We start from the raw sequence: 230686 nt of genomic DNA, 5'->3' as shown, positions 1-230686 counted from the left end.
TGCTCGGCGACATCGAGGTCGACGGCGTCGAGCACGGCCCGCCCGCCGAAGCGTACGGTCGCGCCCTGCAGGATCAACAGCATCTAGAACTCCCCGGTCCGGTCGGTGCGCACCCGTTCCAGCAGCAGCAGAGACACCGCGCACACCACCATCAGGATCGTCGAAAGGGCCATGGCCTGGCCGTAGTTGAGATCACCCGCGCGTCCGAGCAGTCGGGCCACGGCCACCGGAAGCGTCGGGTTGTCGGGCCGCGCGATGAAGACGGTCGCCCCGAACTCCCCGAGGGAGACGGCGAAGGCGAACCCGGCCGCGAGCAGCAGCGCCCGCCGCACCATCGGCAGGTCGACCTCGCGCCACACCCGCCACGGCGATGCCCCGAGCACGGCCGCGGCCTCCCGCAGCCGCCCGTCCACGGCCCGCAGCACGGGCAGCATGGTCCGTACGACGAAGGGGACGCCGACCAGTGCCTGCGCGAGCGGCACCAGGATCCAGCTGGCCCGCAGGTCCAGCGGCGGCTCGTCCAGGGCGATCAGGAACCCGAACCCCACGGTCACCGCGGAGACGCCGAGCGGCAGCATCAGCAGCGCGTCGAAGCCGCGCAGGAGCCGGCCGGCCCGGCGGGTGAGGGCCGCGGCGGCCAGACCGCCGATCAGCACGGCGATCGCGGTGGCGGCGAGCGCGTACTCCAGCGAGTTCCCGATCGCCTCGATCGGGGCGACGAGGAAGATCCCTCCGTCGTCGTCGGCCAGCGCCCGGTAGTAGCCGAACCCCGGCGCGCCGAGCGAACGCTGGACGAGGACCGCGAGCGGCAGCACCAGGAGGACGCCGATGCTCACCAGCACCCCGACGAGCAGCGCCCACTGTCCGGCCCCGCGCGGCCGGCGGGCGGTCGTCTCCGGGGCGACCAGCCGCAGGGCGGTCTCCCGTCGGCGTACGGTCGCCGCATGCACGGCGAGGATCGCGCCCACCGCCACGAACTGGACGATCGTCAGCACCGCCGCCGTCGCGAGGTCGAAGATCTCGGAGGTCTGCCGGTAGATCTCGACCTCCAGGGTCGAGAAGGTGGGGCCGCCGAGGATCTGCACCACGCCGAACGAGGTGAAGGTGAAGAGGAAGACCATCAGGGCCGCCGCGGCCACGGCCGGTCCGAGCGCCGGGAGCGTCACCCGGCGCCAGGCCGCGAAGCGCGAGGCGCCGAGCACGCGCGCGGCCTCCTCCTGGCGCGGGTCCAGCTGCGACCAGAGGCCGCCGACGGTCCGTACGACGACCGCGTAGTTGAAGAAGACATGGGCGAGCAGGATCGCCCACACCGTGGTGTCCAGGCGTACGCCCCACAGCTCGTCGAGCAGCCCGCCCCGGCCGACCAGCGCGAGGAACGCCGTGCCGACGACCACGGTCGGCAGCACGAAGGGCACGGTGACCACGGCCCGGAGGATCTGCTTGCCCCGGAAATCGAAGCGCGCGAACACGTACGCGCCGGGGAGCGCGACCAGCAGGGTGAGCGCCGTCGAGGCGAGCGCCTGCCAGGTGGTGAACCACAGGACGTGCCGGATGCCGGAGTCGGCCAGCACCTCCGTGATCCGGCCCAGCCGCCAGCCGTCGTCCCCGCGCAGCCCCCGTGTGACGATCGCGGCGACGGGATAGGCGAAGAACACCGCGAAGAACGCGACGGGCAGGGCCATCAGCCCGAGCCGCGCCACGTTCCGCCCGCGCTCCCTCCGCCGGCCGCCGCCGGGACCGGCGGCCGCTTCGGCTCCGCCGGCTCCTTCGGGCCGGTCGGTTACTTCAGTACGAGCGAGGTCCACGACTTGACCCACTGGTCGCGTTCGGCGGCGATCTTCTGGGGGGCGAGGGTCTCGGGGTCCTTTGCCTGCGGACCGTACCGGGTGAACTCCGGCGGCACCTGCGCGCCCTCACGCACTGGATAGACGAACATGTTCAGCGGCATGTCGTCCTGGAACTCCTTGGTGAGCAGGAAGTCGAGGAGTGCCTTGCCGCCCTTGGCGTTCTCGGCGTTGCTCAGCAGACCCGCGTACTCGACCTGGCGGAAGCAGGTGCCCGTCGCGACCCCGGTCGGAGCGGTGGTGGGCTTCGGGTCGGCGTAGATGACCTCGGCCGGCGGCGAGGAGGCGTACGAGACGACGAGCGGGCGGTCGGCCTTGGCCTTCTTGCCGCCGGCGGACCCCGAGAACTCCTCGTTGTACGCCTGCTCCCAGCCGTCCACCACCTTCACCCCGTTGGCCTTGAGCTTCTTCCAGTAGTCCTCCCAGCCCTGGTCCCCGTAGTGCGCGGCGGAGCCGAGCAGGAAGCCGAGGCCGGGCGAGGACGTGGAGGCGTTCTCGGTGACGAGGAGATTCTTGTACGCGGGCTTGACCAGGTCGTCGAAGGACCGCGGCGGCGTCAGCCCGTGCTCGCTGAACCAGGCCTTGTCGTAGTTGACGCAGATGTCGCCGGTGTCGATGGGCGTGACCCGGTGCTTGTCCCGGTCGGTCCGGTACTCGGGCAGGACCTTGTCCGCGTCCTTGGCCGTGTACGGCTGGAACAGTCCGTTGTCGAGCGCGCGGGAGAGCAGGGTGTTGTCGACGCCGAAGAAGACGTCCCCCTGCGGGTTGTCCTTGGTCAGGACGGCCTTGTTGACGGCCTGGCCCGCGTCGCCGTCCTTGAGGACCCTGACCTGGTAGCCGGACCGCTTCTCGAAGTCCTTGAGCACGCTCTTCGACACGAGCCACGAGTCGTGGCTGACGAGCGTGACCGTCTTCGGATCGCCCGAGCCGCCGCCGTCGGACGAGCCGCACGCGGACAGTACGGGCATCGCGACGAGCCCGAGGACGGCCAGGGCCGCGATCCGCCCGTTCTTGATGATGGTGCTCACTGATTCCTCCTGGGTGACCAGGAAGAGACGCGGCCCTGCCCGGGACCTCTGACGGTTCCCGGGCAGGGCGCAACAGCTTGAGTAACGACCGAACTTCCTACCCGGAATGACCCGGGCGAGGTTCAGAGGGTCTGCGGGCTGTCCCGCACTCTCAGCGCTGTGGCGCTCCCCTGTCGGAATATGAAGATGTCTGACTATGAAGAACTACTGACTCGGCTCAGCCTACCGCTCGGTCGCGGCGAGCTGACCACACGCTCCGTCGATCTCCTGGCCACGGGTGTCCCGGACGGTCACCGGCACACCATGAGCCGCGATCGCCTCGACGAACGCCTTCTCGTCCTCGGGCCGCGAGGCGGTCCACTTCGAGCCCGGGGTCGGGTTCAGCGGGATGAGGTTGACATGGACGGGCTTGCCCTTGAGCATGCGCCCGAGCCGGTCACCACGCCACGCCTGGTCGTTGATGTCCCGGATCAGGGCGTACTCGATGGACAGGCGCCGCCCGGACTTGGCCGCGTACTCCCATCCGGCGTCCAGCACCTCCCGCACGTTCCACCGCGTGTTCACGGGGACGAGGGTGTCGCGCAGTTCGTCGTCCGGCGCGTGCAGCGAGATCGCGAGCCGGCACTTGAAGCCCTCGTCGGAGAACCGGTTGATGGCGGGGACCAGCCCGACCGTCGACACCGTGATACCGCGCTGCGAGAGCCCGAGCCCGTCCGGCTCGGGGTCGGTCAGCGCGCGGATCGCACCGACCACCCGCTTGTAGTTGGCGAGCGGCTCGCCCATGCCCATGAAGACGATGTTGCTCAGCCGCGCCGGGCCGCCGGGGATCTCGCCGTCACGGAGCGCCCGCATGCCGTCGACAATCTGGTGCACGATCTCGCCGGTCGACAGGTTCCGGTCCAGACCGGCCTGTCCGGTGGCGCAGAACGGGCAGTTCATCCCGCAGCCCGCCTGCGAGCTGATGCACATGGTGACCCGGTCCGGGTAGCGCATGAGCACGGACTCGACGAGCGTGCCGTCGAAGAGCCGCCACAGGGTCTTGCGGGTGGTCTCCTGGTCGGTCGACAGATGCCGCACGACCGTCATCAGCTCGGGAAGCAGCGCCTCCTGGAGCTTGCCGCGCGAGGCGGCCGGGATGTCCGTCCACTGGTCGGGGTCGTGCGCGTACCGGGCGAAGTAGTGCTGAGAGAGCTGCTTGGCACGAAACGGCTTCTCGCCGATCGCGGCAACCGCCTCTTTCCGCTCGGCGGGCGTGAGATCGGCAAGGTGCCGCGGCGGCTTCTGAGCTCCGCGCGGCGCTACAAAGGTGAGTTCTCCGGGCTTCGGCATAACCCTTCCAGTGTCGCAGATCGTTTGGCCCGGCCCAGGTCAGATGGGCGAGCGCCTCGTCACCCTCCGGTGTCCCCTGTCACCGTTGGTCAACCTTTCACGGCCCAAAGACGGCCCGGCAGCCCATGTCTGGCCTGGCCTGGCCTGGCCAGGCGGATCTTGACCTCGCCCGCGTCGGGAAACGGGTACCCGCCGGGCGGGAACCGGTGTAACGTCACGCTCTTCGCCCGGCCCACGGTGCGGAGTCCCGGTAGGTAGCCGCCATGCTCGATCAGCCTGTCCCCGACCCGTACACGATGTGGCGGCTCGCCCTCGCCGAGGTGGACCTGATCTTCGCCTCCCCTCCGGAGCTCGACCGGCCGGTGGAGGGGTGCACTCGTTGCTTCACGGAAGCGGAACTGCGCATCCTCGGCGGTGATCCGCGGGATGTGCCGGATGACGTCCTCGAAGGCTTCATGGGCAAGGCCGTCGATCACTGGGACGCGGACCAGTACCCGGTCCTGTGGCGCCGCCTCATACCGCGTGCCTTGCGTCACTGGGGCCCGGAAGGCCCTGGCACCGACCCGTCCCATGAGCTGCGCGGTCTCGGCCGGTACGGGGCCGAACTGATCAGCTGGCCGGTCGCCGAGCGCACCGCGGTCGAGCAGGCGTTCCGGGCACTGCTCACCCTCGCCCTCACCGGCGGCCGGTCCCCGGCGGACATCCGTGACCTCGTGGAAGGCGTCGCCCACGCCACGGGCGGCCTGGAGCCATGGCTGGACCACATCGCCGGCTTCTCCGGCCCCGCCGCGGATGCTGGCCTCGTCCGACTGACACTGGGCTGGGGGACGGATTTCCTGTGGGAGGAGTTCGATTTCACGTGGTGGTACGACGGCGACCCGCGAACCGTCGCCGACTGGCTGCTCACGCAGCGACCCCGCATCGCGTCCTTCACGGCACGCCACCCACGCTGCAAGAACGCCGCCGACGCGCTCATCGCGATCTCCCACCTTCAAGAAGGTGACTGGAGCCCATGGCTCTACCCCTACGGCCCGCGCCCGCGTCCTCTCTTCCACCTGGCCACCAGCGGGTGAAGTCCTCGCTTTCGACTGGTGCGACGGCCGGACAGAGATGCTGGTGTAGGCCTCCGTCCGGCACCGTGGATGTCAGAAGCCTTCTGATCCGTAGCTCTAGCCAGTTCGGTCAACGACGGTCATTCCGGTCGCTCCGGGGTCCCTGAGGGACGCCGATGGGCGGGGGTGGTCGCTGGGGTTGCGGTACCGCGCCGCTGTACGGCTTGCTTCGCTGCCAGATTCCGGGCGTGAGCTTCGCGTCGTAGCCGCCGTTCGTAGTCGGCGATCTGCTGGGCGACGGGGACGCTGGTGGCAGTTCGGATCAACCGCTCGTTTTCACGATCCACCAGGAAGGGACCGTTGCCTCCCAACCGAGGGCGCGCCCCGCTCTGATCATCCCGGACCGCCCCCCAGTAGAAGATCCACCCGAACGGCAATGTCTCTACACGCAGGATCTGAAGGTCGTACTCGACGCAGCCCCGTGCACCGTCGATCTCGGCAAGCACCAGTCGGCGCGCGTCCTCCTCGGTCAGCATCGCCCGATGATGACATGGCGGCATCACACGCCGGGACGTTTACGTCTGGCGTACACCCCCTTTAGGAGTTCGATCGACACCCGCCCCGGGGGCCGTCGTCGCCAGGTCCGGCGGTCGTGCGGGGGCGCTGGCGTATGCCGTCGTCCGGCCTCGTTGATGTCAGCCGTGGATGTCAGACCGCTCTGGCATCCTGCGCCAGTGACAATGACCTGGGCCGCCTTCTGGGCGCTGATAGCCACCCTGAACGGCGAAGCCACGGAGGCGAGCTGCCGGCGCCTGGCCGAGGAGCTGAGCCGCCGTTCCGTCCCCGACATCGTCGGCTTCGCGGAACGTCATGCCGAGGCTCTCTACCGCTTGGACCAGGAGAAGTTCGGGACGCTTCCGGTTGCCGACATGGCGGACCGGAACGGCGAGCCCTTCCCGCAGTCTGCCGACGTGTTCCTGTACGCCCGTTGCGCTGTCGTCGCCGCAGGACGAGTCGTATGGGAAGGCGTCTTTTTCGACGTCGACAAGTTTGCCCCGTACACCTCCACCGAGTTTGACGGGGAGTGGCTGCTGTACGTGCCGGATCAGGCGTACGAACTCGCCACCGGGAAGGAGTGGGACCGTCCGACCCGGTACTGCTTCGAGAGCTACTCCAACAAGGATGGATGGCCGGACCTGGGGAGCTGAGGTGGGTTACCGCTTGATGGGGATCTCGTAGACGATCTCGCAGTGCGCGGCGGGCACGACGATGTCCGCCGTCTCCACGGGGCGCCCCTGATCGCTGTAGTACGTCCGCCGGATGTGCGTGACGAGCGCGGCCTTCTGAATGCCGAGCAGGGACGCCTCCTCGGCGCTCGCCTGCCGCGGCTCCGGCTGCTCCACGGCATGGCTGACGGTGACACCGATGGCAGCCATCCGGTTCACGACCCCGGCACCCGCGTGAGGCCCTCCCTCGGGGAGGACGATGAGCGTGCCGGCCATGAGGTAGTACGGCTCCCAACTCGTCGCCAGTTGCACCGGCTTGCCGTCGGCGAGGAACTCGTACACCGTCCGCACGCACAGCTCGCCCTCGACGACGCCGAGTCTGGCTGCGATCTCCGCCGGAGCCGGCACCTTGGCGTCGGTCCGGCTCTCCCATTCGCCCTGTCTGCCCAGAGCCTTCATGTCCGCGCGGAACGGGGACCCTTGGGGCTGCTCATGCGCCGATGAACGGACCACCCGCACCCGCTTCCGGGGTTCGGCGACGTATGTGCCCGATCCGGCTCGGCCCTCCAGCACGCCCTGGGAGATGAGCAGTTCCTGAGCACGGCGGACCACGTTCTCGCCCACGCCGCGCCCCTCGATGCGAACTATGGGCACGGCGGCTGCTGATGGTTGCTGTGGCGGTTGAGCGGGTCCCTGAGGCCTCTGTCGGTCGGCCGTGGCCGCCGTGGTTGCTGTACTTCGCTGCTGTACGAAACCCATCACTAGGGCCAGAGCAACAGGTACGGTCTGCGCCACTGACTGCTATCGGCGGGCAGTCTTGAAAACCGTCGTGGCACGAGTCACCGTGGGTTCAAATCCCACACCCACCGCAGGTGAACGGCCCCTGACTAAGTAACTTGAGAAGTGAAGGGCCGGATCTCTGACCTGCGGACCTGTTATCGATCAACGCTGCGACCTGCGACTTAGCTGTCGGTGATTGTCAGCGTTGGTCGTCGTTGAGCACCCTTCGACGGCCCAGTCCTACCGGTTCCGTGCTTTGAACCAGCGAACCGCAGTGAGAGTCAGACCCAAGACGGCGAAGAGCGTGACCACTATGGCGATCTGGGCACCCAAAGGCATCATGCTGAACATGTGCGTCTCCCTCGCTGATCGACCGCAGTCGCTTTTGAACTCGAACTCGTGGCCGTATGTGGGGTGACCATGCCATGTCTCATGGTCTTTTGGTCACTCAAGGCGCAAAGCTTGAGGATCTTCTGAGCTGCACTCTCCCGTTATCCGCACCCACCACTCACCCCAGCTCCCGTCCCGTCCGCCGTCGACCCACACACCGTGGAGCGGGCGTGGTTCAGGGCGTCAAGGTGGAGCGCGCCACCTGCACGAACGACCTTGACGCCCTGGGCCGCGGCTGCTCGGCTCTGCCTGGGTCGGCGGTGGACGGGATGGGAGCTCCCCGCGCACGCCACGCTCGGCCGGCACTCGCCAGCGGCGCCCCTCCGTCCCGGAGTCGGAACGCCCCCGCCGGGGGCATCGTCTTGACCGTGGCCGTGCTCGTGCGATGGTCGTCACTCATCAGACCGGCCCTCCAGACCGCGTGACCCAACCTGTCACCCAACCCTGCATCAGACCCGAACGTACGCGGCGCGCGGTGGATTCGGCCTTGGCAGTCATCAGTAGTACTGGCGTCTCGCCATGAGGGCGCATTGGTGTGCGCACTAAATGCATCGCGCTTCTAACGGCACGCTACGTGCCCTCACCAAGTCGCCCTCCTTGTGGGAGATTCTTCCGATCAGGCTCCATCGGCCGAACAGCTGAGCATGCACGAGGGGGAGCAAGCCGTGAAACGAGAACCCCGGGGCTTGTCGCGAACGCGACGAGGGCCAGCCATTGGTGTCGCAGGCATGCTGTTGGCTGCCGGCGCGTTCACGGGAACCGCAGCCGCACCGGCCAGCGCCGACACAGGCGTACCGTCTCCGCAACAGAGTCGAATCTCGCTGGAGATGAGCGAGTGCGGCGTGATGTATCTCGGCACCGTCGGGACATGCATCACCAGCTTGCAGACATGGATGAACTGGGCTGTAGGGACCAAGGCCACCGCCATTGAGATTGATGGGGTGTACGGAAAGCAGACCCAAGCCCTCGTCCAGACGTTCCAGCGCCGATACGTCTCAGTCACGCCGAACGGAATGTTCGGCGCGAAGTCAAGGGCCGCCCTGAAGCGCTGGTTCGAGGCAGGAAAAACCCGCGAGCACGGCAGCGGTTTGCCTTGCAACCCCGCCCTTGGGTGGGGTTGCGACAAGGGGGCGGTCAAAGAAGGGGTGAACGCCGGTCTCGCAGGTACGATCATCTGCGCTGCCGTCGGTGCACCGTTTGGCCCCCACGTCAGCGCAGCTGCTGGCGTCTTCTGTGACATCACGCTGGATTGACGGCCCAGAGACGGCCCAGTTTCCCAGAACGGCCCCTACCTGCGACAAACATGCAGGTATGGGCCGTTGTCACGAGATCACTATGAGTTCTCCGGGCTTCCGCATAACCCTTCCAGGGTCGCAGATCGTTTGGCCCCGCCCAGGTCAGATGGGCGAGCGCCTTGTCACCCTCCGATGCCCCTCGTCACCGTTGGTCAACATGCCACGGTCCAGAGACGGCCCATCGGTCACAGTCCGCCCCGGACACGCTCACAGATCGATGCGCTCCGTCACCACCTCGTCGGCGGGCTCGCCGCAGCGCAGCACGACGTGCGCCGGCCGGACCCCGACATGCCCGGCCGGACCCCGGCGCCGCCGTCGCGACACCGGCGGTCCCGGCCGGGCGTTTCCTACGCGAACTGGCCGGGCTGGTAGCCGCCCGCCGGCTGCTGGACCATGACGTTCCCGCGGTTGAAGGCGTTGATGAGGGCGATGCAGCACACCAGGGCGGCGAGCTGCTCCTCGTCGTAGTACTTGGCGGCGTTCGCCCAGCACTCGTCCGTGACACCGCCCGCGGCGTCGGCGATGCGGGTGCCCTGCTCCGTCAGCTCCAGGGCGGCTCGCTCGGCGTCGGTGAACACCGTGGCCTCCCGCCAGGCGGCGACCAGGTTGAGGCGTACCGACGTCTCACCCGCCGCGATGGCGTCCTTGGTGTGCATGTCCGTGCAGAAACCGCAGCCGTTGATCTGGCTGGCGCGAAGCTTCACCAGTTCCTGCGTGGCGGCCGGCACGGTCGAGTCGGCGAGCGCCTTGCCCGCGGCAGCGAGGTGCTTGCTGAACTTGGCCGCGACCTGGCTGGCGAAGAGGTTCAACCGAGCTTCCATGGTGCGCTCCCTGTGTCGTCGTTCGTGGTTACACCTCTTCGACGGAACGGACCCCGCACGATGTGACACGCACCCATGTGACCTGCGTCTCCCCTGCCGCGTCTGCCGCCTTGCAGGCGGGCGCCGCCCGAGGACCCGCCACCAGGAACCCTCGCCGAGGATCCCGCCCGGACCACCGCCGACCACGACGGACCGACACCTCCAAACTGGCACCGCCGAACGGCCGCCACCCCGAACAGCACCCCGGAGCGGTCACGGGCCCCGGGAACGCCCCCACGGACCCGGGCAGGGCAAGGACGGGGCCGCAGCCACAGCCGCGGACACAAGCCACGAGCCACGAGCCACGAGCAGGATGCTGACGCAAACTCACGCCAAGCCCTAGAATCGAACGCGCGTACGAAGAAGTGTCACGTCCGGAGCATCCGCGCAGCGTCCGCGCGTGGCTGCTCCGATGCCGCCCCGGCACAGATCTGGGAGTCCTGTGAATCATGAACGCGCACAGCCCGAGGACGGATCGGGCGCACCCGTAGTCGTCCACCGCGCGACGGGAGCGGGCGGGCGCCGGGTGACCATCCGGGCCCGGAACGCCGGTGTCGCCCACAGCGACACCGATCTGGTCGAGTTCCTGCGCCGGGCGGGCCTGCCGGACGCCTCGGAGCTCCTGGACGACCCTCGCTGGGTCCGGTGGCAGGACGGCCGGCCGCACGAATACGACACCACCCCTCCCGGTCACACGGATCACGGTGTGGTGATCAGGTGACCTGAAGGGGTGGTGTCGTGGACGTGTGCGGAACGGACGACCGCGCGCGACGGCCGATCGTCGGATCCGGCGAAGGCTCAGCCGGAGCCGACGAAGAGCACCAGCAGCAGCCAGACCACCGGAGCAGTCGGGAGCAAGGAGTCCAGACGGTCCATGATGCCGCCGTGGCCCGGCAGCAGGGTGCCCATGTCCTTGATGCCGAGATCCCGCTTGATCATCGACTCGCCGAGGTCACCGAGCGTGGCGCTGACCGCGACCGCGAGACCGAGGATCAGACCCTGCCACCAGGTGCCGTCGTCGATCAGGTACTGCATGCACAGCGCACCCGCCGCCATCGCGAAGGTGACCGCTCCGAACAGGCCCTCACGGGTCTTTCCGGGGCTGATCCGCGGGGCCAGCTTGTGCTTGCCGAAGCGCCAGCCGACGGCGTACGCACCCGTGTCGCTGACGACCGTCAGGAGCAGGAAGGTCAGCACGCGACGCGGGCCGTCGTCGGCGGTGAGCATCATGGCCACGAAGGTCGCCAGGAACGGCACGTAGAAGGCCGCGAAGACCCCCGCCGTGACGTCCTTGAGGTAACCCTCGGGCGGTTCGGTCATCCGCCAGACCAGGACGGCGAGCGCGGTCAGCGCCATGGCCACCCAGGCACCCTCGGCACCGCGCACGTACCCGGAGACCACCATGGCGGCCCCACCGAGTGCCAGCGGCACGAGGGGCGCCTTGATGCCCTTGCGCTCCTCCAGCCGCGAGGTGAGCTCCCAGAGCCCCACCACCACGGCTACCGCGATCACTCCGACGAAGACGGCCTTGACGACGAACAACGACGCGACGATCACGGCACCGAGCCCGACGCCCACTCCTATGGCCGCGCCCAGGTCGCGTCCCGCACTCTTCTTCTGAGGTGCGGGTGCGGGCTGGGGGGCGGCGCTGGGCATGGGCTCCTGCGGGTTGTGCGACGGATGCCCGTAGGGCGCCGTCATCGGTGTCTCGTCACGGACCGGGGGACCGCTCGGCCGAGCGGTCCCCGCGTCGTCATCCTGGTCTCCGCCATGTGCGGGTACGTCGGGCACGGTGGGCATGGGCCGAGTGTGCTGCGCGTCATGCGCATCGTACGTGGGACCCGCCGGGGCTGCCCCCTGGACAGGCCCCTGCTCGGACGGCCCCCAGTACCCGGCTTGTGGCGGCGCCCCCCAGGAAGAGTCGTTCATCAGACCTCGAGCAGCTCCGCTTCCTTGTGCTTCAGGAGCTCGTCCACCTGGGCGACGTACTTCGCCGTGGTGTCGTCGAGTTCCTTCTCCGCACGGCGGACCTCGTCCTCGCCGGACTCCTTGTCCTTGACGAGCTTGTCGAGGGCGTCCTTCGCCTTGCGGCGCACGGCGCGGATCGAGACCTTGGCGTCCTCGCCCTTGGTCCGCGCGACCTTGATGTAGTCCTTGCGGCGCTCTTCCGTGAGCTCGGGGAACGTCACACGGATGATGTTGCCGTCGTTGCTGGGGTTGACGCCCAGGTCGGAATCGCGGATCGCCTGCTCGATGTTGCGCAGCGCGCTCTTGTCGAACGGGGTCACCACGGCCATGCGCGGCTCCGGCACGGAGAACGAGGCCAACTGGTTGATCGGCGTCAACGCGCCGTAGTAGTCGGCCACGATCTTGTTGAACATCGCCGGGTGCGCACGGCCTGTGCGGATCGCGGCGAAGTCCTCCTTGGCGACCACGACGGCCTTCTCCATCTTCTCCTCGGCCTCGAGGAGGGTCTCTTCGATCACCACTTGCTCCTGCGTGTCTTGAGTAGGCCCGGCTGCCGATTCCCCGTCGGGGCCGGCGGCCGGCTGCGTCGCGTCTTATTACTGCACGGTTCCGGACCGGCAGGGCATTGTCCATCCCCCGGTCGGGGTCCGTCCCGGACCGGGACTCGTACCCGGTCCGAAGCCTCGCCCGTCAGGCCCGGCCGCTCTCGTCACCCACGAGTGTGCCGATCTTCTCACCCTTGACCGCTCGCGCGATATTGCCCTCCGCCAGGAGTTCGAAGACCAGGATCGGCAGCTTGTTGTCCCGGCACAGCGTGATGGCGGTCATGTCCGCGACCTTGAGGTCCCGGGTGATGACCTCGCCGTAGCCGAGCGAGTCGAACTTGACCGCTCCGGGGTTGGTCTTCGGGTCGGAGTCGTAGACACCGTCCACACCGTTCTTGCCCATGAGGAGTGCCTCGGCGTCGATCTCCAGGGCCCGCTGGGCGGCGGTGGTGTCGGTCGAGAAATACGGCATGCCCATGCCGGCGCCGAAGATGACCACACGGCCCTTCTCCAGGTGCCGTACGCCGCGCAGCGGGATGTACGGCTCCGCGACCTGCCCCATGGTGATGGCGGTCTGGACACGGCTGTCGATGCCCTCCTTCTCCAGGAAGTCCTGGAGAGCGAGGCAGTTCATGACCGTGCCGAGCATGCCCATGTAGTCGGAGCGGGCGCGGTCCATGCCGCGCTGCTGGAGTTCGGCACCGCGGAAGAAGTTGCCGCCGCCGATGACGACGGCGATCTGGGCACCGCCGCGCACGACGGCCGCGATCTCGCGGGCGATCTTGTGCACCACGTCGGGGTCGACGCCCAGTCCGCCGCCACCGGCGAACGCCTCGCCGGAAAGCTTCAGCAGAAAGCGCCCCGCGCCTTTGCCGTCGTCGCTCTTCTCGCCCTTGTCGGCCTGGGTGGTGGTCATGGAGATCTCGCCTCTTTACGTGTCGCACATACGAAGAAGGCCACTGCCGGTGGGGTGTTGTTCGCATCCCATGCTCGGCAATGGCCTCCTCGTCAGATCTGCTGTCGTCCGGCACACACACGTGGATGCCGGCGCACGCGGACGACTGCTGTCGACCCTATAGGGGCCGAGCGTCGATCGCGGTACGGACTCAGATGCCGACCTTGATGCGCGAGAAGCGCTTCAGGGTGACACCGGCCTCGTCCAGAACCTTCTGGACGGACTTCTTGTTGTCGAGCGCGTACGGCTGGCCGAGGAGAGTGGCCTCCTTGAAGAAGCCGTTGACGCGACCCTCGACGATCTTCGGGAGGGCGGCCTCGGGCTTGCCCTCGGCGCGGGTGGTCTCCTCGGCGACGCGACGCTCGGTCTCGACGACCTCGGCCGGAACGTCCTCCTTGGAGAGGTACTTCGGCGCGAAGGCGGCGATGTGCTGCGCGATGCCCTTGGCGAGGTCGGCGTCGGCCTTGTCCAGCTCGACCAGAACACCGATCTGCGGGGGCAGGTCGGGCATGGTGCGGTGCATGTACGAAGCCACGAAGGCGCCGGAGAACTGGGCGAAGCGGTCCAGGACGATCTTCTCGCCCAGGTTGGCGTTGGCCTCGTCGACGAACGCCTGAACCGTCTTGCCGGGCTCGATCTCGGAGCCGAGGAGCGCCGCGATGTCCGCCGGGGACGTCTTGACGACGTGCTGGGCGATCTCGTTGGCGACGGCCTGGAACTTCTCACCCTTGGCGACGAAGTCCGTCTCGCACTTCAGCTCGACCAGGACACCGGAGGTGTTGTCGTCAGCGATGATGGAGACCACGGCGCCGTTCTCGGCGGAGCGGCCCTCGCGCTTGGCGACGCCCTTCTGGCCCTTGATCCGCAGCGCCTCGACGGCCTTGTCGACGTTGCCGTCGGCCTCGTCCAGCGCCTTCTTGCAGTCCATCATGCCGGCGCCGGTGAGCTCACGGAGCTTCTTGACGTCAGCGGCGGTGTAGTTCGCCATGATTCCTGGAGTCTCTCTCGAAGTCTGAAGATCTACGGGACGAACGGCGGGGGCTTTGGGGCCCCCGCCGTTCACAAACCCGAAGGGGTGAGGGGTCAGGCCTGCTCGGCCTCGGCGGCGGGGGCCTCGGCGGCAGGCGCCTCGGCGACCTCGGCCTCGGCGGCCGGAACCTCGGCCTGCTCGGCGTCGGCGACCTTCTCCGTCTCGGCGGAGGTCTGCACCTCGGCGTCGTCGGCCTTCTTCTCGCCCTCGAGCAGGTCACGCTCCCACGCGGCGAGCGGCTCGCCCGCGGCCTTGTCACCCGCGGCCTTGCCGGCGCCGGAGCGGGAGATGAGTCCCTCGGCGACGGCGTCGGCGATCACGCGGGTGAGCAGGGTGACGGAGCGGATCGCGTCGTCGTTGCCCGGGATCTTGTAGTCGACCTCGTCGGGGTCACAGTTGGTGTCGAGGATGGCGACGACCGGGATGTTGAGCTTCCGGGCCTCGCCGACCGCGATGTGCTCCTTCTTGGTGTCCACGATCCAGACGGCGCTGGGCACCTTCTGCATCTCGCGGATACCACCGAGGGTCTTCTCCAGCTTGGCCTTCTCGCGCGACAGCACGAGAAGCTCCTTCTTGGTGAGACCGGAGGCCGCGACGTCCTCGAAGTCGATCTGCTCGAGCTCCTTGAGGCGCTGCAGACGCTTGTAGACGGTGGAGAAGTTGGTGAGCATGCCGCCCAGCCAGCGCTGGTTGACGTAAGGCATGCCGACGCGGGTGGCCTGCTCGGCGATGGCCTCCTGCGCCTGCTTCTTCGTGCCGACGAACATGACCGTGCCGCCGTGGGCGACGGTCTCCTTGACGAACTCGTAGGCGCGGTCGATGTACGACAGCGACTGGAGCAGGTCGATGATGTAGATGCCGTTGCGCTCCGTGAAGATGAAGCGCTTCATCTTCGGGTTCCAACGACGGGTCTGGTGACCGAAGTGGACGCCGCTTTCCAGCAGCTCCCGCATCGTGACGACGGCCATGGCCGTTCTCCTCGGTTTCTCGGTTGTACCGCGTGTGCCGGACGGCACTCGCTCCTGACGCCCGCGATGCGCCTTGCCACAAAGGACCGAGAGGCGCTGACACCGGTTCGTGAGGACCAGATGCCGGGGCGTGCGAAGTCGACCCGGTGACCCGGATCGCCATCAGAAGTGTACGGGACCCGAGAGGGGCCGGGTGACGCCGCTGTCCACAACCGGCCGGTACTCCACAGATCCCGGCCGTGATCCGTTCGACGCGGGACGGTTCTCGCATGCGAATGAACCGTTGTGTCCGTACGTGGCCGTGCCCCCTGCCGGGTCTGACGCTGACCGTCCTGACGGCCCTGGGCGCCCTGATCCCCTCGGCCCTGGCCCACCCGGCCGCCCCGGCCCCGTCCTGGGGAAGCGGCCTCGCGCCCCCGTCCTCGGCAGCGGCTGCGGCAGCACTCGTCCTTGCGGCTGCACCGGAAGCCGGACCTGCTCGTCCACCCGGAGCGGGCCCCGCCATCGGGCCCGGGGCCGCCCGGACCGACCCGGCCGGCCCCGCATCGTCCGACCCCGCCCGGCCGTCACCCGGCCGGACCCCTCCGCCATCGCCCGGCCCACCCGTGCCGCCTGTCCCTCCGTCCCCCGGCCCGCCTGCCGCGCCCTCGGCCGATCCGCCCGAACCGCCGGCGAGCGATCCGACCGCTCCACCGGCGGCCGATCCCCTCGTCCCGGCACTCGCCCGCACCTGGCCCGTGGGCGTCCGTCCTTCCGTCGTACGGGGCTGGGAACCTCCGGCGACGGCCTACTCCCGCGGACATCGTGGCGTCGACCTCGCGGCCGTCCCCGGCGCCCCGGTCCGCTCCGTGGCACCCGGCCGGGTGTCGTTCGCGGGCCGGGTCGCGGGCCGCGGGGTCGTCTCGGTGGAGCTGTCGGGTACGGGAGCACCCCCGCTGCGGACGACGTACGGTCCCGTGCGGGCATCGGTGCGCAAGGGCGACGAGGTCCTCGCGGGCGGAGTGCTGGGCACCCTGGAGGCGCCGGTCGGCCACTGCGGTTCGGCTTCCTGCCTGCACTGGGGACTGCTCAGGGGCGGGACCTACCTGAACCCGCTGCCCCTGCTCCCGCCGTGGCTCCTGAGCAGGGGCCCCTCCCGCCTGCTGCCGCTCAGCGGAAGGGGCGCACTCCCCTGACCCCGCCCTGGAAACCGGAACCACGGGCCGGGACGCTCGGGCCGGGACCCGGGAGAGCAACAGACTCCAGGACGACAGGGCCGAAGAGCCAAGGGGCCAAGGGGCCACAAGGCTGGTGGCCGGTTGGCTCCGGCTCGATGGAACCGGCTCAGCCGCGAACGCCTCGCAGGGCCATCGCGACGGCCGCCTCCGTGATCGCGGGGGGATCCTCGGCGGCACCCAGCTCGATGCGCCGCACCGCGGCGTCGACCACGCCCTGCAGGAGCATCGCGGCCAGCCGCGGCTCGGTGTGGCCCATCGCGCCGAGCGCCTCACCGATCATGGTGACCAGCCCGCCGTGCGCGGCGCGGATCTTCTCCCGGGCACCCGCGTCGAGTTCGCTGGCGGAGATGGCGACCACGGCCCGGTGGCGCCGGTCGCCGACCAGGGCCAGCTGCTGCCGTACGTACGCCTCGACCTTCCCCTCGGGGCCGTCCGCCGCGGCCATCGCGGCGGAGACCTCGGCCGCCCAGACGGGGAAGTCGACCTCGCACAGTTCCTCCACGACGGCCGCCCTCGACCGGAAGTACTCGTACACGGAGGAACGCGCGAGCCCGGTCCGCTCGGCGAGCGCCGGAAAGGTCAGCGCCTCCGTCCCGCCCTCGGACAACAGGGACCGCGCCGCGTCCAGCAGGGCGGCTCGCTGCATCGACCGGTGCTCGGCCACGGAGGCCGCTCGAATCCTTGGCACGTCAACCACTGTACGGACGCACCGCCGCGGAAGGGAGTCACTCCGCCGAGCCGACCTCGGTGGCGCCGGCCAGCGCGGCGGTGACACCGTGGCGGGGCCCGGTGCCACGGACCGCCCGGTCAGCGCCCGAAGCTGGCCAGCTTGGCGCGCAGCTGCAGCACCGACTTGGTGTGGATCTGACTCACCCGGCTCTCGGTCACCCCGAGCACGTTGCCGATCTCGGCGAGGGTGAGCCCTTCGTAGTAGTAGAGCGTGACCACGGTCTTCTCCCGGTCGGGCAACGTGTTGATCGCCCGGGCCAGCAGCCGTCTCAGCTCCCGGTCCTCGGCAACCTCGACCGGATTGTCGGCGGCGGTGTCCTCCAGCGTGTCCATCAGGCTCAGCCGGTCGCCGCCCTCGCCGCCGGCGTGCAGGAGTTCCTCCAGCGCGACCACGTTGGCCAGCGACAACTGGCTGAACACCGCGTGGAGTTCCTCCACGGCGATGCCCATCTCGGCGGCGACCTCGCCCTCCGAGGGGGTACGCCGCAGCCTTGCCTCCAGCGTCGCGTAGGCGCGCTCCACGTTGCGCGCCTTCTGCCGCACCGACCGTGGGATCCAGTCCAGCGCCCGCAGTTCGTCGATCATCGCGCCGCGGATGCGGGTGATCGCGTACGTCTCGAACTTGATCTCCCGCTCGATGTCGAACTTCTCGATCGCGTCGATCAGCCCGAAGACTCCCGACGAGACGAAGTCCGCCTGTTCGACATTGGCCGGCAGCCCCACGCTGACCCGGCCCGCGACGTACTTCACCAAGGGTGAGTAGTGCAGGATCAGCTGCTCGCGCAACCGCTCGTCACCGGTCGACTTGTACGACCGCCACAGCTCGTCGAGCGTCGAGGGCGCGGGCGGGCGCACGCTGCCGCCGTCGCGGGCGGCTGGCGGAATCGCCGTCCGGTCGGACCCGGAGGTGTGCTGGGGCATTCGTCGCCTTGTGCCGTTCTGCCGTGAACCGTGAGTGCCTGGTCGTCCTGTCGGCGCCATGCCGAGATCGCGTGCCTGCTTCGGATTCTTGTGAGCGTAGCGTGACTGGGCTGTCGCAGTGTGCGAAGGGCGGGCTGTCACCCGCACGCGAAACCTTTCCCCGGGGCGCCCCCCGGAGTCGCGCCGGTTGCCCTGCGTGACCGCCGGGAGTCGCCAAGTGCTGGTATTCCCAAGGGTGTCGGCGTTCCCCCGGACGGCCGAACACGCTCGGTCAGCAGCGCTCCCGATCTCCGCGGACGGAGGTCATCGCCTGGCGTGTCAACTTCCAGCCGTCGCCGTGTCGTTCGACGAAACCAAGTGCTCGGAGTTCGTACAGTCTCCCGACCGCGTCGTCCGTGGTGGTCGCCGCTCTCCGGGCGATCTCCTCACCCGCCGCGCAGCCCCCGGCGGGCAGGGCGGCCAGGACGCGCCCCGCGGCCGGGTGCAGCAGGTCGCGCGGCAGAACGGGGCCGCGCCGGTCCGGTGCCAGCTCACCCATGTCACCGATCAGTTCGACGACCTCCGCCGCGTCGGAGACCAGGACGGCCTCACCCCGGAGCAGTTCGTGCACCCCGGCCGACAGTCCGCTGGTGGCGGGTCCCGGGACGCCCATCGTGAACCGGCCCAGACGCTGTGCCGCGCGGGCCGTGACGAGAGCTCCGCTGCGGTATGCCGCCTCGACGACGACGGTCCCCCGGGTGAGCGCGGCGACGACCCGGTTGCGAAGGATGAATCTGCTCGGCGTCGGGTGCTCGCCCGGCGGCAATTCCCCCACCACGAGTCCCTGTTCCGCGATCCTCGTGATCAGCTGGGTGTGTCCGCGCGGATAGGGCCGGTCGACACCGCAGGCAAGCACGGCGACGGTGGCGCCGCCCGCCCCGAGGGCGCCCCGGTGCGCGGCGCCGTCGATCCCGTACGCGCCGCCGGAGACCACGACCCAGCCCCGCTCCGCGAGCCCGGCGGCGAGGGTGGCCGCCATGTGCGCGCCGTACTCGGTGCAGGCCCGGGCGCCGACGAGGGCGACGGAGCGCAGCGCCCACATCCGCAGGGACACCCTGCCCCGCACCCACAGTCCGACCGGCCGGGCGTCCCCCAGATCGTCGAGCTGGGCCGGCCACTCGACTCCACCGGGGCAGACGAACCGCACCCCCGCGTCCCGCGCGAGGGCGAGGTCCCGCTCCGGATCCGCCCGACCGGCCCGGGCCCGCAGCCCGGCCCATCGCCTGTCGGTCATGCCTCGCGGCTGCCCCTCGTGGCCGTACAGCCAGCGGACGGCCGCCACGGCCCCGACCTCTCGAATCCAGCGTCCGCAGACCTCGTCGCCCGGTTCCACCACCCTGGAGAGCGTGACGCGGGCCGTGCGCTCGTCGTCCGTCATGCCGGCGAGCCGATCGCCATCGGCACCCCGCGCGGGATGCCGGTGCGCAACTGGAGTGCCAGCGCGACGTCCCCGGCGTCCGGCCTGTCGTGTCCCGCCAGGTCCGCGACCGTCCACGCGACGCGGAGCACCCGGTCCAGCCCACGGGCCGTCAGCAGCCCGCGCTCCAGGCTCCGCTCGGCCTCGTCCATCGCGCCGGACCGGGCCTGCCAGCGGCCGCGCAGCTCGCGGCCGGGCACCTCGCCGTTGGTGAGCCAGGGGGTTCCCGCCAGACGGGCGGCGGCCCGCTCGCGGGCGGCGCTCACCCGGTCCGCGACCGTTCTCGTCGACTCGCCCCGAGCACCGCGTGCGGTGAGTTCGGCCCGGGTGACGGGTTCGACCTCGACCCGTAGGTCGATCCGGTCGAGCAGCGGTCCGGAGAGCCTCGCCTGGTAGCGGCGGATGGCGGACGGCGGACACTCGCAGAAGTCGTTCGTCGTGCTGAAACGCCCGCAGGGGCAGGGGTTGGCGGCCAGCACCAGCAGGAATTTCGCGGGGAACCGTACGACTCCGGCGCTGCGCGCGATCACCACGTGCCCCGCTTCGAGCGGTTGTCGCAAGGCATCCAGAACGAATCCACTGAATTCCGGCGCCTCGTCCAGGAAGAGGACACCACGGTGTGAGAGGGACACCGCGCCGGGCCGTGCGAGGCCCTTGCCCCCGCCGACGAGCGACTGCATGGTCGCGGAGTGGTGGGGTGCGCAGTAGGGAGCGACGTCCACCATCGGTTTGCCGGGTGGCAGCAGGCCGGCGACGGAGTGGATCGCCGTCACCTCCAGGGATTCCTGCCGGGACAGACGCGGCATGAGCGACGGCATCCGCTCGGCCAGCATCGTCTTTCCCGCGCCCGGGGGTCCTTGGAGGAATACGTGGTGCCCCCCGGCCGCCGCCACCTCCATCGCGGTACGGGCCGACATCTGGCCGACGACGTCACCGAGATCGTCCCGGTCGCGTTCGGGCACGGCACCGGCGCACAGTCCGGTGGCCTCGCCCGTACCGGGCATGCGCAGGCCGGCCAGCAGCGGGTCCGGGCGGCCCTGCTCGGCCGGGTCCTCCTCGGGCACCGGTTCGTCCGCGAGGACCGCGATCAGCTGGCGCAGGCTGCGGATCCCGAGCACGGAGACCCCCGGCACCAGCGAGGCCTCGGCCGCCGCGCACTCCGGCACCACCACCTGTTCATACCCGGCGGCCGCCGCGGCGAGGACGGCCGGCAGGATGCCCCGGACCGGCCGCACCCTGCCGTCGAGTCCCAGCTCCCCGATCATCACGATGTCGCAGAGCACGCGGGGATCGAGCCGCTCGGAGGCGCCCAGCACCGCGCAGGCGACGGCGAGGTCGAAACCCGAACCGCTCTTGGGCACCGAGGCCGGGCTCAGCCCCACCGTCAGCTTCTTCTGGGGCCAGGCCGCACCGGAGTTGACCATCGCGGCCCTGACCCGGTCCCGACTCTCCGTCAGGCTCTTGTCGGGGAGCCCGACCAGCGTGAAGGCCGCGATGCCCGGCTCCAGGTCCGCCTGGACCTCGACGACGACGCCCTCCACGCCCACCAGTGCCACCGAGCACGTACGCGCGAACCCCATCAGGCCACCCCCCGCGCGTGCTCGACCACGGGCGCGCCTCGCTCGGGCAGGACGACGCCGATCAGGTCGATCCGGACGCCGCCCGGCGGGGCTCCGCCGTGTTCCTCGAGCCAGCGTTCGGCCAGGCCGCGCAGGCGTCGGGCCTTCGCCGGCGCGACGGCCGCCATCGGGTGCTGGAACGCGCCGGTCCTGCGGGTCTTGACCTCGCAGACGACGAGCGCGTCGCCGTCCCGGGCCACGATGTCGATCTCGCCGGTCCTGCCACTGCGCCAGTTGCGCGCCAGGACCGTCATGCCGGTCTCGGTCAGCCGTCGTGCGGCCAGGTCCTCGCCGTAGGCGCCCAGCGCCTTGCGTGCCTCGGATGTCTTCATGTCGGCACCACCTCCGGCACCGACACTGAGGCCCCGTCACCCAGCTGTTGGATCTTGGTGGACGAGCGGGTGACTGTGGAGATCCCCGTCACCCGTGCGAGCCACGGCACGACCACCGCCCGCCGCCGGGGGACGACGGAGGCCGCCGGCCCCGGATCCCGGCGGTCCCGGCTTCCCCCGGGACCGTCGGCACCGGACCGGCGGCCCCCGGCCGTCCACCGTGGACCGGCCGTCCGCGACTCGGTCAGCCGTCCGGGACTCAGCCGCCCGGCAGCTCCAGGTCGTTCTTGTTCAGCTCCTCGATGTTCACGTCCTTGAACGTGAGGACGCGTACCTGCTTCACGAAGCGGGCGGGGCGATACATGTCCCACACCCAGGCATCCGCCATGGACACCTCGAAAAACACCTCACCCTGGACCGAGTGCACCTGCATCTCGTAGTCATTGGTGAGGTAGAAGCGCCGTTCGGTCTCGATCACATATTTGAACAGACCGACGACATCGCGATACTCCCGATAGAGCTTCAGCTCCATCTCGGTCTCGTACTTCTCGAGGTCCTCGGCGCTCATGGCATGTTCCCCTTCAGCCGTGCGTCCCCCTATTGTGCGCCAGCCCCGAGAGCCCCTAGACGATTTCCGTGTCGAGGACTTCGGGTGTGGCCGGAGGACCCTCGTCGAGCACCCTGCGCAGCAACTCGGCGAGCTTGGTCGGATACACCGTCTCATGTGCCTCGGTCAGTTCCCGGCACGTCCACCAGCGCGCTCCGGCGACGCTGCGGCGCTCCAGGTCGGTCAGGGCCGTGGGCGCCGTGACCGTCTGGGTCGTACGGGCCAGGAAGTACCACTCGTCCTGGTCCCAGCGCCGCCCCGCGAACGGGAACGAGCAGGTCCGCCGCCACAGCACCGGGCCCAGTTCGACCTCGGTGACGCCGGTCTCCTCCACGAGTTCCCGCAGAGCGGCCTGTTCCCTCGTCTCGTCGCCCTCCAGGCCGCCGCCCGGCGTGAACCACCAGTCGTCGGAGGGATCGTCCGGTTCATGACCGTGCAGCAGGAGTACACGGTCCCGCGGGTCGAGCAGCACGACCCGGGCGACCTTGCGCAACCCGTCCCGGTGCGGGCCCTCACCCCGGTCCGGCGCCTCAGCGGGCACCGGCGGACTCCGTGCGCGCCCGGGACCGGCCCGCCCGCTTGGCGATCGGTCCGTACGCGGCGCCGCCCAGCACGAGCACGGCACCTGCGATCACCATGGCGACGATCAGGTGGAGCGGTCCCGGCCGGGACAGCGCGCCGAGGGTCTCGAAGCCGGTGGGGCGCGCGAGCAGGCCCTCCATGGGCCAGACGACGGCGTCGACCCGGGCCTTCACGGTGCCGCGCGCCACGGTGCCGCCGGCCGCGTCCGTCAGATGGGCGGTGGAGTCCAGGGAACCCTGACGCTCGTCGCCGAGCAGGAACAGCCGTCCCTTCGGGACCTTCACCGTCGGGAAGTCCGTGATCTCGGCGAGGCTGCCCTCGGGCAGATACGCTTCCTCGATCTGCTTGCCGTTGACGGTCAGTCTGCCCTCGGTGCAGCAGGCGACCGTGTCACCGCCGACGGCGACCACGCGCTTGACCACGGACGAGCCGGTGACCCAGGTCTTGTCGTCGAAGACGACGACGTCACCTCGGCGGACTTCGCTCCCGTCGATGCGCTGCGCCAGCACCCGGTCGCCCATGTCGATCGTCGGCGCCATCGAACTCGTGGGAACGGTGTACGGCACGTAGGCCAGCGCTCCCCAGCCGAATCCGACCAGGAACAGCACCAGGCCCAGCGCGACAGCGGCCCCGGACAACCGCTGTCCGGCCTTGCTGCCCACCGGGCCCTTGCCTGCGCCACCGCTGCGCGGGGCCGTACGTGTTGCGCTCTCGCCACCCATGGGTCCGCACCCTACCCGGGGGTACGGTCCGGGGTCAGCCCCTGTCCGGGACCACGATCACCGGCCGGGCACCGATCCGCGCGACCCGTGGCGGCCGGACGGACGGCAACAACCCGCCTACCCGTCCGCCCGTCCGCCCGTCCGCCACGGAAACGAGCGGGGCCGGCCGCTCCGGAGGGAATCCGCAGCGACCGGCCCCGAAGGCCGAGACGTGTCTCAGTCGTCCTTGGACGCCTTGCGCCGGCGTCGCACCAGCGCGAGCGGCACCGCGCCCAGGAGGGCCACGGAACCCGGCGACGTGATCGCCGCGGCCGCCTGGTCGTTCAGGCCGGGCTGGTCGAAGGTGTCCGGGACCGGAAGGGTGCCCCAGCGGTTGATGGGCCAGGCCTTGACGATGGCACGGCCGACGACATCGTTCACGGGCACCATGCCGTGGTGCTTGTCCGTCTGGTTGTAGCGCGAGTCCCGCGAGTTCTGGCGGTGGTCGCCCATCACCCAGATCATGCCCTTGGGGACCTTGACCTTGAACTGCCCGCCGTCCTCGTCCTGGCTGCACGGGGTGTTGCCCGCGTACACGTAGGAGTCCTCGTTCAGCGCCTTGCCGTTGACCATCAGCGGGCCGGTGCCCTTGCACTGGATCGTGTCGCCGCCGACGCCGATGACCCGCTTGATGAGGTCCTTCTCCTCGGCGGACGGCATCAGGCCGATCCAGCTGAGGAACGTCTGCACGGCGTTCGGGTCGGCCGTGGGCTCGCCCGCCAGCCAGTTGTCCGGGTCGTGGAAGACGACGACCTCGCCGCGCTCCGGCTCCGAGCCGAACCACGGAGTCAGTTTGTCGACCAGGACGCGGTCACCCTGCTGGAGGGTGTTCTGCATCGAGTCCGACGGAATCGAGAACGCCTGCACCAGGAACGTCTTGATGAGCAGTGCGAGAACCAGGGCGATGCCGATCAGGATCGGCAGTTCCTTCCAGAAGGATCGCTGCTTCGTCGACTTCGGGTTCCGCTCCGCGGTCCCGGTCGAGGCGTCCGCGTCCTCGGAACCGGTCCCCGAACCCGATCCTCCCTCTACGGCAGGGGCAGCCGCATCGTCGGGTCGCTCCGGCTGACCTTCGGGACCATCGTGTCCGGACCGTGCGCCGACCGCCACATCCCCCACATCCACTCCTCACTCCGTGCCGCCGCCTGCGCCGTATTCGGCGCAGGCCCACCACTCCCATAACGAGCGGGAGTTCCGCAGGGCTCGGGAGCGGGATCAATCCGTCTGGTTCCGCAGGGGCCACCCTATGCGACAGAGTCAGAGCGGAGGTCGACCCTCCAGGCGCGTCGGCCACCGTCGAGAAGGTGGTCGGCTCCTGCAGACGGGTCCAGTGACCGATGGGCCATCCGATGAGCATCGCCCGGCCCACGACGGACTCCTGGGAGACCGTGCCACTGAACTTGTCGGTGCGGTGGTAGCGGGAGTCCGCCGAGTTTCCGCGGTGGTCACCGAGCACGAACAGCCGGCCCGCGGGCACCTTCACCTCGAAGGCGAACTCCGACGGTTTGTCACCGGCGTAGATGTACGGCTCGCTCAGGGGGGTGCCGTTCACCGTGACCCGGCCCTGCGCGTCGCAGCACTTGACCGTGTCGCCGCCGACTCCGACGACCCGTTTGATGAGGTCCTTCTCGTTGTCGGACGGCAGCAGACCGATGAAGGTCAGACCCTGTTTGAACTGCTTAACGCCCACGGGGTCGGCCGTCTTCTTGGTGTCCTCCGCGGTGAGCCAGCCACCGGGGTCCTTGAAGACGACGACGTCACCGCGCTTGGGCTCGGATCCGAACCACGGGGTGAACTTGTCCACCAGGACGCGGTCACCGATCTGGATCGTGTTCTCCATCGAGCCCGACGGAATCACGAAGGCCTGGACCAGGAAGGTCTTGAGGACCAGGGCTATCAGCACGGCGACGCCGACGAGCAGCGGTATCTCCTTGACCGCCGACCGGCGCCTGCGCCGCTTGATCTTGCGCGCGAGCTTGCGCCGCTCGACCCGGCTCGGCCGGGCCGCGCCTCCGGAGGCGCGGCGGGATCCGGTGGGCAGAAGGTTGTCGGCGGCCTCGGCGGAGACCCCGCGCGCCCGTCCGCGGTTACCCACGGGCACCTCCGGCGGCGGGTCGCGTCACCCGGGTCCAGTGGCCCGCGGGCCAGGCGATCCAGTCGGCTCTGCCGATGACGTCACCGACGGGGACCATGCCGCCGCCGGGCGAGCCCAGATGGTCACGGGAGTCGCGGGAGCGACTGCGGTGATCGCCCAGAAGGAACAGGGACCGCTCGGGCACGACGATGTCGAAGGGCGCCTCGGACGGACTGTCGCCCCGGTAGAGAAATGTCGACTCGTCGACCGATCGGCCGTTCACTTCGAGTCTCCCCTCCTTGTCGCAGCAGACCACGTGGTCTCCCCCTACTCCGACGACGCGTTTGACGTAGTCGGCGTTCCCGAAATAACCGGTGCCGTCGAACACGACGACATCGCCCCGCTGCGGCTCGGAACCGAAACGGTACGCCAACTTATTTACGAGAACGCGGTCCCCGATCCTCAATCCTGACTCCATGGAGCCGCTGGGAATCTGGAACGGCTGCATCACGAAGCGGCTGACCAGCAGGAGAAACACCAGACAGACCAGCACGGTCAGGGTGATCCGGCCCCCGGGGAGCCACTCGGCGATCCGGTCCGGGAACGCAGAAAGCGACCGGCCCTCCGGCCCCGCTGTGTCCGAGGTCTCCTCGGAAGCGGAAGGGCGGGAGGAGCGGTCGCGCTCCACAGGCTGTGCTTCGGTGTCCATCGAGGCCAGATGCTATCCGGCCCTCATGTGACTCCTCGAAGCTGGCTCGGTCGCCGGCGGATCGCCGCGGCGGTGCCGGGTCAGTTGTCGCGCTTCTCCTTGATCTTCGCGGCCTTGCCGCGCAGCTCACGGAGGTAGTACAGCTTGGCGCGACGGACGTCACCGCGGGTGACGAGCTCGATCTTCTCGACGATCGGGGTGTGCACCGGGAAGGTGCGCTCGACGCCGACGGAGAACGAGACCTTGCGGACCGAGAAGGTCTCGCGGACACCGGCGCCCTGGCGGCGGATGACTACGCCCTTGAACTGCTGCACACGGGAGCGGTTGCCCTCGATGACGCGGACGTGGACGTTGACGGTGTCACCCGGGCGGAACGCGGGGATGTCGGTGCGCAGCGACGCGCTGTCGACGTTGTCGAGCAGGTGAGACATTTTGTCTGCTTTCTTCGCTGATGCCACAGGTCATCAACGGGAGAGGGGTTCGAAGATGATGTTGCCTCGTCGGGACGGGCGTCGTGTCCCCCTGTGGCAGGGGCGCACGCCGGACGACGTAGAGCAGCGGCCTATTGTTCCATGGCGTCGGGCCTGCGCCAAAATCGGCCGCCGGGAGCCGGCTGCCAGCCCAGGATCGAGAGCATTTCGCGGTCCTTCTTGTCGAAGGCGGAGGCGTCACAGCGCTCGATGAGGTCGGGCCGGTTCGCCGCCGTGCGGCGCAGGGCCTCGTCACGGCGCCACCGGGCGATCTTCCCATGGTGGCCGCTGACCAGCACGTCGGGGATCTCGCGGCCGCGCCACTGCGGGGGCTTGGTGTACACCGGGCCCTCCAGGAGGTTGGCCATGGCGCCGGGAGCGAAGGAGTCGTCCCGGTGCGACTCGGCGTTGCCGAGGACACCCGGCAGCAGCCGGGCCACTGCCTCGGTGACGACCAGGACGGCCGCCTCGCCGCCGGCGAGGACGTAGTCGCCGATCGACACCTCGTAGACCGGCATCCGCGTCGCGTACTCGTCGATGACACGGCGGTCGATGCCCTCGTAGCGCGCGGGCGCGAAGACCAGCCAGGGGCGCTCGGACAACTCCACGGCGAGTTCCTGGGTGAACGGGCGCCCGCTGGGGGTGGGGACCACCAGGACGGGCCCGTGGGAGCCCGTCTCGTAGCCGTCCGCCAGGACGGAGTCCAGGGCGTCACCCCAGGGCTCGGTCTTCATGACCATGCCGGGTCCGCCACCGTAGGGGGTGTCGTCGACCGTGTTGTGACGGTCGTACGTCCACTCCCGCAGCGAGTGGACGTGCACGTTCAGCTGCCCACGCGCGCGCGCCTTGCCCACGAGCGAGACGTTCAGGGGTTCCAGGTACTCGGGGAAGATCGTGACCACGTCGAGCCGCATCAGACGTCGGCCCCCGCGGCACCCTCCGTGGAGCCGTTCTCCTCGTCCCGGGAGGAGGCGATCTCCGCCTGGTCGTCGATCAGGCCCGGGGGCGGGTCGATGACGGCCCGCTGCTCCCCCAGGTCGATCTCGACGACGATCTCCTCCACGAACGGAATCAGCACCTCGGTCCCGTCCGGGCGCTCCACCACGAAGAGGTCCTGGGAGGGCAGGTGCGAGATCTCGGTGATGCGGCCGACCTCGGCGCCGTCCTTGGTGACCACGTCCAGGTCCATCAGCTGGTGGTCGTAGTACTCGTCCGGGTCCTCCGGCACCTCGTCCGGGTCGACCTCGGCGATCAGCAGGGTGTTGCGCAGCGCCTCGGCGGCGTTGCGGTCCCGTACGCCCGCGAAGCGCAGCAGGAGACGGCCGCTGTGGACGCGGCCCGTCTCGATGGTCAGCGGTCCGGTGGAGGCCGGATCGGTGAGCAGGACGGCACCGGGCCCGAGCCTGAGCTCCGGCTCGTCGGTGCGGACCTCCACCGTGACCTCGCCCTTGATGCCGTGGGCGCGGCCGACGCGAGCGACTACCAGCTGCACTGTGCTTGATCTCCTGTCGTGTGCCGACGGCCATGCTTCCTGGACGACCGCGGATGCCCGGAGGCCCACCGGTTCGCGTGGAGGTACACGCGTTCCGTGGCCGCGCGAACGGGTTCGCAGACGACTACGGGCCGGGGACGGCTCGTAAGCCCTCCCCGGCCCGAGCCGGTGTTGCCTGTTACATCAGCGGACGTGATCCACGTCGACGAGGTCGACGCGGACACCGCGGCCGCCGATGGCGCCCACGACGGTACGCAGAGCGCGCGCGGTGCGGCCGTTGCGGCCGATCACCTTACCGAGGTCGTCGGGGTGTACCCGGACCTCGAGAACGCGTCCACGGCGCAGGTCGCGCGAGGCGACCTGCACTTCGTCGGGGTTGTCGACGATGCCCTTCACGAGGTGCTCGAGAGCCTCCTCGAGCATGCTCAGGCCTCGGTCGACTCGGACTCGGCCGGAGCCTCGTCCTTCTTCTCAGCCTTCTTCTTCTGGGTGATGGCCTCACCCTTGCCCGTGTCGTCGCCACCGAGGGCGTCGAACAGCGGGCGCGCGGCCTTCGGCTCGGCAACGAGCAGCGGAGCCGGGGCCGGAAGGCCCTTGAACTTCTGCCAGTCACCGGTCAGCTTCAGGATGGCGAGCACGGGCTCGGTCGGCTGCGCGCCGACACCCAGCCAGTACTGCGCGCGGTCCGAGTCGACCTCGATGCGCGAAGGGTTCTGCACCGGGTGGTACAGACCGATCTCCTCGATGGCCCGGCCATCACGGCGGGTACGGGAGTCGGCGACGACGATGCGGTAGTGAGGCGAACGGATCTTGCCCAGACGCTTCAGCTTGATCTTGACTGCCACGGAAGTGGTGTCTCCTGGTCTTGACGGGGTTGGGCACGCGAGATGGTCGCGTGGGGTTGCGGTACCCGAATGCCCGATGGACGCGTCAGCCGGAGGAGAGAGGGGTCCTATGCGACTGTCGAGTACAGCTGGCCATTCTGCCACATCCTGCGCACCGCCCGGACCGAAGGTGACCGGGCCCGTGCCTGACGGGCACCCGGACGTTCCGGGTGCCCGTCAGGCACGCACCGGCGGGAGGACCATGACGGACGTCGCCGGGGCCTCGCCCGCGCGCACTCGTGCCTCCTGAATTCCCCCGCCGCTCGAAGGGCGGCGGGGGAAGGCGCGACTGCTCACGGGCCGCGCGTACGCGTCCGGCACCCACGAGACGCCGGTGTCACGCCGCTCAGCCGGCGGCCGCCCCGACCACCTCCGGAATCCGGAAGGGCTTGCCGCATCCTCCGCACACGATCGGCGCCTGGGCAAGGACGGACGGGACCACGCGGACGTTGCGACCGCAGTCGCAGACGGCCTTGACCCGTACACCTCCCCCGGAGGAGCCGTGGCGGGCGGCAGGACCGCGGAACGAGCGGGCGGTGTCGGCGGCGGTGGCGGCCGAGTGGGCCTTCAACGCGCGCTGGAGCCGCTCGATCGTCGGGCGGTAGCGGCGCTTCGCCTCGGGGTTGAGCGTGACCAGCGAGAAGCCACTGCTGGGATGTGGCTCCTCGGGGTGGTCGAGGCCCAACTCCTCGGCGATCGCGAGGAATCTGCGGTTGTGGTAGCGGCCGGCGCGCGAGGTGTCGCGGACTCCGCGGGCGGCGGCGATGCCGTGGACTGCTTCGTGAAGCAGTCGCTCGAAGGAGAGTTCGTGTCCGCAGGCGGACGACGATTCTCCGATCAGGGACTCTGGCGCGGCAAGATCGGGCAGCTCGGAGTGGTGCCGCTGAATGTCGGCCCACGCCCCTGCCAGCTCTGCGGCGAGAACAGGTGGTGTCGTGCTCACGTAATGACAACGAGCGGGGGTACCTCTGTGTTCCTATTCCGGGGCATCCCAAATAATTTGCACGTACCCGTCAGTTGCCACTGATGCGTCCTGACGAGGGCGGGTGCGCTGATCTGCGGAGAAGCGTCACAGCTCCTACCAAGGCGGTACGTAGTCACGCGTACGCCCCACCGCGTAGAAGGTGTCCGCGGGCCGGGGCACCTGGGGCCGGCGGATGCGCAAGGGGCGTTTCGGCCGCCCTCGGGGCCCGCCCGGCGGACGCGGGCGGCGACGGCGACGTTACCGGGTGCGCCATCGGCGTCGGGCACCGGCCCGTGCACCGCCACCGGACACCGCACGGTCACCGCGTCCTCGGCCGACTCCCGCTCGCCCTCTTCACCGAGGTCGGCCCACGGAACGCACGCCCACCCGCCCGTCACGGCCGCCCCGATCGTCGGGACGTCCGACGTACGGGACTCACGGCGTCCGCGCGACCGCCTCAGGAGCGGCGCCCGGTCCTCGAGGACCACAGGAAGGAGTGCCGCCGGCGCGTCGACGGCGACGGGCTCCTTGCCCCAGGGACGCGGCGGACCGGTATCGCGGTTCCCGCTCTCCAGGTCACGGGGGCCGACCTCGGCGCGTACGAGGACGCCCGCCGGCTCCCCGTCGACGGCGCGGCGCCTGAAGGGGGTGTCCGTACGGTCGTCGGCCTGGCCCCGTACGCCTGCCGCCCTCAGCCGGTCGGCGATCTCGCGGACCTTGGCCGGAACCGGGCCCTCCCCCTTGATCGCGAGGACGACGACCTGTACCGGTGCGAGCCGGGGCGGCACCCGCAACCCAGTGTCATCACCGTGCGACATGATCAGGCCACCCGGCACGCGGGTCGAGGACCCCAGGAGATCCCCCGCACGAGCTCCCACTCGCCCTCCCTGGACAGGTACCGGGTGCCGAACGCCCGGCGAACCGCTCGCTCGCCGTCTTCCGGCCAAGGACGACGCCGATGCCGAGGACGTCCACCATGAAGCCGGCGTACACCCTCGCGTGGACGTGGGTGGCGTGGTCGCGGGCGTCCGGCAGATGCCGTGCGCCGTGTGGCCCTCCCGCCGGAGAAATCCGGTCTGCCTTCGCCGTGCGGTCCCGGGTGAAGACCCACGTTGCCGGTATGTGAATTCTCGCGACCTTTGCGCCCTGTGTACAAACGGGGCCCCGCAACCACTGGACGGCACGTCGAGGGCGGAGTTACCTGGCATACGGGGGGAGTGCGGGCCTCGCGCACGGGGGCGGAGGAAGAGGCCCGGCGGCAGCTCTCGGCGGATTGGGGCACTTTCAATGACACCTACGCTCGTGCGACAGCACCTTCCTCATGCCGGCCCGGCGCCCCGCGCCGACCGGGGTGCACGCGCGCGTGACTGGGCCGAGATCCAGGAGCGGATGCTGGTGCCGCTCTACGAGGCCGTCCACGAGCGACTCGAAGTGGGCGCCGGGACACGGCTGCTCGGGCTCGGCTGCGGGTCGGGGCTCGCCCTGCTGATGGCGGCCTCACGCGGCGCCGCGGTCACGGGGGTCGAGTCCCGGTCGCCCGAACGGCTGGCCCTCGCGCGGGAACGGCTGTTGCCGGACGGATGGGGAACGCGCCCGCGCGGCGGCGTCCGGCTGGTGGCCGGTCCTCCCGGGGCCGCGGCCGTCGAGGGCGCCCCGGCGTACGACGTGGTGACCGCGTTCGAGCCGATCGGTTGTGCGGCCGGCGACTCCGACGGGCTCGGGGCCCAGCTCGCGGCGGCGGTGCCGCTCGCAGAACGGGGAGCGCCCGTGGTGCTGGTCGGATGGGGCCCGCCGGAGCGGTGCAGCACGTCGGCGGTGCTGCGGGTGGCCGGCAAGCTGGCCGACCCGTTGCGCGGCGCGGCCGCTCCGCGCACCGCCCGCCGGGACGATCTGGAGGAGGTCGCCCAGCGGGCCGGGCTGCGGCCGGACGGTTCGGGGCGGGTGGCCTGCCCGTTCGGCTACGCCGATCTGGAGAGTGCCGTGCGCGGACTGCTCTCCACCGGGCTGTTCGACGCCGCGGTCGCCGCCACGGACCAGGCCCAGGTCGACAAGGAGGTGACCGAGGCGCTGCATCCGCATCTGCGGCGGGACGGGACCGTCTGGATGCCGAACGTGTTCCGGTATCTGATCGCCCGGACGGTCTGACGCGGTCCGAGGCGTTCAGGCCTCCTTGGTGACGGTGCGGGGCACGCCGGCGATCCGGTACGCCTCCGCCTCGTCCAGGGTCTCGTTCGCGAGGAGCGCCTCCGCGAGGGCGTCCAGTTGTCCTCGGTGCTCGCGGAGCTTCTGGCAGGCCTCCTCGTAGCACTCGTCGACGATGCGGCGCATCTCGTGGTCGATCGAGTCCAGGGTGACCGGGGCCGCGGCGAGGCCGTAGGCCTGCTGGGCGTCGCCGGGCAGCGCGGACAGCCGGCCGACGCGTTCGCTCATCCCCCAGCGGGCGACCATGCCGCGGGCGATGTTGGTGACCTGTTCCAGGTCGTTCTCCGAGCCCGTGGTGACGACGTCGTAGACGACGTGTTCGGCGGCCATTCCGCCGAGGGCGCCGATGATGCGGCCGCGCAGATAGTCCTCGGTGTACGAGTACCGGTCCGTGTCCGGCGTCGAGAGGGTGACGCCGAGAGCGCGGCCGCGCGGGACGATGGTGATCTTGCGAACGGGGTCGGCGCCGGGCCGGAGCATACCGAGGAGGGCGTGGCCGCTCTCGTGGAATGCGGTGCGGCGGCGCTCCTCGTAGGGCATGACCAGGGAGCGTTCGGCGCCGAGCTGGACCTTCTCGAGCGCTTCGGAGAGGTCGCCCTGCGTCACTTCGTCCTGCTTGCGCTTGACGGCGAGGAGGGCCGCCTCGTTGGCGAGGTTGGCGAGGTCCGCTCCGGTCATGCCCGGGGTCGTGCGGGCCACCTGGGTCAGGTCCACGTCGGAGGCGAGCGGGATCTCGCGGGTGTGGATCTCCAGGATCGCCACCCGGCCGGCGCGGTCCGGGGGCGAGACGTTGACGACCCGGTCGAAGCGGCCGGGGCGGGTGAGCGCCGGGTCCAGGATGTCGGCGCGGTTGGTGGCGGCGGTGACGATGACACCCTCCGAACCGGAGAAGCCGTCCATCTCGGTGAGGATCTGGTTCAGGGTCTGCTCGCGCTCGTCGTGGCCGCCCATTCCGGAGCCGCCCGCCCGCGCGCGGCCGATGGTGTCGATCTCGTCGATGAAGATGATGGAGGGGGCCACCTTGCGGGCCTCGGCGAACAGTTCGCGGACCCGTGAGGCGCCGACACCCACGATCATCTCGATGAACTCGGAGGCGGAGGCGGAGAAGAAGGGAACCCCCGCCTCGCCCGCGACCGCCCGTGCGAGCAGGGTCTTCCCCGTCCCCGGCGGGCCGGCCAGCAGCACTCCGCGCGGCATCTTCGCGCCCATCTTCCGGTAGGCATCGGGATTCTTGAGGAAGTCCACGACGTCGTTGAGTTCGCCGGCGACCTCGTCGATGCCCGCCACGTCGGCGAACGTCGTGCGTTTGCCGCCGGGCACGAGTTCGACCGGTTTCGGGGGTGTCTTGCGGCCGAGCATGCCGCCCGCGCCGCCCATGCCCGACCCCATCCGCCGGGCGATGAAGATCCACAGGACGACGAGCAGGACCATCGGGGCGAGCGAGATCAGCAGGTTGACCAGGAAGCTGCGCTCCTGGACCACGGGCGAGGCGGTCACCGTGACGTCGTTCTTCTCCAGGTTCTCCCAGAGCTTGTCGTCCGCGAAAGCCGGGCGCTGGGTCTTGAACTTGGTGTACTTCCCGTCGCCCCCGGGCTTCTCCTGCGACGTCTTGAGCTGTCCCTGGATCGCGTCGCCCTTGGAGTAGATCTTGGTGACGTTGCCGTCCTCGACCTGCCTGCTGAACTCCGTGTAGGAGATCGTCGGCTCGTCGCCCTTGTTGTAGAAGGACAGCACCAGGTTGGCGATCAGGAACACGACGAGCGCGGCCAGGGCCAGGCTCCACCAGCCGCCGGGCAGTTTCCGCCGGCCGCCCGAGGGCGGTGGCGGCTCCGGTGGCGTGCCCTCGGTACGCCACGGCTGGTCCGGTGCCTTGCGCGGTGGCACAGGATTGCTCATAAGTGGACGTTACGACAGATGGCGGACAGCGGCACCCGCGGTCGCGCCGCTGGGGGCGCCCCTCCGGCGAGGGGCGCCCCCAGCGGGCGTCACGCGGGCGGTCCCGTACGAGCCGTACGGAACGGGTGTCAGCCCATGAACTTCTTGAACTCGTCCGGCAGCTCGAAGTCCTCCTGGGCCCCCTGCTGCGGAAGACCGAAGGCGTTGCCGCCCGTGGCGCCCGCCTCGCGGCGCGCGGCCTCCTCTTCCTCCTGCTGCTTGCGCTTCATCGGGTTCCCGGAGCGCTGCTTGCCCTTGGCCTGCTTGGGCTTCTTCTTGGCGCGGCCGGGGCCGCCACCCATGCCCGGCATCCCCGGCATGCCCGGCATGCCGCCGCCCTGGGCCATGCGGGACATCATCTTGCGAGCCTCGAAGAACCGCTCGACCAGGCCCTTGACCGCGCTGACCTCGACGCCGGAACCCTTGGCGATACGGGCGCGGCGCGAGCCGTTGATGATCGTCGGCTCCTGGCGCTCGGCCGGGGTCATCGACTTGATGATGGCGGCCGTGCGGTCGACGTCGCGCTCGTCGAGGTTGGCGATCTGGTCCTTGATCTGGCCCATGCCCGGGAGCATGCCGAGCAGCTTGCTGATGCTGCCCATCTTCCGGACCTGTTCCATCTGCGACAGGAAGTCGTCCAGGGTGAAGTCCTGGCCCTTCTTCGACGCCAGCTTGGAGGCCATCTTCTCGGCCTCTTCTTGGCTGAACGTCTTCTCCGCCTGCTCGATCAGGGTGAGCAGGTCACCCATGTCGAGGATGCGGGAGGCCATCCGGTCCGGGTGGAAGGCGTCGAAGTCGTCGAGCTTCTCGCCGTTCGACGCGAACATGATCGGCTTGCCGGTGACCGAGGCGATCGACAGGGCCGCACCACCGCGGGCGTCACCGTCGAGCTTGGAGAGCACCACGCCGTCGAAGCCGACGCCGTCGCGGAAGGACTCGGCCGTGTTGACCGCGTCCTGACCGATCATCGCGTCGACGACGAAGAGGATCTCGTCGGGGCTGACGGCGTCGCGGATGTCCGCGGCCTGCTGCATCAGCTCCTGGTCGATGCCGAGGCGGCCGGCGGTGTCCACGATCACGATGTCGTGGACCTTGGTCCTCGCGAACTCCATGGAGTCCTTGGCGACCTTGACCGGGTCGCCGACGCCGTTGCCCGGCTCGGGGGCGTAGACCGCGACGCCCGCGCGCTCGGCGACGACGCTGAGTTGGTTCACCGCGTTCGGGCGCTGGAGGTCGGCGGCCACGAGGAGCGGGGAGTGTCCCTGGTCCTTGAGCCACTTGCCGAGCTTTCCGGCGAGCGTGGTCTTTCCCGCGCCCTGGAGACCCGCGAGCATGATCACGGTGGGCGGGTTCTTGGCGAACCGCAGGCGGCGGGTCTCGCCGCCGAGGATCGTGACGAGTTCGTCGTTCACGATCTTCAGGACCTGCTGGGCGGGGTTCAGCGCCTTGGAGACCTCGACGCCGAGCGCGCGTTCCTTGACGTTCTTGATGAAGGTCCGCACCACAGGGAGGGCCACGTCGGCTTCGAGGAGCGCGATACGGATCTCGCGGGCGGTGGCGTCGATGTCGGCTTCGGACAGTCGGCCCTTGCCCCGCAGGTTCTTGAACGTCGCTGAGAGGCGATCGGAGAGAGTATCGAACACGGCGCTCGTCGGTCCTCAGGGGTCGGGGGCGATGGGAATCGCCCTCCAGGATATCCGTCCGCGTGCGGTGGGGTCTCCACCCCGTTCGTACGAGAGACGTACGGCACCCTCGCCGGCGGTCGCGCGGGACGGCCGGCCCGCGTGGGGAGCGCCTTCCGGCAGGGCGGCCGCGAGCCCCGGAACCGCCTCCCGGCGGGCCTGCCGGGACCCCGGGGACCGCGCCTCCCCAGGAAGCCGTCGGCCGGCGCGGTGCCCCTGGGGGTTCACCCCCGCAGCATCTCCTCCAGGGCGCGCGCCACCGACGCGGCCTCCTCCCCCGGCAGGGGCGCCCCCTTGGTGCCCGTCACGTAGAAGGCGTCCACGGCGTTCGCGCCGAGCGTGGAGACGTGCATGCTCCGGACCCGGACGTGTGCCGCCTCCAGGGCGCGCCCGATGCGGTGCAGCAGGCCCGGGGCGTCGTGGGCGCGGACCTCGATGACCGTGGCGTGGCGTGAGGCGGCAGGGGCGACCGTCACCCGCGGTGGCGGTGCGACCGTTCCCCGGCGGCGCGGGTAGGCGGCGTCGCGTTCGGCGAGGCGCGCCGCGATGTCGAGGGAGCCGTCGAGGGCGCGGACGAGGTCGGCGCGCAGCCGGACGGCCTGCGGCAGCGAGCCGTACTCGGCGGCGACCCGCCAGTTGAGCAGCAGGACCGAGCCCTCGACCCCGTCGGGCAGGTCCAGGGCGCGCAGCTCGGCGGTGCGGACGGTCAGCCGGTGCATGGCGAGGACGCCGGCCACCGCGGGCAGGACTCCGGGCTGGTCGGGGACCGCGATGAGGAGTTCCACGCCGAGCGGCTCCGGGTCGGCCGCGGCGGACTCCGTCCCGCCGTCGGTGTCACCGTCCGTGTCGACGGGGCCCGTCTGCGTGCGCAGGGCCAGGACGGGGCCGCCCGTGCGGCACGCCTCGATCGCGAGCCGTTCCTGCTCGGCGGTCGGCGCGGCGGCCTCGGGCTCCTCGGGGGCGTCCCCGGCGAGCACGGCCGCGACGCGTTTGACCAGGTCGGTGACGAGGGAGCCGCGCCAGGTGGACCAGGCCGCCGGGCCGGTGGCCAGCGCGTCCGCCTCGGTGAGCGCGTGCAGCAGTTCCAGGGTGCCCTGCGATCCGACGGCTTCGGCGACCGAGCGGACGGTGGCCGGGTCCTCCAGGTCACGCCGGGTCGCGGTGTCGATGAGCAGCAGATGGTGGCGTACGAGGGTGGCGAGCACCGCCACGTCCACGCGGTCGAAGCCGATCCGGGCGGCCACGTCGCGGGCGATGATCTCGCCGGCCACGGAGTGGTCGCCAGGCCAGCCCTTGCCGATGTCGTGCAGCAGGGCGGCGACGAGCAGCAGGTCGGGACGGCCGACGCGGCGGGTCAGCGCGGAGGCGCGGACGGCCGTCTCGATGAGGTGGCGGTCGACGGTCCAGATGTGGACGGCGTTGCGCTGCGGCCGGCAGCGCACCCGTTCCCAGTCGGGCAGCAGCCGGGTGATCAGCCCCTCCGCCTCCAGCGCCTCCCAGACCTCGATGGTCGGGCTGCCCGAGCCGAGGAGCGTGACGAGCTGCTCGCGGGCCTCGGCGGGCCAGGGGGTGGGCAGCGGGCGCGCGGCGGCGGCCATGCGCCGCACGGCGTGCAGGGACAGGGGCAGGTCGGCCTGGGCGGCGGCCGCCGCCGCGCGCAGCGGGAGCACGGGGTCGCGTTCGGGGCGGGCGGCGCGGGCGAGCACCACCTCGCCGTCCTGCTCGACCACGCCCTCGGCGAGCGGCGAGCGCTCGGCGACCGGCTTGCCGCCACCGAGCATGGCCCGCAGCCGGGGGCGCACGGCACGGGAGCGCAGGACGCGCCCCACTTCGCGCCAGGTGACGTCACTGGCGTACGACACGACGCGCGCCGCCTCGTAGACCTGGCGCAGCAGGGTGTCGGCGTCCAGGAGGCCGAGTTCGGCGGCGACCTGGTCCTGTTCCTGGAGCGCGAGCCGGTCGGTGGCGCGTCCGGTGGCGAGGTGCAGGGCGTCGCGGACGTCCAGCAGCCTGCGGCGGGCGTCGGAGAGTCCCTCGCGGGGTGCGTCGGCGAGCCAGGACGCGGCGACGGCGCGCAGGGCGGTGGCGTCGCGCAGTCCGCCGCGCGCTTCCTTCAGGTCCGGTTCGAGGAGGTACTGGAGTTCGCCCTGGCGTTCGGCGCGCTCCGCGCACAGTTCCTGCAGTTCGGGCAGGCGCTTCGGTGCCTGGTTGCGCCAGTCGGCGAGGACGGCCGTGCGCAGTCCGGCGGTGAGGCCGAGGTCGCCCGCGAGGTGGCGGGCGTCGAGGAGGCCGAGCTGGACCTTGAGGTCGTCGGCGGCGGTCTTGCGGGCCTCGGCCGGGGTGCGGACCGAGTGGTCGAGGTCGAGGCCGAGGTCCCAGACGGGGTACCAGACGCGGTCGGCGAGCGCGGCGACGGCGCCGGGGTCGCCGCCGTCGTGCAGCAGGAGCAGGTCGAGGTCGCTGCGCGGGGAGAGTTCACCGCGGCCGTAGCCGCCGACGGCGACCAGGGAGACTCCGCGCATGCCCTCGGCTCCGGCGGCGAACAGGCCGCTCAGCCAGTCGTCCGTCAGTTCGGCGAGGGCCGCACGGCGCGGCGGCCCGGACCGCGCCCCCTCCTGGAGGAGGCGCAGCCGGGCCGCCGCGTAGCCGCTGGGTCCCGAGTCCTCTGCTTCCACTCGCGTGTCCGTACTCGTCACCCAGCGACTCCTGTCTTTCTTCTGCCTGCGGGCCGGTCCGGTCAGAGCGCGTCCGGGCCACGCTCGCCGGTCCGGACCCGGACGGCCGTCTCGACCGGGATGGACCACACCTTGCCGTCACCGATCTTGCCGGTACGGGCCGCCTTCACGACGACATCGATGAGCTGTTCGGCGTCGTCGTCCTCGACCAGCACCTCGATGCGGATCTTGGGGACGAGGTCGACCGTGTACTCGGCGCCACGGTAGACCTCGGTGTGTCCCCGCTGCCGACCGTAGCCGCTGGCCTCGGTGACCGTCAGTCCGTGCACTCCGAAGGCCTGCAGGGCCTCCTTGATCTCGTCGAGCCGGTGAGGCTTCACGACGGCGGTGATGAGCTTCATGCGTCCACCTTCTTGGCGTCCGTGTCGGCCGGGGCGGGCACGGCGGTCCGGGCGGAGCCGCCGCCGGCGCCGCTGAAGTCGTATGCGGTCTCGGCGTGCTCGGCCTGGTCGATGCCGGCGATCTCCTCGTCCTCGGTGACCCGCATGCCCATGGTCCTGTCGATGAGGAAGGCGAGGACCGCGGAGACGACGAGGGAGTAGCCGAGGACGGCGAAGACGCCCGCGCACTGCTTCCAGAACTGGGTCAGGCCGCCGCCGTAGAAGAGGCCCTCGACGGTGGACTGGCCCTTGCCGCTGGCGAAGAAGCCGATCAGCAGGGAGCCGATGACACCGCCGACGAGGTGGACACCCACGACGTCCAGGGAGTCGTCGTAGCCGAGCTTGTACTTCAGGCCCACGGCCATGGCGCACAGGACACCGGCGATGGCGCCGACCGCGATCGCACCGAGCGGGGAGACCGCGCCGCCGGACGGGGTGATGGCGACGAGACCGGCGACCGCGCCGGAGGCGGCGCCCAACGTGGTGAACGCGCCGTGCCGGATCTTCTCGTAGGCGAGCCAGGCCAGCATGGCGGCGGCGGTGGCGATCTGCGTGTTGACGAACATCAGCGCGCCGACGCCGTCGTCGTTGCCGAGCCAGGAGCCGGCGTTGAATCCGAACCAGCCGAACCACAGCAGGCCGGAGCCGAGCATCACCAGGGGGAGGCTGTGCGGGCGCATCGGGTCCTTCTTGAATCCGACGCGCTTGCCGATGACCAGGATCACGCCGAGCGCCGCGGCGCCCGCGTTGATGTGGACCGCCGTACCACCGGCGAAGTCGATCACACCGAGCTCGAAGGCCCAGCCGCCCGTGCCCCACACCCAGTGGGCGACCGGGAAGTAGACGACCGTGGCCCAGAGCGCGATGAAGAGCGACCACGCCGTGAACTTGACGCGGTCCGCGAGGGCACCGCTTATCAGCGCGGGCGTGATGATCGCGAACATGAGCTGGAAGACCATGAACACGAAGACCGGGATGGTGTAGCCGTCCCACAGCTCGGTCAGGCCGATGTTGCTGAGGCCGACCCAGTCGGAGGTCCAGCCGATGAACGACCCCTTGTCCGTGCCGAAGGCGAGGGAGAAGCCGTACAGCACCCACAGGATGGTGACGATCCCCATGCTGATGAAACTCATCATCAGCATGTTGAGGGTGCTTTTGACGCGGACCATGCCTCCGTAGAAGAAGGCCAGCCCGGGCGTCATGATCAGCACCAGGGCGGAACAGATGAGCATGAACCCTGTGTTGGCGGCAGACAGTTTGTCTGCGGCAAGGGTGATGGCTGGTGCCATCGGCGTCTCCTCGTCGTTGGTACGGCCCCGTGCGGGCGAAGCCTGAGTGGGTCGTGAGGGGCGGGCCGGTTATGCGCCATGAGATTGGCGCAGCGCCGTTTCCGTGGAGGCCCCTCGATGTTTCGCACCAGTGACGAAGGCGCTCTGCGTGTTACGCGTTCATGAACTGCCGGAAAGGGGTCGGACCGATCGTTATCGTGACGCAATCCCCGGCAAGGGTCACCGCGGTCTCCCGGGTGCGGCGGGACGCGGACGTCCGGGCCGACAGCCCTACGGCGACCGGCCGGGTCCGCGCCACCGGGACCGCTCGCGGCCGCGTACGACAGAGCCGGCCACGGTCGGCCGTCCGATGACCTGGCATGGGGGAGCCGAGTCGGGCAGTTCGGGACGACCGGCCGCGGCCGGGGTACGGGTGGGCCGCCTTCGCGGCCGGGGGTCAGACCGCTTCCGCGGTCTCGGGCAGGTCGATGGCCAGCTGGGCGGTGAGGTCGATGACCTCGGCGAGGTCGCCGAACTCACGGACGGCGGTGTCGACCGTCTTTCGGATACGAGTGTTGACGCGCTCGGAGCGCACCTTCTTGCCGATCCTCAGCGCTTCCTTGGCCAGGACCGCACTCCGCTCGGGCTCACGCTGCAGCAGGTGCACGGTGGCCATGCCGATGAGGTTGAGCGCGTGCGAACGCTGGTGCTCGGGATCCTTGCCGAAACGGTCGACGGCCTCCTGCATCAGGGGCTCGGCCATGGAGGCGTACGCGGGGCTGCGCCCGGCGACATAGGCGAGGTCGCGGTAGGAGTGCGAGTTCTCGCCGTACAGCTCGGCCTTGGAGAAGAAGCGGATCCAGTCGGGGTCCGGGTCGTCCCACTCGTGCACGTCGGCGAAGGTGTCCTCGGCCATCCGGACCGCCCGCTTGCACTTTCCGGGCTGGCCCATGTTGGCGTAGGCGCGGGCCTCCATCGCATACAGCATCGACTGGGTACGCGGGCTCGCGCAGTCGCGGCTGCCGTACTGCCCGAGGTGGATCAGTTCCAGCGCGTCCTCCGGCCGCCCGAGATGGATCATCTGGCGGCTCATGCTGGAGAGGATGTACGAGCCGAGCGGCTTGTCGCCCGCCTCCTTCGAGGCGTGCAGGGCGAGCACGAAGTACTTCTGGGCGGTGGGCTGGAGGCCCACGTCGTAGCTCATCCAGCCCGCCAGCTCGGCCAGTTCGGCGGCGACCTTGAAGAGGCGCTTGGTGGTGGCGGCGGGCTGCGGCTCCTGGAGCAGGTCCGTCACCTCGTGCAGCTGGCCGACGACCGCCTTGCGGCGCAGTCCGCCGCCGCACTGGGCGTCCCACTGACGGAACATCACGGTGGTGGACTCCAGCAGGTCCAGCTCCGGCTGGGAGAGCCGCCCGCCGCGGCGGGCCGCGGCCGGGGGCTCGGGCTCCTCCCGGGGCGCCACGGGCGAGGGGACGAGCCAGCGCTGCATGGGCTCGATGAGGGCCGGGCCGGCGGAGAGCGCCAGCGAGCTGCCCAGGAAGCCGCGGCGCGCCAGCATCAGGTCGCTGCGCGAGTACTCGCTGATCAGGGCGATCGTCTGGGGGCCCGTCCACGGCAGGTCGATGCCCGACACGGAGGGTGCCTGGTGGGCGGCGCGCAGACCGAGGTCCTCCACGGCGACGACACAGCCGAACCGCTCGGAGAACAGGTCGGACAGGATCCGCGGGATCGGCTCGCGCGGGTTCTCCCCGTCCAGCCAGCGGCGCACCCGTGAGGTGTCCGTGGAGATGTGGTTGGCACCCAACTGGCGGGCTCTGCGGTTCACCTGACGCGCCAGCTCGCCCTTCGACCAGCCACTGCGCACGAACCACGAGCCGAGCATGTCGTTGGGGCGCTTGTCAGCGTTCGTCCCGCCTCCGCCGTTGCCGCCCACTGGAACGCCCCCACTCCCTGAGACCACTTGCCGCCGCTCTGCGCCAAGCCCTATCAGAATGCCCGTAATACGGCGGCGCGTCCGCCGCTTCCCACCCTTCGAGCGGGAAGCCGAGTTGCCCTTGGCATACCCACGAGTACATAAGTCCCCAGCACTTGTGCACTCAAAGTAATCCTACGATCACTGCTCCAGCCATGGCGATCCGTGAAACGCCACCATTCGCCACCCCTTCGAATGAACTCCGGCCGCCCTACTCGCGATTGACTTGACGCCAGAGAGTCGAGGACAGGCATACCGGTGTACGCCGGGGCGCACGAAGTCGGGCGCACCACCCGGCGCACCGCAAGGCGCCGACTGGATCGCGCGCCACGGGGCAGCCAAGAACAGAGGGTGACAATCCGGTTTCGTCACGTAACCACCGACGCATCGGACCCGTTGGAGGGGGCATGGGCTTCACGATCGGCAGCAGTCGGGCGATGCGCGACATCCGGACCGGCACTCGTCGCCGCGTCCGCTCGTCGGAGGGCACCGCCGTAGCCGAATTCACCGGACTGTGGGGATGGGACGTGGTCCCGGGCGCCCGGGCCGCCGCCGGGGTGTGCTCGTGCGGCAGGGCCGACTGCGCGGCCCCGGGGGCGCACCCCCTGGGCTTCGCCCCGACGATCCCGGCCGGCGCGACACTGGACGAGGCGACCGGCCTCTGGTCGGAGTTCCCGGGCGCCGCGGTGATGCTGCCCGTCGGCCGGTCGTTCGACGTGATCGAGGTCGCCGAGGCCGCGGGGCGCCGCGCGCTGGTCCGCCTGGAGCGGATGGGCCTGCCCCTCGGTCCGGTCACGGCCACCGCCGACGGCCGCGCCCACTTCTTCGTCTCCCCCGGCTCCGCCGCCGAGCTTCCCGAGCTGCTCTACCGCATGGGCTGGGACGACGCCTCCCTCGACCTGCACGGCCTGGGTCCGGGCACGTTCATCACCGCCCCGCCCTCCGACCGCGCCGGGATCGGCCCGGTCCGCTGGCTGCGCTCCCCCGCGCTGGACTCCGCCACGAAGCCACCGAAGGCCCGGCTGCTGCTGGGCACGCTCGCCTACGCGGCACACCGTTCACGAATCTGAGCCGCTCCGCCCGGACCACCCGCACGCGCCCCGGCCGCGCGGACCCGCCCGTCGTCCGACCATCACCATGGGCGTCGCCTCGGCAGCGCCGCTGACATCACCGAGGGCCGGCGGGTACCGACGACGCCACGAGCCCCGCACGGAGAAGCGCCCGCCCCCGACGGTGTCGGGGGCAGGCGCTTCCGCGGGCACCTACGCGTTCGCGCGGGTGGTCACTCTCCGATGAGGGCGTCGACGAACGCCTCCGGCTCGAACGGCGCCAGGTCGTCCGCGCCCTCGCCGAGCCCGATCAGCTTCACCGGGACCCCCAGCTCGCGCTGCACCGCGATGACGATGCCGCCCTTCGCGGTGCCGTCGAGCTTGGTCAGCACGATGCCGGTGATGTCCACGACCTCGGCGAACACCCGCGCCTGGACCAGACCGTTCTGGCCGGTGGTCGCGTCGAGGACGAGCAGGATCTCGTCGAGTGGCGCGTGCTTCTCGACGACCCGCTTGACCTTGCCGAGCTCGTCCATGAGACCGGTCTTGGTGTGGAGCCGGCCGGCGGTGTCGATGAGGACCACGTCGACCCCCATCTCCTTGCCCTCCTTCACCGCGTCGAAGGCGACGGAGGCGGGGTCACCCGCCTCCGGCCCGCGCACGGTGTGGGCGCCGACGCGCTCGCCCCAGGTCTGGAGCTGGTCGGCGGCGGCGGCGCGGAAGGTGTCGGCGGCACCGAGCACGACCGTGCGGCCGTCGGCCACGAGCACGCGGGCGAGCTTGCCGGTGGTGGTGGTCTTGCCGGTGCCGTTGACGCCGACGACCATCACGATGCCCGGCTTGCGGTCCTCGGGCTCGGTCCTCACCGTGCGGTCGACGTCGGTGCGGACCAGCTTGAGCAGCTCCTCGCGGAGCAGGCCGCGCAGCTCCACCGGGGTACGGGTGCCGAGCACCTTCACGCGCTCGCGCAGGCTGTCGACCAGTTCCTGCGTGGGCTGCACACCGACGTCGGCGACGAGCAGCGTGTCCTCGATCTCCTCCCAGGTCTCGTCGTCGAGGTGCTCGCGGGAGAGCAGCGTGAGCAGCCCCTTGCCGAGCGCGTTCTGCGAGCGCGAGAGCCGGGAGCGCAGGCGGACCAGGCGGCCCGCGGTCGGTTCCGGGATCTCGATCGCGGGGACGGCCGGAGGCTCCTCGACGGCGACCGGCGCGTCGGCCGAGCCGTCGGGGAGATCCACCTCCTCCGTCGTGCGGCGCGGTTCTTCGCGCGGCGTCTCGGCCTCGTCGCCGACATGCGGTTCGGCCGGAGGGGCGGTGATGTCGGGTGCTGCGGGGGGCGGCGGGGGCAGCTGCTTCTGCTTGCGGCTGCCGATGACGAGCCCGCCGAGCACACCGAGCACGACCACGGCGATGACTACAGCAAGGATGACGGTTTCCATAACGCGTCCAGTATCAGTCATCCCTTGCGCGGGAGGGATTTTCCCCCGCCCACGGGAACTCTTGTCGTTTCGTACGAACACTCGGGCAGTCGGCGAACGCGGCCGCACCCCACCCCGGCCGGCCGCCGACCCGATCGGCCCCTCGACCCGGACCCGGCCTCCATCACTATGGCGACCTGACGAACCGTCAGCTACCGTCCTCCTCCACACACGAAGGGGGGCTCCCCATGCCCGTGACGGTCGTGCGCTTCAACCTCGTCGAACCCGACGCCACTCCCGCCTCGCTGAGCGCCCGCTACCGGGCCGCCGTCGAGATGGCCACGTACGCCGACGACCGCGGGATCACCACCGTGCAGACCGAGGAACACCACGGCGTCGCCAACAACTGGCTGCCCTCGCCGTTCGCGTTCGCGGGCGCGGTCTTCGGGGCGACCCGGCATCTCGCGGTCACCGTCTCGGCGGTCATCGGCCCGCTGCACGACCCGCTGCGTCTCGCCGAGGACATCGCCGTCCTCGACCTGCTCAGCGGCGGACGCCTGGTGACCGTGGCCGGCATCGGCTACCGGCCCGAGGAGTACGCGCTGTTCGACGTGGACTGGAAGCGGCGCGGCGCGCTCCAGGACGAGCTGCTGGAGACGGTACTGCGGGCGTGGACCGGCGAGGAGTTCACCTATCGGGGCCGCACGGTCCGGGTCACCCCGCGGCCGTTCTCGGACCCGCACCCGCTGCTGCTGGTGGGCGGCTCCTCCCGGGCCGCGGCCCGGCGCGCCGCCCGGCTCGGGCTGCCGTTCTTCCCGAGCGCGCACCTGCCCGAACTGGAGGCCTACTACAAGGAGCGGCTCGTCGAGTACGGCACCGAGGGCTGGACGATGATGCCCGGCGCCGAGACCCCGCTGCTGCACATCGCCGAGGACCCGGACCGGGCCTGGGCCGAGTACGGCTCGTACTTCCTGCACGAGGCGCGGACGTACGCCTCCTGGCAGTCCGGTGACATCCGCTCGGCGGTGAGGTCGGCGGCCACGACGGTCGGGGAGCTGCGGGCCGAGGGCGTCTACCGGGTTCTCACGCCCGACCAGTGCGTGGCGCTGGGTCTCGACAACCTCGTGCTGCATCCGCTGTCCGGGGGAATGCCCGTCGACGAGGGCTGGCGCAGTCTCCAGCTGTTCTGCGAAAGCGTGCTGCCCCGGCTCGTCTGACCTGACGGTCCGAGCCGGGGCGGCACGCCCTCTTTCACGAGTACGGGGAGAGGGGCAGCGGGGACTTGGCCCTTCTCCCCGGGTCGGGGGAGTCACCGGCGGCCGTGGGGAGCCGCCGGCGACAGGGGCGGTCAGCCCATCTCCTCCAGTGCCTTGCCCTTCGTCTCCTTGACGAACTTGAGGACGAACGGGATGGAGAGCACCGCGAAGCACGTGTAGATCACGTAGGTGGCGGAGAGGTTCCAGTCGGCCAGCGACGGGAAGCTCGCGGTGATGGCCCAGTTGGCGATCCACTGCGCGGAGGCGGCGACGCCGAGCGCGGCGGCACGGATCCGGTTCGGGAACATCTCGCCGAGGAAGACCCAGACCACGACACCCCAGGAGAGGGCGAAGAAGAGGACGAAGACGTGCGCGGCGATCAGGGCGACCCAGCCCTGGGCCTCGGGCAGCTTGCCGTCGACCAGGTCGTAGGAGAAGGCCCAGGCCTCCAGGCCGAGACCGATGGCCATACCCACCGAGCCGATGAGGGCGAGCGGCTTGCGGCCGATGCGGTCCACGAAGATCATCGCGATCACGGTGCCGATGATGTTGATGATCGACGTCGTGAAGGAGTAGAAGAACGAGTCCGTCGGGTCGACGCCGACCGACTGCCACAGCGTCGCGGAGTAGTAGAACGCGATGTTGATGCCGACGAACTGCTGGAAGACCGAGAGGCCGATGCCGACCCAGACGATCGGCAGGAAGAGGAAGCTGCCGCCGAGCAGGTCCTTGAAGGTCGACTTGTGCTCGCGCTTCATGGCGTGCTCGATCTCGGCGACGCGGGCGTCCAGGTCGATCTTGTCGCCCTCGACCTCCTTGAGCACCTCACGGGCACGGTCCCTGCGGCCGACCTCGAGCAGGAAGCGCGGGGACTCGGGGATGACGAAGGACAACAGACCGTAGAGGACGGCCGGGACGACCATGACGCCGAGCATGACCTGCCAGGCTTCCAGGCCCAGCACCTGACCCCGCTGGTCGCCGTCGGCGGCCTGCAGGATGGCGTAGTTGACGAGCTGCGAGATGGCGATGCCGACCACGATCGCGGCCTGCTGGAAGGACCCGAGCCGTCCGCGGTACGCGGCCGGGGAGACCTCGGCGATGTAGGCGGGGCCGATGACCGAGGCCATGCCGATCGCGAATCCGCCGACGATGCGCCAGAAGGCGAGGTCCCACAGCGCGAAGGGCAGAGCCGAGCCGATGGCGCTGACGGTGAAGAGGCTCGCGGAGATCTGCATGCAGCGGATGCGCCCGATGCGGTCGGCCATGCGACCGGCGGTCGCGGCGCCGATGGCACAGCCGATCAGCGCGATGGCGATGACCTGGGCCAGGGCCGCGGAGCCGATGTCGTAGCGGCTTCGGATGGCCTCGACGGCGCCGTTGATCACGGCGCTGTCGTAGCCGAACAGGAAGCCGCCCATCGCGGCCGCCGCCGCGATGAAGATGACGTGCCCGAGGTGTTCGGGATGAGCCGTCGTGGCTCCTGGCTTTGGTGCCTGCGCTGCGCTGGTCACGTGGAACTCCTCGGGCCACCGGCCTCGCTGCCGGGGGTGGGGGGACGAAACCCTTCGCTGGTGGTACCAGTGGCGCACATGTTCACGCGGTCCACCACCTGAAGGTAAAAGCAACGTCGCAGAGACTATGCCTTCAAGATTCGAAGCTGCGAATCGATTCGGTGTGAGCTTTTCCACCCTTCGGACGGCAATTGTATTCAATACTTGAACATCACTTACGCGGACGGTCTAACAAGCGTCACAAGATGTGCACGGCTTGCGCCGCCGATCCGTGTGTCGCGTCACCGGATCCGCGGCGTTCCGGCCTGCCTGTCGCCCGTTCTGCCGACCGGCCGCCGCACTCCCCCACCCGCCGTTCGCCCCCGTCGCCCCGGCCGGGGACGAACGGCGGGAATCCGAAACGGCCGCCCACGACGGTCGCGCCGAACGCGCCGATGAGGGTGGGGGAATGCCTGTCGCCCTGCCGACATCGACAGGGCGACGGGCGGGAAAGGGGAAACGGCGGACGGGAGCGGGAGCGGCCGGGCGCGTGGGGGTCAGCGCAGTCGCTGGCTGATGACCTTCGAGACGCCGTCGCCCTGCATGGAGACGCCGTACAGCGCGTCGGCGACCTCCATCGTGCGCTTCTGGTGCGTGATCACGATCAGCTGCGAGGCCTCCTGGAGCTCCTGCATGATCCTGATCAGCCGCTGGAGGTTGGTGTCGTCGAGCGCCGCCTCGACCTCGTCCATCACGTAGAACGGACTGGGGCGCGCCTTGAAGATCGACACAAGGAGCGCGACGGCGGTCAGCGACCGCTCGCCGCCGGAGAGCAGACTGAGCCGCTTGACCTTCTTGCCCGGCGGCCTCGCCTCCACGTCGACCCCCGTGGTGAGCATGTTGTCGGGATCGGTCAGGATCAGCCGCCCGTCCCCGCCCGGGAACAGCCGGCCGAAGACACCCTCGAACTCCCGCGCCGTGTCACGGTAGGCCTCGGTGAAGACCTGCTCGACGCGCTCGTCGACCTCTTTCACCACCTGAAGGAGGTCGATCCGCGTCTTCTTGAGGTCCTCCAGCTGCTCACTGAGGAACTTGTGACGCTCCTCCAGCGCGGCGAACTCCTCCAGGGCGAGCGGATTGACCTTGCCGAGCTGCTGGTACGCGCGTTCGGCGGACTTGAGCCGCTTCTCCTGCTCCGCCCGGTGGAACCGCCGCGGCTGGTTGCGCGGGTGCTCCGGGTCCTCCGGGAGTTCCTCGCCCTCGGCGGGCAGCGAAGGCGGTACGGGCTGATCGGGGCCGTAGTCCGCGACGAGCCCCGCGGGTTCGACCCCGAGTTCGTCCAGCGCCTTCGCCTCCAACTGCTCGATGCGCAGCCGCTTCTCGGCGCCGAGCACCTCGCCCCGGTGCACCGAGTCCGTGAGCTTGTCGAGCTCCGACTTGAGGTCGCGGCCCTGACCACGGGCGGCGACCAGTTCCTGCTCGCGGCGGGCCTTGGCGCCGTCGGCAACGGTGCGCTCCTCCTCGGCGCGGGCCAGCGAGACCTCGACGTGCGCGAGCAGCTGCCGCGCGCCGGAGGCGACGGCCTCGGCTACGGCCGCCTCGTGGCGGAGCCGCGCCCGGCGCTGTTCGGCACGCGCGCGTGCCTCCCGTTCGGCGCGGGCCGCCCGGTCGAGCGAGTCGGCCCGTCCGGCGAGTCCCTTGACCCGCTCCTCGTGCGTACGCACCTGGAGCCGGGCCTCCATCTCCGTCTGGCGCGCGTTGGCGCCGTCGGCGGCGAGCCGGTCCCGTACAGAGGTGTCGGGCTCCTCCTCGACGGGCATCTCCTCGGCCACGGCGAGCCGTTCGGCCAGTTCCTCGGCTTCCTCGACGGCCCGGTCGAGCGCGTCCTGCGCGCGGGCGGCGGCCGCGGTGCTCCGCTCCGCCTCGCCCGCCGCGCCTCTCGCCTGTCCGGCCAGCCGGCCGAGCTGCTGGGCGATCGTCGACTTCTCCCGCTCGGCGGCCCGCCGGCGCTCCCCCACCTCCTCGACGAGCGCGGCCCGGGTCCCGCGGCGTTCCGCCGCCAGACGCTGCGCCTCCGCCAACTCGTCGCAGCGCACGGCCAGTTCCTCGAGCTGGGCCGCCGCCTCGTCGACGGAGGCCTGCACTTCGAGCAGGCTGGGCGCCCCGGCGGAACCGCCGTGCGCGAAGTGCGCCCCGAGCAGGTCGCCCTCGGTGGTCACCGCGGTGAGTCCGGGCCGTGCGTAGACGAGGTCCTCGGCGTCCTCCAGGGTGCCGACGACGACGATCCCGCGCAGCAGCCGCCGCACGGCGGGCATCAGCTCCGCGGGACCCCGGACGAGATCGGCGGCGTGGGTGGGCCCGTCGCCGGGGCCCCGGTCCCCTTCGTGGCCCTCCGCCGGGTACCCGTCCGGTTCCCGGTTCCGGTCCTGAAGGCGTACGTCGGCGGAGGCGTCGCCCGCCGGTCCTGCGGCGGCTCGGGGCTCCTCGGGTGCTCCGGCGAGCAACAGCGACGCCCGGCCCGCGTCCTGCTTGCGCAGCAGGCGGATGGCCTCCGCCGCCGAGGCGGGAGTGGTGACCGCGACGGCGTCCGCGGCGACGCCGAACGCGGCGGCGAGGGCGACCTCGAAGCCGGGGGTGACCGACAGCAGTTCGGCGGCGGGACCGAGCACCCCGGCGAGCCGGTCCTTGGCGCCGAGCAGCACTCCCGTGCCGTCCTTGCGCCGCAGCCCGAGGGCCAGGGCCTCGTGGCGGGCCCGGGTGGCCGCCCGGCGGCGCTCGGCCGCGGTGGCCGCCTCGCGGGCCGCGGCGAGCCCGGCCTCCGCCTCGGACAGTGCCCGCTTGGCGGCCTCGTGCTGTTCACCGAGGTCGGCGTCGCCCGCGTCGAGGCCGTCCACCTCGGCCTTCAGTTGCTCGTACTCCTCCTGGGCCGTGACCGCGCGCTCCTGCGCCTCGTCGCGGGCGGCGGCGAGCCGGTCGATCTCGGCCTGGGCGGACGCGGCGCGTGAACGGGCGGCGTTGACCTGTCCGCCGAGGCGCGCGAGGCCCTCGCGGCGGTCGGCGATGGCGCGGGCCACGTCCTTGAGGCGGCGCTCCTCGACGGTGAGCTCGCGCTCCAGCTCGGCGCGGTGCGCGACGGTGTCCTCCAGGGCGTGCTCGGCCGCCTCCAGGGCGGCTTCGAGCTCGGCCTCCTGCTCGCGGACACGGGCGGCCTCGCGCTCCATGTCCTCGGGGTCGCGCCCGCGGCGTTCCTCCGCGGGCACCGAGGTGGCGCTCTTCACGCGCGCTTCGGCCAGTGAGATCGTGCCGCGCACCCGTTCGGCGAGCTGGGAGAGTTCGTACCAGGTCTGCTGCGCGCGTTGCAGGCGCGGCGTCAGCTGCCGTACCTCGTCCTCCAGCCGGGCCTCCGTCTGGAGCGCCTTCTTCAGCTCGCCCTCGGCGGATTCCTTGCGCTGCTTGAGGGCGGCCTCGTCGGCGATCTCGGAGCGGAGCGCCCCGCGCAGTCGTACGAGGTCGTCGGCGAGGAGCCGCAGCCGGGCGTCACGCAGGTCCGCCTGGATCACGGCGGCGCGGCGCGCCACGGCGGCCTGCCTGCCGAGCGGCTTGAGCTGGCGGCGCAGTTCGTCCGTGAGGTCCTGGACGCGGGCGAGGTTCGCCTTCATCGCGTCCAGTTTCCGCAGCGCCTTCTCCTTGCGCTTGCGGTGCTTGAGGACGCCCGCCGCCTCCTCGATGAAGGCCCGGCGGCCCATCGGATCGGCGTGCAGGACGGAGTCGAGCTGGCCCTGTCCGACGATGACGTGCATCTCCCGGCCGATGCCGGAGTCGGACAACAGCTCCTGGATGTCCAGCAGTCGGCAGGTGTCGCCGTTGATCTGGTACTCGCTGCCGCCGTTGCGGAACATGATCCGCGTGATGGTGACCTCGGCGTACTCGATGGGCAGGGCCCCGTCGGAGTTGTCGATGGTGAGGGAGACCTCGGCGCGGCCGAGCGGTGGGCGCCCGGTGGTGCCGGCGAAGATGACGTCCTCCATCTTGCCGCCGCGCAGCGACTTGGCCCCCTGCTCGCCCATGACCCAGCTGAGCGCGTCCACGACGTTGGACTTGCCCGAGCCGTTGGGGCCCACGACGCACGTGATGCCCGGCTCGAACCGCAGCGTGGTCGCCGAGGCGAACGACTTGAACCCGCGCAGGGTCAGGGCCTTGAGGTGCACGCCGCCGGACTCTACCTTTCGGGCCGGTCTCACTCCATGAACGCGCGGTTTCGCCCATGAACACGCAGGGCACACCAGACGTTGAAGACTGCGGAGGGGTGCACCGGGGGAAGAAAGAAGGGACGCCGAAGGGCGTCCCTTGCGAATCTGACAACTTAGCGGTTGATTCGGGCCACCCAACCACTGCTGTCGTAGTGCGGTGCAGTGATCAGGTGAGCGCAGGCTCCGCCTGGGGTACATCGATGCTCTCGAGAAGCGATTCGTGAGAAGCGGCAGCCGCGAGCGCGTCGTTCTCGGCCTGAATCCGTACGAGCTCGGATTCGAGGTCCTGGACGCGCTGCTGGAGCCGTCGCATCTCGGCAATGAGTCGCGGGTCGGAACCGCCGACGTAACCGAGAAGCGCCTTTGCCATGATGGATGGTCCTCCACACTGAGTGACCGACCGAAGCGGTGTGGGTCGTGAGGGAATCGCACCCGCGATGCTTGACACTGCTGATGTCGTGCTGCCGTTCCACATGCCAAACAGCTAAGGTGCGCGGGGTTTTCAGCGTCTCACCAAAAAGTTTGACGGTCAACACGATCACGCCCCGCATCGGTGGGCAACCCTCTGTCGCGCGGCTCCGGGAACGGGGCGCTGCGACTCCTGCGGGACCCTCAGGGCGTCGAGATCATCGTTACCTCGGGAGCCTGCCACTTCGAGCCGTTCTTGGCAACCACCAGGCCATTTCCGCTACTGAGTGACGCCGACGGCCTACACCGAGGCGTCTTCGGGGGGCGTCGCGACCGACATCGTCACCGGATGGCGAATCCGTCGTAGACCCCTCGGGGCGTGTCCCAGATCTCAGTGACACCGTCCACCCGCCCGGGCGTGTCGTCACCCTGGAGCCAGTCGAGCAGTCCCTGACAGCCTGCCCGGGAGCCCTCGGCGACGACCTGGACGCGTCCGTCGTCCAAATTGAGAGCAAAGCCACTCAGCCCGCCGATCTCCAGCGCCTTGGCCCGCGTAAACCAGCGGAAACCCACACCTTGGACCCGTCCTCGTACCCAGACGACGAGCCGTGCAACCTCGTTCATGGCTGCACGCTAACCGGACAATGTCTCCCGGAGCACTTCCTCCCCTCGCGCCATGGGGTACCGTCCCGACCCAATGAGTCTCATCAGAAACTCACTCTTTCGGGTGAGGATCCGGTGAGGATCGCTGACTCAAGATCGAGGAAGGCCCAAGAGATGGGACGCCACCGACGCTCCGACGCCGGCCGCGCCGCCACAGGGCGCGCCACCGGAGTCACAGATACGAGCGGGACCCAGACGGAGAGCTACGGCCCGGAGAACCTGTACGGCTACGCAGCCGTCGCCGATCTCCCGTCGGCCGCCTCCGCCCGTTCGCACCGCAAGCGGAAGGGTCCGAGCCCGGTCAAGACCGGACTCCTCGGCGTCTCGGCTGCCATGGCCATCGGCACCGTGGCCGTAGCGGCCGGCGTGCTGCCCGGCAGCGACAACTACGCGCTCGGTGGTGGCGGAGGCAGTTCCGACAACGCGCAGGCCGCGAGTTCGCCGTCCAGTGTGGAGACCCAGCAGGGCGGAACCTCGGGCAGCGCGGAATCACGCGACCCCGGGGCGACGAGCCGTGACGCCGATCGCGCCGCCTCGCCCGTGCCCGCGCCCACGGCCTCCTCCCCCTCGGCCGCGCCGGCCACGACGGAGCCCTCGAAGAAGCAGCCGAGCGCCGAGCCCACCGAGGCGACGAAGGCGCCTGAGGCCCAGGCCCCGGAGCCCTCCAAGACCGAGACCAAGGCGCCTGTCGAGAAGGCCCCGGTCACCGTGTCCGCGGAGGCCGCCGCCGAGGCCGAGGTGCTCAAGCTCGTCAACGACGAGCGGGCCAAGGTCGGTTGCAGTCCGGTGGCCGCGAACAGCGCGTTGGCGGACCTGGCCCAGACCTTCAGCGAGGACATGGCGGCGCGGGACTTCTTCGACCACACCGACCCGACCGGGCTCAGCCCCTGGGACCGTGCGGCGAAGGCCGGGATCAGCAGCCTCGGCGGCGAGAACATAGCCCGCGGGCAGGCCGACGCGGCCGCCGTCATGGAAGCGTGGATGAACAGCCCCGGCCACAAGGCCAACATCCTGAACTGCGACTTCAAGACCCTCGGCGTCGGAGCCCACTTCGGCTCGGGCGGCCCTTGGTGGACGCAGGACTTCGGCTACTGAGCCGACCGCGGGTCAGAGGGCTGAGCGCAAACACCCCGTGCCGTGTCCGGGACGTCAGCCGCGAGGTTCCCCTCCGGTGACGACGCGGTCCACGGCGGGCCCGGGTCCGGGCCTCGTTCGTGGACGTCGGCGCGCGGCGGAGGGCAGGGGGAACGCCAGGGCATCCAGGCGTCGCCAGGACGAGGCTCCCGGCGGTTGCGCCCGGTCGGCGCTACGGCCCTTGGCGGGCGCCACCCTGACACAGGACGCCGGCCCCTTCCTCAGCGCGTCGGCCCGTGGTCGACGGCTCGGCCGCGCAGCCTTCTTCGGGCCCACGGAAAACCGATCGCACCGCCGACGACCACCAGGTACGCCGTCAGGGCCCCGTCGTCCAGGACGAGCCCGGGCATGGCGACCACGGTGACGATCAGGAGCCATCCGCATCCGGCGACGACGAGATCCGCCGGATCAGGGCGGTGCCGATCGTTCTCCACCCGCTCCCCCTTCACCGGCCGGGCCGGAGCCGTCACGTCTCTTCGACAGCCGAGGCAGCACGGCCCCGTCGCCTCCCGAGGACTTCACCCGCTCGTTCGCGATCGGTGCCCGGAACATCTTCATCGGTATTCCCTGGTCCTCAGCCCCTGACACCGGCCCGGCGACGTGACGAAGACCTCTCTCCCCCGTCCCGTCGCGGACCGTCGAGGTGTCCGTCGGAATGCGCGGGCTTCCTCCATGCGGTACGGCGGCGACCGTGCTGGAAAGGCTTCCGCCGGCGATCGAACAGCGTTCTCCACCAACCTGGTTGACCGATCGCCGCGTCCAGGACCGGTTCATGGGGTTCATGGGCTCGCGGATTTACGTCCGGGAACGCCATGAGTCGCCGTCTGTTCCGCCCAGGCGGCCACCGAAGGCCTGACGCCGACGGCACGCACCCGGCTCCAGCTCCCTGCTCCCTGCTCCCTGCTCCCTGCTCCCTGCTCCCTGCTCCCTGGGACGATCGCCGTCCATCCGCTCGACCCGCCGGAGCGTTCCCGTAGGAGCCCGGGGTCGGCAGAGTCGGAACTCCTGTGCGAGCGCGGTGTCGTGCGTCCTCGGAACCCCCGCGCGGGGGCGGCGCCCCGGACTGCGGAGGGGCAGGGCGCGTGTGAACCTGCAGAGGTGGATTCCCCGACGCGTGACACGGTGTCCGGAGCTCCCGGCCGGTCGGCGCCGACGGCTGTACTGATCGCGACCTGTGTCTCGACCCTGGTCGTCAACGCGAACACCTCGGCGGTGAGCATCCTGCTCCCGGCGATCAGCGCCGACACGGGCACGTCACTGGACACCCTGCAGTGGGCCGTGACCGGGTACTCGCTGGTGGGCGCGGCGGTGATCGTCACGTCGGGGGCCCTCGGCGACGTGTTCGGACGGCGGCTGGTCTTCCTGGGCGGCCTGGCCCTGTTCATCGTCTCGTGCGTGTTGATCGCGCTGTCCGACAGCGGCGGAGGGGTGATCGCGGGCCGGGCGGTCCAGGGCGCGGCCGGGGCGACGATCCTGGCCTGCGGAATGAGCCTGCTGTCGGTGTCCGCATCAGGGGAGGGGCAGGTGCGGGCGGTGACCCTGTGGGGCGGCGCGTCCGCGGTGGGTGCCGCCGCCGGACCGCTGGTCGGCGGTCTGCTGGTGGACGGCACCGGATGGCAGGGCCTGTTCTGGATCGACGCGGGGATCGCGCTCGCCTGTGTCCCGATCACGCTGCGGGGGGTCACCGAATCCCGCGATCCCGACCGCAGTCGGCAGATCGACTTCGCGGGGACCGTGCTGATCGCCGTCGTCCTCGCCCCGGCGCTGCTCGCGCTCAGCGAGGGGGCGGACTGGGGCTGGACCTCGCCCGCGGTGCTCGCGTGCCTGGCCCTGTCGCTGGCGTCGTGCGTGGCGTTCGTCGCGGTGGAGCGGCGGGTCGCGGCACCGCTGGTGGACCTGCGGCTGCTGAAGGATCGCGTGCTGATCGGGGCGACGGTCGGGATCCTGCTGAGCGCGGGCGTGATCAACGGTCTGATGTATCTGGTCAGCCTCTACTTCCAGAACCCCGCCACGCTCGCCATGAGTCCGCTGGAGGCGGGTCTGGCCACACTGCCCGCGACGGTAGGCCTGATCGCGGTCACGCCGCTCGTCCCCCGGATGGTCCAACGGCTGAACATCGGACCGGTAATCGCCGTCGGCTTCGCGGCTGCGACGGCCGGTTGCGCGCTGCTGGTGTTCGTTCGGGGCGACTGGCGGTACGCGGCCTTCGTCCTGCCGCTCGTCCTGCTGGCCGCCGGGCTGGGACTCGTCAACGGCCCGGCGAGTTCGGCGTCCACCTCGTCGGTGTCCGCCGACGACGTCGGAGCGGCCTCCGGCATCTCGAACATGGCGCGGTACATCGGCGCGGCCGCGTTCACGGCTGCCGTGGCGACGGTCAACGCGACGGTGGGTGAGTCCCGGCGCTCGGGCGGGGACGGGGAGGCGGACGCGCTGGCGGCCGGCCTCTCCAGCGCGTGCCTGGTGCTCACGGTGGCGTCGGGGGTGGGAATGCTGCTCTCCGTCCTGGCGGTTCGCGCCCGGCGACGGCGGGCCGAGCCCGGCGCGTACGGGGCCGCCGCCGCCTCGCACGCCCACACCGTCCCCGTCGGGGACCTCGGGGACCGGTGACGGCACCGCCCGCCGCGGCCGGGCCGCGCGACCCGCGCCCTCGAACACCCGGGCACCCCAGTTCGGCCCCGCCTGCGCGACGTACCGCTCGGGAGCCGGAACCGGGTCCCGGCCGTGCACGAGCTGCTCGCCGACGGCGACCCCGACGGCGACCCCGGCGGTGACACCGGTGAGGCGGCGGTTTGGCGGTATCGGCGGGAGAGCGCTGTCCATGGGGCAGCGCAATCCTTCCGACAGCGCTGCGCCTGAGTATGCTTTTGCCATGGAATCCCCCGCGCGGAGCACACAGGCCGCGGAGCGCACCGACCGGGCCGGGAGCGCCGTGTGCGTCGACGCCGAGGACCTGGCGTACGACGTGTTCGCCCGCGGTTGCCCCTCCCGGGGCACGCTGGAACACGTCACCGGCCGCTGGGGGGCGCTCACCCTGGGAGCCCTGCACGACGGCACGTTCCGGTTCAACGAGTTGCGCCGCCGCGTCGACGGCGTCAGCGAGAAGATGCTCTCCCAGACCCTGCACGCGCTGGAGCGCGACGGTCTGGTGCACCGCGACGCGCAGCCCACGAACCCGCCGCGCGTCGACTACACCCTCACCCCGCTCGGACGCGAGGTCGCCGAGCGGCTGCTCGCCCTCATCACGTTCGTGGAGGGCCACATGGACGACGTGCTGGGCGCTCGTGGCCGCTACGACGAAACGCGCGGAGCCTGACGGACGGTCCGGCGCGAAACCCCGGCGTGCGGCGCCGGGTTCAGGCCGCCGGGCGGGGCGGGCGCTGGCAGCGCGGACAGAAGTAGCTGGAGCGGTTCATCCAGGCGCGCCGGCGCATCGGGGTCCCGCAGCGGTGGCAGGGCTCCCCCTCGCGCCCGTACGCGTCGAGCGAGCGGTCGAAGTAGCCCGACTCGCCGTTGACGTTGACGTACAGGCTGTCGAAACTGGTGCCGCCCGCGGAGAGGGCGTCGTTCATGACGTCGCGGGCGTGACCGAGGAGTTCGGCGGTGCGCGGCCGGGTCATGGTCCCCGTCGGGCGTTCGTAGTGCAGCTTGGAACGCCAGAGCGCCTCGTCCGCGTAGATGTTTCCGACGCCACTGATCAGCGACTGGTCGAGCAGCGCGCGTTTGACCGTCGTACGACGGGCGCGCAGGGCCGTGTGGAACGCGGCGTCGTCGAAGAGCGGATCGAGCGGGTCGCGGGCGATGTGCGCGATGACGTCGGGAAGCCCGTCCGGGGTGTTCTCGTGCAGCGACAGCCCGCCGAAGGTGCGTTGGTCGACGAAGCGCAGCTCGGTGCCGAGGGCGTCCTCGAAACGGACGCGGACGCGCAGGTGCTTCTCCTCCGCGGCTCCTTCCGGCTGCACCAGGAGCTGACCGCTCATCCCGAGGTGCGCGAGCACGGAGTACGGCGCGTCGTCGAGCGGCAGCCACAGGTACTTGCCGCGGCGCATCGCCTCGCCCACCCGGTGCCCGGCGAGCGCCCTCGCGAAGTCGTCGGGCCCCGCGAGATGCCGCCGCACGGCCCGCGGATGCCGTACCTCGACCGACTTCACGACCCGTCCGGTGACCCAGCGCTCCAAGCCCCGCCGCACCACTTCGACTTCGGGCAACTCGGGCACGGAACTCCTCCGGGGGGGGCGGGCTGAGGGCGATGCGGGAAGGGTACATCGTGCTCGAAGGAGGCCCTGTCGCCGAGGAGTTCGGCCTTCTCCACCCCGGCCCGGGCGCCGGCGACGCGCGGACCCCGCCGCGGCGCGAGTGCGCTGCGACGGGGTCCGGTACCGCGGTCCTGCGGGTGCTGCGGGTACTTCGATGGGTGAAGGATTCAGGCCGTGGCCGGGTCGGTGGTCGGCGTCGAGAGGGGTTCAGCGGTCCCCTCGACGTCCTCGGCCGCCTGCTGGGCGGCACGGGCCACCTGTTCGGCGGCCTGGGCCGACTTCGCGCGTTCGTCCGCGGCCGAGCGGATGGCACGCCACGCGGACTCCGCGGCCTGCTGCTCAGCCTCCTTCTTGCTGCGGCCGGTGCCGGTGCCGTACGAGACGCCTCCGACGCGGGCGGCAGCAGTAAAGGTCTTCTCGTGGTCCGGGCCGGTCTCCGAGACCAGGTACTCGGGCACGCCGAGCCCCTCGGTCGCCGTGAGCTCCTGGAGACTGGTCTTCCAGTCCAGGCCCGCTCCCAGATTCGAGGATTTCTCGATCAGCGGGTCGAAAAGCCGGTGGACGAGTTCGCCCGCCACTTCCAGACCCTGGTCGAGATAGACAGCGCCGATCACCGCTTCAAGGGTGTCGGCGAGGATGGACGCCTTGTCCCGGCCTCCCGTGCCTTCTTCGCCCCGGCCGAGCCGGATGAAGGAGCCGAGTTCGAGGCCGCGGCCCACTTCCGCCAACGCACGAGAATTGACCACCGCGGCCCGCAACTTGGCCAGCTGGCCTTCGGGCAGGTCGGGGTGGGTGCGGTACAGCGTGTCCGTGACCACGAGGCCCAGTACGGAGTCCCCGAGGAACTCCAGACGCTCGTTGGTCGGCAGACCGCCGTTCTCGTACGCGTAGGAACGATGGGTCAGCGCACGCACCAGAAGGGCGGACTCGAGCTTGTAGCCGAGCCGCCCTTCCAGAAGCGTGTGGGACGAGGCTGTGTTGTCCGCCTTTTTCTTGGCGTTTGAATCCGCCTTGGCGTCAGACATCAGACCTCTCACCAGCCGCTCAGACCTCGAGGACCTGGCGCTTGTTATAGGTACCGCAAGCCGGGCACGCGATGTGCTGCAGCTTGGGCTCGTGGCAGCGCTCGCACGCAACCAGGGTGGGGACCGCAGCCTTCCACTGCGACCGGCGGTGGCGCGTGTTGCTGCGCGACATCTTCCGCTTCGGAACAGCCACGGCTACTTCTCCTGCTTCTCGTCGGCGTGCGCTGATGGAAGCGCGCCGCCGCCCATATCGTCCTTCTCGCCATCTTCGAGTGAACCGGCGAGTCCCTGCAGTGCCGCCCAACGGATGTCGACGGCGTCATGGTGGTGGTCCGGGTCGTCCGCGAGCCGGGCTCCGCATTCGGAGCACAGGCCGGGGCAGTCGTCCTGGCACACCGGCTGCATCGGCAGTGCGAGCACCACCGCATCACGCAGCACGGGTTCGAGGTCGAACAGTCCGTCCTCGAGAGGGAGCGTGTCCTCGTCTTCCTCGGCGTCGTCGGCCGGCTCCGCCTTGGGGCGGTTCCGGTCGTCGGCGTCAGGGTACGAGAACATCTCCTGGAAATCCGCTTCGAGCGCCTGCTCAAGCGGCTCGAGACACCTTACGCACTCCCCTTTGGCCGATGCACGGGCGGTGCCTGTGACAAGCACCCCTTCCATGACCGACTCCAGACGGAGTTCGAGTTCCACCGGGGCGCCTTCCGGCACTCCGATGACACCCTGGAGCCCGAGATCCCCGGGAGCGTCGATCGTGCGGCTCAGGCGCTGGAGCGCGCCAGGACGCCGCCCCAGCTCGTGTGTGTCGAACACGAGAGGATTGCGGTGGTCGAGGCGGGCGTTCAGAGCCATGTCTGCTTTCGATCTTCGATCTCGGGAACACCGCCCCCGATGTTCCGAGGGCAGCGTTGATCGCGGACGTACACGCGACCGAAGAGCCAGGATACTGGACCTTTCGCTCTCGGCCCAATCCGGTGCGCTTCCCCCGTCACGACCGCGAGGTACGCGCCCTCCTGACCCGGCGGTCAGTGGTTGCCGCGCCCCTGCTCGTACGCCCTCAGCTGCTCCGCGCTGATCATGCTGGTGTCGAAGAGGCTCGCCGCCTCGAGGGCCTGCGCCTGCTGGTCCATCGTCTGGGCCTGCTGCTGGCCGTAGACCTGCTGCTGGCTCTGGTCGTACGCCTGCTGCTGGTCGTAGCCCTGCTGCTGGTAGGCGGCGTACGGGTCGGCCTGCTGGTAGCCGTACGGGTCGGCCTGCTGCTGGGAGTACTGCTGCTGGTACTCGTACGGGTCGCTCTGCTGCTGGTAGCCGTACGCGTCCTGCTGCTGCCCGTAGGACGGCTGGGCGGCGGGTTCCGGGGCCTGGGCGGGCCGCTCCGGGGCGTCGGCGAGGTCCGCGAGGCCGGCCAGGTAGTCGGAGTCGCTGGTGTGCGCGCCGGGCGTCCCGTCCTCGCCGAAGGTGCTCAGGTCGCCGAGGTCGTCGCTGGCGATCCGGCCCTGCAGCTTCTGCCGGCCGCGGCCGACGGCCTCCAGGGTCTTGGCGAGGACGGCCTCGAAGGCGCCGAGCTTCACGTCGACGTATTCGTCGGCGTTGCGGCGCAGGGTGTCGGGGTCGTAGCTGCGCTCGGGGGCGTCCTCGTCCTCGTAGCCCTGCTCGTCGAGGCCGGGACCGGTGCCGAGGAGCTTCTCGCGGCCGCGGCCGACGGAGCCGAGGGTCTTGGTGAGGACGACCTCGAAGTTGGCGAGCTGGGAGTCGACGTAGTCGTCGGCCTCCGCGCGGATCTCCTCGGCCTCCTTGCGGGACTCGGCGAGGATGCGGTCCGCCTCGTTCTGCGAGCGGCGGGCGACCTCGGTGTCGGAGATCAGGGAGCCCCGCTCGGCGTGCGCGGTCTCGATGATCCGCTCGGCCTCCTGGCGGGCCTGCTCGACCATGTGCTCGCGGCCGCCGATCAGCTCCTGCGCCTGGGCGAGGGAGCCGGGCAGCGCCTGGCGCACCTCTTCCAGCATCGACAGCAGGTCGGCGCGGTTGACCACGCACGAGGCCGACATGGGCATGGAACGGGCACTGCCGACCGCAGCGACGATCTCATCGAGCTTCTTCTGCACGTCCACCGTGTGCTCGCCACTCTCTACAGCTGTGATGGAGACGGACGGGTCGACTGTACGACCACTCCCGCCCCGGCCGACACCGGGTGACGGGCTGTCAGTCGCTCAGTCCTGGCCGAGCCGCCCCTTGAGCGCCTCCAGGACCACCGGCGGCACCAGATGGGAGATGTCACCGCCCCAGTTCGCGACTTCCTTGACGAGCGACGAGGAGAGGAAGCTGTAGGTGGGGCTGGTCGGGATGAACAGGGTCTCGACGCCCGAGAGGCCGATGTTCATCTGGGCCATCTGGAGTTCGTAGTCGAAGTCGCTGACCGCGCGCAGGCCCTTGACGATGGCCGGGATGTCCCGCTGCTTGCAGTAGTCGACGAGGAGGCCGTGGTAGGCCTCGACCTGGATGTTCCCGAACTCGGCGGTGACCTCGCGGATCAGCTCGATCCGCTCGTCGACCGTGAACAGGCCCTTCTTCGACTGATTGATCATCACGACGACGTGCACGACGTCGTACAGCGCGGAGGCGCGGGCGATGATGTCGAGGTGTCCATTGGTGATGGGGTCGAATGACCCCGGACAGACGGCGCGGCGCAACAGTGGTCCCTCGCTCTCCGGTCCGGTCATCGTGCGTCTTCGCACGTAGAGGCGGCGCGACCGTACCAAAACGTTCCCTCGCCGTATCGACGGGCCCTCACGGCTTCGAAACCGTCCGGCCAGCCGAATTCACCGCCCCTGGTGCTGCGCTCCACGGTGACGAGCACTTCCTCCGCGAGCCAGCCCCCGGCCCGGAGTGTGAGCAGGATCTCGCGAAGATCGTCGTCCGAGACGGCGTACGGGGGGTCCAGGAAGACCAGGTCGTACGGCTCTCCGGGCACCGCCGTCCTGACGATCTGTTCCGCTTTGCCCGCCCTCACCTCGGCTCCCGGCAGGCCGATCGAGGTCACGTTGTCGCGGATGACCTTGGCCGCGCGGGCGTCCGCCTCGACGAGCAGGGCGTGTCCGGCGCCGCGGCTGAGCGCCTCGAGGCCGACGGCTCCCGAGCCGGCGTACAGGTCGAGGACGCGTTCGCCCTCCAGCGGGCCGCCGAGCAGGGACTGCCAGGTGGAGAAGAGCCCCTCGCGCGCCCGGTCGGACGTGGGACGGGTGCCGGTGCCCGGCGGGACGGCCAGACGGCGTCCGCCGGCCACGCCGGCGATCACGCGGGTCATGAGGGTCCTTTGCGCTGGGGGTGTGTCGGTTGCTCCCAGTCTCTCAGCCGACGGCCGGTCACCGCCGCTCAGCCCTTGTCCAGGTACTGCTCGCGCTCCTCGTCCAGCAGGGCGTCCAGGGCGACGCGCAGGCCGGGCAGGTTCGTGAGCTCCGGGTCGGCCGCGACCACGGCGGTGGCCTCCTCCCGGGCCTCCGCGATGATCTCCTCGTCCTCGATGACGGCGAGCATGCGCAGCGAGGAGCGGACTCCGGACTGGGCCTGGCCGAGGACGTCGCCCTCGCGGCGCTGTTCGAGGTCGATGCGGGACAGCTCGAAGCCGTCCAGGGTCGAGGCCACCGCGTTCAGCCGCTGGCGGGCCGGGCTCGCCTCCGGCATCTCGGAGACCAGCAGGCACAGCCCCGCCGCCGAGCCACGGCCGACCCGGCCGCGCAGCTGGTGGAGCTGGGAGACGCCGAAGCGGTCGGCGTCCATGATCACCATGGCGGTGGCGTTCGGTACGTTCACCCCGACCTCGATCACGGTCGTGGCGACCAGGACGTGGGTCTCGCCCGCGGCGAAGCGGCGCATGACGGCGTCCTTGTCGTCGGGGTGCATCCTGCCGTGCAGGACCTCGACCCTGAGCCCCCGCAGGGGGCCCTTGGTGAGCTGACCTGCGACGTCGAGGACGGCCAGCGGCGGACGCTTCTCCGCGTCGTCCTCCGCGGAGGGTTTCTTCCTGCTCTTCTTCGGGTCGTCCTCCTCGTCACCGATGCGGGGGCAGACGACGTACGCCTGATGGCCGTTCTCCACCTCTTCGCGCACGCGCTCCCAGGCGCGCGCGAGGAAATGCGGTTTGTCCGCGGCCGGGACGACATGGCTGGCGATCGGCGAGCGCCCGGCGGGGAGCTGGTCGAGCACGGAGGTCTCCAGGTCGCCGAAGACCGTCATGGCGACCGTGCGCGGGATGGGCGTGGCGGTCATCACCAGGAGGTGCGGGGGCTGCTTGCCCTTGCCGCGCAGGGCGTCGCGCTGCTCGACGCCGAAGCGGTGCTGTTCGTCGACCACGACCAGGCCCAGATCGTGGAACTGCACCTTGTCCTCGATCAGCGCGTGCGTGCCGATGACGATCCCGGCCTCGCCGGTGACCAGGTCGAGCAGCGCCTGCCGCCGGCCGGCCGCCCCCATGGAGCCGGTGAGCAGCACGATCTTCGTGGCGTGCTCGGTGCCGCCGAGCATGCCGCCCTGGGCCAGCTCGCCCATCATCTCGGTGATCGACCGGTGATGCTGCTGGGCGAGCACCTCGGTGGGCGCGAGCATCGCGGCCTGCCCGCCCGCGTCCACGACGGCGAGCATGGCGCGCAGGGCGACCAGCGTCTTGCCGCTGCCCACCTCTCCCTGGAGCAGGCGGTGCATCGGGTGTTCGATGGCGAGGCCGTCGAAGATCTCCTTGGAGACCTTCCGCTGGCCCTCGGTGAGGGTGAAGGGCAGTTTGGCGTCGAAGGCGGTGAGCAGTCCGTCGGGGGCGGGCACGCGGGCCACCGCGGGAAGCTGGGAGTCCGCGTGCCGGCGGCGGGCCAGGGCGACCTGGAGGACGAAGGCCTCGTCCCACTTGAGGCGGGCGCGGGCGTCGTGGACGTCGGCCTTGGTGTGCGGGCGGTGGATCTTGAGGAGGGCCTCGGGGAGCGGGACCAGGCCGCGGCCGTCCCGCAGCGGGTCCGGGAGGGGGTCGACGGCCTCCTGGGCGCTCGGCAGCACCGTCTGCACGGCCTTGGCGATCTTCCAGGACTCCAGCTTGGCGGTGGCCGGGTAGATCGGGATGAGGGCGCCCGCCCAGCTGCCGACGCTCTCCACGGTCTCGTCGCCGTCGCCGCTCAGCAGGGCGTACGCCGGATGGGCCAGCTGGAGGCGGCGGTTGAAGACGGAGGCCTTGCCGGAGAACATCGCGCGGGTGCCGGGCAGCAGTTCCTTGTGGGGCTTGTGCACGCCGTGTCCGAAGAAGACCAGCTGGAGGCGGCCGCTGCCGTCCGTGATGGTGACTTCGAGACGCTGGCCCTTGCCGCGGGGCGCCTTGGACGAGGCGAAGGTGTGCAGGCGCGCGTCGGCGACCTGGGCGACCACGGTCACGTGTTCGTCCAGGGGCAGGTCGGCGAGGTGGGTGAGCTGCCCGCGCTCCTCGTATCTGCGGGGGTAGTGGTGCAGCAGGTCGCCGACGGTGTGCAGGCCGAGGTGCTCGGCCATCACCTTCGCGGTGGCGGGACCGAGCGCCTTCTTCAGTGGTTCTTCGAGCACGGGCACGAGATCCATTGCACACCACCGCACTGACATTGCCGTATACGTCCTGGAAATCCGCTGGTCAGACGGCTCGTTCCGGGCCTAGGATGACGCGCTCCGGCCCTCTTCGCGGTCACCGTCCCCCGGGACCGCCCGACCCCGCGCCGTGGCCCGTCCCCCCACCGACCGGCGCAGCGACGATGGACTCCCAGACCTCACAGCCGTCCCAGGCATCCCCGTCACCTCATACGTTCCAGGTCGACCTGCGCGGACTGGTCGACCTCCTCTCCCATCACCTCTACTCCAGCCCCAAGGTCTACCTGCGCGAGCTGCTGCAGAACGCCGTCGACGCGATCACCGCGCGGCGGGCCGAGCAGCCGGACGCGCCGGCCACGGTGCGTCTGTACGCCGAGGACGGGGCCCTGCGCGTGGAGGACTCCGGTGTCGGGCTCACCGAGTCCGACGTGCACAGCCTGCTAGCGACCATCGGCCGCAGCTCGAAGCGGAACGACGGCCTGGAGTCGGCCCGTTCGGACTTCCTCGGCCAGTTCGGCATCGGGCTGCTGGCGTGCTTCGTCGTCGCCGAGCGCATCCGGGTGGTCAGCCGCAGCGCCCGCACGCCCGACGCGCCGCCCGTCGAGTGGACGGCGGCCGACGACGGCTCGTACACCGTGCGCACCCTGCCGCACGAGGCGCGCGCCGAACCGGGCACCACCGTGCACCTGGTGGCGCGCGCCGGTGCCCGCGAGTGGCTGGGCGAGGAGCGGGTCCGGTCGCTGGCACGCGACTTCGGGGCACTGCTGCCGTACGACGTGCGCGTCGGCGACGAGGCGGTCACGGATCTCCCGGCGCCCTGGGAACGGCCCTATCCGAGCCCCGCGACCCGAAGGGTGGCCCTGGCCCGGCACTGCCGCGACCTGTTCGGTTTCACCCCGCTGGACTCCATCGACCTGGACGTGCCGGTCGCCGGGATCCGGGGCGTGGCCTACGTCCTGCCGTCGGCGGTGAGTCCCGCCCAGCGTGCGGGCCACCGTGTGCACCTGAAGGGCATGCTGCTCACCGAGCGGGCCGAACAGCTGCTGCCCGACTGGGCGTTCTTCGTGCGCTGCGTCCTGGACACGGACAGTCTGCGGCCCACCGCCTCGCGCGAGTCGCTGTACGAGGACGAGACCCTCGCCGCCGTACGGGAGGCCCTGGGCGAGCGCGTCCGGTCGTGGCTGACGGGGCTCGCGGCGGGCGATCCGGAACGCCTGGCCGCGTTCCTGTCGGTGCACCACCTGGGCGTGAAGTCGCTGGCGCGGCACGACCTGGAGATGCTGCGCACGATGCTGCCGTGGCTGCCCTTCGAGACGACCGACGGACGGCTGTCCCTGGAGGAGTTCGCCCAGCGGCACCCGGTGGTGCACTTCACGCGGACCGTGGAGGAGTACCGGCAGGTCGCGCCGATCGCCTCGGCGCAGGGCGTCGGGGTCGTCAACGGCGGCTACACGTACGACAGCGAGCTGATCGAGGCGCTGCCGCGCGTGCGCCCCGCCACGGTGGTCTCGGAGCTGGACGCGGACACCGTGACGGCCCACCTGGACGCGGTGGACCCGGCCGAGGAGCTGGCCCTGTCGGCCTTCCTGGGGGCGGCGCGGGCCAGGCTCGACCCGCTGAACTGCGATGTCGTCCTGCGCGCCTTCCACCCCCTGTCGGTGCCCGCCCTGCATCTGGACGACCGGGCCGCCCGCCACGAGCAGGCGCGCGCGGAGGCCGAGGAGCAGGCCGACGACCTGTGGGCGGGCATCCTCGGCTCGCTGCGGGGCAGCGCCCCCCGCGCGCGTCTGGTCCTCAACCACCTCAACCCGCTGATCCGCAGGATCAGTTCGCTCGGCGATCCGGACCTGATAGGCACCGCCACCGAGTCGCTCTACGGACAGGCCCTGCTGATGGCCCAGCGCCCGCTGCGGCCCGCGGACTCGGCGCTCCTGAACCGCGCGTTCATCGGCCTCCTGGAGTGGGCCACCCACACCGAACCCGGAAGGGACGACCGCCGATGAACCCGGCCATGGACTTCGAGACGCTGCGCCGGGCGATGGCGGACAACTACGAGCAGCCGGAGGGCCCCGGCCGCAACGCGCGCGCGGAGCAGCTGCTCGTGGAGGCCGAGCGGCTGAACATCCCGCTCGCCGTCATCGAGGCGCTGGGCCACCAGCTGAAGGTCTACAACTACAGCTCCGAGAAGGGGAAGATGTTCGTCCCCTTCTCGCGCCTGCTGCGCATGTGGGACGAACGTCCCGAGGACTTCGACGAGTTCGAGATCCACTCCCTGCACTGGGTCTTCAAGTGGATGTCGGCGGGCATGCTCGACCAGCCCCACGTCCCGCTCGCCTCCATAGAGAAGTGGCTCGGCGAGATGGAGCACCGCTACCGTCTCGCCGGTTACTCCGAACGGGCCGTGCGCGCCGCCGAGTTCAGCGTCGCCGCCCACCTGGGCGACCTGGCCCGCGCCGAGCGGGCGTACAACGCCTGGATGGCCGCGGACCGCGACTCCATGGCCGACTGCCACGCGTGCGAGCTGCGCGGGCAGGGGCGGTGGCGGGCCCTGCGCGGCGCCGACGCGGAAGCGCTGGAGCTGTGGGCGCCGGTCCTGGAGGGCGAGTTCAGCTGCGCCCACGAACCGCACGCCGTCCTCGCGTCCTCGCTGCTGCCGCTGCTGCGCCTGGGCCGTGTCGACGACGCCCGCGCCCATCATCTGCGGGGCTTCCGGCTGGTGCGGGCCATGGAGAGCATGCGGGGCGCGTACGCGGACCATGTGGAGTTCTGCGCCCTCACCGGCAACGAGGCACGCGCCCTGGAACTGCTCGCGGAGCGCCCGGCCTACTTCACGGACTCCGGGGACCCGCGCAGCAAGCTGGACTACATGGCGGTCGTGGCGCTCACGACGGACCGCCTGACCGCCCTCGGTCTGGGCGGGAGCACGGTTCCGGGGCCCGCGGGACAGATGTGGACCGCGGGCGAACTCGCCGTCCACGCGCGTAAGGAGACGCTCGCGCTGGCCGCCCGGTTCGACGCCCGCAACGGCACCTCGTACATCAGTGAGCGCGCCGTCGCGCGCATGGACCGGCCGGCACTCGTCGAACGGCTCCCGCTGGGCGTGCGCTCCGCGCGCCCGGAGCGCACCGCACGTCACGAACCGCCGACGGTGCCCGCTCCCCCGGCGCGGTCCGAGGCCGAGGCCGCCGAACCCGGCCTGGAGGCGCTGCTCGCCCGGGCCCGGCGGCTCTCCGAGCGGCGGGACCCGGACTCCGTGGAGGCGTGGGCGGCGGTGTCGGTCGCCGCCGAGGGCCACGAACTGGACGTCCGCGACCGCGCGGAGATCGCCGATCACGCGGCGATGGGCCGCGGTCCGGCGGGCGTCGACCTCTTCCACCGGGCCGCCGAGCTGTACGCCGAGGCGGGCGACCCGGGTGAGGCGCTGGCGGCCCGCGCCCGCGCCGCGTACGTCCACGCGCTGTCGGGCGGGACCGCGACGGCCCTGGTCACGGTCGCGGAGCTGCGCGAACAGGTGCTGGCGTTGCGTGCCGAGGGCGGGACGGAGGTGGCGCAGACGGCGTCGGTCCTGATCGGACGGGCCCGGACGCTGATGCACCGGGTGGCCGAGCTGGAGGCCGGTGCGGAGAGCGGGCCCCTCCCGGGCACGGGCGCCGGCAGCGGCTCGGCCGGCGATGTCATGGCCGCCGCCGAGGAGGCCGCGCGGGAGCTGCTGGCTCTCGTGGAACAGCACGCCGGGGACGGCGCGGCTCTGGCGTCGCGGGGTGCGGAGGCGTACGCGATGCTCGGAGAGCTCGCCGGGCGCGCCGATGACGGCGAGGCGGCCGTCGAGTTTCTCTCGCGGGCCGTCGAGGGGTTCGTGGCGGCCGGGCTGCCGTGGTTCGCCGTCGAGCACGACGCCCGGCTGGCCTCGATCGCGACGCACCTCGGCGACCTGGAGACGGCGGAGCGTTCCGTGCGGGCGGCGCTCGATCACGGAGGTTCCCGTCTGGAACCGGTCGACCATGCCCGGCTCCAGCTCCAGCTCACCGAGATCCTCGCCTCCTCCGGACGGTTCGGGCCCGCCTCGGAGCACGCTCTGGAAGCCGCGCACTGGGCCGACGAGGCGGGCGAGGCCGCCACGCTCGGGGCCTGGGCCCGGCACCAGCTCGGTGGTCTCCTGTTCCGCCGGGACCGGTGGGCGGAGGCGGCGGAGATCCTGGAGTCGGCGCTGCCCGACCTGACCGCCGAGATGCACGGCGACGGGGCGATCGTGCAGACGCGCTGGTGGCTCGGCGACTGCCTCACCGAGCTCGGCGAACACCGGGAGGCCGCCGAGCACTGGCTGCGCGCCGCGGACATCGCGCGGCACTGGCCCGAGCAGCGTGACCACGCGACGCTCGCGCACCTCGCGGCCGAGGCCCTCGGGCACGCGGGGCTGACCACGCAGGCGGACCAGGCGTACGCCCGGGCGGGCGACCTCTGGCGCGGTCTGGGCGACGTCCACGGGCTGGTCCGGGCGCTCCGGGCCCGCGCGTGGGCCGCGGCCCGCTCGGACGGGGGCCTCGACGGGGCGCGGGAACTGATGGGAGCGGCGGTCCTGGAGTGCGAGTCGGCGGTGGCGGCCCGCGCCGCCGCCGCGGGCCCGGCGGACGGCTCACCCGAGAAGGTGAGCGAGGGCGGACACGAGGTCGGGAGCGGCTTCGAGGCCGACCCCGGGACGGGCGGCGGACACGTACCCGGGACCGCGGGCGGGGACGGGGACGGGGCGGAGCACGAGGACACCGCCGGGCGCGAGACCGCGCGTCGCCGGATCGTCGCCGAACTCGGTTACACCCACCACCAGTTCGGGGACCTGGTGGCCCGTTCCGTGCCGGACGACGCGGAGCGGGCGGCCGCGCGGGAGACGTTCGAGGAGGCTCTCGGGCACCTCACCCGGGCGATCGCGGTGTTCGACTCCCTCGGGGACGCCCTGCTCGACGCCCGGACGGGAGCCGAACTGGCGGCCGGCCGGCTGGAGGCCGACCTGGGCCGGCGCGAGGCCGCGGAGGCACGCGCCCGCGGGGTGATCGCGGCCTGCGCGCGACTGGACGGGGAGGCCGCGAAGGCCCGGCGGTCCGAGGCCGAGCGGATGCGGGACCTCATGGAGCGCGCCGAAGGGGCCTGAGCCGTCACCCGCCGACGGACCTTCCCGTGCCGGTTCCGAGGACGGACGGGTACGGGAGGGTTCCGAGGGCCCCGGCGTCGCGTCGAGCCCGGCGGTCCCGGCCCGCGCCGCGGGGCTCTCACGCCTCGGTGGGTGCGCGGTGCGCGGGGTCGCCGTCCCGGATCGCCTCGGCCGCGCGGCGCAGTTCGCCGAGCACCGTCCGTACGGCCTTCCGTGCCACGCGTTCGGGGCGGTGGAGCACGTCGATGCGCCGTACGGCGTGGACCCCGCCGAGCGGCCTGAGGACCAGGGCCGGGTGCGGGCGTGTGGTCCAGCGGGGCATCAGGGCGAGCCCCCCTCCGGCGGCGACGGTCTCCGCGACGACCGCGAACTCGTTGATGCGGTGGACGATGTCGAGCCGCCGTCCGGCCACGGCCTCGACGGCCTGGATGGTGGCCATCAGCGGGAAACCGTCGTGCACGGTGATCCACGGCAGGCCCGCGACCTCGCGCGGGGTCACGCGATCCCGGCCCGCCAGCGGGTGATCGGCGGGCATCGCCACGTCCAGCGGCTCCCGCAGCAGCGTGGTGGCGGTGACGGTACCCGGCCAGGGCGGCGCCTGCGCGAGATGGTGGGCGAGCACGAGGTCGTAGTCCCGTGTGAGCCGGGGGAAGTGGTCCTGCGCGACGTCCTCGTCGGCGAGCAGCAGCCGGGGGTCCTCCGGGGTCCGGCCGCGCAGCAGGACGGGGAAGAACGTGGAGGCCGCGCTGTGGAACGCCGCGACCGACACGTCTCCGGCCGGCTCCTCGACGAACTCGTCCACGGTGTGCCGGGCCCGGGCGAGGGCGGACTCCACCCCGATCGCCGCTCCGGCCAGGGCCCGCCCGGCGTCCGTCAACGCGAGTCGCCGTCCGTCGCGTTCGGTGAGCGGCACCGGGATCGAGCGTTGCAGCAGCCGGAGTTGCTGCGAGATCGCCGAGGGCGTCATCAGCAGTGCCTCCGCCACGGCGGTGACGCTGCCCAGTTCACCGAGCTCCCGCAGGATCCGCAACTGCCGTTCGTTCACCCGCTCAGTGTAGTGAACGGTGTAGTGATGCTTAAAAGCTGTTGAAGAACTTCGCTCTGGGCTTCAGGGTCGACGTGGTGAAGCCTTGCGGACGTGTCCCGAGTCCGCAGCACTGACGCAGTGCTCCTCCTTGTCGCCGCCGTCTGGGGTTCCAGCTATCTGGCCGCGAAGAGCGCCACTTCGGTGCTCCCCGTCCTGCTCGTCCTGTTCGCGCGGTACGGCATCTCGGCCGCCGTCTGCCTGGCTCTGGTCGTCGCCCGCCACCGGGCCGGGCGCTGCACGCGCGACGAACTCCGTGTCGGGGCGGTACTGGGGGTCACGCAGGCGGCCGTCCTGGTACTGGAGACGTACGGTGTCGCGCACACCAGCGCGGCCAACGCGGGCCTGATCATCAGCCTCACCGTCGTCCTGACCCCGCTGCTGGACCGCAGGACCGGCGGGAAGGGCCTGCCCCCGCGCTACTTCGCCGCCACCGGCCTGTGCCTCCTGGCCGTCGTGCTCCTGATGTCCGGCAGCGGCTTCCACTCGCCACGGACCGGTGACCTGCTGATGCTCGCCGCCGCGCTGGTCCGCGCCGCCCATGTCGCGCTCGTGGGCCGGCTCACCGCGACCCGCTCCGTGCGCCCCTTGCAGGTCACGACCGTCCAGTCCGCCGTCGGAACCGTCCTGTTCCTGGTGCCGGTCGCCGGCGCCCTGCCGGCACTGGGCCGGGTCGACGCCACCGGCTGGGCACAGCTCCTCTATCTGGCCCTGTTCTGCAGCGTGTTCGCCTTCCTCGCCCAGACCTGGGCGGTGCAGCGCGGTTCCGCCAGCCGGGCCAGTCTGCTGCTGGGCACCGAACCGGTCTGGGCCGCCGCGGTCGGCATCGGCCTGGGCGGCGAACACCTCACGGTCCTCACGGCCCTCGGCGCCGCGCTCATGGTGACCGGGACCTATTGGGGCCAGGCAGTCGAACGCGCCCACCGGACCGCCGGGGCCGTGGCCGTCCCCCCGCGCGCGCCGGCTCCCGCGAACGGCTGAGCGGCCCGCTCGGCGAGCGTGGTTCGTACGCCCCGGGCCCGCTCGGACACCGGCCGCCGGACCTGGGGCACCGCGGCCGCTACTCGACGCCGATCAGCAGCAACGCGCCCTGACGGCCACCCCGGTACACGACGGTGTCCACCGCCAGGTACGACTCCCGCACCCGGGACTCCAGGTGCGCGACGACGCTCTCCGGAGCCTCGTCACCCAGGACGAGGGTGACCATCTCGCCGCCCGCCGAGAGCATCCGGTCGAGAACGGTCTCGGCCGTGGCGGTGACGTCCTCACCGATGACGGCGACGTCGCCGTCGATGAGGCCGAGGACGTCCCCGGCCTGGCAGATGCCGGCCATGGTCCAGGACTGCCGTTCGGCGACGGCGATCTCGGCGTAGCGGGTGGCGCCCGCCGCCGAGGTCATCGCGACGACGTCCTCGTCGAACCGGCGCTCCGGCTCGTGGACGGCCAGCGCGGCGATGCCCTGCACGGCGGAGCGGGTCGGGATCAAGGCGACCCGGACGCCCTCCGCGCGGGCCTGTTCGGCGGCCGCCGCCGCGGTGTGCCGCAGGTCGGCGTCGTTGGGCAGCAGCACCACCTCGCGCGCGTGCGCACGTCGTACGGCCTCCACGAGCTCCCCGCTGGCGGGCGGCTCCCCGGGCCGCGCCAGCACGGTGGTCGCCCCGGCCTCCGTGTACAGACCGGCCAGTCCCTCGCCGGGTACGACCGCCACGACTGCTCGCTGCGCCCGTTCCCGGGGCGGCCGCCCGGCCCCTGCTCCCATGTGGACGTCACCGAGCCCGAAGTGCGTGATCCGGATACGGTGCGGCCGTCCCGCCTCGACGCCCGCCTCGACCGCCGCGCCCGCGTCGTCCACGTGCACGTGGACGTTCCAGAGCCCGTCACCGCCGACCACGACCAGGGAGTCGCCGAGCGCGTCGAGCCGGTCCCGCAGCCGGTCCACGGCCGTGTCCTCCGCCTCCAGCAGGTAGATCACCTCGAACGCGGGATGGCCGTCCTCCGCCACCCCGTCCCCGCAGCCGTCCGCCCGTTCGTACCCGGACCCGTCCGGCCCGCCGGCCCCGTACCCACCCGGACCGGAACTCCCACCCACGACGGCTCCGACGGCTCCGGCGGCTCCGGCGGCTCCGGCGGCTCCGGCGGCTCCGGCGGCTCCGGGGCGAGCATCCCGGACGGCATCGGCACCCGCCTCCGCGCCCGCGTCCGTACCCGCGCCCTGGGGGACACCGCCTTCCTCGCGCTCATGGGGTCCGGCGGCTCCGAAGAGCAGTCGCGGCGCCTCCCCCGTGAACGTCTCCACCAACGCCGCGAGCACCGTCACCAGTCCCCGCCCGCCCGCGTCGACCACACCGGCGCGTTCCAGGACGGCCAGCTGCCCGGTGGTCGCCGCGAGCGCGACGCGCGCTCCCTCGTAGGCCGCCCGCGCGACCGTGCCGCAGTCCCCCTCGACACCCGAGGCCGCGTCGGCGGCGGCCGAGGCGACCGTGAGGACCGTGCCCTCGACGGGGTGCGCGACGGCCTTCCGCGCGGAATCGGCCGCGTTCCGCAGGGCCAGGCGCAGGCCGGGACCGTCCTGGTGAGGGGTCTCGCCGTCGGCGGCGAGGACCTGGGCCATGCCCCGCAGCAGTTGCGCGAGGATGGTCCCGGAGTTGCCCCGGGCCCCGATCAGGGCGCCGTGCGCCATCGCCCGCGCGGCATCGGCAAGCGAGGGCTGCCCGGTCGCCGTCTCGTGTCCCGCGAACACCGCCTCGACGGCCGCCGCCGCCGACTCCGCCGTCAGATAGAGATTCGTCCCGGTGTCCCCGTCGGCGACGGGATAGACATTGATCGCGTCGATCTCCTCGCGCGCGCGGCCCAGGGCCCGCAGCGCGAGCCCGCACCAGGTGCGCACCGCGACAGCGTCGAATGTCTGCGGCACCTGCGGCACCCGCGCCTCCTTGAGCTGCTGCTGGACGTGGGACGCAGCGTAGACCCAGAAGCGGTTACTGCCGGTAGAGGGCCCTGGGGCGCACGGACTCAGCAGGGGCCGGTCCGGCAGATCATGGTAGTTTCGTTCTCCGGGCGCAGTCGTTGTATGCTGCTCCAGTTGCCCGATCCGATCGGGCCGTCCTCCTGGCACCGCTACTCAGATCCTAGATCTTGATTCTCGGCATGCCGGGATCAACCGTAAGTGCATCTGAAGTCTTTGGAGTAACCCGTGGCTGCCAATTGCGACGTCTGCGGCAAGGGCCCGAGCTTCGGCAACAACATCTCGCACTCGCACCGCCGTACGCCCCGTCGCTGGAACCCCAACATCCAGCGCGTCCGTACTGTGGTGGGCGGGACGCCGAAGCGCGTGAACGCTTGCACCTCGTGCATCAAGGCCGGCAAGGTCACGCGCTGACAACCGCTAGCGCGCGGCCACTGCTGGTTCGTTTGCTCTGAGCCCGTCCACCTCACGGTGGGCGGGTTTTTTGCTGCCCCGACGCAGCGCCTCCACACGCGCGTATCCGTCACCGCCGGTCCACGCGGATCGACGAGGAGCCCTCTCGCCCTCGGCACCGGCCCGGACCGTTCCGGGGGGGGGCACTGGCGCGCCCGACGAACGGCGCCGACCGTCTCGGCGACCGCTTCCGTGCGCCCTCCCGGGGCGACCGCACCAAGGCGCCCCGTCATCGCACGCTGCGGGCGGTCGTGGAGAGGAGCTGGGAGCTGCCGGACGAAGGGAAGAGGCAGCGCCGGGCGGCTGACGTCGTTCTCCGGCGGCGCGGCCCTGGCGGCGGTCGAGACGGTGTGCGCGAGGCCGTACCCCGAGGGCCTGATGGCCCACCTCGTGGGGTGTCGCAGCTTGCAGGTCGTGGACGGGCGCTGCCGGATGTTGAAGATCATCCGCGTTCGCCGAGCACGAGACCCGGATCCGGGGCCGTGACCTCATGTACCGCCCGCCGAGCTCACGGCTGCTCGCGGGCCTCTTCGAGAAGCTCAGCGAGAAGGCCGCGGCCGGCATCGGGCTGCGGGACTGTCCACGGGCCGTGAGCCGGCATCCCACGGGTGGTGCCCCACCTGTGGGCGCTGAGGCGGAAGCGGGCAACTCGGCCACCAGGCGCGGTGGTCGCACGGCGGTCGGGACGGCCGTTCCGCGGCGCCGCGTGGGGAACGCGGCCGGGGCCGTTTCGGCGTCCTGAACGCTAAGTCCACGGCCCGGAAGGGGCGTTGCCGGTGGCGGCCGGCCTCGCCCGAGGGCCTCAGGACTCGATGTCCCCGAAGTGGTCCCAGCCGCCCTTGCTCGTCCAGGGGGCGCCGTCCACGGTGACCTGCGGCAGCGCCGACGGGTTGAGGACCTCTCCGATCACCTTCCAGCGAGCGGGCAGCTTCACGTCCGGCGGGAAGGTCGCCACGATCGCGTGGTCCTCGCCGCCGGTGAGCACCCACTGGATCGGGTCGACACCGACGGCCTGGCCGATGTCGTTCATCTGGGTGGGAATGTCGATGTCCCCGGAGCGGACGTCGATGCGCACCTTGCTCGCCTCGGCGATGTGCCCGAGGTCGGCGATCAGCCCGTCGCTGACGTCCGTCATCGAGGTCGCGCCGAGCCCGGCGGCCGCCGGACCCGCGTGGTACGGCGGCTCCGGGCGGCGGTGGGCCTCGACGAAGGCGCGCGGCGAGCGGAAACCCCGGGAGAGGACCGCGAACCCGGCGGCGGACCAGCCGAGCCAGCCGGTCACCGCGACGACGTCACCGGGCTGCGCCCCGGCCCGGGTGACCGGCTCGTGGTTGCGCAGATCGCCGAGTGCGGTGATCGCGATCGTGATCGTCTCGCCCCGGACGACGTCCCCGCCGACCACGGCCGCGCCCGCGACCTGGCACTCGTCACGCAGGCCGTCCATCAGCTCGGAGGGCCAGGTGGCCGGGAGCTCGGCGGGCACGACCAGGCCGAGCAGCAGCGCGGTCGGCACGGCGCCCATCGCGGCGATGTCCGCGAGGTTCTGCGCGGCGGCCTTGCGTCCGACGTCGTACGCGGTGGACCAGTCGCGGCGGAAGTGCCGCCCTTCGAGGAGGATGTCGGTGCTCGCCACGACCCTGCGGTCCGGCGCGGCCACCACGGCGGCGTCGTCGCCGGGGCCGACCCGGACCGCCGGGGTGGTGGTGAGACGCGAGGTGAGCTCTCGGATGAGCCCGAACTCCCCCAACTCGCCCACGGTGCCCTTCATGATCGTCGTGCTCCCTCTGTCGCTGCTCGCGCCCGGTCGCGAGCCGTCTCCGTAGTCGGTACGGTCGAGTTGACCGTCAACTTGTGCAGTCCGTGCACCCCGGCGCGCAAGCCCCAGTCACCGCGGGTCTCCCCGCGGCGAGCGGCAACGCGATACCGTGGCGTTCCTTTTCCCCACATGATCCTCGTGGCCGCCCTGGAGGTTCCGTGGTACAGGCGTACATCCTGATCCAGACGGAGGTCGGCAAAGCGTCGACCGTCGCCGAGACGATCGGCAAGATCCCGGGGGTGATCCAGGCCGAGGACGTGACAGGACCGTACGACGTGATCGTGCGCGCCCAAGCCGACACCGTCGACGACCTCGGTCGCATGGTGGTCGCCAAAGTCCAGCAAGTGGATGGCATCACCCGCACCCTGACCTGCCCGGTCGTACACCTCTAGCCCCCGTCTACCCTGGGCCGGTGAACTTCTCCCGTCACCGGCACACCGCTCTCCTCGGGCTGCCCGCCGTCGCACTGCTGGTCGCGATCGCGGGCTGCTCCTCAGCAGACGACAGCGCGTCCGTCGCGGTTCCGAGCCCGGACACGAAGGTCACCGGGCTGTGCCAGAACCTGGACAAGGTGCTGCCGCGGACGGTGGACGGCCACGGTCGCGAGGACCCGGAGCCCCGGTCCGCGCTGACCGCGGGCTGGGGTAGCTCGGCGATCATACTGCGCTGCGGTGTCGAGCGACCGCCGAAGATGGTCGATCCGAAGGTGGCGAACGGCGACGACCCGAAGGCGGTCGGCGGCCGTGTGAACGGCGTCGACTGGCTGATGGAGAAGCAGGACGACGGGACGACGCTCCTCACCACCGCGTTGCGGAAGGCGTACGTCCAGGTCACGGTGACCGCGGGCGTCGACGTGTCCGGGGTGCTCGTCGATCTGGCCGCCTCAGTCAAGAAGGCGGTCCCCGAAGGGACCGCCGACTGACGACCGGGTGGTGCGGGACGCTCAGCGCAGCCCCGTCGAGCGCCGCAGCGCCGCCTGCACCAGACGGTCCACGAGCTCCGGGTAACCGATGCCCGTCTCCTGCCACATCCGCGGGTACATGGAGATCGGCGTGAAGCCCGGCATCGTGTTGATCTCGTTGATCACGAACTCGCCGTCCTCGGTGAGGAAGAAGTCGGCGCGGACCAGGCCCTCGCAGGAGGCGGCCTCGAAGGCCTCGACGGCCAGCCGGCGGACCTCGGCGGTCTGCTCCTCGGTGAGCGGTGCCGGCACGATCCCGTCGGCCGAGTCGATGTACTTGGCCTCGAAGTCGTAGAAGGCGTGCGCCTGTACGGGCGGGATCTCCGCGGGGACCGAGGCGCGCGGGCCGTCCTCGAACTCCAGGACGCCGCACTCGATCTCGCGGCCGCGCAGCAGCGCCTCCACGATGATCTTCGGGTCGTGCCGCTGGGCCTCCTCGATCGCCTCGTCGAGGCCCGAGATGTCGTCGACCTTGGTGATGCCGAACGAGGAGCCGGCGCGCGCGGGCTTCACGAACAGCGGCCAGCCGTGCTCGCCCGCGAAGTCGACGATCTTCTTTCGGGCGGCGGCCTCGTCCTGCTGCCACTCGCGCGGCCGGATCACCACGTACGGGCCCACCTTCAGGCCGAACGAGGTGAACACCCGCTTCATGTAGTCCTTGTCCTGGCCGACGGCCGAGGCGAGGACGCCCGAGCCGACGTAGGGGACGCCGGACAGTTCCAGGAGGCCCTGGAGGGTGCCGTCCTCGCCGTACGGGCCGTGCAGCATCGGGAAGACGACGTCGACCTCGCCGAGCGCCTTGGGCACCGAACCGGGTTCGCTGTAGACGACCTCGCGGTTGGCCGGGTCGACGGGGAGTACCACGCCGCCCTCGCTGGACTCGGCGAGCTGGTCGACGCTGGGCTGCTTGCGGTCGATGATCGCCATGCGTTCCGGCTCGTCCGCGGTGAGCGCCCAGCGGCCGTCCTGGGTGATGCCGATCGGCAGTACGTCGTACTTCGTACGGTCGATGGCGCTCAGGACGGCGCCGGCCGTGACCACGGAGATCCCGTGTTCGGAGCTGCGGCCGCCGAAGACGACCGCCACGCGCGGCTTGCGAGGCGGCTGCTCAGGGTTCTGGGGGAGGTTCTCGGTGCTCATATCGGGATGAGGGTACCCGGTGGTACGGCGGTGAGTCAGCGCCCCACGACGGCCGTTGCTCAGCGTCGTACCGGCCGTCGCGGAGCGTCGCCCACACGGCCGTCCGGGTAACCCGGTTCAGCGGCGTTCGGGCTTCGCGCTGCGCGACATCAGCTCCTTGAGGGCCACCACCGGAGGCTTGCCCTCGTGGACGATGCTGACGACGGTCTCCGTGATCGGCATGTCGACGCCGTGCCTGCGGGCCAGATCGAGCACGGACTCACAGGACTTGACGCCCTCGGCGGTCTGCCGGGTGACCGCGATGGTCTCCTGGAGGGTCATTCCCCTGCCGAGGTTGATGCCGAAGGTGTGGTTGCGGGAGAGCGGCGAGGAGCAGGTCGCGGCGAGGTCGCCGAGGCCCGCGAGGCCGGAGAACGTCATCGGGTCGGCGCCCATGACGAGTCCGAGCCGGGTGGTCTCGGCGAGGCCGCGGGTGATGAGCGAGCCCTTGGCGTTGTCCCCGAGGCCCATGCCGTCGGCGATGCCGACGGCGAGACCGATGACGTTCTTGATGGCCCCGCCGAGTTCACAGCCCACCACGTCGGTGTTCGTGTACGGGCGGAAGTACGGCGTGTGGCTGGCGGCCTGGATGCGCCGGGCCACGGCCTCGTCCCGGCAGGCGACGACCGCGGCGGCGGGCATCCGCTGGGCGATCTCCTTGGCGAGGTTCGGTCCGGTGACGACGGCGACGCGGTCCGCGGAGACCTTGGCGACCTCCTCGATCACCTCGCTCATGCGCTTCACGGTGCCGAGCTCGACGCCCTTCATGAGCGAGACGAGCACGGTGTCCGGGGCGAGCAGCGGGACCCAGTCCGCGAGGTTCCCGCGCAGCGTCTGCGACGGCACGGCGAGCACGGTGAAGTCGGCGTCGCGCGCGGCCTCGGCCGGATCCGCGGTGGCCCGCAGGTTCTCGGGGAGTTCTATCCCCGGGAGGTAGTCCGGGTTCGTCCGCGTGGAGTTGACCGCGTCGGCGAGTTCGGGACGGCGCGCCCACAGGGTGACGTCGCACCCCGCGTCGGCGAGCACCATGCCGAAGGCCGTGCCCCACGATCCGGTTCCGAAGACGGCCGCCCTGACCGGCTTGCTCACGTGCCCTGCCCTTCTTCCTGCTGTGCTTTTCCCTTGGCCGCGGCCTTGCGGCGCTGCGCGACACGTACTTCGCGCGGGTCGTACACGTTCTCGGGCGCCTTCTCGCCGCGGATCAGCTCCAGCTGCACGGTGATGGCGGCCATGATGACCTCGGTGACCTCTCTCAGGAGGTCCGGGTTCATCTCCCTGTCGTAGAAGCGCGAGAGGTCCACCGGCGGGCCTGCGAGCACGTGGTGGGTCTTGCGCGGAAGGATGTCGGGCTTCTTCGAGTACGGGGGCAGCAGTTCGTTGACGCCCCACTGCGCGACCGGGATCACCGGGCACCTGGTCTGCAGCGCGACCCTGGCCGCACCGGTCTTGCCCGTCATCGGCCAGCCGTCGGGGTCCCGGGTGAGGGTGCCCTCGGGGTAGAACGCGACGCACTCACCGCGTTCCACGGCGTCGATCGCGGCGCGGAAGGCGCTCAGCGCATCGGTGCTCTCGCGGTAGACGGGAATCTGTCCGGTGCCGCGCATCGCGGAGCCGACGAACCCCTTCTTGAAAAGACCGGCCTTCGCCAGGAAGCGCGGAACACGCCCGGTGTTGTACTGGTAGTGCGCATACGCGAAGGGGTCCACGTGCGAATTGTGGTTCACCGCGGTGATAAATCCGCCCTCGGCCGGAATGTTCTCCATTCCGCGCCAGTCCCGCTTGATCAGAAGCACCAGCGGCGGTTTGACGAGAACCGCTGCGAAGCGGTACCAGAAGCCGATTCTGCGGCGGGGCACGCGGGCACCTTCCTCTAGAGCCTGGGGGGCCGCACAAGTGTCGCTCCAGGCCGCCTGTCTGTCGAGAACACCGTACGCCCCGACGTCGGGACCTCCACGGTGACCGGGTCACAATAGGGCTCGACCGGAGAGGGTGGAGCGCTCGTGCGGTGGACTTTGGTCATACCCCTCAAACCCTTGGCGCGGGCCAAGAGCAGGCTGGCGGACACGGCTTCCGACGCGGTTCGCCCCGGCCTCGCCCTCGCGTTCGCGCAGGACACCGTGGCGGCGGCGCTGGCCTGCGCCGCGGTCCGGGATGTGGCGGTCGTCACGGGTGACGCCCGGGCCGGACGGGAGCTGTCCGCGCTCGGCGCGCGCGTCGTCGCGGACGAGCCGGGAGGCGGCCTCAACGCTGCGCTGGCACACGGGGCGGGGTTCGTGCGGTCGCGCGATCCCGAAAGCGCCGTCGCGGCCCTGAACGCCGATCTGCCCGCTCTGCGGCCCCTGGAATTGGCCCGGGTACTGGCCGCCGCCATGGAATTCCCGCGCGCTTTCCTGGCCGATGCGGCCGCAATCGGCACCACTCTCCTGACCGCTTCCCCGGGCCTGGAATTGCGTCCCGCTTTCGGCGGGGATTCCCGGGCCAGGCATCGTGCCTCGGGGGCCGCGGAACTGGGTCTCGACGCGGTCGATTCGGTACGCCGGGACGTGGACACCCGGGACGATCTGCGGGCGGCGCTCGCGCTCGGGGTGGGACCGCGCACGGCCGCCGCGGCGGCCCGACTGCTCATTCCCGGGCAGTAGACCGGTCCCCCGACGGACGCCGGGCGTTCACCGGTGACGCGCCGTCGGTGGCCGGGCGGGCCCCGGACTCCCGGCGCGTCTCCCCCGCGCGACCGGACGGCCGTCGCGTCCCGCGCTCCTCGTCCCTCGCCCGGTGCTCCGCGTCGCGGGTCAGTAGGCTGCCGGCATGCAGGCGACCTCGTACACGTACGACCCCGAGACCCGCAGCGGACAGGTGCTGCTCGACGACGGCACTCCGATGCCCTTCGACGGGACGGCGTTCGACGCCGGCGGACTGCGCCTGCTGCGGCCCGGCCAGCGCGTGCGGATCGAGACCGAGGGGACGGGCGAGGGGCGCCGGATCACCCTGATCACCCTGCAGACGTTCTGAGAAACGCCGCGGGCCGGGCTCCCAACGGGAGCCCGGCCCGACGCGTGAGGTGACCCTGCGCCCGGCTTCTAGCGGGCGGTGGCCTTCTTGGCGGCGGTCTTGCGAGCCGTCGACTTCTTGGCGGGGGCCTTCTTGGCGGTGGCCTTCTTCGCCGGGGCCTTCTTGGCCGCGGTCTTCTTCGCGGTGGCCGTCTTCACGGCGGTCTTCTTGGCGGCGGCGGTCGTCTTCTTCGCGGCCGTCTTCTTCACGGCGGTCTTCTTGGCGGCGGCGGTCGTCTTCTTCGCGACCGTCTTCTTCGCCACGGCGGCCTTCCTGGCCGTCGCCGCCTTCTTGGCGGTGGTGGCCTTCTTCGCGGCGGCCTTCTTCACCGTCGCCGAAGCTCCGCCGGAGAGGCTGCCCTTCGGGGCCTTCTTGACGGCGACGTCGTTCTTCGGGAGCTTCTTCGAGCCGCTCACCAGGTCCTTGAAGCCCTGGCCCGCGCGGAAGCGGGGCACGGAGGTCTTCTTGACCCGGACACGCTCACCCGTCTGCGGGTTGCGGGCGTAACGAGCGGGACGGTCAACCTTCTCGAAGGAACCGAAGCCGGTGACCGAGACCCGGTCTCCGCCGACAACCGCACGGACGATGGCATCCAGTACCGCGTCGACCGCGTCGGCGGCCTGCTGACGCCCGCCGACCTTGTCGGCAATCGCTTCTACGAGCTGCGCCTTGTTCACGTCTTCCCCTTCGGAGACATCGCCCGAACGAATGCGTTCAAGCTTTTTCGCACGTTAGGCAGATATATACCGCAAATCAAACACGAAACGGGCTAATCACCCTTGTGCCGCAACGAACTCGGGCCGCAGCGGAGTTCCTCAGCGTTCCCCTTCGAGGAATCGACCCTCGTCGAGGTCGGTGGTGAACCGCTGCAGACGCCTTGCCGCATCGGCGAGATCGTGTTTGGCCACGGCCGTAATGACCAGCAGTTTCCGGGTCAGCGCCATCCGTACGCCCTCCGGGACTTGCAGTGCGCGCACCGTCGTGTGCGCTTCCTTCAGTTGGGCCGCGACCGCAACGTAGAGCTCGAGTTGGCCGTCGCGTTCCATGCACAGATTGTGCCATCTGGGGCGAGTTGTCGCCTGCGCAGGGGGTAACTGCCGCCCCCCTAAGGGCTCCTGAGCGCCCCGGCCCAGGGCCGCACCCACCTGCGTGTACCCAGGCAAATTCCCTTGTAACCAGGGGAGTTGACCGCCTTCGCCGGGGTCCTCGGGAGCCCTCCGGGGGCGGATACAGCTGTACCCCCAACCGTCCACGATTGGAGGTACAGAGGGGTGTCGCGTTGGCCGAAATCAGCCTTGCCCGGCCGCGGGCGGCGCGTGCGTCAGACCTGGAGCGTCTTCGGCTTGTGCGACGGGCGCTTGGCCTCGTAGGCCGCGATGTCGCCCTCGTTCCGGAGGGTGATGGAGATGTCGTCCAGACCGTTCAGCAGCCGCCAGCGGGCGTTCTCGTCCAGCTCGAAGGGCGCGGTGATGCCCTCGGCGCGCACCTCGCGGGCCTCCAGGTCGACCGTGATCTCGGCTTCCGGGTCCTTCTCCGACAGTTCCTGGAGCGCGTCCACGATCTTCTGCTCCAGCACCACCGTGAGCAGGCCGTTCTTCAGCGAGTTGCCCCGGAAGATGTCGGCGAAGCGGGACGAGACGACGGCCTTGAAGCCGTAGTTCTGGAGCGCCCACACGGCGTGCTCGCGGGAGGAGCCCGTACCGAAGTCGGGGCCCGCCACCAGGACCGTGGCGCCCTGGCGCTCGGGCTGGTTGAGGATGAAGGACGGGTCCTTGCGCCAGGCCTCGAAGAGGCCGTCCTCGAAGCCGTCCCTGGTCACCTTCTTGAGCCAGTGGGCGGGGATGATCTGGTCGGTGTCGACGTTGCTGCGGCGCAGCGGGACGGCCCGGCCGGTGTGCTTGGTGAATGCTTCCATGGCTCTCAGACTCCAGCGGGCACGGGGGCGTCGGACAGGTCGGCCGGGGAGGCCAGGTGGCCGAGCACCGCCGAGGCGGCGGCGACCTGCGGCGAGACCAGGTGCGTACGGCCGCCCTTGCCCTGCCTGCCCTCGAAGTTGCGGTTGGAGGTGGACGCGGAGCGCTCACCGGGGGCCAGCTGGTCGGGGTTCATGCCCAGGCACATCGAGCAGCCCGCGTGCCGCCATTCGGCGCCGGCCTCCTTGAAGACCACGTCCAGGCCCTCGGAGACGGCCTGGAGTCCGACCCGCGCGGAGCCGGGGACGACCAGCATCCGTACGCCGTCGGCGACTTTGCGGCCCTCGACGATCGAGGCGGCCGCGCGGAGGTCCTCGATACGGCCGTTGGTGCACGAACCTACGAAGACGGTGTCGATGCTGATGTCGCGCAGCGGCTGTCCGGCGGTCAACCCCATGTATTCCAGGGCCTTTTCGGCGGCGTGGCGCTCCGAAGCGTCTTCGTACGAAGCCGGGTCGGGGACGTTCGCCGAAAGCGGCGCTCCCTGGCCGGGGTTGGTGCCCCAGGTGACGAACGGCGACAGGGCCGCGGCGTCGATGACGACCTCCGCGTCGAATTCGGCGTCGTCGTCGGACTTCAGGGTCTTCCAGTACGCGACCGCGGCGTCCCACTCCTCGCCCTCGGGGGCGTGGGCGCGGCCCTTGAGGTACGCGAAGGTGGTCTCGTCGGGGGCGATCATGCCCGCGCGGGCGCCGGCCTCGATCGACATGTTGCAGATGGTCATCCGGGCCTCCATCGAGAGCTTCTCGATGGCGGAGCCGCGGTACTCCAGGATGTAGCCCTGGCCGCCGCCGGTGCCGATCTTGGCGATGATCGCCAGGATCAGGTCCTTCGCGGTGACGCCGTCGGGCAGTTCGCCGTCGATCGTGATGGCCATGGTCTTCGGGCGGGCCAGCGGCAGCGTCTGGGTGGCCAGCACGTGCTCCACCTGGGAGGTGCCGATGCCGAACGCCAGGGCTCCGAAGGCGCCGTGCGTGGAGGTGTGCGAGTCACCGCAGACCACCGTGGTGCCCGGCTGGGTCAGACCCAGCTGCGGGCCGACCACGTGCACCACACCCTGCTCGACGTCGCCCAGCGAGTGCAGTCGCACGCCGAACTCGGCGGCGTTCTTGCGCAGCGTCTCCAGCTGGACCCGGGACACCGGGTCCGCGATGGGCTTGTCGATGTCGAGGGTCGGAGTGTTGTGATCCTCGGTGGCGATGGTGAGGTCGAGACGGCGCACCTGGCGCCCCGCCTGGCGCAGACCGTCGAAGGCCTGCGGGCTGGTCACCTCGTGCAGCAGGTGCAGATCGATGAAGAGGAGGTCGGGCTCGCCCTCGGCGCGCCGGACGACATGGTCGTCCCAGACCTTCTCCGCCAGTGTCCTACCCATCGCTTTCCCTCCGGCCGGCTTGTGTGGCGCCGGCCCAACTAGAGATTTCCGGGGTGGCGGACGTCCGTACCCCGTTGTCCGGACGTCGTCCACCGGGCCCGTTTGGTCCGCGGGCCGCTGTGTCTACAAGGGTGGCTCGTTCCACCGGAAATTGAACTTGCGTTTCACAGAGTGAGACGCGAGTATCGTTTCATGGACAACAGTAGCGGCGTCGGCGTTCTGGACAAGGCAGCCCTTGTCCTGAGCGCTCTGGAGTCCGGTCCGGCCACCCTCGCGGGCCTGGTCGCGGCCACCGGACTGGCACGACCCACGGCACATCGTCTCGCCGTGGCACTTGAGCACCACCGCATGGTGGCGCGTGACATGCAGGGCCGTTTCATCCTCGGCCCCCGCCTCGCCGAACTGGCGGCGGCGGCGGGTGAGGACCGTCTCCTCGCGACGGCGGGCCCGGTGCTCACGCACCTGCGGGACATCACCGGCGAGAGCGCGCAGCTCTACCGCCGCCAGGGCGACATGCGCATCTGCGTCGCAGCGGCCGAGCGGCTGTCGGGCCTGCGGGACACCGTCCCGGTCGGCTCCACCCTCACCATGAAGGCCGGTTCCTCCGCCCAGATCCTGATGGCCTGGGAGGAGCCCGAGCGGCTGCACCGCGGCCTGCAGGGCGCCCGCTTCACCGCCACCGCCCTGTCGGGGGTACGGCGCCGGGGCTGGGCCCAGTCGATCGGTGAGCGCGAACCGGGCGTGGCGTCGGTGTCGGCGCCGGTGCGCGGCCCCTCGAACCGTGTCGTGGCCGCCGTCTCGGTCTCCGGACCGATCGAGCGCCTGACCCGTCACCCGGGCCGTACGCACGCCCAGGCGGTCATCGACGCCGCCGGCCGGCTCTCCGAGGCCCTGCGCCGCACGGGCTGACCTCCGCTCCACCTCCCGCTCGCGACGGGACGGGCCGGCCTCAACGCCGCGGCAGGCCCTCCCCGACGCGCACCGTCCCGTACGCGGGGTGTGCCGGCCCCCAGGCCGCCGCACACCCCGCGCCCTGCTGTCCGGCGTGACCCAACTCACCCCTGGTTGCGACGAGTTGATCTCCGGCCGGCCACGGGCCGATACAGGGGGCGACACGACGTGGGGAGCGCCGCCCGAGAACGAGGAAAGGGCCCCCACCGAAGTGGAGACCCTTTCCTGTCGTGTACCCCCGACCGGATTCGAACCGGCGCTACTGCCGTGAGAGGGCAGCGTGCTAGGCCGCTACACAACGGGGGCGTGGATCTTGCGTTTCCGCAGATCCGAGCTGGGCTACCAGGACTCGAACCTAGAATGACGGTACCAGAAACCGTAGTGTTGCCAATTACACCATAGCCCATGGTGGTTTAGACCAGTACCCCCGACCGGATTCGAACCGGCGCTACTGCCGTGAGAGGGCAGCGTGCTAGGCCGCTACACAACGGGGGCCCTAGCGATCCTGCATGAGCGGCAGCGGGTGCGACCCGGACTGCCTCCCTGAGAAGGATCTGTACCCCCGACCGGATTCGAACCGGCGCTACTGCCGTGAGAGGGCAGCGTGCTAGGCCGCTACACAACGGGGGCGTTGCGGATCTGGTGTCCGCGGTGCAGATGAGCTCTGCGAGCTGGCCTACCAGGACTCGAACCTAGAATGACGGTACCAGAAACCGTAGTGTTGCCAATTACACCATAGGCCACTGAAACTCAACCCCAGACGAGGGTCTTGCTTCCAGTTGACGTCTCCGGGTCTTTGCCTTTCGGCCCGTTCCCGGCGGCGCAGAAAGAACATTACCCGAAGGTGGACGGCGCTCCAAAACGGGTATCGGCGGCGAGGACCGCGGGCAACTCGGCCAGCGATCCGATGCGGTGCGGTCCCGTCGGTCCGACGGCGCCCGCGGGGTGCGCGCCGTCGCGGTCGATCCACACCGAGAGCAGCCCCGCGTCGGCGGCGCCCCGGCCGTCGATCTCCGGATGGTCCCCCACGTACGCCACCCGGTCCGGTGGCAGACCCAGGGCGTCGCACGCCGCGTGGAAGGCGGCGGCGGCGGGTTTGGAGACACCCAGCTCCGCGGCGCACAGGATCGCCTCGAAGCGGTCGTGCACACCGAGGACGCGCAGTTTGCGGTCCTGGACGAGCAGGCTGGAGTTGGACAGGACCGCGTGCCGGTGGCTGGCGAGGAGCGCGTCCAGGGCGGGCAGGACGTCCGGGAAGAGCGTCCAGGCGCGTTCGTAGTGGGCGATGTACCGGTCGAACCACGCGTCGGCCTCGGTGTCGCTCAGCGACTCCCCCAGGAACACCCTGACGCGCTCCCGGCGCTGGCCCTGCCAGTCCGTCTCGCCCGCCGAGAACCGCGCCCACTGCGCGTCGGTGGCCTCCCGCCAACGCGCGAGGGCCTGTTCGACGGACGCGGGGCCGTCGAACAGGCCCTCGGCCGCGAGATGGGCCCGCATGCCCGCCCGGTCCGCGGCCGTGTAGTCGAAGATCGTGTCGTCGATGTCCCAGACCACGGCGTCGATGCTCATGGACCGACGGTATCCCCGGACGCGGGCGGCCGTCCCCGGTCGGTCGGGCCCTCGCGGGCCGGGCGTGCGGGCGGGCGGGCGTGCGGGGAAGACAAGGAGAGGGGGTGGGGCCCGGTCCGGCCCCACCCCCTCTCGCCTTCGTCCTGCGCCTACGCGGCGAGCCGCTCCAGCGCGGCGTCGACGCGGGCCAGCGTCTTCTCCCTGCCCAGGATCTCCAGGGACTCGAAGAGCGGCAGGCCGACCGTGCGGCCGGTGACGGCGACACGGACCGGCGCCTGGGCCTTGCCGAGCTTCAGGCCGTGCTCCTCACCGGCGGCCAGAACGGCCTCCTTGAGGGACTCCGGGGAGGACCAGTCGGCCGCGTCCAGCTTCTCGCGGGCGGTGCGGAGCAGCGCGTCGCTGCCCTCCTTCATGGCCTTCGTCCAAGAGGCCTCGTCGACGGCCGGCTCCGGCAGGAACAGGAAGTCGACGTTGTCCGTGATCTCGGAGAGGACCTTCATCCGCGACTGGGCGTGCGGGGCGATCGCCTGCCACTTCGCCTCGTCGAAGTCCTCCGGCGCCCAGGGCGCGAAGGGGGCGCGCAGCCAGGGGGCGCAGCGCTCGGTGAAGTCCTTCACGTCGAGCATGCGGATGTGGTCGGCGTTGATCGCCTCGCACTTCTTCAGGTCGAAGCGGGCCGGGTTCGGGTTCACGTCCGTGACGTCGAACGCGGCGACCATCTCGTCGATCGAGAAGATGTCGCGGTCGGCGGCGAGGGACCAGCCGAGCAGGGAGAGGTAGTTCAGCAGTCCCTCGGGCAGGAAGCCGCGCTCCCTGTAGAGGTTGAGGGAGGACTCCGGGTCGCGCTTGGAGAGCTTCTTGTTGCCCTCGCCCATCACGTACGGGAGATGGCCGAAGGCCGGGGTCTCCTTGGCGATGCCCAGTTCGGTGAGCGCCTTGTAGAGGGCGATCTGCCGCGGGGTGGAGGAGAGCAGGTCCTCGCCGCGCAGGACGTGGGTGATCTCCATCAGGGCGTCGTCGACGGGGTTGACCAGCGTGTACAGCGGAGCGCCGTTCGCCCGGACGATGCCGAAGTCCGGGACGTTCTCCGGGAGGTACGTGATCTCGCCGCGGACCAGGTCGTCGAAGGTGATCGCCTCGTCGGGCATCCGGAAGCGGACGATGGGCGTGCGGCCCTCGGCCTCGTAGGCGGCCTTCCGCTCGGCGGACAGGTCGCGGCAGTGGCCGTCGTAGCCGGAGGGCTTCCCGGCGGCGCGGGCGGCGTCGCGGCGGGTGTCCAGCTCCTCGGTCGAGCAGTAGCAGTGGTACGCGTGACCCGCGTCCAGCAGCTTGCCCGCGACATCCTTGTAGATGTCCATGCGCTGCGACTGGCGGTACGGCGCGTGCGGTCCGCCGATCTCGGGGCCCTCGTCCCAGTCGAAGCCCAGCCAGCGCATCGAGTCGAGCAGCTGGCCGTACGACTCCTCGGAGTCGCGGGCCGCGTCGGTGTCCTCGATGCGGAAGACCAGGGTGCCCTCGTTGTGCCGGGCGAACGCCCAGTTGAACAGGGCCGTGCGGACCAGGCCCACGTGGGGGTTGCCGGTCGGGGACGGACAGAAACGTACGCGGACGGTCGCGTTAGCCACGCTTGATCACCTTGTTGGTGAGAGTGCCGATGCCTTCGATGGTGACGGCGACCTCGTCGCCGACGTTCAGGGGGCCGACCCCAGCCGGGGTGCCGGTGAGGATCACGTCGCCGGGGAGCAGCGTCATGGCCTCGGAGATGTTGACGATCAGGTCCTCGACGGAGTGGATCATCTCGTTGGTGCGGCCGAGCTGCTTCTGCTGCCCGTTGACCGTGCACTGGATGGTGAGTCCCTCGGCGACCGCGGCGGGGTCGATGTCCGTCTCCACCCAGGGGCCGAGCGGGCAGGAGCTGTCGAAGCCCTTGGCGCGGGCCCACTGCTTCTCGCGCTTCTGGACATCGCGCGCGGTGACGTCGTTGGCGCAGGTGTAGCCGAGGATGACGTCCTTGACGCGCTCGCGCGGGACCTCACGGCACATGCGGCCGATGACGACGGCGAGCTCGGCCTCGTGGTGCAGGTCGCTGGAGAAGGAGGGGTACTGGATCGGGTCGCCCGGGCCGATCACCGAGGTCGACGGCTTGAAGAAGGCGAACGGGGCGTCGGGCACCTCGTTGCCGAGCTCCTTGGCGTGCTCCGCGTAGTTGCGGCCGAAGGCCACGACCTTGTTCGGGAGCACCGGCGGCAGCAGCCGGACCTTGCTCAGCGGAACCTTCGTACCGGAGAGCTCGAAGTCCGCGAACGGGATGCCCTTGATGATGTCGAGGACGAGCTCGTCCGGCTTGTCGCCCTCGACCGCGCCGAAGGCGACGTTGCCGTCGATGGAGAATCTGGCGATGCGCACGGGATCCTGGCGCCCCTCACTGAGCTGGCTGGAGTCTGACGCTCCAGGCTAACGCGGCAAGGGGCGCGAGCTTCGCGCATATACGCCGGGACGGTGAGCGGTGGTGTCCGCGTCGCCGGCGGGCACGGTGCGCCCGCCGCGTGCCGGAGCGGTGAGGCTCCCCGGGGGTGAGGGGTGACCGGCGGGGCCGCGCGCCTGGCGCGGCCCCGCCGGTACCACCGGACTCAGAGTGCGGCGGAGGCCGCGACCGGGACGTCCATCAGGACGGTGCGGCGGGGGTTGGCGGTCTGGAGGGGAAGGTCGACCGCGTGCTCCGGCCGCTCCGGCGTCCGCAGGGCGTCGGCGTCCTCGAGGTGCGCCAGCGTCGTGCGGTCGGGGTTGGCTATGTTGCGGAACATCATCGTCGTCTTCACCGTTGTTCTCGACCTTGTCGTCCTGGGCGCCTGCGGGGGGAGTCAAGGATCCCCGCATAGGCGCGGGTTGTCGGATTCGCCATCCCTGTAAAGCGTCAGGCTAAACATGCAACTCCCGGGCGATGACGTGAAGACGCCATGATCGACGTGTGAGTTTCCTCACTCGTTGAGGGATAAACCGGTCAACTCCGGCCCTCGTCCAGGGTTGACGAAACGGACATTGCTCCACTGAAGCAGCCATTCCGCTCCTGATCATGTCGACTGGGACACGGTGTACGCACCGGTACCTCGTAGGCATTCGCCCGGTATGTACGAGATCCCCTTACACACCTCGTGACGCACCCCTCACATGCTGTCACGGAGGTCACAGCCTGGTACTCGGGCCTTGTTGGAGATCCTGCACTGTGCTGGAATTCCACGGACCACCGCGGAACACGAACCGGCGCGCAGGGGCGCAACGCAGCGCCGGGTGGCGGCGGGAAGGGGGAACCTGCGCCGGTCACTCAGACCACATCAATGAGGCGCATCTGCGCCTTGTACAACGCCGACACCGTCCCGCCGTTCCAGCGGAGGGACGCCTGGTCCAGAGGTTGCGACGCTAGTGCAGGGACGTTTCAAGAGGGATGGCAGCGCTTCGGCGGAGCCGGAGCCGCGCGGCGGGACCGACCGCGGTTCCTCGCCCCAGCACGCCCAGAACCCGGGCCCGGCAGAGGTCGGCGGCAGCGGTGACTCCGCTCGCGCCGGCGCGAAGCCCAAGGCTCCCGCCACGACACCGGCCGCCAAATCGACGAGCACCCCGAGCTACGGCTCGCGCGTAGCTCTGCGGAACTGGCGCATCTCCACCCGCCTGGTCTCGCTGCTGGCGCTCCCCGTGGTCGCAGCGACCTCGCTGGGTGCGCTCCGCATCAACCAGTCGTTGGACGACATCCAGCAGCTCGACAACATGAAGCTGCTGACCGAGATGACCAAGCAGGCGACCGAGCTCGCGGCCGCGCTCCAGAAGGAGCGCGACGAGTCGGCCGGCCCGCTGGTGCACGGTGCCCCGATCAGTGACTACACGGTCAAGTCCGCGCGTGACGACACGGACATCGCCAAGAAGCACTTCCTCGACGGCACGCAGAACATCGACGAGGCCGCGTCCAACGGCCAGCTCACCGGTGTCCGCGACAGTCTCGTGGGTATCGCGGGCGACCTGAACAAGCTCAGCACCACCCGCAACACCGCGTACAACGACCCCAAGAACGCGACCCAGACGGTCGAGTCGTACCACCGCCTGGTCACCCAGCTCCTCGCGCTCTCGCAGGACATGGCCGAGGCGACCAGCAACACCGAGATGATCCAGCGCACCCGTGCGCTGTCGGCCTTCTCCTCCGCCAAGGAGTACGCCTCCGTCCAGCGCGCGATCATCGCCGCGGCGCTCCCCGAGCGTCCGACGACCTTCGGAACGCTCTCCGAGAACGACCGGCAGTACGCGCTGTCCGCGCAGGACAGCTATGACTCCGAGCTCCAGGGCTTCAAGAGCATCTACGGCGACGGCAGCACGGACCTGCTCAAGCCGATCGAGAGTGCCAGCTCCGGGATCAAGGCCGCCGACCAGTACTCCAAGCGCGTACTGGCCCCGGGCGGTCTGCGGACGCAGGACAAGCGGTCCTACAAGGACTGGATCGACGAGGACACGAACAAGCTCGACTCGATGTCGAAGATCGAGACCACGCTGCTCGGCGAGATGGAGCAGAAGGCCCGCGAGCTGCGCAACGAGTCCCAGAGCGAAGCCATCATCAACGGTGTGCTGATCCTGCTCGTCCTCGGTGTCTCGCTCGTCGGCGCCTTCGTCGTGGCCCGGTCCATGATCCGCTCGCTCCGCCGCCTGCAGGACACCGCGACCAGGGTCGCCCAGGACCGCCTGCCCGAGCTGGTCAAGCAGCTCTCGGAGTCGGACCCGCAGGACGTCGACACCTCCGTCGAGTCCGTCGGTGTGCACTCCCGGGACGAGATCGGCCAGGTGGCCGCGGCCTTCGACGACGTGCACCGCGAGGCCGTCCGCCTCGCCGCCGAGCAGGCCCTTCTGCGAGGCAACGTCAACGCGATGTTCACCAACCTCTCGCGCCGTTCCCAGGGTCTTATCCAGCGTCAGCTCTCGCTCATATCCGAGCTGGAGTCCCGCGAGGCCGACCCCGACCAGCTCTCCTCGCTGTTCAAGCTCGACCACCTCGCGACCCGCATGCGCCGTAACGGTGAGAACCTCCTCGTCCTCGCCGGTGAAGAGCCCGGCCGACGCTGGACCCGCCCGGTCCCGCTGGTCGACGTGCTCCGCGCCGCCGCGTCCGAGGTGGAGCAGTACGAGCGCATCGAACTCTCCTCGGTCCCGACGACCGAGGTCGCCGGCCGCGTGGTCAACGACCTCGTGCACCTCCTCGCCGAGCTGCTGGAGAACGCCACCTCGTTCTCCTCCCCGCAGACGAAGGTCAAGGTCACCGGTCACGCCCTGCCCGACGGCCGGGTGCTGATCGAGATCCACGACACCGGTATCGGTCTGTCCCCCGAGGACCTCGCCGCGATCAACGAGCGGCTCGCCGCTCCGCCGACCGTGGACGTCTCCGTCTCCCGCCGCATGGGTCTGTTCGTGGTCGGTCGTCTGTCGCAGCGACACGGCATCCGTATCCAGCTGCGTCCGTCCGACTCCGGTGGTACGACCGCGCTGGTCATGCTGCCCGTGGACGTCGCCCAGGGCGGCAAGAAGCCCATGCCGGGCAAGCCGGGCCAGGGTGCCCCGGGCCTCGGCGGCCCCGCCGCCTCGGCGGCTTCGGCCGGTGTGGCCGCGGCCCGTCGCAACGGCGCCCCGCAGGGTGCTCCCTCGCTCGGTGCCGGCGCTCCCGCCGGCGGTGGTTCCCTCGGTGCCCCGCCGCAGCGCGGACAGGTCGGCGCCGGCCAGGGCCCGCGGGCCGCACTGCCCGGAAGCAACCAGGGCGGTCGCCCCGGTGCCCCCGGTGGAGCGCGCGGTCAGCAGGGCGCGGGCGGCGGTCAGCAGAACAGGCAGGCTCCGTCCGGTGCCAACGCCTTCGGGCAGAGCCCGCAGGGCTACCAGGCCCAGAACGGCTCGCCGCAGCAGGGCTTCGGCGACGGTTCCGGTTCCCAGAACGTCTTCGGTGACACGTCCGGCGCCCGTCAGAACGGCTACGGCAACGGCAACGCCGGCGGTTCCGGCGCCCGTCAGAACGGCTTCGGCGACAGCGGCCCCGCCGCCACGCCCCCGCCGGCCCAGGCGAGCGGCAAGGGCAAGGGCAGCCGTCGTCGGCCGCAGCTCCCGGGCCGCGGTGGCGGCGCGCGTGCCGAGCTGCCCGGTGGCAACACCGGTTCCCGTGCGCCGAGCTGGAGCGACGACAACGCCCAGCCGTCCGTACCGCGTTCGGCGCTCGACACGCCGCGCGGTCACGAGGACCCGGACGCCACCTCGCGCATGCCGCGGATCGACGACCGCCAGGGCCCGTCCTCCACCTCGGAGTTCGCCCGTCCCGACTTCGACGCCCAGCGCCCCGGCGCGAGTGCGCCGCAGAACACCGGCCAGAACACCGGTCAGTACAACCGCCCGGACAACTACGGTCCCGGCAACCCTTCCTCCGTCGGCCAGAACCCGGCCGGCACGGGGCAGTTCGCCACCCAGGGCTACGGTGCCTCCCAGGACCCGTCGTCCACCGGCCAGTTCGCCCAGCCGGGCTACGGAGCTTCCCAGGACCCCGCGTCCACCGGGCAGTTCCCGGCGCCCGGTTACGGCAACGGGCAGAACACGTCGTCCACCGGACAGTACGAGCGGCCGGCCAACCCGCAGCCGCCCGTCCGTCCGCAGGGACCCGAGGCGCTTCCTCCGGCCTCGAACCCCGGTGACGGCCGCACCCCGCTGTACGACACGCTGGAGACCAACTGGTTCCACGGTCAGGCGGACGGCGGAGCACCCGCCGACGGCGCTCCCCAGAACAACGCTCCTCAGCACCACGGTTCCCAGGGATCCATGCAGGTTGCCCCCCAACAGCCTCAGACTCCCCCGGCGCCGCAGCAGCGGCCGGCCGCCGCACCGGCCGCTACCTCGTGGCGCAGCTCTCCCAATGACGACCTCGTCAAGCAGGCAGAGCGCGTCCGTCAGCCCTCGGCGGGCGGGGTCACCACCTCCGGCCTGCCGCGTCGTGTCCCGAAGGCCAACCTCGTCGCGGGCACGGCACAGCAGCAACAGCACCAAGGCGGTCCGCAGGTCTCCCGTGCGCCTGATGACGTACGCGGCCGGCTGACCAATCTCCGTAGGGGCATTCAGCAAGGTCGACAGGCCGCTCCCAACGGCCAGACCGGCAGCTTCCCCAGCCCCACTCACCAGCAGGAGCGTTAGTTGAGCCCGATGAGCCAGGCGGCACAGAACCTCAACTGGTTGATCACCAACTTCGTGGACAACACCCCCGGGGTGTCCCACACCGTCGTCGTGTCCGCCGACGGACTCCTTCTGGCCATGTCCGAAGGTTTCCCCCGTGACCGCGCAGACCAGCTGGCGGCCGTGGCCTCCGGACTCACCTCGTTGACCGCCGGGGCTTCCCGGATCTTCGAGGGCGGGGCCGTGGCGCAGACGGTCGTCGAGATGGAACGCGGTTTCCTCTTCCTGATGTCCGTCTCCGACGGATCGTCTCTCGCGGTTCTGTCCCACCCGGATTGCGACATCGGCCTCGTCGGCTACGAGATGGCGCTGCTCGTCGACCGAGCGGGCGCCGTCCTCACGCCGGACCTGCGGGCCGAACTACAAGGCAGTCTGCTTCACTGACCGCCGCCGGATCCAGACACCGCACGAAATCACCGTCCGGCCGCCACAATCCCCCCACCGGCCCCAACAGACGGCACGACTGACCGACTTGCTGTCCCGCCCGGAGGATTCATGACCCCGCCCACCGCTTCTCATGATCCGTACGCCGAGTCGTACGGGGATGAGGGCGACCAGCCGCTGGTACGTCCGTACGCGATGACCGGCGGCCGGACCCGGCCGCGGTACCAACTCGCCATAGAGGCACTGATCAGCACCACGGCCGACCCGGCCCAGCTGATGGGACTGCTCCCCGAACACCAGCGCATCTGCCACCTGTGCCGGGAAGTGAAGTCGGTGGCCGAGGTGTCGGCCCTCCTGTCCATGCCTCTCGGTGTGGCCAGGATCCTCGTCGCGGACCTCGCGGAGGCCGGACTCGTCGCCATTCACCAGCCTGGCGGCGATGAGAACAACGGCGGCGTGCCGGCCGTGACACTGCTCGAAAGGGTGCTCAGTGGACTTCGCAAGCTCTGACGGAGGCCGGGCGACCACCTCCGCGAAGATCGTCGTAGCGGGTGGCTTCGGTGTCGGCAAGACCACGTTCGTGGGTGCCGTCTCGGAGATCAACCCCCTGCGCACCGAGGCCGTCATGACCTCCGCCTCGGCGGGGATCGACGACCTCACCCACACCGGGGACAAGACCACCACCACGGTGGCCATGGACTTCGGCCGTATCACCCTCGACCAGGACCTGATCCTGTACCTCTTCGGTACGCCGGGCCAGGACCGCTTCTGGTTCATGTGGGACGACCTGGTCCGCGGCGCCATCGGCGCTGTGGTCCTGGTCGACACCCGGCGCCTCGCCGACTGCTTCCCGGCGGTCGACTACTTCGAGAACAGCGGCCTGCCGTTCGTCATCGCCCTCAACGGCTTCGACGGTCACCAGCCGTACCAGCCCGAGGAAGTCCGCGAGGCACTGCAGATCGGCCCGGACGCTCCGATCATCACGACGGACGCCCGACACCGTGCAGATGCGAAGAGTGCACTGATCACTCTCGTCGAGCACGCGCTGATGGCCCGACTGCGGTAGTGGTCAAGTCGACGCCTTCCTATGGAAGTTGTCGTAGACGCATTGGAGCCGGCTGTGTCCTTTGACACGGTCGGCCACAGTGTTCATAACGTTTCGACAGAGAATTTCGCCGGCCCCGACACGCATCGCGGTCGCCTGGTGCCGCTGCGCTCATGAAAGCCCCGCCTTTTGGCGGGGCTCGCTCTTTATGACCGTTTTATGTGTGGCGAGTACCACTCGGAATCATCCATTCCGAGTGTTTGGAATGGCGCCGTCTGACGTGCTGGAATGCGCTGAACTGCCCGGTAGTCAAGGGCGCTGGTAGATACCGCGGCACAACGTAGGTGCCGACGCCGAGAGGTTGTTGGTCGAGTGAGGCGAAGCATGAACGGTCCCGAGCCGTCGGCACGGGGCAACTTCACCCCGCCGCCGCGCGGAGCGGCGCCCGCACAGATGCCCGGCCCGGAGCCCATACCGGCCCCCGCGCCGAGCGGCAGCCGATTCTCCCCGCGCAACTGGCGCGTGCCGACGAGGCTGAACGCGATCCTGCTCATCCCCGTGGTGGTCGGCCTGGTCATGGGCGGCTTCCAGGTGAAGGGATCGATCGACACCTGGCAGGAGGCGCAGGACGCCGAGAAGACGGCCCGCCTGGTGCAGGCGGCCCTGAACTACGGCGACAAGCTGTTCGTCGAGCGTGACGTCAGCGCGGCCCCGATCCTTCTGGGCAGCCAGGCGAGCGCCAAGGACAAGGCGACGGTCAAGGCGGCCCGCAAGGACACCGACACCGCGGCCGACGCCTTCGACGTGGCCGCGCAGGACATGCCGAAGACGCCGGGCCTGGAACGACGCCTCGCCGTGTTCCGCAACGTCGAGCCCAAGCTGATCCAGCTGCGCAAGCTCGCGTACACCCCCAAGCTTGTCGGTGTGCAGACCGAAGAGGGCTACCTCGAGATCCAGCACCCGCTGATGGAGTTCGCCAACGAGCTCGGTCTGGGCACCGGAAACATCACCAGCTACGGCCGTACGGTCTACGCGATCTCGCTGTCCAAGGCCGCGCTGTCGCTGGAGCGGTCCATCGGCATGCACATGCTGATCAAGCCGGGTCCCGGCCTGAGCTCCCTCAGCAAGCAGCGCGTCGCCCTCTCCTCGTACGCCTACCTCGAAGGCATCGCGATCGAGGAGTACCTCGGTGGTGGCACCGAGGCCGACGCCGGGAAGCTCGAAGCGGCCCAGATCAAGATCAAGAACGACCTGACGGAGCAGGCGAAGGTGGCGGCGTCCGAGGACCCGACCTACGTGAAGCCCCCGTCGGACCCGGTCGAGATGGTCTCGGGCCTCGCGCAGCTCGCCTCCCCTGCGGAGGCCGACCGCGCGGCGCTCGCCACGAAGGGCATCACCCCGCAGAACTGGTGGGCGATCAACACCGCCAAGTACACCGCCTACCGTCAGATCGAGTCGGACCTGTCCGACAAGGCGGTGGCCGAGGCCGCGGACATCTCCTCCGACGCCCAGACCGACGCCTTCATCACCGGCGCCGTCGTCGTGGTCGCCCTGCTCGCCGCGTTCATCCTGGCCGGCATGGTGGCCCGCCAGATGAGCCGCGCGATGCGCCAGCTGCGCAACGCCGCCTTCGGTGTCGCCGAGCAGCGTCTGCCGATGCTGGTCGACCAGCTCTCGCGCACCGACCCCGGCCGGGTCGACACCCGCGTGCAGCCCATCCCGATCACCACCACGGACGAGATCGGCGAAGTCGCCCGCGCCTTCGACCAGGTCCACCGCGAGGCCGTACGACTGGCCGCCGAGCAGGCCCTCCTGCGAGGCAACATCAACGCGATCTTCACGAACCTCTCGCGCCGCAACCAGTCGCTGATCGAGGGCCAGCTGACCCTCATCACCGACCTGGAGAACAACGAGGCCGACCCGGACCAGCTGGAGAACCTCTTCCGCCTGGACCACCTCGCGACCCGTATGCGCCGCAACGGCGAGAACCTCCTGGTCCTCGCCGGCGAGGAGCCCGGCCGTCGCTGGGACCAGCCGGTCCCGCTGGTCGACGTGCTGCGCGCCGCCTCCTCCGAGGTGGAGCAGTACGAGCGCATCGAGCTCTCGGGCGTCCCGGAGGCCGAGATCCACGGCCGCGCCGTGACCGACCTCGTGCACCTGCTCGCCGAGCTCCTGGAGAACGCGACCACGTTCTCCTCCCCGCAGACCAAGGTCCGCGTCACGGCGACCCGTCTCCCGGACGGCCGTATCATGGTCGAGATCCACGACAAGGGCATCGGCCTCACCGCCGAGGACTTCGCGGACATCAACCACAAGCTGGCCAACCCGCCGACCGTCGACGCCGCGATCTCGCAGCGCATGGGTCTCTTCGTGGTCGGCCGGCTGTCCGACCGGCACGGCGTTCGCGTCCAGCTGCGTCCCTCGGGCGAGCAGGCCGGTACCACCTCCCTGGTCATGCTCCCCGACGCGATCACCCACGGTGGCGGCGGCGACAACCAGCCGATGCGCGACGAGTTCACCGTGTCCCAGATCATCCCCGAGCAGCAGTCGTTCCCCGGTGAGGACTTCGGCGTCCAGCAGCAGCAGCCCGTGCTGACCGCCGCGGACCTCGGCTTCGACGACAGCCGCTACGAGGTCCCGGACGACGCCCGTGATCTGGACCCCGTGGGCCGCTCCCTGATGCGCGAGGAGCGCCGTGCGGCCCTGGAGGCCCAGGCGCAGGGCATGGAGGCGATCGAAGGCCCCCAGGGCTACGTCGACGCCTTCGACGCCCAGCAGCCCGCCTACGACGCCGGACAGCCCTCCTTCGACGGTGGCCCGGCGGCGTACGACGGCGGGCAGGGTGTGCACGAGGAGCAGCAGACCACCTACGACCAGCAGACGTCGTACGAGGAGCCTCAGCAGGCTGCGTACGACGAGGCGTACTTCCCGTCCAACGGCGGCTACCCTGAGCCCTCCTATGCGGAGCCGGCCCAGCAGAACCCCTCGGGCATGGGTGGCGCCGCCCCGGACACGCGGTCGACCTTCGGTGAGCCGTCCTACCAGGACGACTGGCCGCAGCAGGAGTCGTACCAGGGCGCGTATTCGCCCGAGTACGCTCCGGAAGCGGAATCGTCGCAGGCCGCTGACGTGAGCGAGCAGGACCGCGTAGGCTTCAATCGTCCGGGACCGGCCCCTTCGGCCCCCCACGCGATGACCGACGCCGGACTGCCCCGCCGCGGATCCACCGCCGGCGGCAACGCCACCGGCAACGGCCGTCGCCCCGCGGACCAGGCGAGGGAGCAGGCGGCGCCCGCTTCCTCCGGGAGCATCGGCGACGACTGGCGTTCGTCCAACGACGATCGGTGGCAGCGCGCCGAACAGCTCAAAAAGCCCAAGGCCGGCGGGGTCACCTCGTCGGGTCTGCCGCGGCGGGTGCCCAAGGCCAACCTGGTCGAGGGAACCGCGGAATCGACCCCTCAGGGAGGCCCCCAGGTCTCCCGTGCTCCTGAGGACGTCCGGGGCAGGCTGAGCAACCTGCGCCGCGGCGTGGAGCGGGGACGCAGTGCAGGTACTGACACGAACGGTCAGGGCTTCGGTTCTGACAGCACCTACAACCAGGAGCGTTAGTTGTGAGCCCGATGAGCCAGGCGGCACAGAACCTGAACTGGTTGATCACCAATTTCGTGGACAACACCCCTGGGGTGTCGCACACGGTGGTGGTCTCCGCCGACGGACTCCTTCTGGCCATGTCCGAAGGCTTTCCCCGCGACCGCGCCGACCAGTTGGCTGCCGTCGCGTCCGGTCTCACCTCGTTGACCGCGGGCGCGTCCCGCATCTTCGAGGGTGGCCATGTGAACCAGACGGTTGTGGAGATGGAGCGAGGATTCCTCTTCCTCATGTCCATTTCCGATGGTTCATCACTCGCTGTACTTGCACACCCCGATGCGGACATCGGTCTCATTGGGTACGAGATGGCCCTGCTGGTGGACCGCGCGGGCACGGTCCTTACTCCGGATCTTCGTGCGGAGCTCCAGGGCGGCCTTCTCAACTAATAGACAGACGGTGCGAATTGGCGTCCCGTGGCCGTAAGGTTTCGGAACGCGGTCCCACAGTGATGGGTGCCCGGCACAGTCGGAGGAGGAGAAAGTGGTAACACCCCCAGGCGGTTCGTCTTCGGGCAACTGGTCGTACGGCCCCGGCCAGGGGCAGGGCGGCCAGGGCAACGGTTCACAGAACCCGTACAACTTTCCCTCCGCACCCGGCCAGCGACGGCACTCGTACCCGCCCCAGGGTCCCCAGGGCCCTGGGCCGTCCCCGTACGACCAGCCGTCGGCACCTCGTATCCAGCCCGTGGAACCGCAGCGACGCTCACCCGAGCCGTCGCCCGCGGGTTCGTCGAGCAACCCCCTGGTGCGTCCGTACGCCATGACGGGCGGCCGTACCAGGCCCCGCTACCAGCTCGCCATCGAGGCACTGGTGCACACCACCGCGCAGCCCCACCAGATGCAGGGCCAGTTGCCCGAGCATCAGCGCATCTGCAACCTCTGCCGTGAGATCAAGTCGGTGGCCGAGATCTCGGCCCTGCTGACCATCCCTCTCGGTGTTGCCAGGATCCTCGTCGCCGACTTGGCGGAAGCGGGCCTGGTCGCCATTCATCAGCCCGGCGGCGACGAAAACGCCGGCGGCCAGCCTGCCGTGACTTTGCTCGAAAGGGTGCTCAGTGGACTTCGCAAGCTCTAGCGGAGGGCCTTCCCGCTCCACCACGTCCGCGAAGATCGTGGTGGCGGGCGGCTTCGGCGTGGGCAAGACCACGTTCGTCGGCGCCGTCTCGGAGATCAACCCGCTGCGCACCGAGGCCGTCATGACGTCCGCCTCGGCGGGCATCGACGACCTCACGCACACCGGCGACAAGAAGACGACGACCGTCGCCATGGACTTCGGCCGTATCACCCTGGACCAGGACCTGATCCTGTACCTCTTCGGTACGCCGGGCCAGGACCGCTTCTGGTTCATGTGGGACGACCTGGTCCGCGGCGCCATCGGCGCGATCGTCCTGGTCGACACCCGGCGCCTCGCCGACTGCTTCCCCGCGGTCGACTACTTCGAGAACAGCGGCCTGCCGTTCGTCATCGCCCTCAACGGCTTCGACGGCAACCAGCCGTACCAGCCCGAGGAAGTCCGCGAGGCACTGCAGATCGGCCCCGACGCCCCGATCATCACGACGGACGCCCGCCACCGCGCGGACGCGAAGTCGGCGCTGATCACGCTGGTCGAGCACGCGCTCATGGCGCGGCTTCGCTAGCACGTCCCGCCTCCGAGGCGACGGCCCCCGTCTCTCCCCAGGGAGAGACGGGGGCCGTCGTCCGTTCCGGCCCACCCCGCTGGCCCACCAGGCCCGTCCAATACGCCTGCCCAGTAAGCCCGGTGGCGCGACGTCGAACGAACTCCAGTCCTGTACGGGCGTGTTGCGCCCCGGAACGACATCGCACCCCCGACACCCGCCCAAACGCGCCCTGTTCGCACCGTACGGCCCCGCACGGCGCCTCTCGGCCCCGACCCGGGCCCGCGCGGCACGGGTCCGGACAGGGGGCGCGGAAGGGCGAGAGTGCGGCAGGGCGGGAGCCGACGTCCGTGCGAGGACGCCGACGGCCCCGCCCTCCATCAGGAGGACGGGGCCGTCGGAATCACAGAACCTCAGCGCCAGCTGTGCGGTGCCCGGAAGCCGGGCTCCCGCTCCAGACGGCGCCAGCCCGCCTTGCGGTGGGCGCGGTGGGCGGGAGCGGCATCAGTGGGAGCGGAGGCGGCACGGGCCAGGAGGATCGCCGTGATGGCGGCGACCTCCTCGGGCTCGGCGTGGCCCTTCTCGACGCGGATGTCAGCGTTGCTCATAGGTCTCAGTCTCCGTGAGAGAGGTTTCCGCGGGGGTACCGCGGAGGGTCCGCAGGGTTACTGCGGGGGGTTGCCGTGCTTGCGGGAGGGCAGGTCCGCGTGCTTGGTGTGCAGCATCGCGAGCGACTTGATCAGGACCTCGCGGGTCTCGGCGGGGTCGATGACGTCGTCGACCAGACCGCGCTCCGCCGCGTAGTACGGGTGCATCAGCTCGGCCTTGTACTCCTTGACCATGCGGGCCCGCATGGCCTCGGGATCGGCGGCGTCGGCGATCTGGCGGCGGAAGATGACGTTGGCGGCGCCCTCGGCGCCCATCACGGCGATCTCGTTGGTGGGCCAGGCGTAGGTGAGGTCGGCCCCGATGGACTGGCTGTCCATGACGATGTAGGCGCCTCCGTACGCCTTGCGCAGGATGAGGGAGATCCGCGGCACCGTCGCGTTGCAGTACGCGTACAGCAGCTTCGCGCCGTGCCGGATGATCCCGCCGTGCTCCTGGTCGACACCCGGGAGGAATCCGGGCACGTCCAGCAGCGTGATGATCGGGATATTGAAAGCGTCACACATCTGGACAAAGCGCGCAGCTTTTTCGGACGCCTCGATGTCGAGCACACCCGCCAGGCTCTGCGGCTGGTTGGCGACGATGCCGACGACCATGCCGTCGAGGCGGGCCAGCGCGCAGATGATGTTGCGGGCCCAGCGCTCGTGGACCTCCAGGTAGTCGCCGTCGTCGACGAGCTCCTCGATGACCTTGGTCATGTCGTAGGGGCGGTTGCCGTCGGCCGGGACCAGGTCCAGCAGCACCTCGCTGCGCCGGTCGGCCGGGTCCGCGGACTCCGCGCGCGGCGGGTTCTCGCGGTTGTTCTGCGGGAGCATCGACAGGAGGTAGCGCACCTCGGCGATGCACGTCTCCTCGTCGTCGTAGGCGAAGTGGCAGACGCCGGAGGTCTCCGCGTGGACGTCGGCGCCGCCCAGGCCGTTCTGGGTGATCTCCTCGCCGGTGACCGCCTTGACCACGTCCGGGCCCGTGATGAACATCTGCGAGGTCTCCCGGACCATGAACACGAAGTCCGTCAGCGCCGGGCTGTAGGCGGCGCCGCCCGCGCACGGGCCGAGCATCACCGAGATCTGCGGGATGACCCCCGAGGCCTTCGTGTTGCGCTGGAAGATGCCGCCGTAGCCGGCCAGCGCCGAGACGCCCTCCTGGATCCGGGCACCCGCGCCGTCGTTCAGCGACACCAGCGGCGCACCGGCCGCGATGGCCATGTCCATGATCTTGTGGATCTTCGTGGCGTGGGCCTCGCCCAGCGCCCCGCCGAAGATGCGGAAGTCATGGGCGTACACGAAGACCGTGCGGCCCTCCACCGTGCCCCAGCCGGTGATCACACCGTCCGTGTACGGCTTCTTGGCCTCCAGACCGAACCCGGTCGCCCGGTGCCGGCGCAACTGCTCGACCTCCTGGAACGAACCGGCGTCCAGCAGCAGCGCGATGCGCTCCCGGGCCGTCAGCTTGCCCTTGGCGTGCTGCGCCTCGGTCGCCTTCTCGCTGGGACCCCGCAGCGCCTCCTCGCGGATGACGTGCAGTTCGGCCACGCGTCCGCGCGCGTCCGTCGGTTCGCCTGTGGGGCTCGTGGAGCTTGCGGTGTCGGCCTCGTCCAAAACGGTCATGTAGTGACCTTACGAAGTCCACCAAGGAAAGAGGCCCGTCGACTCTGCACAGTCTCCGGACCGTTTTCCTGGTGCCCCTGAACAGAAACGCCACCCTGTGCAGGCGATCCGACTGCTCAGAGGGCCCCGGGCTTGTAGGGGTCGAACAAAGCCTTCGGCCAAGTGCCACCCCACATTCACGCGGGGCACATGCCGTCGCCGGGGTGACGCGGACCTCCGTTCGGGGGGTTCGCGCCACCCGGGAGCGCCGGCTCAGCAGCCGCCGCAGTTGTAGTAGAGGACGTCCCAGTGGTTGCCCTCGTCGGCGTAGACGTTGCCGGCGCCGGACTTGTACTGCGGGGCGCCGTCACCGCGCAGGCCTATGTAGGTGAAGTTGTTCTTGATGTAGGCGGTGACGCAGGTGTTCTTGCCGTAGTCGAGCTTGTACCCGTTCCAGTGCGAGTAGGTGCCGCTCGCGTGGCCGGTCTCGGTGCCTCCGGTGACGTTGAGAGCGCAGCCGCTGGACCCCTTGAGGGTCTGGGCGCCCTGCGCGGTCGCGAGGTTGAGCTGCTCGAAGGACGTACAGGTGGAGTTGTTGCGGTCGGAGCAACCGCCGGAGGAGGACCAGGTGATGCCGACCTGGCGGAACATCGAGGTCGCGGTGGCGTGACTGACCTTGCTGACGGCGAACGCGTCGGTCGCGGTACCGACCACGGCGACGCCGGGAGCCACGACGAGGGCGAGAGCGGTCAGCGCTGACCTGAACTTCATGGAGGGGGGACCTTTCCTGCGGTGGACCGTCGGGCGGCCGTACACGCGTACGGCCGTGTTTCCTGTGGGGCGGCTGTGCAGGTGGTGCACGCAGATGGTGCCCGAGTTCCCGGCGCGTCCGCCAGAGGTCGTCACGTCCCAGTTCTACGCGCGTCCACCCGGGGGTGGGGTGCGATCACACACCGCGACGCCCCGTGCGCACCCCTGGCATCCCGAATAATGTTGAAACTTGAACGGAATAGGTCTACGGTTGCCCTTGTTGGAGTCGTTGAACATTCAACAGACAGACACCGTGGCTCGGAACCGGACCACGGCCCCTCCCCCAAGGAGCACGTCATGGGCATCTTCGGCCGCAAGACCACCGACACCGCCGAGTCCTCGGCCATCGCCACGGCGGTCAACCCGGACCTGGCCGCGCTGACCGGCACGTACACCATCGACCCGGCGCACTCGACGATCGGTTTCGTCGCACGGCACGCGATGGTGACGAACGTGAAGGGCAAGTTCAACGACTTCGAGGGCACACTGCACCTGGACGGCGGCGACCCTGCCGCCTCGACGGCGACCCTGGACGTCCGGATGGACAGCATCGACACCGGGTCCGCGGACCGCGACGGTCACCTCAAGAGCGCCGACTTCTTCAAGACCGACGAGTTCCCGGCGATGACCTTCCGCTCCACGAAGGCCGAGGCCCTGGGCGGCGACGACTACCGGATCACCGGCGACCTGGAGATCCTCGGCACCACCCGGCAGCTCACCATCGACCTGGAGTTCAACGGAGCCGCGAAGGACCCGTTCGGCAACGAGCGCGTGGGCTTCGAGGGCAAGGCCGAGATCCTGCGCTCCGACTGGGGTCTGACCTGGAACGCCGCCCTGGAGACCGGTGGCGTCCTCGTCTCCGACAAGATCAAGCTGAACTTCGACATCTCGGCGATCAAGAACGCCGGCTGACCGTCGGCCCCCGCGGGCCCGCGTCGGCCCGACGGTCCGCTCCAGTGACACCCCGAGCGCGCCCGCCCTCACACTTCCCCGACGGGGGAGAGGGCGGGCGCTCTGGCGTGACGGCACTCGGCGCGGGCTGCACGGCGCCCGACCCGGGGAGCGCGCGCCTCGCCCCGCACGGGGCCCGCGCGCCGTGAACCCGACCGCCACCCCGCGTCCCGATCTCCGACTCGCCGCTCCCGGCCCCGTCGAGGCCGATCACGCGGAAGCGCGCACCGGCCGCCGGTGCCTTCGGCGCTGCGCTCATACGCCGCCGCCTGCCGCGGGGTCCCTCAGAAGCCCCCGCCGAAGTCTCCGCCGCCGCCGAAGTCCCCGCCTCCGCCGTCCCCGAAGCCGCCGCCGTAGTCGCCCGGGTCGAAGTCGGCGCCGGAGACGTCGCCGCCCTCGTGACCTCCGCCGAAGTCGCCGTAGCCGGTGCCGTAGGAGGCCCCGTACGAGGGGCTCGCCATCACGCTGCCGAGGACGGTGCCGAGGAGCAGGCCGGGCAGCACGCCGCCGCCGAAGTAGCCGCCCGCCCAGGGGCCGTACGCCGGACCCGCGTCCCAGTACGGACGGCGGCCGTGCTCCGTCTCGACCTCGCGGACCGCCGGGTCCTCGCCCTCGGCGAGGCGGAGCCAGTCCGCCTTGCAGACCGGGACCTCGCGGGGCGCTCCCCCGGCGGGCGTCCAGGCCGAGTCGGCGACGGAGGGGCCGTGCCGGGGGTCGAAGAAGCAGGGGGCGCGGCGTTCGGGGACGGGCCGGCCCTCGCGGCGGGCGGCGAGCACCGCCAGGGAGAAGCGTCCTTCCTCCAGCGACTGGGTGACGGCACGTACGTCCTCGGGACGCCGGGCCGCGGCCATGAAGGTCTTCGCCTGTTCGTAGGCGTCCAGCGCGCGTTCGTAGTCGGCGCGCATCGCGTCGTCGGCGCCGGCCTCGGCGGGATGGAAGTCGAGACGGTCCAGCTCCTCGCCGAAGGCGGTGATGTCCTCGTCCACGACGACGCTCAGCCGTTCGAGCGCCGCCCGCTGTTCCTCCTCCTTGCGGCGCCGGTTGCGGCGTACGACGGTGTACGCGCCGGCGGCGCCGGCGACCGCCACCGCGCCGACCGCGATCAGCGCTCCCGAGGAGACGCCCGCGCCGCCCGAGCCGCCGCCCCAGCTCGCCGGGGCCGAGCCGCCCATGCTGGTCAGCGCCCGGTCCGTGAAGTCGTTCAGCTGGGTGTTCGCGTCCGATACGTCCTGGACGCTGGTGACGAGGTTCTGTACGGCGGTGCGGGACATCACCGAGGAGTCGGCGCGGGCGTCGAAGCGGTCGCCGAGCCTGATCGCGTAGAGGCCGGTGACACCGGTGGCGGTGCGCAGGTTCTGGAAGAGGTCCTGGGTGGGGAAGCCGGCGGGCAGCACGGCCACGAAGACGGGCTTGTCCGCCTTCTTGATCTTGGCGGCGAGGGCGTCCGCCTCCGACGGGGAGAGCTGGCCGGAGGCGGCCGGGTCCACATAGACGGGGCCCTCCCGCAGGGCCGCCGCCACGGTGTCCACGCCGGTGGCCGCGTGGGCGCGGGGACCCGGGAGCCACAGCGCCGCCAAGGCCGCGAGTGCCAGTGCGACCAACAGTGCTGGAAGTCCTCGGGTGTGTGCGACCCTCATGCCTTCGAAGCTACCCGAAACGGAGCAGAACGGGTCACCGGGAGGTCGGCGTCGAGGTGCGACCGGAGCCGTTGGAGCCCCCGGACCCGGGTGGACGTTCGCGACGCGGGGCGTCCCGGCGGGCGGCGGGCGGCGGGCGGCGGCGGACGATCGAGCCCGCCGCCCGGAATTGTGGCCTCCGTCACAGCGAAACATGGCATGGACCTGATGAAGTACGCGCATGCTCGGACTCATCATTCGCGTCCTCCCGTTCTGGGTGCGCGAGCCTCTGCTCATCGCCCTCGGCCTCCCCTTCAGCGGCTTCCTCTTCTACGCGGGGGCCCGGGACGGCGAGCCGCTCATGGCACTCCTCGGCCTCGCGGTCCTGGTGTTCACCGCGATCCGGATCCACACCGTGGTCAAGGCCCTCCAGGCCCGCAGGTCGGCCAGGGAACTCAAGGACGCGGCGCCGGCCGCGCCGTAGCGCCCGGACACCGGAACACACGCGTCGGCCGGGGCTGATGTCCAGCCCCGGCCGACGCCTGCCCGACCGCCGTCAGCCGGCCCGGTACGCCTCTGCCAGCTTGGCCACCGCGTCCGCGTAGTGGCCGGTCAGCAGCAGATGGTCCGCGTCCGCGAAGGGCCGCGCGGCCGCCGCCGTGATCGACGTGCCGATCTTCCGCTGGACTAGCAGACGGGCCTTCGTCACCGCCGCGCGAGCGGCCTTGTCGGCTCCGTACCGCTCCGCCGCCGAGGCCACCAGCGCGAGCGCCCGGAGGGTGGTGCCGCCGCCGCCCGGCACGTCGGTGAGCGTCGTGAGTCCCCAGCCGTACGGGAACTGGGGGTCGTAGGACGTGTCACCGACGTTGATCGGCACCTGGGCCTCCGACTTCGGCCAGGTGACCGGGAGCTGTCCGGTGAAGGCGCGCTTCCCGTAGAGGACGTCCGCGACACCGTCGCCCTCCGTGCCCGGCAGCCAGGAGGCGACGAGGGCGTCGACGGAGCCGAGCCGGTCGCCGACGAGCTGGGGACGGCCCGAGACGATGAGCACCGCGCACCTCATGGCCGCGCACACCTTGTCGACGGCCGCCTTGTCGGCCGCGGTCAGCTCCAGGTCGTTGCCGTTGCCGACATCGCCGACACCCTCCGCGTACGGGGTCTCGCCGACGACGACCACACCGACGTCGTATCCGCCGGTCGGTGCCGAGGCGTCCTTGGAGTAGGTGACGTCACCGCCCGCGTGGCGCATTCCCTCCAGAATCGTCGTCCCGTCGGTGTGACGGCCCGACGCGCCCTGCCAGGTGATGGTCCAGCCGCCGGTCTGGTTGCCGAGGTCGTCGGCGTTGGACCCGGCGACGTACACCTTCTGGGACTTCTTCAGCGGCAGGACGGAGCCCGCGTTCTTCAGCAGGACCTGCGACTCGGCCGCGGCCCGGCGGGCCACCGACCTGTGGGCCGTCGAACCGATCGCCGAGGCGCCGCTCGTGTCCGCGTACGGCTTCTCGAAGAGGCCGAGGCGGAACTTCTGTTCCAGGATCCGCGCGACGGCGTCGTCGATCCGCCGGTCGGTGACCCGTCCGGCCTTCGCCTCGTCGATCAGCGTCGACGTGAACTCCTTGTACGAGTACGGCACCATCATCATGTCGACGCCGGCGTTGACCGACGTGCGGACGTGCGAGGCGTAGTCGCCGGGGAGCTGGTCGATGGCGTTCCAGTCGCTGATCACGAAGCCGTCGAAGCCCATCCGGCCCTTGAGCACTCCGTTGATCATGTCGGCCCGGGCGTGCATCTTCACCGGGCCCTGGCCGTCCCCGGCGATGTCGAGCGAGGAGTAGGACGGCATGACCGAGCCGACGCCGCGGTCGACCGCCTCCTGGAACGGGGCCAGGTGCACGGCTTCCAACTGCCGCCTGGTGACCTTGGTGACGCCCTGGTCGACGGTGTACGAGCCCGTCGTGGACGAGCCGTACACGGTGCCGCCGTCGCCGACGAAGTGCTTGGCCGTGGCGAGCACCTTGTCCGCGTCCTTCAGGTCCTTGCCGTCGCGGGCGCCCTGGAAGCCCTGGACGACGGTCTCCATGGACTCGACGAGCGCCGGGTCCTCGCCGAAGGACTCGTAGGAGCGGCCCCAGCGTTCGTCACGGGTCACGCACAGGCAGGGCGCGAAGTCCCAGGGGACGCCGGTGGCGCGGACCTCGGCCGCGGTCACCGCGCCCGTCCTTTCGGCGAGTTCGGGGTCGCGGGTGGCGCCGATGCCGATGTTGTGGGGCATGACCGTCGCGCCGGCCAGGTTGTTGTGGCCGTGCACCGCGTCCACGCCGTAGATCAACGGGATCTGGAACCGGGTGGCCTGCGCCCGGAGCTGATAGCCGTCGATCATCTTCGCCCAGGCCGCCGCGGTGTTGGGCGTCGGCGTGGACCCGCCGCCGGAGAGCAGGGAGCCGAGGTCGTACGCGGCGACGTCACCGCCCGCGCCGATCGCGCCGCGCTCCGCCTGGGTCATCTGTCCGGCCTTCTCCGCCAGGGACATCCTGGAGACCAGGTCGGCGACCCGCTTCCGCACGGGCAGTTTCGGGTCCAGGTACGGGAGTCCGTGGGCGTCGACGACGACCTGCGGGGTCTCGGCCGGGGCCTTGGCGCCGGTCACCGTGAGCTTGAGGGGGATCGTCTCGGCCGCTTCGGCGGACCGGTCGCGCAGGGTCGGGACACGGATGGTGCGGCTCGCACCGGACACCGTCCCCGCCGGGAAGGTGACCTCGCCCTTGACCGGGGTGTAGTCCTTGCCCGGTTCGGCCGTGCCGCCCGCGCTCTCGTACCCGACGGTCACCGGTTCGTCGATCGGGGCGGAGCCGGTGGTGGAGACGGAGACCTTCACCGCCGCGGTGGCGCCCTCCTTCACCGGGTGGACGGCGGCGTCGGTGGTGACGGAGGCGCGCAGGGACTGGTCGGCCCTGCCGTACAACTCGACGTCGTCCATGGCGAATCGCCCCTGGACACCGACCGGGAGCGTGACGGCGTACCCCCACATCCCGGTCAGGCCGAGGACCTGGTCGATGCCGCCGACGGGCTGGTAGTCCGTTCGATAGGTGAAGTCGGTGAAGGGGATCTCGATCTGTTTCCAGCCGGTGAAGTCGTCGGTGAAGGAGGTCGTCCACAGCTCGGAGGCCTCGCCGTTCGCTCCGCCGTCCTTGATCTCGAAGGCGACCTTCTTGGCGTTGTTCCGGCCGTCCCACCAGAAGCGGATGCCCTTGTGCGCGGACCAGTCGTGGGCCGGCTGGTCCGCGGCGTAGTCGTGGGTGAATCCGCCGTAGCCGCTGATGTCGTAGTCACCGGTGAGGACCTTGGCGCCCTCCGGCGCGTCGGACCGGTCGGCCAGGGCGAGCCGGGGCGGGTCGTCGCTGTCGCCGCCCCAGGTGAAGAGGCCCTCGGCGGGCTGGCTCGCGAAGGGCACCTCACCCTCGAAGCGGTCGACCGGGACGGGCGCGGGATCGTCGGCCGCCGCCGTTCCCGCCGACGCCAGCGGGAGCAGTCCGGCGATCAGCGCGGCGCCGGCCAGCAGAGCGGTTCTTCGTGCGGAATTCCGATCGAGCCTGGTCATGGGTTCCCCCTCGACTCTCGTATCACTGACTCTCACGTGACTTCTGACGGTTCATCACTTCTGACGACTCACGTGTCTTACGACTTAGATCACGGCGTGAGTTAACTGGGGCCCCGGCAACCCGTCAAGAGTTCACGTCAGAACCGGTACACACCCGAGTCACTGTCGGATCAGGGCAGTTGTTCCTTCAGTCTCTGAACGCGCAACCCCTTGACGGGAGCCCGAAGCCGTCATTTACTCACGCCTCGCACGCCCCCACCCCCCACCTCAGGAAGGGCGGCGCTCCATGAGGAGATCCATCGGAAGATCCACCGGAAGATCCACCCGGGCGGTCCGGCTGATCGTCGCCGGGCTGCTCACCACCGCGGGATTCACGGCGGCGGCCCCCGCGCACGCGGCGGGCGAACAGGTCACCGCCTATCTGACGACGACGGACGACAGCGGCGGACGGCACGTCGTCCGGGGGCTCCAGGCCCAGGCCCCGTTCGCCTTCCAGTCGGGCAGCGGCGGCAGCGGCAGCGGCGAGAACATCACCGTCGACGAGAACACCCGCTACCAGACCTTCACCGGAGGCGGTGCCTCCTTCACCGACACCGCGGCCTGGCTGATGAACAGCAGCGGCGCGCTGTCCCAGGGCACGCGCGACGCGACGATGCGCAAGCTGTTCTCACCGACGGACGGCATCGGGCTGTCGTTCCTGCGCAATCCGATGGGCGCCTCGGACCTCGCGCGCTTCGGCTACACGTACGACGACGTGCCCGCCGGGCAGAGCGACCCGAACCTGGCCCGGTTCTCCATCGCGCACGACCTGGCCGACGTGGTCCCGCTGACCAGGCAGGCGCTCCAGCTCAACCCCGCCCTGACGGTGATGGCCTCGCCGTGGACGGCACCGGCCTGGATGAAGGACAGCGGGTCCCTGAACGGCGGCTGGCTGAAGTCGGAGGACTACGGCGCCTACGCCTCGTACTTCGTGAAGTACCTCCAGGCGTACCGGGATCAGGGCGTACCCGTCTCGTACGTCACCGCGCAGAACGAGCCGACCTGCTGCTCGGGCTATCCGTCGATGAGCTGGAACGCCTCGGGGCTCGCCTACTTCACCAAGAGCGAGCTGCTGCCGAAGCTCCAGCAGGCCGGGCTGTCCACCAAGGTGCTCGCCCACGACTGGAACTGGGACGTGTACGACTCCTACGCCGCCCAGACCGTCGACGACGCGGCCGTCAGGTCCCACCCGAACTTCGGCGGGATCGCCTGGCACGGCTACGGCGGCGACGTCGCGAAACAGACGAGCACGCACAACCGGTACCCGGGCCTCGACGCCTTCGGGACCGAGCACTCCGGCGGCACCTGGATCGCCGACCAGCAGCGCGAGGACATGCTGAACATCGTCGACTACACCCGCAACTGGGCGAGGTCGGTGACCAAGTGGTCGCTCGCGGTCGACCAGAACATGGGCCCGCACAACGGCGGTTGCGGCACCTGCACCGGGCTCGTCACCGTGCACAACGGGGACGGCGCGAGCGGGACCGTCGACTACACGGTCGAGTACTACACGATGGGGCACCTGACGAAGTTCGTCCGGCCCGGGGCGCAGCGGATCGCCTCCACGGCGTCCTCGGCCGTCCCGAACGTCGCCTGGCGCAACCCTGACGGCTCGAAGGCGCTGATCGCCTACAACGACGGCTCGGCCGCGAAGTCGGTCACCCTCAACTGGGGATCGCAGCATGCCACTTACTCGCTCCCCGGCAGGACGTCGGCGACGTTCACCTGGTCGGGGACGCAGTCGGGTGGCGGCGCGCAGTCGGGGTCGTTCGTCGGCCTGGCCGGCAAGTGCCTGGACGTGGCGGGCGGTTCGAGCGCCAACGGCACGGCGGTACAGCTCTACGACTGCAACGGCTCGGCCGCGCAGTCCTGGACCGTGCAGGCCGACGGATCGGTGCGCTCGCTCGGGAAGTGCCTCGACGTCACGTCGGGGGCGACGGCCGACGGCGCGAAGACGCAGCTGTACGACTGCAACGGAACCGCCGCGCAACGGTGGTCGTACAACTCCGCCACCGGTGATGTGGTGAACACGGCCGCCGCCAAGTGCCTGGACGTCACGGACAATTCGTCGGCGAACGGGGCTCGCGCGCAGATCTGGTCCTGCACGGGGGCCGCGAACCAGAAATGGCACATGCGGTAGGGCGGGCCGTGTCCCGCCCTCGGCAGGGGCTGGAGCCCGGCCAGGTCTGGGCCGACGACCGGGCGATGAGCCTCGGCGAGTTCGAGGAGCTCGCCGAGGACTCCTGCCGAGACGTCGTCACGCCGCGGGTTCCACTCCGGCCCGCAGCAGTCCGTAGGTGTACGCGTCCTCCAGTGCCTGCCAGGAAGCGGCGATGACGTTCTCCGCCACGCCGACCGTGGACCACTCCCCCGTGCCGTCGGAGGTGGAGATGAGGACGCGGGTGGTGGAGGACGTGCCGTGCTTGCCCTCCAGGATGCGGACCTTGTAGTCGACCAGTTCCAGGTTGGCGAGCTGGGGATAGATCTGCTCCAGGCCGACCCGCAGGGCACGGTCCAGCGCGTTGACCGGGCCGTTGCCCTCGGCGGTGGCGACGATGCGCTCGCCCTTGGCGAAGAGCTTGACCGTGGCCTCGTTGGCGTGGCTGCCGTCGGGGCGGTCCTCGACGATGGCCCGCCAGGACTCGACCTCGAAGTACGTACGGGCCCGGCCCTCCGCCTCGGCGCGCAGCAGGAGTTCGAAGCTCGCGTCGGCCGCCTCGTACGTGTAGCCCTTGAGTTCGCGCTCCTTGACCCGCTCGACGACCCGGCCGACCAGTTCGCGGTCGTCGCTGATGTCGACGCCCAGTTCCTTGCCCTTGAGCTCGATCGAGGCCCGGCCCGCCATGTCGGAGACCAGCATCCGCATGGTGTTGCCGACCTGCTCGGGGTCGATGTGCTGGTACAGGTCCGGGTCGACCTTGATCGCCGAGGCGTGCAGGCCCGCCTTGTGGGCGAACGCCGAAACCCCCACGTAGGGCTGATGGGTGGAGGGCGTCAGGTTGACGACCTCCGCGATGGCGTGCGAGATCCTCGTCATCTCGCGCAGAGCGCCCTCGGGGAGCACCTTCTTGCCGTACTTCAGTTCCAGGGCGGCGACGACGGGGAACAGGTTCGAGTTGCCGACCCGCTCGCCGTAACCGTTGGCGGTGCACTGGACGTGGGTGGCTCCCGCGTCGACGGCCGCCAGGGTGTTGGCGACCGCGCAGCCCGTGTCGTCCTGGGCGTGGATGCCGAGCCGGGCGCCGGTGTCCGCGAGGACCGTGGCGACCACGGCCTGGATCTGCGCCGGGAGCATGCCACCGTTGGTGTCGCACAGGACCACGACGTCGGCGCCGGCCTCGTGCGCGGCCCGCACCACGGACTTGGCGTACTCGGGATTCGCGCGGTAGCCGTCGAAGAAGTGCTCGCAGTCGACGAAGACGCGGCGGCCCTGGGAGCGCAGGTGGGAGACGGTGTCGCGGACCATCTCCAGGTTCTCGTCGAGCGTGGTGCGCAGCGCGAGCTCGACGTGCCGGTCGTGGGACTTGGCGACCAGGGTGACGACCGGGGCGCCCGAGTCCAGGAGCGCCTTGACCTGGGGGTCCTCCGAGGCCTTGCCGCCCGCCCGGCGGGTCGCCCCGAAGGCCACGAGCTGGGCGTGCTTGAAGTCGATCTCTCGCTGGGCACGGGCGAAGAACTCGGTGTCGCGAGGGTTGGCGCCGGGCCATCCGCCCTCGATGAAGCCGACCCCGAAGTCGTCCAGGTGCCGCGTGATGGTCAGCTTGTCCGCCACGGTGAGGTTGATGCCCTCGCGCTGCGCGCCGTCGCGCAGGGTCGTGTCGAAGACGTGGAACGCATCGTCGAGCTCACTGGTTTCCGTCATGGTCTCAAGGCTCCTGTATTGAACTCGGTCTACCGGAATGACCGGCTCCGCCGTCCCCAATGATCCCGCGCGCGCCGCACTCCCGGCTGAAGGTGGGCCAGAAATGCGAAAAACCCCTCGCGGGTGCGAGAGGTCTGCGCGCGGGTCGAGACGACGGTGTCCGCCCGTACCTGGTCGTACGTGGCGGTCACTGCGGACCGGCGCGCCTGCTGCCAATAATCATGGCGAACGAGAGCACGAGGGCAGTCTGGCACATACCGCCCCCGTGATCACGGGGTGTCTCAGGATGCGAGCACTGGGCTACATGACGGGCGCGGACACGGTCAGCGCCGGCGGAGAGCCGGACGAGCCGGGCAGGGTCCCCGGTGTCCACGCGGCGGGTCGCGCCCGCGACGCGGTTCTCGGTACGGATCTGGACCGCGGCGCGCTGATCGCCGCGCACCAGCAGCCCGTACGCGACCTTCCGGCCGTCGGCGGGGAGCGAGGCGCCGGTGATCATGCCCGCGGGCGGCAGCGGCGAGATCCGTTCGTCGGCGCCGGTGGCCAGGTCGCGGACGTAGAGCACGCGCGCGTACTCGTCGCCGTGCCGGTTGCCGATCGTGTAGGCCAGGTGACGGCCGTCGGCGCTGACCGTGGCGCCGTACTACGCGCCCGCGAGCCGGCCTCCCCCGGAGTCCGTGCCGACCCGCGCGATCCCGGCCGGCCCGGCGTGGGCGGTCCCGGCCGAGACGGCGTGGGCGGGCGCGCAGGTGAGGGTGACGGCGGCGGCCGGGGCGACGGCGCCCCACGACGGCGATCTCATCCCGTTCCCCCCGCCGAGCGGTGTCGGCCCCCGGTCCCGCACCGGCGGCGCACCTGGATGCGACCGCACCGCGCGCCCCGGGTCGATGCGACCGTTCACGTACGACCGCGAGGGCCGATCGACCGTCCGCGAACGCCGGTCAGCCCAGTGTCTCGTCCAGGAACTCCCTTACGTGGGAAAGGACCTGCTCGCGGCCGGTGCCTCGCAGGCCGATCGCCACATGGATGGAGAAGCCGTCGAGCAGCGCGCGCAGCCGGGCCCCGAAGCGGTCCGGGTCCAGGGCGCGGAACTCGCCGCGCGAGACCCCCTCGGCGAGCAGCGCGACGAGGTCCCGGTGCCAGGCGCCCTCGATGGCCACCTGCCGTTCGCGTGCCTCGTCGTCCGCGTTCTGCGAGCGGTTCCAGACCTCCAGCCAGAGCGTCCAGTGCGGGTCCCGGTGGCCGTCGGGGACGTACAGGTCGACGAAGGCGTCGAGGCGCTCGCGGGCGGTCCCGCGCGCGGCGAGCAGCCTGCCGCGTTCGGCGCCGAGGCGCCCCTCGCTCCACTCCAGGGTGCGCAGCAGCAGCTCGTCCTTGGAGCGGAAGTAGTAGAGGAGGTGGCCGCTGCTCATGCCGACCTCACGGCCGAGGGCCGCCATGGTGAGCTTCTCCAGACCGCGCTCGGCGATCATCTCCATGGCGACGGCGAGGACCTCCTCGCGCGGTGGCGCGTTCTTCCGCGCACCGGCCATCCCTGACTCCCGTTCTCAGACCCTCGGCTGCTGCTGGGTTATGCAGTGGATGCCACCGCCGCCCGCGAAGATCGTACGTGCGTCCACCAGGGTCACGGTCCGCTCGGGGAAGAGCCGGCGGAAGATGTCGGCCGCGGTCTCGTCGCGCGGGTCGTCGAAACCGCACAGGACGACGCCGTCGTTGCAGAGGTAGTGGTTGATGTAGGAGTAGTCGGCCCAGTGGCCGTCGGCCTCCAGGACGGTCGGGGCGGGGACCTCGACGACCTCGATGGCGCGGCCGCGCGCGTCGGTCTGGGCCCTGAGCAGCCCGACGATCTCCCGGCTCACCTCGTGGTCGGGGTGCGCGGGGTCCGGCTGGGAGTGGGCGACGATCACGCCGGGCCGGGCGAAGGCGGCGACGATGTCGACGTGGCCGAGGGTGCCGAAGCCGTGCGGGGGGTAGTCGCCGGTCAGGCCGCGCGGCAGCCAGATCGCCTTCTCGGTGCCGAGTTGGGCGTGGATCTCCGCCTCGACCTGCTCACGGGTCCAGCCGGGGTTGCGCTCCGGGCCGAGCTGCACGGTCTCGGTGAGCAGCACGGTGCCCTCGCCGTCGACGTGGATCGCGCCGCCCTCGTTGACCAGCCGGGAGGCGTACGTCCTCGCGCCCGCCAGGCCCGCGACCTCGGCGCCGATCGTGGAGTCGTGCTCCCAGCGAGCCCAGTCCTGCGCGCCCCAGCCGTTGAACGTCCAGTCCACGGCGGCCAGTTCGCCCTGACCGTTGGTGAGGAAGGTGGGGCCTGTGTCGCGCATCCAGGCGTCGTCGAGTTCCCGCTCGACGAGGTCGACGCCGGGGCCGAGGAGTTCGGCGGCCGACGCGGACCGACCGGGGCCGCACACGACGGTGACCGGCTCGAAGCGGCGGACGGCGCGGGCCACCGCGGCCCAGGCCGTACGGGCCGCGGCGAGGTCGTCCGGGTCCTCGAAGGTGGGGTTGGGGCCCGGCCACGCCATCCAGGTGCGCTCGTGCGGGGTCCACTCGGCGGGCATGCGGAAGCCGTCGGCGGCAGCAGACATGGGTGATCCTTAGAGGTTCTGGCGACTACGGGACGGGTCGATCACGGGCTGGGGGCGATCACAGGAAGTACAGGCGGTTGAGGGAGACCGAGTCGGCGGGATCGGAGCGCAACGGGGCGCCGTCGAGGGTGACCAGGCCGGTGCGCCCGTCCACGTCGACCGCTCCGGTACGGGAGTTGAGGCGCAGGTCTGCGGGGCCGATGCCGCGGGTTCCGCGAACGGCCACGCGCCGTCGGCGGGTCGGCATGGTGTCGTTGCCCTGGTCGAGCGCCGCCTGGGCCACGAAGGCGACCGAGATCTCGGCGGGGGTCGCGCCGTGCGCGCCGAACTGCGGTCCGAGGACGAGGGGTTCGCAGGTGTCGGTGGCGGCGTTGGGGTCGCCGACGACTCCGTAGGCCGGGAAGCCCGCCTTCAGGACGAGCTGCGGTTTGGCGCCGAAGTACTCGGGGCGCCACAGCACGATGTCGGCGAGCTTGCCCACCTCGATGGAGCCGACCTCGTGCGAAAGGCCGTGCGCGATGGCCGGGTTGATGGTCAGTTTGGCCATGTAGCGCAGGACGCGTTCGTTGTCGTGGTCCTCCGGGGCGCCGAACTGGGCCTTCATCTTGCCGGCCATGGCGAAGGTGCGGCGCACGGTCTCGCCGGCCCGGCCCATGCCCTGGGCGTCGGAGGAGGTGATGCCGATGGCGCCCAGGTCGTGCAGGACGTCCTCGGCGCCCATGGTCCCGGCGCGGATGCGGTCGCGGGCCATGGCGGCGTCGCCGGGCAGGTCGGTCTTCAGGTCGTGGACGGAGACGATCATGCCGTAGTGCTCGGCGACGGCGTCCCGGCCGAAGGGCAGGGTCGGGTTGGTGGACGAGCCGATGACGTTCGGGACGCCCGCCATCTTCAGCACGTTGGGGACGTGGCCGCCGCCGCAGCCCTCGATGTGGAAGGCGTGGATGGTGCGTCCTTCGAGCACCCGGAGGGTGTCCTCGACCGACAGGCACTCGTTCAAGCCGTCGCTGTGCAGGGCCACTTGGACGTCGTGCTCCTCGGCGACGCGCAGGGCCGTGTCCAGGGCCCTGGTGTGGGCGCCCATGTCCTCGTGGACCTTGAAGCCGCTCGCACCGCCCTCGGCGAGCGCCTCGACCAGCGGGGCGCCGTCGGAGGACGAACCCCGGCCCAGGAACCCGATGTTGACCGGCCAGGCGTCGAAGGCGCCGAACGCGTGACGCAGTGCCCAGGGCGAGTTGACGCCGACGCCCCACACCGGCCCGAACTCCTGGCCGATGATCGTGGTGACGCCGGAGGCGAGCGAGGCCTCCATGATGCGCGGCGACAGCAGGTGGACGTGGGTGTCGACGGCTCCGGCGGTGGCGATGAGCCCCTCGCCGGAGACGATGGACGTGCCGGTGCCGACCACGACGTCGACGCCGTCGAGGGTGTCGGAGTTGCCGGCCCGGCCGATGGCGTGGATGCGGCCCTCGCGGATGCCGATGGACACCTTGCGGACGCCCTGGACGGCGTCGATCACCACCACGTTGCTGACGACGACGTCGCAGGTGTCCCGGACCGCGGCGGCCTTGAGGTGCAGTCCGTCGCGGGCGGTCTTGCCGAATCCGGCGAGGAACTCGTCGCCGGGCCGCTGGGAGTCGGACTCGACGCGGACGGTCAGCCCGGAGTCGCCGAGCCGGACCCGGTCGCCGGCCCGGGGGCCGTGGGTGGCGGCGTACTCGTGCGGGGTGAGGCGGCGGGGCTCCGCGGGGTGGCCTCCGGGGCGGCTCATCGGCCGGCCTCCTTGTCACGGGTGTCCGGTACGCCGAGATATCCGCAGGCGGCGGCCCTGCGCAGGGCCTCCTCCTTGGCTCCGGGCGCGTCCAGCGGCCCGTCGACCAGACCGGCGAAGCCGATCGCGATCCGCTCCCCGCCGATCGCCACGAATCCGACCTCGGCGCTCTCGCCGGGGCCGAAGCGGACGGAGGACCCCGCGGGCACGGCGAGCCGCATCCCGTAGACGGCGGCCCGGTCGAAGTCGAGCCGCGGGTTGGCCTCGAAGAAGTGGAAGTGGGAGGTGACGGAGACGGGGACGGTGGCGGTGTTGGTGACCGTCAGCCGCAGGACCGGCGCGGGCTCGGTGTGCGCGGACCCCGGCAGGAGCGCGCCGGGGGCCTGGTCGCCGAGTCCGCCGCCGATGGGGTCGGAGACGACCGCGAGCCGGGAGCCGTCGTCGAAGACGGCCTCGACGTGCACCTCGGTGACGATGTCCGCGACGCCGGGCAGCACGTCGTCCGGGCCGAGGACGGACCGGGCGGCCTCGACGGCCTCGGCCAGCCGTCCGCCGTCGCGGGCCGTCTCGCAGACGGTGTCCGCGATCAGGGCGGTGGCCTCGGGCACGTTGAGCCGCAGTCCGCGCGCCCTGCGGGCCCGGGCCAGCTCCGCGGCCGAGAACAGCAGCAGTCGGTCACGTTCGGTGGGGGTCAGTCTCACGCCACGACACCTCCTCGCCTTCCTCCATTTAGAGCACCACTCTAAACGTCAGATCCATGGAAGGGAATCATTGACGGGTGAGCACCGGAGGCGTCACATTGAACGTCGCTCTAACTCTTGGTGCTCATCGCACCACGCCAGGCGGCCGTCAAAGGAGACCAGCCATGCCGATCGAACAGCGCGGAGTCGACACCATCCCCGACGAGGAACGCACCAGCGGGCCGCGCGACCTCGTGTCGATCCTGCTCGGCTCCAACCTCTGTCTCGGGGTGATCGTCTTCGGCTGGCTGCCACCCTCGTTCGGACTCGACTGGTGGTCCTCCGTCAGCTCGATCGTGGCAGGCACGGTCGTCGGCACCGCGCTCACCGCGCCGCTGGCCCTGGTCTCGCTGCGGACCGGCACGAACCTCTCCACCTCCTCCGGCGCGCAGTTCGGCGTACGGGGACGGCTGGTCGGCTCGGTCGTCGGCCTGCTCCTCGCCCTCGGCTACACCGCGCTGACCGTGTGGATCGGCGGCGACGTGATGGTGGGTGTCCTCGGCCGCCTGTTCGGTCTGGAGGCGAGCGGTCCGGCGTACGCCGTGGTGTACACCGTGCTGGCCGCCGCCACCGTCGCGGGCGCCGTCTACGGCTACCGCGTCCTGCTCGCGATGTCCCGCGCCCTCGTGTTCGGCATGTCGGCCCTGCTGGTGGCCGGCGTGATCGCGTACGCCCCGCACTTCACCACCGCGGCGCTCCCGGAGGCCGGCGGCTATCTGCTCGGCTCGTTCTGGCCCACGTGGCTGCTCGCGGCGGTGGCGGCGGGCCTGTCGGGACCGATCGCGTTCATCACCCTGCTCGGCGACTACACGCGCTACATATCCCCCGAGCGCCACTCCTCCCGCACGGTCCTGCACGGCACCTGGCTGGGCCTGATCGCCGGTCTCCTGGTCCCCCAGCTCTTCGGCACCTTCACGGCGTACGGGGCCCGCGCGGCCCTCGACTACGCGGGCCCGCTGGTGTCCGCCTCCCCCGGCTGGTACCTGGTCCCGCTGCTGCTGGCCGCCTCGGCCGGCTCGGTGGGCAACGCCGGTCTGATGCTCTACTCCATGGGCCTCGACCTCGACGCGATCCTGCCCCGCGCCTCGCGCGCCCGCGCCACCTGCGCGGTCGCCGTCGTCGCCATGCTCTGCGTGTTCGTCGGCCACTACGCCTGGAACGCCCAGTCCGCGATGACGTCCTTCGTGCTGCTGCTGACCGCGATCGGCACCCCGTGGGCCGTCATCACCCTGATCGGCTTCGTGCGCTGCCGCGGGGTCTACGACCCGGACGCCCTCCAGGTCTTCAACCGCCGCTCCCGCGGCGGCGTCTACTGGTACCGGGCCGGCTGGAACGTCCGGGCGACGGTCTCCTGGGCCCTGGGCGCCGTCGTCGGCCTGCTGGCCGTGTCACTGCCCTCGTACGAGGGACCGCTGCTGTCCCTGACCGGCGGGGTGGACTGCAGCTTCCTCCTGTCCGGCCTGGTCGGCGGCCTCGCCCACCTGGCGCTCACGGCGAAGCAGGCGTCACCCCGCGTCAAGACCGGGCAGGAGCCGGCTCGCGCCGAAAGCCGGCTTTAGACCGCCGAACCAGGTGGCGCGCTCGTCGTACTCGGCGAAGAAGGGGCGCACCAGCTCCGGGTCGCGGGCCTGGACGAGGTGCTCCAGAGCAGCGGCGCGGCGGCCGCGGCGAGCAGGCCGAGGACCGTGGGGCTCTGCGGACGGCGCGGGGTGCGCGGGGTGCGCAGCAGCCGGCCCGGCCGTGCCAGCGGCGACCTCGCGCTCGACTGCGCGCTCCCTCCGTGGCCGTGCGGGCGCACCGCAGGACACGCTCCCCCGTGGACTGTGGGGAACACCCCTGCCGCCCGGGCCCTGCGCGTCGCACGAACAGCCGGTCCCCGCGACCCTGTCGGGACACGGGGACCGGAGTGAGCCGCGGGGGTCAGCCCAGCGGGTGCATCCAGCCGTGCTGGTCCTCGCTGATGCCGCGCTGGATGTCGAGCAGGGCCTCGCGGAGCCGGAGGGTGACCTTGCCGGGCTCGCCGCCGGACTGCTTCCACTCGGTACCGGCGCGCTTGACCGTGCCGACGGGGGTGATGACGGCGGCGGTGCCGCAGGCGAAGACCTCGGTCAGGGTGCCGTTCTCGGCGTCCGTCTGCCACTGGTCGATGGAGACGCGGCCCTCCTCGGCGGTGTAGCCGAGGTCCCGGGCGACGGTCAGCAGGGAGTCACGGGTGACGCCCTCCAGGATGGAGCCGGTGAGGGAGGGGGTGACGATCCGGTCGCCGTACACGAAGTACAGGTTCATGCCGCCGAGTTCCTCGATCCACTTGTGCTCGACCGCGTCGAGGTAGCAGACCTGGTCGCAGCCCTTGGCCGCGGCCTCCTTCTGGGCGAGGAGCGAGGCGGCGTAGTTGCCGCCCGTCTTCGCGTCGCCCATGCCGCCGGGAACGGCGCGGACGCGGTCCTCGGAGAGCCAGATCGACACCGGCTTCACGCCACCCGCGAAGTAGGCGCCGGCGGGCGAGGCGATGACGAGGAAGAGGTACTCGTTGGCGGGCTTCACACCCAGGCCGACCTCGGTCGCGATCATGAAGGGGCGCAGGTACAGGGACTCCTCGCCACCGTGCGCCGGAACCCAGTCGCGGTCCTGCCGGACCAGCGCGTCACAGGCCGCGACGAAGGTCTCCACCGGGAGCTCCGGCATGCCGAGACGGCGGGCGGAGGCCTGGAAGCGCTTGGCGTTCTTGTCGGGCCGGAAGGTGGCGACGGTGCCGTCGGGCTGCCGGTAGGCCTTGAGCCCCTCGAAGATCTCCTGCGCGTAGTGCAGGGTCATGTTCGCCGGGTCGAGGGAGAGCGGTCCGTAGGGAACGAGCTGGCCGTCGTGCCAGCCGCGGCCCTCCGTCCACTTGATGGTCACCATGTGATCGGTGAAGTGGCGGCCGAACCCGGGGTTGACCAGGATCGCCTCGCGCTCGGCGGCGGAGAGCGGGCTGGCGGAGGGCTTGAGTTCGATCGTGGGCTGCGTCATGAGTGGTTTTGTCCTTCACCGGTTGTGTGTGACGGGCCGCGCTCACGCCCGCACCGCCAGTGGCCAGTGATAGGACGTCCGAGCATTCCCTCATTCCGCGGCTCCACGTTCGATTATCGCGCGCGGAGGACCGTGGACGAAACGGTGTCAATACGGCCCGGGGGAACTGCCCAGGGACTGATGGTGGCACCCGGCGAGGGCATAGCAAAGCCGCCGGGTGCGGATGCGACCCGGCGGCTGCTACGGAACGTAGGCGGTGCGGCGGGTCAGCCGGCTACTCGCAGGGCCAGCGCGTCGCCGATTTCCTCGGTGCTGCGGGCGGGCCTGCCGACCCGCTCGGCGAGATCCGCGGCGACCGCGTCCTCGATGCGGGCGGCCTCGGCCTCGTAGCCGAGGTGACGCAGCATGAGGGCGACGGACAGGACGGTGGCGCTGGGGTCGGCCTTGCCCTGGCCCGCGATGTCGGGCGCCGAGCCGTGCACGGGCTCGAACATCGAGGGGAACTCGCCGGTGGGGTTGATGTTGCCGGAGGCGGCGACACCGATGCCGCCGGAGACGGCCGCGGCGAGGTCGGTGATGATGTCGCCGAAGAGGTTGTCGGTGACGATCACGTCGAAGCGCGCGGGGTCCGTGACGAGGTAGATCGTCGCGGCGTCCACGTGGATGTAGTCGGTGGTGACCTCGGGGAACTCCTCGGCCACCTTGTTGAAGACGTTCGTCCACAGGTGGCCCGCGAAGGTCAGCACGTTGTTCTTGTGGACCAGCGTCAGCTTCTTGCGCGGGCGGGCCTGCGCACGGGCGAAGGCGTCACGCACGACCCGCTCGACACCGAACGCCGTGTTGACGGAGACCTCGGTGGCGACCTCGTGCGGGGTGCCCTTGCGGATGGTGCCGCCGTTGCCGGTGTACGGCCCCTCGGTCCCTTCGCGGACCACGACGAAGTCGATCTCGGGCTGACCCGCGAGCGGGGTCTCGACACCCGGGAGGAGCTTCGAGGGACGCAGGTTGACGTGGTGGTCGAAGGCGAAGCGGAGCTTGAGCAGGAAGCCGCGCTCCAGCACGCCGGACGGGACCGAGGGGTCGCCGATCGCGCCGAGCAGGATGGCGTCGTGCGGCTTCAGGGCGGCGAGGTCGGCGTCGGTGAGGGTCTCACCGGTGGCGTGGTAGCGCCGGGCGCCGAAGTCGAACTCCTCGGTCTCCAGCTTCACGTCCTGCGGAAGGACGGCGGAGAGGACTTTGAGTCCCTGGGCCACGACTTCCTGGCCGATGCCGTCACCGGGGATCACTGCGAGATCGATGCTGCGAGACATGACGGCACCGTACTCCGTTGTCCCATGGGATGACACGCGATGTCCGCCATACGGACAGGGTGGTGGCGTGGCGCGCCTATCCTTCGCCCTGTGTTCACCCGTATGTACGACGGCCGTTGGTGCGGGCTGGGAACTTCCCAGACATGACCGCTCCCTCCAGGGGGACTCCCCCCGGGCTCCCCGTCCCCGACGTGGGCATCCCCCGCGAGCTCGCCCGCGACCTGAGCATGGCCGAGCAGTACGAGTACCTGCGGACGAAGCTCACCCGGCGCCGCGCGCTCGTGGCCGCGAGCGCGTTCGCGGGCGGCGGGATGCTGGCCGGCTGCGCCTCGGGCACGACGGCCCCCGCACGGACGACGGCGGGCTCCTCACCCCGGCCGGCCACCAGCCGGGTGCCCGGCTCCGCCGTCACTCCGTTCGGCCGCCACCTCGCCTTCGGCACGGACCCGAAGACCCGGATGCGGATCTCCTGGCAGGTGCCGTCCGCCGTCAGGAAGCCGTACGTCCGGGTGGGCCTGACGCCCTGGTCCCTGAGCCGCAGGATCGAGGCCGAGGTCCGCGACCTGCACACACCGGGACTCGCCGGACAGCGGATGGCGATGGACCAGTACTACCTGCACGCGGCGCTCGACCGGCTGCGCCCCGGGACGACGTACTACTACGGCGTCGGCCACGAGGGCTTCGACCCGGCGTCCAAGGAGCGGCACTCCACGATCGGCCATTTCCGTACGGCGCCCGCACACCCGGAGAAGTTCGTGTTCACCGCCTTCGGCGACCAGGGCGTCACGCCCGACGCTCTCGCCAACGACAAGGTGCTCCTCGCCCGCCGCCCGGCCTTCCATCTGCACGCGGGCGACATCTGCTACGCGGACGGGACCGGGCACGGCGAGGAGTCGGACATCTACGACCCCGGCGCCTGGGACCTGTTCCTCAAGCAGACCGAGACGGTCGCGAAGTCGGTGCCGTGGATGGTGACGACCGGCAACCACGACATGGAGGCGTGGTACTCGCCGAACGGCTACGGCGGCCAGTCCGCGCGCTGGTCGCTGCCGGACAACGGCTTCGACGCGGGGAAGGCCCCGGGCGTCTACTCGTTCACCTACGGCAACGTCGGAATCGTCGCGCTGGACGCCAACGACGTGTCGTACGAGATCCCGGCCAACAAGGGCTACTCGGGCGGCAGGCAGACCGCCTGGCTCGACAGGCGGCTCGGGGAGCTGCGCGGGCAGGTCGACTTCGTCGTCGTCTTCTTCCACCACTGCGCCTACTCGACGTCGACGCACGCCTCCGACGGCGGGGTGCGCGACGCCTGGGGGCCGCTGTTCGCCAAGCACCAGGTGGACCTGGTGATCAACGGACACAACCACGTGTACGAGCGCACCGACGCCATCAGGGGCGGCGCGGTGGGCAGGCAGGTGCCGGTGGGCGCCTCGACCGACCCGACCCGGGACGGGATCGTGTACGTCACGGCGGGCGGGGCCGGCAAGAGCCTCTACCGGTTCCCCAGCGGGGTGAAGGACAGCTTCGAGGGGAAGGTCACCCACCGCGAGTCCGTCGAGACCTTCCACTGGACGAAGTCGCAACGGCAGAAGGCGGACACGGTGGAGTGGTCACGGGTGCGGTACACCGGCTTCTCCTTCCTCTCGGTCGAGGCGGAGACGGGTCCCGCACCGCGGCTCATGGTGTCGGCGCTGGCCCAGAGCGGCGAGCGCATCGACCACTTCGAGGTGCGGCGCGGAACCTGAACACCGGGGAACGGCAGGCGGCCGGCACGTCGAGGCGCGGCGCGGGGCGTGACCCCGCGCCGCACCCCGCGGGCGCGGCTCCCGTCTGTCGGGGCGGCGGGCCTCAGTGGCCCGTCTCGCCGCCGTTGTCCCTGCGGTCGAGGGCACGCTGGAGCGCAGCGGCGGCGTTCTTGCGGTCGGACTCGCTGCTCGTACGGGAGAGGTGACGGACTCGGCGGACGGTCGTCTCGGCCATGATGAATCGACTCCTTGCCTCCGGCGGCCACGCGGGCGACCGGAAGTGCGGTGGGGATTTACGAGACGCCGGAAGGGGCGGGGAGCGGTGCCGCAGGGGTTGCCTGCCAAGGGCTCCGGCTCACGACCGCCATTCGCTTGGTCGAGCGAGACGTTCGGCTCCTACCAAGCTAGGCGAGGACCGGGCATCTGTCTCCACAATTACTCGGACTTCCTACTATCTGAGACGGCGGATCGCGTCACACCGCTCCGACCTGCGACGACGCTCCGCGGCCCGCTCGCACTCCGGGCCCTTCCGGGTCAGAGCACGTCACCGTCCCGCCAGTCGAAGACCAGCTCGTACGCCGGGTCGAGGGGCCCCGCCGCCACCCCGGGGCGGACGAACGTGATGCCCTCCTCCTCGGGGAGACGGACCACACCGCCCGGGGCGTGGACGCAGACGCGGCCCGGCCAGAGCCGCCAGCCCCGGGCCGCGTACAGGGCGGCCCCGTCCTCGCTCGCGGAGAGCGCGCCGAGACCGTAGGCGCTCTCGATGAGGCGTTCCAGCTCGGCCATCACCCGCCCGCCCAGCCCGGTGCGCCGCACGTCCGCGCGGACGCCGACCGCCTCCACGTAGCCGACGCGCAACGAGCGACCGCGGTGCAGGACACGTCGCTGGATCACCGAGCCGTGTGCCGCGAGACCCCGCCCGTCATGGATCAGGACGTGCATGCCGCCGAGGCCGTGATCCCAGTCCTCGTCCCGGAAGTCACCGTCGAAGGCGTCCTCCAACAGGGTGCGGGCGGCGCGGAGTTCGGCGTGGGTGAGGTCCGCCGTGTGGGCGGTCCGCAGTCGGGTGGCCATCCGGCCAGTATTCACACGCACGCCGGGAATCCCACCCCTCCCGCCCCGCCGCCCCGCCGGCCCGCGACGAAAGGGGTCCCGGTCATCCCCCCCGGGTCTAACCTTTAAAAGCACCTTGACCAGTTAGATGCTACCGTGCTGAACTGTTCCCACCACCGAAACAGCTTTCAGGGGTTAGGGGATCCGATCATGAGCAGCAGCCCGATCCACCACAGCCGGCAGGTCCACCACCGCACCACCACCGTCGGCGGTCACCGGATCGCCTACCGCGAGGCGGGCCCCGCGGACGCACCCGTCCTGCTCCTCCTGCACGGCTTCCCGAGCAGCTCGCACATGTTCCGGGACCTGCTGCCGCCGCTGGCCGACCGCTACCGCCTCATCGCCCCCGACCACCTCGGCTTCGGCCGCTCGGACGCGCCGGCGGCCGGTGACTTCCCGTACTCCTTCGACCGGCTGGCCGGGATCACCGAGGAGTTCACCGAGCGGCTCGGCCTCAAGGAGTACGCGCTCTACATCCAGGACTACGGCGCCCCGATCGGCCTGCGCCTCGCGCTCGCCCACCCCGAGCGGGTGACGGCGATCATCACGCAGAACGGCAACGCGTACGAGGAGGGGCTCGGCGCGGACGCCTGGGCGCCGGTGCTGGCGCTGATCGCCGAGCGCACACCCGAGACGGAGGCGCCGGTCCGGGCGATCAGCGGCCCGGACGGCATCCGGTGGCAGTACCTGACCGGCGTGGCGGACCCGACGCTGGTCAGCCCGGACGCCTACGAGCACGACACCGCCCTGATGGCCCGCCCCGGCCAGCCGGAGATCCAGCTCGACCTGATCTCCGACTACGGCTCCAACTTCGCGCTCTACCCGGCGTTCCAGGAGTACTTCCGCACCAGCCGGGTCCCGCTGCTCGCGGTCTGGGGCGGCGGCGACGAGATCTTCGTCCCCGAGGGCGCGCTCGCCTTCCGCCGCGACCTCCCGGACGCCGAGATCCATCTGCTCCCCACGGGCCACTTCGCCCTGGAGACGCACGCGGGCCAGGTGGCCGCGCTGATCGGGGACTTCCTCGGCCGGCACGTGTGAGACGCGGGGCGCCCCACGGCGGGGCGCCGCGGAACCGTGGAACTGGAACCGCCCCCGCTCCACGGACGGGGGAGACCGTGAGGCGGGGGCGGAGTGGGTGACGGGCGGCCGGCCCCGGGGGGGGGGCGGCCGCCGCGTTCGGCTGTCAGCCCATGTGCGGGTAGCCGTACTCGGTCGGCGGGACCAGCGTCTCCTTGATGGCGCGGGTCAGCGTCCAGCGCATCAGGTTCTGCGGGGCGCCGGCCTTGTCGTTGGTGCCGGAGGCACGGCCGCCGCCGAAGGGCTGCTGGCCGACGACGGCGCCGGTCGACTTGTCGTTGATGTAGAAGTTGCCCGCCGCGTAGCGGAGCTTCTCCATCGTGTACGCGGCCGCCGCGCGGTCGCCGGAGATGACCGCGCCGGTGAGCGCGTAGTCGGACGCCGACTCCATCTGGGTCAGCATCTCGTCGTACTGGTCGTCCTCGTAGACGTGCACGGCGAGGAAGGGGCCGAAGTACTCGGTCTTGAAGACCTCGTTCTCCGGGTCCGAGCACGCGACGACGGTCGGGCGCACGAAGTAGCCGACGGAGTCGTCGTACGAGCCGCCCGCGACGATCGTGCAGGCCGGGTCGGACTTCGCGCGGTCGATGGCCGCCTTGTTCTTGGCGAACGACCGCTCGTCGATGACCGCGCCGATGAAGTTCGACAGGTCGGTGACGTCACCCATGGTCAGACCGTCGACCTCGGCCGCGAACTCCTCCTTGAAGCCGGAGTTCCAGATGGAGGCCGGGACGTAGGCACGGGAGGACGCGGAGCACTTCTGGCCCTGGTACTCGAAGGAGCCCCGGGTCAGGGCGGTCTTGAGGATCGCGCGGTCGGCCGACGGGTGGGCGACCACGAAGTCCTTGCCGCCGGTCTCGCCGACCAGACGCGGGTAGGCGCGGTACTTCTCGATGTTGTTGCCGACCGTCTTCCACAGGTACTGGAAGGTCTTGGTCGAGCCGGTGAAATGGATGCCGGCGAGGTCGCGGTGCTCCAGGGCGACCTTGGAGACCTCGATGCCGTCACCGGTGACGAGGTTGATGACGCCCTTGGGCAGGCCCGCCTCCTCCAGGAGCTCCATCAGCAGCACGGCGGCGTGGGTCTGCGTCGGGGACGGCTTCCACACGACGACGTTGCCCATGAGCGCCGGAGCGGTGGGCAGGTTGCCCGCGATCGCCGTGAAGTTGAAGGGCGTGATCGCGTAGACGAAGCCCTCCAGCGGGCGGTGGTCCATGCGGTTCCACACGCCCGGGGAGTTCGCCGGCGGCTGCTCGGCGAGGATCTGGCGGGCGTAGTGGACGTTGAAGCGCCAGAAGTCGACGAGCTCGCAGGGGGTGTCGATCTCGGCCTGCTGGGCGGTCTTCGACTGGCCGAGCATGGTGGAGGCGGCCAGCGTCTCGCGCCAGGGGCCGGCCAGCAGCTCGGCGGCGCGCAGGATGATCGCGGCGCGGTCGTCGAAGGCCATCGCGCGCCAGGCGGGGGCGGCGGCGAGGGCCGCGTCCACGGCGTCCTGGGCGTCCGCCTGGGTGGCGTTGGCGTAGGTGCCGAGGCGCGCCTTGTGGTTGTGCGGCTGTACGACGTCGAAACGGTCGCCGCCGCCCATCCGCTTCTCGCCGCCGATGGTCATCGGCAGGTCGATCGGGTTCTCGGCCAGCTCCTTGAGCTTCGCCTCCAGGCGGGCGCGCTCGGGCGAGCCGGGGGCGTAGCCGTGCACCGGCTCGTTGACGGGGGTGGGGACCTGGGTCACGGCGTCCATGAGCTACCTCTTCCGAGTGAATCCCTGACTTCAGCCGGGAAAACCGAAGCCATATACGTATGTTTGGTGGCGGTCAGGGCTTGACCTTCATGAGCTCGCCGCGGCGTGCGAGTGAGAAGCCCCCACAGGGGCGGAGTCACGTTTTCCGTAACTCCTTTTCGGAAAACAGGTCGGCTCAGCCGACCGATGGGCGGTAGCTGCCGTTGTCCAGGATTCACCCGGATGCCGACAGCTGCCGCTCGCCTTCACATCAGCCCTTGGTCAAGATCGAGCGGGCGAAGAAGAGCAGGTTGGCCGGCTTCTCCGCGAGGCGCCGCATGAAGTAGCCGTACCAGTCGGTGCCGTACGCGGTGTAGACGCGCATGCGGTGGCCCTCGGCGGCGAGCCGCAGGTGCTCGTCGCTGCGGATGCCGTAGAGCATCTGGAACTCGTACTCGTCCAGTTTGCGCCCGGCCGTGCGGGCGAGCTCCTGGGCGATGGAGATGAGGCGCGGGTCGTGGGACCCGATCATCGGGTACCCCTCGCCCTCCATGAGGATCTTGAGGATGCGGACGTACGCCTTGTCGGTCTCGGCCTTCTGCTGGTACGCGACCTCGGCGGGCTCCTTGTAGGCGCCCTTCACCAGACGCACGCGGCTGCCGCTCCCGGCGAGGCGGCGGGCGTCGGCCTCGGTGCGGAACAGGTAGGCCTGGATCACGCAGCCGGTCTGCGGGAAGTCCTTCCGCAGCTCCTCGTGGATGGCGAACATCGAGTCGAGGGTGGTGTGGTCCTCGGCGTCCAGCGTGACGGTGGTGCCGATGGCCGCGGCGGCCTCGACGACCGGGCGGACGTTGGCGAGGGCCAGCTCGTGGCCGCCCTCCAGCGCCTGGCCGAACATGGAGAGCTTGATCGACATCTCGGCGCGGGTGCCGAGGCCGAGCTCCTCGAGACGGCCGATCAGCTCCAGGTACGCGTCACGGGCGGCGTAGGACTGCTCGGGCGTCGTGATGTCCTCGCCGACGACGTCCATCGTGACCTCGAGGCCCTTGCCCGTGAGGTCCTCGATGATCGGGACGACCTGGTCGACGGTCTCACCGGGGATGAACCGGTCGACGACCGGCTTGGTCACCGGGGCCGCCGAGATCAGACGGCGCATCTTGTCGCTGCGCGAAGCGGCGAGAATCACGGGACCCAGCACGGGGCACCTCCAGAACAAAGCCAGCAGGAGGCCGAGTCCCGACGATTCGGGTACGGCACGGAGAACCACCGTGAAACCTAGGGATCTCTCCGATCGTGGGCCATCGACAGCTGTCACGCATCCCTGCCCCGGATCTCAGACATATGTATGAAGGGTCCGGGGAAGTGCGCGAGAATACCGGGGTGAGCGGTGAACACAGGGGCGACTACCAAGAGCTGGTCGACGAGATCTCGGCGCTCCTCGGCGTCCCCGCGACGCTGGAGAGCCGCGACTTCGAGCTGATCGCCTTCGGGGCGTACGACAGCGAGGGCGACCTCGACCCCTCCGCCCTCGACCCGGTGCGCACCCGCTCGATCCTGACCCGCCGTTCCACCACGACGGTCCGCACCTGGTTCGAGGGCTTCGGCATCACCCGCGCGACCGGGCCCGTCCGCATCCCGCCCACCCCGGAAGCGGGGGTCTACCGCGGCCGGATCTGTCTTCCGGTACGCCATCGGGGCGTCGTCCTCGGCTACGTCTGGCTGCTCGACGACGACCCGGGCCCCACCGACGCCCAGCTGGCCGGCGCCATGCAGGTGGCGTCCCGGATCGGCGCCCTGCTGGCGGACGAGGCGCAGGCCGGCGCGGACCTCACGCGTGAGCTGCGGGCCGTGCTGACCGCCGAACGCGGCTGGCAGCGCGACATGGCGGTGGCCGAGCTGCGCACCGCCCTCGGCCCGCGCGGCGACGGCCTGCACACGGTGGTGTGCGTGGCCCCGTGGCCCTCGGCCGACCCCGACGACGCCCCCTCCGCCCGTACGGTGCCGGGCGCGACCGCGCTGTGCACCCTCCCCTGGGGTGCCACCGGCCAGAGCCTCGCCCTGCTGGTCCGGCTGCGCTCACCGGACGTCCTGACGCCCGCGCTGACGGCCGCCACCCGGTTCGTACGGGAGGCTGCGGGCGTCCGCGAGGGGGCCGGGACCGAGGGATCCGGGCGCCCTGTCGGTACGGCGGCGTCCCCGAAGGGCGGCACCACGGCGACCGCGTCTCCCGGCCTCGCCCCAGGAAGCCCTGCCGACGGAAGACAGACCGCCGGCTCCTCTCGCGGCGCCTCGACCGCCGCTCCCCCGGGCGGGACGGCGGCCGGGATCGCGGCGGCCCGGGCGGGGCTCGCGGAACTGGGGGCCGCCTGGCACGAGGCGACCGCCGCCGCGCGCGCCGCGCTGGCCGAACCCCGGCTCGGCCCGGTGGCCGAGTGGGGGGCCATCGGCCCCTTCCGGCTCCTCACCGCCCTGCCTCCGGAAACGGCCCATGATCCCGTGGTGCAGGCCCTGTTGACTCCCCCGCACCGGGAACTGGCCCGCACCGCCGAGGTGTTCCTCGACCGGGCGGGCCAGGCCGGCCGCACGGCGGCCGAGTTGGGCATCCATCGTCAGACGCTCTACTACCGGCTGTCCCGCGTGGAACAGCTCACCGGCCTCGACCTGGACGACGGCGAGGACCGGCTGCTGCTGCACATGGCCCTGAAGGGGGCGCGGCTCTGAGGTTCCGCGGACCATCGGGTTCGGGCCGGCCCGATGGGCTCGCGTCGGGCCCCGGCAGCTCGCCGATCGCCGTCACACCCCCGGTGATCGCCCGCTCCCTCGATTCCCCGAAGCCGAGCACCGGCCGGGGCGGCGCGGCCGTGTGGTCGCCGTGATCCTGTTCGTCCAGCCCGCGGGGCGGCGGGCCGGTGCGGCGACCGGGGCGAGGTCCCTCCAGATGCGGCGAACCGACGGTTGATCAGCTCTCCGACTTCGCCACCCCTTCGATCACCCGACGCAGCCCCTCGGTGAGATCGTCGGCACCGGTCGCCGACTCCGGGTCGAAGAGCCACTGCACGCTGAGCCCGTTGAGCAGGACCTGGTAGAAGCCGCCGAGCGAGCGCAGCGTGGCGTCGTCCACGTCGTCCTCCGATCCGCCCATGAGCAGGGGGATGATGCCCCGGCGGCCCTCGTCGGACGCCTTCACGAGGTGCTCGCGGACCGTAGGCAGCCGGTCGGAGTTGGTGATCACCTCGAAGGTGAGCAACCAGATGGGGCGCTCCTCGACGAAGGACCTGGTGATGTTCTGCCAGGCCTCCCGGAAGCGTTCCAGGGAGCCGGGGACGCCAGCGGAGTCGGCCGTCGCGAACGCGCCGAACGTGTCGCCCGCGGCGGAGATGAGATCGACGTAGGCCGCGGCGAGCAGGGCGTCCTTGGACCCGTAGTGGTAGCCGATGGACGCCAGGTTCGTCCCCGACTCCTTGACGATGTCGCGCGCCGTGGTGCGCACGAAGCCCTTCTCCAGCAGGCAGCGCTTGGCGCCTTCGAGCAGATCCTCACGGTGTCCCATGCCCGTCAGCGTACCCGCGATTCAGACAACCGTCCCATACGAGCGTCAAGTACGAATGTATTAGACGCTCGTTCTAGACAAGCGTTTAATACGTGCGTACAGTCCCTGTCATGACGAACCCGACGAGCACGACTCCCGCCTCCGGCGCCCTGGCCGGTCGCCGCGAATGGACCGCCCTCGGCGTCCTGATGCTTCCGCTGCTCCTGGTCTCCATGGACGTCTCGGTCCTCTACTTCGCGATCCCGTCGATCAGCGCGGACCTGGAGCCGAGCGGCACCCAGCAGCTGTGGATCTTCGACATCTACGCGTTCGTGCTCGCCGGCCTGCTGATGACGATGGGCTCGCTCGGCGACCGCGTCGGGCGCCGCAAGCTGCTCCTGTTCGGCGCCGCCGCGTTCGGCACCGCCTCGGTACTCGCCGCGTACGCGAACAGCGCCGAGATGCTGATCGCCGCCCGCGCGGTCCTCGGCATCGGCGGCGCGACCCTGATGCCGTCGACGATGGCGATCATCCGCACGATGTTCACGGACCCCGGCCAGCGCGCCAAGGCCATCGGCGTCTGGTCCGGCGTCATGACCGGCGGCATCGCGCTCGGTTCGGTGATGAGCGGAGTCCTCGTCGAGTACTTCTGGTGGGGCTCCGTCTTCCTGGTCAACCTGCCCGCGATGGTGCTGCTGCTGGTCCTCGGCCCGTTCCTGCTCCCCGAGTCCAGGAACCCGGAGCCCGGCCGCTTCGACCTGCTCAGCGTGCCGCTGTCGATGGCCGCCGTCCTGCCCGTGATCTACGGCGTCAAGGAGATCCCGTCCGAGGGCTGGAGGACCGAGTACGTCGTCTCGGTCCTCGTCGGCCTGGTCTTCGCCGCCCTGTTCGTCCACCGTCAGCGCACCGCGAAGTCCCCGCTGATCTCCCCCGCCCTGTTCCGCGGCCACGGCTTCGCGCCCGCCGTCGTCCTCAACCTGATCGCCTCCTTCGGCATGCTGGGCTCGGCGTACTTCACCACCCAGTACCTCCAGTCGGTGCTCGGCAAGAGCTCCATGGCGGCCGCCCTGTGGGCCCTGCTCCCCACCGTCCTGGTCGGCGTGGCCGCGCCGGTCTCCGCGCAGCTCGTGCAGAAGGGCGTCCACCGCGCCCACGTCGTCTCCGGCGGCTTCGTCGTCGCCGCCTGCGGCTACGGACTGCTGACCCTCGCCGGCACCGACTCCCTGTGGATCGTGCTGGCCGGCGCGGGTGTCCTCGCCTCCGGGATCGTCACCGTGATGTCGCAGATGATGGACCTGGCGCTCGGCACCGTGCCCGTCGGCAACGCGGGCTCCGCCTCCTCCCTGCTGGAGACCGGTGCCGAGTTCGGCGGCGCGCTGGGCATGGCCGTCCTCGGCTCCATCGGCACGGCGGTCTACCGCCACGACATCCCGGCCGGCGTCCCGGCCGCGGCCCACGAGACGCTGGGCGGCGCGCTGGCCGTGGCCGGACAGCTGCCCGGCGACGCCGGACAGGCACTGGCCGACGCGGCACGGGAGGCCTTCACCCACGGCATGCAGGCAGCGGCCGTCGCCGGCGCGGTCCTGCTGCTGGGCGCCGCCGCCCTCGCCACGGCGAGCCTGCGCAACGTGGCGGTGCGCGAGGAGGGAGACCTCCCCTGCGCCGGGACCGTCGAGCCGCTCGAGGCGACGGCGTCCGAGCGGGGAGCCTGACACCCGCCCGAACCGTCCACCGGGCGAACGACGGCCACGAACACCCGCCCGCCGCCGGGCGGACCACGCCCTGAAACGCCCCCGCCGGGCGGACCGGAGAACCCCGGTCCGCCCGGCACCGGCATGACGGCACCCGCGCGCTCCGGGCGGCTCCCGGTCCACGTCTCCGCGCCCGATCAGGAAGGCGACGCAGGGGAGTTGTCGGCGGGGCGTGCCAGGATGGTGCCGTGACGCAGACATTCGGGACGCCGTTCATCGGCCGGGGGGACGAACTCGCCCGGCTCACCGGCGTGCTGGACCGGGCCGGGGACGGCGAACCCCGTGCCGTCCTCGTCGCCGGGGACGCCGGCGTGGGCAAGACCCGCACGCTCGCCGAGGCCTCGGCACACGCCACCGCCATCGGGATGACGGTCCTGACCGGCCACTGCGTGGACCTCGGCGACGTGGGCCTGCCGTACCTCCCGTTCACCGAGATCCTCGGCGCGCTGGCCGCCGACGACCGCTTCGCCCCGGCCCTCGCGGCCCACCCCGCGGTGCACCGGCTGACCGGCGGCGGACCGGACACCGACACCGCTCCCGACCCCGGCAGCCGCCTCCAGCTGTTCGAGGGCGTCACCGGCCTCCTCGCCGACCTGGCCGACGTCGCCCCCATACTGCTGATCTTCGAGGACCTCCACTGGGCGGACCAGTCCTCCCGCGAACTGCTCCGCTTCCTGCTCAGCCGGGGCGTCCTCCAGCGGCCCGCGCCCGGCGCCCCCGCCCGGCGCCTCGCGGTCTTCGCCTCGTACCGCGCGGACGACCTGCACCGCCGCCACCCCCTGCGCCCGTTGCTCGCGGAGCTGATCCGGCTGCCCGCCGTCGACCGGCTGGAACTGCGGCCGATGGCCGACGCCGACGTGGCCCGGCTCGTGCGCGCGCTGCGCACCGGCCCCGTCTCCGAGACCACGGTCCGCCGCATCGTCGAGCGCGCCGAGGGAAACGCCTTCTACGCCGAGGAGTTGCTCGCCGCGCTGCCCGGCGACGACTCCCCCGGCTCCTCCGCCGTGCCCGGCGGCCCGGGCAACCTGGGCAGCCTGGTCGACGTACTGCTCATCCGTATCGAGCAACTCTCCGACACCGCCCAGCAGGTGCTGCGCACGGCGGCCGTCGCGGGGCGCCGCGTCGGACACGACCTGCTGCGTGACGCCGTACAACTGCCGGACGAGGAGCTGGAGTCGGCGCTGCGCGAGGCGGTCGGACGCCAACTGCTGGTGCCCGGCGACGACGCGACCTACTCGTTCCGGCACGCCCTCACCCGCGAGGCCGTGTACGCGGACCTGCTGCCCGGCGAACGGGTCCGGCTGCACGGTCTGTTCGCCCGGCTCCTCGCGGAGGACGGCCGTTCGGCGGAGAGCGCGGCGGAGCGGGCCCACCACTCGCGCGAGAGCCACGACCTGGCCGACGCGCTGGCCGCCTCCCTCGAAGCCGCCGACCACGCCCAGCGCGTCGGCGCGCCCGCCGCGGAGCTGCGCCACCTGGAGACCGCGCTCGACCTGTGGGCGGCGGTCGACGCGTCCGCCCGCCCCGGGGCCGGCAGCACCATCACGCTCACCCTGCGCGCCTCGGCCGCCGCCGCCCGCGCCGGTGAACCCCATCGCGCGGTCCAGCTCACCCGCTCGGCGCTCGCGCGGGCCGGCGCGGACACCGACTCCGAGCTGGCCGCCCGGGTGCGCTACACCCTCGCGGGCAACCTGATGCGCATCGACAGCCTGGCCGACGCCTTCACCTACAGCAGCGAGGCGCTCGCGCTGATCCCGGCCGAGCCGCCCTCGCACACCTGGGTGTGGGCGGCCGCGACCCATGTCATGGCCGCGCGGTACGTGGGGCGGGACGAGGACGCCGAGCGGGTCGCCCGGCAGGCGCTGGAGACCGCCGAGTCGCTCCGACTCGCCGACGCCCAGGCCGACTTGATGATCTCCCTGGTCGGCATGGAGCCGCACAACCGGCGGACCGCCGTGGGCCGGGACCGGCTGCGCGACGCCCGTGAACTGGCCCGCACCGCCGGGAACCTCCCGGTGGAGATGCGCGCCCTGTTCAACCTGGCGATCGGCTGCTACGAATCCGGCGACCTGGACGACTGCCTGACCTGGATCGGCGACGGCCTCGACCGCGCCCGCCGCGCCGGTCTCCTCTCCTCGCCGTACGCCCTGGAGCTGCGCTATCTGCAGTCCCTGCTGCTCTACACGCTGGGCCGCTGGGACGAGTGCGCGCGGGCGGCCACCGCCGACGCCGAACTCCTCCCGGCCGCAGGCGGGTTCGCGGCCGGACCCGCGCTGTACGTGGCCCTGGCCCGCGGTGAGCACGAGGCGGCCGTCGCCGGAGCCCGCGCCCTGCTCGACGGCCCCTTCGACTGGATGTCCACGCTCGTCGCGAGCGTCGTGCTGACCGACGCGGCGGCCCTGAGCGGCGACGCCGAGGACTCCGTACGGCGGATGCGCACGTCGGTCGAGGCGCTCACGGACGGCTCGGGTGCCGAGCGGCCCGACGTGGTGGTGCGGCTCGCCGCGCTCGCCCTGGCGTCGGTCGCCGACGCGGCGGAGGAGTCCCGCCTGTCCGGCGACACGGCGGCCGCGAAGCGCTGGGCGGAGACCGCCGACGAGCTGGTGGGGCTGGCCCGCGGCACGGCCGCCCGGGGCGAGGACGGCACCGAGCAGGGCCCCGAGGGGCTGGCCTGGCTGGCCCGCGCCGAGGCCGAGGGGATGCGCGCCGCCACCGGTCCGGACGTCGACGCCTGGGACCGGGCCGTGACGGCGTTCGGCTACGGCGATCCGTACGAGGTGGCCCGGTGCCGCTGGAGGCTGGCGGAGGCGCTCCTCACCGCCGACCGCCGCGAGGAGGCCGGCGAACAGGCGCGCGCGGCCCGGGACGCCGCCGTGCGGCTGGGCGCGGTCCCGCTGCGCGAGGCGGTGGACAGCCTGGTCCGGCGCGGCCGCCTCTCCGACACGCAGGCCGCCGGGGACCGCATCGCGGCGCTGACCGCCCGGGAGAGCGATGTGCTGCGGCTGCTCGGCCGGGGGCGCACCAACCGGCAGATCGGCGAGGAGCTGTTCATCAGCGGCAAGACGGCGAGCGTCCACGTCTCCAACATCCTCGCCAAGCTGGGGGCCGCGAGCCGCACCGAGGCCGTGGCCATCGCCTACCGCGAGGGTCTGATCGAACCGGAGGCGACACCGTCCGCGTGAAGTCCCGCGGAAACGGCGGAGGGGCGGGGCCCCCCGGGGGGGGCCCGGCCCCCCCCCCCCCGACGGCGACCCCGGGCGCCCCCACCACCGGCGCGGGGTCGTACGGGGTGTGCCGCCCCGCCCCCCGGGGGCCGGCGCCCCCCCCCCCGCCCCCCCCCCCCCCCCCGCCCCCCCCCCCCCCGGGGGGGGGCCCCCCCCCCCGGGGGGCGCCCCCCCCCCCCCCCCGCCGCTCAGACGGCAAGCCGTCGCGCACGAACCTCGGACGAGGTTCAGACGAGGTTGACCGACCGCGCCGACGTGGCGCCGATCTCCTCGGAAAGCTCGGTGAGGACGTTCTGCGGCACCGTGTCGTCGACGGCGAGGACCGCGAGGGCCTCGCCACCGACGGCCGCGCGGGCGACCTGCATGCCGGCGATGTTGATGCCGGCCTCGCCGAGGATGCGGCCGACGGTGCCGACGACACCGGGACGGTCCTCGTACTTGAGCACGAGCATGTGGTCGGCGAGCGCGAGGTCCACGTCGTACTCGCCGACGGCGACGATCTTCTGCAGGTGCTTCGGACCGGCCAGCGTGCCGGAGACCGAGATCTCCTGGCCGTCGCCGAGCGTGCCGCGCACGGTGACCACGTTGCGGTGGTCGGGGGACTCGGAGCTCGTGGTCAGACGAACCTCGACGCCGCGCTCCTGCGCGAACAGCGGGGCGTTGACGTAGCTGACCGTCTCGTCGACGACGTCCTCGAACACGCCCTTGAGGGCGGAGAGCTCGAGCACCTTGACGTCGTGCTGGGTGATCTCGCCGTACACCTCGACGTCGAGACGGGCCGCCACCTCGCCCGCGAGGGCGGTGAAGATGCGGCCGAGCTTCTCGGCGAGCGGCAGACCGGGCTTGACGTCCTCGGCGATGACTCCGCCCTGGACGTTGACCGCGTCGGGAACGAGCTCACCGGCGAGGGCCAGACGCACCGAGCGGGCGACGGAGATGCCGGCCTTCTCCTGCGCCTCGTCCGTGGAGGCGCCGAGGTGCGGGGTGCAGACGACCTCGTCGAGCTCGAAGAGCGGGGAGTCCGTGCAGGGCTCCTTCGCGTACACGTCGAGACCGGCGCCGGCGACGCGGCCCTCCTTGAGCGCCGAGTACAGCGCCGCCTCGTCGACGATGCCGCCGCGCGCGGCGTTGACGATGCGCACCGTCGGCTTGACCTTGTGCAGCGCCTCGTCACCGATGAGACCGAGGGTCTCGGGGGTCTTCGGCAGGTGCACGGTGATGAAGTCCGCGACCTCGAGCAGCTCGTCGAGGGTGAGGACCTTCACGCCCATCTGCGCGGCCCGCGCGGGCTGGATGTAGGGGTCGTAGGCGACGACCTTCATGCCGAACGCCGACATGCGCTGCGCGACGAGCGCGCCGATGCGGCCGAGGCCGACGACACCGAGGGTCTTCTCGGCGAGCTCGACACCGGTGTACTTGCTGCGCTTCCACTCGCCGTTCTTCAGTGCCGTGTTGGCCTGCGGGATGTGGCGCGCGGTGGCGAGGAGGAGACCGCAGGCCAGCTCGGCCGCGGTCACGATGTTCGAGGTGGGGGCGTTGACGACCATGACGCCGGCCTTGGTGGCGGCGGAGACGTCGACATTGTCCAGGCCGACGCCGGCTCGTGCGACGACCCTCAGCTTCTTGGCGGCGGCGACTGCCTCGGCGTCGACCTTGGTGGCCGAGCGGATGAGGATGGCGTCGACGTCGGCGATGGCGGGCAGCAGCTCCGCGCGGTCCGCGCCGTTGCAGTGCCGGATCTCGAAGTCCGGGCCCAGGGCGTCTACGGTCGCGGGCGACAGCTCTTCAGCGATGAGTACGACAGGTTTCGAGCTCACGTGAGTCCTCACAAGTCCCATGCGGACGGCCGTCCCGACGGCCGCAGGCGGTGGAGGGTTTGCAGCGGCCCCGGGGCGTGCCTGTTACTTCTTGGGGGTCGCTCGAGCCGCGTGGAAGACGCACGACGCTGTGGGCCTGACGCGTTGTTGATGTGCAGCAGTGTAGTGGCGCCGAAGAGGGCGTCCTGCGCCTCCGCGGAAGGATCACCCGTCCGTGGCTGGACGGGATGTCCAACACCGTACCCACGGGCGTTACCCGGGGTTCGACGAAGGGGCCGGAGCGTACCGCCCCGGCCCCCGTCGTACGGCTTACGCCTCGTCGTCGTTGACCCACGACATGAGCTTGCGCAGCTCCTTGCCGGTGGTCTCCAGGAGGTGGTTCTCGTCCTGGGTCTTGTACTCGTTGTACTTCTTCAGACCCGAGTGGTACTCGTCCATCCAGTTACGGGCGAACGTGCCGTCCTGGATCTCGGCGAGGACCTTCTTCATCTCGGCCTTGGTGGCGTCCGTGATGATGCGCGGGCCGGTGATGTAGTCGCCCCACTCGGCGGTCTCGGAGACCGACCAGCGCATCTTCTCCAGGCCGCCCTCGTACATGAGGTCGACGATGAGCTTCAGCTCGTGCAGGCACTCGAAGTACGCGATCTCCGGCTGGTACCCGGCCTCGGTCAGCGTCTCGAAACCGGCCTTGACCAGGGCGGCGGTGCCACCGCAGAGAACGGCCTGCTCACCGAACAGGTCGGTCTCGGTCTCCTCGGTGAAGGTCGTCTTGATGACGCCGGCGCGGGTGCCGCCGATGGCCTTCGCGTACGAGAGGGTGAGGGCGAAGGCGCTGCCCGTGGCGTCCTGCTCGACGGCCGCGATACACGGAACGCCGCGGCCCTCCTCGTACTGGCGGCGCACCAGGTGGCCCGGGCCCTTGGGGGCGACCATGCACACGTCGATGCCGGCCGGGGGCTTGATGAAGTCGAAGCGGATGTTCAGGCCGTGGCCGAAGAACAGCGCGTCGCCGTCCTTGAGGTTGTCCTTGATGGACTCCTCGTAGACCTGGGCCTGGATCGGGTCCGGCACCAGGATCATGATGACGTCGGCCTCGGCCGCGGCCTCCGACGGCGTCACCACGCGCAGGCCCTGCTCCTCGGCCTTCGCCTTGGACTTGGAGCCCTCGTGCAGACCGACGCGGACGTCGACACCCGAGTCGCGCAGCGACAGCGCGTGGGCGTGGCCCTGGCTGCCGTAGCCGATGACCGCGACCTTGCGGCCCTGGATGATGGACAGGTCGGCGTCGTCGTCGTAGAACAGCTCGGCCACTGGGGTTCTCCTTGTTATCCGGTATTTCCGGTGTTGCGTCCCACCGTACGGCGGGCGGGGGAAGGGAAGTCTTCGGGTCTCGGCATACGGGCGGACGGTGTGCGCCGTCCGCCCGTGTGCCGGGGGTCTGATCTAGGCCGACCGGTCCAGCGCGCGCAGCGAACGGTCCGTGATGGAACGCGCTCCGCGTCCGATGGCGATCGTGCCGGACTGGACGAGTTCCTTGATGCCGAACGGCTCCAGCATCTTGAGCATGGCCTCCAGCTTGTCGGCGCCGCCGGTGGCCTCGATGGTGACGGCCTCCGGGGAGACGTCGACGGTCTTGGCACGGAACAGCTGCACGATCTCGACGATCTGGGAGCGTGTCTCGTTGTCGGCGCGCACCTTCACCAGAACGAGTTCCCGCTGAACGGCGGAACCGGGCTCCAGCTCGACGATCTTCAGGACGTTGACGAGCTTGTTGAGCTGCTTGGTGACCTGTTCGAGGGGCAGTGCCTCGATCACGTTCACCACGATGGTGATGCGGGAGATCTCGGGGTGCTCGGTGACACCGACCGCGAGCGAGTCGATGTTGAAGCCGCGCCGGGAGAACAGGGCGGTGATCCGGGCGAGGACACCGGGCTTGTTCTCGACGAGGACGGAGAGGGTGTGCTTGCTCATGGGTCTGACTCGGCTCTCTCTCAGTCGTCTTCGTTGTCGCCGAAGTCGGGGCGGACGTCCCGGGCGAACATGACCTCGTCGTTGGAGGTACCGGCGGCGACCATCGGCCACACCATCGCGTCCTCGTGGACGATGAAGTCGACCACGACCGGACGGTCGTTGATCGAGTTCGCCTCCTCGATCACCTTGTCGAGGTCGTCCGGGGACTCGCAGCGGATGGCGTGACAGCCCATCGCCTCCGACAGCTTGACGAAGTCGGGGACCCGGGTGCCGGCGCTCGGCTGCTTGCCGTCCGCCTCCGGACCGCTGTGCAGCACGGTGTTGGAGTAGCGCTGGTTGTAGAAGAGGGTCTGCCACTGGCGGACCATCCCGAGGGCGCCGTTGTTGATGATGGCGACCTTGATCGGGATGTTGTTCAGGGCGCAGGTGGTGAGTTCCTGATTGGTCATCTGGAAGCAGCCGTCGCCGTCGACCGCCCAGACCGTGCGGTCGGGCTGTCCGGCCTTGGCTCCCATCGCGGCCGGGACCGCGTAGCCCATCGTTCCGGCGCCGCCGGAGTTCAGCCAGGTGGAGGGCTTCTCGTACTGGATGTAGTGCGCGGCCCACATCTGGTGCTGGCCGACGCCGGCCGTGAAGATCGTGCCCTCCGGGGCGAGCTGTCCGATGCGCTCGATGACCTGCTGCGGCGAGAGCTGGCCGTTGTCGGGCTGCTCGTAGCCGAGCGGGTAGGTCTCGCGCCAGCGGTTGAGGTCGTTCCACCAGGCGGTGTAGTCGCCGGTGTGCCCCTCGCCGTGCTCCTTCTGCACGGCCTGGACCAGGTCGGCGATGACCTCGCGGGCGTCTCCGACGATCGGCACGTCCGCGGTGCGGTTCTTGCCGATCTCGGCCGGGTCGATGTCCGCGTGGACGATCTTGGCGAACGGGGCGAAGCTGTCCAGCTTGCCGGTGACGCGGTCGTCGAAGCGGGCTCCGAGGGCGACGATCAGGTCGGCCTTCTGCAGCGCGGTGACGGCGGTGACCGAACCGTGCATGCCCGGCATTCCCACGTGCAGCGGGTGGCTGTCGGGGAACGCGCCGAGCGCCATCAGCGTGGTGGTGACGGGCGCTCCGGTGAGTTCGGCGAGGATCTTCAGCTCGGCGGTGGCGTGCGCCTTGAGGACGCCGCCGCCGACGTACAGCACGGGCCGCTTCGCCTGGGTGAGCAGCTTGGCGGCCTCGCGGATCTGCTTGGCGTGCGGCTTGGTCACCGGGCGGTAGCCGGGGAGGTCCATGACCGGCGGCCAGGAGAAGGTGGTCTTCTTCTGGAGGATGTCCTTGGGGATGTCGACCAGGACCGGTCCGGGGCGGCCGGTCGAGGCGATGTGGAACGCCTCGGCGATCACCCGGGGGATGTCCTCGCCCTTGGTGACCAGGAAGCTGTGCTTGGTGATCGGCATGGTGATGCCGACGATGTCCGCCTCCTGGAAGGCGTCCGTGCCGATCGCGGAGGAGACGACCTGCCCGGTGATCGCGACCAGCGGCACGGAGTCCATGTTGGCGTCGGCGATCGGGGTGACCAGGTTGGTGGCGCCCGGTCCCGAGGTCGCCATGCAGACGCCCACCTTGCCGGTGGCCTGCGCGTAGCCGGTGGCCGCGTGGCCGGCGCCCTGCTCGTGCCGCACCAGGACGTGCCGCACCCTGCTGGAGTCCATCAGCGGGTCGTAGGCCGGGAGGATCGTGCCGCCCGGAATGCCGAACACGGTCTCGGCCCCTACCTCCTCGAGCGAGCGGATGAGGGACTGCGCGCCCGTGACGTGCTCGGGGGCGGACTGGTGTCCTCCGGAACGGGGCCGCGGCTGCGGATGGTGGGCCCCGGTGGCCTGCTCGGTCATCGGCATTCTCTTCTCGATGCTGAGGGTTTTTGCGACTTTTGTGCGGTGTGCGGTTCTTGGCCTACGGCGCCTGTGCAACAAAAAACCCCTCGTGCCGTGAGGCAAGCGAGGGGAGCGCGCCGGGTGCGGTCGCTGGGTGTTCCGGACCTTTCCGGTGACCACCTAGCTTCAGCCGACGCGCTTTCCAAGTACGAGAATTCGGGTGCGCATGGCATTGACCCTCCCCCCGGCACGCATCGACTGTCAAGTGGGTGGGACGGGAGTCTCATTATGTGAACGGAGGGCCGTTCCACCCCCCAGGGCGACGGGTCCGCCGCTCGCGTACATCCCCGCGCCGCCGGCACCGGCGAACACGGGCTCGGCGGGTCCGCTCGGCACCGGGTAGTGGCCGGAGGAGAGCGCCCGGCGCAGGCGGTACTCGTCCAGCGGTCCGGAGAACGCCATGCCCTGCCCATGGGTGCAGCCCATGGCGCGCAGGGCGACGACCTGCTCCGGAAGATCCACCCCGTCGGCCACGGACTGCAGCCCCAGGTCGGTGGCGATCCGCAGCAGCCCGCTGGTGATCTTGTGCAGCCGGGCGGACTCGACGACTCCCTCGACGAGACTCCGGTCGAGGCGCAGCACGTCGACGGGGAGCCGCCGCAGCGCCGTGATCGCCGCGCAGCCGCTGCCCAGGCCGTCCAGGGCGATCCGCACGCCCAGGCGTCTGAGCGCGTTCAGGCGGCGTTCCAGTTCGTCCAGGGGAACCCGCGGATCGGTGTCGGACAGCTCGATGATCAGGCCGCCCGAGGCCAGCCCGTGCCGGGTGAGCAGGGACTCCACGGAGCCCAGCGGCATCGAGCGGTCCAGCAGGCGCCTGGCGGTCATCCGGACGGCGACCGGCACCGCGACGCCCGCCGCGGTCCGCTCGGCGGCCTGCTCGACGGCTTCGTCGAGCATCCAGCGGCCGAGTTCGGCGGTCCTGTCCCCGTCCTCGGCGACGCGCAGGAACTCCGCGGGCGTGAAGAGCACCCCTTGGGAGGACCGCCAGCGCGCCTGTGCGGTGACCGACGCGATCCGGCCGGTCTCCAGCGACACCACGGGCTGGTGCAGCAGGGCGAACTGACCGTCCTGGAGCGCGGAGCGCAGCCGGGTCGCCAGTTCGGCCTTGCGGACCACGTCCTGCTGCATCTGCGGCGCGTACAGCTCGACGCGGCCCTTTCCGGCCGCCTTGGCGCGGTACATCGCGAGGTCGGCGTTGCGCAGCAGTTCTCCGGCGCCGAGACCCGGCTCCGCGAAGCCGACGCCGATGGACGCGGCGACCCGGACATCGTTGCCGTCGATGCAGTACGGCTGGGAGAGCCTGATGCGCAGACGGTCGGCCAGTTCCAGTATCTGCTGCTCGCGGGCGGTGCGGTCGCGGCCTCCGTCGCCCACGATGAGGGCCGCGAACTCGTCGCCGCCCAGCCGGGCGGCGGTGTCCCCGTGGCGTACCGAGTCCTGGAGCCTGCGGGCGGCCTGGACGAGCAGTTCGTCGCCGGCCTGGTGCCCGATCGTGTCGTTGACCGCCTTGAAGCCGTCGAGGTCGATGAAGAGGACGGCGGTGCCCCGGTCCGAGGAGCGGCGCCCGGACAGGGCCTGCTGGACGCGCCGGGTGAACAGCGCGCGGTTGGGCAGGTCGGTGAGCGGGTCGTGTTCGGCGTTGTGCTGCAACTGCGCCTGGAGCCGGACGCGTTCGGTCACGTCACGGCTGTTGAAGATGAGCCCGCCGCGGTGCCGGTTGACGGTGGACTCCACGTTGAGCCAGCCGCCGTCGCCGGACCGGAAGCGGCACTCGATCCGGGTGTTGGGCTCCTCGGCGTGACTGGCGGCGAGGAACCGTCGCACCTCGTGGACGACGCAGCCCAGGTCCTCGGGGTGGATGAGGGAGGCGAGTTCGGAGCCGACGAGTTCCTCGGCGTTCCGGCCGTAGACCCCGGCGGCGGCCGGGCTGACGTAGCGCAGGATGCCGTTCGGTGCGGCGATCATGATGACGTCGCTGGAGCCCTGCACCAGGGAGCGGAAGTGGTTCTCCTTCTGGGCCAGTTCCTGGGTGAGGGTGATGTTGTCGAGCAGCATGATGCCCTGGCGCACCACGAGGGCGAGCACGACGAGGCCGGCGGTGACGAGCACCACGCGGTCCACGTTGCGCCCGTTGAGGATGTTGTAGAGGATCCCCAGCGTGCAGACGGCGGCGGCCAGGTACGGCGTCAGCGCGGCCAGCGAGCCGCTGATGGGGCGCGTCGCCGGATACCGGCCCTGACCCTGGGGGGTGTCCTCCTGCCCGGGCCCGCCCTGCGGCGGCTCGTTCCGGTGTTCCTCCTGGCCGCGCTCCCCCTCGTGTTCGCGGGGCCCGGGGACCTCTCCGCCGCCCGGCGCCCCGTACGACGGGCGGGTCCCGTGCGGCTCGTGCGGGGCGCGGCTCCCGGGGGGCCCGTGCCGGCCCTCCTGACGCTGGCCCGGAATGCGTTCGTGCACCGTGGGCGTGTGCGCGTCCGGACCGTACGGGTCCGGGGTGCGCCCGTCGGCGGCGTGGCCGGGGCCGTGTTCGTCGGTGCCGTGACCGCCGGAGCCGTACCTGTCCGATTCGTGCTCGTCGGTGTCCGGTTGCCCTTGCCGGGTGACGACCCAGGGGGCGTACGCGAGGAGCAGCGAGCCGGCGAACCAGCCGGCGTCGAGGAGTTGGCCCGAGCGGTAGTCGTTGTGCAGGAGGGGCGAGGTGAACAGGGCGTCGCACATCACGGTCAGGGCAAGCGCCCCGATCGCGGTGTTCACCGCCGACCGGTTCACCGACGAACGGCGGAAGTGCAGCGCGAGCACCATGCTGACCAGCGCGATGTCCAGGAGGGGGTACGCCAGCGACAGCGCGGTGTGCGCGACGCTCGGCCCGTCGAACCTGGCCGCCTGGGCGAGGGCCAGGCTCCAGGACAGGGTGAGCAGCGATCCGCCGATCAGCCAGGCGTCCAGCGCGAGGCACACCCAACCCGCTCTGGTGACGGGCCTCTTGGCGAGCACCAGCAGTCCCACGATGGCGGGCGGCGCGAAACAGAGGAAGAACAGGTCGGCGTAACTCGGGCTGGGAACGGGGCGGTCGAGGACCACCTCGTACCACCCCCAGACGAGATTCCCGAGCGAGGCCATCGCCGAGGAGAGCGCGAACAGCAGCCACGCGGGCCGAAAGCGGCTGCGACGGGTGCGGGCGTAGAGAAAACAGGAGACCGCGGCGGTGCCCGCCGCGGCGCTCAGCCCGAAGTCGCCCATGATCAGGGCGAGACTCGGGGAGCCCCAGCCGAGCGCGGAACCGACGGCGTACGCCGCGCAGAAGAGGGCCAGTACGAGCTGCGAGAACAGACCCGTCCCGCCGTCGAAGACCGTCCGGCGGGTCAGCAGCACCCCTGGGGAGCTCACCGGGCCCTCCCGGTCCGTGCCCCGGGGTCCCGCCGGTCCCGGTGTGCCGGGTGCGTCTGCCTCCGGCGGCCGCCGTGCCTGCGGTGGTGAGGGCCGCCGTGGCCGTGTCCGTGCGTGGTCGCGCGCCAGGGTCGTCGGCGGCGACCCCGCCGCGTCGGATCGTTGGTCCATAGGCCGTGCATCGCCCGTCGCCCCCCTCGCAGTCTCATGTCCGTCCCCGGCGCCGAACGGTGCGCGGCGCAGCCCCTGTCGGGACGATACACCAGTCCCGTCACTCAGGGACATAGTTCCTCTACGCTCCGTGACGACCAGGGACTATGCCAGTACCGCCCGCATTCGGAGGACTGCGGAGGGTGCCCGAGGCGGACCGTGAGCGGACGGGGCGTTGCTCAGCTGCCGGTGGTAAGGACCACGTTCCGCAACGGCTCCCGGTTCACGAAGAGTGTCAACTGAGCCGCCAGCAGACGCTTGGCGCGCGGCCAGAACGCCGACGTGGGCCCCCCGACGTGAGGGCTGACGAGGACGCCGGGCGCGTGCCACAACGGGTGACCCGGGGGCAGCGGTTCGGGGTCGGTGACGTCGAGGGCCGCGGTGAGGCGCCCGCTCCCCAGCTCGGTGAGCAGGGCCGCGGTGTCGACGACGGGGCCGCGGGCCACGTTCACCAGGAGCGCGCCGTCCTTCATCCGGGACAGGAAGCCGGCGTCGACCAGGCCGCGGGTGCTGTCCGTGAGGGGTGTGGACAGCACGACGACGTCGAATTCGGGGAGCAGGGAGGGCAGTTCGGACAGGGGGCGCACGGGACCGCGCGCCGTCGCGCGGGCGGAGCGCGCGACGCGCCCGACCCGCGCGAGCTCGAACGGCGCGAGCCGGTCCTCGATCGCGGAACCGATCGACCCGTACCCCACGATGAGGACGGACTTGTCGGCCAGCGAGGGGCGGAAGCCCGGGCGCCACTCCTCCTTGTCCTGGCCCCGCACGAAGTCCGGGATGCCGCGCAGCGAGGCGAGGATCAGGGCGAGGGCGAGTTCCGCGGTGCTCGCCTCGTGCACCCCCCGGGCGTTGCACAGCACCACGCCGGACGGCAGGGCCCCGAGACTCGGCAGGACGTGGTCGACCCCGGCGGAGAGTGTCTGCACGGCCCGGAGCGACGTCATTTCGGACATCGGCCGCCGGGAGACGGCGGGTGGCTTCATGTAGGGCACGACGTAGAACGCGCAGTCGGCCGGGTCCGCGGGAAACTCCTGGCCGCCGTCCCAGAAGCGGTAGTCGAGGCCCTCGGGGAGCCCTTCGATCTCGTCGGCGTGAAAGGGAAGCCACACATCGGAAGTCATGGTCGGGAGGTTATGCCAGGCGCTCATGCGCGCAGAGGTTAGGTTGGGGTGCCGGACGAAGGAGGATCACGGCCAGGTGGAGCGCAGAACGATCGGCGCCGCGGCGCTCGGTGTCGGGGCGGTCGGTCTCGGATGCATGCCGATGAGCTGGGCCTACACCTCCTCGCGGCAGCGCGGCGAGGAGTCGCTGCGAGCGGTGCACGCGGCACTCGACCGGGGTTCGACGCTGCTCGACACGGCCGACATGTACGGCCCGTTCACCAATGAGCTGCTCGTCGGGCGCGTGCTCAGGGAGCGGCGCTCCGAGGCGTTCGTGTCGACCAAGGTCGGGCTGCTGGTGGGCGACCAGCACCTGGTGGCCAACGGCCGCCCCGGCTACGTGAAGCGGGCGTGCGACGCCTCACTGCGCCGGCTCCAGACGGACGTGATCGACCTCTACCAACTGCACCGCGCCGACCCGGAGATACCCGTCGAGGAGACCTGGGGCGCGATGTCCGAACTCGTCACGGCCGGAAAGGTGCGCTCGCTGGGGCTCTGCGCGGTGGGCGCCCGTTCCGCGCGCCGCTCGGGGGCGCGGCTGCACGACGGAACGATCCGTCAGCTGGAGCGGATGCAACAGGTCTTCCCGGTCAGCGCGGTGGAGGCCGAGTTGTCGGTGTGGTCGACGGAGGCGCTGGACGCGCTGCTGCCGTGGTGCGCGGCGCGCGGTGTCGGGTTCCTCGCCGCGATGCCGCTCGGCAACGGTTTCCTGACCGGCACGCTGACCCCCGGCGAGGGCTTCGAGCCGGACGACGTACGGGCCCGGCATCCGCGTTTCACCGCCGAGATGATGGCGTCGAACCAGCCCGTCGTCGTCGGTCTGCGGCACATCGCCCGACGTCACGGGGGCGGTGGCCGTCCCGTCACGCCCGCGCAGGTGGCGCTCGCCTGGGTTCTGGCGCAGGGGCCGCACGTGGTCCCGGTGCCGGGGGCGAAGCGGGCGCGCTGGGTCGCGGAGAACGCGGGGGCGGCCGGGCTGCGGCTGACGGCGGAGGATCTCGCCGAAGTGGCGGGGCTGCCGGGGGCGCTGGGATCCTGGGACTGAGCCGCGGTTCCCGAGCCCCGGTCCCGGATCCCGACGCGGATCGCCCGTCCGTGATCGGGAACCAGCGGAGCGCGAGCGGAGTATGAACAGGGGGACCGCCGCGTCGAAGGGACACTGATGGTGCAAGTTCGTGCAGTGACAGTCGGGTTGGCCACGGCAGCGCTTCTGATGACGGCAGGCTGTTCCTCCGGGGACGAGGGGGACCGGGACGACGCCGCCGCGGTGCCGGGCACCACGAGTACGGGGCCTCGGTCGTCGTCCTCCCCGAGCGCGGCCCCCGAGGAGACACCGCCGGCGAAGGGCTCGGTGAAGGTCCTGCGCACGGTCACCGAGGGGCTCGACAGTCCCTGGGGCCTGGCGCCGCTGCCCGAGGGCGGTCTGCTGGTGTCCTCGCGGGACAAGGGGACGATCACCCGGGTCGACGAGAAGTCCGGCGGGAAGACGGTGCTGGGCGAGGTCCCCGGGGTGGCCGCGGCCGGGGAGGGCGGCCTCCTGGGCATCGCGCTCTCCCCCGACTACGCCTCCGACCACATGGTCTACGCCTACCTGACCACGGCCTCCGACAACCGCATCGTCCGCATGCTGTACGACGAGCGGAAGCCGGCCGGCGAGCAGTTGGGCGCACCGGACACGGTGTTCAAGGGCATCCCCAAGGGCATGATCCACAACGGTGGCCGGATCGCGTTCGGTCCGGACAGGATGCTGTACGCGGGCGCGGGCGAGACGGGTGACCGGGGTCAGGCCCAGGACCGGAAGGCGCTCGGCGGCAAGATCCTGCGGATGACGCCGGAGGGCGAGCCCGCGCCGGGCAACCCGTTCGCCGACTCGGTCGTGTACTCGTACGGGCATCGCAACGTCCAGGGCCTCGCCTGGGACGACAGGCAGCGGCTGTGGGCCGCCGAGTTCGGCCAGGACACCTGGGACGAGGTGAACCAGATCAAGCCGGGTGACAACTACGGCTGGCCGGTGGTGGAAGGCGTCGGCAAGGACGCCAAGTACCACGACCCGGTGGCCCAGTGGCACACGGACGAGGCCTCCCCGAGCGGGATCGCCTACTCCGGGGGTTCCCTCTGGATGGCGGGGCTCAGGGGCGAGCGGCTGTGGCGCGTACCGCTGAACGGAACCAGCACGTCCGCGAAGCCCGAGGCCTTCCTCGAGGGAAGGTACGGCCGCCTCCGCACGGTGGTCTCCGCGGGCGACGGCAGACTCTGGCTGACGACGAGCGAGACCGACGGCCGCGGCAGCCCCGCGAAGGGCGACGACCGACTCCTCGAGCTCGAGGTGAAGTAGTCGAGGGGCAGTAGGGGTGGTGGGGGAAGCAGGGCGGTAGGGGAGGCGGCCCGGGCCGCGCAGCAGGACCGAGGGCTACGTCGCCCGCGGGGACTCGGGGTCCGGGTCCGACTCGGGGTCCCCATCGGGCTCCGGGGCCGGGTCAGACTCGGGCTCCCGGTCCATCGTCGGCTTCGGTACGCACGCCGGGTCCGCCTCGGGCTCGGGACCACGTTCCGGCTCGGCCTCGGACCCCGGTCGGTGACGCGGGTCGGCTTCCGGCCCCGGCCTCGACGCCCGATCCGGTCGCGGCCGATGATCAGGACCGTGCTCCTGCCCCGGCACCCGTACGACCACCTTGCCCGAGGCGAGGTCTATCGGGCCCCGGCCCGGGTCGCCGTCGTTCACGTCCACGCGGCTCAGTTCCAGCCGCTTGCGTTCCTCGTGGGTGTGCTTGCGGCCCGGTGCGAAGAGCTCCTCGAACAGGTTGAACACGACTGCCTCCCTCGGCCCGGGGGTGCCGGGCGGCGCGGACGTCAGCCCGCCGCCCGGGCGGCGGGGGTCTCCGGCGGAAAGAGCCGCAGCCGATGGGCCAGCGCGGCCGCCTCCCCTCGTCCTGAGACGTCCAGCTTGGCCAGAATGTTCGAGACGTGGACGCTGGCCGTCTTCGGGGAGATGAAGAGTTCGTCGGCGATCTGGCGGTTGCTCCGGCCCGCGGCGACCAGGCGCAGGACGTCGCGCTCGCGGCTGGTGAGGCCGAGTGCGAGCGCCGGGTCGGCGGGAGCGGGCCCGGACCGGTCCAGGGCGCCGTGGACCGCGAGGCGGGCGCGCTGGGCGAGCAGGGCGACGGCGTCGGCGAGCGGGCGGGCTCCGAGGTGGTCGGCGACGGCGCGGGCCAGCCGGAGCAGTTCGGTGGCACGGTCCCGCTCGTCGTCGTCCGCGCCGGTGAGCAGCAGGGACTCGGCGAGGCGGAGGCGGACCCGGGCGAGGTCGTAGGGCCGCTCCAGGCTCTCGAAGGCGCCGACCACCTCGAACCACTGGTCCGGGGTGCTCACGCCTTCGGCCCGCCGGAGTTCGGCGCGGACCCAGTCGGCGTGGGCGAGCCAGACGGGCGCTCCCGTGGCCAGGGACTTCACGGCCGCGCGGACGCGTTCCAGGGTCGGTGCGCGGCCGGGTTCACCGACGGGCAGACCGCGCGCGTCGGCCTCCGCGGTGACGGCGGCCAGCAGCAGCGGCCAGGCGTAGCGCTGGGTCCCGGGCGGGAAGCCCGCGTCCAGGGCCTGTTCGAGGGCGACGCGGGCGTCGAGGAGCCGCCCCTCGCCCGCCGCGATGCCGATGGCCGTGCACAGCAGCGGCAGGGAATGCTGGGGCATCGGATCGTGGGTCCCGAAGTGGCCGCGGGCGGCGGCCAGTTGGCGTCCCGCCTCCAGGAGGTCGCCGCGGGCGAGGGCGACGGGCGCGAGGCGGCCCGCGCCGACCCCGGACGCCTTGCCGCTGAGTCCGATGCCCAGCGCGTTGCGCGCGGCTTCGACGGCGTCGTCCCATTGGCCGAGCGTGAACAGCGATTCGGAGAGGTTGCCCCACACCCAGGCCTGGGTGTCCAACAGGCCATTTTTGCAGGCGAGTTCGACGCCTTCGCGCAGGATCGCGACGGCCTCGCGGGAGCGGCCGACCGACTCCAGGTGGGAGGGCAGGTTGATGTGCAGCCGGCCCACGACGTAGGAGGCGCCGTGCCGCTTCGCCCGTTCCTTGACCCGGTACATCTCCGCGATCCCGGCTTCGACGTCCCCCGCGTCGACCATGAGGCCCCCGAGGGTGAGGCGGGCGTTCAGCTCCGTGTCCCGGGCGGCCACCATGCGCGCGTACTCGACGGCGCGCTCGGCGGCGGAGAGGGCGCCGGGGCCCGGTTCGTGCAGCATGCACCAGGCGGCGACCAGGGACAGGACCTCGGCGTGCACCTCGGAGGGCGGGAGTCCGCGCACCAGCTCCTGGGCGGTGGCGAGTTCCTTCCAGCCGTCGCCGCGGACCTGCGCCTGGACGAGCCGGGAGCGTTGTATCCAGAACCAGGCGGCGCGCAGCGGATCGTCCGCGTCCTCCAGCAGGCGCAGCGCCCTCTTGGTCGTCTTCAGGGCGCGCTCGCGTTCCCCGCACAGCCGGCCGGCGACGGCGGCCTCGGCCATCAGGTCGAGATAGCTCAGCGGCGCGGCGACGGGTCCGCCGCCGCCGGGGGTGCCCGCGCACCCTTCGGGCAGGGGTGAGGGGTAGGCCTCCACGTAGTCGATGGGGCGCAGTTCGGCCCGCACGGCGTCGGGGGCCACCTCCCACAATTCCATCGCCCGCTCCAGGAGCCGCAGTTGCTCGGAGTGGGCGTGCCGGCAGCGGGCCTCCACGGAGGCGTCGAGGACGGCGGGCAGCGCCTTGGCGGCGTCGTGCGCGTGGTACCAGTAGCTGGCCAGGCGGGTCGCGCGCTCGTCGGCCGGCACGAACGTCGGGTCGGCCTCCAGGGCCTCGGCGTAACGGCGGTTGAACCGGGAGCGCTCGCCGGGCAGCAGGTCGTCGCTGACGGCCTCGCGGACCAGGGAGTGGCGGAAGCGGTATCCGTCGCCGCCGGGCGAGGCGAGCAGGATGTTGGCGCCGACGCAGGCGCGCAGGGCCTCGATCAGGTCGTCCTCGGCCAGCCGTACGACCGCGGCGAGCAGGGCGTACTCGACGGTGGAGCCGCCCTCGGCGACGATCCGGGCGACGCGCTGGGCGCTCTCCGGAAGCCCTTCGACGCGGACGAGGAGCAGGTCGCGCAGGGAGTCCGTGAGTCCCGTACGACAGCCCTCGTGGGCGGCCACGGCGAGTTCCTCGACGAAGAAGGCGTTGCCGTCGGAGCGGGCGAAGATCTCGTCGACCTGGGCGGGGTCGGGCTCGCGGGCGAGGATGCCGGCGATCTGGCGGCCGACCTCGGCGCGGGTGAAGCGGCCCAGTTCGATACGGCGGACCGTGCGGAGGCGGTCGAGCTCGGCGAGCAGGGGGCGCAGCGGGTGGCGGCGGTGGATGTCGTCGGCGCGGTAGGTGGCGATCACGACGAGGCGGCCGCTGCGCAGCGTGCGCAACAGGTAGGCGAGCAGATGGCGGGTGGAGGCGTCGGCCCAGTGCAGGTCCTCCAGGACGACGACGACCGTGCGGTCCGCCGCGACGCGTTCCAGGAGGCGGGCGGTGAGCTCGAAGAGACGGGCCATGCCCTCTTCGTCGTAGCGCCGTCCCCGGGTCGTGTCGGCGAGTTCGGGGAGCAGTCGGGCGAGTTCCTCCTCCTGCCCGGCGGCCGCGGCGGTGAGTTCGTCGGGCAGCACGCGGCGCAGGGCGCGCAGGGCGGTGGAGAACGGCGCGAAGGGGAGGCCGTCGGCGCCGATCTCGACGCAGCCGCCACAGGCGACGACGGCGCCTTCGCGGGCGGCGACGGTGGCGAACTCCTCCAGGAGACGGGTCTTGCCGACGCCGGCCTCGCCGCCGAGCAGCAGTGCCTGCGGCTCTCCGGCTCCGGCACGGGCCAGCGCGTCGCTCAACACCCGCAGTTCTTCGGCGCGTCCGACGAACACCGGGCTGACGGATCTGGTCTCCACGGACCCGAGCATGGCACAGGGGTCCGACAGGGCGGCACCGGTTATCGGGAGGGCGACCAGCGCCCCGCCCGTCGGATTCCCGCCACCCGGCGGGAGGCGGCCGACCCCCGTACGGCCGCCTCCCCGCACGGGCTGTGGACGGCCGGCGGTCGCGCGGCCGTCCACGGGTGTCCCGGCGCTCACGCCGCGCGGGTGAACCGGTGCCGACGGGGGTGGCTGTTATGCACCTGCCCCTCGGTGTCGTTGTGGGCGGCTCGGCGGGCGGCGCGGCGGGTGGCCCGCCGGTCCTGCAGCGCCTCCTTGGCGAGCCGGTGGTCGTGGGCCTCACGGATGAGTTCCGCGGACCGCATCTGCTGGAGTTCGTACTCGAACATCTTGTACCCCTGTGATTCGTCGGTTTCGGCTTCGCTTGTTGCGATGCCTCAACCTTCGTCTCCCAGGGGGGTGCGCCACATCGGGAGAGTTCCGCATCTTGAGCGCGCGAAGGGCCTTAGGGCGGCGGTCGATGACTTACGCCGGCCCTAAGGCCCCTCCGAGTCGTAGGGAATCAGCCGGTGGAGGGCAGTCCGAGAAGGACGTCCGAGTACTTGGCGACGGCGAGCACCAGGCCGACGAGGCCGAGCGAGACGCCCGCCCAGGCGACCGACTTGATCCAGGCGGCCTGCGGCCTGCCGGGGGCACCGAACGCGGGCCGGACCAGGACGACGACGCCGATGATGAGCGCGGCCAGCGCGAAGAGGCCGCCGATCAGCGCGGTGGTCGCCCAGGCGTCGCCGTAGACCGCCTTGACCTGCGCGGCGACGCTCGCGTTCGTGTTCGCCGAGGTCTCGATCTGGCCGATCAGGTTCTCGCGCGCGGCGGCCACGGTACCGATCCAGCTGCCGGTCAGCGACACGACACCGAGTCCGGCGGACACCACGGCGGCGGCACCCAGGCCGACACCGGCGTCCTGACCGGCCTCGGCGGTGCCGTCGGCCTCCGCGGGGACCTCGTCGGCGTCGCCCTGCTCCTCGGCCTCGTCCTGCTCCTCGGCCGGCTCCGTGGCATAGGCCTCGGTCCCGCCGTCGGCGGACGCGCCGGTCTTGGCGACGTCCACCGTCCGCTCGTCGCGCTTCGCCTCGGTGCCGGTCTCGGCCCCGGCCTCGTCAACTGTCTTGGTTCCCATGACCCGCACCGTACGGACGCTCCATGAGAGGTTCCTTAATGATCCTCGCGGGTGCCGCCCGCGCGGGCGGCACGCCAGTCGGGGGCGAGCACGGACCACACCTCGAGGTCGTGCCTGACCCCGCGGTAGGGCTGCTTCTCCCGGAGCACGGCGTCCTGGCTCATGCCGAGGCGCCGGGCCACGTTCAGGCTCGGTACGTTCCCCGCCGCGGCGACCCACTCGATCCGGTGCATCCCCCGCACCTCGACCGCCCAGTCGATGAGGATCCGCATCGCGCGGGTGACCAGACCACGGCCGGAGGCGGCGGGTTCCAGCCAGCAGCCGACCTCGCAGTTGCCCTCCTCCGCGTCGAAGTTCAGGAAGAGCACCCCGCCCACGAGCTTGCCGTCCAGCCACAGTCCGTGCAGGGACCCGGTGTCGGCGGCGCGCATGTCGGCGTACCGCTGGAGGTGCGCCCGCGCGGACGGCACGTCCGTGGACTTGGACCCGAAGGGGATGAACTGCCCGATGAACTCGCGCCCCCGGTCGAGGTGGGCGAGGAACTCCTCGGCGTGCCACGGCTCCAGGGGCCGCAGTTCCGCTCCGTCGTCGCCCAGAGGTATGGAGTACATCCCGCTACCGCTCCTTCGCCAGTGCGTCCGCCTGCTCGGCGTTCGCCGCGGCGTTCAGTACGTCCGCCACCTCGGCGTCCGTCGTCTCGGCCAGCCTCTCATGTGCCGCGCGGCACTCGGGCGGTTCGATGCTGATGCGGGGCAGCCGCCGGTCGAGCCAGCCGGGCAGCCACCAGTTGGCGCCGCCGAGCAGGTGCATGAGGGCAGGGACGAGGAGCGTCCGCAGGATGAAGGCGTCGAGGGCGACGGCGGCGGCGAGGGCGATGCCGAACATCGCGATGACGCGGTCGCCGCTGAGCACGAAGGCGAGGAAGACCGAGATCATGATGACGGCGGCGGAGTTGATCACCCGGCTGGTCTCGGCGAGGCCGACCCGGACGGCACGCCGGTTGTCACCGGTCTCCAGCCACTCCTCGTACATCCTGCTGACCAGGAAGACCTGGTAGTCCATGGAGAGCCCGAAGAGCACCGAGACCATGATCACGGGCAGGAAGGGCTCGATCGGGCCCGCGCGGCCGAGGCCGAGCAGTTCGCTCCCCCAGCCCCACTGGAAGATCACCACGACGACCCCGAAGGCGGCCGCGACGGCGGCGATGTTCATCGCCGCGGCCTTGAGCGGGATGCCGATCGAACGGAACGCGAGCAGCAGCAGGACGCAGCCGAGACTGATCACGACACCGACGAAGAGCGGGAGCTTGCCGACGATGACGTCCGCGAAGTCGTCGTAGCTCGCCGTCACACCGCCGACCTGGACGTCGAGGGTGGTGCCCGTCTCGGCGCGCGGCAGGACCTCGGTGCGCAGCCGGTCGACGAGATCGCTCGTCTTCTGGGACTGCGGCGCGGAGGTCGGGACGACGGTGAGGAAGGCGGTGTCACCGGCGCCGTTGTACGTCACCGGGGTCGTCGACGCGACGCCCTCGGTGGCCCGCAGCGTGGCGTCCAGGTTGTCCAGGGCGAGCTTGTCCTCGGCTCCGTCGACCTTGGTGACGAGGGTCAGCGGCCCGTTCACTCCGGGGCCGAAGCCCTCGCTCACGAGGTCGTACGCCTGTCGTGTGGTCGCCGACTTCGGGTCGTTGCCCTGGTCGGAGGTGCCCAGGTGGAGCCCGAGCGTGGGCAGGGCGAGCAGCGCCATCACGACGACGGCCACGGCCCCGAGCAGCTTGGGGTGGCGTTCGACCAAGGCCGACCAGCGGGCGGCGAACCCGGTGGCCATCTCCGGCTCGGGTCCGCGCTCCGCCAGGCGCCGCCGTTCGCGGCGGCTCAGCGCGCGCGGGCCGATGAAGGAGAGCAGCGCGGGCAGCAGGGTCACGGAGGCCGCGACGGTGAGGACGACGGTGAGGGAGGCCGCGATCGCGACGCCGTCGAGGAAGCCGAGCCGCAGGATGAGCATGCCGAGCAGGGCGATGCAGACGGTGGCGCCGGCGAAGACGACCGCGCGTCCGGTGGTGGCGACGGCGTTCTGCGCCGCCTCGGCGACCGGCAGCCCGCGTTTGAGACCGCGCCGGTGCCGGGTCACGATGAACAGCGCGTAGTCGATGCCGACGCCGAGGCCGACCAGCATGCCGAGCATGGGGGCGAAGTCGGCGACGGTCATGGCGTGCCCGAGGAGCACGATGCCGGCGTACGCCGTGCCCACGCCGATCAGCGCGGTGGCGATGGGCAGCATGGAGGCGGCGAGGGAGCCGAACGCGAGGAAGAGGACCACGGCGGCGACGACCACGCCGACGATCTCGGCGACATGTCCGCCGGACGCCTTGGTGAGGGCGATGGCGGTGCCGCCCAGTTCCACGTCGAGGCCCTTGGCCTCGGCGGCCTTCGCGGTGTCGACGACGGCCTGGACCTCACCCTTGTCGAGGTCCTCGGCCCGGTCGGCGAAGGTGACGGTCGCGTACGCCGTCCGGCCGTCCGGGCTGATCCCCTCCGGTCCCCGGTGCGCGTACGGGTTGTCGACGGAGGCCACTCCGGGGAGCTTCTCGATGTCGTCGAGGGTCCGGGTCATCGACTGCTCGACGGCGGCGGAACGCACCGTCCCGGAGTCGGTGTGCCAGACGACGGTGTCGCTGTCGCCGCCGAGGCCGGGGAAGCCGGCTTCCAGGAGCTGGGTGGCACGGCCCGATTCGGTGCCCGGGGCCTCGTAGTCGTTCGAATATGCGGAGCCCGCCACGACGGCCGCCACGCTCACACCGCCGAAGGCCGCGAGCCAGATCAGAACGGCGGCGAGGCGGTGCTGGACACACCAACGTGCGAGGGCTGCCACGGACGAGCTCCCTGGGTATTTATGGATCTTTATCGGGAACCGCCCGCAAAGAACACATGACTAATACGTCATCACTCTTGCAGCCTGAAATGATCCTTTGTCGCATTCGTGGGCTTACTCACAGGCTTGCGACACGTCTCACAGAACACTCCTGTGACCTCGGTCGCCCCACCCGTCCCGGCTCAGTCGAGCTGGTCACCCACAGCCATGAACATCACTCCGGCGATCATGAGCCACAGGGCCCGCCGGGTACGCCCGCGGGCACCCAGCGCGGCCGCGGCGGCGCACAGAGCGGCCCCCGAGGCGTAGGAGACGGGTATGAGCGCGGTCCCGGAGCCACTGGTACGCAGCAACGACACCCCGAGCCCGGCGACGGCCAGCAGCGCTCCGGTCCCGACCGCCGTCCAACGGGCCCGACGGACGTCCGGGTCCTCGTCCGGGTCCTCGTCGGCATCTTGGCCGGGGTCCTGGTCGGGGCCTTCGCCCAGGTCCTCGTCCGGGTCCTGACGTTCGTCCGGGTCCCGGGCCCGGTCCGGGCCGGGGTTCTCGCCCTCGTTCCCGTCCGGTTCCTGACTCTCGTCCGCGTCCCGACCCCGTTCCCCGGCCGGGCCCTCGTCCTGCTCCAGGGCTTCGTGCTGATCCAGGGCCTCGTCCTGGTGTCGGCCCCTGCTCTCGCCCTGCTCCTGGTGCCGGTCCTGATGCTGGTCCTCATGGTCGCGCGTCTCGGAGTCAGTGGTTCCACTCATGGCGCGGGAGCGTAGCGCGTTGACCTGAGCACGCCGACACAGACCCCAGGGGGCGCGTCGGTTTCGACGCGCCCCCTGGGATGTGGGAAAACCCGGACGTCAGCCTTCGACGCCCAGCTTCTCCAGGATGAGCTCCTTGACGCGAGCCGCGTCGGCCTGGCCGCGCGTGGCCTTCATGACCGCGCCGACGAGCGCGCCGACGGCCTGGACCTTGCCGCCGCGGATCTTGTCGGCGATGCCCGGGTTCCCGGCGATGGCCTCCTCGACGGCGACGCTGAGCGCGCCCTCGTCCGAGACGACCTTCAGGCCGCGCTTGTCGACGACCTCGTCCGGGGTGCCCTCGCCGGCGAGGACGCCCTCGATGACCTGACGGGCGAGCTTGTCGTTCAGATCGCCGGAGATGACCAGTTCGGCCACCCGGGCGACCTGGGCCGGGGTGATCGGCAGGTCCTCCAGCGCCGTGCCCGACTCGTTGGCGCTGCGCGCCAGCTCGCCCATCCACCACTTGCGGGCGGCGGCGGAGTCGGCACCGGCCTCGATCGTCGCGACGATCGAGTCGATGGCGCCGGCGTTGAGCATCGACTGCATGTCGTGGGCGTTGACTCCCCACTCCTCGCGCAGCCGGTTGCGACGGGCCAGCGGCTGCTCGGGCAGCCCGGCGCGCAGCTCCTCGACCCACTCACGGGACGGGGCGACGGGCACGAGGTCGGGCTCCGGGAAGTACCGGTAGTCCTCGGCCTCCTCCTTCACGCGGCCCGAGGTCGTGGACCCGGTGTCCTCGTGGAAGTGGCGGGTCTCCTGGATGATCGTGCCGCCGGAGTTCAGCACCGCGGCGTGGCGCTGGATCTCGAAGCGGGCGGCACGCTCGACGGAACGCAGCGAGTTCACGTTCTTCGTCTCGGAGCGCGTACCGAACTTCTCGCGGCCGTGCGGGCGCAGCGAGAGGTTCACGTCGCAGCGCATCTGGCCCTGCTCCATACGGGCCTCGGAGACACCGAGCGCCTTGATGAGCTCGCGCAGCTCGGCGACGTACGCCTTGGCGACCTCGGGAGCACGCTCGCCCGCGCCCTCGATCGGCTTGGTGACGATCTCGATGAGCGGGATGCCCGCGCGGTTGTAGTCGAGCAGCGAGTGGGACGCTCCGTGGATACGGCCGGTGGCACCGCCGACGTGCAGCGACTTGCCGGTGTCCTCCTCCATGTGGGCGCGCTCGATCTCCACGCGGAAGACCTCGCCGTCCTCCAGCTGGACGTCCAGATAGCCGTTGAAGGCGATCGGCTCGTCGTACTGGGAGGTCTGGAAGTTCTTCGGCATGTCCGGATAGAAGTAGTTCTTCCGGGCGAAGCGGCACCACTCGGCGATCTCGCAGTGCAGCGCGAGGCCGATCTTGATGGCGGACTCCACACCGGTCGCGTTGACGACCGGGAGGGCGCCGGGCATGCCGAGGCAGGTCGGGCAGGTCTGCGAGTTGGGCTCGGCGCCCAGCTCGGTCGAACAGCCGCAGAACATCTTCGTCTTGGTGCCGAGTTCGACATGGACCTCGAGGCCCATGACGGGGTCGTAGGAAGCGAGTGCGTCCTCGTACGACACCAGGTCGATCGTGGTGGTCACGGTGAAAACTTCCCTCTCAGCCCAGCAGGACGTCGTCGTCGCCCAGGCGCTTGAGCTCCCGGTAGAGGATGGCGAGGCCGGTGACGATGGCGGCGGCGGACACGGCGGCGTCGATGAGGCGCAGGGTGTCGTTTTCCTTGCGGGCCTTCTTGACCTGCTTCGCGACACCGAGCGCACCGAAGGCCGTGCCGGCGATGGACAGGTACGTGCCGGACTTGGACTTCTTGAAACCCTTGGCCTTGGACATTGCCTTGCTCACAGCGACGGAGCCTCCTCAAGCAGCGGGTGCCCCCACTTTTCCACGAAGGCGGCCTCGACGGCGGCGCCGACCTTGTACAGGCGGTCGTCCTTCAGAGCCGGGGCGATGATCTGCAGGCCGACCGGGAGGTTGTCCTCCGGGGCGAGACCGCAGGGCAGCGACATGGCGGAGTTGCCGGCCAGGTTGGTCGGGATGGTGCAGAGGTCCGCGAGGTACATCGCCATCGGGTCGTCGGCGCGCTCGCCGATCGGGAAGGCGGTGGTGGGCGTGGTCGGGGAGACGATCACGTCGACCTGCTCGAACGCCTTCTCGAAGTCGCGGGTGATGAGCGTACGGACCTTCTGGGCGCTGCCGTAGTACGCGTCGTAGTAGCCGGAGCTGAGCGCGTACGTGCCGAGCATGATGCGGCGCTTGACCTCGGGGCCGAAGCCGGCCTCACGGGTGAGGGCGGTGACCTCCTCGGCGGAGTGCGTGCCGTCGTCGCCGACGCGCGCGCCGTAGCGCAGGCCGTCGAAGCGGGCGAGGTTGCTCGAACACTCGGACGGGGCGATCAGGTAGTACGCGGAGAGCGCCAGGTCGAAGGACGGGCAGTCCAGTTCGACGATCTCGGCGCCGAGCTCCTTGAGCATGGTGACGGCCTCGTCGAAGCGCTGCACGACACCGGCCTGGTAGCCCTCGCCGCGGAACTGCTTGACGACACCGACGCGCATGCCGGAGACGCTGCCGTTGCGGGCGGCCTCGACGACCGGCGGGACCGGGGCGTCGATGGAGGTCGAGTCGAGCGGGTCGTGCCCGGCGATGACTTCGTGGAGCAGGGCCGCGTCCAGGACCGTGCGGGCGCAGGGGCCGCCCTGGTCGAGGGAGCTGGAGAACGCCACCATGCCGTAGCGGGAGACCGCGCCGTACGTCGGCTTGACGCCGACCGTGCCGGTGACGGCGGCCGGCTGGCGGATGGAGCCGCCGGTGTCGGTGCCGATCGCGAGGGGCGCCTGGTAGGAGGCGAGGGCCGCGGAGGAGCCACCGCCCGAACCGCCGGGGATCCGGGTGAGGTCCCAGGGGTTGCCGGTGGGCCCGTAGGCGCTGTTCTCGGTGGAGGACCCCATGGCGAACTCGTCCATGTTGGTCTTGCCGAGGATGACGACGTCGGCGGCCTTGAGCCGCTTGGTGAGCGTCGCGTCGTACGGCGGGATCCAGCCTTCGAGGATCTTCGAGCCGACCGTGGTCGGGATCCCCTCGGTGGTGAAGATGTCCTTGAGCGCCAGGGGCACGCCGGCGAGCGGGCCGAGCTTCTCGCCGGCCGCGCGCTTGGCGTCCACGGCACGCGCCTGGGCGAGAGCGCCCTCGCGGTCGACGTGCAGGAAGGCGTGCACCTTCTCGTCGACGGCCTCGATCCGGGCGAGGTGCGCCTCGGTGACCTCGACGGCGGTGAGCTCGCCCGCCGCGATCCTCCCGGCGATCTCGGCCGCGGTGAGCTTGATGATGTTGACGTTGGTGTCCGTCATGGTGATTAGTCCTCCCCCAGGATCTGCGGCACCTTGAAACGCCGCTGCTCCTGGGCCGGGGCGCCGGAGAGCGCCTGCTCGGGGGTGAGCGACGGACGGACCTCGTCCACGCGCATGACGTTCGTCAGCGGCAGCGGATGAGAGGTCGGCGGTACGTCTTGGTCGGCGACCTCGCTGACGCGGGCGACCGCGCCGATGATGTCGTCCAGCTGGCCGGCGAAGTGGTCGAGCTCTTCGCCCTTCAGCTCCAGACGCGCCAGCCGTGCGAGGTGGGCGACCTCCTCGCGCGTGATGCCAGGCATGCAGCGATCCTCTGGGGTGAGTGTGTGTGGTTTGGCCCAATCCTATGGGGCCCGGGCCGATGCCCGCGCCCGGGTTTGCCGTGGCCCGCCCGCGACCCCGGCCTCCGGCCGGATGTCTCCGACCCACACCACCCGTTCGCCGCCCCCCTGACAAGCCGAGCCCTCCCGCTCGGCCGCCCCACCGTCGGCGGCGACCGGCCGACTCCCCGGCCTCCGGCCGGACGTCTCCCACCCACGCGCCACCCGTGACACTCGTCCGACAGGCCCCCCGGTGGCGCCTCCCCGCCGCGGGCGTCGTGCGGTGTCGAGGGGCATGGCCGCGGACGCGGCCTCCCCTGCCCCACCGACGGGTGGCCGCCGACGGCGAGAGACTCCCGGGGAGAGTCGACCTGTCCGGAGACAGCCGCGGGCCGAGCGGGAGCTACTCCGCCGCCGGCAGCGCGGCACGCGGCCGCTGCCAGCCCCGGGACCCCCGGGCCAGCAGCCAGGCGGTCGCCTCGTCGGGCGGCATCGCCGCGGCGACCAGCCACCCCTGGACGGCGTCACAGCCCAGGTCCCGCAACCGCTCCCACGTCTCGTCGTCCTCGACGCCCTCCGCCACGACGAGGAGGCCCAGCGAATGCGCGAGGTCGACGGTGCAGCGCACGATCTCGGCGTCCTCGGTGTCCACGGCGAGCCGTGCGACGAACGAGCGGTCGATCTTCAGTTCGCTGACCGGGAGCCGGCGCAGATGGACCAGGGACGAGTAACCGGTGCCGAAGTCGTCCAGCGACATCTTCACGCCGTGCCCGGTGAGCGCGGCCAGCGTGTCGGCGGCCCGCTGCGGATCCTCCAGGAGCACGTGCTCCGTTATCTCCAGTTGGAGCGCTCCCGCGGGGACTCCGTGCCGCGCGAGGCGCGCGGCGACGGCTCCGGCGAACCCCGGCGTGTGGACGTCGCGCGGCGACACGTTCACCGCGACCGGCACGTACAGGCCCTGGGCACGCCAGCGCGCGACCTGTCCGAGGGCCGTCTCCAGGACGTACTCCGTGAGGTGGGGCATCAGCCCGGAGGACTCGGCGATGGCGATGAACTCGTCCGGCGGTACCTTGCCGCGCTCGGGGTGCACCCAGCGGACCAGTGCCTCGAGTCCGGCCACCTGTCCGTCGAAACGGACCTTGGGCTGGTAGTGGAGTTCCACGTCGCCCGCGTCCAGGGCCCGGCGCAGGTCGCCCAGCAGGCCCAGCCGGTCGGGGGTGTTGGAGTCCCGCTTGGACTCGTACACCTCCACGCCGGTGCGGTCCCGCTTCGCCTGGTACATCGCGACGTCCGCCCGTTGCAGCAGTCCCTCGGCGTCGAGGGCGTGGTCGGGGAAGACGGCGAGCCCGGCGCTGGCCTCCAGGACGAGGGTGAGCCCGTCGAGGTCGAGCGGCGAGCCGAGGGCGGCGACGAGACCGCGGGCGACCCGGGTGGCCGAGGTCGTGGAGTCCGCGACCGGCAGTAAGACGGCGAACTCGTCCCCGCCCAGCCGCGCGGCCTCCGCCCCGCGCGGCAGGGCGAGCCGCAGTCTGTCGGCTATCTGGAGGAGCAGCCGGTCACCGGCGAGGTGCCCCAGGGTGTCGTTCACGGACCGGAACCGGTCCAGGTCGATCAGCATCAGCGCGGAGCGGGCGCCGATGCGCTCGGCGTCGTCCAGCGCGGTCCAGGTGCGCTCCAGCAGCCACTGACGGTTGGGCAGTCCGGTCAGCGGGTCACGCAGTTGCTCCTCGGCCCGCGCGCGGGCTATCCACAGGGTGGAGTCGAGGGCGATGAGCGGGATCGAGAACAGCGGCAGCAGTATCGGCTGGGCCACCGCGACGACACAGACCAGGGGCGCGATGCCGAGCAGCGCCACGGCGACGAGCCCCTGTCGGGCCAGGGCCGTACGGGCGACGGTGGGCAGGCCGCCGCCGCGCGGCGCGTGCAGGTACCAGAGCAGGACGCGGGTGACGGCGAGGTAGGCGCCGGCGACCAGCACCACCTGGGGCGCGGCGTAGAAGGTCCAGGTCGCGGGGTCCCAGGGCGTCTCGACGCTCGGGAACCGTCCGAACGAGGCGAGGACCAGGGCTCCCGCGCCGATGCCGAGGATGTCGGCCGCGCCGTGCAGGAGGCCCTGCCGCCAGCGGTTGCGGCGGGCCATGCCGACCAGGACGACGACGGTCAGGCTGACCATTCCGGCCGCGACCCAGCCGTAGAGGAGCAGGACGGAGAGGGTGAGTGCCGCTCCGGAGCCGGTGCCGCCCCACCAGCGGACGCGGCCCAGGGCGACGAGGTGGCCGACGATGACGCCGGTCAGCAGCGCCAGCGACCAGCCGACCGTGCCGCACGGGAAGAGCGCGTGGTGGTCGGTGAACGCCCGGTAGAAACCGGCGCCCAGGACGAACGCGGCGGTGGCCACGACCGCCGAGGGCAGCGCGGGCCAGGACGCGTGGCGTTCGGAGTCGAGGCCGGGCAGGTCCGATCCGCGCTCGATGGCGAGGCGGCCGGGGAAGGTGGGTCCGGGGAGCGGCGCGGCGCCGAGCCCGCTCGGGGCGGGGCGCTCCGAAGGCCGCCCCGTCCTCAGGCCTGCCAGCCACGCGCCGGTCCGGCGCAGGCGCAGCCGTGAGTCGGGGGCGGCGCTCTCGGTCGGTTCCATTCCCGTCCCTCTCACTGCCGGCGGTGCCCACGCCACGCGGTCCGCTGCCGGCGACAACGGCCAACGGTGCCGCGTTCGAAAAGCCATTCCCCCGGCTCGTGCGGACGAGGGGGTTGCACCGACCGCGGCCGGGCACGGCGGGCGCACACGTCAACAGTAGGCCGCAGAAGGCTTCCACGGGCAGCGGTCGTCGACGGTCGCCCGATTACGACCTGGCCACCCGTATGCAACTGATATGCGCCGAACGGGTGGCCTTCAACCGCTATTCCTCGATCGGAAGCGCGACTTCCGCCGCCGCTTCCGGCCCTTGTCCGAGAAGGACCGCGAAACCCTCCTCGTTCAGGACCGGAACCTTCAACTGCATGGCCTTGTCGTACTTCGATCCAGGATTGTCACCCACTACGACAAAAGATGTCTTCTTCGAAACAGAACCGGTCACTTTCGCTCCGCGGCTCTGCAGTTCCTCCTTCGCGCCGTCCCGGGTGTGGTGTTCGAGCGTTCCCGTGACGACGACCGTCAGCCCTTCGAGCGGGCCGGGTCCCTCGTCCTCGCCCGCGCCCTCGTCCTCCAGCGGAACTCCGGCGGCCTTCCACTTGCGGATGATCTCGCGGTGCCAGTCCTCCGTGAACCAGGCCTTGACCGAGGCCGCGATGATCCCACCGACTCCGTCGACGGCCGCCAACTCCTCCTCGGTGGCCTGTTCGATGCGGTCGATGGAGCGGAACCGGCGGGCCAGCGCCTCGGCCGCCACCGGGCCGACGTGCCTGATGGAGAGTCCGTTGATGAACCGGGCGAGCGGGCGGTTCCTGGCCTCGGCGATCCTGTCCAGCAGGGCGAGCGTGTTCTTCTTGGGCTCGCCCTGCTGGTTGGCGAAGACCGTGACGACCTTCTCCTCGCCGGTCTTCGGGTCCCGCTTGGGCAGACCGCTGTCCTGGTCGAGGACGTACGCCCTGATGGGGAGCAACTGCTCGACCGTCAGGTCGAAGAGGTCCCCCTCGTCGACCAGGGGCGGGTCCGTCGGCCCCAGCGGCCGCGTGAGCGCCGCCGCCGCGACACCTCCGAAGTGGTCGATGTCGAGGCACTCCCGGCCCGCGAGGTAGGAGACGCGCTCTCTCAACTGGGCCGGACAGCTACGGCCGTTGGGGCACCGCAGATCGATGTCCCCCTCCTTCATGGCGCGCAGCGGTGTCCCGCACTCCGGGCAGTCGGCCGGCATCACGAACTCCCGCTCACTGCCGTCCCGCAGGTCGGCGACCGGGCCGAGGATCTCCGGGATGACGTCACCGGCCTTGCGCAGCACCACCGTGTCCCCGATGAGGACGCCCTTGGCCTTCACCACCTCCTGGTTGTGCAGGGTGGCGAACTCGACCTCCGAACCGGCGACCGTGACCGGCTCGACCTGCGCGTACGGGGTGACCCGGCCCGTACGCCCCACGCCGACACGGATGTTGACGAGCTTGGTGTTGACCTCCTCGGGCGCGTACTTCCAGGCGATCGCCCAGCGCGGTGCGCGCGCGGTGGAACCCAGCCTGCCCTGGAGGGGGATCTCGTCGAGCTTGACCACGACCCCGTCGATCTCGTGCTCCACGGAGTGGCGGTTCTCCCCGTAGTACGCGATGAACTCCCGTACGCCGTCGAGGTCGTCGACCACCTTGGCGTACCGGGTGGTCGGCAGTCCCCAGGTGTGCAGCAGGCCGTAGGCCTCGGAGAGCCGGCCCAGTCCCTCGAAGCCCTCCAGGGCGCCGATGCCGTGGACGACCATGTGGAGCGGGCGGCTCGCGGTGACCCGCGGGTCCTTCTGGCGCAGTGAACCGGCCGCCGCGTTGCGCGGGTTGGCGAAGGGCTTGTCGCCCGCCTCCACCAGCCGGGCGTTGAGCTCCTCGAACTTCTCCATCGGGAAGTAGACCTCGCCGCGGATCTCCACGAGGTCCGGGACGTCGTCGCCGGTCAGCCGGTCCGGGATCTCGGCGATCGTACGGACGTTGGGGGTGATGTCCTCGCCCGTGCGGCCGTCGCCGCGGGTCGCCGCGCGCGTGAGGCGGCCGCGCTCGTACGTGAGGTTGACCGCGAGACCGTCGACCTTCAGCTCGCACAGGAAGTGGTGCCCGGAGGTTCCCACGTCCTTGGCGACGCGCTCGGCCCAGGCGGCCAGCTCCAGGTCGGAGAAGGCGTTGTCGAGCGACAGCATGCGCTGCCGGTGCTGGACCGAGGTGAACTCCGTGGTGTACGCCCCGGCGACCTTCTGGGTCGGCGAGTCGGGCGTGCGCAGCTCGGAGTACTCCTCCTCCAGCGCCTCCAGGGAGCGCAGCAGTCGGTCGAACTCGGCGTCGCTGACCACCGGCGCGTCGTTCACGTAGTACCGGAAGCGGTGCTCCTCGATCTGCTCGGCGAGCTGCGCGTGCCGCTCCCGTGCCCCGGCGGGTACCGATGTGGGCTCTGCGTACTCTTCGCCGGCCACCGTTGTGTCCTCCCGTTACTCAGGGTTGTCCGCGAGGGATCTCGCCGCCCGGACGCAGTGGGCCAGCGCCCTGCGCGCGAAGTCGGGGGAGGCCCCCGCGAGTCCGCACGACGGAGTGAGCGTGACCGACTCCGCGAGGAGACCCGGCCGCAGCCCCAGCCTGCGCCACAGCGTCCTGACACCCATGACGCTACCGGCAGGGTCCGACAATGGGACGTCCACGCCGGGGATGACACCGGTGAACAGACGCGTACCGCCTTCGACCGCCTCCCCGATGGCGTCGTCGTCACGCTCGGTGAGCAGCGAGAGGTCGAACGAGATCCCCGCCGCCCCCGCCCGCCGGAGCAGCGCGAAGGGGACGTCCGGCGCGCAGGAGTGGACCACGACGGGACCGCCCCGGTGCGCCCCGACGACGTCCCGGAGCGTGGCCTCGACGACCTGGCGGTCCACGGCCCGGTGGGTGCGGTACCCGCTGGCGGTCTGCACCTGGCCGCGGAGCACGGCGACGAGGGAGGGCTCGTCGAGCTGCAGGACGATCTCCGCCCCGGGGACCCGCCGCCGTACGTCGTCGAGGTGGAGGCGCAGTCCCTCGGCGAGCGAGCCCGCGAGGTCCCGGCGGGCGCCCTGGTCGGAGAGGACGGACTGACCGTTCCTCAGCTCCAGTGCGGCGGCGAGGGTCCAGGGGCCGACCGCCTGCACCTTCAGCGGGCCCTCGTACCCCTGGGTGAACTCCTCCAGCGCGTCGAGGTCCTCCCCCAGCCACGACCTGGCCCGCAGGGTGTCCCGGCCCGGCCGGTCCCCGAGCCGCCAGCCGCTGGGCTCCACGCGCGCGAAGAGCTCGACGAGCATCCCCGCGGTCCGGCCGATCATGTCCGCGCCGGGGCCCCGCGCCGGCAGTTCGGCGAGGAACGGGAAGTCGTCGAAGGAACCGGTGACGGTCTTCGCGGCCTCCCGCGCGTCACCGCCCGGCATGGACCCGACCCCGGTGGCGGAACCGAACCTGAACTCGCTGTTTTCGCTCACCCGGGAAGCCTACGGAATCCCTCGGGGGGATCAGCCGCCCGGGCGCACCGTCAGGTCGTTGACCTCGGCGTCCCTCGGCAGGTCGAGCGCCATCAGGATGGTCGTCGCGACCGACTCCGGGTCGATCCACTTCGCGGCGTCGTACTCCTTGCCCTCCTGCTGGTGGACCTTGGCCTGCATCGGGCTCGCGGTGCGGCCGGGGTAGACGGAGGTCACCCGGACACCGGCCGGGTGCTCCTCGTGGCGCAGGGAGTCCGCGAGGGCCTTCAGACCGTGCTTGGAGGCGGCGTAGGCGGACCAGTCGGGGCCCGCGTTCAGACCCGCGCCGGAGTTGACGAAGAGCACGTGCCCCTGGGCGAGGCGCAGCTGCGGCAGGAAGTGGCGGGTCAGCTCGGCGGGGGCGATCAGGTTGACGTTGAGCTGGTGGCGCCAGGTCTTCGGGGTGAGTTCGCCCACCGGGCCGAGGTCGACCACGCCCGCGATGTGCAGCAGGGAGTCGACACGGCCGGGGAGCACCTGGTGCGAGAACGCCCAGGAGAGCTTGTCGGGGTCCGCGAGGTCGCCGACCAGGGTCTTCGCCCCGGGGAACGCGGCGGCCAGTTCCTTCGCGCGGCCGGCGTCGCGCGCGTGGAGCACGAGTTCGTCCCCGCGCGCGTGCAGGCGGCGGGCGACGGCCGCGCCGATGCCGGAACCGGCGCCGGTGATCACATGTGTAGCCATGGACGCCATGCTCGCATCACCGGGTCACGGCCTCGAACCGGGTACCGCGAGGCATTCCGGGGCTCGACGCCCGGCCGTCACGCGGTACCGAAGCTCTCCTCCAGGTAGGCCAGTGCCCCCACCGGCTCCTCGGCGAAGAACACCAGGTCGGTGAGCGGCAGCGGCAGGAAGCCCTCGGCGTCCATGCGGAGGAACTGCTGCTTGAGGCCGTCGTAGAAGCCCGCCGTGTTCAGCAGGACCACCGGCTTCTCGGTCTTGCCGTGCTTCTTCAGCTCCAGGATCTCGGTCGCCTCGTCGAGGGTCCCGGTGCCGCCGACCATGACGACCACCGCGTCGGCCTTCGCCAGCAGCAGCGCCTTGCGCTCGGCCAGGTCACGGGCGACCACCATCTCGTCGGCAGCCGGGCGGGCCTTGGCGGCCAGGAAGTCCACGGAGACGCCCACCAGCCGCCCACCGGCCTCCTGCACGCCGTCGGCGACCACCTTCATCAGCCCGACGTCGGATCCTCCCCACACCAGGGTGTGACCCCCCTTGCCCAGGAGTTCGGCGAACTCCCGCGCGGGGCGGGTGTAACGCTCGTCCAGATCGGCGGCGGAGAGGAAGACGCAGATGTTCATGCGCTCACCGTACTCGGGAACGAATCGGGGCCCGTGAGCGCTGTGAGGGTATGGCCGAAGGACACACGATCACCGTCGAACAGAGCGCGCGGCGGGTCCGCGTCGTGCGGGGCGACCAGGTCCTGGCGGAGAGCGACCGCCCCCTGGTGCTGCGCGAGACCGGCTGCCCGGTGCGCTACTACCTCCCGCCCGAGGACGTCCGCCTGGACCTGCTGACGCCCTCCGACACCCACACGTACTGCCCGTTCAAGGGCACCGCGTCCTACTGGTCGCGTCCCGACGCGGCCGATCTGGTGTGGGCCTATCCCGATCCCGAGCCCGAGGTCGCCGAGATCAAGGACCACCTCTGCTTCTACGAGGTGACGGTGGACGATTCCTGAGTCCGGGGCGGACACGGGCGTGGTGACGCGATGAGTCCGCGCCCGCCCGGCAGTCTCTACGGACATGGACAAGAAGACCATCTCGCGCGACGGGACCCCCATCGCGTACGAACGCCACGGTGACGGCCCGACCGTCGTCCTGGTCGGCGGCGCCATGTGCACGGGCGCCACGCTGGCCCCCCTCGCCCAGGCCCTCTCGGACCGCTTCGGCGCGATCACCTACGACCGGCGGGGCCGCGGCGGCAGCGGCGACACCGCGCCCTTCGCGGTGGCCAGGGAGGTCGAGGACATCGCGGCGCTGATCGACGTCTTCGGGGGCACCGCCGCGCTCTACGGCATCTCGTCGGGCGGCGCGCTGGCCCTGGAGGCGGCGGCGAGTGGGCTGCCCGTCCGCCAGGTCGCGGTCTACGAGACGCCGTTCGCCGTCGACGACGCGGCCGACAAGGCGCGCGCCGAGTACACCGAGCGGCTGACCGAGCTGCTCGGCCAGGACCGGCGGGGCGACGCGGTCGAACTGTTCCTGGCCCTCGTGGGCACGCCCCCGGAGATGATCTCCGGGGTGCGCATGTCCCACGCCTGGCCCGGCATGGAGGCCATCGCGCCGACCCTGGCGTACGACAACGCCGCGCTGGGCGACAGCCGGGTGCCCCGCGAGCGGCTGGCCGCCCTCTCCGTGCCGCTGCTGTCGGTCGCCGGGGACGCGAGCCCCGCCTGGATGCGTCGAGCGGCCCGGAGCGTCGCGGAGGCGGCGCCGGACGGCTCGTACCGCACCCTGGCGGGACAGACCCACATGGTCGACCCGCTGGTGCTCGCGCCGGTGCTGGCGGAGTTCTTCGGGGCGGGGGACTAGGCCCTCCCCGGACCAGGACGTGCCGGAAGGCCGTTCTCGGTCCGGACGGTTCAGACGTCCGCGGTCGCGCGCGTGGTCGCCGCGATCGTCGCCGAGCCGACCACCCGTGTGCCCTCGTACAGCACGATCGCCTGGCCCGGGGCCACGCCGCGGACCGGCTCGGTGAAGCGGACCTCCAGGATGTCGCCGACCAGTTCGGCGCTCACCTCGGTCTCGCCGCCGTGGGCGCGGAGCTGGGCGGTGTAGACGCCGGGGCCGGCCGGGGCCGCGCCGCACCAGCGGGGTTTGATCGCGGTCAGGGCGGACACGTCCAGGGAGGCGGCCGGGCCGACCGTCACCGTGTTGTTCACCGGGGAGATGTCCAGGACGTAGCGCGGCTTGCCGTCGGCGGCGGGAGTGCCGATGCGCAGGCCCTTGCGCTGCCCGATCGTGAAGCCGAACGCGCCTTCGTGGGAGCCGATGACCGCCCCGGCCTCGTCGACGATGTCGCCCTCCGCCTTGCCCAGCCTGCTCGCCAGGAAGCCCTGCGTGTCGCCGTCGGCGATGAAGCAGATGTCGTGGGAGTCGGGCTTCTTGGCGACCGCCAGGCCCCGGCGCTCGGCCTCGGCGCGGATCTCGTCCTTGGTGGTGACGGTGTCGCCGAGCGGGAACAGGGCGTGGGCGAGCTGGCGGTCGTCGAGCACACCGAGGACGTACGACTGGTCCTTGGCCATGTCGGAGGCGCGGTGGAGTTCGCGGGTGCCGTCCTCGCGGACGGTCACCTGGGCGTAGTGGCCGGTGCAGACCGCGTCGAAGCCGAGCGCGAGCGCCTTGTCGAGCAGGGCGGCGAACTTGATCTTCTCGTTGCAGCGCAGGCACGGGTTCGGGGTACGGCCCGCCTCGTACTCGGCGACGAAGTCGTCGACCACGTCCTCGCGGAAGCGGTCGGCGAGGTCCCAGACGTAGAACGGGATGCCGATGACGTCGGCCGCCCGGCGGGCGTCGCGCGAGTCCTCGATGGTGCAGCAGCCACGCGCGCCGGTCCGGAACGATTGCGGGTTCGCCGAGAGCGCGAGGTGCACGCCCGTCACGTCGTGCCCGGCCTCGGCGGCACGGGCGGCGGCTACGGCGGAGTCGACGCCGCCCGACATGGCGGCGAGGACGCGGAGGGGGCGCTGCGAGGTGTCAGTCATAACCCCTTCAGGGTACGGGGCCGCGGGAACCGGAGCCCGCGAGTATCCGTTGAAGATCGCATGGGGGAGAAAAAGGCGAAGCCACGGGGCCGCGTGACCGGCGCGGCAGCCGGGGACACGGACCGCCCGGTCGGGCGCCGGGCGGTCCTCATCGGTGGTGTGCTGGCCGCCGCGACCACGGCCGGGCTCGCCCGGGAGAAGCTGTCGCACCTGTGGTGGCGGCTCCCTGGCGTGGAGAAACCACGGGTCGCGGGAGCGGTGGACTTCCGGGGCGCGCGGTGGGTGGCGGCGTCGGCGGCGAACTGGCGGCGGGCCGACCGTCCCGACGACTACGCGATAGACCGGGTGGTCGTCCATGTCACCCAGGGCAGTTTCGCGAGCGCGGTGCGGGTCTTCCAGGACCCGGAGCACGGAGCGGCCGCGCACTACGTGGTCCGCAAGGACGGCCGGGTCACGCAGATGATCCGCGAGCTGGACGTGGCGTTCCACGCGGGGAACCGCGCGTACAACGAACGCAGTGTCGGCATCGAGCACGAGGGTTTCGTCGACCGGGCCTCGTCGTTCACGGACGCGATGTACGAGTCCTCGGCGCGGCTGACGGCCGGGATATGCGCGCGGTACGGCATTCCCGTGGACCGCGAACACATCGTCGGGCACGTGGAGGTGCCGGGCACGGACCACACGGACCCCGGGAAGCACTGGGACTGGGACCGGTATCTGCGGCTCGTACGACGGGCCCGGACGGCGTCCGCCTGACGGGGGCGCGAGGACGCTCCCCGGGCCCGGGGAGCGTCAGGTGAGACCCGCCGCCCGAGCCCGTTCCACCGCCGGGCGGATCGCACGGGCCACCGCCTCGACGTCGGCCGCCGTGGAGGTGTGGCCGAACGAGAAGCGCAGGGTCCCCCGGGCGAGGTCCGGGTCGGTGCCGGTGGCCAGCAGGACGTGGCTCGGCTGGGCCACACCCGCCGTGCACGCCGAGCCGGTGGAGCACTCGATGCCCTGGGCGTCGAGCAGCAGGAGCAGCGAGTCGCCCTCGCAGCCCGGGAACGTGAAGTGCGCGTTGGCGGGCAGCCGGCCGCCGGGGGCCGGGTCGCCGCCGAGGATCGCGTCGGGCACGGCCGCGCGGACGGCGTCGACCAGGTCGTCGCGCAGGGCGCCGATCTCGCGGGCGAACCACTCGTGCCGCTCGGCGGCCAGCCGTCCGGCGACCGCGAAGGACGCGATCGCGGGCACGTCGAGCGTGCCGGAGCGGACATGGCGCTCCTGTCCGCCGCCGTGCAGCACGGGCACCGGGCTGTACTCGCGGCCCAGCAGCAGCGCGCCGATCCCGTAGGGGCCGCCGACCTTGTGGCCGGACACCGTCATGGCGGCGAGTCCCGAGGCGGCGAAGTCGACCGGGATCTGGCCGAAGGCCTGGACCGCGTCGGCGTGCAGCGGGATGCCGAACTCGGCCGCCACATCGGCCAGTTCACGAACCGGCATGATGGTGCCGATCTCGTTGTTGGCCCACATGACCGTGGCGAGGGCGACGTCGTCGGGGTTGCGGGCCACGGCCTCCCGCAGGGTGTCGGGGTGGACGCGGCCGTACGCGTCGACGGGCAGGTACTCGACCGTGGCGCCCTCGTGCTCGCCGAGCCAGTGGACCGCGTCGAGGACGGCGTGGTGCTCCACGGGGCTCGCGAGGACCCGGGTGCGGGCCGGGTCTGCGTCCCTCCGGGACCAGTACAGGCCCTTCACCGCGAGGTTGTCGGCCTCGGTGCCGCCGGAGGTGAAGACCACCTCGCTGGGGCGGGCGCCGAGGGCGTCCGCCAGGGTCTCGCGGGCTTCCTCGACCGTCCGCCGGGCGCGACGGCCGGCGGCGTGGAGGGAGGAGGCGTTGCCCGTGACGCTCAGTTGGGCGGTCAGAGCCTCTACGGCCTCGGGGAGCATGGAGGTGGTCGCGGCGTGGTCGAGGTAAGCCATGATGCGCCCGATTCTACGGGCCCGCCGTCCCCCGCCTCGGCCCCCACCGGCACGGCCGCGCGCTCCGGCTCGCGCGCGGGCCCGGGGCGTCCTCCCCGACCCGGCGCGGACCCTCCTGGGAAGCGGCCCGCACGCCCGGCTCGGCCGCGGGCGGCCCGCTCCGGAGCCCGGTCGTCGCGCGCCCGGCTCAGAGGCTCCAGGACACCGTGTTGTCGAACTGCATGAAGGCGGCCAGGACGACGAGGTCGGCGATTCCCAGACCGAGGCCGAGGAAGGCGCGCCCCCGGCGGGCCGTACCGCGCCAGAGGGCGACGGAGGCGAGGACGATGGCGATGGGGCCCAGGAAGACGTTCAGCACCAGGAGGCCGAGGAGGCCGAGGATGAAGGACGCCACGGCCATTCCGTCCGCGTCCCGGACGGCGGACCGACGCGTGGTGGCGGAGACCTCGGCGGTTCCGGCGGTTCCGGCGGTACTGCCGGTGTCACCGGGGCGAGTGGTGCCGGTGGTACGAGCGGTGCGAGTCGTGCCGGTGGTGCGAGCGGTGAGTTCCATGACGTGAATCAGCTCCCAACGGTCAGTCGGTGCAGGTGCGGAACCGACGGCCGGTCGGCAAAGGTGCCGGACCGGAGGTCAGTTGACGGAGGGGTGACGCCGGCGGCTGTTGCGCTCACGCAGCGCGAAGACGGCCAGCCAGACGCCGATGAGGGCCGCGGCGACGAGGCTGACGGACAGCGGCGCGTGGGCCACGGAGCCCATGACGACGCCCATCAGCAGGAGTGCGGCGACGAGGAACAGCATGTGATGCCTCTCGAAGAAGTCTCGTAGTCCCGTCCCGGACCGCCCGGGACCTCGATGGTGAGGCCCGGTCGTTTCCGGGACCCGACGACTCGGTGAACGGTTGTAGTAACAGTTGTTCACTGACTCCAGAGTCTAGCGCGCGCTCGGCTTTAAAATTCGAGAGAACAGTTGTTAACTGCATGGCATGAGTCACACTCTCGGCATCCGCCAGGCGCAGAAGCAGAAGACCCGACAGGCGCTGCTGGACGCCGCGTTGGGGCTGCTGGAGGAACAGAGCCTGAGCAGCCTGGGGCTGCGCGAGGTCACCCGCGGCGTCGGGGTCGCCCCGACGGCCTTCTACCGGCACTTCCGCTCGACGGCGGATCTCGGTGTCGCCCTGGTCGAGGAGGCGCTCGGCAGCCTGCACCCGATGATCGAGGACATCGTGTCGGCGGCGGGGGACAGCGACGAGCGCATCGGCCGGGCCGTCGAACTGATCGCCCACCACGTCGCGGCCCACCCCGCGCACGTCCGCTTCATCGCGCGCGAGCGGCACGGCGGTGTCCAGTCGGTACGGGAGGCGATCCGCGAGCAACTGGCCCGGTTCGCCGAGGAGGTGAAGGACGCGCTGGCCGAACATCCCGAGTCCAGGGGGTGGAACGACGACGACCTGCTGATGCTCGCGGGCCTGTACGTCGACCACATGCTGATGGCGGCCTCGGCGTTCCTGGAGGCGCTGGACGGGTCCGAGGCGGAGCGCGAGCGGGTGGCCCGGACGGCGAGCCGCCAGATGCGGTTGATCAGCATCGGCCGCCACCACTGGCTCGGCTGACCGCTCCCCCGCGACCCCGCGCCTCCCTGTCCACCGGGCACTCCCCCTCCCCCGCGCCTTCCCCCTCCGTCCCGCGCCCCGCGCACCCCCGCACCCCCGCACCCCGCGCCTCGAACCGCTCAGCGCCTCCGTACCGTGTCGCACGAAGGCGCGCTGTCGGTGCGTCAGCCCTGCGCGGTCGGCTGCCCCTGCCCCGCCTGCCCGCCGCCGCCGGGGCCGCCGCAGCCGCCGCCCGGACCGCCACCGGGTCCACCGCTCGGCATGCCCGACGGATCGCCGGAGGGCGCCTTCCCGGTGGGCATGCCCGAGGGGGCGCCGCCGGGGCGTCCGGAGGCGCCGCTCGGCATCCCGGAGGGGCGCGCGCAGTTCCGGCCGTCGGTGGTCCCGCCGTCCGAGGACGACGCGTCGCCCGAGCCACAGGCCGCCGCCAGGGGCGAGAGCACGAGGAGGGCGACGACGGGGACGAGTCGTGCACGACGGTTCATGGGGCAACTCCCGGTCAGGTCACGTGAACCGCACGGCGAAAGCCGGCCGGGCGGGGGGCCAGAGCACCAGATCCACGTAGGGCCGCGCTGTGCCACGGCTGTGCCTTGCTGTGCGAAGCGCGCCCGGAGAAGGGCTCAACCCCCCGCGTACACCGCGCTGACGGCGGCGGCGGTCGCGGCCAGTTCCTCCCGCGCCTCGGCCGGCGCGAGGACCTCCACCGCGTCCCCGAAGGACAGCAGGGTGCGGACCTCCCGGACCGAGCCGTGGGAGAGGCGCGCGGTCACCCACTCGCTCGCGCCGTCGTCCTCGGGCAGCTCCACGAGGGTGGCCGCGTTGAGCCGCACGAACATGTCGAGACGGGAACGCCGTACCCGGACCGTGACGTCGAAGCCCCCTGGCCGCTCCTCCACCTGGCGGCGCAACACCTCCCAGGCGTCGGCCAGTTCGACACCGGGCCTGCGCCGCACCGGATCCGGCAGGAGCGTGGCCGCGCCGATCCGGTCGGCACGGAACAGCCGCGGCCCGCCGCGCCGGTCGGCGACCAGGTACCAGACACCAGCCTTGGAGACGAGCCCGTACGGGTCGACGGTGTACACGCGAGATCGGGTGTCCCCGCCGTGCCGGTAGCGCAGCCGCAGCCGGCGGTCGGTGAAGACCGCGTCCTGCAGCACCTCGAGGTCGACGGCCCGCCGGGGCCCGCCCTTCCAGCGGGTGGCGTCGACGAGGACCCGCCGGCTGGTGACCTCCGCGGCCGGCCGGAAGGGCTCGGGCAGCGCGGCCATCACCTTGCGCAGTGCGGAACCGAGGGCCGCGTCGAGTCCGAGGGCCGCGTGCGCGCCCTGCGCGGCCAGGACGAACAGCGCTCGGGACTCGTCCGCGGTCAGTCCCGTGACGTCCGTACGGAATCCGGCGAGCAGTTCGATGCCGCCGTGCCGCCCGCGTTCGGCGTAGACCGGGACGCCGGAGGCGGACAGCGCCTCGACGTCCCGGTAGACGGTGCGCACCGACACCTCCAGCCGGTCGGCGAGTTCACGCGCCGGGACGCGGCCGCGGGTCTGGAGCAGCAGGAGGATCGAGAGCAGCCGGTCGGACTTCACGCGCCCAGGATCGCGCCCGCCGGAACGCCGCCGCAAATGTTGACGGAAACTGTCAGGTTATGAGGTGAGGGTGAGGGCACACCGGAGCCGAGGGCACCGGATCCCGAGCCACCACGGAAGAGGCCTCTCATGAACGCCATGGACCCCCGCCCCCTGTACACCCGCGCCGCCGGGCAGCTCGCCTCGCTGATCGGGACGGTCCGGCCGGAGGGGCTGGCCGGGGCCACCCCGTGCGCCGAGTACGACGTACGGACGTTGCTGTCGCACATCGTCGGCGGCACCCGGCGGATCGCCGTGATCGGGTCCGGCGGCGACGGGCTGGCGGTGCGGCCGTTCGCCGACGGCGTGCCGGACGACGGCTGGAGCGCGGCGTACGACGAGGCCGCGGCGGAGGTCGGCAGGGCCTGGGCGGACGATGCCCGGCTGGAGGCGCTGGTGCGGGTGCCCTGGGGTGAGGCCCCCGGCCGGGTCGCCCTCGCCGGGTACGTGATGGAGGCCGTCACCCACACCTGGGACCTCTCCGAGGCTCTCGGCCGGCCGCTCGGACTCGACCCGGAACTGGCCGAGTTCGCGCTCGCGATCGCCGCCCGCGTGCTGCCCGACGAGGGGCGCGACGACCCCGAGCTGCCCTTCGGCCCGGTGGAGTCCGCCCCCGAGGGAGCCGGCGCCTACGAGCGGCTGGCCGCCTGGACGGGCCGCCGGCCGCTGCCGGAGGTCCGCCGGGCCGGGGTCTCGCCGGCGAGGGCGTGACGGCTCACGGCCGGAGAGGACGTAGGGCCGCGCCTCACCCCGACCGGTGAGGCGCGGCCCGGACCGGGGGCGCGCGGTGGGTCAGCCCAGGCGCGCGCGGGCGAGCTGCCGGGACTGGGCGACCAGGCGGTCCGCGCTGTCCCAGACCTCCGCGTCCTCCTCCAGGAAGCCCCCGGCGAGGTTGCGGGTGGTGATCGACACCCGCAGCGGGCCGGGCGCCGGGCGGCAGCGCACGTGCACGGTCAGCTCCACGGTCGGCACCCAGCCGGACAGGCCGATCTCGAAGGCCGTCGGCGGCAGGGCGTCGACCGTGAGGAGCAGCGAGAGCGGGTCGGCGTCACGGCCGTCGGCGAGTCCGAACCAGGACCGCATCTCGCCCTTCCCGGACGGGGCGCCGAGCGCCCAGCCCAGGGTGGAGGGGTCGAGCTTGAGGAACAGCCGGTCGGTGATCGCCGAGCTGCCGGGGATCGGGGCGGGCGCGTCCTGCGGACCGAAGCACTGGTCCATGGGCGGGAAGGCGGGCGGCCGCGCGGTCGTCCGGATGTCGTCGGGCAGGGTGTCGAGATCGCCGTAGGAGGCGAGTACGCGGATCCGTTCGATCTCGCGGCCCTGGTCGTCGTACTGGAAGAGCGACGCCTGTCCGGTCGACAGCGTGCGGCCGGTGCGTACGACGTCCGTGCGCACGACCGCGGGACCCGGCTGGGACGCGGTCAGGTAGTGCGCGGAGACGGTGAACGGGTCGGGGTGCGGGAGGGCGTCGGCCAACGCGCGGCCGAGGACGGCCAGCAGGTAGCCGCCGTTGACGGCGGTGATGATGGTCCACCCGGCGGAGAGTTCGACGTCGTAGACGCCGGTCTCGCGCAGGGTGACCGCGGTGTCCCGGTCGAACTCGCTGTCGCCGATCGTGGCCCGTACGGCCTGTACCGAAGCTGCTTCTGGCATACGTGAACGGTACAACAGGAAATTACTAAGCGGTAGCTTTCGCTTGCCGCCGACGTTCGAACGCTCGCAGCCCCGCCCAACGAGTGAAAAATTGGCAATTTCCTGTCAAGTGTCCGCATTGACCCGTAACCAATCGGTCCGGCTTCTCCTCTGAAAGGACATGAGCCTCACCGGGACACCGTTCCTCCTGACCACGATCGCGCTGTGCGCCGTCGCGCTCGCGTTGCCCCTGGCCCTGTGGTCCCGGGTACCCGGACCGGCGCCTCTGCGGGGCGCGGCGCGGCTCCTGATGCTCCTGTTCGTCCAGGGCACGGCGATCAGCCTGATCTTCGTCCTCGTGAACAACGCCAACAGCCTGTACGACGACTGGGCCGATCTCCTCGGGACCGGCGACCACGTCCAGCGGGCGGCCGACCTCGGCCCCGACGGCACCGGGGGCATCGCGCCGGAGAGCCTGCCCCGGATGCGGCAGGACTTCCGGCGGGCGAACGGGCGGACCATGCGACAGGCCGGCGGGGTGCTCGTCACCGACCTGCGGGGACGCGTGTCGGGGGTGAACGCGGAGGTCTACGTCTGGCTGCCGCCGCAGTACGGCGAACCCGCTTACCGCGACAGGAGGTTCCCCGTGGTGGAACTGCTGCCGGGCTACCCGGGCTCCGCGAAGGCGTGGTTCGGGTCGCTCAGGGTCCACGAGCAGCTGTTGCCGATGATGCGCGACGGGCGCGTCGCGCCGTTCATCCTGGTCGCCCCGCGCACCAACCTGCTGGCCCGGGCGGACACGGGATGCGCGAACGTCCCGGGCACGGTGAACGCGGAGAGCTGGCTCAGCGTCGACGTGCCGAGAATGGTCACGGACAACTTCCGCGCCGAGTCCGCCCCGGACGGCTGGGCGACCGCCGGATACTCCGCCGGGGCGCACTGCGCCACCAAGCTGGCCGTCGCCCATCCCGACCGCTACCGGGCCGCGGTGAGCCTGTCCGGCTACAACGACCCCAAGGGTGAACGCAGTTCGATCGCCGGACGGAACCCTGAGCTGCGCCGGCGGAACAATCCCTGGCTGCTGCTGCGCGCCCATCGCGTGCCACCCCGGATCGCCCTCTACTTCTCGGGCGAGCCCGGCGACGGCTACGAGGCCGGCGCACGGATCCAGGCGATCGCCGAGCCGCCGACGAACGTGGACGTGGTACTCCTGCCACGCAGCGCCGGCGGCCACGACATGGGGCTGTGGCGACCGCAGCTGCCGGAGGTGTTCGGCTGGCTCACGCGCCGGTTCGAGACCGGGACGGAGGGCGCGGGTGCCCCGGACGGCACCCGGGACACGGGAGGCACGTCCGACCTGGTCGACACGGGAGGCCCGGTCGGGACGTCCGGCGCCGACGGGCCGGGCGGCACCGGCCGGGTCAGGCGTTCTCCTCCTCGCGCACCGTCGACCGACGGTTCCACGCGCGCGGGGCCCGCCAGTGGTACCGCATCGCGAACAGCCGCAGGACGAACGCCATGACCACGGCCAGGCCGCTGGTGAAGGGGGTGAGCGCGTCGTAGCGGATGCAGAGCACGACCATCGTGGCGCCGACGATCGCGGGCACCGCGTACAGGTCGCGGTCCCAGCGCAGCAGGGAGGGAACCTCGTTGGCGAGGACGTCCCGCAGCACGCCGCCGCCCACGGCGGTCGCGAGACCGAGGGCCGCCGAGGCGGTCAGTCCGAGCCCGTAGTCGTACGCCTTCACGGTGCCGGTGACACAGAACAGCCCGAGCCCGGCCGCGTCGAAGACGTTCACGCCGACCTGGATGCGCTCCACCTGCGGGTGCAGGAAGAACACGAGCAGGGCGGCGACGAGCGGAGTGGTGAAGTACCCCAGGTCGGTGAAGGCCGCCGGGGGTACCGCACCGATGATCACATCGCGCAGCAGCCCTCCGCCCAGCGCGGTGATCTCCGCGAGGACGGCTATCCCGAAGACGTCGAAGTTCTTGCGGACGGCCAGCAGGGAGCCGGAGATCGCGAAGACGAAGATGCCGATCAGATCGAGCGTGTGCTGGACGGAGGGGCTGAACAGTTGCTGGAACACCCCCACATTCTCGCCTGCCGTGGGGTGCGCGCCTTACGGAGAGGGCGGTGGACGGCCGGCCGGAGGGCGCGCTAGACGGTCGGCTTGCCCGTGGTGAAGAGCCAGGTCCCGAACAGGTCGTCGAGCTGCCGGCCGGAGATCCGCTCGGCGAGGGCGATGAAGTCGGCGGTGTCGGCGTTGCCGTACCTGTGCAGCTTCGTCCACGCGGGCAGCAGCTTGAAGAAGGCGGTGTCTCCGATGCGTTCGCGCAGCATCTGGAGCGTCATCGCGCCCCGCTGGTAGACCGCCGAGGCGAACATCGTGTCCCGTTGCGGATCGGCGACCGTGATCTGCCAGAACGCGGAGTCCGCGGGCCGCGCGTCGTACCCGGCGACGAACGAGTCGTGCGCCGAGCGGATGCCCTTGTGCTCGGACCACAGCCACTGGGCGTAGGTCGCGAAGCCCTCGTTCAGCCAGATGTCCTTCCAGCGGTCCACCGAGACCGAGTCGCCGAACCACTGGTGGGCCAGCTCGTGCACGATGGTCGACTCCGAGCGCACCGCCGAGTACGCGGGCTTCGACTGCACCTCCAGCGAGAAGCCCGCCTGCGGCATGTCGTCGACGATCGCGCCGGTCTCCTCGAACGGGTACGGGCCGAAGACCTGGGACCAGTAGTCGGTGGCCTCGGCCGTGACGCCGTACACGTCGACGCTGTTGCTGTTCGCCAGCACCGGGTCGATGGCGACGTAGATGGGCGTCCCGGCGGGCGTCCGGCCGGTCCTCACGTCGAACTTCCCGATGGTCGCGGTCGCGAGATAGGTGGCCATGGGCCGGTTCTCGCGCCAGTGCGTGACCGTCTTGCCGCCCCTGTCGCGGGTCGATATGAGACGTCCGTTGGAGACCCCGGTCAGGCCCTCGGGCGCCGTGATGCGGATGTCGTAGGTCGCCTTGTCGGACGGGTGGTCGCTGGAGGGGAACCAGGTGGAGGCGGCGTTGGGCTCGCAGGCGACGAAGACACCGTCGGCGGTCTTCATCCATCCGTAGTCCGACCCGAACACGATCGGGCCGCTGAGCGCCTCGGGGACGCCGCCGTACGTGACGGTCACCGTGAAGTTCCTGCCCTTGGGCAGGACAGCGCGCGGGGTGATGCGGATCTCGTCGCCGTCGCGCGTGAAGGCGGCCCGTCTGCCGTTCACCTCGACCCGCGTGACCTCCAGCTTCTGGAGGTCGAGGTCGAAGGCGGAGAGGTTCTGGGTGGCGCGGGCGGTGAGGGTCGTCCGGCCGTCGAGTCGGTCGGTGTCGGGGTCGTAGGCCACGTCGAGGGCGTAGTGGCGGGCGTCGAAGCCGCCGTTGCCGAGCTGCGGGAAGTAGGTGTCACCGGTGCCCTCGGCGCCCGGGGTGGGGGCGGAGGAGGCCGCGACGAGGAGGAAGGAGGCCACCGCGGTCGCGAGAGCCCCTAAACGTGCCGAACGGGAGAGTGCCATCAGCGTCCCTTTCGTACGTGTGCCGGTCGTTGCCGATCGGACGGACACGCAGGACTCTGCACGCTCCTGTTCGGGCATGTTCATGACTTTGCCAAGTCGTCACGGGCTATCCACCGGGTGACTCCTGACGATCGGCTTCCGGATCATCGGCGACCGAGGTGGAGGTGGCGACACGGAAGTGCCGACACGGAAGTGCGGCGCCGAGGTCCTCCGCGTCACGAAGCCCCGGACCGCCGTGCCCGGACGAGGACGGCGCCGGGCGGGAAGGCGCGACCGCCGCGTGCGACGAGCGCTCCGGGCCGGCCCCGACTCCACCAAGACGTGTGCCCCGGCGGCCAGTTCCCTGGCCACCGGGGCATACGTGTCGGCACGTTCGCGCCGCCTTCGGTACCGCGTCGACTACTTCTCGGAGTCGGTCGCCGATTCCTCCGGCGCGTCCGGGGCGTCGGAACCGGCCTCGACGGCGGTCTCCGGCGCCTCCGGCGTCTCCAGCTCCGCGGCCACCGCGGCCGACGTCGCCGCGGACTCCGCGAGCACCTCGTCCGCGACGAGCTCCGCCGCCTGCTTCGCGACCGTCAGCAGGACCGTGTCCTGCGGAGCCTGGTCCTCGAAGCTCTCCGGGTGGTGACAGGCGACCTGCTGACCGGGCTTCAGCTCCACGAGCTTCGGCTCGGTCGTCTTGCAGACCTGCGTCGCCTTCCAGCACCGCGTGTGGAAGCGGCAGCCGCTCGGCGGCGAGATCGGCGACGGCACGTCCCCCTGGAGGAGGATGCGCTCGCTCTTCTCGTTCTTGCGCCGCGGGTCCGGGATCGGCACCGCCGACATCAGAGCCTTGGTGTACGGGTGCATCGGCGCCTTGTACAGCGACTCGCGGTCCGCCAGCTCGACGATCTTGCCGAGGTACATCACGGCGATCCGGTCCGAGACGTGCCGGACGACCGAGAGGTCGTGCGCGATGATCACGTACGTCAGGCCGAGCTCCTGCTGGAGGTCGTCCAGCAGGTTGACGACCTGGGCCTGGATCGAGACGTCCAGCGCGGAGACCGGCTCGTCCGCCACGACCAGCTTGGGGTTGAGCGCGAGCGCGCGGGCGATGCCGATGCGCTGGCGCTGACCGCCGGAGAACTCGTGCGGGTAGCGGTTGTAGTGCTCGGGGGTGAGACCCACGACCGACAGCAGTCGCTGGACTTCCTTCTTGATGCCGCCCTTGGGCTCGACGCCCTGGAGCTTGAAGGGAGCGCTCACGATCGTGCCGATGGTGTGGCGCGGGTTCAGCGACGAGTAGGGGTCCTGGAAGATCATCTGCACGTCACGGCGCAGCGGACGCATCTTGCTCACGCCGAGGTGCGTGATGTCCTTGCCCTCGAACTCGATCTTGCCGGCCGTCGGTTCGAGCAGCCGCGTGATCAGCCGGCCCATCGTCGACTTGCCGCAGCCCGACTCGCCCACGACGCCGAGCGTCTCGCCGGCCTTGACCTCGAAGTCGAGGCCGTCGACCGCGTGGACCGCGCCGACCTGCCGCTGGAGCAGGCCCTTCTTGATCGGGAAGTGCTTCTGGAGCCCGGTGACCTTCAGCAGGGTCTCACCGGAAGCCGCGGACCGGGGGCCCTTGCTCTGCGCGGGGATGCTCACCGCATTGTTGTCGCTCACAGCTTCGGCGCAATCTCTTCGGTCCAGATACGCTCCCGCTGGTCCTGCGACATGTGGCAGGCGGCCCAGTGCTGGCTGCCGACCTCGGTCAGCTCGGGGCGGACCGTGCGGGTGACGTTGTCCTTCGGCAGGTCCGCGTACGGGCAGCGCGGGTTGAAGGCGCAGCCGGACGGGATGTTGATGAGGGAGGGCGGGGAGCCCTTGACCGGGATGAGGCGCTCCTGCTGCTCGCGGTCGAGACGCGGCATCGAACCGAGCAGACCCCAGGTGTAGGGGTGGCGGGGCTCGTAGAACACCTTCTCCGCCGGACCGCGCTCGATGCAGCGGCCGCCGTACATCACCAGGAGGTCGTCGGCCAGTTCGGCGACGACGCCCAGGTCGTGGGTGATGACGATGACCGCGGAGCCGAACTCCTTCTGCAGGTCGCGGATGAGGTCGAGGATCTGCGCCTGGACGGTCACGTCGAGGGCGGTCGTGGGCTCGTCCGCGATGAGCAGCTCGGGGTTGTTGACCAGCGACATCGCGATCATCGCGCGCTGGCGCATACCGCCGGAGAACTCGTGCGGGTAGCTGTCGACGCGCTTGTCCGGCTGGGGGATGCCCACCCGGTCGAGCATCTCGACGGCCCGGCGCCTGGCGACCTTCTTGGTCACCTTGTGGTGGACACGGTACGCCTCCACGATCTGCTGACCGATCGTGTAGTACGGGTGCAGCGCCGACAGCGGGTCCTGGAAGATCATCGCCATCTCCCGGCCACGCAGCTTGCGCACGTGGTCGGGGTCGGCGGACAGCAGTTCGGTGCCGTTCAGCCAGATCTCACCGGAGATCTGCGCCTTGCGCTTGCCGTACTGGCCGGCGGTGTGCAGGCCCATGATGCCGAGCGAGGTGACCGACTTGCCGGAGCCGGACTCGCCCACGATGCCGAGGGTCTTGCCCTTCTCCAGCTTGAAGCTCAGCCCGTCGACGGACTTGACCAGACCGTCGTCGGTCGGGAAGTGCACCTTCAGGTCGCGCACTTCGAGGAAGGAACTCGGGGCGGGCGAGGCGGAGATGGGCTCGCCCACCGCCGCTCCGCTCATGCTGAGTTCGGTCATGAAAGCCTCACTCGAGGGTCGATCACGGCGTACAGGACGTCCACCAGCAGGTTGGCGATGAGCACCGCCACCGAGGTGACCAGGGTGACGCCCAGAATGATGGGCAGGTCCTGGTTCCTGATGCCGTTGAGCACCGCCTGGCCGAGGCCGGGCAGGCTGAACGTGGTCTCGGTCAGGATCGCGCCGCCGATGAGGGCGCCGAGGTCCATGCCGAGCATGGTCAGGATGGGGGTCATCGTGGAGCGCATGGCGTGCTTGCCGATGACCGTCTGCTCGCGCAGGCCCTTGGCGCGGGCGGTGCGGATGTAGTCCTCGCCGAGGATCTCCAGCATGGTGGCGCGGGTGATCCGGGCGTACATCGCCGCGTAGAGGAAGGCGAGGGTGATCCAGGGCAGGATCATGCCGCCGAACCAGCCGGTGAAGCTCTGGCCGAGCGGTACGTACTGGCCGTCGAACCACTTCATCCCGATGACGAAGACGGCGGATGCCAGCATGCCCGTGAAGTAGATGGGGAGGGAGACACCCGCGAGGGCGACGACCATCGCACCGCGGTCCCACAGGGTTCCCCGCTTGAGCGCGGAGAGGACACCCGCCGAGACACCGAGGACCAGCCACAGCACCGCTGCACCGAGCGCGAGTTCCAGGGTCACCGGAAGGCGGTCGGTGAGCACGGGCCAGACGGCCTGCTCACTGCGGAAGGAGTAGCCGAAGCACGGCGCGGCACAGTGGGTGACATCGCCACCACCGGAGTAGGTGCGACCGGTGAAGATGCCCTTGAAGAACTCCCAGACCTGGAGATAGATCGGGTCGTCCAGTCCCAGCTTCATCCGCACGGCCTCGACGGCCGCGGGATCCGCCTGCTTGCCCACGAAGCTCGTGGCGACGTCGACGCCCGCCCACTTGGGGACGAGGAAGAAGATGCCGAAGACCACCATGATGATGACCACGAGCATCACTGCAGCGGCGAAGAGCCGCCTGATGAGGTAAGCGAGCACAGCTTTCGGCCCGCTGCGGACCGCGGGCCACCGGAGATTGTCCGGTGGCCCGCGATCACGCCGCGCCGGCCTTCACCTGCCTTTCGTGCCGTTCGGCGGGTGTGCCGGGTTTACTTCGTGGACTTCAGGCCGAGGTTGACGAAGTCGTACGTACCGCTGTAGCCATCGGTGGTGTACACGTTCGCCAGGTTGCTCGAGCGCCAGTTGATGAACTTCTCGAAGGTGAAGGGCAGGTAGTACGCGCCCTCCATGACCTTGTGGTTGATCTCCGTGGAGATCTTGGTCTTGCCGGCGTCGTCCAGCGTGGTGACGTAGTCGTCGAACAGGCCGTCGATCGCCTTGTCCTTGATCAGCGAGTAGTTCGAGTTACCGCTGTCGAGGATGTACTTGCTGTCCCACAGGGGGAGACCGAAGCCCTGGACCGACGGGAAGTCGGGACCCCAGCCCATGATGATGATGCCGTAGCCCTTCTTGGCCACGTTGGCCGGGCTGCCGATGATGCCGGTGGTCTGCGAACCGTCGTACTGGTCGATGTCGGCGGTGATGCCGATCTTCTTCAGCGACGCCTGCAGGGACTGGGCGGTGGCAACCTCGACCGGCTTGTTGTTACGCACGGCGATCGTGGTCTTGAAGCCGTTCGGCTTGCCACAGGCCTTCAGCGCGGTCTTGGCGAGCTCCGCGTTACCGGCCTTGTTCTCGCCGGCGATCTTGTACGGGTCGTAGCTCTGGCCCTCGGCGCCCGCGACGGACGGCGGCAGCATGTTGGTGCCGATGTCGCCACCGGCGACCGGGCCACCACGCGCGGTCTGCAGCGAGACGTGGTCCGCGCCGTAGATGACGGCCTTGCGGCACTCGATGTTGTCGAACGGCTTCACGCTCTGCGGGAAGGCCGCGTAACGGACGTAGCCGGACACCGGGTTGTCCAGGTTGGCCTTGTGCTCCTTCAGGGCGGTGGTGCGGCCCTGCGGCGACATGCCGGTCTGGTTGATGTCCATGTCCAGGTCGCCGCTGATCAGGCGCTGGTCAAGGTCGTTGGCGTTCGAGAAGAACTTGACCGTGATCTTGTTCGGGTACGCCTTGCGGATCGGGTCCGAGGCCTGGTCCCACGAGTCGTTGCGGACCAGGGCGATGTCCTTGCCCGGGGCGTAGGACTCGAACTTGTACGGGCCCGAGGAGAACGGGTGCAGGCCGTACTTGGACTTGGTGTCCTTGTCCTGGCGGACCGGCGAGGCCGAGACCAGGGCCAGCATCTCCTCGAAGTCCGAGTTCGCCTGCGGCAGGTGGAAGACAATGGTCTTGTCGTCCGGCGTGTCGATCGCCTTCAGACCGAGCTTGTCCTTGGACTTGTCCTTGTAGGGACCCTTGTAGGCGCCCTTCGGGTCGAGGACGTCCTTCAGGTACACCGGACCGCCGGACAGCACGTCCTGCGCCCAGACGCGCTCGATGCCGTACTTGACGTCCTTGGAGGTGATCGCCTGACCGTCCTCCCACTTCACGCCGTCACGCAGCGTGTAGGTGTAGGTCTTGCCGTCGTCGGTGACCTTGGCGAGACCCGTGGCGAGGTCCGGAGTCACCTCCGCGCCGGCCTTGCCGGCCGCGGCCTTGTTCGTGACGAGCTGGCGGCTGTAGTAGCGGGCGAAGTTCCACATGAAGCCGTAGTAGCCACGCGTGGTGTCCCACGAGTCGGCGTCCTGGGCTCCGCCGAACTTCAGCGTCCCGCCCTTCTTGGCCAGCGAGGCCTGGGCGACCTTGTTGTTGGCGGCGTTGAAGCCGGCCGCGCCGTTCTTGGAACCGCCGCCGTTGCCGTCGTCATTGCCGCCGCCGCACGCCGCCGTGGTCAGCAGCGCGGCGACCGCGGCAGCGGCGGCCAGCGCCTGCTTACGCCGCCCTGAGGTGCGTTGGGTAGTCACGATCTCGGATCCTCCGGATTTGATGAGAGACCCCGTGTAGGTGTCACGGGAGGCTTGGGGTACGGCAGTTCAGCGGGAACCCTTCGGGTCCAGCGCGTCACGCACGCCGTCACCGAAGAGGTTGAAGGCAAGAACGGTGATGAAGATCGCCACGCCCGGGACCACCATGTACATCGGGTCCGATTCGTAGTAGTCCATCGCGTTCGAGAGCATCTGTCCCCAGGAAGCCGTGGGCGGCTTGACGCCCACGCCCAGGAAGCTGAGCGCCGCCTCGGTGAGGATGTTGGTGGGGATCATCATCGTCGTGTACACGATGATCGGGGCGACCAGGTTCGGCAGCAGTTCCTTGAACAGGATGTACAGCCGCCCGGCGCCCAGGGATCGGGCGGCCTCGACGTACTCGCGCTCACGCATCGAGAGCGTCTGGCCGCGCACCACTCGCCCGATGTAGGGCCAGCCGAAGAAGCCGATGACCAGGATCATCACGAACACACGCACGCTGGAGCCGGTCAGGCCGAGCATCGTGTTGGGCATCACGGAGACCAGCGCGATGATGAACAGGAGCTGCGGGAAGGCCAGCAGGCCGTCCATGACGCGGCTGATGAGCGAGTCGACCCAGCCGCCGAAGAAGCCGGCGAGGATTCCGAGGACGGTGCCGAGCACGATGGCGACGACCGCGGAGAGGAAGCCGACGAGCAGGGAGATCTGGGCGCCGTAGAGCATGCGCGCGAAGATGTCGCGGCCGTTCACGGGCTCGACGCCCAGCAGGTGGTCACCGCTGATGCCGCCCAGCGACCCCGTGGGGGTACCGAAGAGCGGATCGATCATGTCCTCGTGGTAGAGGTCCGGGTCCTGTCCGACCAGGTTGGTGAGCACCGGCGCGAGCAGGGAGATCAGGATCAGGGCGAGCACGACCGCGCCGCCGGTGAGGGCGAGCTTGTCCCGCTTCAGGCGCTCCCAGGCGATCCGGCCCAGGGAACGTCCCTGTACGGCCTTTTCGTCGGCGGTGGCGACCGCCGCTTCCTCGGCCGCGCTCGGGGCCGCTTCCGCGGTCGGCTCGTGCAATGGTGCCGTCATCTGGCAGGGACCCCTCTCAACCGGCGGTAGCCGGCCCGCGCTTGCCGCTTGTAGCGGCGTGATCAGTCCGTCGTACTTCAGGGGTTAAACCCCTGGAGCCGGAAGTCTTCAATGTTTTGGCGATCTGTTGCCAGGCTTGGCGGCGAATGGATGCGCAAACGTGATGCCATCTGGGAGGTTCCGTTATCCGGACGGTGGATATCAACCATCGAACTGTCGCAACCGGGACATACGGGCTCACAGTTGGGCAACGTCACCCACGTTCACGCCAAATCACCACAGGCCCTCTTCAGGCCGTCCATGGATCAGGATCGGCCATGCTTTGCCACGCGAAGACCAAGAGAGCGGCAATGAGACGTACGTCATGCAAAAAAAAATGAAATGCGCACGCCACGCCGAAAAAGCCTCGACCAGCCACGATGAGCCACCGGCCGCCTTCGTCACCGACAGCCGCGAACCGGTGACACGGCAACGCCGCCCCACTCTTGTCGAGGAGGACGGCGTTCCTTCGTTCCCGCGGCGGCCCGATCGCGTGGAGCGTCCGCCTTCGGTGCGGTCCGGTCAGTACGCGGCACCGCGCGGCGACGGCCCGCCGTACCCGCGGACCGGAGCCGCGTGGGCCTCACGGTCGTAGAACGGCCGGGCGTTGGCCCGCAGCCACATCGCCACCGGGTCGAACTCGTCCGACATCGCGACGGTGGAGACGGGCAGTCCGTCCGGAACCGCGCCGATGGACTGCTGCATCATCGCCCGCACCGAGTCGACGGCGGGCGGCGAAGTGTCGTACACGTCAAGGCCGATGGCCAGGTACGGCGCCCCGAGCGTCGGCTGGACCCAGGCCCGGCGCAACGAGCGCACGGCCGGGGTGAGATGGGCGTTCTGCGTGATCAGGGCGTAGAACTGCGGGATCTCGATGGCCGGTTCGGAGAGCCGGAGCGGGCCCGCGGGCTGCCGCTCCAGACCGGTGGCGATCCGGCGCAGATCCAGCCAGGGAATGCCGAGACCGCCGCCGGGGGCGTGCGGGTTGAGCCAGAGCCCGAACTGGTCGGGGTACAGGGTGCGGGCGACGTCCAGCCCGTCGACCACCTCGTACGAGCGGTTCCAGCCACTGGCCGAGAGCTCCTGGGCCGAGGTGACGCAGGGCGCGTACCCGAAACCGTCCACCTGCATGTTCCCGTACTGGGCGTCCGGGGATCCGGCCTGGCCGTGCCACAGCAGCATCCACACCTGGCCGGACGACGGGGTCGCGAGCGCGCGAAGGAGCGCCTCGTAGGCGTCGTAACGCCCGGGCGTCACCTGGCGCAGCATGTGCTCGACCTGCCCGGCCGCGGCCGTGCCCGACGCGCTCACCCTCAACCGCCCCTTCGCGAACAATTCACGACCAACTCATCCATTCCGCCCCAGACGTCGGTGACGAACGTGCGTCAACGCCTCGACCGGGCCATGAAACCAGCTTATGCGGCGATCGCGCTCCGTCGGGGGAAGCGGTCGACAGCCGAGACCCGCCGTCCCGGGCGGGCCGTGCCCCGCCCCCTCCCGGGCCGCGTGGTCGCCCGCGCGTCCCGGGACGGTGCCGGGTCAGTGACCGTGCTGGTAGAAGGGGCGCACCTGGTCCCGCATCCAGTCGCCGACCGGGTCCTGCGTCACGTCGAGGAGGACCAGGTTCACCGGAATGTTCATCGGGACGCGGCCGAGGGCTCGGCCGAGGGCGTCCAGGGGGAGCGTCCGGGCCTCGCCCTCCCACAGTGAGAGTTCGACGCCGACGAACATGACCGGATCGCCGCCCTCGATGCTGGCCAGACAGCGGCGGGCGCTCAGGACCACGCCGGTCCCGGCGAACTCGGCCGAGGCCGCGGCGAGGAAGTCCATCGGGTCCTCCTGCCAGTCGGGCTCGAAGAGCCGCACCCGGCCGCCGGCGGCCGACCCGTCCAGCGGGGACCGCCCGGCCCGGCACAACTCGGCGACGGCGGGCGGCGGCAGCGGAACGCCCACCACCCCGTCCGGGTTGACCGCGATGCCGACCTGCGGGGGAAGCCCGCGGGCGAACTCCACCGCGGGCGCGATCGTGTAGGCCATGTGGCCGCCGGTGACCTGACGGAACTGTTCCTCGGAGCTGAAGACGGGGACGTACGCCTGGCCCCCCAGCTCCATCGTGGGCAGATCGAGCGGGCCGCTCCGCGGGCCGCCGCCGTTGGGCAGCGGCACCCAGACGAAGCTGCGACCGAGCACCTCGACGATGCGAGCGCCCGTCGAAGGTCCCGCGGGCATGCCGAGGGACGCGGAGAGCACCTCCTCCAGTTCGTTGCCGGGCCAACCGCCGTGCGGGTGGGGGTGCGCCTGTGCCGGGAAGTCCATCTGTCTACCGCCTGCTTCGAACCACTGTTCCGGCTGGAAAGATTAGTGGGCCACCGCGTCCGGTCCATGGCCGAAGTCGATCCTGCGCAGCACGTCCGCCGCGTCCCGGTCGATGAGCACCGCCGAACCGCACCCCTCGGGCAGGTCGCCCTTCTCCACGGAGCGCAGCAGCCGGGCGAGCGCGCCGCGATGGCGCGCGAAGGCGTAGCGCGAGACGCCCCGGCCCCGCTCGCGCTGGCCGTCGAGGGCGGTGTCCGGCGTGACGTCGAGCAGCAGCAGGTGCAGCGCGCCGCCGCGGCGCCGGGCCTCGCGGGCGAGCCAGCGGCGCACCCAGGCCTGGGTGCCGCAGTCGTGCACGACGACTCCGCCCGCTCCGCGCAGCGCGCGGCGCAGACCGGCGTAGTGCGAGAGGCGGACGAGGGGGCGGTAGACCGCGTACGGCAGCAGGCGGGCCATCCGGCCGTCCCAGCGGTCGCGGGTGTCCTGCGAGTCGACGCGCGTGCCGTGGACGGCCCGCCGCATGAGCGTCGACTTGCCGCTGCCGGGCAGTCCGGTGACCACGACGAGGTCGCGCTCCCCGAAGTGGAGTCCGTGCGGGCTGTGGCCCGCACGGTCGCGCAGGTCCCGGACGACGGCCGCCGAGAACAGGCCGCACGCCTCCCGGGCCGTCGCTCCGGGCTGCTCGGGCAGCGCGAGTCCCGAGGCCGTCGCGTACGCCGTGGTCCTGTTCACCGTGACCGTCCTCCCCTTGGATGTGGAGTCCCATCCCCGTCGAGTGTAAAGAGAAGGTAATACGTGGCGCTTCCCATTTCGGTGCACGGACTGCCACAGGCCGGTCACAGATGCGGACCGCCGGGTCCGCACCCCACCGGGCACGGACCGCCGGGACCGGACGGCTCCGGACCGGAGCCGCCGGGAGCCGACTGCCGGGACCCGGCAGCGCGTGCAATGATGGCCGCGCCAACTGCATACCGGCCGCTTGAATCCGCGCGGGAGAGTCCTGGGTAGTACGTGTACCCGGGCGCCGAAGGAGCAAGTCCCTCCCTTGAATCTCTCAGGCCCCGTTACCGCGCGGGCGAGGCACATCTGAAAAGCGGGCCGCTGACCAGTGGCTCCACCCAAGGTGCAAATCAGGACCACCATTTCGTGGGGTCTTGATGAACCTCTCAGGTTCCGATGACAGATGGGGAGGAACGACCTCGCCGTCATGCCTTGGGAGCCAGACCGATGAGCAGCAACGCACCCCGTCACACCGCGCTCGATGCCCTGCATCGTTCGCTGGGCGCGACGATGACCGACTTCGCAGGCTGGGACATGCCCCTGCGCTACGGATCCGAGCGCGACGAGCACCTCGCCGTCCGCACGAAGGCCGGCCTCTTCGACCTCTCCCACATGGGCGAGATCACCGTCACGGGCCCGCAGGCCGCCGAGCTCCTCGCCTTCGCGCTGGTCGGCAACATCGCCACCGTGGGCGTCGGCCGCGCCCGCTACACGATGATCTGCCAGGCCGACGGCGGCATCCTGGACGACCTGATCGTCTACCGGTTGGCCGAGCACACGTACATGGTCGTCGCGAACGCCTCCAACGCCCAGGTGGTGCTGGACGCCCTGACCGAGCGCGCGGCCGGTTTCGACGCGGTCGTGCGCGACGACCGTGACGCGTACGCGCTCATCGCCGTGCAGGGACCCGAGTCCCCCGGCATCCTCAAGTCGATCACCGACGCCGACCTCGACGGCCTGAAGTACTACGCGGGCCTGCCGGGCACGGTGGCCGGCGTTCCGGCCCTGATCGCCCGCACCGGCTACACCGGCGAGGACGGCTTCGAGCTGTTCGTCGCCCCCGCCGACGCCGAGAAGGTGTGGCAGGCGCTGACCGACGCGGGCACCCCCGCCGGGCTGGTCCCCTGCGGTCTGTCCTGCCGCGACACGCTGCGCCTGGAGGCCGGCATGCCGCTGTACGGGCACGAGCTGACCACCTCGCTGACCCCCTTCGACGCCGGCCTCGGACGGGTCGTGAAGTTCGAGAAGGAGGGCGACTTCGTGGGGCGCGCCGCGCTCGAGGAGGCCGCAGCCCGTGCCGAGCAGAACCCGCCGCGGGTCCTCGTCGGCCTGATCGCCGAGGGGCGTCGCGTGCCGCGCGCCGGGTACTCGGTCGTCGCCGGCGGCGAGGTGATCGGCGAGATCACCTCCGGTGCCCCCTCCCCCACGCTGGGCAAGCCGATCGCGATGGCGTACGTCGACGCCGCGCACGCCGCACCGGGCACCCCCGGTGTCGGCGTGGACATCCGGGGCAGTCACGAGCCGTACGAGGTCGTGGCGCTGCCGTTCTACAAACGCCGGAAGTGACACTGGTCCGCAAGGGCCGGACACCACACGGACGTCCACCGGGCACCGGGACCGACAGGCGACCCGACGGACTCCGGACGTGACCCCGGGCACATCCGCCCGGGTCACCCACGCTTCCCTCCATCTGCACCCACCGCGTACAGGAGAATTCAGGCCATGAGCAACCCCCAGCAGCTGCGCTACAGCAAGGAGCACGAGTGGCTGTCCGTCGCCGAGGACGGCGTCGCGACGGTCGGCATCACCGAGTTCGCGGCCAACGCGCTCGGCGATGTCGTCTACGCCCAGCTCCCCGAGGTCGGTGAGACGGTGACCGCGGGCGAGTCCTGCGGCGAGCTGGAGTCGACCAAGTCGGTCAGCGATCTGTACTCCCCGGTGAACGGCGAGGTCGTCGAGGCCAACCAGGACGTGGTGGACGACCCGTCGCTGGTGAACACCGCGCCCTTCGAGGGCGGCTGGCTGTTCAAGGTCCGCGTCGCCGACCAGCCGGAGGACCTGATGTCCACCGACGAGTACACCGCCTTCACCGCCGGCTGAGGAGTCACCGCATGTCACTTATGAACACCCCCCTCCACGAGCTGGACCCGGACGTCGCCGCCGCCGTCGACGCCGAGCTGCGCCGTCAGCAGTCCACCCTGGAGATGATCGCCTCGGAGAACTTCGCTCCGGTCGCGGTCATGGAGGCCCAGGGCTCGGTCCTGACCAACAAGTACGCCGAGGGCTACCCGGGCCGCCGCTACTACGGCGGCTGCGAGCACGTCGACGTGGCCGAGCAGATCGCCATCGACCGGGTCAAGGAGCTGTTCGGCGCCGAGTACGCCAACGTGCAGCCCCACTCGGGCGCCTCCGCCAACCAGGCCGCGCTGTTCGCGCTGGCCCAGCCCGGCGACACGATCCTCGGCCTGGACCTGGCGCACGGCGGTCACCTGACCCACGGCATGCGTCTGAACTTCTCGGGCAAGCAGTTCAACGTGGTCGCGTACCACGTGGACGAGGCCGGTCTGGTCGACATGGCCGAGGTCGAGCGGCTCGCCAAGGAGCACCGCCCGAAGGTCATCATCGCGGGCTGGTCGGCGTACCCGCGCCAGCTCGACTTCGCCGAGTTCCGCCGGATCGCGGACGAGGCCGGCTCCTTCCTGTGGGTCGACATGGCCCACTTCGCGGGTCTGGTCGCGGCCGGTCTGCACCCCAACCCGGTGCCGTTCGCGGACGTGGTCACCTCCACCACGCACAAGACGCTCGGCGGTCCCCGCGGCGGGATCATCCTCGCGAAGAAGGACTTCGCGAAGAAGCTGAACTCCTCGGTCTTCCCGGGCTTCCAGGGCGGCCCGCTGGAGCACGTGATCGCGGCCAAGGCCGTCTCCTTCAAGGTCGCCGCCTCGGAGGACTTCAAGGAGCGCCAGCAGCGCACGCTGGACGGCGCCCGCATCCTGGCCGAGCGCCTGGTCCGGGACGACGTGAAGGCCGTCGGCGTGGACGTCCTGTCCGGGGGCACGGACGTGCACCTGGTCCTGGTCGACCTGCGCGACTCCGAGCTGGACGGGCAGCAGGCCGAGGACCGCCTCCACGAGGTCGGCATCACGGTCAACCGCAACGCCATCCCGAACGACCCGCGCCCGCCGATGATCACCTCCGGTCTGCGCATCGGCACGCCCGCCCTCGCCACCCGCGGCTTCACGGCCGAGGACTTCACCGAGGTCGCGGACATCATCGCCGAGACGCTGAAGCCGTCCTACGACACGGAGGCCCTCAAGGTCCGCGTGTCCGCTCTGGCCGACAAGCACCCGTTGTACCCCGGCCTGAAGTAGTTTCGTATGCTCTAAGTCGTACGTTTACATCTGCACGGTCTCTTTCGTTCAGATGTCCGGGGCACCGCGCACACTGGAAGCAGAGCGCGGTGCCCCGTTCCATGCAGTCCCGCACCACCTCCGTCGGACAACGGCGTCCGGCGAAACCAGCAAGGAGTTCCCGTGGCCATCTCGGTCTTCGACCTGTTCTCGATCGGCATCGGCCCGTCCAGTTCCCACACCGTGGGCCCCATGCGCGCCGCGCGCATGTTCGCCCGGCGGCTGCGCAACGAAGACCTGCTGGCCCCGGTCACGGCGATACGCGCCGAGCTGTACGGCTCCCTGGGCGCGACCGGCCACGGCCACGGCACCCCCAAGGCGGTGCTGCTCGGCCTGGAGGGCGCCTCGCCCCGCACGGTGGACGTGGAGGGCGCCGACGAGCGGGTCGAGCGGATCAAGGCCTCCGGGCGGCTCAACCTGCTCGGCGAGCACGAGATCGCCTTCTCCTTCGACGACGACCTGGTCCTGCACCGCCGCAAGGCCCTGCCGTACCACGCGAACGGCATGACGATCTTCGCGTACGACGCCGCCGGCGAGCTCGTCCTGGAGAAGACGTACTACTCGGTGGGCGGCGGCTTCGTCGTCGACGAGGACGCGGTCGGCGAGGACCGCATCAAGCTCGACGACACGATCCTGAAGTACCCGTTCCGCACGGGCGACGAACTGCTCCGGCTCACCAAGGAGACCGGCCTGTCGATCTCCGCCCTGATGCTGGAGAACGAGCGGGCCTGGCGCACCGAGGAGGAGATCCGCGAGGGGCTCCTCGGCATCTGGCGCGTGATGCAGGCGTGCGTCTCGCGCGGCATGGCCCGCGAGGGGATCCTGCCCGGCGGCCTGAAGGTCCGCCGCCGCGCCGCCCACTCGGCCCGCCAGCTGCGCGCCGAGGGCGATCCGCTGGCCCACGCGATGGAGTGGATCACCCTCTACGCGATGGCGGTCAACGAGGAGAACGCGGCCGGCGGCCGGGTGGTCACCGCCCCCACGAACGGCGCGGCGGGCATCATCCCGGCGGTGCTGCACTACTACATCAACTTCGTGCCGGGCGCCGACGACGAGGGTGTCGTACGGTTCCTGCTCGCGGCCGGAGCCATCGGCATGCTCTTCAAGGAGAACGCCTCCATCTCGGGCGCCGAGGTCGGCTGCCAGGGCGAGGTCGGCTCGGCCTGCTCGATGGCGGCCGGCGCGCTGGCCGAGGTCCTCGGAGGTTCCCCCGAGCAGGTCGAGAACGCCGCCGAGATCGGCATGGAGCACAACCTCGGCCTGACCTGCGACCCGGTCGGCGGTCTGGTCCAGATCCCGTGCATCGAGCGCAACGGCATGGCCGCGGTGAAGGCCGTCACGGCGGCCAGGATGTCCATGCGCGGCGACGGCTCCCACATGGTCTCCCTCGACAAGGTCATCAAGACCATGAAGGAGACCGGCGCCGACATGAGCGTCAAGTACAAGGAGACGGCCCGCGGCGGGCTGGCGGTCAACATCATCGAGTGCTGAGCGGATAGGCCCCGACCAGCGCGTTCGTGACGTCCGGCGCGGTCGGGGCCGCGATCGTCCCGATCCTGGTCGCTCTCCGTCCACGGCAGGACCTCGCGCGAAACGATGTCTCCATACGGCCAGGACCGATATCGTTTCCCCCTCAGGGACGTCCGGACGCATCTGCGGAAGGCCCACCCACATGGCCAGGTACGAGATGATCCACTCGGCCCGGGACAGCGCCGAGGCGACACGCATCAGCACCTGGCTCCACGCCTTCGACCACCTGCACAGCGACGACGGCGTCTTCGACATGACCGCTTCCCTCACGGGCCAGCCCACCGAACGGGTCGTCCCACCCGGCACCGCCGACCACTGACAGTCGCTTCGGACCGCCGCGCGCGGATGCGCGTCGCACCGCGAGAGCCAAAACCCCTGCACCGGACGCCCGTGCGAGGGTGGATCGGGCGAAGTACGGGAACACGGAGGGTAGTTGTTCCCGCGAACCACGGCCATCACTCCCCCCATGGCCCGTCCCCGCACGGAGGCACCCCCATGCTGCGAGGCATCGACGTCAGCGCCTACCAGTCGTCCGCGTACGGAACCGCCGGACTCTCCTTCGTCTTCGTGAAGGCGACGGAGGGCCGCTCCTACGTCAATCCGAAGCTCACCGCGCAGGTGAAGACGGCCCGCGAAGCGGGCTGTGTGGTGGGCTTCTACCACTTCCTGTGGCCGGGCGACATCAACGCCCAGGCCGCGTACTTCGTGAGCAAGGCCCCGGAGAAGGCGGGCGACCTGCTCGCCGTCGACTGGGAGACCACGGGCGACGGCACCCACGCGAGCAACGCGGAGAAGGACCGCTTCATCCGCAAGGTGAAGCAACTCCGCCCCGACCACCGCGTGCTGCTCTACGCCAACCGGAACTTCTGGCTGAACATCGACACCACCTCGTACGCGGGCGACGGCCTCTGGATCGCCGACTACACGACCGCGGGCGCCCCCCGCATCCAGGCGAAATGGCGCTTCCACCAGCACACCGACGAACCGGTGGACAAGGACGTCGCGGACTTCGCGAGCAAGGCCCAGCTGCGCGCATGGGCCGAGGGAGCCTAGAACCGCACAAGACGCCTCCAGGACATGGGCCTTACGATTCCGCTGGTCACCGGCGCGACAGGTCGCCGGCCGAGCGGGGAGCGATCACATGGGTGGGACAGTCACCGCGGTCAGCAGCAGCGGGACGTACTCGTTCACCAAGCCGAACCGGGAGAGCGTCACGCTGCTCGCCGGGCTCGGGGTCGAGGGGGACGTCCACGCCGGGACGACGGTCAAGCACCGGTTCCGCATGGAGAAGGACCCGTCGCAGCCGAACCTGCGCCAGGTCCACCTCATCCACGAGGAACTGTTCGACGAGGTGCGCGCGGCCGGCTTCGAGGTCGCGGCCGGTCAGCTCGGGGAGAACGTCACCACCCGGGGCATCGACCTGCTGGGGCTGCCCACGGGAACCCGGCTGCGGCTCGGGGCGGCGGCGGTCGTCGAGGTGACGGGCCTGCGGAACCCGTGCGCCCAGATCGACACCTTCAGCAAGGGGCTGCTCAAGCAGGTCGTCGGGCGAGGCGAGGACGGCAGGGCCCGGTTCAGGTCCGGGATCATGGGTGTCGTCCTCGTCGGCGGAGTGGTGCGGCCCGGTGACGGCGTGGCGGTGGAACTGCCGGAGGCGCCGCACCGTCCCCTGGAGATCGTCTGACTTCGGTCCGGGTGCCGGCCGACGAGCGGGGGCACCCGGACGAACGGGTGCCGGCGGGCGAACGGGGACCGCCCTCCGTACGCCCGCCCGTCTCCGTACGCCCGCCCGTCTCCGTTCGGCCGCCCGTCTCCGTCCGCCCGCCGGTCCTCGGCGGACACCGGCAGGCGTGCGGTCGGACCGGTTATCCGCGGAAGTCCGCCGGACGCTCGGGGGACGCCTCCGCCAGCGCCTTCGTCACCGCGTCGAGGCCTTCCTGGAGGCCGTAGACGGGGGTCCCGGGCTGCTGGCGCCAGGACTCGTCCAGGCCGCCGGCGTCGACGGTGTCGAAGCCGATCCCGTCGATCAGCTCGCGCACGCGCCGCTTCGCGGCCTCGTCGTCACCGGCGACCGGGAGGGCCATCCGGTCGGGGGCTCCGGCCGGGCGGGCTCGGTCGAGGATGTCCTGGGCGTACGTGCCGTTGAAGGCCTTCACGACCGTGTGGCCGAGCCGGCGCGCGGTCCAGCCGCTCTCGGTCAGGCCGTCGTCCTCGATCCCGGCGATCCTGCCGTCGCGCTGGCGCGGGTAGTAGTTTCCGGTGTCGATGACCGCGACGTCCTCCGCGGCCCCGGCCAGGACCCCGTCCGGCAGGTCCGGCACGGCCTTGAGCGGGATCGTGACGATCACTACGTCGGCGCCCCTCGCCGCCTCCTCCACCGTGACCGGGGTCGCCCCGGTCTCTTCGGCGAGCGCGCCGAGCGTGTGGGGACCACGGGAGTTGGCGACGGAGACCTCGTGCCCGACGGCGGTGAGGCGCCGGGTGAGGTTGCCGCCGATGTTGCCCGCGCCGATGATGCCGATCTTCATGGGAGTCTGGCCCTTCCGGAGTGGATGCCCCTGATGGACATGACCAACCCCGGCGGCGAATGCCCTATTCCGGGCGTACGGAATCCGGTTGCCCCGCGCATGCCGAAGGGGCGCCCGCCGGAGATCCGGCGGGCGCCCCTTCGCCGTGCGTCACTTGTTCAGGTGGTCCCAGAACTCGTCGAACGAGAGGACCTTGTCACCGTTGAGGTCACGGCTGGCGATGACGGCCTCCGCCACCGACTCGGTGACGTTCCAGTCGCCGCCCTGGGCGAGAGCGGTCTTGAACTCGGCTGCGGTGATGAAGCCGTCACCGTCCGTATCGATCCGCTCGAACTGCTTGCGTGCTTCCTCGATGTCGGCCACCGACCCGCCCCTTCGTCGTGCATCACTGCGTGCGTTGCTGCCTTGTGTACGGGGGTCAGATTAACGCTCCGCGGGAGTGCGCAGTGCGGCGACCACCCAGGCGAACTCCTCACGGTGCGCCGACAGCGGGTCCAGGCCGCGGACCAGCGCGCTCAGCTCCCGGAAGCGGGCCGTCCCGGCCTGGGCCGCGGACCGGATACACGCCCGTACGGCGGCCCGGTCGGCGTCGCCGAGGACCCCGTTCAGCACCGCGTCGGCCTCCGCCGACCCGGGGTCGACGCCCCGCTCCAGCGCCTCGCCCGCCAGATGCACCAGGCGGCTCATGAACCACAGGGACGTTCCCGGAGCCACGCCCGGCCCCCGGTCCGCCGCGTTGAACTCGATCATCTCGCGCATCCTGGCGCAAAAGCCCGGGTCCTGGATCAGTTCGGCCAGCTCCACCCAGGCGTCCACCTGCTCGGGTGTCGGGTCGTCCGGCAGATCGCCGAGGCTGAACCGCATCCGGGTGCGGATGTCGGGGTCCGCGGTGTCCAGGCCGCCGAAGATCTCCTCCATGAAGTCGTCGATGACGCGCCCGCGTTCGGCGGCCGAGAGCCGTGCCAGCTTGTTCATGAGTGTCGTCTCCTCCGCGGTCGAGCCGCGTCGCGCCACGGTCGACAGCACCGCCCGGGTCACCTTCAGCGACCTGATCCGGGCGTCCAGCGCGGCCACGTGCGCGGCCGCCACCCGCGCCACCGTCGTCTCCCCCGCCAGTACCCGGCGCACGTCCTCGAGCCCCAGCCCGAGCTCGCGCAGGGTGCGGATCAGCTCCAGGCGGGCCGCGGCCCCGGCGTCGTACAGCCGGTAGCCGCCCGCGGACCGGGCCACCGGGGGCAGCACGCCCGCGTCCGACCAGTAGCGGACGGTGCGGACGGACAGGCCGGTGGTCCGGGCCAGTCGGCCGATGGTGAGGAGGCCGGTGCCGTCTTCGGTCATGCCCGCGATTCTGGGCCTTCCAGTGGGTGGAGACTCAAGCGGCTCCTCACACCCCGCCCGCGGCGACGGGCCGTTCGGCGTCATCCGTACGACGGCCCGTCAGCCGTGGCGTTCGACAGGGCCTAGCGGAAGATGCCGGTGTGGCCGAGGGAGTAGCGGCCCGGCTGGGGGTACACGGCGAGGCCGTGCGGGCCGCTGCCGACCGGGATGCGGGCGAGCTGGACGCCGGTGCGGGTGTCGATGGCGTACACCTCCGCGTTGTAGCGGCCGGAGAGCCACAGGACCTTGCCGTCCGCGGAGACGCCTCCCATGTCGGGGCTGCCCCCGTCGGGCAGCCGCCACTTCTTGGTGAGCCGGTTCCGGGTGAAGTCGAAGATGGAGATGGTGCCCTCGCCGCGGTTGGAGATGTACATCTCGCGCGAGTCCCGGCTGACGTACAGGCCGTGCGTGCCCTTGCCCGTGTGCAGCAGGGTCGGCTGGGTGAACGTTTCGCCGTCGAGGATCCACACGCCGTCGGCCATCATGTCGGCGATGTAGAACTTCTTCCCGTCCGGGGAGATCTTCACGTCCTGCGGCATCGCCCCTTCGTACGGCAGCTTCTGCTGGCCGACCACCTTCATCCGGGCGGTGTCGACCTTCAGGAGCTCGCCGCTGAACTCGCAGGACACGATGAAGTAGCGCCCGTCCGGGGAGAAGTCGGCGTGGTTGACGCCGTAGCAGCTGACCGGCTCCGTCTTGACCCGCTCCATGGTGTGCGCGTCGCGGAAGACCAGCTCGCGGTCGAGGGAGGCCATGACGACGGCGTACTTGCCGTCGGGCGTGAAGTAGAGGTTGTACGGGTCGTGCACGTCGACCGGCTTGCCCGCCTTGCCGGTCTTCGGGTCGATGGGGGTGAGGGTGTTGCCCCGGTCGTTGTTGACCCACAGGGTCTTCATGTCCCAGGAGGGGACCACGTGCTGCGGCTGGGCGCCGACCGGGATCGTCTGGATGACCTCGTACGTCTTCGGGTCGATGACCGAGACCGTGTTGGAGTTGGTGTTGGGCACGTAGACCCGGGACGGGAAGTCCTTGACCACCGGGGAGAGCCGGTTCGGGCGGTCGGCGGCGTAGACGTCCGTCGGGTCCAGCAGGGGAGGCATGCCGGGCAGGCCCTGGACCGTCGCCTTCTTCGCCGGGGCGGGCCGGACGGCGGCCTTGGTCGCGAGGGCCTCGTCGGCGTGGTCCCGGGACGGGCCGCCGCACCCCGCGAGGACGGCGAGTGCGGAGAGGGCGGCGCCGGCGATCGCGACGCGGTGCAGGGGGGAGGGGGGCGTCAGCATCAGCTCAGCAGCTCCGTGGTGGTGACCGCGCGCAGACCGCGCCGGTCGAGTTCGTGCAGGAGGGCGGGGAGGGCGGCGACCGTGTCGGCGTATCCGAAGTGCAGGCTCACGACGGAGCCCGGGCGGACCCCGGACAGGACGTTGCGGGTCACCGCGGCGGCTCCCGGCGAGGTGAAGTCGAGGGAGTCGACCTCGTAGGAGAGCGTGTGCGGGTAGCCCGCCTCGCGGGCGAGGCGGGCCACCAGGGGGGAGGCGCGGGGGGAGCGGGACGGCCGGAACCAGGTGCCGATCGAGCCGGTGAGCCGCTTGAGGCGGTCCGCGCAGCCCTGGATCTCCGCGGCGGCCTCCGCCCGTGGCATGGCGTTGATGTCGAGGTGCCGGAGGGTGTGGTTGCCGAGGTCGTGGCCGCCGTCGAGGATGCGGCGGGCGAGCCCCGGATGTTCGTCCAGCCAGGTGCCCACGGCGAGGACGGTGACCCGGGCGCCGGCCTTCTCCGCCTCGCCCAGGAGCGAGGTGGCGACGGCGGGGTCGCCCTGGCCGTGGAAGGTGAGGGCCACACGGGACGGACGGGTGCGGGGGCCGTGGGTGATCTCGGCGGGCCGGCCGGGGTAGCGGCGGGGAGCGAGCGCGGAGGCCGGGTGGGTCGCGGTGGCGGAGGGCGCGCTGGGGGCGGCGGGGGGTGTGGTGAGGGGGCGGGAGCGGGTGGCTCCGGAGGGCGCGCAGCCCGTGGTGGCCGAGGTGGCGAGGGATCCCGCGGTGAGCGCGAGTCCCGTGAGCAGGGCGGCGCGCCGGGGCGGGGCGGGGGCCGCGTGGTCTTCGGCGGGCGTGGTCACCGGACCATTTAAGGATGGAACGGCCGGAAAACCGGCGATTGGTCCGGCCGGGTGGCGGTTCGGGTCGCTCCGCGGGCTCGGGTGTCTGGGTGTACGGCGCCCACGGGGGCCCGGTGGGAGCGGTATCCGCCGCGCGCCGCCCCTGGATCACGCGGGCGAGTCCGCGACGGTCGGCGGTACGGTCTCCCCCATCGACCCGGCCCACGGTCGTCGCCGGTGGCGCGAGGCGCCCTCGGCCGTCGCGCGGCGCCCCGGAAACCGGCCGTCTCCCCTGCGGCGCTTCCGCGTCGGGCGGGAAGGGTCAGCGGTCGGCGACGCGCATCTCGAACCAGGTGGTCTTGCCGCGGGGCAGCAGGTCGACCCCCCAGCGGTCGGAGAGCTTGTCGACGAGGAAGAGGCCACGCCCGCTCAGGTCCAACTCCTGGACCGGCATGAGACAGGGAAGGCCGCGGGAGGGGTCGCGGACCTCGACGCGGATCCAGCCGCGACGGCGGCGCATGCGGAGTCCGAAACTGCGGGCCCCGGTGTGGCGTACGGCGTTGCCGACGAGTTCGGAGGCGAGCAGGACGACGTCCTCCGTCATCTTCGGGGACAGGCCCCAGTGCCGCAGCACCACGACCTGGGTGAGCCGGCGCGCGGTGGCCGCGGACTCCGGACGGGACGGCAGATGCACCTCGCCCTCGGCGGGATTGCCGAACAACTCCAGTGCCTTGAGCGCCCGTTCGTCCTCGACCGCAGGCGTCCAGCGTGCCGCGGTCGCACTCCCGTGCCGCCGCGGCTGTTCGATACCCTCCAGCCCCGCCATGCCCCCCATCATGGCCGCCGACCGCCCGCTTCGGGGCCGTTCCGGAGGAATACACCCCCCGGAATACGACATTCCGCACCAGTCGATCGGCATATGCCGGAGGCAGTTCGGGGCCGAGGAGGACCCTTCCGAGCTGCCGGAACAGGTCGGCCGAGGGCAATGACCGACGCTCCCCGACAAGGTGCGCTTAAGGCTGACTTAAGGCCGACATAACCCGTCCCATCGGGGGACGCCGGGTAAGACATCGCGTCAACTGCGAGGGGAGCAGCGGGGAGGACGGGGGCGCGGCGGACCGGGAAGGGGCCGCCTCCGGGCCCGCGGACCGGGAGGCGGCGGCCCTCAAGGGCCCGGCGGAGGGCCCGGTGAAGCGTCCGGCAGAAGCGCCCGCCGGAAGGCCGGCGGAAGGCTCAGAGGAACTTCGCCTTTCCGGGTCCCTCCTCCACGAAGCTCCGCATCCCGCGCTCCCGGTCCTCGGTCGCGAACAGCCCCGCGAACCAGTTCCGTTCGACGGTCAGCCCGGTCTCGATGTCCGTCTCCAGGCCCGCGTCGATCGATTCCTTGGCGGCGCGCAGCGCGATCGCGGGACCCTTCGCGAGCCCGGCGGCCCAGGCGTGCGCGGCGGTGTAGACCTCGGCGGCCGGGACGATCCGGTCGACCAGGCCGAGCGTGAGCGCCTCGTCGGCCTTGACCATACGGCCGGTGAAGATGAGGTCCTTGGCCTTGGAGGGGCCGATCAGCCGGGACAGCCGCTGGGTGCCGCCCGCGCCGGGGATCAGGCCGAGCAGGATCTCCGGCTGGCCCAGCTTGGCGTTGTCCGCGGCGATGCGGAAGTCGGCGCAGAGGGCGAGTTCGCAACCGCCGCCGAGCGCGTAGCCGGTGACGGCCGCGACGACCGGCTTGGGGATGCGGGCGACGGCGGTGAAGGACTCCTGCAGGGCCCGGGACCGTACGACCATCGCCGCGTGGTCCATCGCCTGCATCTCCTTGATGTCCGCGCCCGCCGCGAACACCTTCTCCCCGCCGTACAGCACCACCGCGCGGACGTCCGGGCGGGCCGTGGCCTCCTCGGCGAGCTCCTTGAGCCGGTCCTGCGTCGCGACGTCCAGGGCGTTCATGGGAGGGCGGTCCAGGCGGATGGTGCCCACGCCTTCGGCCACTTCGAGATGCACAGTCATGGGAGCAGGTTAGTGCTCGTTAACGCCGTGGGGCCGGGTGTGCTGAGTCACAGCGCACCCGGCCCCACGGAGAAGTACTACTTGGTCCAGTCGGACCAGGACATGTTCCAGCCGTTGAGGCCGTTGTCCGGGGCGACCTTCCTGTCGTTGGAGTTCTTCACGATCACCACGTCACCGTTCATCGAGTGGTTGAAGAACCAGGCCGCCGGCACGTTCTTGTCGTAGCCGCCGCGCACGTCGCGTACGCCGATGCAGCCGTGACTGGCGTTGTAGTTGCCGAAGGCGCCGCCACCCCAGTAGTTGCCGTGGATGAAGGTTCCCGAGTCGGTCAGACGCATCGCGTGCGGCACGTCCTTGATGTCGTACTCGCCGCCGTAGCCGACCGTCTCGCCGTTCATGCGGGTCACCGCGAGGCGCTCGCTGATGACCATCTGGCCGTTCCAGGTGTCGTAGCCCGGCTTGCCCGTCGTGATCGGGATGGTCTTGAGGACCTTCCCGTCACGCTTGACGACCATCTTGTGGGTCTTCGAGTCGACGGTGGTGACCTGGCTGCGGGCGATCGTGAACTTCACGGTCTTCGCCTGCTTGCCGTAGACACCGGGGCGGCCCTCGACGCCGTCGAGGTTGAAGGTGACGGTGACCTTCGTACCGGCCGCCCAGTAGTCCTCGGGGCGGAAGTCGAGACGGTCGTTGCCGAACCAGTGGCCCTGGACGTCGACCGCGGGCTCGGTCTTGAAGGTGATGGCCTTCTCGACGTCCTCGGGGTGGGTGATACCCCGCGTGAAGCGGACCGAGAAGGGCATCCCGACGCCCACCTTGGAGCCGTCCTCGGGCGTGTAGATGCCGGCGAACGTGTTCTTCGGGGTCAGCGTGGTGAACGCGGACTCCTCGGCGGCCTCACGGCCTCCGGAGTCCTTGGCCACCGCGTGGACCTTGTACTTGGTGGCCCCGGCGAGATGGGTCGACGGCGTCCAGGTGGCGCCCCCGTCCGTGATGCTGCCCTCGATCGCGCGGCCCTTGGTGTCCTTGACCTCGACCTCGGTCAGTTTGCCCTTGGCCGCGGTGACCTTGAGGGCCCCGCTGGTCCTCACATCGGCGGCGCCGTCCTTGGGCGCGATGCTCACCACGGCCTGCGAGACCTTGGTGTCGGCCTTGGCGCCGGCCCCCTTGCCCTTGCCTTCGCCGGAGCCGGACCCCTGGTCCGAACCCCCGCCCCCACCGCAGGCGGTCACGGTGAGCAGCAGAACTCCCAGCAGCAACGCCGGAATTCCCCTGCCCTTGTGTGCCCGCGCGCCAACCGACCCCGATATCGGTCGCCCGTTCAAAGTTATTTCTCCCCTCGCACGGCCTGATCAGGCCCGCACTCCAGCGCGTCCCACGCGCTTATCGCGCTAATTAATCACACGACCTGGAGCGATGGCCCCCCGGGGAGGTCACCGTTCAGTCCCAACTTCGGCCGTGCCGGGAGTCACTGGAGTGCGTTGTGCGCGGACCCGTGTACCGGGCTACTTCACCGCCCCACCCGCTTTCCATTCCTTCCAGCCCATGTTCCAGCCGCCGAGCCCGTTGTCGGCGGCGACCTGCTTGTCGTTGCTGTGGACGACCTCGATGACGTCCCCGATGAGGCTGCGGTCGAAGAACCAGCCCGCCGGGGTGGCGGAACTGCCGCCCTTCACGTCCCGCAGGCCCACGCAGCCGTGGCTCACATTGGTGTTGCCGAAGACGTCCGGCGCCCAGTAGTTGCCGTGCAGGAAGGTTCCGGATTCGGTGAGGCGCATCGCGTGCGGGACGTCCGGGATGTTGTACTCGCCGCCGAAACCGACCGTGCGGCTGTTCATGCGGGTCACTTCGAGCATCTCCGTGACGACCATCTTCCCGTTGTAGGTCGTCGTCTTCGGCGCCCCCGCCGTGATCGGCACCGTGGCGAGCAGGCTGCCGTCGCGGCGTACCTCCATGGTGTGCGCGCGGGCGTCGACGAGGGAGACCTGGCTGCGTCCGACGGTGAACGAGAAGGTCTTGGACTGGAGTCCGTACACCCCCGGTGCCGCCTCGACGTCTCGCAGCCGCAGCTCCACGGTGACCTTCGTGCCCGGGCTCCAGTACCGCTCGGGACGGAAGTCGACGCGACCGCCGCCGAACCAGTGCGCGCGGATCGGGACGGCCGGGCTGGCCCGGACGTGGATGGCCCGCTCGATCGCGGCCCTGTTCTTGATCTCGCGGTTGAACTCCAGGGAGACGATCATGCCCGTGCCCACGACGGAGCGGTTCTCCGGAGTGACGTAGCCGATGAACCGCTCGTCGGGGACGGCCGTGGTGAACGTGGTGTGCCGTGCCGAGCGGTGCCCACGGCCGTCCAGCGCGACCGCGTCCACCGTGTACTTGGCGGCCAGCGCGAGGCGCTCGTCGTCCGGGAGCCACGTCAGGCCGTCGTCGGTGATGTGCCCCGGCACCGGGGACTCCTGGGCGTCCTGGGACCTGACCACCTCCACGGACTCCAGGCGCCCGCTGGGCACCCGGACCCGCAGCGTCTGCCGCGGGCGTACGCCCGCGGTGTTGTCGTCCGGCGAGACGTGGATGACGTCCTCGGGCGAACGGGGTTTGCCGAACGCCCCGCCGATCCCTTCCGGGATCCCGTCGGAGGTGCAGCCTGCGGCTCCGGCCAGCAGGCCGGCCCAGGTCAGTACGGCGGCCAGCGCGGCCCCTGCGCGCCGCGCGCGCGTCTGTACGTGCTTCACAAGGGACCCAACGACGCCGCCCCTCCGGGGAAACGTGAGTGCGAGCCACGCTCTGGGCAGAACAGTGGGGAGGACGACGTGACAAGGAGCCGCGGCCGGGACGCCGCGCACCCTTTTTCGCGTCGTTCCACGAGCCGTGGGAGGCTGACCGGTGTCGAGCGCACCCGAGCAGGAGGCGGTCCACGAGGGACACGCCGCGGGCGGCGGGCTGCCCGCGCAGACCGTCGTGGACCCGGCGGGCCCGTCCACGGCCGCGCCACCGGCCACGGAGCCCGCGGCGGAACCGTCCGGTCCGGCGCTGAACGGCGCACGGCGCCCCGCGGCGCCCCCCGTCTCCGTGTGGCCGGGTGCCCCGACGCCGCTCGGAGCGCGCTTCCGGGTCGGCCCCGACGGCACCACGGGCACCAACTTCGCGTTGTGGGCGGGCGGCGCGGAGGCCGTCGACCTGTGCCTCTTCGACGAGGCGGGCGCCGAGACGCGCGTCCCGCTCACCGAACTCACCCACGAGATCTGGCACGGATTCGTCCCCGGGGTGCACCCCGGCCGCCGCTACGGCTTCCGGGTGCACGGCCGCTGGGACCCGTGGACCGGCGCCCGCTGGAACCCGGCGAAGCTGCTCCTGGACCCGTACGCCCGTGCCGTGGACGGCGACTTCACGCTGCCGCCGGAGGTGTACGGGCACGTCCGCGACTGGCCCCAGCAGCAGGTCGCGGACACCGTGCGCGACGACCGGGACTCGGCGCCGTTCGTCCCCAAGGGCGTCGTCGTCCAGGACGACGACGACTGGTCGGACGACCACCGCCCGAAGACCCCGTGGGCGGACTCGGTCATCTACGAACTGCACGTGCGCGGATTCACCCGTCTGCACCCGGGGATCCCCGAGGAACTGCGCGGCACGTACGCGGGGCTGGCGCACCCGGCCGCGATCGAGCACCTGGTGAACCTCGGGGTGACGGCGGTGGAGCTGCTGCCGGTGCACCAGTTCGCGCACGAGGACCATCTGCTGCGCCGGGGTCTGAAGAACTACTGGGGCTACAACTCGATCGGCTACTTCGCCCCGCACGCGGGCTACGCGGCCTCCGGGACGACGGGCCAGCAGGTCGGCGAGTTCAAGCGGATGGTGCGCGCGCTGCACGCGGCCGGGATCGAGGTCGTCCTCGACGTGGTCTACAACCACACGGCGGAGGCGGGCGAGCTGGGGCCGATGCTGTCGCTGCGCGGCATCGACAACCGGGGGTACTACCGGCTCCAGTCGGACGCCCGCCGCTACGCGGACTACACCGGGTGCGGCAACACCCTGCACGTCGTGCAGCCGCAGGTACTGCGGCTGATCACGGACTCACTGCGGTACTGGGTGACCGAGATGGGCGTCGACGGCTTCCGCTTCGACCTGGCGGCCGCGCTGGCCCGGTCCATGCACGACGTCGACATGCTGTCGCCGTTCCTCGCCGTCATCGCCCAGGATCCGGTGCTGCGCCGGGTCAAGCTGATCGCCGAACCCTGGGACGTCGGCTCGGGCGGCTACCAGGTGGGCGCCTTCCCGCCGCTGTGGACCGAGTGGAACGACCGCTACCGCAACGCCGTACGGGACTTCTGGCGCGGCGCGCTGCCCGACGTGCGGGACCTCGGCTACCGCCTGTCGGGGTCGAGCGACCTGTACGCCTGGGGAGGCCGGCGCCCCTACGCCTCCGTCAACTTCGTGACCGCGCACGACGGCTTCACCCTGCGGGACCTCGTGTCCTACGAGCGCAAGCACAACGAGGCGAACGGCGAGGGCAACCGGGACGGCACGGACGACAACCGGGCGTGGAACGGCGGCGCGGAGGGCGAGAGCGAGGACGAGGGACTGCCGGCGCTGCGGCGGCGGCAGCTGCGGAACCTGCTGACGACGCTGCTGCTGTCGACCGGGGTGCCGATGCTGGTCGCCGGGGACGAGTTCGGGCGGACCCAGCGGGGCAACAACAACGCCTACTGCCAGGACAACGAGATCAGCTGGGTCGACTGGTCGCTGCTGGACGACCCCGGCTGGCGGGCGCTGTTCGAGCTGACGTCGCGCCTGATCGCGCTGCGGCACGAGCATCCCGTGCTGCGCCGCCGGGCGTTCTTCTCCGGCCGGGCGCACTCGGCCGACGGGCTGCGGGACCTGGCCTGGTTCACCGAGCGGGGCACCGAGATGACGGAACGGGACTGGTACGCGCCCGCCGCGACCCTCGGGATGTACCTGTCCGGCCGGGACATCCCCGGCCGGGACGCGTTCGGCGCCCCGGTCGTCGACGACAGTTTCCTCGCGGTGCTGCACGCCGGGGACCGGCCGGCCTCCTTCGAACTGCCGGGGATGCCCTGGGCCGCGCGGTACGAGGTGGTCGTGGACACCTCGCGGGAGGAACAGTCCGAGGCGCCCGGGGTCGTCCACGCGGCGGGCACCGCGATCACGGTGCCGGCGCGGTCCGTGCTTCTGCTGAAGGTCTGCTGAGGCCGGGCCGGACGGACCGGCCTTCTCGCCGCGCGGCCGCCGGCGGGCCCGGGGGGGTCCAGGTGCGCCGAAAACCCGGTGGGCACTGTCAGTGGTGAAACGTAGGCTCGCCCCTGATGCCCACACCAGATGCAGCCACCATGGATCACCCCGGCCGTTCGACCGTACGCAGCCTGCTGCGCCTGTGGCCGTATGTACGGCCGGTACGGGCGCGGCTGTTCTGCGCGGCGTTCGTCGCGGTGGTCGCGTCCTGCATGGCGCTGGTGTTCCCGCTGATCCTGAAGTGGATGGTGGACGGTCCGGTCGCCGCGCACGACCCGGCGGGGGTCCGGCTCGGGGCGCTGTACCTGCTGCTCCTCGGCGTCGCCGAGGCCTGTCTGTTCGGGCTGCGCCGCTGGCTGGTGGCCCGGCCGCTGGCCGGGGTCGAGGCGGCGATGCGGGCCGATCTGTACCGGCATCTGCAACGCCTGCCGATCGCCTTCCACGACCGCTGGGCGTCGGGTCAGCTGCTGTCCCGGGCGACCACCGATCTGATGCTGGTCCGCATGTTCCTGGCGTTCCCGCTGACCTTCCTGCTGGTGAACTCCGTGACGATCCTCGCGGGCATCGCCATCATGCTGGCCCAGGAATGGACCCTCGGGCTGGTGCTCCTCGCCCCCGCCGTCCCCGTCATGGTCGTCTGCTGGCTCTTCGAGCGGCGCTACTCGGAGGTGGCGCGGCGGGCGCAGGACCAGGTCGGCGACCTCACGACGGTGGTCGAGGAGAGCGTGCTCGGCATCCGGATCATCAAGGGGTTCGGACGCCATCGCAGCCAGGCGCGCGCCTTCCGCGACCTGTCCCGGACACTGCGCGGCACGGAACTGGCCAAGGCCCGGCTGCTCGCCTCCATCTGGGCGGTCATCGTCACGCTGCCCGAACTCGCCATCGGCGCCGCCCTCGTCCTCGGCACGGTCCAGGTCGCCGACGGCCACCTCTCGGCGGGCACGCTGGTGGCGTTCCTGTCGACGGCGCTCGCGCTGCGCTGGCCCGTCGACTCCATCGGCTTCCTGCTCGCGATGAGCCAGGAGGCGGCGACGGCCACGGAACGGTACTTCGAAGTCATGGACGCGCCACCGGAGTCGGCCGTCGTGGCCGTACCCGGCCGGCCTTCCCCGTCGACACCGGCCACCACGTCCGCCCCCGCCCACGACACGGCCCCCGCGCCGGACTCCGCGACCGCACCCTCTCGTGGCCCGGTACCGGCCGCCCCCGCCCCTCCCGCCACGCCCACTCCGGCTCGGGCGACGGCACCGGCACCGTTCGCCGGGTTCGCTCCCCTCCCCGGGTCTCCGTCCCCCGCCGTCGCCGACCTGCCGACATCCGCGGGCGGGCCGGAGGCCGAGGGTGGGCTCCGTTTTCATGGTGTGGGGTTCCGTTACCCCGACGCCGCGCCGGACGCGCCCCCCGTCCTGGTCCACATCGACCTGCACATCCGCCCCGGCGAGAGCATGGCCCTGGTCGGCGCCACCGGCACCGGCAAGACCACCCTCACCGCGCTCGTCCCCCGGCTCCACGAGGTGACGTCCGGCCGGATCACCCTGGACGGCCGGGACATCACCGGGATGCCGCGCGAGGAACTGCGCGAACTCGTCGCCGTCGCCTTCGAGGAGCCCACCCTCTTCTCGGCCACCGTCGGCGAGAACGTCCTCATGGGCGCCGCGGCCAGCGCCGGACAGGCGGAGCTGGACCGTGCCCTCGCCGTCGCGCAGGCCGACTTCGCGCACGCCCTGCCGCAGGGCACGGCGACGCAGGTCGGCGAGCAGGGCCTGAGCCTGTCCGGCGGCCAGCGCCAGCGGCTCGCGCTGGCCCGCGCGGTGGTCGGCCGCCCCCGCTTCCTGGTGCTCGACGACCCGCTGTCCGCGCTGGACGTGCACACCGAGGCGGCGGTCGAGGCCGCCCTGCGCCGGGTGCTGGCCGAGACGACCGCGCTGATCGTGGCCCACCGCCCGTCCACGGTCCTGCTGGCCGACCGCGTGGCGCTGCTCTCCGGCGGCCGCGTCGCGGCGGTCGGCACCCACCACGAACTGCTGCGCACCCACCCCGAGTACGCCCGTCTGATGTCCGGGACAGAGGAGGACGGCCGATGACCGCGGCGCCCACGACCACCGCGCCGGACCGGGACCCGAACGAGGAACCCCGCCAGGGACCACCGGCGGAGGGGCCGGAGGGGGGACCCGGGAGCCGGGCGGACGGTGGACCCGGGCCGTACGAGGACCCCTTCGACCACGACGCCCTCCCCACTCCGCCGGGCGCGACCACGAGCCTGCTGCGGTCACTGCTCGCCCCGCTCAGGACCCGGGTGATCGTGACCACCGTCCTGCTGCTGCTCCAGCAGGCCGCGGTGCAGGTGGGTCCGCTGCTGGTGGCCTACGCCATCGACCGTGCCGTACCGGCCTTCCGGCAGGACGACCACGGGCCGCTGATCGCCGTGGGCGTGGTCTACCTGCTGTGCTCGGCGGCCTCCGGCGGCCTCCAGTACGCGTTCATCAGCGCCTCGGCCCGGGTCAACCAGGACGTGCTGCTCGATCTGCGCGGCCGGATCTTCCGGCACGCCCAGGCGCTCAGCGTCGACTTCCACGAGCGCTACACCTCGGGCCGGCTGATCTCCCGCTCCACGACGGATGTCGAGTCGCTGCGCGAACTGCTCAGCGAGGGCCTCCAGGAACTCGTCACGGTCATCCTGTCCTTCGTCTACATCTCGGCGATGCTGCTCTGGCTCGACGCCGGGCTCGGCGCGGTCGCGGTGGTCTCCTTCGTGCCGCTGTATCTGCTCATCCGCAGCTACCAGCACCGCGCGGGCCGGATCTTCGCCGTCCGGTCGACGACGATCGCCGCGGTGATCGTGAAGTTCGCGGAGACGATGAACGGCATCCGGCCGGTGCGCGCGTTCCGCCGGGAGGCCGCCAACGAGGCCGAGTTCCGGGTGCTCAACCGGCGGCACGAGAGGACGAACGGCGACGCCCTGCTGGAGATGGCCCGCTACGTCGTCGGCTCCCGGCTCGTCGCCAACACGGCGGTCGCGGGCATCGTGCTGTGGGGCTCCTACCGGGTGGCGTCGGGTTCGCTGGCTCTCGGCGTGCTCGCCGCGGCGGTCCTCTACCTGCGCCGACTGTACGACCCGATCGACCGTCTCGGGATGTTCCTGAACTCCTACCAGTCCGCGGCGGCCTCGCTGGAGAAGATCGCCGGCCTGCTGGCCCAGACGCCGTCCGTGCCGGAGCCCTCCGTGCCGCGGCAGTTGCCCGCGCTCGCCTCCGAACACCCCGGCCGCGAGGTGGTGTTCGACGAGGTCCGCTTCGCGTACCGCACCGGCGGGGAGGTGCTGCCGTCCTTCTCGCTCACGCTCCCGGCCGGACAGACGGTGGCCGTGGTCGGCTCGACCGGCGCCGGGAAGTCGACGCTGGCCAAGCTCGTGGCCCGGTTCTACGACCCCTCCGACGGACGGGTCCTGCTCGACGGGGTCGATCTGCGCGAGCTGTCGGTGCCCGAGCTGCGGCGCGGGGTGGTGATGGTGACCCAGGAGGCGTTCCTGTTCTCCGGCACGGTCGCCGAGAACATCGCGATCGGGCGTCCCGAGGCGTCCCGCGAGGAGATCGAGCGGGCCGCGAAGGCGATCGGCGCGCACGACTTCATCAGCGCCCTGCCCGACGGCTACGACACGGACGTGCGCAAGCGCGGCGGCCGGATCTCCGCGGGACAGCGCCAACTGGTCGCCTTCGCAAGGGCGTTGCTCGCCGACCCGGCCGTGCTGATCCTCGACGAGGCGACCAGTTCCCTGGACGTCCCGGGTGAACGGGCCGTCCAGCGCGCCATGTCGACGGTCCTGCGGGGCCGTACGGCGGTGGTCATCGCGCACCGGCTGTCGACGGTGGAGATCGCCGACCGGGTGCTGGTGATGGAGCACGGGCGGATCGTCGAGGACGGGACACCGGGTGAACTCGTCTCAGGGACGGGCCGGTTCGCGGATCTGCACCGGGCATGGCGAGACAGCCTCGTTTAGCGGGGACCGACCGACGGGCGAGAGGGACGGATGATCGACGCGTACGCGGATCCGGGGACACCGGACCGCCGGAGCGGTCCTCGGTATCTGTGGTGGCTGGTCACCCGGCAGGCCGGCCGGTCGGCGACCGGCGCGGTGGTCGCCACCGTGTGGATGGGGCTCACGGCGCTGACGCCGTACCTGCTGTCCCGGGCGATCGACGACGGGCTGGAGCCCGGCGACGAGACGGCGCTGGTGGGCTGGACGGCCGCCGTGCTGGCCGCGGGGGTGTTCAACGCCTGGCTGGGCGTCGTGCGGCACCGCACGATGACCAAGGTCCGGATGGACGCCAACTTCCGTACGGTCAAGGTCGTGGTCGAGCACGCGGCCCGGCTCGGCGCGGCGCTCGCGCGGCAGACCGGGGCCGGGGAGGTCGTCACGGTCGGGGTCGGCGACGTGCAGACGATCAGCACGTCGCTGACCGTCGTCGGGCCCGGACTGGCCGCGATCGTCACCTACGTCGTGGTGGCCGCCCTGCTGCTGTCGGTCTCGGTGACGCTGTCCGTGGTGATCCTGCTCGGGATGCCGCTGATCGGCGTCCTCGTCGGTCCGTTGACGGTCCGGCTCCAGGGGACCGAGACCGCCTACCGGGACCGCCAGACCGTGCTGACGGCGAGGATCGGCGATCTCGCGGGCGGTCTGCGCGTGCTGAACGGACTGGGCGGCAAGGGCCTGTTCGCGGACGCGTTCCGCCGTGACTCGGGGGCCCTGCGGGAACAGGGTTACCGGGTCGGCGCGGTGACCAGCTGGATCCAGGCGCTGGGCATGGGACTGCCGTCCCTCTTCCTGGCCGTGGTGACCTGGATCGCCGCCCGGCTGGCCGCTCAGGGAACCATCACCATCGGCGAACTGGTCTCCGTGTACGGCTATGTCGCGGCCCTCGTCCTGCCGGTGTACTTCTTCATCGACTGCGGCTACGAACTCTCCCGGGCCGTGGTCGCCGCGCGGCGCGTGGTGCGGTTCCTGTCCCTGGAGCCCGTCGCCGGTCCCCCCGCCCCGCTGGACGCCCCGGACTCCCCGGCCGCGCTGCACGATCCGGAGTCCGGGGTCCGGGTGGTCCCGGGACGGCTGACCGCGTTGGCCGGCGCCCGGTCCGGTGACTGCGAGGCGGTGGTCGACCGGCTCGGCCGGTACGCCTCCTCGGACGTGACCTGGGGCGGCGTACGGCTGGACGAGGTCGCGCTGCCCCAGGTGCGCGAGCGGATCCTGGTCGCCGACCACGAGGCCGACCTGTTCGCGGGCACCCTGCGCGAGCTGGTCGAAGGGCGCCGGACTCCCGACGAGGAGACCATCGCCCGCGCCGTGCGCGCGGCCGCCGCCGACGACATCGTCCTCGGCCTGCCGGGCGGTCTCGACGGGGCCGTCGACGCGCAGGGCCGCAGCCTGTCGGGCGGTCAGCGGCAGCGGGTGCGGCTCGTGCGGGCGCTCATCGCCGACCCCGAGGTGCTGCTCGCCCTCGAACCGACCTCGGCGCTCGACGCGCACACCGAGGCGACCGTCGCGACCCGGCTGCGCGCGGCGCGCTCGGGCCGTACGACCGTCGTGACCAGTACGTCGCCGCTCGTGCTGGACCGCGCCGACACCGTCTGCTTCCTGGTCGACGGCAAGGCGGCGGCCACCGGCACCCACCGCGAACTCCTCGGGACGGAGCCGGGATACCGGGCCCTGGTGGCCCGTGACCTGGAGGAGCCGGACACCGCCACCGAATCCGACTCCGACCCTGCCCCCGCCTCTGCCACTGCCACTGCCACTGCCACCGACACGGACACCGCCACCAGCGCCGACTCCGGCACCGGACCGAAGACGGACACCGGACCCACGGTCGGCACGGGACCGCCGGTGGCCGACCCGGGTGCGGAGGTGGACCGGTGAGCGGCCGTCTGCCGGTCGCCGGTCGCGCCGACGTGCGGCGGGCGGCGGCACGGCTGGTCAGGGCCGACGGGCGGGCGTTCGCCGCCGTGCTCGGTCTCAACGCGCTGGCCGCCGCGGCCGGTCTGGTCGGCCCCTGGCTGCTCGGACGGATGATCGACGACGTGCGCGAGGGCGGCGGCGTGGAGGCGGTGGACGGGCCGGCGCTCGTCATCCTCGTGTCCACCCTGGTCCAGTTGCTGCTGGCGCGCTGGGCCCGTTACGTGGGGCACAGGTTCGGGGAGCGGACGCTCGCCCGGGTGCGCGAGGAGTTCGTCGAACGGACGCTGACCCTGCCCGCGTCGGTCGTGGAGCGGGCGGGCACCGGCGATCTGACGGCCCGCGGCACCGTCGACGTCTCGACGGTGGGCAGGACCCTGCGCGACACCGGACCCCAGCTGCTGATCTCCGGGGTCCAGGCCCTGTTCATCCTCGTCGCGGTCTTCGTCATCGACCCCCGGCTCGGCGGCTGCGGCGTGCTGGGCCTGGCCGGCATCGGTTTCGCGCTGCGCTGGTACCTGCGCCGTGCGCGCACCGCCTATCTCGCCGAGGGCGCCGCGACCTCGGAGGTCGCCGAGATCCTCGCGGCCACCGCGTCCGGCGCCCGCACGGTGGAGGCCTTCGGGCTGGGCGAGCGCCGGATCGGGGCGAGCCGGGACGCCCTGGAGGCCTCGCGGGTGAGCCGGATGCGGACGCTGTTCCTGCGCAGCGTGTTCTTCCCGGCCGTGGAGATCTCGTACGTCGTCCCGGTGGTCACCGTGCTCCTGGTGGGCGGCGCGCTGCACGCGCGGGGCACGCTGAGCCTGGGCACGGTGGTGGCCGCGACGCTCTACCTGTACCGGCTCGCCGAGCCGCTCGACCAGGTGCTGAACCAGGTCGAGCAACTCCAGTCCAGCGGAGCCTCGTTCGCCCGCGTCGAGGGCCTGGCCCGGGCACCGCGCACCGCCTCGGCCGGTTCACCCGATCCGGTCGACGACCGGATCGACGTCACCGGTGTGCGGTACGCGTACGACCTCGGCGGCGAGGTGCTGCGCGGGGTCGACCTGACGGTGCGGCCCGGGGAGCGGCTGGCCGTCGTGGGGCCCTCGGGCGCCGGGAAGTCCACGTTGAGCAGACTGCTGGCGGGGGTCGACGCGCCGGGCAGCGGGACGGTGACGGTCGGCCGGGTACCGGTCGTCGCCCTCGGTCCCGAACAGCTGCGGCGGCAGGTCGTGCTCGTCACCCAGGAGCACCACGTGTTCCTCGGTACGGTCCGCGACAACCTGCTCATCGCCGAACCCGGCGCCGGGGAGGCCGAGTTGTGGGCGGCGCTGGCAGCGGTCGGCGCAGACGACTGGGCCGCGGACCTGCCGGACGGGCTGGACACCGAACTGGGTCCCGAGGCCCTGCCCGTCGACGGCTCCCGCGCGCAGCAACTGGCGCTCGCCCGGGTGGTGCTGGCGGACCCGCACACGCTGATCCTCGACGAGGCCACGGCGCTCCTCGACCCGGCGACGGCCCGCCACACCGAGCGCGCGCTGGCCGCCGTCCTGGAGGGCCGGACCGTCATCGCCATCGCCCACCGGCTGCACACGGCGCACGACGCCGACCGGGTGGCGGTCATGGAGGACGGCCGCCTGACCGAACTGGGCACGCACGAGGAGCTGGTGGCGGCCGACGGCGCCTACGCGGCCCTGTGGCGTTCGTGGCACGGAGAACGCCGCCCGGCCGACGACTGACGCCCCACCACTGACCACCGGCCGCTGACGGCCGGCCGCCGCTGGCGGTCGACGGCTGACGGTCGGCGGTCGGCGGTCGGCGGCGGCTTCCGGGGTGTCCTCAGGGGTCCCCTTAGGGCCTCTCCCCGATGTGCGGGGAGAGCGTGCGCCACTAGCCTCGCGAACAGTGGCGCTCGTCCGGCCGGCCCGTGAATCTCCGCACCCCGAAGACGCGTCAGGGAGTCCCGATGAAAGCGATCACCCAGGACCGGTACGGCTCTCCCGACGAGCTGTCGCTGAGGGAGTCCGCGAAGCCGGTGCCGACCGGCGGCCAGGTGCTCGTGCGGGTGAGAGCGGTCTCCCTGAACGCGTACGACTGGCATCTCCTGCGCGGCGATCCGTATCTGTCCCGGCTGGCCTTCGGTGTCCGCCGGCCCCGGCAGCGGATCCCGGGCCGGGACTTCGCGGGCGTCGTCGAGGCGGTCGGCGCCGACGTGTCGCGGCTGCGTCCCGGGGACGAGGTGTTCGGCGAGGCCGACGGGGCGTTCGCCGAGTACGTGTGCGCGCCGGACGACGCGGTGGAGACGAAACCGGCCGGGCTGAGCTTCGAGCAGGCCGCCGCGTTGCCGCTCGCGGGGAACACCGCCCTGATGGGCCTGCGCGACGCGGCCCCGCCGCTGGCCGGGGCACGGGTGCTCGTCAACGGCGCCTCGGGAGGCGTCGGCACCTTCGCCGTGCAGATCGCCAAGGCGTTCGGCGCCGAGGTGACCGGGGTGTGCAGCGCGCGGAACACGGACCTGGTGCGGTCGCTCGGCGCGGACCACGTCATCGACTACACCACGGTGGACTTCACCCGTACGGGGCGGCGCCACGACGTCGTGCTCGACCTCGTGGGCAATCACTCGCTGACCGCGTTCCGGCGCGCGCTGACGCCCAAGGGGACGCTCGTCCTGTCCGGCGGCGGGGTGTTCGAGGGCGGCAGCCTCTTCGGGCCGATGAGCCTCATCCTGCGAGGGCCGGCGTTGTCGCCCTTCGTCGGTCAGCGGATCGTCCGCCTCACCGCGACGCGGTGCGCGGAGAACCTCGCGACCCTGCGGGAACTGGTCGAATCCGGAAAAGTCATGCCGGTCGTCGACCGGACGTACGCGTCGTTGAGCGAGGTGCCGGAAGCCCTCCGCCATCTCGAGGTGGAGCACGCCCGGGCGAAGATCGTCGTCACCGTGTGACCCCGCGGGCCGGCCTTCCGGCCGGCCCGCCCTGCGTGCCTTGTTCCCCGACTCCCCGCAGGTCGGCGGGAACCGGACTCCCCCGCGAGCCTTCACCGCGCGGGGACGGGCGGGTGCGGCGCGGTTCCCGGGACGGGTCCGAGCGGCCGCTTCCCCTGCTCCGGGACGAAAGACCGGCACACGGCCCGGGAGACGGTTCGTTTACCGGACACGACGTCCCGGTCAACGGAAAGTTTCCGGCCAATGTACTGACGCGCCCCTGACAGAAAGCGGCATCTCCTGCCACTCTTCCCTCGGCTACTTCACAGCAACCTCACAGCTACGCCCGCTGTGTCGTGCCGTTCGACCCCATGCACCTGGTTCCGCGTAACGCCCAGTTCTGCCCGGACGGGTCATCCATCGTCCGGTCTCCCCTGGCCGCGCGACCCGTGGCCATGCAGAAGGAGTCAGTGTTGAGAAGCAGTTCTCCCCACAGACGCACCTCCCACACCACCAAGCGCCGCATCGCCGGTGTCGCCCTCGTCGGCGTCTCCGCCCTGCTGGCCGCGGCCGTCCAGTCGGGCGCCGCGAGCGCCGCTCCGGAGCGGGCTCCCCGCGCGGGCGGGATCGACCCGGGCTCCGTCGCCCTGAAGCTCACCGCCGCGCAGCGCGCCGAGCTGATACGCGACGCCGACTCGGCCAAGGCCGCGACCGCCCGGGACCTGGGTCTGGGCGCCGGCGAGAGCCTCGTCGCCCGTGACGTCATGAAGGACGCCGACGGCACCGTCCACACCCGCTACGAGCGCACGTACCGAGGACTGCCGGTCCTCGGCGGCGACCTGGTCGTCGACACCTCCAAGTCCGGGAGGACCGGGCACGTCTACAGGGCGACGAAGGCGTCGCCGAAGGTCGCGACCCTCGAGCCCGCGGTCGCCGCCGGCACGGCGGAGAAGCAGGCACTGTCCGCCGCCAGGGCCGCCGGCTCGAAGAGCACCGAAGCCGACCGCGCACCCCGCAAGGTGATCTGGGCGGCGAGCGGCAGACCGACCCTCGCCTACGAGACCGTCGTCGGCGGCCTCCAGGACGACGGCACCCCCAACGAGCTGCACGTCATCACCGACGCCGCCACCGGCAAGAAGCTGTACGAGTACCAGGGCGTCAAGACCGGCATCGGCAACACCCAGTACAGCGGCCAGGTGACCCTGACGACCACACAGTCGGGCTCCAACTACACGCTGAACGACGGCGCGCGCGGCGCCCACAAGACCTACAACCTGAACCGCGGCACGTCGGGCACCGGCACGCTGTTCTCCCAGACGAGCGACACCTGGGGCAACGGCACCACGTCGAACGCCGCGACGGCCGGCGCCGACGCGCACTACGGCGCCGCGGAGACGTGGGACTTCTACAAGAACACCTTCGGCCGCAGTGGCATCAAGAACAACGGCGTCGGCGCCTACTCCCGCGTGCACTACGGCAATTCGTACGTGAACGCGTTCTGGGACGACGGCTGCTTCTGCATGACCTACGGCGACGGGTCCGGGAACGCCGACCCGCTGACCGCGCTGGACGTCGCGGGCCACGAGATGAGCCACGGTGTCACCTCCAACACCGCGGGCCTCAACTACTCGGGCGAGTCCGGCGGTCTGAACGAGGCGACCTCCGACATCTTCGGCACCGGCGTGGAGTTCTACGCCAACAACTCCTCCGACGTGGGCGACTACCTCATCGGCGAGAAGATCGACATCAACGGCGACGGCACCCCGCTGCGCTACATGGACAAGCCGAGCAAGGACGGCGGCTCCAAGGACTCCTGGTACTCGGGTGTCGGCAACGTCGACGTGCACTACTCGTCGGGTGTCGCCAACCACTTCTTCTACCTGCTGAGCGAGGGCAGCGGCGCCAAGGTCATCAACGGCGTCAGCTACAACTCGCCCACCTCCGACGGGCTTCCGGTCACCGGCATCGGCCGCGACAAGGCGCTGGCGATCTGGTACCGCGCGCTCACCACCAAGTTCACCTCGACCACCAACTACGCGGCGGCCCGTACCGGCACGCTCGCGGCGACGGGTGAGCTGTACGGCACGACGAGCGCCGAGTACACCGCGGTGCAGAACGCCTGGGCGGCCGTGAACGTCGGGACGCGTCCCGGCGGTGGCGGCGGTGGCGGTACGTCGTTCGAGAACACGGCCGACGTATCGATTCCGGACAACGGGGCCGCGGTCACCTCCTCGGTCACGGTCAGCGGCCGTACCGGCAACGCCCCGTCGAACCTCGCGGTGGCCGTGGACATCGTGCACACCTGGCGCGGTGACCTGGTGATCGATCTGGTCGCCCCGGACGGCTCGACGTACCGCCTGAAGAACTTCAGCTCGTCCGACTCGGCGGACAACGTGAACACGACCTACACGGTCAACGCGTCCTCCGAGGTGGCCAACGGCACCTGGAAACTGAAGGTCCAGGACCAGGCGGCCCAGGACACCGGCTACATCAACAGCTGGAAGCTGACCTTCCCGTAGACCGCGGCTGAAGGCCGCGCGAAGATCGTGCGCCAGGGCGCCGTCCCGGAGGTTCGACTCCCCGGGGCGGCGCCCTCCTTTGCCCGCGGGGGAGTTTGCGTTGACCTCCGCTTGGCCGCGGCCGATCCGGTGTCCGGCCACCCCACTGTTCACCTGATCGACGATTTCCGGCCAAGGTCTTCAAGGGGTCCTGACATGTACGCATCCAGGGTGGCACTCTTCCAACGCACGGCTCACCCGCACCGCAACTTCACAACCGCCCGTCCGGCCACCCCAAAGCCGTGCGGGCGTCCCCACAAGAAGGAGCTTGCGTGACCCCCCTCTACGCGCGTCACAAGCGCACCACTCTGGCCATCGCCACCGCTGTCGCGGCCGGAGCCCTGCTCACCACCGGTCTGACCACCGGTGCCGCCGCGCAGACCGCGGCGCTCTCCACCGGCAAGACCACCCCCCTCGCCGGTTCGCCCGTCTCGCTGTCCTCCGCCGCGCGCACCGCGCTCATCCAGAAGGCCGACGCCGCCACGGCGGACACGGCCCAGGAGATAGGGCTCGGCGCGAAGGAGAAGCTGGTCGTCAGAGACGTCGTCAAGGACACCGACGGCACCGTCCACACCCGCTACGAGCGCACGTACAACGGACTTCCGGTCCTCGGCGGCGACCTCGTCGTCCACGAGACCGAGGCCGGCACCACCCAGGGCGTGACGAAGGCGACGAAGACGGCCATCAAGGTCGCCTCGCTCAAGCCGCTCGTCACCACCGCGAAGGCCGAGAAGCAGGCGCTCACCGCCGCCAAGGCCGCGGGCACGGAGAAGAGCGCCGCCGACCAGGCCCCCCGCAAGGTGATCTGGGCCGCCACCGGCAAGCCGACCCTCGCCTACGAGACCGTCGTCGGCGGCCTCCAGGACGACGGCACCCCCAACGAGCTGCACGTCATCACCGACGCCGCCACCGGCAAGAAGCTGTACGAGTACCAGGGCATCGAGACCGGCACCGGCAAGACCCTCTACTCGGGCACGGTCACCCTCAACTCGACCCTGTCGGGCTCGACGTACAGCCTGACCGACGGCACCCGCGGCGGTCACAAGACGTACAACAAGTCGCACACCACGACCACCTCCGCGGGCACGCTGTTCACCGACGCGGACGACGTCTGGGGCACCGGCGCGGCCTCCAGCTCCACCACCGACCAGACCGCGGCCGCCGACGCCGCCTACGGCGCCCAGGCGACGTGGGACTTCTACAAGAACACCTTCGGCCGCAGCGGCATCAAGAACAACGGCGTGGCAGCGTACTCCCGCGTCCACTACGGCAACGCGTACGTCAACGCGTTCTGGGACGACAGCTGCTTCTGCATGACCTACGGCGACGGCAGCGGCAACACCCACCCGCTGACCTCGCTGGACGTGGCCGGCCACGAGATGAGCCACGGCGTCACCTCCAACACCGCGGGCCTCAACTACTCGGGCGAGTCCGGCGGTCTGAACGAGGCGACCTCCGACATCTTCGGCACCGGTGTCGAGTTCGCCGCGGCGAACTCCTCCGACGTGGGCGACTACCTCATCGGCGAGAAGATCAACATCAACGGCGACGGCACCCCGCTGCGCTACATGGACAAGCCCAGCAAGGACGGCGGCTCCGCCGACTACTGGTCGTCCTCGGTCGGCAGCAAGGACGTGCACTACTCGTCCGGTGTCGCGAACCACTTCTTCTACCTGCTGTCCGAGGGCAGCGGCGCGAAGACGATCAACGGGGTCAGCTACAACTCCCCGACCTACAACGGTGCGGCGGTCACCGGCATCGGCCGGGCCAAGGCCCTGCAGATCTGGTACAAGGCGCTGACGACGTACATGACGTCGACGACCAAGTACACGGGCGCCCGCACGGCCACGCTCTCCGCGGCGTCGGCCCTGTACGGCTCCACGAGCACGGAGTACAAGGCGGTCGCCGCCGCCTGGACGGCGGTCAACGTCAGCTAGTCGGCGCCCGGCAGGACGGAGGCGGCACCCGGACCGAGGACGGTCCGGGTGCCGCCCTACTCTTGCCCCCATGCCCTACACGTACGAGGACGTGGGCGCGACCCGCGAGGACCGCTGCCCCCCGGGCTTCCACCGCCTGCATGTCCGCTTCCGGATCGGTGAAGGGGAGGCCGTCTTCCAGCGCGCCTCCGAGGCCCTGATGAGCTGGGAACTGCACCGCGCCATGGGGGTCCGCATGACCTCCGACGCCGACAGGGCCGCACCCGGGGTCGATGTCACGGTCCGCATCGGCCCGATCAAGGCACCCTGCCGCGTGGTCTGGACGGCCGAGGAGTCCCGGCGCACCGCCTGGGCCTACGGAACGCTTTCCGGCCATCCCGAATCCGGCGAGGAAGCCTTCGTGGTCTCCCGCACCGGCGACGGCACGGTGTGGCTGACGGTCACGGCCTTCAGCCGCGCGGTCAAGTGGTACTCCCGCGCGGGCGGCGCCGCGACCCGCGGCCTCCAGCACGCCTACGTCCAGCGGTGCGGCAAGGTGCTGCGGCGACTGTGCGCCGGGCTGGACAGCTGAGCGGTCACCGAGGACGGTCACCGAGGACCACCGGAGGGCGGGCCGCGGTGCGCGGCTCGCCCTCCGGTGGCACCTGACCGCGGCTCACCGCATCAGCAGTCCCGCGCCCTCCCCCGACTCCTCCGAAGGCACCGCCACCAGCCCGAGTTCGGCGCCGGAGGCCAGCAGCCGATGGGCCGGCAGGATACGGACCGTGTAGCCGAACGGCCCCGTGCGGTCGAGCGACAGCGGGCCCTCGTAGACCCAGCGGCCCTCCAGGTCGGGGCCACCGGTCGGCTTGAGCGGGACGCACACCGCGTCGCCGATGCGGTCGTCGGTGTCGACGCGGCCGGCGACCGCCTGGACCTCCACGTCGTCGGGGGCGAGGTCGCCCAGACCTACCCGGACGCGCAGCGACAGGGTGGTGCCCAGTTCCGCGGTCGTGGTGGCCGAGGACGCCTCGACGTGGTCGACGGTGACACGGGGCCAGGCGGCACGGACACGCGCCTTCCAGCCGGCCAGTTCACGGGCCGTCTCCGCGGTGAGGGCCCGGTGGGCCTGGGCCGCGGGGGCGTACAGACGCTCCACGTACTCCCGCACCATCCGGCCCGCCAGGACCTTCGGTCCGAGATGGGTCAGCGTCCGGCGGACCATCTCGATCCAGCGGCCGGGCAGACCGGCCTGGCCGCGGTCGTAGAAGCGGGGGGCCACCCGCTGTTCGAGGAGGTCGTAGAGGGCGCCTGCCTCCAGTTCGTCACGGCGGTCGTCGTCGGTCGCGGTGCCGTCCGCGGTCGGGATCGCCCAGCCGAAGTCGGGCTGGAACCACTCGTCCCACCAGCCGTCCAGGACGGAGAGGTTGAGACAGCCGTTGAGCGCCGCCTTCATGCCGCTCGTGCCGCACGCCTCCAGCGGGCGCAGCGGATTGTTGAGCCAGATGTCGCAGCCCGGGTACAGCTTCTGCGCCATCGCCATGCCGTAGTCGGGCAGGAACACGATCCGGTGGCGCACCCGGGGGTCGTCCGCGAACCTGACCAGCTCCTGGATCAGCCGCTTCCCGCCGTCGTCCGCGGGGTGCGCCTTGCCCGCGACCACGACCTGCACCGGCCGTTCGGGGTGCAGCAGCAGGTCCATGAGCCGGTCGCGGTCGCGCAGCATCAGCGTCAGCCGTTTGTACGAGGGGACCCGGCGCGCGAAGCCGATGGTGAGAACGTCGGGGTCCAGCACCCCGTCGATCCAGCCGAGTTCGGCGGTGCCGGCGCCGCGCTGGCGCCAGGAGGCCCGGAGCCGGTCCCGCACCTCCAGGACCAGTTGCTCCCGCAGCACCCTGCGCAGGTCCCAGATCTCCTCGTCGGCGATCTCGGCCACCGCGTCCCAGCGGTCCGAGCCGCCGACGGTCAGCGCGTCCTCGGTGCGCTGCGCGCCGATCTGCCGCGCGCCGAGCCGGAACACCTCGGGGGCCACCCAGGTCGGCGCGTGGACGCCGTTGGTGACCGAGGTGATCGGCACCTCCTCGGCGTCGAAGCCCGGCCAGAGCCCGGAGAACATCTCCCGGCTGACCTGGCCGTGCAGCAGCGAGACCCCGTTCGCCCGCTGTCCGAGGCGCAGGCCCATCACCGCCATGTTGAAGAGGTTCGGCTCGCCTCCGGGATAGGTCTCCATGCCGAGGGCGAGGATGCGCTCCACGTCGATGCGCGGGAGCTCCGCGTCGGGGCCGAAGTGGCGGGCCACCGCCTCCCGGTCGAACCGGTCGATGCCGGCGGGCACCGGGGTGTGGGTGGTGAAGACCGTGCCGGCCCGCACCGCCTCCAGCGAGGAGTCGAAGTCCAGTCCCTCGTCTCCGAGTTCGGCGATCCGCTCAAGACCGAGGAACCCGGCGTGGCCCTCGTTGGTGTGGAACACCTCGGGCGCCGGGTGCCCGGTCAGCCGGCAGTAGGTCCGGACCGCCCGCACACCTCCTATGCCCAGCAGCATCTCCTGCAGCAGACGGTGTTCGCTGCCGCCGCCGTACAGCCGGTCGGTGACCCCGCGTTCACCGAGGTCGTTCTCCTCGATGTCGGAGTCGAGCATGAGCAGCGGGACGCGGCCGACCTGGGCGAGCCAGATCCGGGCGCGCAGCGCTCGGCCGCCGGGGAGGGCGAGGGTGACCTGGGCGGGTGTGCCGTCGTCCTCGCGCAGCGGGACCACGGGGAGTTCATTGGGGTCGAGGACCGGATAGTGCTCCTGCTGCCAGCCCTCACGGGACAGGGACTGCCGGAAGTAACCGTGCCGGTAGAGCAGGCCCACGCCGATCAGCGGGACGCCGAGGTCGCTGGCGGCCTTGAGGTGGTCGCCCGCGAGGATGCCGAGACCACCGGAGTACTGCGGCAGCGCGGCGGTGATGCCGAACTCGGGCGAGAAGTACGCCACGGCCGCGGGCAGGTCGGTCGTCTGCGTCTGGTACCAGCGGTCGCCGGTCACGTAGTCGCGCAGGTCGTCGGAGACCGCGGCGAGCCGGCGCAGGAAGCGGCGGTCCCCCGTGAGCTCCGCGAGGCGCCCGGCGGACACGCTGCCGAGGAGTCGTACGGGGTCGCCGCCGGACGCGGCCCAGCGCTCCGGGTCGACGGACTGGAAGAGGTCGCGGGTCTCGGAGTGCCACGACCAGCGAAGGTTGCGTGCCAGGTCACTGAGCGGGTGAAGGGCTTCGGGGAGAACGGGTCGGACGGTGAATCTGCGGATCGCCTTCACGAGTTCCACCTTCACGGAGGACGTACGCGGCAGAGGGACGCACGGCGTTGTGCGGCCTTCGTCACCCACGACGTTAGCGGCGAGGGTGCCTTCGCGACACGGCGCATCGCGGCACGACCCCGGATCTGATGAGCCGTTCGACGTAGGCGGGAATTCGACGCAACCTTCACGGCCGGCCCCGGACGGTATGGCCGATTCCGCCCTCCTGGGCGGCCTTGTGGTGCTTCGCACCGCACGAGAGGCTCGCCGGGTGGCGTACGGCCGGTGCCCGCGCGGAGCGGTCGGCTCCGGCCTTCGTACGTCGACTCGGACCTGCCGGGCAGGTCCCAGAGGAGGGGAACTCCAGTCATGGCACGGACGAGGAAATGGCGTCTGCGCTGGGCGGCGGGTCTCACCGTGGTCACGACGACCGCGGTGCTTTCGGCCATCGTCCCGCCCGCGCAGGCGGTCCCGCTGGGGCGGATAGGCGGCGCCGGCCTCCCCGGTTCCGTCAGCGGGAGCTACATCGTGACGCTCGAGGGGCACACGCGGGCTCCGTCGTCGGCCGGCACGGACATCGCCGAGCAGTACGGAGCGAGAATCAGCCACACGTACGGCACGGCCCTCAACGGCTTCGCCGTGCGGCTCGACGAGAGACGGGCCCGACTGCTCGCCGCGGACCCCCGGGTGGCCTCGGTCGTCCAGGACACCCGGGTCGCGCTCGACCGCGTGCAGCGGAATCCGCCCTCGTGGGGCCTGGATCGGATCGACCAGCCGGACCCGCCGCTCGACCGGAGCTACACGGCGCCCGGACCGGCGGGCGCGGGCGTGACCGTGTACGTCATCGACACCGGCGTCCGCGTCACCCACAAGGACTTCGGGGGCCGGGCGAGCGACGGCTGGGACTTCGTGGACGGCGACGGCACCGCGCAGGACGGCAACGGGCACGGCACCCATGTGGCAGGAACCGTCGCGGGCACCGCGTACGGCGTCGCCAAGAAGGCCCGGGTCGTCGCCGTCCGCGTCCTCGACGACCGGGGGGCCGGTTCCACCGCCCAGGTGATCGCTGGCATCGACTGGGTCACCCGGCACGCGAGGAAACCGGCCGTGGCCAATCTCAGTCTGGGCGGGTACGCCAACTCCCAGCTGGACGCGGCCGTCCGCAACTCCATCGCGTCCGGCGTGACGTACACGGTCGCGGCGGGCAACGACGGCCGGCCGGCCTCGCTGTCCTCGCCGGCCCGGGTCGCGCAGGCGCTCACGGTGGGCGCGAGCGACCGGACGGACGCGCGGGCGGGTTTCTCGAACACCGGGCCCGCGCTGGACCTCTTCGCGCCGGGGGTCGCGATCACGTCGACTTCGTACACGAGCGATACGGCGAGGGCGGCCTGTTCCGGTACGTCGATGGCGAGCCCGCACGTCGCCGGCGCGGCCGCGCTGTATCTGGCGGGTCATCCGGGGGCCAGGCCGGCCCAGGTGGCGAAGTCGCTGGTGAGGCGGGCCGCTTCGGGAAGGGTCTCGGACGCCGGCCCGGGTTCGCCGAACAGACTCCTGCGTGTCGGCTGATACCGGCGGGGCACGGGTACGACCAGGGTGATTCGGCCACCCCGCACCGGCCTCGCCTGCCCGGGACGAGGCCGGTCTTGTGTGTAGACATACGCGTGAGTAGTTAACAAAGTGCCGGAATGCTCACCCTCATAGGGTGGGAAGGCTCCCCCGGTACGCCTTCAGGCTCCACCTCCCCACACCCCCATCCGCCCACCCACGTTGACGCGGACAGGAGCGGTCATGCCCGCCACGCACCACACGTCGCCACCCCCGACGACCACCCCCGAGACGCCTCGCAGCCGCAGGGCCGAAGCCGGTCCCCGTACTCCGGAGAAACCCTCGGCCGAGCCGGGCGGCGGCGTCCCGGCCACCACCGCGCCCCTCGGCACCGCCCCGGAGACCGGCACGCCCGCTCCCCCCACGGCCGCTCCGACGACGTCGGCCGCGTCCGCGTCGGCTCCGTCCACGTCGGCCCGGTCCGCGTCCGGCCGGTCCACGTCCGGCCCTTCGGCGTCCGGTCCCGGCACCACCGCTCCCCCGCCCAAGAGGGGCGGAGCCGCCCCGAAGTCGGGCCGGTCCGTCCCCAGGGCCGCCGAAGCGGCGGTTCCCGGGACGGGCAAGTCGGCCCCCGCTTCGGGCGGAGCGGCTCCGAGGGCGGGCAGGTCCGCCCCCAAGGCGGGCAGGTCCGCCGTTCCCGCCTCCCGCGCCGCCGATGTGCCGGCCGGTCCCGCCGCCGTCGCGGCGACCGCCGTCGGGCGCATCCCCGTCCTCGACGTCCGCCCGCTCGTGCAGCAGGGCCGGCGGCCGGCGAAGGCCGTGGTGGGCGAGGAGTTCGAGGTCTCCGCGACGGTCTTCCGCGAGGGGCACGACGCGGTCGCCGCGAACGTCGTGCTGCGCGGTCCGGACGGCCGCCCCGGCCCGTGGACGCCGATGCGCGAACTGGCGCCCGGCACCGACCGCTGGGGCGCCACCGTGCGTGCGGACCAGGAGGGCCGCTGGACGTACACCGTGGAGGCGTGGGGTGACCCGGTCACGACCTGGCGCCGTCACGCGGGGATCAAGATCCCGGCCGGGATGGACACGGAACCGGTGCTGGAGGAGGGCGCCCTGCTGTACGAGCGGGCGATCGCCGCGCTGCCGAAGGGAGCCAAGGGCAAGGGCCGCAGGGACACCCTGCTCGGGGCCGTCGCCGCGCTCCGCGACACCGCGCGTCCCGTCGCCTCCCGGCTCGCCGCCGCCCTGACACCCGAGGTGGACGAGGTCCTGGCCGGGGACCCGCTGCGCGACCTGGTGACGTCGTCCGAGCCGTTGCCGTTGGTGGTGGAGCGGGAGCGGGCGTTGTACGGCGCCTGGTACGAGTTCTTCCCCCGGTCGGAGAGCGGGCGGTCAAAGAGCGGGCGGTCGGACCCGCCGGTCCACGGCACGTTCCGTACCGCGGCCGAACGCCTGCCCGCGATCGCGGAGATGGGCTTCGACGTCGTCTAC

The 230686-nt window shown here is 71.2% G+C and carries 193 protein-coding genes, 5 tRNA genes, 2 pseudogenes and 2 riboswitches (1 of these 202 cut by a window edge); of the genes and pseudogenes, 63 read left to right on the top strand and 137 right to left on the bottom strand.

The window, feature by feature from the left end:
- The 4 genes from ACFYW7_RS32550 to rlmN form a co-directional block, all read right to left on the bottom strand.
- Positions 1–83, bottom strand: partial view of an ABC transporter ATP-binding protein gene (locus ACFYW7_RS32550; RefSeq protein ID WP_389508963.1) — the start only. The gene continues 940 nt to the left of window position 1, outside the view; only the first 83 of its 1023 coding nucleotides appear in the window; the start codon lies at positions 81–83; the stop codon falls past the left edge of the window.
- Positions 84–1805 carry an ABC transporter permease gene (locus ACFYW7_RS32545; protein WP_389508961.1) on the bottom strand — a complete coding sequence of 574 codons (1722 nt, stop codon included), beginning with the start codon at positions 1803–1805 and terminating at the stop codon, positions 84–86. It lies immediately after the preceding gene.
- Entirely contained in the window at positions 1781–2812 is a 1032-nt protein-coding gene (locus ACFYW7_RS32540; protein ID WP_389509139.1) for a thiamine ABC transporter substrate binding subunit, read from the bottom strand. Before ACFYW7_RS32540 ends, ACFYW7_RS32545 begins: the two co-directional genes overlap by 25 nt.
- 136 nt (positions 2813–2948) lie before the next feature.
- Positions 2949–3054, bottom strand: a riboswitch (TPP riboswitch).
- Positions 3055–3094: 40 nt separating this feature from the next.
- Positions 3095–4201, bottom strand: a complete 1107-nt coding sequence (gene rlmN, locus ACFYW7_RS32535) for a 23S rRNA (adenine(2503)-C(2))-methyltransferase RlmN (RefSeq protein ID WP_389508959.1) — start codon at positions 4199–4201, stop codon at positions 3095–3097.
- 263 nt (positions 4202–4464) lie between these two features.
- On the opposite strand from rlmN, the gene ACFYW7_RS32530 reads away from it, so the two are divergent.
- Positions 4465–5274: a hypothetical protein gene (locus tag ACFYW7_RS32530; RefSeq protein WP_389508957.1), complete on the top strand. Its 810-nt coding sequence runs from the start codon at positions 4465–4467 to the stop codon at positions 5272–5274.
- 119 nt (positions 5275–5393) lie between these two features.
- On the opposite strand, the gene ACFYW7_RS32525 is transcribed toward ACFYW7_RS32530, so the two are convergent.
- Positions 5394–5789 carry a hypothetical protein gene (locus ACFYW7_RS32525; protein ID WP_389508955.1) on the bottom strand — a complete coding sequence of 132 codons (396 nt, stop codon included), beginning with the start codon at positions 5787–5789 and terminating at the stop codon, positions 5394–5396.
- A 204-nt stretch (positions 5790–5993) separates the two neighbouring features.
- Between ACFYW7_RS32525 and ACFYW7_RS32520 the strand changes: the two genes are divergently transcribed.
- Positions 5994–6461: a DUF4240 domain-containing protein gene (locus ACFYW7_RS32520; protein WP_389509137.1), complete on the top strand. Its 468-nt coding sequence runs from the start codon at positions 5994–5996 to the stop codon at positions 6459–6461.
- 6 nt (positions 6462–6467) lie between these two features.
- Here the strand turns inward: ACFYW7_RS32520 and ACFYW7_RS32515 are convergent, their stop codons facing one another.
- Positions 6468–7133 carry a GntR family transcriptional regulator gene (locus ACFYW7_RS32515; RefSeq protein WP_389508953.1) on the bottom strand — a complete coding sequence of 222 codons (666 nt, stop codon included), beginning with the start codon at positions 7131–7133 and terminating at the stop codon, positions 6468–6470.
- 1244 nt (positions 7134–8377) lie between these two features.
- On the opposite strand from ACFYW7_RS32515, the gene ACFYW7_RS32510 reads away from it, so the two are divergent.
- Positions 8378–8902: a peptidoglycan-binding protein gene (locus ACFYW7_RS32510; protein WP_389508951.1), complete on the top strand. Its 525-nt coding sequence runs from the start codon at positions 8378–8380 to the stop codon at positions 8900–8902.
- Positions 8903–9291: 389 nt separating this feature from the next.
- On the opposite strand, the gene ACFYW7_RS32505 is transcribed toward ACFYW7_RS32510, so the two are convergent.
- Positions 9292–9765, bottom strand: coding sequence for a carboxymuconolactone decarboxylase family protein (locus ACFYW7_RS32505; protein WP_389508948.1), 474 nt, complete (start codon positions 9763–9765; stop codon positions 9292–9294).
- Positions 9766–10246: 481 nt separating this feature from the next.
- On the opposite strand from ACFYW7_RS32505, the gene ACFYW7_RS32500 reads away from it, so the two are divergent.
- Complete coding sequence (locus ACFYW7_RS32500; protein WP_389508946.1) at positions 10247–10525, top strand: hypothetical protein; 279 nt, start codon at positions 10247–10249, stop codon at positions 10523–10525.
- Between the two features lie 77 nt (positions 10526–10602).
- On the opposite strand, the gene ACFYW7_RS32495 is transcribed toward ACFYW7_RS32500, so the two are convergent.
- From ACFYW7_RS32495 to rpsB, 5 genes are all read right to left on the bottom strand, one after another.
- The gene (locus ACFYW7_RS32495; protein ID WP_389508944.1) at positions 10603–11733 is read right to left on the bottom strand and encodes a phosphatidate cytidylyltransferase; all 1131 of its coding nucleotides are present in this window, start codon (positions 11731–11733) and stop codon (positions 10603–10605) included.
- Complete coding sequence (frr, locus tag ACFYW7_RS32490) at positions 11733–12290, bottom strand: ribosome recycling factor (protein WP_037625129.1); 558 nt, start codon at positions 12288–12290, stop codon at positions 11733–11735. Before frr ends, ACFYW7_RS32495 begins: the two co-directional genes overlap by 1 nt.
- A 172-nt stretch (positions 12291–12462) precedes the next feature.
- Positions 12463–13233, bottom strand: coding sequence for a UMP kinase (pyrH, locus tag ACFYW7_RS32485; RefSeq protein ID WP_389508942.1), 771 nt, complete (start codon positions 13231–13233; stop codon positions 12463–12465).
- A gap of 190 nt (positions 13234–13423) precedes the next feature.
- On the bottom strand, positions 13424–14260 hold the full coding sequence (gene tsf, locus ACFYW7_RS32480) for a translation elongation factor Ts (protein ID WP_328671750.1): 837 nt from the start codon (positions 14258–14260) through the stop codon (positions 13424–13426).
- Between the two features lie 95 nt (positions 14261–14355).
- Positions 14356–15270: a 30S ribosomal protein S2 gene (gene rpsB, locus ACFYW7_RS32475; protein WP_389508939.1), complete on the bottom strand. Its 915-nt coding sequence runs from the start codon at positions 15268–15270 to the stop codon at positions 14356–14358.
- A gap of 605 nt (positions 15271–15875) precedes the next feature.
- Between rpsB and ACFYW7_RS32470 the strand changes: the two genes are divergently transcribed.
- The gene (locus tag ACFYW7_RS32470) at positions 15876–16445 is read left to right on the top strand and encodes a peptidoglycan DD-metalloendopeptidase family protein (protein WP_389508937.1); all 570 of its coding nucleotides are present in this window, start codon (positions 15876–15878) and stop codon (positions 16443–16445) included.
- A gap of 148 nt (positions 16446–16593) precedes the next feature.
- Here the strand turns inward: ACFYW7_RS32470 and ACFYW7_RS32465 are convergent, their stop codons facing one another.
- The 18 genes and pseudogenes from ACFYW7_RS32465 to ACFYW7_RS32380 form a co-directional block, all read right to left on the bottom strand.
- Positions 16594–17151, bottom strand: coding sequence for a TetR/AcrR family transcriptional regulator (locus tag ACFYW7_RS32465; RefSeq protein ID WP_389509135.1), 558 nt, complete (start codon positions 17149–17151; stop codon positions 16594–16596).
- A 143-nt stretch (positions 17152–17294) separates the two neighbouring features.
- Positions 17295–18137, bottom strand: a complete 843-nt coding sequence (gene whiG / locus ACFYW7_RS32460) for an RNA polymerase sigma factor WhiG (protein WP_389508935.1) — start codon at positions 18135–18137, stop codon at positions 17295–17297.
- Between the two features lie 271 nt (positions 18138–18408).
- The gene (gene dprA / locus ACFYW7_RS32455) at positions 18409–19554 is read right to left on the bottom strand and encodes a DNA-processing protein DprA (protein ID WP_389508933.1); all 1146 of its coding nucleotides are present in this window, start codon (positions 19552–19554) and stop codon (positions 18409–18411) included.
- Positions 19551–21173 (bottom strand): YifB family Mg chelatase-like AAA ATPase, encoded by a 1623-nt coding sequence (locus ACFYW7_RS32450; protein ID WP_389508931.1) that lies wholly within the window; start codon positions 21171–21173, stop codon positions 19551–19553. Before ACFYW7_RS32450 ends, dprA begins: the two co-directional genes overlap by 4 nt.
- Positions 21173–21544 (bottom strand): YraN family protein, encoded by a 372-nt coding sequence (locus tag ACFYW7_RS32445; RefSeq protein WP_389508929.1) that lies wholly within the window; start codon positions 21542–21544, stop codon positions 21173–21175. Before ACFYW7_RS32445 ends, ACFYW7_RS32450 begins: the two co-directional genes overlap by 1 nt.
- A gap of 259 nt (positions 21545–21803) precedes the next feature.
- Positions 21804–22112: a DUF2469 domain-containing protein gene (locus tag ACFYW7_RS32440; RefSeq protein ID WP_069765426.1), complete on the bottom strand. Its 309-nt coding sequence runs from the start codon at positions 22110–22112 to the stop codon at positions 21804–21806.
- 55 nt (positions 22113–22167) lie between these two features.
- Positions 22168–22692: an NUDIX hydrolase gene (locus ACFYW7_RS32435; protein ID WP_389508927.1), complete on the bottom strand. Its 525-nt coding sequence runs from the start codon at positions 22690–22692 to the stop codon at positions 22168–22170.
- Entirely contained in the window at positions 22682–23455 is a 774-nt protein-coding gene (lepB, locus tag ACFYW7_RS32430; protein WP_389508925.1) for a signal peptidase I, read from the bottom strand. The genes ACFYW7_RS32435 and lepB (ACFYW7_RS32430) overlap by 11 nt, the downstream gene beginning before the upstream one ends.
- Positions 23456–23671: 216 nt before the next feature.
- Positions 23672–24613, bottom strand: coding sequence for a signal peptidase I (lepB, locus tag ACFYW7_RS32425; RefSeq protein ID WP_389508923.1), 942 nt, complete (start codon positions 24611–24613; stop codon positions 23672–23674).
- Positions 24614–24890: 277 nt separating this feature from the next.
- A pseudogene (gene lepB, locus ACFYW7_RS32420) lies at positions 24891–25397 on the bottom strand (signal peptidase I); the annotation flags it as partial.
- A gap of 184 nt (positions 25398–25581) precedes the next feature.
- The gene (gene lepB, locus ACFYW7_RS32415; RefSeq protein ID WP_389508921.1) at positions 25582–26277 is read right to left on the bottom strand and encodes a signal peptidase I; all 696 of its coding nucleotides are present in this window, start codon (positions 26275–26277) and stop codon (positions 25582–25584) included.
- Between the two features lie 80 nt (positions 26278–26357).
- Complete coding sequence (gene rplS / locus ACFYW7_RS32410; protein ID WP_389508919.1) at positions 26358–26708, bottom strand: 50S ribosomal protein L19; 351 nt, start codon at positions 26706–26708, stop codon at positions 26358–26360.
- A gap of 131 nt (positions 26709–26839) precedes the next feature.
- Positions 26840–27661 carry a tRNA (guanosine(37)-N1)-methyltransferase TrmD gene (gene trmD / locus ACFYW7_RS32405; RefSeq protein ID WP_389508916.1) on the bottom strand — a complete coding sequence of 274 codons (822 nt, stop codon included), beginning with the start codon at positions 27659–27661 and terminating at the stop codon, positions 26840–26842.
- Positions 27661–28239 carry a ribosome maturation factor RimM gene (gene rimM, locus ACFYW7_RS32400; protein ID WP_389508913.1) on the bottom strand — a complete coding sequence of 193 codons (579 nt, stop codon included), beginning with the start codon at positions 28237–28239 and terminating at the stop codon, positions 27661–27663. The genes trmD and rimM overlap by 1 nt, the downstream gene beginning before the upstream one ends.
- Positions 28240–28422: 183 nt before the next feature.
- Positions 28423–28662 carry an RNA-binding protein gene (locus ACFYW7_RS32395; RefSeq protein WP_149515387.1) on the bottom strand — a complete coding sequence of 80 codons (240 nt, stop codon included), beginning with the start codon at positions 28660–28662 and terminating at the stop codon, positions 28423–28425.
- A gap of 2 nt (positions 28663–28664) precedes the next feature.
- On the bottom strand, positions 28665–29084 hold the full coding sequence (rpsP, locus tag ACFYW7_RS32390) for a 30S ribosomal protein S16 (protein ID WP_351123659.1): 420 nt from the start codon (positions 29082–29084) through the stop codon (positions 28665–28667).
- 385 nt (positions 29085–29469) lie between these two features.
- The gene (locus tag ACFYW7_RS32385; protein ID WP_385708258.1) at positions 29470–30066 is read right to left on the bottom strand and encodes a hypothetical protein; all 597 of its coding nucleotides are present in this window, start codon (positions 30064–30066) and stop codon (positions 29470–29472) included.
- 260 nt (positions 30067–30326) lie between these two features.
- Positions 30327–31169 (bottom strand): annotated as a pseudogene (locus ACFYW7_RS32380) (His/Gly/Thr/Pro-type tRNA ligase C-terminal domain-containing protein); the annotation flags it as partial.
- A gap of 205 nt (positions 31170–31374) precedes the next feature.
- Here ACFYW7_RS32380 and ACFYW7_RS32375 point away from each other — a divergent pair.
- Positions 31375–32232, top strand: coding sequence for an SAM-dependent methyltransferase (locus ACFYW7_RS32375; RefSeq protein ID WP_389508910.1), 858 nt, complete (start codon positions 31375–31377; stop codon positions 32230–32232).
- A 15-nt stretch (positions 32233–32247) separates the two neighbouring features.
- On the opposite strand, the gene ftsH is transcribed toward ACFYW7_RS32375, so the two are convergent.
- The 6 genes from ftsH to ACFYW7_RS32345 form a co-directional block, all read right to left on the bottom strand.
- The gene (ftsH, locus tag ACFYW7_RS32370; RefSeq protein WP_389508908.1) at positions 32248–34185 is read right to left on the bottom strand and encodes an ATP-dependent zinc metalloprotease FtsH; all 1938 of its coding nucleotides are present in this window, start codon (positions 34183–34185) and stop codon (positions 32248–32250) included.
- A 128-nt stretch (positions 34186–34313) separates the two neighbouring features.
- The gene (gene ffh / locus ACFYW7_RS32365; protein ID WP_389508906.1) at positions 34314–35867 is read right to left on the bottom strand and encodes a signal recognition particle protein; all 1554 of its coding nucleotides are present in this window, start codon (positions 35865–35867) and stop codon (positions 34314–34316) included.
- Positions 35868–36130: 263 nt separating this feature from the next.
- Positions 36131–38602, bottom strand: a complete 2472-nt coding sequence (locus tag ACFYW7_RS32360) for a [protein-PII] uridylyltransferase (RefSeq protein ID WP_389508904.1) — start codon at positions 38600–38602, stop codon at positions 36131–36133.
- Positions 38603–38643: 41 nt separating this feature from the next.
- Positions 38644–38982: a P-II family nitrogen regulator gene (locus ACFYW7_RS32355; RefSeq protein WP_030231663.1), complete on the bottom strand. Its 339-nt coding sequence runs from the start codon at positions 38980–38982 to the stop codon at positions 38644–38646.
- Positions 38979–40310: an ammonium transporter gene (locus tag ACFYW7_RS32350; protein WP_389508902.1), complete on the bottom strand. Its 1332-nt coding sequence runs from the start codon at positions 40308–40310 to the stop codon at positions 38979–38981. The genes ACFYW7_RS32355 and ACFYW7_RS32350 overlap by 4 nt, the downstream gene beginning before the upstream one ends.
- A 436-nt stretch (positions 40311–40746) precedes the next feature.
- Positions 40747–42222, bottom strand: coding sequence for a hypothetical protein (locus ACFYW7_RS32345; protein ID WP_389508900.1), 1476 nt, complete (start codon positions 42220–42222; stop codon positions 40747–40749).
- A gap of 446 nt (positions 42223–42668) precedes the next feature.
- Here ACFYW7_RS32345 and ACFYW7_RS32340 point away from each other — a divergent pair, with 446 nt between their 5' ends.
- Positions 42669–43331, top strand: coding sequence for a bifunctional DNA primase/polymerase (locus tag ACFYW7_RS32340; protein ID WP_389508898.1), 663 nt, complete (start codon positions 42669–42671; stop codon positions 43329–43331).
- A 212-nt stretch (positions 43332–43543) separates the two neighbouring features.
- On the opposite strand, the gene ftsY is transcribed toward ACFYW7_RS32340, so the two are convergent.
- Positions 43544–44746, bottom strand: coding sequence for a signal recognition particle-docking protein FtsY (ftsY, locus tag ACFYW7_RS32335; RefSeq protein WP_389508896.1), 1203 nt, complete (start codon positions 44744–44746; stop codon positions 43544–43546).
- A gap of 227 nt (positions 44747–44973) precedes the next feature.
- Between ftsY and ACFYW7_RS32330 the strand changes: the two genes are divergently transcribed.
- Positions 44974–45942, top strand: coding sequence for an LLM class flavin-dependent oxidoreductase (locus ACFYW7_RS32330; RefSeq protein WP_389508894.1), 969 nt, complete (start codon positions 44974–44976; stop codon positions 45940–45942).
- A gap of 131 nt (positions 45943–46073) precedes the next feature.
- Here the strand turns inward: ACFYW7_RS32330 and ACFYW7_RS32325 are convergent, their stop codons facing one another.
- The 4 genes from ACFYW7_RS32325 to ACFYW7_RS32310 all read right to left on the bottom strand — a co-directional run bounded on the left by ACFYW7_RS32325 (position 46074) and on the right by ACFYW7_RS32310 (position 52753).
- On the bottom strand, positions 46074–47492 hold the full coding sequence (locus ACFYW7_RS32325) for a sugar porter family MFS transporter (protein ID WP_389508892.1): 1419 nt from the start codon (positions 47490–47492) through the stop codon (positions 46074–46076).
- Positions 47493–48028: 536 nt separating this feature from the next.
- On the bottom strand, positions 48029–51679 hold the full coding sequence (locus ACFYW7_RS32320) for an AAA family ATPase (RefSeq protein ID WP_389508890.1): 3651 nt from the start codon (positions 51677–51679) through the stop codon (positions 48029–48031).
- A 208-nt stretch (positions 51680–51887) separates the two neighbouring features.
- Positions 51888–52091 (bottom strand): hypothetical protein, encoded by a 204-nt coding sequence (locus ACFYW7_RS32315; protein WP_389508887.1) that lies wholly within the window; start codon positions 52089–52091, stop codon positions 51888–51890.
- Positions 52092–52471: 380 nt separating this feature from the next.
- On the bottom strand, positions 52472–52753 hold the full coding sequence (locus tag ACFYW7_RS32310; RefSeq protein ID WP_389508885.1) for an acylphosphatase: 282 nt from the start codon (positions 52751–52753) through the stop codon (positions 52472–52474).
- 153 nt (positions 52754–52906) lie between these two features.
- Between ACFYW7_RS32310 and ACFYW7_RS32305 the strand changes: the two genes are divergently transcribed.
- The gene (locus ACFYW7_RS32305) at positions 52907–53887 is read left to right on the top strand and encodes a CAP domain-containing protein (protein ID WP_389508883.1); all 981 of its coding nucleotides are present in this window, start codon (positions 52907–52909) and stop codon (positions 53885–53887) included.
- A 260-nt stretch (positions 53888–54147) separates the two neighbouring features.
- On the opposite strand, the gene ACFYW7_RS32300 is transcribed toward ACFYW7_RS32305, so the two are convergent.
- Complete coding sequence (locus ACFYW7_RS32300) at positions 54148–54360, bottom strand: hypothetical protein (protein WP_389508881.1); 213 nt, start codon at positions 54358–54360, stop codon at positions 54148–54150.
- A gap of 664 nt (positions 54361–55024) precedes the next feature.
- On the opposite strand from ACFYW7_RS32300, the gene ACFYW7_RS32295 reads away from it, so the two are divergent.
- Together ACFYW7_RS32295 and ACFYW7_RS32290 are read left to right on the top strand one after the other, a co-directional pair.
- On the top strand, positions 55025–56533 hold the full coding sequence (locus ACFYW7_RS32295; RefSeq protein WP_389508878.1) for an MFS transporter: 1509 nt from the start codon (positions 55025–55027) through the stop codon (positions 56531–56533).
- 262 nt (positions 56534–56795) lie between these two features.
- Positions 56796–57239 (top strand): winged helix-turn-helix transcriptional regulator, encoded by a 444-nt coding sequence (locus ACFYW7_RS32290; RefSeq protein WP_389508876.1) that lies wholly within the window; start codon positions 56796–56798, stop codon positions 57237–57239.
- A gap of 40 nt (positions 57240–57279) precedes the next feature.
- Here the strand turns inward: ACFYW7_RS32290 and mutM are convergent, their stop codons facing one another.
- From mutM to recG, 8 genes are all read right to left on the bottom strand, one after another.
- On the bottom strand, positions 57280–58140 hold the full coding sequence (mutM, locus tag ACFYW7_RS32285) for a bifunctional DNA-formamidopyrimidine glycosylase/DNA-(apurinic or apyrimidinic site) lyase (RefSeq protein ID WP_389508874.1): 861 nt from the start codon (positions 58138–58140) through the stop codon (positions 57280–57282).
- Between the two features lie 206 nt (positions 58141–58346).
- On the bottom strand, positions 58347–59204 hold the full coding sequence (gene rnc, locus ACFYW7_RS32280; RefSeq protein ID WP_389508872.1) for a ribonuclease III: 858 nt from the start codon (positions 59202–59204) through the stop codon (positions 58347–58349).
- Between the two features lie 19 nt (positions 59205–59223).
- Positions 59224–59397, bottom strand: a complete 174-nt coding sequence (gene rpmF, locus ACFYW7_RS32275; RefSeq protein ID WP_006139588.1) for a 50S ribosomal protein L32 — start codon at positions 59395–59397, stop codon at positions 59224–59226.
- Between the two features lie 2 nt (positions 59398–59399).
- A complete protein-coding gene (locus ACFYW7_RS32270) occupies positions 59400–60053 on the bottom strand; it encodes a YceD family protein (protein WP_389508870.1) in 654 nt (217 codons plus the stop codon).
- 173 nt (positions 60054–60226) lie between these two features.
- Entirely contained in the window at positions 60227–61312 is a 1086-nt protein-coding gene (locus ACFYW7_RS32265; protein ID WP_389508868.1) for an ATP synthase F0 subunit B, read from the bottom strand.
- Positions 61313–61411: 99 nt separating this feature from the next.
- Positions 61412–61891, bottom strand: coding sequence for a pantetheine-phosphate adenylyltransferase (gene coaD / locus ACFYW7_RS32260; RefSeq protein WP_389509133.1), 480 nt, complete (start codon positions 61889–61891; stop codon positions 61412–61414).
- Positions 61892–61917: 26 nt separating this feature from the next.
- Complete coding sequence (gene rsmD, locus ACFYW7_RS32255) at positions 61918–62544, bottom strand: 16S rRNA (guanine(966)-N(2))-methyltransferase RsmD (protein WP_389509131.1); 627 nt, start codon at positions 62542–62544, stop codon at positions 61918–61920.
- 29 nt (positions 62545–62573) lie between these two features.
- A complete protein-coding gene (recG, locus tag ACFYW7_RS32250) occupies positions 62574–64790 on the bottom strand; it encodes an ATP-dependent DNA helicase RecG (protein WP_389508866.1) in 2217 nt (738 codons plus the stop codon).
- 167 nt (positions 64791–64957) lie between these two features.
- On the opposite strand from recG, the gene ACFYW7_RS32245 reads away from it, so the two are divergent.
- The gene (locus tag ACFYW7_RS32245) at positions 64958–66796 is read left to right on the top strand and encodes an HSP90 family protein (protein ID WP_389508864.1); all 1839 of its coding nucleotides are present in this window, start codon (positions 64958–64960) and stop codon (positions 66794–66796) included.
- Positions 66793–69936 (top strand): tetratricopeptide repeat protein, encoded by a 3144-nt coding sequence (locus tag ACFYW7_RS32240; protein WP_389508862.1) that lies wholly within the window; start codon positions 66793–66795, stop codon positions 69934–69936. Before ACFYW7_RS32245 ends, ACFYW7_RS32240 begins: the two co-directional genes overlap by 4 nt.
- 118 nt (positions 69937–70054) lie before the next feature.
- On the opposite strand, the gene ACFYW7_RS32235 is transcribed toward ACFYW7_RS32240, so the two are convergent.
- Positions 70055–70981 carry a LysR family transcriptional regulator gene (locus ACFYW7_RS32235; protein WP_389508860.1) on the bottom strand — a complete coding sequence of 309 codons (927 nt, stop codon included), beginning with the start codon at positions 70979–70981 and terminating at the stop codon, positions 70055–70057.
- A 93-nt stretch (positions 70982–71074) separates the two neighbouring features.
- Here ACFYW7_RS32235 and ACFYW7_RS32230 point away from each other — a divergent pair, with 93 nt between their 5' ends.
- On the top strand, positions 71075–72001 hold the full coding sequence (locus ACFYW7_RS32230; protein WP_389508858.1) for a DMT family transporter: 927 nt from the start codon (positions 71075–71077) through the stop codon (positions 71999–72001).
- 79 nt (positions 72002–72080) lie between these two features.
- Here ACFYW7_RS32230 and ACFYW7_RS32225 read toward each other — a convergent pair whose 3' ends face one another.
- Entirely contained in the window at positions 72081–73943 is a 1863-nt protein-coding gene (locus ACFYW7_RS32225; RefSeq protein WP_389508856.1) for a DAK2 domain-containing protein, read from the bottom strand.
- Between the two features lie 270 nt (positions 73944–74213).
- Here ACFYW7_RS32225 and rpmB point away from each other — a divergent pair, with 270 nt between their 5' ends.
- On the top strand, positions 74214–74399 hold the full coding sequence (rpmB, locus tag ACFYW7_RS32220; protein WP_389508854.1) for a 50S ribosomal protein L28: 186 nt from the start codon (positions 74214–74216) through the stop codon (positions 74397–74399).
- 841 nt (positions 74400–75240) lie between these two features.
- Here the strand turns inward: rpmB and ACFYW7_RS32215 are convergent.
- Complete coding sequence (locus ACFYW7_RS32215; protein WP_389508853.1) at positions 75241–76206, bottom strand: thiamine-phosphate kinase; 966 nt, start codon at positions 76204–76206, stop codon at positions 75241–75243.
- A gap of 206 nt (positions 76207–76412) precedes the next feature.
- On the opposite strand from ACFYW7_RS32215, the gene ACFYW7_RS32210 reads away from it, so the two are divergent.
- Together ACFYW7_RS32210 and ACFYW7_RS32205 are read left to right on the top strand one after the other, a co-directional pair.
- Positions 76413–76646 carry an Lrp/AsnC family transcriptional regulator gene (locus ACFYW7_RS32210; RefSeq protein WP_029384521.1) on the top strand — a complete coding sequence of 78 codons (234 nt, stop codon included), beginning with the start codon at positions 76413–76415 and terminating at the stop codon, positions 76644–76646.
- A gap of 20 nt (positions 76647–76666) precedes the next feature.
- The gene (locus tag ACFYW7_RS32205; protein ID WP_389508851.1) at positions 76667–77176 is read left to right on the top strand and encodes a DUF3515 domain-containing protein; all 510 of its coding nucleotides are present in this window, start codon (positions 76667–76669) and stop codon (positions 77174–77176) included.
- A 21-nt stretch (positions 77177–77197) separates the two neighbouring features.
- Here ACFYW7_RS32205 and ACFYW7_RS32200 read toward each other — a convergent pair whose 3' ends face one another.
- From ACFYW7_RS32200 to ACFYW7_RS32190, 3 genes are all read right to left on the bottom strand, one after another.
- Positions 77198–78355, bottom strand: a complete 1158-nt coding sequence (locus tag ACFYW7_RS32200; RefSeq protein WP_389508849.1) for a D-alanine--D-alanine ligase family protein — start codon at positions 78353–78355, stop codon at positions 77198–77200.
- 117 nt (positions 78356–78472) lie between these two features.
- A complete protein-coding gene (locus ACFYW7_RS32195; RefSeq protein ID WP_389508847.1) occupies positions 78473–79483 on the bottom strand; it encodes an NAD(P)H-dependent glycerol-3-phosphate dehydrogenase in 1011 nt (336 codons plus the stop codon).
- Positions 79480–80250 (bottom strand): lysophospholipid acyltransferase family protein, encoded by a 771-nt coding sequence (locus ACFYW7_RS32190; protein ID WP_389508845.1) that lies wholly within the window; start codon positions 80248–80250, stop codon positions 79480–79482. The genes ACFYW7_RS32195 and ACFYW7_RS32190 overlap by 4 nt, the downstream gene beginning before the upstream one ends.
- Before the next feature lie 144 nt (positions 80251–80394).
- On the opposite strand from ACFYW7_RS32190, the gene cofC reads away from it, so the two are divergent.
- Complete coding sequence (gene cofC / locus ACFYW7_RS32185; RefSeq protein ID WP_389508843.1) at positions 80395–81033, top strand: 2-phospho-L-lactate guanylyltransferase; 639 nt, start codon at positions 80395–80397, stop codon at positions 81031–81033.
- Between the two features lie 166 nt (positions 81034–81199).
- Positions 81200–81403 (top strand): hypothetical protein, encoded by a 204-nt coding sequence (locus ACFYW7_RS32180; RefSeq protein WP_389508841.1) that lies wholly within the window; start codon positions 81200–81202, stop codon positions 81401–81403.
- Between the two features lie 68 nt (positions 81404–81471).
- On the opposite strand, the gene ACFYW7_RS32175 is transcribed toward ACFYW7_RS32180, so the two are convergent.
- The 4 genes from ACFYW7_RS32175 to leuC form a co-directional block, all read right to left on the bottom strand.
- Complete coding sequence (locus ACFYW7_RS32175; RefSeq protein WP_389508838.1) at positions 81472–82119, bottom strand: HU family DNA-binding protein; 648 nt, start codon at positions 82117–82119, stop codon at positions 81472–81474.
- A 138-nt stretch (positions 82120–82257) separates the two neighbouring features.
- Entirely contained in the window at positions 82258–82488 is a 231-nt protein-coding gene (locus tag ACFYW7_RS32170) for a hypothetical protein (RefSeq protein ID WP_389508835.1), read from the bottom strand.
- Between the two features lie 275 nt (positions 82489–82763).
- The gene (leuD, locus tag ACFYW7_RS32165; protein WP_389508833.1) at positions 82764–83357 is read right to left on the bottom strand and encodes a 3-isopropylmalate dehydratase small subunit; all 594 of its coding nucleotides are present in this window, start codon (positions 83355–83357) and stop codon (positions 82764–82766) included.
- A gap of 5 nt (positions 83358–83362) precedes the next feature.
- Complete coding sequence (leuC, locus tag ACFYW7_RS32160; protein ID WP_389508831.1) at positions 83363–84787, bottom strand: 3-isopropylmalate dehydratase large subunit; 1425 nt, start codon at positions 84785–84787, stop codon at positions 83363–83365.
- A gap of 192 nt (positions 84788–84979) precedes the next feature.
- Between leuC and ndgR the strand changes: the two genes are divergently transcribed.
- Positions 84980–85696, top strand: a complete 717-nt coding sequence (ndgR, locus tag ACFYW7_RS32155; protein ID WP_389508829.1) for an IclR family transcriptional regulator NdgR — start codon at positions 84980–84982, stop codon at positions 85694–85696.
- A gap of 275 nt (positions 85697–85971) precedes the next feature.
- On the opposite strand, the gene ACFYW7_RS32150 is transcribed toward ndgR, so the two are convergent.
- From ACFYW7_RS32150 to ACFYW7_RS32110, 9 genes are all read right to left on the bottom strand, one after another.
- A tRNA-Glu gene (locus tag ACFYW7_RS32150) sits at positions 85972–86044 on the bottom strand.
- Between the two features lie 28 nt (positions 86045–86072).
- Positions 86073–86144, bottom strand: a tRNA-Gln gene (locus tag ACFYW7_RS32145).
- 16 nt (positions 86145–86160) lie between these two features.
- A tRNA-Glu gene (locus ACFYW7_RS32140) sits at positions 86161–86233 on the bottom strand.
- 62 nt (positions 86234–86295) lie between these two features.
- Positions 86296–86368 (bottom strand) — tRNA-Glu (locus tag ACFYW7_RS32135).
- Positions 86369–86409: 41 nt separating this feature from the next.
- Positions 86410–86481, bottom strand: a tRNA-Gln gene (locus ACFYW7_RS32130).
- Positions 86482–86572: 91 nt separating this feature from the next.
- Positions 86573–87307 (bottom strand): HAD family hydrolase, encoded by a 735-nt coding sequence (locus ACFYW7_RS32125; RefSeq protein ID WP_389508827.1) that lies wholly within the window; start codon positions 87305–87307, stop codon positions 86573–86575.
- A gap of 149 nt (positions 87308–87456) precedes the next feature.
- Complete coding sequence (gene gltX, locus ACFYW7_RS32120) at positions 87457–88932, bottom strand: glutamate--tRNA ligase (protein WP_389508825.1); 1476 nt, start codon at positions 88930–88932, stop codon at positions 87457–87459.
- On the bottom strand, positions 88925–89713 hold the full coding sequence (locus ACFYW7_RS32115; RefSeq protein WP_389508823.1) for a fumarylacetoacetate hydrolase family protein: 789 nt from the start codon (positions 89711–89713) through the stop codon (positions 88925–88927). Before ACFYW7_RS32115 ends, gltX begins: the two co-directional genes overlap by 8 nt.
- 224 nt (positions 89714–89937) lie before the next feature.
- A complete protein-coding gene (locus tag ACFYW7_RS32110) occupies positions 89938–90126 on the bottom strand; it encodes a hypothetical protein (RefSeq protein ID WP_389508821.1) in 189 nt (62 codons plus the stop codon).
- Between the two features lie 601 nt (positions 90127–90727).
- Here ACFYW7_RS32110 and ACFYW7_RS32105 point away from each other — a divergent pair.
- From ACFYW7_RS32105 to ACFYW7_RS32070, 8 genes are all read left to right on the top strand, one after another.
- Positions 90728–94501, top strand: coding sequence for a nitrate- and nitrite sensing domain-containing protein (locus ACFYW7_RS32105; protein WP_389508819.1), 3774 nt, complete (start codon positions 90728–90730; stop codon positions 94499–94501).
- 9 nt (positions 94502–94510) lie between these two features.
- Positions 94511–94924 carry a roadblock/LC7 domain-containing protein gene (locus tag ACFYW7_RS32100; RefSeq protein WP_261709982.1) on the top strand — a complete coding sequence of 138 codons (414 nt, stop codon included), beginning with the start codon at positions 94511–94513 and terminating at the stop codon, positions 94922–94924.
- Between the two features lie 111 nt (positions 94925–95035).
- A complete protein-coding gene (locus ACFYW7_RS32095) occupies positions 95036–95434 on the top strand; it encodes a DUF742 domain-containing protein (protein WP_389508817.1) in 399 nt (132 codons plus the stop codon).
- Positions 95415–95990, top strand: coding sequence for an ATP/GTP-binding protein (locus ACFYW7_RS32090; protein ID WP_389508815.1), 576 nt, complete (start codon positions 95415–95417; stop codon positions 95988–95990). Before ACFYW7_RS32095 ends, ACFYW7_RS32090 begins: the two co-directional genes overlap by 20 nt.
- A 351-nt stretch (positions 95991–96341) precedes the next feature.
- The gene (locus tag ACFYW7_RS32085) at positions 96342–99578 is read left to right on the top strand and encodes a nitrate- and nitrite sensing domain-containing protein (RefSeq protein ID WP_389508813.1); all 3237 of its coding nucleotides are present in this window, start codon (positions 96342–96344) and stop codon (positions 99576–99578) included.
- Between the two features lie 11 nt (positions 99579–99589).
- Positions 99590–100003, top strand: a complete 414-nt coding sequence (locus ACFYW7_RS32080; RefSeq protein WP_389509129.1) for a roadblock/LC7 domain-containing protein — start codon at positions 99590–99592, stop codon at positions 100001–100003.
- 94 nt (positions 100004–100097) lie between these two features.
- Positions 100098–100691, top strand: a complete 594-nt coding sequence (locus tag ACFYW7_RS32075; RefSeq protein ID WP_389508811.1) for a DUF742 domain-containing protein — start codon at positions 100098–100100, stop codon at positions 100689–100691.
- Entirely contained in the window at positions 100672–101253 is a 582-nt protein-coding gene (locus tag ACFYW7_RS32070; RefSeq protein ID WP_151472110.1) for an ATP/GTP-binding protein, read from the top strand. The genes ACFYW7_RS32075 and ACFYW7_RS32070 overlap by 20 nt, the downstream gene beginning before the upstream one ends.
- A gap of 392 nt (positions 101254–101645) precedes the next feature.
- Here the strand turns inward: ACFYW7_RS32070 and ACFYW7_RS32065 are convergent, their stop codons facing one another.
- From ACFYW7_RS32065 to ACFYW7_RS32055, 3 genes are all read right to left on the bottom strand, one after another.
- Positions 101646–101840 carry an acyl-CoA carboxylase subunit epsilon gene (locus ACFYW7_RS32065; protein ID WP_389508809.1) on the bottom strand — a complete coding sequence of 65 codons (195 nt, stop codon included), beginning with the start codon at positions 101838–101840 and terminating at the stop codon, positions 101646–101648.
- Positions 101841–101897: 57 nt separating this feature from the next.
- Positions 101898–103505 carry an acyl-CoA carboxylase subunit beta gene (locus tag ACFYW7_RS32060; RefSeq protein WP_389508807.1) on the bottom strand — a complete coding sequence of 536 codons (1608 nt, stop codon included), beginning with the start codon at positions 103503–103505 and terminating at the stop codon, positions 101898–101900.
- A gap of 252 nt (positions 103506–103757) precedes the next feature.
- Positions 103758–104255, bottom strand: coding sequence for a hypothetical protein (locus tag ACFYW7_RS32055; RefSeq protein ID WP_389508805.1), 498 nt, complete (start codon positions 104253–104255; stop codon positions 103758–103760).
- 336 nt (positions 104256–104591) lie between these two features.
- Between ACFYW7_RS32055 and ACFYW7_RS32050 the strand changes: the two genes are divergently transcribed.
- On the top strand, positions 104592–105206 hold the full coding sequence (locus ACFYW7_RS32050) for a YceI family protein (protein WP_389508803.1): 615 nt from the start codon (positions 104592–104594) through the stop codon (positions 105204–105206).
- A gap of 323 nt (positions 105207–105529) precedes the next feature.
- Here the strand turns inward: ACFYW7_RS32050 and ACFYW7_RS32045 are convergent, their stop codons facing one another.
- Entirely contained in the window at positions 105530–106882 is a 1353-nt protein-coding gene (locus tag ACFYW7_RS32045; RefSeq protein ID WP_389508800.1) for a hypothetical protein, read from the bottom strand.
- Positions 106883–107102: 220 nt separating this feature from the next.
- Between ACFYW7_RS32045 and ACFYW7_RS32040 the strand changes: the two genes are divergently transcribed.
- Positions 107103–107345, top strand: coding sequence for a hypothetical protein (locus ACFYW7_RS32040; protein WP_389508798.1), 243 nt, complete (start codon positions 107103–107105; stop codon positions 107343–107345).
- Positions 107346–107417: 72 nt separating this feature from the next.
- On the opposite strand, the gene ACFYW7_RS32035 is transcribed toward ACFYW7_RS32040, so the two are convergent.
- Complete coding sequence (locus ACFYW7_RS32035; protein WP_389508796.1) at positions 107418–110459, bottom strand: carbohydrate binding domain-containing protein; 3042 nt, start codon at positions 110457–110459, stop codon at positions 107418–107420.
- Positions 110460–110745: 286 nt separating this feature from the next.
- Between ACFYW7_RS32035 and ACFYW7_RS32030 the strand changes: the two genes are divergently transcribed.
- Positions 110746–112638 carry a ricin-type beta-trefoil lectin domain protein gene (locus ACFYW7_RS32030; RefSeq protein ID WP_389508794.1) on the top strand — a complete coding sequence of 631 codons (1893 nt, stop codon included), beginning with the start codon at positions 110746–110748 and terminating at the stop codon, positions 112636–112638.
- A gap of 117 nt (positions 112639–112755) precedes the next feature.
- Here ACFYW7_RS32030 and cimA read toward each other — a convergent pair whose 3' ends face one another.
- The 7 genes from cimA to ureA form a co-directional block, all read right to left on the bottom strand.
- Entirely contained in the window at positions 112756–114360 is a 1605-nt protein-coding gene (cimA, locus tag ACFYW7_RS32025; RefSeq protein WP_389508792.1) for a citramalate synthase, read from the bottom strand.
- 187 nt (positions 114361–114547) lie between these two features.
- Entirely contained in the window at positions 114548–114925 is a 378-nt protein-coding gene (locus tag ACFYW7_RS32020) for a hypothetical protein (RefSeq protein WP_389508790.1), read from the bottom strand.
- A gap of 78 nt (positions 114926–115003) precedes the next feature.
- Entirely contained in the window at positions 115004–115162 is a 159-nt protein-coding gene (locus ACFYW7_RS32015) for a hypothetical protein (RefSeq protein WP_389508788.1), read from the bottom strand.
- A 139-nt stretch (positions 115163–115301) separates the two neighbouring features.
- A complete protein-coding gene (locus ACFYW7_RS32010) occupies positions 115302–115892 on the bottom strand; it encodes a TetR/AcrR family transcriptional regulator (protein WP_389508786.1) in 591 nt (196 codons plus the stop codon).
- 15 nt (positions 115893–115907) lie between these two features.
- Entirely contained in the window at positions 115908–116945 is a 1038-nt protein-coding gene (locus tag ACFYW7_RS32005) for an agmatine/peptidylarginine deiminase (RefSeq protein ID WP_389508784.1), read from the bottom strand.
- Between the two features lie 58 nt (positions 116946–117003).
- Positions 117004–118713 (bottom strand): urease subunit alpha, encoded by a 1710-nt coding sequence (locus ACFYW7_RS32000; RefSeq protein WP_389508782.1) that lies wholly within the window; start codon positions 118711–118713, stop codon positions 117004–117006.
- Positions 118710–119414 (bottom strand): urease subunit gamma, encoded by a 705-nt coding sequence (gene ureA / locus ACFYW7_RS31995; protein WP_389508780.1) that lies wholly within the window; start codon positions 119412–119414, stop codon positions 118710–118712. The genes ACFYW7_RS32000 and ureA overlap by 4 nt, the downstream gene beginning before the upstream one ends.
- A gap of 164 nt (positions 119415–119578) precedes the next feature.
- On the opposite strand from ureA, the gene ACFYW7_RS31990 reads away from it, so the two are divergent.
- Entirely contained in the window at positions 119579–121012 is a 1434-nt protein-coding gene (locus ACFYW7_RS31990; RefSeq protein WP_389508778.1) for a cytosine permease, read from the top strand.
- Between the two features lie 361 nt (positions 121013–121373).
- On the opposite strand, the gene ACFYW7_RS31985 is transcribed toward ACFYW7_RS31990, so the two are convergent.
- Positions 121374–122462 (bottom strand): branched-chain amino acid aminotransferase, encoded by a 1089-nt coding sequence (locus ACFYW7_RS31985; RefSeq protein ID WP_389508776.1) that lies wholly within the window; start codon positions 122460–122462, stop codon positions 121374–121376.
- Positions 122463–122728: 266 nt separating this feature from the next.
- Positions 122729–123772, bottom strand: coding sequence for a 3-isopropylmalate dehydrogenase (locus ACFYW7_RS31980; protein ID WP_389508774.1), 1044 nt, complete (start codon positions 123770–123772; stop codon positions 122729–122731).
- A gap of 143 nt (positions 123773–123915) precedes the next feature.
- On the opposite strand from ACFYW7_RS31980, the gene ACFYW7_RS31975 reads away from it, so the two are divergent.
- Positions 123916–125517 carry a purple acid phosphatase family protein gene (locus ACFYW7_RS31975; protein ID WP_389508772.1) on the top strand — a complete coding sequence of 534 codons (1602 nt, stop codon included), beginning with the start codon at positions 123916–123918 and terminating at the stop codon, positions 125515–125517.
- Between the two features lie 103 nt (positions 125518–125620).
- Here the strand turns inward: ACFYW7_RS31975 and ACFYW7_RS31970 are convergent, their stop codons facing one another.
- Complete coding sequence (locus ACFYW7_RS31970) at positions 125621–125752, bottom strand: hypothetical protein (RefSeq protein WP_355761576.1); 132 nt, start codon at positions 125750–125752, stop codon at positions 125621–125623.
- Positions 125753–126051: 299 nt separating this feature from the next.
- The gene (locus tag ACFYW7_RS31965; protein WP_389508770.1) at positions 126052–126594 is read right to left on the bottom strand and encodes a GNAT family N-acetyltransferase; all 543 of its coding nucleotides are present in this window, start codon (positions 126592–126594) and stop codon (positions 126052–126054) included.
- A 189-nt stretch (positions 126595–126783) separates the two neighbouring features.
- Between ACFYW7_RS31965 and ACFYW7_RS31960 the strand changes: the two genes are divergently transcribed.
- Positions 126784–127671 (top strand): alpha/beta fold hydrolase, encoded by an 888-nt coding sequence (locus ACFYW7_RS31960; protein WP_389508768.1) that lies wholly within the window; start codon positions 126784–126786, stop codon positions 127669–127671.
- Positions 127672–127816: 145 nt separating this feature from the next.
- On the opposite strand, the gene pruA is transcribed toward ACFYW7_RS31960, so the two are convergent.
- Both pruA and ACFYW7_RS31950 read right to left on the bottom strand, forming a co-directional pair.
- Positions 127817–129448 carry an L-glutamate gamma-semialdehyde dehydrogenase gene (pruA, locus tag ACFYW7_RS31955; RefSeq protein WP_389508766.1) on the bottom strand — a complete coding sequence of 544 codons (1632 nt, stop codon included), beginning with the start codon at positions 129446–129448 and terminating at the stop codon, positions 127817–127819.
- A 250-nt stretch (positions 129449–129698) separates the two neighbouring features.
- Positions 129699–130625, bottom strand: coding sequence for a proline dehydrogenase family protein (locus tag ACFYW7_RS31950; protein WP_389508764.1), 927 nt, complete (start codon positions 130623–130625; stop codon positions 129699–129701).
- Positions 130626–130768: 143 nt separating this feature from the next.
- On the opposite strand from ACFYW7_RS31950, the gene ACFYW7_RS31945 reads away from it, so the two are divergent.
- A complete protein-coding gene (locus ACFYW7_RS31945; protein WP_389508762.1) occupies positions 130769–132148 on the top strand; it encodes a PucR family transcriptional regulator in 1380 nt (459 codons plus the stop codon).
- A gap of 238 nt (positions 132149–132386) precedes the next feature.
- On the opposite strand, the gene ACFYW7_RS31940 is transcribed toward ACFYW7_RS31945, so the two are convergent.
- The gene (locus tag ACFYW7_RS31940; RefSeq protein ID WP_389508760.1) at positions 132387–132977 is read right to left on the bottom strand and encodes a TetR/AcrR family transcriptional regulator; all 591 of its coding nucleotides are present in this window, start codon (positions 132975–132977) and stop codon (positions 132387–132389) included.
- Positions 132978–133087: 110 nt separating this feature from the next.
- Between ACFYW7_RS31940 and ACFYW7_RS31935 the strand changes: the two genes are divergently transcribed.
- Together ACFYW7_RS31935 and ACFYW7_RS31930 are read left to right on the top strand one after the other, a co-directional pair.
- Positions 133088–134668: an MFS transporter gene (locus tag ACFYW7_RS31935; RefSeq protein WP_389508758.1), complete on the top strand. Its 1581-nt coding sequence runs from the start codon at positions 133088–133090 to the stop codon at positions 134666–134668.
- 227 nt (positions 134669–134895) lie between these two features.
- The gene (locus ACFYW7_RS31930; protein WP_389508756.1) at positions 134896–137889 is read left to right on the top strand and encodes an AAA family ATPase; all 2994 of its coding nucleotides are present in this window, start codon (positions 134896–134898) and stop codon (positions 137887–137889) included.
- A 269-nt stretch (positions 137890–138158) separates the two neighbouring features.
- Here the strand turns inward: ACFYW7_RS31930 and serA are convergent, their stop codons facing one another.
- From serA to ACFYW7_RS31900, 6 genes are all read right to left on the bottom strand, one after another.
- The gene (gene serA, locus ACFYW7_RS31925; protein WP_389508755.1) at positions 138159–139748 is read right to left on the bottom strand and encodes a phosphoglycerate dehydrogenase; all 1590 of its coding nucleotides are present in this window, start codon (positions 139746–139748) and stop codon (positions 138159–138161) included.
- Between the two features lie 309 nt (positions 139749–140057).
- Entirely contained in the window at positions 140058–141059 is a 1002-nt protein-coding gene (gene ilvC, locus ACFYW7_RS31920) for a ketol-acid reductoisomerase (RefSeq protein WP_389508753.1), read from the bottom strand.
- 132 nt (positions 141060–141191) lie between these two features.
- The gene (gene ilvN, locus ACFYW7_RS31915) at positions 141192–141719 is read right to left on the bottom strand and encodes an acetolactate synthase small subunit (protein WP_266763065.1); all 528 of its coding nucleotides are present in this window, start codon (positions 141717–141719) and stop codon (positions 141192–141194) included.
- Positions 141720–141739: 20 nt separating this feature from the next.
- Entirely contained in the window at positions 141740–143590 is a 1851-nt protein-coding gene (locus ACFYW7_RS31910) for an acetolactate synthase large subunit (RefSeq protein WP_389508749.1), read from the bottom strand.
- 243 nt (positions 143591–143833) lie between these two features.
- Entirely contained in the window at positions 143834–147187 is a 3354-nt protein-coding gene (locus ACFYW7_RS31905; protein WP_389508747.1) for an EAL domain-containing protein, read from the bottom strand.
- A gap of 218 nt (positions 147188–147405) precedes the next feature.
- Entirely contained in the window at positions 147406–148347 is a 942-nt protein-coding gene (locus ACFYW7_RS31900; protein WP_389508745.1) for a 2-hydroxyacid dehydrogenase, read from the bottom strand.
- Between the two features lie 76 nt (positions 148348–148423).
- On the opposite strand from ACFYW7_RS31900, the gene ACFYW7_RS31895 reads away from it, so the two are divergent.
- Positions 148424–149431, top strand: coding sequence for an aldo/keto reductase (locus ACFYW7_RS31895; RefSeq protein WP_389508743.1), 1008 nt, complete (start codon positions 148424–148426; stop codon positions 149429–149431).
- Positions 149432–149548: 117 nt separating this feature from the next.
- Positions 149549–150721, top strand: a complete 1173-nt coding sequence (locus tag ACFYW7_RS31890; RefSeq protein WP_389508741.1) for a PQQ-dependent sugar dehydrogenase — start codon at positions 149549–149551, stop codon at positions 150719–150721.
- A gap of 75 nt (positions 150722–150796) precedes the next feature.
- Here the strand turns inward: ACFYW7_RS31890 and ACFYW7_RS31885 are convergent, their stop codons facing one another.
- The 16 genes from ACFYW7_RS31885 to ACFYW7_RS31810 all read right to left on the bottom strand — a co-directional run bounded on the left by ACFYW7_RS31885 (position 150797) and on the right by ACFYW7_RS31810 (position 170232).
- On the bottom strand, positions 150797–151195 hold the full coding sequence (locus tag ACFYW7_RS31885) for a DUF6191 domain-containing protein (RefSeq protein ID WP_389508739.1): 399 nt from the start codon (positions 151193–151195) through the stop codon (positions 150797–150799).
- A gap of 41 nt (positions 151196–151236) precedes the next feature.
- Positions 151237–154320 (bottom strand): AAA family ATPase, encoded by a 3084-nt coding sequence (locus tag ACFYW7_RS31880; RefSeq protein ID WP_389508737.1) that lies wholly within the window; start codon positions 154318–154320, stop codon positions 151237–151239.
- 167 nt (positions 154321–154487) lie between these two features.
- Positions 154488–154682 (bottom strand): hypothetical protein, encoded by a 195-nt coding sequence (locus tag ACFYW7_RS31875; RefSeq protein ID WP_389508735.1) that lies wholly within the window; start codon positions 154680–154682, stop codon positions 154488–154490.
- Between the two features lie 173 nt (positions 154683–154855).
- The gene (locus tag ACFYW7_RS31870; RefSeq protein ID WP_389508733.1) at positions 154856–155473 is read right to left on the bottom strand and encodes a hypothetical protein; all 618 of its coding nucleotides are present in this window, start codon (positions 155471–155473) and stop codon (positions 154856–154858) included.
- Between the two features lie 35 nt (positions 155474–155508).
- Positions 155509–156084, bottom strand: a complete 576-nt coding sequence (locus ACFYW7_RS31865) for a GNAT family N-acetyltransferase (RefSeq protein ID WP_389508731.1) — start codon at positions 156082–156084, stop codon at positions 155509–155511.
- A 4-nt stretch (positions 156085–156088) separates the two neighbouring features.
- Positions 156089–158341, bottom strand: coding sequence for an MMPL family transporter (locus ACFYW7_RS31860; protein ID WP_389508729.1), 2253 nt, complete (start codon positions 158339–158341; stop codon positions 156089–156091).
- A gap of 182 nt (positions 158342–158523) precedes the next feature.
- Positions 158524–159087 (bottom strand): hypothetical protein, encoded by a 564-nt coding sequence (locus tag ACFYW7_RS31855; protein WP_389508727.1) that lies wholly within the window; start codon positions 159085–159087, stop codon positions 158524–158526.
- Between the two features lie 99 nt (positions 159088–159186).
- Positions 159187–160698, bottom strand: a complete 1512-nt coding sequence (gatB, locus tag ACFYW7_RS31850) for an Asp-tRNA(Asn)/Glu-tRNA(Gln) amidotransferase subunit GatB (protein ID WP_389508725.1) — start codon at positions 160696–160698, stop codon at positions 159187–159189.
- Positions 160699–160714: 16 nt separating this feature from the next.
- On the bottom strand, positions 160715–160945 hold the full coding sequence (locus tag ACFYW7_RS31845) for a hypothetical protein (protein WP_389509127.1): 231 nt from the start codon (positions 160943–160945) through the stop codon (positions 160715–160717).
- 8 nt (positions 160946–160953) lie between these two features.
- Positions 160954–162459 (bottom strand): Asp-tRNA(Asn)/Glu-tRNA(Gln) amidotransferase subunit GatA, encoded by a 1506-nt coding sequence (gatA, locus tag ACFYW7_RS31840; protein WP_389508723.1) that lies wholly within the window; start codon positions 162457–162459, stop codon positions 160954–160956.
- 5 nt (positions 162460–162464) lie between these two features.
- Positions 162465–162761, bottom strand: a complete 297-nt coding sequence (gene gatC, locus ACFYW7_RS31835; RefSeq protein WP_261705575.1) for an Asp-tRNA(Asn)/Glu-tRNA(Gln) amidotransferase subunit GatC — start codon at positions 162759–162761, stop codon at positions 162465–162467.
- 421 nt (positions 162762–163182) lie between these two features.
- On the bottom strand, positions 163183–165414 hold the full coding sequence (locus ACFYW7_RS31830) for a putative bifunctional diguanylate cyclase/phosphodiesterase (protein WP_389508720.1): 2232 nt from the start codon (positions 165412–165414) through the stop codon (positions 163183–163185).
- Positions 165415–165676: 262 nt separating this feature from the next.
- Positions 165677–167872 carry an NAD-dependent DNA ligase LigA gene (ligA, locus tag ACFYW7_RS31825; RefSeq protein WP_389508719.1) on the bottom strand — a complete coding sequence of 732 codons (2196 nt, stop codon included), beginning with the start codon at positions 167870–167872 and terminating at the stop codon, positions 165677–165679.
- 15 nt (positions 167873–167887) lie between these two features.
- Positions 167888–168895: a methionine synthase gene (locus tag ACFYW7_RS31820; protein WP_389508717.1), complete on the bottom strand. Its 1008-nt coding sequence runs from the start codon at positions 168893–168895 to the stop codon at positions 167888–167890.
- Between the two features lie 30 nt (positions 168896–168925).
- Positions 168926–169624, bottom strand: coding sequence for an SDR family oxidoreductase (locus ACFYW7_RS31815; RefSeq protein ID WP_389508715.1), 699 nt, complete (start codon positions 169622–169624; stop codon positions 168926–168928).
- A gap of 68 nt (positions 169625–169692) precedes the next feature.
- Entirely contained in the window at positions 169693–170232 is a 540-nt protein-coding gene (locus ACFYW7_RS31810; protein WP_389508713.1) for a TIGR00730 family Rossman fold protein, read from the bottom strand.
- A 50-nt stretch (positions 170233–170282) separates the two neighbouring features.
- Between ACFYW7_RS31810 and ACFYW7_RS31805 the strand changes: the two genes are divergently transcribed.
- Positions 170283–170612 (top strand): DUF427 domain-containing protein, encoded by a 330-nt coding sequence (locus tag ACFYW7_RS31805; protein WP_389508711.1) that lies wholly within the window; start codon positions 170283–170285, stop codon positions 170610–170612.
- 64 nt (positions 170613–170676) lie between these two features.
- The gene (locus tag ACFYW7_RS31800; RefSeq protein ID WP_389508708.1) at positions 170677–171462 is read left to right on the top strand and encodes an alpha/beta fold hydrolase; all 786 of its coding nucleotides are present in this window, start codon (positions 170677–170679) and stop codon (positions 171460–171462) included.
- A gap of 50 nt (positions 171463–171512) precedes the next feature.
- On the opposite strand, the gene mnmA is transcribed toward ACFYW7_RS31800, so the two are convergent.
- A complete protein-coding gene (mnmA, locus tag ACFYW7_RS31795) occupies positions 171513–172634 on the bottom strand; it encodes a tRNA 2-thiouridine(34) synthase MnmA (protein ID WP_389508705.1) in 1122 nt (373 codons plus the stop codon).
- Between the two features lie 60 nt (positions 172635–172694).
- Between mnmA and ACFYW7_RS31790 the strand changes: the two genes are divergently transcribed.
- Complete coding sequence (locus ACFYW7_RS31790) at positions 172695–173390, top strand: N-acetylmuramoyl-L-alanine amidase (RefSeq protein WP_389508703.1); 696 nt, start codon at positions 172695–172697, stop codon at positions 173388–173390.
- A gap of 36 nt (positions 173391–173426) precedes the next feature.
- On the opposite strand, the gene ACFYW7_RS31785 is transcribed toward ACFYW7_RS31790, so the two are convergent.
- From ACFYW7_RS31785 to ACFYW7_RS31775, 3 genes are all read right to left on the bottom strand, one after another.
- The gene (locus ACFYW7_RS31785) at positions 173427–174596 is read right to left on the bottom strand and encodes a cysteine desulfurase family protein (protein WP_389508701.1); all 1170 of its coding nucleotides are present in this window, start codon (positions 174594–174596) and stop codon (positions 173427–173429) included.
- Positions 174597–174783: 187 nt separating this feature from the next.
- The gene (locus tag ACFYW7_RS31780) at positions 174784–175149 is read right to left on the bottom strand and encodes a DUF4190 domain-containing protein (protein WP_389508699.1); all 366 of its coding nucleotides are present in this window, start codon (positions 175147–175149) and stop codon (positions 174784–174786) included.
- A gap of 78 nt (positions 175150–175227) precedes the next feature.
- Positions 175228–175395: a hypothetical protein gene (locus ACFYW7_RS31775; RefSeq protein ID WP_389508697.1), complete on the bottom strand. Its 168-nt coding sequence runs from the start codon at positions 175393–175395 to the stop codon at positions 175228–175230.
- A 184-nt stretch (positions 175396–175579) separates the two neighbouring features.
- Here ACFYW7_RS31775 and ACFYW7_RS31770 point away from each other — a divergent pair, with 184 nt between their 5' ends.
- Entirely contained in the window at positions 175580–176206 is a 627-nt protein-coding gene (locus tag ACFYW7_RS31770; protein ID WP_389508696.1) for a TetR family transcriptional regulator, read from the top strand.
- Between the two features lie 164 nt (positions 176207–176370).
- Here the strand turns inward: ACFYW7_RS31770 and ACFYW7_RS31765 are convergent, their stop codons facing one another.
- Positions 176371–176691 (bottom strand): hypothetical protein, encoded by a 321-nt coding sequence (locus tag ACFYW7_RS31765; RefSeq protein ID WP_389508694.1) that lies wholly within the window; start codon positions 176689–176691, stop codon positions 176371–176373.
- A 135-nt stretch (positions 176692–176826) separates the two neighbouring features.
- On the bottom strand, positions 176827–177789 hold the full coding sequence (locus ACFYW7_RS31760) for a helix-turn-helix transcriptional regulator (protein ID WP_389508692.1): 963 nt from the start codon (positions 177787–177789) through the stop codon (positions 176827–176829).
- A 129-nt stretch (positions 177790–177918) separates the two neighbouring features.
- Between ACFYW7_RS31760 and ACFYW7_RS31755 the strand changes: the two genes are divergently transcribed.
- Positions 177919–178539, top strand: coding sequence for a TIGR03086 family metal-binding protein (locus ACFYW7_RS31755; protein WP_389508690.1), 621 nt, complete (start codon positions 177919–177921; stop codon positions 178537–178539).
- Between the two features lie 81 nt (positions 178540–178620).
- Here ACFYW7_RS31755 and ACFYW7_RS31750 read toward each other — a convergent pair whose 3' ends face one another.
- Positions 178621–179481, bottom strand: a complete 861-nt coding sequence (locus ACFYW7_RS31750; RefSeq protein ID WP_389508689.1) for a thioesterase family protein — start codon at positions 179479–179481, stop codon at positions 178621–178623.
- A 160-nt stretch (positions 179482–179641) separates the two neighbouring features.
- Here ACFYW7_RS31750 and ACFYW7_RS31745 point away from each other — a divergent pair, with 160 nt between their 5' ends.
- Positions 179642–180982: an alpha/beta hydrolase gene (locus ACFYW7_RS31745; RefSeq protein WP_389508687.1), complete on the top strand. Its 1341-nt coding sequence runs from the start codon at positions 179642–179644 to the stop codon at positions 180980–180982.
- On the opposite strand, the gene ACFYW7_RS31740 is transcribed toward ACFYW7_RS31745, so the two are convergent.
- From ACFYW7_RS31740 to ACFYW7_RS31695, 10 genes are all read right to left on the bottom strand, one after another.
- Positions 180882–181547, bottom strand: coding sequence for a trimeric intracellular cation channel family protein (locus tag ACFYW7_RS31740; protein WP_389508685.1), 666 nt, complete (start codon positions 181545–181547; stop codon positions 180882–180884). The two genes, ACFYW7_RS31745 and ACFYW7_RS31740, sit on opposite strands and share 101 nt — an antisense overlap.
- Positions 181548–181618: 71 nt before the next feature.
- The gene (locus ACFYW7_RS31735) at positions 181619–183010 is read right to left on the bottom strand and encodes a M1 family metallopeptidase (RefSeq protein WP_389508683.1); all 1392 of its coding nucleotides are present in this window, start codon (positions 183008–183010) and stop codon (positions 181619–181621) included.
- Between the two features lie 399 nt (positions 183011–183409).
- Entirely contained in the window at positions 183410–184642 is a 1233-nt protein-coding gene (locus tag ACFYW7_RS31730; RefSeq protein ID WP_389509125.1) for an ABC transporter ATP-binding protein, read from the bottom strand.
- Between the two features lie 14 nt (positions 184643–184656).
- The gene (locus ACFYW7_RS31725; protein WP_389508681.1) at positions 184657–185754 is read right to left on the bottom strand and encodes an ABC transporter ATP-binding protein; all 1098 of its coding nucleotides are present in this window, start codon (positions 185752–185754) and stop codon (positions 184657–184659) included.
- Positions 185751–186749, bottom strand: coding sequence for an ABC transporter permease (locus tag ACFYW7_RS31720; protein WP_389508679.1), 999 nt, complete (start codon positions 186747–186749; stop codon positions 185751–185753). The genes ACFYW7_RS31725 and ACFYW7_RS31720 overlap by 4 nt, the downstream gene beginning before the upstream one ends.
- A 110-nt stretch (positions 186750–186859) precedes the next feature.
- A complete protein-coding gene (locus tag ACFYW7_RS31715; protein ID WP_389508677.1) occupies positions 186860–188659 on the bottom strand; it encodes an ABC transporter substrate-binding protein in 1800 nt (599 codons plus the stop codon).
- Between the two features lie 69 nt (positions 188660–188728).
- Positions 188729–189736, bottom strand: a complete 1008-nt coding sequence (locus ACFYW7_RS31710; protein WP_389508675.1) for an ABC transporter permease — start codon at positions 189734–189736, stop codon at positions 188729–188731.
- A gap of 561 nt (positions 189737–190297) precedes the next feature.
- Positions 190298–191086, bottom strand: a complete 789-nt coding sequence (locus ACFYW7_RS31705; RefSeq protein WP_389508673.1) for an enhanced serine sensitivity protein SseB C-terminal domain-containing protein — start codon at positions 191084–191086, stop codon at positions 190298–190300.
- 228 nt (positions 191087–191314) lie between these two features.
- Complete coding sequence (locus tag ACFYW7_RS31700) at positions 191315–192091, bottom strand: enhanced serine sensitivity protein SseB (RefSeq protein ID WP_389508671.1); 777 nt, start codon at positions 192089–192091, stop codon at positions 191315–191317.
- A gap of 42 nt (positions 192092–192133) precedes the next feature.
- Positions 192134–192823, bottom strand: a complete 690-nt coding sequence (locus ACFYW7_RS31695) for an AAA family ATPase (RefSeq protein WP_389508669.1) — start codon at positions 192821–192823, stop codon at positions 192134–192136.
- Positions 192824–193071: 248 nt separating this feature from the next.
- A riboswitch (glycine riboswitch) is annotated at positions 193072–193171 on the top strand.
- Between the two features lie 147 nt (positions 193172–193318).
- On the opposite strand from ACFYW7_RS31695, the gene gcvT reads away from it, so the two are divergent.
- From gcvT to ACFYW7_RS31660, 7 genes are all read left to right on the top strand, one after another.
- Positions 193319–194437, top strand: coding sequence for a glycine cleavage system aminomethyltransferase GcvT (gene gcvT, locus ACFYW7_RS31690; protein WP_389508667.1), 1119 nt, complete (start codon positions 193319–193321; stop codon positions 194435–194437).
- A gap of 156 nt (positions 194438–194593) precedes the next feature.
- Positions 194594–194971, top strand: coding sequence for a glycine cleavage system protein GcvH (gcvH, locus tag ACFYW7_RS31685; protein ID WP_389508664.1), 378 nt, complete (start codon positions 194594–194596; stop codon positions 194969–194971).
- Between the two features lie 11 nt (positions 194972–194982).
- Complete coding sequence (gene glyA, locus ACFYW7_RS31680; RefSeq protein WP_389508660.1) at positions 194983–196242, top strand: serine hydroxymethyltransferase; 1260 nt, start codon at positions 194983–194985, stop codon at positions 196240–196242.
- A gap of 162 nt (positions 196243–196404) precedes the next feature.
- Positions 196405–197772, top strand: coding sequence for an L-serine ammonia-lyase (locus ACFYW7_RS31675; protein WP_389508658.1), 1368 nt, complete (start codon positions 196405–196407; stop codon positions 197770–197772).
- Between the two features lie 181 nt (positions 197773–197953).
- Positions 197954–198130 (top strand): hypothetical protein, encoded by a 177-nt coding sequence (locus ACFYW7_RS31670; RefSeq protein ID WP_389508656.1) that lies wholly within the window; start codon positions 197954–197956, stop codon positions 198128–198130.
- Between the two features lie 176 nt (positions 198131–198306).
- Positions 198307–198864, top strand: a complete 558-nt coding sequence (locus tag ACFYW7_RS31665) for a glycoside hydrolase family 25 protein (protein WP_389508654.1) — start codon at positions 198307–198309, stop codon at positions 198862–198864.
- An 88-nt stretch (positions 198865–198952) separates the two neighbouring features.
- A complete protein-coding gene (locus ACFYW7_RS31660) occupies positions 198953–199495 on the top strand; it encodes an MOSC domain-containing protein (protein WP_389508652.1) in 543 nt (180 codons plus the stop codon).
- A 181-nt stretch (positions 199496–199676) separates the two neighbouring features.
- Here ACFYW7_RS31660 and ACFYW7_RS31655 read toward each other — a convergent pair whose 3' ends face one another.
- The 9 genes from ACFYW7_RS31655 to ACFYW7_RS31615 form a co-directional block, all read right to left on the bottom strand.
- Entirely contained in the window at positions 199677–200423 is a 747-nt protein-coding gene (locus ACFYW7_RS31655; protein ID WP_389509123.1) for an NADPH-dependent F420 reductase, read from the bottom strand.
- 66 nt (positions 200424–200489) lie between these two features.
- Positions 200490–200702 carry an EF-hand domain-containing protein gene (locus ACFYW7_RS31650; RefSeq protein WP_389508650.1) on the bottom strand — a complete coding sequence of 71 codons (213 nt, stop codon included), beginning with the start codon at positions 200700–200702 and terminating at the stop codon, positions 200490–200492.
- Between the two features lie 60 nt (positions 200703–200762).
- Positions 200763–201677, bottom strand: coding sequence for a MerR family transcriptional regulator (locus ACFYW7_RS31645; RefSeq protein WP_389508648.1), 915 nt, complete (start codon positions 201675–201677; stop codon positions 200763–200765).
- Between the two features lie 122 nt (positions 201678–201799).
- Positions 201800–202996, bottom strand: a complete 1197-nt coding sequence (locus tag ACFYW7_RS31640; RefSeq protein WP_389508646.1) for a hypothetical protein — start codon at positions 202994–202996, stop codon at positions 201800–201802.
- Complete coding sequence (locus tag ACFYW7_RS31635; protein ID WP_389508645.1) at positions 202996–203829, bottom strand: polysaccharide deacetylase family protein; 834 nt, start codon at positions 203827–203829, stop codon at positions 202996–202998. The genes ACFYW7_RS31640 and ACFYW7_RS31635 overlap by 1 nt, the downstream gene beginning before the upstream one ends.
- 301 nt (positions 203830–204130) lie before the next feature.
- Positions 204131–204634 (bottom strand): ATP-binding protein, encoded by a 504-nt coding sequence (locus tag ACFYW7_RS31630; RefSeq protein WP_389508643.1) that lies wholly within the window; start codon positions 204632–204634, stop codon positions 204131–204133.
- 407 nt (positions 204635–205041) lie between these two features.
- On the bottom strand, positions 205042–205809 hold the full coding sequence (locus ACFYW7_RS31625; protein WP_389508641.1) for an enoyl-CoA hydratase/isomerase family protein: 768 nt from the start codon (positions 205807–205809) through the stop codon (positions 205042–205044).
- Positions 205810–205886: 77 nt separating this feature from the next.
- Positions 205887–207134: an Ig-like domain-containing protein gene (locus ACFYW7_RS31620; RefSeq protein ID WP_389508639.1), complete on the bottom strand. Its 1248-nt coding sequence runs from the start codon at positions 207132–207134 to the stop codon at positions 205887–205889.
- A 180-nt stretch (positions 207135–207314) separates the two neighbouring features.
- Entirely contained in the window at positions 207315–208544 is a 1230-nt protein-coding gene (locus ACFYW7_RS31615; RefSeq protein ID WP_389508637.1) for an Ig-like domain-containing protein, read from the bottom strand.
- A 151-nt stretch (positions 208545–208695) separates the two neighbouring features.
- Between ACFYW7_RS31615 and glgX the strand changes: the two genes are divergently transcribed.
- The 9 genes from glgX to ACFYW7_RS31570 all read left to right on the top strand — a co-directional run bounded on the left by glgX (position 208696) and on the right by ACFYW7_RS31570 (position 224971).
- Positions 208696–211017: a glycogen debranching protein GlgX gene (glgX, locus tag ACFYW7_RS31610; RefSeq protein ID WP_389508635.1), complete on the top strand. Its 2322-nt coding sequence runs from the start codon at positions 208696–208698 to the stop codon at positions 211015–211017.
- A gap of 116 nt (positions 211018–211133) precedes the next feature.
- Complete coding sequence (locus tag ACFYW7_RS31605) at positions 211134–213143, top strand: ABC transporter ATP-binding protein (protein WP_389508633.1); 2010 nt, start codon at positions 211134–211136, stop codon at positions 213141–213143.
- Positions 213140–215056 (top strand): ABC transporter ATP-binding protein, encoded by a 1917-nt coding sequence (locus ACFYW7_RS31600; protein ID WP_389508631.1) that lies wholly within the window; start codon positions 213140–213142, stop codon positions 215054–215056. Before ACFYW7_RS31605 ends, ACFYW7_RS31600 begins: the two co-directional genes overlap by 4 nt.
- 30 nt (positions 215057–215086) lie before the next feature.
- The gene (locus tag ACFYW7_RS31595) at positions 215087–216967 is read left to right on the top strand and encodes an ABC transporter transmembrane domain-containing protein (protein WP_389508629.1); all 1881 of its coding nucleotides are present in this window, start codon (positions 215087–215089) and stop codon (positions 216965–216967) included.
- A complete protein-coding gene (locus tag ACFYW7_RS31590) occupies positions 216964–218721 on the top strand; it encodes an ABC transporter ATP-binding protein (protein ID WP_389508627.1) in 1758 nt (585 codons plus the stop codon). Before ACFYW7_RS31595 ends, ACFYW7_RS31590 begins: the two co-directional genes overlap by 4 nt.
- 227 nt (positions 218722–218948) lie before the next feature.
- Positions 218949–219926: an NAD(P)-dependent alcohol dehydrogenase gene (locus ACFYW7_RS31585; RefSeq protein WP_389508625.1), complete on the top strand. Its 978-nt coding sequence runs from the start codon at positions 218949–218951 to the stop codon at positions 219924–219926.
- Positions 219927–220378: 452 nt separating this feature from the next.
- The gene (locus ACFYW7_RS31580) at positions 220379–222424 is read left to right on the top strand and encodes a M4 family metallopeptidase (protein WP_389508623.1); all 2046 of its coding nucleotides are present in this window, start codon (positions 220379–220381) and stop codon (positions 222422–222424) included.
- Between the two features lie 311 nt (positions 222425–222735).
- Complete coding sequence (locus ACFYW7_RS31575) at positions 222736–224400, top strand: M4 family metallopeptidase (protein WP_389508620.1); 1665 nt, start codon at positions 222736–222738, stop codon at positions 224398–224400.
- 70 nt (positions 224401–224470) lie between these two features.
- The gene (locus ACFYW7_RS31570; RefSeq protein ID WP_389508617.1) at positions 224471–224971 is read left to right on the top strand and encodes a DUF1990 family protein; all 501 of its coding nucleotides are present in this window, start codon (positions 224471–224473) and stop codon (positions 224969–224971) included.
- Between the two features lie 84 nt (positions 224972–225055).
- Here the strand turns inward: ACFYW7_RS31570 and ACFYW7_RS31565 are convergent, their stop codons facing one another.
- Positions 225056–227674: a glycosyltransferase family 1 protein gene (locus ACFYW7_RS31565; RefSeq protein ID WP_389508615.1), complete on the bottom strand. Its 2619-nt coding sequence runs from the start codon at positions 227672–227674 to the stop codon at positions 225056–225058.
- A gap of 348 nt (positions 227675–228022) precedes the next feature.
- Here ACFYW7_RS31565 and ACFYW7_RS31560 point away from each other — a divergent pair, with 348 nt between their 5' ends.
- Positions 228023–229219, top strand: coding sequence for a S8 family peptidase (locus tag ACFYW7_RS31560; RefSeq protein ID WP_389508613.1), 1197 nt, complete (start codon positions 228023–228025; stop codon positions 229217–229219).
- A gap of 222 nt (positions 229220–229441) precedes the next feature.
- Positions 229442–230686, top strand: a 1245-nt coding sequence (locus tag ACFYW7_RS31555; RefSeq protein WP_389508611.1) for a maltotransferase domain-containing protein, incomplete at its 3' end; no start/stop codon positions are given.

Source organism: Streptomyces sp. NPDC002580 (assembly GCF_042889485.1).
Taxonomy (GTDB): Bacteria; Actinomycetota; Actinomycetes; order Streptomycetales; family Streptomycetaceae; genus Streptomyces.
The sequence above is the reverse complement of the archived record's forward strand: the minus strand, read 5'-3'. Positions and strand labels throughout refer to the sequence as shown.

What these genes read in the sequence shown, in the direction of transcription:
- ACFYW7_RS31665 (WP_389508654.1), top strand. Translation starts at nt 198,307, where the DNA reads ATGCTGCGAGGCATCGACGTCAGCGCCTACCAGTCGTCCGCGTACGGA.
- ACFYW7_RS32055 (WP_389508805.1), bottom strand. Translation starts at nt 104,255, where the DNA reads ATGAAGTTCAGGTCAGCGCTGACCGCTCTCGCCCTCGTCGTGGCTCCC.
- ACFYW7_RS32030 (WP_389508794.1), top strand. Translation starts at nt 110,746, where the DNA reads ATGAGGAGATCCATCGGAAGATCCACCGGAAGATCCACCCGGGCGGTC.
- ACFYW7_RS31755 (WP_389508690.1), top strand. Translation starts at nt 177,919, where the DNA reads ATGAACGCCATGGACCCCCGCCCCCTGTACACCCGCGCCGCCGGGCAG.
- rlmN (WP_389508959.1), bottom strand. Translation starts at nt 4,201, where the DNA reads ATGCCGAAGCCCGGAGAACTCACCTTTGTAGCGCCGCGCGGAGCTCAG.
- ACFYW7_RS31765 (WP_389508694.1), bottom strand. Translation starts at nt 176,691, where the DNA reads ATGAACCGTCGTGCACGACTCGTCCCCGTCGTCGCCCTCCTCGTGCTC.
- ACFYW7_RS31945 (WP_389508762.1), top strand. Translation starts at nt 130,769, where the DNA reads ATGTATGAAGGGTCCGGGGAAGTGCGCGAGAATACCGGGGTGAGCGGT.
- ACFYW7_RS31595 (WP_389508629.1), top strand. Translation starts at nt 215,087, where the DNA reads ATGATCGACGCGTACGCGGATCCGGGGACACCGGACCGCCGGAGCGGT.
- ACFYW7_RS32040 (WP_389508798.1), top strand. Translation starts at nt 107,103, where the DNA reads ATGCTCGGACTCATCATTCGCGTCCTCCCGTTCTGGGTGCGCGAGCCT.
- ACFYW7_RS32200 (WP_389508849.1), bottom strand. Translation starts at nt 78,355, where the DNA reads ATGAGCACCGAGAACCTCCCCCAGAACCCTGAGCAGCCGCCTCGCAAG.
- ACFYW7_RS32530 (WP_389508957.1), top strand. Translation starts at nt 4,465, where the DNA reads ATGCTCGATCAGCCTGTCCCCGACCCGTACACGATGTGGCGGCTCGCC.
- ndgR (WP_389508829.1), top strand. Translation starts at nt 84,980, where the DNA reads ATGGACAACAGTAGCGGCGTCGGCGTTCTGGACAAGGCAGCCCTTGTC.
- ACFYW7_RS31625 (WP_389508641.1), bottom strand. Translation starts at nt 205,809, where the DNA reads ATGACTGTGCATCTCGAAGTGGCCGAAGGCGTGGGCACCATCCGCCTG.
- ACFYW7_RS32170 (WP_389508835.1), bottom strand. Translation starts at nt 82,488, where the DNA reads ATGGAACGCGACGGCCAACTCGAGCTCTACGTTGCGGTCGCGGCCCAA.
- pyrH (WP_389508942.1), bottom strand. Translation starts at nt 13,233, where the DNA reads ATGACCACCACCCAGGCCGACAAGGGCGAGAAGAGCGACGACGGCAAA.
- ACFYW7_RS32045 (WP_389508800.1), bottom strand. Translation starts at nt 106,882, where the DNA reads ATGAGGGTCGCACACACCCGAGGACTTCCAGCACTGTTGGTCGCACTG.
- ACFYW7_RS31785 (WP_389508701.1), bottom strand. Translation starts at nt 174,596, where the DNA reads ATGGCTTACCTCGACCACGCCGCGACCACCTCCATGCTCCCCGAGGCC.
- ACFYW7_RS31645 (WP_389508648.1), bottom strand. Translation starts at nt 201,677, where the DNA reads ATGACCGAAGACGGCACCGGCCTCCTCACCATCGGCCGACTGGCCCGG.
- ACFYW7_RS32240 (WP_389508862.1), top strand. Translation starts at nt 66,793, where the DNA reads ATGAACCCGGCCATGGACTTCGAGACGCTGCGCCGGGCGATGGCGGAC.
- ACFYW7_RS32215 (WP_389508853.1), bottom strand. Translation starts at nt 76,206, where the DNA reads ATGAAGGGCACCGTGGGCGAGTTGGGGGAGTTCGGGCTCATCCGAGAG.
- ACFYW7_RS31585 (WP_389508625.1), top strand. Translation starts at nt 218,949, where the DNA reads ATGAAAGCGATCACCCAGGACCGGTACGGCTCTCCCGACGAGCTGTCG.
- ACFYW7_RS31700 (WP_389508671.1), bottom strand. Translation starts at nt 192,091, where the DNA reads ATGGACTTCCCGGCACAGGCGCACCCCCACCCGCACGGCGGTTGGCCC.
- ACFYW7_RS31815 (WP_389508715.1), bottom strand. Translation starts at nt 169,624, where the DNA reads ATGGCGTCCATGGCTACACATGTGATCACCGGCGCCGGTTCCGGCATC.
- ACFYW7_RS31630 (WP_389508643.1), bottom strand. Translation starts at nt 204,634, where the DNA reads ATGGCGGGGCTGGAGGGTATCGAACAGCCGCGGCGGCACGGGAGTGCG.
- ACFYW7_RS31870 (WP_389508733.1), bottom strand. Translation starts at nt 155,473, where the DNA reads ATGGGAACCAAGACAGTTGACGAGGCCGGGGCCGAGACCGGCACCGAG.
- ACFYW7_RS32100 (WP_261709982.1), top strand. Translation starts at nt 94,511, where the DNA reads ATGAGCCAGGCGGCACAGAACCTCAACTGGTTGATCACCAACTTCGTG.
- ACFYW7_RS32315 (WP_389508887.1), bottom strand. Translation starts at nt 52,091, where the DNA reads ATGGCAAAGGCGCTTCTCGGTTACGTCGGCGGTTCCGACCCGCGACTC.
- ACFYW7_RS32050 (WP_389508803.1), top strand. Translation starts at nt 104,592, where the DNA reads ATGGGCATCTTCGGCCGCAAGACCACCGACACCGCCGAGTCCTCGGCC.
- ACFYW7_RS31960 (WP_389508768.1), top strand. Translation starts at nt 126,784, where the DNA reads ATGAGCAGCAGCCCGATCCACCACAGCCGGCAGGTCCACCACCGCACC.
- ACFYW7_RS32005 (WP_389508784.1), bottom strand. Translation starts at nt 116,945, where the DNA reads ATGTCTGCTGCCGCCGACGGCTTCCGCATGCCCGCCGAGTGGACCCCG.
- ACFYW7_RS32305 (WP_389508883.1), top strand. Translation starts at nt 52,907, where the DNA reads ATGGGACGCCACCGACGCTCCGACGCCGGCCGCGCCGCCACAGGGCGC.
- ACFYW7_RS32330 (WP_389508894.1), top strand. Translation starts at nt 44,974, where the DNA reads ATGCCCGTGACGGTCGTGCGCTTCAACCTCGTCGAACCCGACGCCACT.
- ACFYW7_RS31975 (WP_389508772.1), top strand. Translation starts at nt 123,916, where the DNA reads ATGACCGCTCCCTCCAGGGGGACTCCCCCCGGGCTCCCCGTCCCCGAC.
- ACFYW7_RS31735 (WP_389508683.1), bottom strand. Translation starts at nt 183,010, where the DNA reads ATGGCACTCTCCCGTTCGGCACGTTTAGGGGCTCTCGCGACCGCGGTG.
- ACFYW7_RS31970 (WP_355761576.1), bottom strand. Translation starts at nt 125,752, where the DNA reads ATGGCCGAGACGACCGTCCGCCGAGTCCGTCACCTCTCCCGTACGAGC.
- ACFYW7_RS31810 (WP_389508713.1), bottom strand. Translation starts at nt 170,232, where the DNA reads ATGAACATCTGCGTCTTCCTCTCCGCCGCCGATCTGGACGAGCGTTAC.
- ACFYW7_RS32505 (WP_389508948.1), bottom strand. Translation starts at nt 9,765, where the DNA reads ATGGAAGCTCGGTTGAACCTCTTCGCCAGCCAGGTCGCGGCCAAGTTC.
- ACFYW7_RS32395 (WP_149515387.1), bottom strand. Translation starts at nt 28,662, where the DNA reads ATGCTCGAGGAGGCTCTCGAGCACCTCGTGAAGGGCATCGTCGACAAC.
- ACFYW7_RS31980 (WP_389508774.1), bottom strand. Translation starts at nt 123,772, where the DNA reads ATGTCTCGCAGCATCGATCTCGCAGTGATCCCCGGTGACGGCATCGGC.
- ACFYW7_RS31660 (WP_389508652.1), top strand. Translation starts at nt 198,953, where the DNA reads ATGGGTGGGACAGTCACCGCGGTCAGCAGCAGCGGGACGTACTCGTTC.
- ACFYW7_RS32125 (WP_389508827.1), bottom strand. Translation starts at nt 87,307, where the DNA reads ATGAGCATCGACGCCGTGGTCTGGGACATCGACGACACGATCTTCGAC.
- lepB (WP_389508925.1), bottom strand. Translation starts at nt 23,455, where the DNA reads ATGGGTGGCGAGAGCGCAACACGTACGGCCCCGCGCAGCGGTGGCGCA.
- ACFYW7_RS32520 (WP_389509137.1), top strand. Translation starts at nt 5,994, where the DNA reads ATGACCTGGGCCGCCTTCTGGGCGCTGATAGCCACCCTGAACGGCGAA.
- ACFYW7_RS31855 (WP_389508727.1), bottom strand. Translation starts at nt 159,087, where the DNA reads ATGAGTGGAACCACTGACTCCGAGACGCGCGACCATGAGGACCAGCAT.
- ACFYW7_RS31830 (WP_389508720.1), bottom strand. Translation starts at nt 165,414, where the DNA reads ATGGAACCGACCGAGAGCGCCGCCCCCGACTCACGGCTGCGCCTGCGC.
- ACFYW7_RS31725 (WP_389508681.1), bottom strand. Translation starts at nt 185,754, where the DNA reads ATGACCGAACTCAGCATGAGCGGAGCGGCGGTGGGCGAGCCCATCTCC.
- whiG (WP_389508935.1), bottom strand. Translation starts at nt 18,137, where the DNA reads ATGCCCCAGCACACCTCCGGGTCCGACCGGACGGCGATTCCGCCAGCC.
- ACFYW7_RS32290 (WP_389508876.1), top strand. Translation starts at nt 56,796, where the DNA reads ATGGAATCCCCCGCGCGGAGCACACAGGCCGCGGAGCGCACCGACCGG.
- ACFYW7_RS31965 (WP_389508770.1), bottom strand. Translation starts at nt 126,594, where the DNA reads ATGGCCACCCGACTGCGGACCGCCCACACGGCGGACCTCACCCACGCC.
- ACFYW7_RS32035 (WP_389508796.1), bottom strand. Translation starts at nt 110,459, where the DNA reads ATGACCAGGCTCGATCGGAATTCCGCACGAAGAACCGCTCTGCTGGCC.
- ACFYW7_RS31670 (WP_389508656.1), top strand. Translation starts at nt 197,954, where the DNA reads ATGGCCAGGTACGAGATGATCCACTCGGCCCGGGACAGCGCCGAGGCG.
- ACFYW7_RS32080 (WP_389509129.1), top strand. Translation starts at nt 99,590, where the DNA reads ATGAGCCAGGCGGCACAGAACCTGAACTGGTTGATCACCAATTTCGTG.
- ACFYW7_RS31780 (WP_389508699.1), bottom strand. Translation starts at nt 175,149, where the DNA reads ATGGAACTCACCGCTCGCACCACCGGCACGACTCGCACCGCTCGTACC.
- ACFYW7_RS31560 (WP_389508613.1), top strand. Translation starts at nt 228,023, where the DNA reads ATGGCACGGACGAGGAAATGGCGTCTGCGCTGGGCGGCGGGTCTCACC.
- cimA (WP_389508792.1), bottom strand. Translation starts at nt 114,360, where the DNA reads ATGACGGAAACCAGTGAGCTCGACGATGCGTTCCACGTCTTCGACACG.
- ACFYW7_RS31640 (WP_389508646.1), bottom strand. Translation starts at nt 202,996, where the DNA reads ATGCTGACGCCCCCCTCCCCCCTGCACCGCGTCGCGATCGCCGGCGCC.
- ACFYW7_RS32310 (WP_389508885.1), bottom strand. Translation starts at nt 52,753, where the DNA reads ATGAACGAGGTTGCACGGCTCGTCGTCTGGGTACGAGGACGGGTCCAA.
- ACFYW7_RS31710 (WP_389508675.1), bottom strand. Translation starts at nt 189,736, where the DNA reads ATGACGGCACCATTGCACGAGCCGACCGCGGAAGCGGCCCCGAGCGCG.
- dprA (WP_389508933.1), bottom strand. Translation starts at nt 19,554, where the DNA reads ATGACGGACGACGAGCGCACGGCCCGCGTCACGCTCTCCAGGGTGGTG.
- lepB (WP_389508921.1), bottom strand. Translation starts at nt 26,277, where the DNA reads ATGGACACCGAAGCACAGCCTGTGGAGCGCGACCGCTCCTCCCGCCCT.
- rnc (WP_389508872.1), bottom strand. Translation starts at nt 59,204, where the DNA reads ATGTCTGACGCCAAGGCGGATTCAAACGCCAAGAAAAAGGCGGACAAC.
- ACFYW7_RS31865 (WP_389508731.1), bottom strand. Translation starts at nt 156,084, where the DNA reads ATGTACTCCATACCTCTGGGCGACGACGGAGCGGAACTGCGGCCCCTG.
- ACFYW7_RS31570 (WP_389508617.1), top strand. Translation starts at nt 224,471, where the DNA reads ATGCCCTACACGTACGAGGACGTGGGCGCGACCCGCGAGGACCGCTGC.
- pruA (WP_389508766.1), bottom strand. Translation starts at nt 129,448, where the DNA reads ATGGACGCCGTGACCCAGGTCCCCACCCCCGTCAACGAGCCGGTGCAC.
- ACFYW7_RS32495 (WP_389508944.1), bottom strand. Translation starts at nt 11,733, where the DNA reads ATGAACGACTCTTCCTGGGGGGCGCCGCCACAAGCCGGGTACTGGGGG.
- ACFYW7_RS32440 (WP_069765426.1), bottom strand. Translation starts at nt 22,112, where the DNA reads ATGAGCGCCGAGGACCTCGAGAAGTACGAGACCGAGATGGAGCTGAAG.
- recG (WP_389508866.1), bottom strand. Translation starts at nt 64,790, where the DNA reads ATGGATCTCGTGCCCGTGCTCGAAGAACCACTGAAGAAGGCGCTCGGT.
- ACFYW7_RS32095 (WP_389508817.1), top strand. Translation starts at nt 95,036, where the DNA reads ATGACCCCGCCCACCGCTTCTCATGATCCGTACGCCGAGTCGTACGGG.
- ACFYW7_RS32015 (WP_389508788.1), bottom strand. Translation starts at nt 115,162, where the DNA reads ATGAGATCGCCGTCGTGGGGCGCCGTCGCCCCGGCCGCCGCCGTCACC.
- ACFYW7_RS32065 (WP_389508809.1), bottom strand. Translation starts at nt 101,840, where the DNA reads ATGAGCAACGCTGACATCCGCGTCGAGAAGGGCCACGCCGAGCCCGAG.
- trmD (WP_389508916.1), bottom strand. Translation starts at nt 27,661, where the DNA reads ATGCGGCTCGACGTGGTCACGATCTTCCCCGAGTACCTGGAACCCCTG.
- ACFYW7_RS31905 (WP_389508747.1), bottom strand. Translation starts at nt 147,187, where the DNA reads ATGGACCAACGATCCGACGCGGCGGGGTCGCCGCCGACGACCCTGGCG.
- ACFYW7_RS31940 (WP_389508760.1), bottom strand. Translation starts at nt 132,977, where the DNA reads ATGGGACACCGTGAGGATCTGCTCGAAGGCGCCAAGCGCTGCCTGCTG.
- ACFYW7_RS32375 (WP_389508910.1), top strand. Translation starts at nt 31,375, where the DNA reads ATGACACCTACGCTCGTGCGACAGCACCTTCCTCATGCCGGCCCGGCG.
- ACFYW7_RS31910 (WP_389508749.1), bottom strand. Translation starts at nt 143,590, where the DNA reads ATGACCGAGCAGGCCACCGGGGCCCACCATCCGCAGCCGCGGCCCCGT.
- ACFYW7_RS32180 (WP_389508841.1), top strand. Translation starts at nt 81,200, where the DNA reads ATGCAGGCGACCTCGTACACGTACGACCCCGAGACCCGCAGCGGACAG.
- ACFYW7_RS31745 (WP_389508687.1), top strand. Translation starts at nt 179,642, where the DNA reads ATGAGCCTCACCGGGACACCGTTCCTCCTGACCACGATCGCGCTGTGC.
- ftsH (WP_389508908.1), bottom strand. Translation starts at nt 34,185, where the DNA reads ATGAGCAATCCTGTGCCACCGCGCAAGGCACCGGACCAGCCGTGGCGT.
- rplS (WP_389508919.1), bottom strand. Translation starts at nt 26,708, where the DNA reads ATGTCTCACCTGCTCGACAACGTCGACAGCGCGTCGCTGCGCACCGAC.
- ACFYW7_RS32270 (WP_389508870.1), bottom strand. Translation starts at nt 60,053, where the DNA reads ATGGCTCTGAACGCCCGCCTCGACCACCGCAATCCTCTCGTGTTCGAC.
- ACFYW7_RS32540 (WP_389509139.1), bottom strand. Translation starts at nt 2,812, where the DNA reads ATGCCCGTACTGTCCGCGTGCGGCTCGTCCGACGGCGGCGGCTCGGGC.
- ACFYW7_RS32245 (WP_389508864.1), top strand. Translation starts at nt 64,958, where the DNA reads ATGGACTCCCAGACCTCACAGCCGTCCCAGGCATCCCCGTCACCTCAT.
- gcvH (WP_389508664.1), top strand. Translation starts at nt 194,594, where the DNA reads ATGAGCAACCCCCAGCAGCTGCGCTACAGCAAGGAGCACGAGTGGCTG.
- ACFYW7_RS31890 (WP_389508741.1), top strand. Translation starts at nt 149,549, where the DNA reads ATGGTGCAAGTTCGTGCAGTGACAGTCGGGTTGGCCACGGCAGCGCTT.
- ACFYW7_RS31880 (WP_389508737.1), bottom strand. Translation starts at nt 154,320, where the DNA reads ATGCTCGGGTCCGTGGAGACCAGATCCGTCAGCCCGGTGTTCGTCGGA.
- ACFYW7_RS31775 (WP_389508697.1), bottom strand. Translation starts at nt 175,395, where the DNA reads ATGCTGTTCCTCGTCGCCGCACTCCTGCTGATGGGCGTCGTCATGGGC.
- ACFYW7_RS32060 (WP_389508807.1), bottom strand. Translation starts at nt 103,505, where the DNA reads ATGACCGTTTTGGACGAGGCCGACACCGCAAGCTCCACGAGCCCCACA.
- ACFYW7_RS32340 (WP_389508898.1), top strand. Translation starts at nt 42,669, where the DNA reads ATGGGCTTCACGATCGGCAGCAGTCGGGCGATGCGCGACATCCGGACC.
- ACFYW7_RS31790 (WP_389508703.1), top strand. Translation starts at nt 172,695, where the DNA reads ATGGGGGAGAAAAAGGCGAAGCCACGGGGCCGCGTGACCGGCGCGGCA.
- ACFYW7_RS31845 (WP_389509127.1), bottom strand. Translation starts at nt 160,945, where the DNA reads ATGTCCAAGGCCAAGGGTTTCAAGAAGTCCAAGTCCGGCACGTACCTG.
- ilvN (WP_266763065.1), bottom strand. Translation starts at nt 141,719, where the DNA reads ATGAGCAAGCACACCCTCTCCGTCCTCGTCGAGAACAAGCCCGGTGTC.
- ACFYW7_RS31990 (WP_389508778.1), top strand. Translation starts at nt 119,579, where the DNA reads ATGCCGATCGAACAGCGCGGAGTCGACACCATCCCCGACGAGGAACGC.
- ACFYW7_RS31875 (WP_389508735.1), bottom strand. Translation starts at nt 154,682, where the DNA reads ATGTTCGAGTACGAACTCCAGCAGATGCGGTCCGCGGAACTCATCCGT.
- ACFYW7_RS32525 (WP_389508955.1), bottom strand. Translation starts at nt 5,789, where the DNA reads ATGCTGACCGAGGAGGACGCGCGCCGACTGGTGCTTGCCGAGATCGAC.
- glyA (WP_389508660.1), top strand. Translation starts at nt 194,983, where the DNA reads ATGTCACTTATGAACACCCCCCTCCACGAGCTGGACCCGGACGTCGCC.
- ACFYW7_RS31600 (WP_389508631.1), top strand. Translation starts at nt 213,140, where the DNA reads ATGACCGCGGCGCCCACGACCACCGCGCCGGACCGGGACCCGAACGAG.
- gcvT (WP_389508667.1), top strand. Translation starts at nt 193,319, where the DNA reads ATGAGCAGCAACGCACCCCGTCACACCGCGCTCGATGCCCTGCATCGT.
- ACFYW7_RS32445 (WP_389508929.1), bottom strand. Translation starts at nt 21,544, where the DNA reads ATGAAGACATCCGAGGCACGCAAGGCGCTGGGCGCCTACGGCGAGGAC.
- ACFYW7_RS31985 (WP_389508776.1), bottom strand. Translation starts at nt 122,462, where the DNA reads ATGACGCAGCCCACGATCGAACTCAAGCCCTCCGCCAGCCCGCTCTCC.
- ACFYW7_RS32450 (WP_389508931.1), bottom strand. Translation starts at nt 21,173, where the DNA reads ATGGGGTTCGCGCGTACGTGCTCGGTGGCACTGGTGGGCGTGGAGGGC.
- ACFYW7_RS31770 (WP_389508696.1), top strand. Translation starts at nt 175,580, where the DNA reads ATGAGTCACACTCTCGGCATCCGCCAGGCGCAGAAGCAGAAGACCCGA.
- ACFYW7_RS31750 (WP_389508689.1), bottom strand. Translation starts at nt 179,481, where the DNA reads ATGCCAGAAGCAGCTTCGGTACAGGCCGTACGGGCCACGATCGGCGAC.
- ACFYW7_RS31605 (WP_389508633.1), top strand. Translation starts at nt 211,134, where the DNA reads ATGCCCACACCAGATGCAGCCACCATGGATCACCCCGGCCGTTCGACC.
- ACFYW7_RS31935 (WP_389508758.1), top strand. Translation starts at nt 133,088, where the DNA reads ATGACGAACCCGACGAGCACGACTCCCGCCTCCGGCGCCCTGGCCGGT.
- ftsY (WP_389508896.1), bottom strand. Translation starts at nt 44,746, where the DNA reads ATGGAAACCGTCATCCTTGCTGTAGTCATCGCCGTGGTCGTGCTCGGT.
- ACFYW7_RS32000 (WP_389508782.1), bottom strand. Translation starts at nt 118,713, where the DNA reads ATGAGCCGCCCCGGAGGCCACCCCGCGGAGCCCCGCCGCCTCACCCCG.
- ACFYW7_RS31800 (WP_389508708.1), top strand. Translation starts at nt 170,677, where the DNA reads ATGGACAAGAAGACCATCTCGCGCGACGGGACCCCCATCGCGTACGAA.
- ACFYW7_RS31805 (WP_389508711.1), top strand. Translation starts at nt 170,283, where the DNA reads ATGGCCGAAGGACACACGATCACCGTCGAACAGAGCGCGCGGCGGGTC.
- ACFYW7_RS32355 (WP_030231663.1), bottom strand. Translation starts at nt 38,982, where the DNA reads ATGAAGCTCATCACCGCCGTCGTGAAGCCTCACCGGCTCGACGAGATC.
- mnmA (WP_389508705.1), bottom strand. Translation starts at nt 172,634, where the DNA reads ATGACTGACACCTCGCAGCGCCCCCTCCGCGTCCTCGCCGCCATGTCG.
- ACFYW7_RS31900 (WP_389508745.1), bottom strand. Translation starts at nt 148,347, where the DNA reads ATGACTTCCGATGTGTGGCTTCCCTTTCACGCCGACGAGATCGAAGGG.
- leuD (WP_389508833.1), bottom strand. Translation starts at nt 83,357, where the DNA reads ATGGAAGCATTCACCAAGCACACCGGCCGGGCCGTCCCGCTGCGCCGC.
- tsf (WP_328671750.1), bottom strand. Translation starts at nt 14,260, where the DNA reads ATGGCGAACTACACCGCCGCTGACGTCAAGAAGCTCCGTGAGCTCACC.
- rpsB (WP_389508939.1), bottom strand. Translation starts at nt 15,270, where the DNA reads ATGGCCGTCGTCACGATGCGGGAGCTGCTGGAAAGCGGCGTCCACTTC.
- ACFYW7_RS32350 (WP_389508902.1), bottom strand. Translation starts at nt 40,310, where the DNA reads ATGGCACCAGCCATCACCCTTGCCGCAGACAAACTGTCTGCCGCCAAC.
- gatC (WP_261705575.1), bottom strand. Translation starts at nt 162,761, where the DNA reads ATGCCTGGCATCACGCGCGAGGAGGTCGCCCACCTCGCACGGCTGGCG.
- ACFYW7_RS32010 (WP_389508786.1), bottom strand. Translation starts at nt 115,892, where the DNA reads ATGGCCGGTGCGCGGAAGAACGCGCCACCGCGCGAGGAGGTCCTCGCC.
- leuC (WP_389508831.1), bottom strand. Translation starts at nt 84,787, where the DNA reads ATGGGTAGGACACTGGCGGAGAAGGTCTGGGACGACCATGTCGTCCGG.
- ACFYW7_RS32510 (WP_389508951.1), top strand. Translation starts at nt 8,378, where the DNA reads ATGCTGTTGGCTGCCGGCGCGTTCACGGGAACCGCAGCCGCACCGGCC.
- gatA (WP_389508723.1), bottom strand. Translation starts at nt 162,459, where the DNA reads ATGACGGACACCAACGTCAACATCATCAAGCTCACCGCGGCCGAGATC.